We start from the raw sequence: 230,686 nt of genomic DNA on the forward strand, positions 1-230,686 counted from the left end.
AAACGACATCAATCACTTGAAGCAGGATTTCTCCAAAGGGGATCCGCTGGGTTATAACAAGGTGACAGGATGTGAGAGGTGATGGATGGAACAGCTCGAAATATTCCCGCTGCAGAGCCCCTGCATCGGGGTCTGCGAAGTGAACAACAAAGGCTACTGCAAGGGATGCCTGCGCAATCGCGAAGAGCGTTTCAACTGGCTCACCATGACCCCTGCCCAGCAACAAGAGGTGATGCGCCTGTGCCGGGATCGCAAACGCCGGGTCGAGGCTGCGCGGCGCAAGGCTCATGAAGGCGATCAACCTGAACCGATACCGCAATCTGGCTGGGATTTCTGACCTCGGCCTACCAGCAATCCTCCTCATAGCTCATCAATTCCCCAGCAAAACAAAAAGCGGCCCGCAGGCCGCTCGTGGTTATGACGTATTGCCGGGTGGCAATTCTTATGCGGTGGCCAGTTTAGCCTGCTCTTCGCCGCGCTTGAGCATGGCGTAGGAGACACCGGTCAGCAGCGAGCCTGCCGCAATCGCCACGATATACATCATGACGTTGCTGATGGCGTGCGGGATAAAGAGCACGAACAGACCGCCGTGGGGCGCCATCAGTTCACAGCCGAACAGCATGGAGAGCGCACCGGTCAGGGCACCACCGACCATGCAGGCCGGGATGACCCGCATCGGATCTTTGGCGGCAAACGGGATGGCGCCCTCGGAGATAAAGCACAGGCCCAGCACGAAGGAGGCTTTACCCGCTTCCTGCTCCGCCTTGATGAACTTGGTACGGGCCAGGAAGGTGGCAATTCCCATCCCCAGTGCCGGCACCATACCGGCGGCCATCACAGCAGCCATGGGGGCATAGGTTTTGGAGGCCAGCAGGCCGACACCGAAGGCGTAAGCAGCTTTGTTGACCGGACCGCCCATGTCAAAGCACATCATGGCACCGATGATGACACCCAGCAGCACGGCGTTGGCAGAGCCCATGTTGTTGAGGAACTCGGTCATGGCATTCATGATGCCAGCCACCGGACCACCCACCACGTAGATCATCACCAGACCGGTAAAGAGGCTGGCAAAGAGCGGAATGATCAGGATGGGCTTGAGCGCTTCCAGAGTGGTCGGCAGGCGCACCTTGTCGCTCAGGTATTTGGCGCTGTAACCGGCCAGGAAACCGGCCACGATACCGCCGAGGAAACCGGCGCCCAGCGAGCTTGCCAGCATACCGCCGATCATGCCGGGAGCGAGACCCGGGCGGTCAGCGATGGAGTAGGCAATGTAACCGGCCAGCACCGGGATCATCAGGGCAAAGGCGGAGCCACCACCGATCTTCATCAGAGCGGCGGCCAGAGTGCCTTCCACCTTGAACGCTTCGATACCGAACACAAACGAGAGCGCGATGATAAGGCCGCCCGCCACCACCATCGGCAGCATGAAGGAGACCCCGGTCAGCAGGTGCTTGTAGGGGCCTGCTTTTTCCTCTTTCTTGGGTTGGCTGACGCCGCTGTGGCGATAGGTTTTCGCCTCGTTCCACGCCTTGTCGAGCTCGGCACGGGTTTTCTTGAGCGCCGCACCGGTACTGGTGCGATAGACCGGCTTGCCATCGAAACGGGCCATGTCCACCTCGATATCGGTGGCGAGGAACACCAGATCGGCGGATGCAATCTCCTCGGCAGTCAGGGCGTTCTGGGCACCGACCGAACCTTGGGTCTCAACGCGGATCTGATAACCCAGCTGTTTGGCCATGGTCTCCAGCGCTTCTGCCGACATAAAGGTGTGGGCCACACCGGTCGGACAAGCAGTCACTGCCACGATGCGCTTGCCAGCGGCGACCGGTTTGGCGGCAGCATTGGCAACGGCGGAGGCGGCTTGATGACGATAGACACTGGCGCCGCTGGCGGCTGCCTCCAGCAAGGCGGACGGATCCTGCAGGGCGAGATCCATGCTGCCCTGATAGACCTGCTTGCCATCATAGGCGGCGAGATCCACCGGAGCACTGGCGACGACCAGCACCAGGTCGGCCGCAGCAATCTGCTCTTTTGAGGGGATCTGGCGCGGTTGCACGCTGGAGCCGACGTCGAGGGTGAGCTCCCAGCCAGCCAGTTTGGCCTGCTGTTCTATCCGTTTTGCAGCGAGAAAGCTGGTGGCAATGCCCGCCGGGCAAGCCGTAACCAAGATTGCTTTCATTGGGCATCTCCTGAGTTTTCCATTGAGGGGGTATGGCACTGAACCGGTGCCAACGCATCCAGACGCTCTACGCGCACCTGTTCAAGTAAAGGGTTGAGCACATTGATATCGTCAAAGCCGACCGCGACCTGACTGACCGCCAAGGCCGAGACGGCGGTGGCCAGCCGCAGGGTCTTCTCCGGCGCCCAGCCAAGGCTCAGACCATGGGCGAGACCGGCTACCAGCGAATCGCCGGCACCCACGGTGCTGACCACCTGCATCCGCGGCGGAATGGCCTGCCAGACGGCATCCGGGGCAAACCAGATGAGGCCATCGGCGCCGTTGGAGATCACCACGTTGGGGATGCCGCTTGCCTGCAGCGCGCGGGCACACTCGGCCTGCTCGCTCAGCGTCTTGATGGGGCGGCCCGCCCACTGGCTCAGCTCCTCCAGATTGGGTTTGACCAGAGTCGGTGCCGCCTTGATCCCTTCGCTTAAGGCCGCGCCGCTGCAATCGAAGATCACCTGCTTGCCCTTGGCCTTGAGCAGACGGATCAGATGGGCGCAGTAATCGGGAGCCACCCCTTTGGGCAGGCTGCCCGCCAGCACAAACCACTCAGCATGCGCAGCCAATTGGTCGATGGCCAGCTCCAGCGCGCTCACCTCCCCGTGCTGGATGGCGAGCCCCGGCAGGTTGAGATCGGTGACCCGACCGGACTGCTCGGAGATCTTGACGTTGATGCGGGTGCTGCCAGCGACACGGACAAAGTGATCATCCAGCGCCCGCTCTGCAAACAGGGAGACAAAGCTCTGCTCATTGTCTGCGCCCAGCCAACCGGTGACGCCCACCTCGCGGCCCAAGTCCTTGAGCACCATGGCGACGTTGATCCCCTTGCCCGCCGCGCGCAGGTTGGCCTCGCTCACCAGATTGACCTCGCCCAGGCTCATCACCTCGAGGCGAGTAGTGAGATCAAGGGCAGGGTTGAGAGTAATGGTGACAATCTTCATCAATGCGCCCCCTCGCCGAGACCAGCGGCGATCGCCTCACCGATCCCCTTAAGGGCGGCTTCGGCATCCGCCCCTTCGGCGCGAAATGCCAGACGGTGACCGCACTTGACCCCAAGGCCGATCACCTTCATCAGGCTCTTGGCGGAGACCGCCTCGCCACTGCCATCCAGATTGGCAACCCGGATGTCGGATGCAAACTCTTTGGCCACCTTGACCAGCATGGCGCCCGGACGGGCATGCAGGCCGTGGGGGTTGATGATGGTGAAGGTTTCGGAAAGACCGCTCGCTGGCCCTGCCTGCAACATGGCCAGCCCCTCGCCGCCCGCCAGCGTCGCCAGCTGACCAGCGGCCGCCAGTTTGGCCAGATTCTCCAGTTGCGGCAGATGGCCGCTATCTGCGGCGCACAGCAGCAGCATGGCGCTGACCGGCAGCTCCCCTGCGTTCAGTGCAGTGCTCGGGGTGGCCAACACCCAGCCAGTCTGGGCCGATGCTGTTTGCTGAACATTGGCGCGGGCCAGCCAGATGCCCTCGCCCAGATAGACCGGTTCGCTTGCCAGCAGCGCGCTTACCATGGCGGCATCGCCCCAACCGGCGGATTTGGCGCGGGCGGCTGCCCCCAGCAACAGCTGGTCGCGATCATCGGCTGGGAAGTCGGCCAGGGTCAGGTATTGCACCTCTTTGGCGGCAGTGGCGCCGGTCAGGATATTGATGATGGTGTCGGCGTCGGTGGCCTCTTTGAGCTGGGCTGCCGCCTGCTCGTCACCCAGCACATGGGTGAGCTGGCGCAAAATGCCCAGATGCTCGTCTGACTTGGCGGCGATGCCGATGGCGACATAGGCAATCTGCCCCTCGTCCCACTCGATGCCGTTGGGGAACTGGGCCACCATGACGCCTGTGCTCTTCACCAGATGCCGGGTGTCGGTGGTGCCGTGGGGAATGGCGATGCCGCTGCCAAGGTAGGTGGCATGCTGCGCTTCACGGGCCAGCATACCATCGACATAGCCCGCCTCCACCAGACCGGCCTCGGTCAGTTTGCCTGCCAACAGGGCAATCGCCTCGGCCTTGGTCGCCACCGACTGCCCCAGCAAGATCTGCTCTCGCACCAACTTCAACATAGCCACTCTCCATCAGATCCCGGCATCGCCGGGTCAACACAATTGAACATTCGGTTTGCCTGCCAGCTGACGATAGTCGGGATGCCTCGAAATGTGATCCTGACCGGGTTTTATCACCCTGCTCTGCATCTCTGCGAAGCGGTGCTGCTGACAAGCTGAATCGTTTCACTTACACTCAGACTGAATCGTTTCAGCGAATTGATCAAGTACCCACAAAGAGCGGTTTTCAATGATATGATCCCGCGCACACTTTTCGGTGCCCTTACCAGGCAGTGCCCGTGGGCCTAGCAACTCAAACAGAGCCAATATGATGAAACTGGATGAAATCGCCGCCCTCGCCGGTGTCTCGCGCACCACGGCCAGCTATGTGATCAACGGCAAGGCCGACCAATACCGCATCAGTCAGGCCACCCGCGACAAGGTGATGGCCGTTGTCACCGCCCATAACTATCAGCCGGACAGCCGCGCCGCCTCCCTGCGCGGCGGCCAGACCAAGACTCTGGGCTTTATCCTGCCCGACCTTGAGAACGCCAGTTACGCCAAGCTGGCCAAACGACTGGAACAGGGGGCCCGGGCGCAGGGATATCAGCTGCTGATCGTCTGCTCGGAAGATGAGCCCGCCACCGAAAAAGAGCTGGCCCAGATGCTGGTGAGCCGCCATGTGGACGCCCTGCTGGTCGCCAGTTGCCTGCCGCCAGACGACCCCTTCTACGGCAAATTGCAGGCGCAAGGCAGCCAAATCCTCGCCATCGACCGGGCGATGACCGCCGACAAGTTCGTCACCGTCGCCAGTGAAAACGAGAAAGCGAGCTTTGATCTCACCAGCTCCCTGCTCACCCCGACTCTGCGTCATATCGCCTTGATCACCGCGCTGCCGGCACTCACGATCAGTCAGGAGCGCAAAGCCGGTTTCGAGCAGGCAGTCGCCAGCCACAGTGCGGCCCGCCACCTGTGCGAGGGGGATCACTTCTCCCGCCTTGAGGGGTATCGCCTGATCAAAGATCTGCACCAGCAGCTGGGTCAGCTGCCCGAAGCGCTGATCACCACCTCCTACATCCTGATGGAGGGGGTACTCGACTACCTGTTGGAGCAAGAGATCGATATGAGCCAGCTCGCCATGGCCACCTTCGGGGACGATCGCCTGCTCGACTTCCTCCCCTTTGGCATCAACTCCCTACCCCAGCAGCACGACGCGCTGGCGAGTCAGGCGCTGGAGCTAGCGCTCAAGGCGGTGAACGGCGACTACCAGAGCGGGCTGCACTATGTGAGCCGCACCCTCAAGCGCCGTCGCTAACCTGACCGCTGCAGACCCGATTTGCTGTCAATGGGTGGGTAAAGCGAACAGATGACAATAAGGCTGCCAGCATCGGCAGCCTTATTGTTTTCCCCCACAACCCTACCCGCCCGCTTTACTTTCTCTACCGTCTGGCCGACTAAACAACTGGCCTCCACACTCCTTTCACCCCACAACTAAACGCCAACGCCAACGCCACGACAAGGCACTCCGCCATCCGTGCAGCAACCACTTGGCTGACCTGTATCAATGAGCCCCTGCCAGTCATTTTTCGGTGCTTTTTTCTGCAATTAGCTACCGCTGTCATCATTTATTTCCACTTGTTGCCACAAGCCAGCACAAGATCCGTATAAAAGGGGTTGTTTCCGCTATTTTGATCCGCTAACGTGGCAACCATCTTTTACAACTGACAGGTTTTAGGTACAGATGTTCCCGTTCCGATATTGCTAGCCTCCGGCCCTATCCCCGGAGGCACCTTCTGATAACGCCAATTGGCCCCCTCTTGTTGACGTCAATGCTGACATCGCCTGTTTGCACTGACACCACTACGTTCGGATGGATAACATGAATACCAAAACTCTGGGTTGTACCCTGTTGATTGCCGGCACCACCATAGGTGCCGGCATGCTGGCCCTGCCGCTGGCCTCCTCCTCCCTCGGCGGCCCCGCCACCCTGCTGCTGATGGTCGGCCTCTGGGCCCTGATGGCCTTCACCGCCATGCTGCAAGTAGAGGCAAGCCTCAACACCGGCAAGTGGTACCTGCACCAGCTGGCGGATCATCTGCTCGGCCCCTGGGGCAAGCGCATCGCCTCCTTCTGTATCCTGATGCTGTTCTACTCGCTGGCCTCCGCCTACATCAGCGGCGGTAGCAGCCTGCTGGCACAGGCGCTGGCCGATGCAGGCATGACCCTCAGCCAGGAGCAGGCCGCCTGGGCCTTTACCCTGCTGTTTGGCGGCATGGTCTGTGTCGGCACCCGCTCGGTGGATTACCTCAACCGGCTGATGTTCACCGTCAAACTGGTGATCATGGTGGTGGTGCTGGCGTTGCTGCTGCCCCGCACCGAAGGGCAGCATCTGCTCTCGATGCCGCTGGGTCAGGGCCTGTTGCTGGCGGGCCTGCCGGTCATCTTCACCTCGTTCGGCTTTCACGGCTCCATTCCGAGCGTCATGCTCTACCTCGGTGACTGCCCCAAGCAGCTGCGCCGGGTCTTTGTCTGGGGCTCTGCCCTGCCGCTGATCCTCTACGTGCTGTGGCAGGTAGCGATCCTCGGTCTGCTCGGCCAGCAAGCCCTGCTGCAAACCGGCGGCGCGCTGGACAGCCTGCTGGCCAACGTCGGCAAGCTGGTGAGCTGGCCTGCGTTTAATCAGGCGATGCACCTGTTTGCCGATCTGGCACTCGCCACCTCCTTCCTCGGGGTAACGCTGGGACTGTTTGACTTTATGGCCAAGGTGACCCGCCGCAAGGACAACTGGCAGGGCCGCACCCAGACCGGCCTTATCACCTTTGTGCCGCCCTTGCTGTTTGCCCTCTACTTCCCGCAGGGCTTTATCATGGCCCTCGGATACGCTGCCATTGCGCTGGCGATCCTCGCGGTACTGCTGCCGGTGGCGCTGGTGTGGCAGAGCCGCAAACAGGCGCCTGCCCACCACTACCGCGCCCCAGGTGGCGTAGTGGCGCTTGGAGTGGCCGCCGCCATGGGTGTGCTGATTGTCGGCGTCCAGATCAGCGTCAGCCTTGGAATGCTGCCAGCGCTGTAATCCCCGATACTGAATGCTCCAAATAGCCAAGCCCCGCCAATTAACTTGACGGGGCTTTTTGTTGGAAAAGAAACCAAGTTGGATACAGGCATCCGCCATTAATTAAGAGAGCGCCTCTTACCAAACAAACACCCTAACCTACAGCGATATACCGACCTTTTTACTACCCAACCCTGAATAATCAGTTCAAAAACCGTTCATGCCCCTTCGCTACACTGCCTGCTCGTTTATCACTATCAGGAGTTTGAAAACAATGATGTTGCACCTCAAGAAGAGCACCCTTGCCCTCATCCTGCTTGCCGCCAGCGGCGCACTTAGCGCCGCCGAAATCGCCAACAACAATATTACCGAGGCGGAGATCAAGGCCGCGCAGGATGGTTGGGGCGCGGCGCTTATCAAGATCAGCGATGACTATCGCGCCGGTGGGATTGAGCGCGCCAAGGCGACCGCCGAGTCGGTGCTCGACAGCGCCTATGGCTACCAGCAGGGGCCAGTGCTGTTCAAACCCACCCTCGCCGGTGGCGAGCAGACCTTTCGCACCAACCGCGAGGGGGCGCTGGCCTACTTTGTCGGCAACAACAGCGCCTACCCCACCGACAAAGGGTTCGCCCTGAAAAACTGGCAGAGCTATCGCTATGACAATGCCGCCGTCTATATCAACGGCGACATGGCGCTGACCATGGGCAAGGTGCATCTGGTAGATCGCGACAACAAGGAAACTACAGTCGACAAGACCTGGGGTTTCAAGAAGGGGGATGATGGCAAGGTGCGCATCGTGCTGCACCACTCCTCCCTCCCTTACGAGGGGTAATGACGGGGCGCAGCCTACCATCAACACGGTAAAAATACAGCCCTGCCACCTCGGCAGGGCTGTTTGTTTTGCGCCTGCGCTTGGCCGATGGCAAGTGAATAGATGACGGTCGTGCTAAAGCAGTTTGCTGCTACCCTCAAGGCAAGCCATTGAGATGCCGAGCAATATCGCGTCTCAACACCAGCTACTCGATATCATCACACAAGGAGCCAGATACCATGACCATACTGCCTGTTTACGCGGCCCTGCTCGCCCTGCTGTTTGTGTTGCTGAGCATTCGAACCATTCGCACCCGCCATAGCCGCAAGGTGGCGCTGGGGCATGGGGATGACCCCGCCATGTTGCGCGCCATGCGGGTACACGCCAACTTTGCCGAGTATGTCCCCCTCGCCCTGCTGCTCATCTATTTCGTCGAAACCGGCAGCCATGCCCCCTGGCTGGTTCATTTGCTGGGGAGTGCCTTGCTGCTTGGCCGTCTCTGCCACGCATTTGGCATGAGCCGCACGCCGGAGAACTTCCGTTATCGAGTGGCGGGAATGGGGCTGACCTTCACGGTGATCCTGGTGAGCGCTGCCCATATCCTGATCACGGCGCTGCTCCCCTGACCCGGCCGTCACGAATAGCTGGCGAAGCGGTCTGCCAGCCATCCCAATCGGCTATTCTTCACTGCACAGATAGTCGCAACAGTTCTGCTTAAACAAGCCCGATTCAGGAGTGCGATATGAAGTGGATTGGCTGGTTACTGCTTGTCGGGCTGACTCCCGTTGCCCACGCAACCCCGCTAAAGCTGGCGGCAGCGGTCGAACACACTGCGATATTGCGCCCTTTTATTCATGACTGGTTTGGCCGAGCCGGCATCGACTTTCAGTTGATCCCCTGCACTTATGCCCGCTGCGAAAAGTTGATTGAGGCAGACCATGCCGTCGATGGCGATATGGCCAGGATCAAGGGCTTTGATCAGACCTATCCCCACTTGCTGCAGATCGGTGCCCCCATCTCGGAGGCGGCGATTTATGGTCAGCCACGGGATAACCCGAGCTGGCCCCCTGCCAAGGGTACCGTGATTGGCTGCCTGCGCGGCATCCAGTGGTGCGAGCGCTTCCTCGGCAACTATCAGGTCATCTGGTTGAACGATGAGAAGCAGGGGCTTGCCCAACTGCATCGAGGCAAAGTGGACTGGCTCATCAAGATGCGCCCCGCCTCTCAACCTGCACTGGCGTCCCCCTGGCAGAAGATCACCAAAGAGCAGGTCTTTCTCTACCTCGATAAAAAGCACCGGGCGGAAATTGCGGCCCTGCTCAAGGTACAGCTGGCGTTTATCAATAACGGCCGCTGGCTGACGATGCAAAAGCAGTACCTCTCCGCCATCTAGCGCGGTTCTCGCAGCACCACACAGTGCCGATTACATGGCTGAAAAAACAAAAAGCCCTGCCAGATTGGCAGGGCTTTTTCAGTCAACCGTACAGCGGGGGAGCTTGGCTCCCGAACCGCTTACTGGTTGTGGGTAGAGCGACGTGGACGACGGGCCTGAGCCGGTTTGCCGGCGCCATCAGCCGGACGCTGACCACCTTGCGGCTTGGGCTTGCCACCGTTACCGGTACGGGCACCACCCGCATTACCATTGGAGGCGGAACGACCGGCCCCCTGACGCTGGCCTTGACCTTGCGGACGCGGCGCACGGCGCTGCTCGCTCGGATCACGAGGCTCTTTGCGCAGCGGCGCGCCGATACCACGGGCGATGTTGTCGAGGGTCTCGCGGGAGGCTTCAAAACCGGCTACCTGCTCGCACGGGATGTTCTGCTTGGTCAGACGCTCGATCGCCTTGATAAGCTTGCCTTCATCGGCAGCCACCAGCGAGATGGCGTGACCGGCAGCACCGGCACGGCCGGTACGACCGATACGGTGCACGTAATCTTCCGCCACGTTCGGCAACTCGAAGTTGACCACTTGCGGCAACTTGTCGATGTCCAGACCACGGGCGGCGATGTCGGTCGCCACCAGCACCTTGACGCTACCATCCTTGAAACCGGCCAGTGCGCGAGTACGGGCACCCTGGCTCTTGTTGCCGTGAATGGCGGCGGCGCTGACGCCGTTCTTGTCGAGGGTCTCGGCAACACGGTTGGCCATGTGCTTGGTACGGTGAACACCAGTACCTGCTGCCAGTTGTTGCTGGTGACCAGATGACTCAGCAACGCGATCTTGTTGGCCTTGTCGCACGGGTGCACCAGCTGCTCGATACGCTCGGCAGTGCTGTTGCGCGGGGCCACTTCGATCACCGCCGGGTTATCCAGCAGACCGGTGGCCAGTTCGCGGATCTCGTCGGCGAAGGTGGCGGAGAAGAGCAGGTTCTGACGCTTCTTCGGCATCAGAGCCAGGATACGGCGGATGTCGCGAATAAAGCCCATGTCGAGCATGCGATCCGCTTCGTCCAGTACCAGGATCTCCACTTCGTCGAACTTGACGGCGTTCTGGTTGTAAAGATCCATCAGGCGGCCAGGACAGGCCACCAGCACGTCCAGACCACGGCGAGTCGCCATCATCTGCGGATTGATGCTGACGCCGCCGAAGACCACGTGGCTGCGCATCGGCAGGTGTTTGCCGTAGTTACGCACGCTCTCGCCCACCTGGGCGGCCAACTCGCGAGTCGGGGTCAGCACCAGCGCACGAATGCGGTTCGGAGAAACCTTGCGCTTGCTCTCCATCAGACGTTGCAGCATCGGCAGGGTAAAGCCTGCGGTCTTGCCGGTCCCTGTTTGGGCCGCCGCCATCAGATCGCGGCCAGCCAGAACGGCGGGGATCGCTTGCTGCTGAATGGGAGACGGGGTGTCGTAGCCTTGTTCGGCAACGGCACGCAACAAGGGTTCGGCCAGACCGAGGGAAGTAAAACTCATAATTACCTGCTAGAGATAGGGGCGCCGGGGATTTGTGGTGGGGCTCCTCTGCTGAGCCGATGCCATCTCACAAGATCTGGGCCTATTGAGAAAACAACGATTTCCCCGGGGAGCAGAGCAAAGGGGAAAGAATAGAGGCGCAGTCTAACGGAGTTGTCCGGGATAAACGAGAAAAATGTGATGCTCCTCCCAGCACGAACAGAAAATCCCCCTCCTGCCCCCCGAATAATCCCGTTGATTGATGTAGCACGCACCACACTATTAACTGGCAACACAATATCAGCCCTCGCAGGCATGGCTCGCAGGGCAAAAGCACGGGATAAAAGAACACAATAACGAGGTTTAGCTATGACCACGCCATATCGTCCCCGCGGCAGCTGGCAGGCAAGGATTGGCCTGCTGCTTCTGCTGCTAAGCCCTGCACTGCAGGCCAGTCAGACCCTGACCGTGGCCTGGAGTCACTGGCCCCCCTTCAGCCAAATCAACAACCGGGGTGAGCTGGATGGGCTGGATGTCAGCCTGACCCGCCAGATCCTTACCCAGGCGGGCTTTGCCCCCAAGTTTCGCGAGCTTCCCTGGGCGCGGGCACTGCATCTGGTAGAACACGATCAGCTGGATGTGGCGATGGCCGCCCTCCCTCTGCCGGAGCGCCAGAGTTATGCCCGCTTCTCGACCCCCTACCGCCAGAGTGCCTATGTGCTGCTGAGCAATGACCCGATTCCCGGCCATCAGGATCGCTGGGCACAGCTCGATAATCTGCCCGCGTTGTGCAACGAGAAAGGGCTCAAGATAGGCAAGTTGCGCGGCACCCGCCCCATGCATCAGATGGATAGCTGCCCGGCGCTTAAAATGGCGACCGAATACAACGCCGATGAGCGGATGATCGATCTGCTGCTGGCTCGCCGCCTCGATGGCATCATCATGGAGTGGCAATATGCTCGCTACCGGCTGGCCCAGCTGGGGGCCGAAGAGTTTATCAGCTGCCAACTGTTGCTACACCACCAGCCGGTCAGCTTGATGTTTGCCAAAAACAGCGTGAGCGAAGAACAGATCCTCAAAGTCAACGAGGCCATTCATGCCTTGCCCAAACCCCACAACAAGTTCTCGCCCCCAAGGTGTCGCCTCAATGCCGATCCGGGCGCCGCGGATCTGTTGACCCGCACCCTCCGCAAGCATTGACGGGATAAGCCGCCACCTGAAATAGCAAAGGCGACCCGAAGGTCGCCTTTTTGGTATTGTCGAACTTGATCTCCTGACTGATGGTGATCAGTCGATAAGCAGCAAAAGCGATCAGCGCAGCTGCGGCGTCTGGGTCAACACCCCCTGATTCTGGGCACGATGGCGCAGCAGGTGATCCATCAATACCAGCGCCAGCATGGCTTCGGCGATGGGCACGGCGCGAATGCCGACACAAGGATCGTGACGACCCTTGGTGATCATCTCGATTGCCTCGCCTTCGGTATTGATGGTCTTGCCCGGCACAGTGATGCTGGAAGTCGGTTTGAGCGCCATGCTCACCACAATATCCTGACCCGACGAAATGCCGCCCAGAATGCCGCCCGCATGGTTGCTGGCAAAGCCCGCCGGGGTCATCTCGTCGCGATGCTCGGAACCTTTTTGCTCCACCACGGCGAAGCCGTCACCGATCTCCACCCCTTTCACCGCATTGATGCCCATCATGGCGTGGGCAATGTCGGCGTCGAGGCGATCAAATACCGGCTCACCGAGACCCACCGGCACATTGCGCGCAATGACCTGCACCTTGGCACCGATACTGTTGCCCTCTTTTTTCAGGTCACGCATGTATTGATCGAGCTCTTCCAGCTTGCCCGCATCGGGGAAGAAGAAGGGATTCTGCTCAATCTGCGCCGCATCAAACGCCTCGGCCTTGATGGGGCCGAGCTGGGAGAGAAAACCGGTGATCTCGATGCCATGCACCTGTTTGAGGTACTTCTTGGCAATGGCCCCCGCCGCTACCCGCATCGCGGTCTCGCGTGCCGAGGAGCGACCACCGCCGCGATAGTCCCGCTGACCATACTTCTGGTGGTAGGTGTAGTCAGCGTGACCCGGCCGGAACAGATCCTTGATGTCGGAGTAATCCTTGGAGCGCTGATCGGTATTCTCGATGAGCAGCCCGATGGAGGTGCCGGTGGTCTTGCCCTCGAACACCCCGGAGAGGATCTTCACCTCGTCCGGCTCGCGGCGTGGCGTGGTGTAGCGGGAAGTGCCCGGCTTGCGCCGATCCAGATCCCCCTGCAGATCCGCTTCGCTGATCTCCAGCCCTGGCGGGCAGCCGTCGACCACGGCGCCCAGCGCCAGGCCGTGGCTCTCGCCAAAGGTAGTGACCCGAAAGAGTTGACCAAAACTGTTCCCTGCCATGCGCGCTCCTGCTTAGTTCTTGTAGATGGCGAAATGATCCTGATACTGAACCAGCTCGTCACGGGTCATCACAAAGACGCCGTGACCGCCGTTTTCGAATTCAACCCAGGTAAAGGGGATCTCGGGGAACTGGGCTTCCAGATGGATCATGCTGTTGCCCACTTCGACCACCAGCACGCCGTTATCCTTGAGGAAATCTGCCGCATGGGCCAGCAGACGCTTGGTCAGCTTGAGACCATCGGAGCCGGACGCCAGCGCCAGCTCGGGCTCGTGACGGAACTCTTCCGGCAGATCCGACATGTCTTCGGAGTCCACATAGGGCGGGTTGGAGACGATGAGATCGTACTTGTCGCCCGCCGGCAGATCGCGGAACAGATCGGAGCGGATCGGTATGACCTGCTGCTCCAGCCCGTGATCGTTGATGTTGCGCTCGGCCACGTTCAGGGCATCAATGCTGATGTCGATGGCATCCACTTCCGCTTCCGGGAACTCGTGGGCCATGATGATGGCGATGCAACCGGAGCCGGTGCACAGGTCCATGATCCGGGTCGGTTCATGTTTGAGGAAGGGCGCGAAACGGTTGGCGACCATCTCGGCAATGGGGGAACGGGGAATGAGCACCCGCTCGTCCACGTAGAACTCCCAACCGGCATACCAGGCCTTGTTGGTCAGATAGGCGGCCGGTACCCGCTCCTGTACTCGACGGATAATCAGCTCGGCGATGCGGTGACGCTCGCTGCTGGTGAGACGGGAGTGGCGCATGGCCGGGTCTACATCCGGTGGCAGATGTAACGCGGGCAGTACCAGCTGCACAGCTTCATCCCAGGCGTTGTCGGTTCCATGACCGTAAAAAATCCCGGCGTCGTTGAAACGACTCATGGCCCAACGCAACATGTCCTGGATGGTGTGCATCTCGGCAACCACCTCATCGATAAATATCTTGTCCAAATCCACCTCCAAGTCGAGTAATATCCGGCCCGAGCCCCGTTTACGTTGCGGGCAAGACGCATACCTAATACATGAGCATCTGATGAAAAAAACGCCCTCACCGACAGACGAGGAAACCCTGCTGTTCCGCGATGCGATAAAAGGTACCCGGAAAATCAAGCAAGATACCATAAGGGCCGAGTTACGCCCGGTCAAGCAGAAACGCGAATTGCGCGAAACCCGCGAAAAGCTTGGGGTTGACCACTATTTCAGCGATGAGTATCAGCCCCATCTCGACGATGATGGGCCGACCCGTTACGTGCGGGAAGATGTGTCAAAATTTGAGCTGAAAAAGCTCAAGCGGGGCATTTATCCGCCGGAAATCTACCTGGATCTGCACGGCATGAATCAGCAGCAGGCAAAACAGGAGCTGGCCGCCCTGCTCACCCTCTGCCAGAAAGAGAACATTCACGTCGCCTCGGTGATGCACGGCATCGGTAAACATATTCTCAAACAGCGCATTCCCAGTTGGCTGGCCCAGCACCCCAATGTGCGCGCCTTCCATCAGGCCCCCCGCGAATGGGGCGGCGACAGCGCCATTCTGGTGTTGCTGGATATCGAAGAGTAGTTAGCCAAACGACCACACTATACTGAATATCAATATGTTATTCGCCGTGGAGGTCGCATGTTTACACAGGGTTCCCATGCCGACATAAAGTCATCTCTCGACGCCATCGGCGCTGCCGTGGCGGTGTTCAGCCTCGACAAGGATGATCACTTTGTGCTGGTCTCTGCCAACGATACCTTTGCCAAGGCGTTCGAGCTGGATGTCCTTGGCAGCATTGGCAAACAGCTGAGCGAGATGTTTCCCCGCTACATCACCAATACCATCGAGCCGCCAATGCACGAATGTGTGCGCATGCAGACCGGGCTCGAGAGCGAGCTGCCTATCGACAGCCTGTCACGTACCAGTTGGTGGCGCTTTATTCTCTCCCCAATCATCCCCGAGCAGGCACGGATCAACCGGATCATCGTGACCGCCATCGACATCACCGCCAGGATGCAGCTGGAAGAGGCGCTTACCACCAGTCGCCGCCGCTTCGAGGCAGTGGTCAACTCCGCCTATGACGGCATCATCAGTGTCAGCAGCGAGTCACGCATCGAGCTTATCAATACCGCCGCCTGCGAAATGTTCGGCATCGACGAAAGTTATCTCGGCAAACGGCTGGAAACCCTGCTGCCACAGCGTTTTCGTGCCAATCACGAAACCTATTTCAAAGCCTTCAGCAGCTCCCCCATCAATTCGCGCCCGATGCATGCCCGCGCCTCGGTGATGGGTCTGCGCCGAGACGGCAGCGAATTTCCGCTGGAGGTGACCATCGCCAAGATCAATCTGGGCCCGACCACCGAGATGACCGCCATCTTGCGGGATATCTCGGAGCGAGCCCGACTGGTGGAGGAGTTGAAGGTCGCCGCCACCACGGATCCCCTCACCGGCATTGCCAACCGGCGCCGCTTCAACGAGCTGGTCAACGCCGAGATGCAGCGCTGCCAGCGTTTTGGCCACACCATGAGCCTGCTGCTGATCGATATCGACCACTTCAAGGAAGTCAACGATACCTTTGGCCATCAACAGGGAGATCTGGCGATCCTGAGTCTGGTGAAACGGATCAGCAAACAGCTGCGGGAGGTGGACATGCTGGGTCGTTGGGGTGGCGAAGAGTTTATCGTACTGCTACCGGAAACCTCCCTCGAGCTCGCCTGGGCCAGCGCCGAGCGGATCAGGCTAGCCATCGAATCCCAGCACCATGCACTGGAGGGGGCTCTTGAGATCTCCCTCACCATCAGTATCGGGATCAGTGCCAGCAAGGGTAGCCATGACACTGTAGAGAAGATGGTTAGACGAGCCGACACCGCCCTCTATCTGGCCAAGAAACAGGGGCGCAACTGCTGCCGCAAAGAGGAACCGGAGCCGACCTGATGGCGCACGCCCCTGCCCTCTGGTGACACTACTAACCTGTGCCTGCAGAGATAACCAACCGCAGCGAACACAAAAAGCAGCGCTACTCTCTTCGGTAGCGCTTTTTTCGTTCTGCTTTTAGTGCGCTTTTCAATCACAACCATCAAGGGGACGGCTAAAGCGCAGTGGGCCACCATCAGCCAGAGAGAGCCTCACCGACAGCATGCCGCCGTTGGGCAATTGCCACTCGAAGAAGTCATCAAATCCGGCAATCGTTACGGCGCGGATCACCTTGGCGACCACACCGTGCGCCACCAGCAGTATCCGTACCCCTTGCATGGTCGAAGCCAGTGCCGTTAGTCCCTGCGAGACCCGGGCAATCACCTCATCAATAGTTTCACCACCGGGAGGAGATTCAGCCCAGCGCCGGGTGATATTGCGCGCCCACAGCTCGGGATAGCGTGTTCTTGCCTCTACCTGCGTCAGTCCTTCAAACAGGCCGACATCACGCTCACGAAAAGCAGGCACAAGCTCCACAGGCAATCCCAACTGACGAGACAAGATGGCAGCACTCTCCCTTGTTCGCAGCAGCGGGGACGCCAGCAGCCGATCGAACGGCGGCTGTTCCACAGCCACCTTCTCAGCCAGCCGGGATATCTGACGCACGCCATCGTCATTGAGCCCGATATCCAGCGCGCCCTGATAACGCCCTTCCGCATTGGCCTGCGTCTCGCCATGGCGGATCACCACCAGTTCCATGGTGCACTCCTCTTTCCTGCTATCTGCTTAGTGATTAAACCGCATGCGACTTCCCATTCGGATAACGAGACGACAATCCCCATTCATCTGCGCACCTCAACAATTATTTTAAATCGAGCAAGATTACCTTGCTCCCAGTGAAAATAATCTGCTGAACTACGCACACTCATCCGTAAACAAATAGATACATATGACTTTTACATCCAACATGTTCATTTCTCACTCTATGAAATAAATAGCGAGCTGGGTGATACCATGAGTTGATAGATGGGAAGAATAAACACCCTCATCATACATACGACAAAGATGGCGTCATGGGTGTTCTCTTCGAACCCATCGTTTAGCAAAACATCACTCAATGCTTTTTAATATTACTGAGCTGCAAGGTTAAAACATTAAATCCAGCTATCAATAAATTTGATATGGGCCGTTTACATCACTTTAAGCGGGAAATAAAAGTTGACCAAAAAAATACAGATATCCCTCCAGAGAGATGGATCTATTTTTAATCTCTGCCACATATCCTCCCAACGCAAAAATATATTACAAGGGGGCCAAGCCCCCTCTCCTTATCAATCAATGGATGGACTGTCTCTTTATTGGGTCGTCACCAACGCCCAGGGGCCACCTTTGGCGGGATCATCCCCTTGCGTCCACCATTTGGCCTGATAGACGGCGCCCTTGTAGCTCACCTTGCTGCCAGCGGTATAGACCTTGCTGGCATCCCAGGCAGGCTGACCATCAACCGGCGGGTCAACCGGATCGACCGGGGCGGGATCGAGCTTGGCGACGATCCGCACTTTCGGCCAGTTGGCGTGGGAGCCGTAGAAGTTGGTCACGCACTTCTCGTAGTCACCCGGCACCAGCGCAGAATAAGCGGTCTGAAAGCCCACCAGATCGCACTCGAAGGAGTAACCGCCTGGGCGATCCGGATAGTACTTCCAGTTGCCATCCCAGTTGGTGTAGAGCACGTCGGTAGCGCCGTTAAGATTGAGGCTGCCATAGGGAGTCTGCTGCCAGCAGGTGTTCTTCTCATCCGCCTTGAGCGGGATCTGGTAGTGGTTGGCCAGCCCTTCCCAGTAGCGGATACGATTGACCGGCTGCCCCTTGTCCTTGTTCTGCTCGCCACACTCGATGCCGCCGTTGATGACGTTGATGGTGGTGCCAAAACCATAGCCGATACCAGCGTCAGCTTCCCATTTGGAGGGTACCCAGGTACGATCAATCACGTGCAACATGGCCGGTTTCGGGGCCTGCGGGGTGAGGAAGAACCAGATGGCAGAAGCGAGGTTGAGCCAGGAGTCCGCCACCAGCCCCGGGTTGTTGAGCAGCACGGAGGCATCGCCATCAAACATCGCCTCGGAGAAGGCACCGTAGTTGAAGTGGTAGGAGAGCTGCTTGGCGCCGCGGCCGAAGTACCCCTGACCCGTGCTGCAAGGCCACTTCTTGTTCTGCCAGTCGTTCTGGCCACAGCCGGTGGTATAGCCGGTCTGTCCCTCTGACCAGCCCATCTCCCGCACATGCACCAGCGCCTGTTGCCACTCCTCTAGCCCCAGCGGGTTATCAGAGACGTTCTCCTTGGCAATATGGCCCCCCGTCTCCTGAGAGAAGTGCGCAAAGGCCGTCACAATGGATTTTTTACAGATCGCATCAGAGTCGCGACCGTCGGTATATTCGCCACAGAACGCAGGGAATTTACCGATGGCTCGCAAGAAGCGGACATAAGTATATTCCGGCGCTGCCATCTGGGTTAAATATTCCCATTCAGATTGGGGAAATACCCGTTCAACCCGTTTTACGTTGTCAGGATTGCTTGCCAGACCCGGTTCAATGGCATCAACGATTTTATTGGACCGGGTGGCCAATGCCTTGGCCCATATTGCATACATGGGATTAGCCGTCTTGACTTTTTCCACGGCGGCCAGATCCGGGGCCGCAATCACATATCCTCCAGCATTTTGCGGATCGGGTTGAATATTCATGGCTGCACTCATTGCGGCATAGCTTGGCAATGCGCAGGCGGCAGCGATTAGCCAGGCACAACGCTTGGGTTTGAACATGTTTATCGTCCTTGTTTGAATTAATGCGTTCCAAGAGTAGGTGTTTCAACAACTAAATTCACGATGAGAATTAAGAAATAAGCAGAATTTGTGAGCCATTTCACCTTGTGATATTCAGTGCAGCTGAAACAAAGAAAAAGAACCCAAACGAAAACGTCACAGCGTGATCTTTCGCCCATTTTTAGAACAGTTGAGACGGCCGGGTGGCATGCCATACGGTCATTGTTCGTGATGAAAAAAATGGCTGACAGGCTCAACCTGTCAGCCATCATCAATGTTCAAGAAAAATGCTCAAAATAGCCGGATGTCAGGCACGCACGGCACGGATCAGGATATTGCGCGGGGTCATGGGTTTGGCACAGAACTCCCCCACTTCGACCCGATAGCCCTGCTCTTGCAAAAAGAGCGCGCGATCCAGCGCCAGCCAGATCTCGAGGGGACGGCGAAACAGGTGGCGCACCAGCTCCATGCGGGCGACATCACCAAAGCGGCGCTCCCCGTGTTCCAACCAGGCGGGGTAGTCCAGCCCGGCGGGCAGCACAATCCCTTTGCGTTCAGCAGCCCAAACGCAGAATGCCTCAAACGTGCCGGTCAGCAGGCTCTTTTGCATATTGGGCACCGGCAGATACTCATCCACACCGCGCACCTGACGCTGCAGGCAGTCAAACCCGAGCCGCCACACCACTTCCTGCTCGCGCAGGCGGGCGATCCGCGCACCGCCAGTCACCGTCTCCTGTAGCGGCAACTTGAGATCCGCCTTGCTCAACACCAGCTCGCTGGCGCTGGCCGCGGCTGACAGCGGGCGATAGTGGCTGGTACGGATCAGGTGGTAACAACAGGGAGAGATGGTCACGCCGCTGGCACTGCGCTCGGCCACCCGCTCCAGCAGATGGGTGTGAAGCTCGCCACACGCATGGAGTGCCATAGCGTGATGTTCGGGGGCGATCAGCGCCGCCGATTCGGGTGCAAAGGCATCTGCGCAGGTAAAGGTCATATTGGCGCCATCCCGCTCGGCCAGCAACCGACCATCGTCACAAAGCTGCCCTTGCAACTCCAGACTGAGGATCGGAGCCTGTCGATGAAGTGACACCAGCCGCCCAAGATGTCCCTTGCCAGCACACCACTCCAGATAGGGGCCCTGATGGGCCGGCAAACAGGCGGTGAACGACTCGATCTGGGCCTGCTTACGCCCCGGCATATGCAGCGCCATCTCCTTGCTGCAAGTGATGGGCTCAGGGGTAAACGGGACAAGCTGACTGAGTTGCTGCAGTTCGGTCCCCTCGGCAATCCAGGGGGCAAGCAGCGTGCTGAGTGCATCCATATCCGCATCGAGCTCCGCCAACCGGGTCAGCGTCAACCCATTGAGCAACGCCGCCAGTTCGGGCGCCTCATCGGCAAAGGCCATGGTCAAATGATGATATGGCTGATATTGCCACCAGCGTCGGTAGCGGGTGAGCAGTCGATCCAGTTGTTGAAAACGTTGAGCCAGCACGAATGCCCCTGCCTTGCAGTCAAAAAGGAGGCTCATTCTAGCGATCCCGCTTCAAATTGCACTCTCAATACCTGACGATCAGCGCCGCGCAACAGCACCGCCGACCCTGCGACCCAGGGCAGACCTGACAAAGTGCGGGGTTTTATGCTATATTCCGCCCCCTCTTTCACGCGCCCCGCCCAACGCGGGACGCTTTACACTAGCTATGGGACCAACAACATGACCATCAACGCCATTCTGCAAGCGCGCGCGGGCGCCAAGTGTGAACTGTGCAGCGCCGAGCAGGCGCTGACCGCCTTCGTGGTGCCTCACTCCCCCGCCAGCGACGATGATCACAGCGTTGCTATCTGTGACACCTGCCGTGGTCAGCTGGAACAACCGGATACCCTGGTGGTCAACCACTGGCGTTGCCTGAGTGACAGCATGTGGAGCCAGGTGCCTGCGGTGCAGGTGATGGCATGGCGCCAGCTGAAAGCGCTCTCCGGCAAGGGTGAAGTGTGGGCTCAGGATCTGCTGGACATGATGTACATGGAAGACGAAGCCAAGGCCTGGGCCGAAGCTGGTATTGCTGACGAAGATGATGACAGCGTACCAACCGTTGACTCCAACGGCGCCGTGCTGCAAGAGGGCGACTCCGTCACCCTGATCAAGGATCTGGACGTGAAAGGCGCCGGTTTTACCGCCAAGCGCGGCACCCTGGTCAAGGGCATCCGTCTGACCAACAACCCGCTCCATATCGAAGGCAAGGTCAACGGCGTGCAGATCGTACTGGTTGCTGCCTACCTGAAAAAGGCCTAAGCCAAGGGCGATTGCTCTGCTGTCTGCAGCCAGAGCACAAGCACAACGGAAAAAGGATGGCGTCACGCCATCCTTTTTTATACCCGCTTGCCGCAAACGGCCAACCTGAGTCCATAACAAGCCAGCCAAAGCAACAAGGCGCATCCGAATGAACGCGCCTTGTTTACATGGCCGATGCCGTTAACCGGCAGCGGAAACGGTCACTCAGGAGGAGAGTTTGCCGTCCAGCTCGGCAATCTTGGCAGACCAGTAGGCCGGGCCGGTTTCGTGGATATTGTTACCTTCGGAATCGACCGCAACGGTCACCGGCATATCTTCCACTTCAAACTCGTAGATCGCTTCCATACCGAGATCGGCAAAAGCTACCACGCGCGCCTTCTTGATCGCCTTGGCCACCAGATAGGCGGCGCCACCAACGGCCATCAGATAGACAGCCTTGTGCTGCTTGATACTCTCGACGGTTTTCGGGCCCCGCTCGGATTTGCCGATCATGCCGATAAGGCCAGTTTCACCCAGCATCATGTCGGTGAACTTGTCCATCCGGGTGGAGGTGGTGGGGCCTGCCGGGCCAACTACTTCGTCACGCACCGCATCGACCGGGCCAACGTAGTAGATGAAGCGGTTGGTGAAATCGACCCCTTCAGGCAGCCCTTCGCCATTTTTCAGCATGTCGGCGATACGCTTGTGGGCGGCGTCGCGACCGGTCAGGATCTTGCCGGAGAGCAGCACGGTATCACCGCTCTTCCAGCTGGCCAGCTCGGCCTTGGTGATGCCATCGACGTTGACGCGGCGCACGTTGCCACCCGCTTCACGGGTGATCTCCGGCCAGTCACTCAGTTTCGGCGGAGTCAGTTCGGCGGGGCCTGAACCATCCAGCTCGAAGTGAACGTGGCGGGTGGCGGCGCAGTTGGGGATCATCACCACCGGCTTGGAAGCGGCGTGAGTCGGCGCAGATTTGACCTTCACATCCAGCACGGTAGTGAGGCCGCCCAACCCCTGGGCACCGATCCCCAGCTTGTTGACCTTGTCGTAGAGCTCGACCCGCAGCTTCTCTTCGGTAGTTTGCGGGCCACGGGCGATCAGCTCCTGAATGTCGATGTGCTCCATCAGAGCCTCTTTGGCCAGCACCGCCGCTTTCTCGGCGGTACCGCCGATGCCGATGCCCAGCATGCCGGGCGGGCACCAGCCTGCGCCCATGGTCGGCACGGTTTTCAGCACCCACTCGACGATATCGTCAGAGGGGTTGAGCATCACCATCTTGGATTTGTTCTCGGAGCCGCCGCCTTTGGCCGCGATGCTCACTTCCACCTTGTTGCCGGGGATCATGTCTATATGCACCACGGCAGGGGCGTTGTCTTTGGTGTTTTTGCGACTGCCGGCCGGATCGGCCAGCACGGAGGCGCGCAGCGGGTTGTCAGGATTGGTGTAGGCACGACGGGTCCCTTCGTCCACCATCTCCTGCACTGTCATGTCGCTGTCCCACTGGACTTGCATGCCAATTTTGACGAAACAGGTCACGATGCCGGTGTCCTGGCAGAGCGGACGATGACCTTCGGCGGACATGCGGGAGTTGATGAGGATCTGGGCAAGCGCATCTTTGGCGGCCGGGTTGGCCTCACGGTCATACGCCGCTTTGGCAGCCTGAACAAAATCCAACGGGTGGTAATAGGAGATGTACTGGAGGGCATCTGCGATAGAATCGATGAAATCCTGTTTTTTTATAATGCTCATATCATCCTCACTGGTCCTTGTCTCTGCCACGGAGCAGGGCAAGGGCTTCCATATGATGGGCCGTGCTGACGTGCTGGCTAAAAACTATCAACCAGCAAAAAACGAACGACACGGCAGTTTTTTCTTAAGTCACCGACACCTATGATACGCTTGCCCACCAGCACCGACTAGGGTTCGGGAACCAAACTGTTGCCTGTGTAACATAAAATGACGCCAACACTTCATATCCATCATCTAGACCATAGTGCTGAACTCCATCAGCTTTTTGCCCGCCTGCAACATCAGCCGTGGGCCATGTTGCTGGAATCGGCGGGGCCACTCGGCGCCGACAACGGCTTTGATATCATCAGCGCCGATCCGCTGGCGACCCTCGAAACCCGCGGTGAGGTGACCACTCTGCGTGTCGGGGCGAATATCAGCAAACACCACGAAGATCCCCTCGCCCTGCTGGCCCATACCCAGCAACAGCTGCTGGGGGAGCTGGATCTGTGCGCCACTCACCTGCCCTTTATTGGCGGCGCCCTCGGCCTGTTTGGCTATGATCTGGGCCGTCGCTTCGAGCGACTGCCAGTGCAGGCCGCCGCCGATATCGCGGTACCGGACATGGCAGTGGGCATCTACGACTGGGCGCTGCTGCGCAGTGTGGCGACCGGCGACTGGCAGCTGGTGCACTGGGGGAATGAAGCAGGCCTTGCCAACCGGCTGGCCTGGCTTGAACAGCAGCAGGCCAAACCGGCCCCTGCTTTTGCCTTGCAGGGGTCGTGGCGGAGCAATATGAGCCGCGCCGAGTATGGCGAGAAATTTGCCCGTATTCAGGAATATCTCGCAGCGGGAGATTGCTACCAGATCAACCTGACCCAGCGTTTCAGCGCCCCCTATCAGGGGGATGAGTGGCAGGCCTATTGCCTGCTGGCAACCGCCAACAAGGCACCCTTCTCAGCCTTTATCCGCCTGCCGGAGAGCGCGCTGCTGAGCCTCTCCCCCGAGCGGTTCCTGCTGCTTGATGGCCGCAATATCGAAACCAAACCCATCAAAGGCACTCGTCCGCGCCACCCTGATCCGGCCATCGATCGGCAAGTCGCGCTGGAGCTGGCGCAGGCGGACAAGGACAGATCAGAGAATCTGATGATCGTTGATCTGCTGCGCAACGACATCGGTCGGGTCAGCCGGCCTGGCTCGGTCAGCGTGCCTCATCTCTTTGCGGTGGAGTCGTTTCCGGCGGTACATCATCTGGTCTCCACCATCCATGGTGAGCTGGATGCACGCTGGCAAGGAGTCGATCTGCTGCGCGCCTGTTTCCCGGGTGGCTCCATCACCGGCGCCCCCAAGATCCGCGCCATGGAGATCATCGAAGAGCTGGAGCCCCAGCGCCGCAATGCCTATTGCGGCAGCATCGGCTATCTCAGCCAGCATGGCCGGATGGACACCAGCATCTGCATTCGCACTTTGATCGCCGAAGCGGGTCGCCTGCACTGCTGGGCCGGTGGCGGCATCATCGCCGACTCCGACGCCGACAGCGAATATCAGGAGACCTATGACAAGGTCGCCCGCATCCTGCCGCCGCTGTCGGCGCTGTAACCCTCCCCACCGTCAAGGCAACACACAGGAGAGCTCCCCGCCATGGATCGCCACGAACTGCTGACCCGCTTCCAGTTGCAGCAACCCGCCCCGGCACATCGCCTCGCCATCGGCGGGCTCAGTCCGGCGGCGGTGTTGATCCCGGTGGTGATGCGCGATGAGGGGCTCAGCGTGTTATTGACCCGGCGCAGCCCCCGGCTGCGCCATCATGGGGGACAGATCAGCTTCCCCGGCGGGCGACAGGATCCCGGCGACGAAAACCTGATTGCCACGGCACTGCGGGAGACCGAAGAGGAGCTCGGCATTCCGGCCCGGCTGATCGAGGTGATCGGCACCCTCAACCCGCTCAATACGGTGTCACGATTCGAGGTACTGCCGGTGCTGGGGCTGCTCGATGGCAACTATCCCCTCATCCTGAGTCCGGATGAGGTGGATCACGCCTTCGAAGTGCCGCTGACCCATCTGCTGGATCGACGCAACCACATCCCCCTGACCCTTTCCAGAGGGGGGAAAGCACACACCATCTACTGGATCCCCTGGCAACAGCACTTTATCTGGGGGGCTACCGCCAGCATGATCAACCAGCTAGCCCAGCATCTCGCAAAATAACAATTTACCTACATTTGGCTGAGCGAGATTTAATCATTAACACTAAAATAACGTGCCAATTGATAAACAATAATTGAATTTTTCTTGTTTTGATCACATTTCCATAAGAAAGTGCGGTTTTTCGTGCCGTAAAGATGAATTTGATCAACATTTTTGATTAGAAAAACCGTATCCTTGCGCCGACTTAATAAGAACCACACATTCGGGGTGAGATAGATGTCAAACACAGTCACTGGCACGCAGGGAGTTGCGGCGTCAACAGAGCAAGGGATCCGCTCTACTCAAACCACTCGTTGGGAAAAACGCGACTCTACCTGGGTCATCAGTCTGTTCGGGACCGCGGTTGGCGCGGGGATCCTGTTCCTGCCGATCAACGCGGGTATGGGCGGTTTCTGGCCGCTGGTCGTCATGGCGCTGCTGGTAGGTCCCATGACCTATCTGGCACACCGTGGTCTGGCCCGCTTCGTCCTCTCCTCCAAAAAGCCAAACGCAGACATCACCGAAGTGGTGGAAGAACACTTTGGCGTGGGTGCTGGTAAATTAATCACCCTGCTCTACTTCTTCGCCATCTACCCCATCGTGCTGATCTACGGCGTGGGTATCACCAACACCGTCGAAAGCTTCATGGTCAACCAGCTGCAGATGAGTGCCCCGCCGCGCTGGATCCTCTCCATCGTGCTGATCATGGGCATGATGTCGGTGATGCTGGCCGGTGAAAAGCTGATGCTGAAAGTGACCGAGCTGCTGGTTTATCCGCTGATCGCCATTCTGGCCGGTATCTCCCTCTACCTGATCCCGGACTGGACCGGCGCGGCGCTGGAGCAAGTGCCCTCTGCCAAGGATTTCGCCACTACCCTGTGGCTGACCATCCCGGTACTGGTCTTCTCCTTCAACCACAGCCCGGCTATCTCCAGCTTCTCTCTGGCCCAGCGCCGCGACCACGGTGAGCAGGCTGTCGAGAAAGCCGATGCCATCCTCAAGCGTACCGCCATGGTGCTGCTGGGCTTCGTGATGTTCTTCGTCTTCTCCTGCGTCATGAGCCTGACACCGGCCCAGCTGGCAGAAGCCAAGGCCCAGAACATCGCCGTGCTCTCCTATCTGGCGAACCAGCATGCCAGCCCCATCATCTCCTACTTCGGTCCGCTGGTTGCGTTCGTGGCCATCGTCTCCTCCTTCTTCGGCCACTATCTGGGTGCCCGTGAAGGTCTGAAAGGGATGATCGTGCAGAACATGCGCAAGTCAGGCAAAGAGCCGAACGCCAAGAAAGTCGAGATGTTCATCATCGCCTTCTTCATCCTGACCCTGTGGGGCACTGCCATTGCCAACCCCTCCATCCTGGGCATGATTGAATCCTTGGGCGGCCCGATCATCGCTACCATCCTGTTCATCATGCCGATGTACGCCATCAAGCGCGTACCGGCCATGGCGAAGTATCAGGGCCATATCAGCAACGTATTTGTCGCTGTGATGGGGATGATCGCCATCTCCGCCATCCTCTATCAGCTGGTCGGTTAATCCCCCACCTGCCACTGATAGCAAAAAGCCAGCCGAACACTCGGCTGGCTTTTTTATCTCTGCTGTCCCGTCCTGAATATGGTTTACACAATAAATGGAGAACCCGATGGGACAAGGTGTGAAACGGACACAGCGCGATTACTCGCTGACTTTTAAGCTGACTGTAGTGGTCTAATCATCCCGGACACCATTTTAGGTGGTACACGCCACCATGACCTGAGGTGTTCAATGACAAGATTACGTCGCTCATTTACTGCCGAATTCAAACTCGAAGCCGCATCCCTGGTGCTCGACCAAGAATATTCTGTCCCTGAAGCCAGCCGTTCACTGGATGTCGGTGAAACCGTACTGCGCCGCTGGGTTCAGCAACTGCAATCCGAACGAACTGGTACAACCCCAATCGGAAAAGCACTGACTCCGGAGCAGCAAAAAATTCAGGAGCTGGAAGCCCGCATCAACCGGCTCGAACGTGAGAAGGACATTCTAAAAAAGGCTACTGCTCTCTTGATGGCGGACGAGTTCACACGTACGCGCTGATAGACCAATTAAGAGAGCAAGCCCCCATCACCCTGGTCTGCTGCGCCTTCGATGTTCCCACTTCCTGTTTTTACGATTATCTGGCTCGCAGGCGGACGATTAACCGTGAGCGCATGCAACAGCGCTCTGAGTTGCGCCGTTTGTTCAAAGAGAGCAGGGATTCGGCTGGCAGCCGTGCCTTGATGTCGATGATGCGGGAGTTGGGGTATCAGATTGGTCGATTCAAAGTACGTAACCTGATGAAGGAGGCCGGGCTGGTATCCAAACAGCCGGGCGCACACCGCTATAAGGTGGCACAGTCTGAACGACCGGATATTCCCAATCTGCTGGTCCGTGAATTTGATGTTCCGCAACCCAATCAGGTGTGGTGTGGTGATATTACCTACGTCTGGGTCGGAGGTTGTTGGCATTATCTGGCCGCAGTGCTCGACCTTCATACCAGGCGGGTCTTGGGCTGGGCGATGTCTGACAAGCCTGATGCAGCACTGGCCATCAAAGCATTGGAGATGGCCTATCAGCAGCGGGGTTGCCCCTCTGGTGTGTTGTTTCACTCCGACCAGGGCAGCCAATATGGCAGTAGGGCATTTCGGCAACGACTGTGGCGCTATCGCATGACCCAGAGCATGAGTCGGCGTGGCAACTGCTGGGAACGCCCCGATGGAACGGTTGTTCAGAAGCCTGAAGTCAGAGTGGCTCCCGGCTATGGGATATATGAGCTTGCGGCAGGCAAAGCGGGATATCAGTTACTACCTGATGGATTACTACAACTGGCGGCGTCCACATCACCACAATGACGGGATACCGCCAGCAAAAGCCGAGACTCGGCCTAACCAAGTGTCCGGATTTAGTTGACCACTACATTTTCGGAGGTTACTTGCCTTGGGGCGAGTTTTTTAGGGTGCGTATGACGGTGTTGATGCCAATCTTGAGGACGCGAGCAGTATCACGAACACCTGAGCCGTTGAACGCCATATCAACAATCTTGTCTTTGACGCCAGGCTTGCGGGCTTCATAGGTGTAGGTGAGCTGAAACACGTGCGGACAGACGGGGCAACGATAGCGAACATGGCCAGCAGGGGTCTTACCATGGCGATATACGTGGTCAGAGTTGCAACGAGGACAGTGAACGGGGATGGATGCCATGAAGCTGTCGGTCTCAAAAGAGTTCATCATATCAACTCAACCGATCGGATGCATCACCCTTTTTTACGATGGAGACGCCGTAGTCATTCTTCAGTACATCGACGACGGCCTCAAAGAACTGGGCCTTCTGACTCATCAGCGCCAGCTGCTGCTCGAGTTCCTTGATGCGCTGTTCGGGTGTCTGGTTGTCGGGGTCAGGCATGGTGATGCTCGTGCCGGCACGCACAGAAGCCCCCTGGCTCCAATCTTGCCGACCATGTTTACGCAACCATACCAGAACGGTGGAGCGGCCCTGAATGCCATAACGCACCTGAGCCTGTTTGTAGGTGAGCTCGCCTTTTTCAATCTGCTCGACCAGCGCCAGTTTAAAAGTCAGCGAGTAATCGCGCTGTGTTCGTTTCACACCTTGTCCCATCGGATTCTCCATTTATTGGGGGGAAAGGTGTAAACCATATTCAGGACGGGACAGTTCACAGATAAGCGCCACGTCATCGAGTACCACCTTTTCGGAGGTTACTTGCCTTGGGGTGAGTTTTTTAGGGTGCGTATGACGGTGTTGATGCCAATCTTGAGGACGCGAGCAGTATCACGAACACCTGAGCCGTTGAACGCCATATCAACAATCTTGTCTTTGACACCAGGCTTGCGGGCTTCATAGGTATAGGTGAGCTGAAACACGTGCGGACAGGCGGGGCAACGATAGCGAACATGGCCAGCAGGGGTCTTCCCATGACGATATACGTGGTCAGAGTTGCAACGAGGACAGTAAACGGTGATGGATGCCATGAAGCTGTCGGTCTCAAAAGAGTTCACCATATCAACTCAACCGATCGGATGCATCACCTAGCACAGTTATCACCGCCCTCTTTGCGCCCCATTTGATGGATAACTCATCGCGCAGTGGAGGCCAAAAAAGCGCCCAAGGAAGAGGCTGAAAATAATCGATGAATGGGCCAATAGCCGTTGGAATGGAGGATATGAGTGCGCGCTACTCGCTATTTTTGTGAGCGCCAGCAAAGGTTGACGATATGGTGTTGGGAGCAGATTGACTTTCTATTTAAACAGCGAAAAGTGAATATCACCAAAGGGGGGAGTTAATTTGGCCAGATCCTGTCACGGGATTATCGCAGGCCACCTCACCGGGGCCGGAATGCGTCATGCAGAGTCACAAAGAATTAGCCCCGCTGGGCAGAACGCACCACGGGGCTGGATATTCAGGATGGTTTTTTCAGGCTGGCCTTGTGCTGCTCCAGCAAATTCTCGGGAGGCGGCGGCACCTGCAGGTAGAACCCCTGGTTGGTCAGCGCGGCCATCACCTTGCCGACATCAGCCAGCCCCAAGGGCTTGGCCGGATCCAGCTTGGTCATCAGCACCAGCTCGGGACGCCCGAATGCACTCAGCAGTGGCTCGGGAACGCGTGAGAAATCCTCTCTTTTTTCAACAAAAAGGTAGGTCTCGGCTTTTTTGCGACTTTTATAGACTGCACACAACATGGAAATTGATATAATCCGACGAGTTTATTGCCTCTGATGGGGGCAAACTATAACATCAGGAATTGAATAACAATAACGGATTAGCATCTCTGCCTCGGGGAAGATTCATGGTTGAGCGCGATAACGAATTGAAAGGGACCACCTTCACTATTTCTGTGTTGCATATCAGCGATGGCGAGCCTGAGCGGATACGTCAGTTGTTGGCCGAAAAAGTGGCCCAGGCACCCTACTTTTTTAATTGTGCGCCGCTGGTGATCAATGTTTCCCGACTGGAACATATTCCCGATTTCGAACAGCTCAAGGAGCTGGTGGAGTCCGAAGAGTTTGTGCTGGTCGGCATCACGGGGGCGCGCAGTGAAGAGATGAAGACAGCCGCCAAGGCGGTGGGACTGGCCGTGATGGCCTCGGGCAAGAGTCGCAAGAGCGAACCGGAACCCGAGCCTGCCCCCGCGCCAGCCGCCCCTGAGGTGGTTCCCGAGCCCGAACCCGCCCCCTTGATCCCGAGCAAGGTACATGTGGGACCGGTTCGTTCCGGCCAGCAGATTTACGCCGCCGGCACCTCGCTGGTGGTGCTGGGGTCCGTCAGTCCGGGAGCTGAAGTGCTCGCCGACGACAGCATTCATATTTATGGCACCCTGCGTGGCAGAGCCATTGCCGGTGCCCGGGGAAACACCCAGGCCCGGATCTATTGCCAGCAATTACAGGCCGAGCTGCTCTCCATCGCGGGCACATTCCAGCTGAGCGATGCATTGCCGGCAGGCCTGATCCAGCAACCGGTACACGTCCGGCTGGACAACGAACAACTCCGAATAGACCGTATCAAATAGAGTTACAAGGAAGCGAGAATGGCGCGAATCATAGTCGTTACATCGGGTAAAGGTGGCGTTGGCAAGACCACAACCAGTGCGGCCCTGAGCACCGGCTTAGCCCAGCGTGGTCACAAGACAGTGGTCATTGACTTTGACATCGGTCTGAGAAACCTGGATCTCATCATGGGCTGCGAGCGGCGCGTGGTGTATGACTTCGTCAACGTCATCAATGGGGAAGCAAACCTCAATCAGGCGCTGATCAAGGACAAACGCTCGGAAAATCTGTTTATCCTGCCCGCCTCCCAGACCCGGGACAAAGATGCCCTCACCCGTGAGGGGGTCGAGAAGATCCTGGATCAGCTGGCGGAGATGAAGTTCGATTACATCGTCTGCGACTCCCCGGCGGGGATCGAGGCGGGCGCACTGATGGCACTCTATTTTGCCGATGAAGCGATCGTCACCACCAACCCGGAAGTCTCTTCTGTGCGTGACTCCGACCGCATCCTTGGCATCCTGGCCTCCAAGTCCCGTCGCGCCGAGCGTGGCGAAGACCCCATCAAGGAGCACCTGCTGCTGACCCGCTACTGCCCGACCCGCGTCAACCGCGGCGACATGCTGAGCGTGCAGGATGTGCAGGAGATCCTGGCCATCCCGCTGCTCGGGGTGATCCCGGAGTCCCAGGCGGTGCTGCGCGCCTCCAACTCCGGCGAACCGGTTATTCTGGACAAGGAGTCCGATGCCGGTCAGGCCTACGAAGATGCGGTGTCCCGCCTGCTGGGCGATGCCAAGGAATTTCGTTTTCTGGAAGAAGAGAAGAAGGGCTTCTTTAGCCGACTGTTCGGGAGTTAAACATGTCATTATTGGATTATTTTCGTTCCAACAAGAAACAGAACACCGCACAACTGGCCAAAGAGCGGTTGCAGATCATTGTTGCTCACGAGCGTTCATCCAGAGGGGGGCCGGATTACCTGCCCCAGCTCAAGCAGGACATCCTCGATGTGATCCGCAAATACGTCAACATTGATCCGGAGAAGATAACCGTCCAACTGGATCAGAAGAGTGATGAGCTGTCAGTACTGGAGCTCAACATCACCTTCGCCGATGACAAGAAGGGATGAGCTGACGCCCTATGCGTGACCCCTTCCCCCAATGAAGACCGGATCCTGTCACTGGATCCGGTTTTTTATTGGCACAAAAACAGGTCACAGCGGCTCGCATCATCTCGCCAAGGGGTCTGCCGACCGCTAGAATAGCGCCGCCCCGCAGGCAGTGATCTGCGCTGGCACCTTTTTCTCTTTTCTGGAACAGACCGCTTATGTCTATGAATGACGAAATGCACAGCGTCGAGGAACTGCTCGATACCGCCCTCGAACTCTTTATGGAGCTGGCCTCTGACAACCTGCCGGAGCAGGAGATCGCCCGTTTCAATCAGGAGTTCAACGACCGCGGCCTGCTGGCCGAAACCGACCCAGCCGATGACTGGGAAGCGGACGTGGGATTTGCGGTGAGCGACACCGACTATGCCGAGATCTGGGTAGGCCTTGGCAATGAAGAACAAGAGTATGAGCACTTGTTTGCCCGCATGCTGCTCTCCCGCCGTGTTGACGAGAAGTTCTGCCACATCGAATGGCTGCCCCAATAATTCCGGATCCCGATGATCCGAGCCACTATCAGTGGGAGTCTGACCCTGACTCTGTGGCCCCTGAGCGTCCATCTGCATCCCTTGGGCGCCGGGTGTTGAGGTGGGCAGGCAAGATCGCGCTGGCCGGGCTGCTCTGCTCGGTCGGCTCGGTCGCCTTGCTGCGTTTTATCGATCCGCCGATGTGGAGCTGGCGTATTGAGCGGGCCCTCTTTCCGCCCGCCAAGATCACCCAGGTACGCCATGAATGGGTAGATCTGGAGTCCATCTCCAAAGAGCTGCAACTGGCGGTGATCGCCGCCGAGGATCAGCGCTTTGCCGAGCACAACGGCTTTGACATGGATGCCATCAACGCGGCACTCAAGCACAACCAGCACAGCGAACGGGTGCGCGGCGCCAGCACCCTCAGCCAGCAGACCGCCAAGAACCTCTTTATGTGGAGTGATCGCAGTTTCCTGCGCAAGGGGCTGGAGGCCTGGTTTACCCTGCTGATGGAGCTGGGTTGGGACAAGGCCCGCATTCTCGAGGTCTATCTCAATATCGTGGAGTTCGGCCCCGGCATCTATGGCGCCGAAGCCGCCGCCCGTACCTACTTTGGCAAACCGGCCAGCCGCTTGACCCGCTACGAGTCATCCCTGCTGGCCGCCGCCCTGCCCAATCCGTGGCGCTATCGGGTCAAGCCCCCGTCACCCTATGTGCAGAAGCGCTCGGTCTGGATCCGCCGCCAAATGGGTCAACTGGGCCAGATCACCCTCAATCGGGTGCATCAGGCAGACTGATCCTCAGGGCTCATCGGGTTTCTCCGGTGGGCCCAGATGGCCGCCCACCGTCTCGCGGTGAAGCGGCAGATAGTGCCACCACCAGGCCTCGCGCCGTCGCTTGATCTGTTGCCGCCGTCCCCGCTGCTTCATCCCCTTACTCCCTGCCAGATGATCCGCGCCTTAACCATACTCCCCCAACGGCAACTTGGACAGGCCAGCCACGCCCGGCGTACTGGTCTGGCCGCCACAGCCAATAATTGTTACAGTAGCGAACCTCGATGTATCTGGAGTGATTTCATGGAACAGCGTACCCCGGATCAGCTGGTCGAATGGGCCTATGATCAGTTTCTTGAGCAGGCCGCCGATATGCTGGCCCCCGAACAAATAGTCGACATCACCCTGGAGTTTGAGCAGCGTGGCGCCGTGGAGGCGACTCTGCCCAATGCCGACTGGTCGACCGAGCTGGGTGAGCCGGTCGATATGGAGCGCTGGGTCGAAGTGTGGGTCGGTTTGCTGGATCATCAGGATGAGTTTGAGGTGATCTTCGCCACCTTCCTACTGCCCCGTCTGCTGACCGAAGATCAAGTGCATGTGCGCTGGCATCGCCAGCAGCAGGCATAAAAAAGGCGCCATCGGCGCCTTTCTTGTTTCTGTGCACTCTTATTGCTGTTCTCTGCTAATCCTGCGCCGCGATGGCCTTGGCCAGACAGCGGCGGCACCAGCAAGCGCTGGCCTCCTGCATCGGCAATACCGGCAACTGGCTGCACCAGCACTGGGCGATGGTCTGACCGGCAGAGACGGCGCAATAGGCCGGTTCGCCACAACCCGGACAGCGGTGGGTGCTTTTCGAGCCATTCAGCTCGGCCATCACCGCCAGCTGGGCCTTGCTATCCATCGCCGACCAGTGGCCGATCTCGGTCAGGGTGCGGCCACAACCAAGGCAAAGCCCATCTTTCGCCTTGCAGAGGCCAACACAGGGGCTCGGCATCTTATTCGCTATCCACTGCCGAGTCGGTCTCTGTGGCCACCAGAGTGATGGCGTTATCTTCGATGACGATCTTGCCCTGCTTGTAGAGGCCGCCGATCGCCTTCTTGAAGGTGCCCTTGCTCATGCTGAACAGCTTGTAGATGAGCTCGGGTTCGCTCTTGTCACCCACCGCCAGACTGCCGCCCTGCTTTTTCATCCGGCTCAGAATGCGCTCACCAGCGTCATCAACCCGCGCCAGACCCGGCTTTTGCAGGGTCAGATCCAGCTTGCCATCTTCGCGCACCTGCTTGACCCAGGCGGTTTGCGGCCGACCGGTCATCACTCGGCCAAACACTTCGTTCTTGAACAGCATGCCGGGATACTGACCGTTGACGATCACCTTGATGCCAAGGGGCGAGTGCTCCCCCGGCAGCGCGGTCACTTCGTCACCGACCTTGAAGTTGCTGCCGGCCGGGGTCAGGAAACGCTCGATGCGGCTGGTGCCGACCATGCGCCCTTCGTTATCCAGTTGCAGACGCACCAGATAAACGTGGCCCACCTGCATCGGCTTGTTCTGCTCGCGGCTGGGCACAAACAGATCCTTTTTCATGCCCCAGTCGAGGAAGGCACCAATCTTGTTGGCATTGACCACTTTCAGACCGGCAAATTCGTCCACCATGGCAAATGGCTTGTCGGTGGTGATCACCGGCTCGCAATCAGCATCCAGATAGAGGAAGACCTGCACGCTATCCCCCTCTTTCAACCCTTCCGGCAGTTGACGCTTGGGCAGCAGCAGTTCACCGTACTCATCGGCCGCAAGCCAGGCGCCACGATCTTCGAGTTCAACAACGGTGAGGGTGTTCATCTTGCCAATCTGTATCATGGTGCTCTCTTTTTTCATTACCCGGATGGGCCAACTGAACATGGCCCCTATGGGCGCGCATGTTACCTCAAGAGCGGTGATCCGGCCTAGTCCCCAAGCCACCACTGGCCGCTCTTTCGCCCTTATCTTATCCGCCAATGGTGATTAAATCGCCAAACAGGCGGCCATTTGCTGCAAATAACCCCACTTTTAGGTAGACTTCGCGGCTGTTCAAATCCAGAGGAACTGTCGATGAACCCATCCACTCGTACCCGCCATCTTAATCAATGGATCCAGAGCCACAGCGATCAGGACATGACCTACCCGGCCCTGCACGGTTTTCTCTGTGCTCGTCTGGTGGGGCCGGAAAGCCCTGACTGGCAACGCCCGCTGGCTGGTCTGCTGGAACAGGATGCCGAGTTGGATGAAAAAAGCGCAGAAGCCCTCAACCACCTGATCGCCGAGCTGGAATCCCAAGCCGACGACGCTCAGCTGGCCCTGCCCAGCCAGTGCCGCCTGCCCAGCGATAACCCCGAGCAGGTGTTCGAACAGAGCCACCCCCTCGGTCAATGGTGTTATGGCTTCAGCATGGGTTTTGCCACCTGGCCCAAGCCGAAGGATTTGAACGACCCAACCACCCAGTACCGCTTCAGTCTGGCCGCCGAGCTGAGCCTGTTTCGCGACAAGCAGATGGCCCAGATGCTCTATAGCGCCGCCGCCAGTGAACTCCCCTTTGTCGAGTTCTGCAAACGCCAGCGCCAGAACATGAAAACCGCCCTCAACCAGCTGCTCAACCTCGACCAGTATCAGGCCGCCCCCAGCGCTGATGTGGCCCTCAATGGCGAGCAGGCCCAACAGTGGCAGACCTGGTTCGAGCGGGCCGACAGCTGCCGCGATCATCAGGCCCGCCTCGGCTGGTTCGAGAAGATCATCGCTGATGCCACTCCGCTCTTTGACGACGCCTTCTGGCAGCAAATCGCCGGTCACGGCTGGAGTGCCCCCGAGCTGCGTCCTCTGCTGGCCGCCAGAGCCGGCCGCGCCGACTGCCTGCTGCGCCTTGGCAAACTGGGCGAGGCCAAAGCGGAGTATCTGGCGCTGCTTACAATCTGCATGGCCGATGAGCTGGGTTGCCGCTACAACCTCTCCACCCTCTATGCACTGCAAGGGGATTGGCAGGCGTTGGCCGCCCTGCTGGTGCGCTTCGATGAAGCCTCCAGCTGGTTGCTCTATAACAAGGCGCTGATGGTCTTTGCTACCGAGGGTGCCGAGGCAGCCAAGCCCCATCTGCTGGTCGCCATCGAGGCCAACCCGCACATTCCGGCCTGCCTGCTGGGTCAGCGCAAGCTGCCCAAACAGGAGCCACAAAGCTGGCAAGCGGGCAGCCGCGACGAGGCCGCGCTCTACGCCATCCACACACGCGAGGCCTGGCTCAAGCAAAACGCCCTCATCTGGTTGCGTAAAGGCTGAACAGCGTTGGCTTAAAATCCCGTCGGTCAGACCCGGTTTTTCCTTGAGGGCGTGCGCCACCGCACATTTCATCGCAACCGGGTCAGACAAATCAGCTTGAGTTTCGTATCATCAATGTCAAAGTATCAAAAGAAACTGCATCTGATGCAGCCGTCACAGCAGGGTGTAATATGTCAAAAATCATAGCGTTACTCGCTCACTACCCGCCCTATCAGTTGGTACATGCCGCCGAGATGCTACGGGATACCTTCGAACAGTTTTATGAACAGCGTTACCAGCTGACCGTGCCGCAATGGCGCCTGATGATGGTGCTCGGCCCCAACTACCCCATCAGCCAGAAAGAGCTGGTCGAGGCGAGCGGCATGGACAAGGTACGCATCTCCCGCGAGATCCGCCGTCTGGTCGAAAAAGGGATCATCTTTACCGAGAGCAGCGAGCAGGACAAACGCATCAGCCTGGTCTCCCTCACCAATGCCGGGCTCGCCCTCTTCCTGCAGCTCAAGAGTGAAGCTGGCAGTTGGCAACATACCCTGACCGACTATCTGCCTAGCGAATCCCGCGAGGCGATCCGCCAGCATCTGCACAGCGTCAGCGCCGCCATTGAGCAGCTGCAATCACTGGATCGGGAGAAATAATCATGGATTTGAAAAAGTTCGCCACCATGGACATCAACATGCTGCTGAGCGTCGTCAATATGCAGCTGCGTGATCGCTATGACGATCTGGATGATCTCTGCAAGGCGCAGGAGATCGATCAGGCAGCACTGGAAGCGCGGCTCGCCAGCGGCGATTTTCACTACCAGCCAGCGCAGAAACAGTTCAGATAAAGAGAGCTAGCGGGATCGGGATCACAGCGCCAGTGAAGGCACTGGCCCTGCGGTAAAAACCTGATATGGTCTGAAGAGCCCCAACAGGGTGATGCACGGATACATCACCCTGTCACAAGAGGGCATTAAAATCGTTTCAGGTGAGCAAACCAAGGATGACCCCATGATATTGATGACCCGACAGAGCCTGTTGATCACGCTCTGTACCCTGTTGATGATCAGCCTCTTCACGCCCCACATGCCGCAAAGTACCGAACAGTGGCTGACCACCCTCTTGCTTGGCCTGCTGGTCGCGGTGGCATTGCTGCTGGTGCGTGGTTGTCGCCGCTTTATGATGGAGTAGTGACTCCGCCGGAACGTCTGTACCGACCGCTTGCCGCGATACTCTCTGTAGCATTACGCTCTTGTCGCAATCACACCAAGCCAAAAAACAAACGCAGCCTGATGGCTGCGTTCTTGTATCTGGCGGGGCAACCCCTTGAAGAGATAACCCCTGACGGGATAGAGAGCCCTTATAGAAGAGAGCCCTTAGATAGCCAGAGCCTCAAGCTGCGCTTTGGCCGCTTCCATCCCCTTGCTCTGGGCATCTGGGCCCATACCCATCCCCTCGGCGTAGATGAAATCCACCTCTTTGATACCGATGAAACCGAGCACGGTACGCATGTAGGGAGTGACCAGATCGGTGGCACTGCCAACGTGCATGCCGCCACGGGGGCTGATCACCAGCGCACGGGTATTTTCAACCATACCGACCGGACCGGTCTCGGTGTAGCGGAAGGTGACGCCAGCGCGAGCTACCAGATCGATCCAGTTTTTCAGCTGGGTCGGGATGTTGAAGTTGTACATGGGGGCCGCAATCACCACCAAGTCGCTCGCTTTGAGTTCGGCGATCAGCTCGTCGGACTGGGCGATCACCGCCAGTTGACGCTCGTTCAGGTTATCACCACCGCGAAGGGCCGGAGGCCAGCTCGCCATCCAGCACCGGCAGGTTGAGTGCTGCCAGATCACGCACGGTGAGGACATCATCCTGATGGTCAGCCAGGAAGCCGTCGATCAGGGCATTGGATTGGGAATATTGACCCAGGATGCTGGATTTGAGTACGAGGATATTGGCCATGGTGAAACTCCATTTGGTTGTCGGTTGAACAGCTGCGCTGTCGATGGAGGTCACTCTAAACATTGTGCTTATTTGCTGATAGCGAAAATAGATGCTCAACTTGTTCAAAATTTTTGATGCAAGGCCACTTCCTCGCCAGCCAATCTCGCGGCCGCGCTTCAACCCTTGGCAGAACAAACGATTGCCGTTATGATCCGCCGCACTTTTTTCCAGCGACCCGGATCCCATGATACCCTCGCGCAGGCACTCTCCTTTGGCCGGTGCAGTCTGGATGATGGTGGCAGGACTCTGCTTCGCCGCCGTCAACAGCCTGAGCCAGTATGTTAGCTTCAAGCTTGGCCTCCCATCGACCCAGGTCGCTTTCCATCAATACCTGATCGCCCTGATCTGCCTGCTGCCCTGGCTGGTCCGTCACGGCCTGCGCCAATCCCTGATGACCAATCAGTTCCGGTTGCACCTGTTGCGGGTATTGCTGGCGGTTATCGGCATCCAGCTCTGGCTCTGGGCACTGGCGTACCCCGTCCCCATCTGGCAGGGGATCGCCCTGCTGATGACCTCACCGCTGTTTGCCACCCTGGGCTCCGCCCTGCTGCTTAAAGAGCAAGTGAGCCGCACCCGCATTCTGGCCACCCTGGCGGGCTTTGCCGGCGCCATGCTGATCCTCGCCCCCTGGACTGACGAATTCAACTGGGCCTCCCTGCTGCCGGTGGCGGCGGCGCTGTTCTGGGCAGGTTACTCCCTGATGGTGCGCTATCAGGCGGCCAACGAATCATCCCACACCATAGTGGTGTATCTGCTTATCTTCAGTACCCCGTTCAACGTCATGCTGGCCCTGCCGGAGTGGCAGTGGCCGAGCGAGAGCCAGTGGCTGCTGGTTGCCGCCTCCGGCGTGCTGACGGCGCTGGCCCAGATGTCCATCGCCCGCGCTTACAGCGTGGCGGAGGCCTCCTTCGTACAACCTTTCGATTTTGCCAAGCTGCCGATGAACGTGCTGGCGGGCTGGCTGGTATTTGGCTGGGCGCCCCCCGGCCGTCTGTGGCTTGGCGCCGCCATCATCATTGGCGCCATTACCTTGCTGACCCATCTGGAGCAGCGCGCTCACAAACCCGTTTCCTGAGGTACGCCATGCGTGCCTCTTTTTTTGTCCGCTATTTGTGTAATAGCGATCATCAACAATGACCATCGACATCAGGAGAGATCGTATGTTTGGAACCGCAACCCGCCCCGGCGCCACCCGTGCCCTGCTGCTGGGCTCCGGCGAACTTGGCAAGGAGGTCGCCATCGAGTTGCAACGCTTCGGGATCGAAGTGATCGCCGCCGACCGCTACCCCAATGCCCCCGCCATGCAGGTGGCCCACGCAGCCCACGTGCTGGACATGCTCGATGGCAACGCCCTGCGTGCCCTGGTTGCCGAGGTTAAACCCGACCTCATCATCCCCGAGATTGAAGCGATCGCCACCGATACCCTTGCTGCCCTTGAGCAAGAAGGGGTCAAGGTAGTGCCCAACGCCCGCGCTACCCAGCTCACCATGAACCGGGAAGGGATCCGCCGCCTCGCCGCCGAGACCCTGGGTCTGCCCACCTCACCCTACCGTTTTGCCCAAAGCAAAGAGGAGTTTGTCGCCGCCGTCGAGGCTATCGGCCTGCCCTGCGTGGTGAAACCTGTGATGAGTTCGTCCGGCAAGGGGCAGAGCGTTTTACGCGATCTCGCCAAGCTGGATGAGAGCTGGACCTACGCCCAGGAAGGCGGCCGCGCCGGTCGTGGCAAGGTGATCGTCGAGGGCTTCGTTCCCTTCGAGTACGAGATCACCCTGCTCACGGTACGCGCCGTCGATGGCATTCACTTCTGCGACCCTATCGGCCACCGTCAGGAAGATGGCGACTACCGCGAATCCTGGCAGCCGCAGGTGATGAGCGAGCTGGCGCTGGCCCGCTCCAAAGCCGTAGCGGCCAAGGTGGTCGAGGCCCTCGGTGGTTACGGCCTGTTCGGAGTCGAGCTCTTTATAAAAGGCGATGAAGTGTGGTTCAGCGAAGTCTCGCCGCGTCCCCACGATACCGGCATGGTGACCCTGATCTCTCAGGATCTCTCCGAGTTCGCCCTGCACGTGCGCGCCATTCTGGGGCTGCCGGTTGGCACCATCACCCAGTACGGGCCGAGCGCCTCTGCCGTGGTACTGAGCGAAGGGCATAGCCAGAATATCTGCTATCAGGGGATTGGTGAGGCGTTGGCGCTGGTGCCGGGCGCCCAACTGCGGCTGTTTGGCAAACCGGAGATCGCCGGTCGCCGCCGTCTTGGCGTGGCGCTGGCCCGCGCAGAGGATTGCCAGGATGCGGTGGAAAAAGCCAAAGCCGTGGCCGCCAAGGTCGAAGTGCTGTTCTAAGGGCTTTTTTGCCACAGCAAAACAAACGTTTGCCAATGTGATCGGGCGCAAGGGGCATGGCAATGCCCCTTTTGCATTTCCCCGTCAGGCTTATAATCCCCTCTTCAAATTTGTCAGGAGTACAAGATGTTAGCAGCCGTGATCTTCGATATGGATGGTGTTCTGATCGACTCGGAACCCTTTTGGCAACGGGCCCAAATCGCCGTGTTCTCCGAACTGGGTCACCCCCACACCGTCGAGGATTGTGAGTCGACCATCGGCGTGCGCATAGATCAGCTGGTTGCCCACTGGTATCGCCTGCGCCCGTGGAGCGGCCCAACTCAGGAAGAGGTGGTACAGCGCATTCTGGATCGGGTCAACGCCCTGATCCTCTCCGAAGGTCAGGCCAAAGCCGGTGTGCTGGAGGCGCTCGACCTTATCGAGGCCCGCGGCCTGAAAGTGGGTCTGGCGACCTCCTCACCCTTTGCGATGGTAGAAGCTGTACTCGGCAAACTCGGCATTCGCGATCGCTTTATGGCGGTTCACTCTGCGGAAATCGAGCGTTTCGGCAAACCGCACCCGGATGTCTATATCCACGCCGCCGAGAAACTGGGGGTGGAACCGATGCACTGCCTGGCCATCGAAGACAGCTTTACCGGTTTGCTGGCGGCCAAGGCGGCCTCGATGACGGCGCTGATCGTGCCGGATCCCGCTTTAGTGGGCGACCCACGCTTGGCCATCGCCAACTACCAGCTCGGCTCGCTGGCCGAACTCAATGCCGACATGTTGGCCAGCTGGGTCAAATAGCGCCTTGCTGCGCTCGCGTTCTCATATCCGCAGGGGGCTCCAGCCCCCTGTTATTGCCAAACAACCGTTGGCAATTCCCCTCTTTTCACCCGTCAATCACAACCGGATTGTGCTTATCGCACACGACCAGTCCAGCCGGTTGCACCTTGCCATCCCTCAGGCTTGATCTCTGTCATAAACGTGCGTTTGCTCGCGGTTAACCCCCTGCAGCCCGACTAGAATCAGGGTAGATAGGCGGCCTCAGGGCCCGAGGAGGTTATCATGATCGAGTACACCAGCAAGCGCATCGTCTGCCCCCACTGCGGTCACCATACCCGGGTCGAGCTGGATGCCAGCCAGGGTGATCAGGAGTTTTACGAAGATTGCATGGCCTGTTGCAATCCGATCCACCTGCGGCTTCACCGCGACGAAGCCCGCGACTGCCTGCAACTCTTTGTGGATGCCGACGACGAGCAACTGTTTTGATTGCGAGTCACAAAAGGCCGAGCAGCTGTTTTGCCTGCAAGTCGCAAAGAGCTGAGCAGATGTTGTGCCTGCGAGCCATAGAAAGTTGAGTGGATATTTTCACCATGTAAATAACAAGGGCCTGCACACTGCAGGCCCTTGCTTATGAGGCGATTGAAACCGAGCCGTGTTCTTTCAGTGACCCGCGCGCGCCGCCAGTACCCGCTCCACCGTATCGACGATGGCCTGAGTCTGGGGATCGATCTCGATATTGGTCTGCCAGCCAGCCTTGACCCAACCCAGGTTGGTGCGGGCCAGGGTCTCGGGGATCAGGTGGACGCAGAACTCCCGCTCGCGCACCTCACCTATGGTCAGACTGATGCCATCGATGCCGATGTACCCCTTGGTCAGCACATATTTCATCAGCTCGGGAGCAAGGCGATACCACACCTGACGGTTGTTGGGGGTATCGATCACCGAGGTAACCTCTGCCATGCCGATGATATGGCCAGACATGGCATGACCGCCGATCTCGTCGCCAAAGCGGGCGGCCCGCTCCACATTGACCTTGTCCCCCACCTGCAGCTTGCCGAGGTTGGTCAGGCGCAGGGTCTCCTGCATCAGATCGAAGCTGACCAGCTCCCCCTCGACACGGGTGACGGTCAGGCAGCAGCCGTTGTGAGCGACTGAGGCGCCGAGGGCCAGCCCTTCCCCCCACTCCCGGCTGGGCATGCGGATCACGTGGGTACGAAATGAAGCACTCTCTTCGATGGCGACCAGCTCGGCCACACCTTGCACAATTCCGGTAAACATCATCACCTCTTTGTTTCTGGTAACACTCTCTGTTTTTTATCGCGGCCTGTGGCCGCTTCTTTTACATAATCCGTTTTTACACAATTCGTTTCGTACAAACTGTCACACCTGCTCCGCCGCCTCAGACCGCGCCAGCACACGAGCCCGGCGCTGGGAATGGATGACCACTATGCCAGCCAGCACGATGAGCAGACACCCCGCCATACTACTGAGAGTCGGCATTTCACCAAACATCAGATAGCCGCAGAGGGTAGAAAAAAAGATCTGGAAATAGAAGAAGGGCGCCAGAGTAGAGGCCTGCGCATACTGCATCGCCTTGATAAGGCAATATTGGGAGAGCAGGGTCACCACTGGTAGCGCCAGCAGATAGGGCCAGTCGGCAAGCACCGGAAAGCGCCACAGTGCAGGCTGCCAGCAGAGCACGACCATTGCCACCATCCCCAGCATGAAGCAGGTGACGATCAGGATATCGAGGGTGGTCAGACGCGGATCCACCAGCTTGGTGATGAGGTTGTAGCCGGTGTTGGCCAGCACGATGACCAGTGGCAGCAGGTAGTAGAGATTCGCATCGCCCCCGTCGGGATGAGTCACCACCAGCACACCAAACAGCCCCAGCAACACGGCCGCCACCTTGGCCCGGGTCAGCCGCTCCCTGAAAAAGATGACACCGGCCACCACAAAGGCCAGCGAACCAAGCTGGCAGATGATGGTGTAGACGTTGAGCGGCACATGGGCCAGCGCAATCACCGAGACCAGCGCACAGATCAGAAACAGCAGCGAGCGCAACAACAGCCAGCGATCCACCGCCAGCAGCGCCGACACGGTGCGCCTTGGCAACAACAGCAGCAGACCGAGGAAAGGAACAAAGAAGCGAAACCAGACCATCTCCATCACGGAGTAGCCATGGAGTACCAGATATTTGTCCGCGCCATCCTTGAGCGTCAGGGCGAGAAGAGCAAACAGCGTCAGGAAGATCGCCAGTGAATTGCGCGAAGAGAGCAGCATCAAAGAGGCCGAAACAGGAAAAGGGGGTAACAAAACTAACGGGCTTGCCGCAAATTACAACCGCGAGACTGACAAAATGGGAGCAAAACCGCTATATTTGCTCGCCTTTTTACTTTCAAGGAAGCAAATCATGATGGTTTATGAGTGCTGTGAAGCGATCCGTATCGCCTATAACCAGATTGGCTCCGGCGAGCAGGGCTATGTGCCGAAGGCCATCGCCGCCACTATCCGCGCCCTCAACGCGGTCGCCGCCGATGAACGGGTGCCCGCCGAACTGCGTGAACAGGCAGCCTATGCGGCAGCCAACCTGCTGATCAGCGATCACGAAGACGCCTGATCCTGCCCCCCGGGGCGGCAACTATTTCGTCCTGGCTGAATTTCAGGCTAGAATCTCCCCCACCCTTTGCACTTTCGTCCGAAAGTGCAAAGGCTCTTCCCGATTTCCGCTCTTTTTTACTCTTATCTGATCCACTCGGAGGTGTCAGTGCAACGTTATTGGTCCGAGGCGAAGCAGCTCGTCCGTCTAGCCAGCCCCATACTGGTCGCCCAGGTCGCCCAGGTCGCCATGAACTTCGTCGATACCGTGATGGCGGGACAGGTGAGTGCAGTCGATCTGGCCGCCGTGTCGGTGGCGTCCAGCTTCTGGCTACCGGTGATCCTGCTGGTGCAGGGGATCATCATGGCGCTCACCCCCATCGTCTCCCAGCTCAATGGCGCCCGTAAACGGGAGGCAATCCGTCCGGCCGTTCATCAGGGCTTCTGGCTGGCACTGATCGTCACCCCGCTGGCGATGATTGCGCTTTATTACAGTCCGCTGGCGTTGCAGTTCATGGATGTGGAGCCGGTGATGGCGGCCAAGACCACTGGTTATCTGCACGCAATTCTGTGGGGCCTGCCCGCTTTCGTGCTGTTTCAGGTGCTGCGCAACTTCAGCGAGGGTCTCTCCCACACCATGCCCACCATGGTGATCGGCTTTGTCGGGCTGGCGGTCAATATTCCCGCCAACTACATCTTCATTCACGGCCACTTCGGCATGCCGAAACTGGGCGGTGTGGGTTGTGGCGTGGCTACTGCCATCGTGCTGTGGGCCATGCTGCTGGCGATGATCCTCTATGTGAAGCTCTCCCGTCACTTCACCGAGATCCGGCTCTTCTCCCAGCTGGCTCGCCCCAACGGCAGCCGGATCTGGCGCTTGTTTCGCTTGGGCTTCCCCATCGCCATGGCGATCTTCTGCGAGGTGACCCTGTTTACCGTGGTGGCCCTGATGCTGGCCCCCTTCGGTGCCGAGACGGTGGCGAGCCACCAGATTGCGCTTAACTTCTCCAGCCTGGTCTTTATGCTGCCCCTCTCCATCGGGGTGGGTGTCACCATCCGGGTCGGCCACAGTATAGGTGAAGGGCAACCCCATCACGCCCGGGTGGCGGCTCGCACCGGCTTGATGCTGGGGATGGCCATCGCTGCTGCCACTGCCGCCATGACGGTGCTGCTGCGCGAGCAGATCGCCTCCATCTATACCGATGATCAGCAGGTGATCGTCCTGGCGGCCATCTTGCTGTTCTTCGCCGCCATCTATCAAATCTCCGACTCGGTGCAGGTGGTCGCGGCCGCCGCGCTGCGCGGTTACAAGGATACCCAGGCGATTTTCTACGTCACCATCGTCGCCTACTGGGGACTGGGGCTGCCCACCGGCATGATCCTGGGTCTGACCGACTTGCTGGTGCCGCGGATGGGGCCGCAGGGCTTCTGGATCGGCTTTATCGTCGGCCTCACCAGTGCGGCCCTGATGCTGGGGGCGAGATTGCGCTACATCTATGGCCGCTTTGCCACTCCGGAAGCCTGCACTACCCTGTCGCGATCTCAGTAGCAGGGCTTGGCAAGCGACAACTCGCCTGCAAAATCAACAGGCTGCGCAAGAACTGGGCAAACAGTCTCCTTTGTGCATATGGCCTGTTGACAGCCTTGGGGGGCATGGGTAGTATGCCGACCACGTCAGCAGCGCTGGCGTAGTGAAGTAAGAGAAAGTGGGTTTATAGCTCAGTTGGTTAGAGCACTACCTTGACATGGTAGGGGTCGTTGGTTCGAATCCAATTAAACCCACCACTTTTCTGTGATGCGTCCTTAGCTCAGCTGGTTAGAGCACCACCTTGACATGGTGGGGGTCGGTGGTTCGAATCCACTAGGACGCACCATTACAGAACACTGATTATGCGTCCTTAGCTCAGCTGGTTAGAGCATCACCTTGACATGGTGGGGGTCGGTGGTTCGAATCCACTAGGACGCACCATTCAGTTTGAAAGAAATGCAGATGTGGGTTTATAGCTCAGTTGGTTAGAGCACTACCTTGACATGGTAGGGGTCGTTGGTTCGAATCCAATTAAACCCACCACTTCTGCATAAAGAAATAAAAGTCGCATTGCGCACCCTGCGTCCTTAGCTCAGCTGGTTAGAGCATCACCTTGACATGGTGGGGGTCGGTGGTTCGAATCCACTAGGACGCACCAGATTAAAAAAGCCCGCTCATCGAGCGGGCTTTTTGCATTCTGCCATGCAGCCACAGCTCTGCCCCGCCACTCCGTTCAGCACAATTCGGCAATGGCGCAGAACCTTGTTCCCATAAAAAGCCCGTGTCGTCTGATAAACGACACGGGCCAGATCGATGCCGCCAGCGCCTCAGCTCTGCACGGCAATCTCGTACTTCTTTATCTTGCGATAGAGGGTGGCAATCCCAATCCCCAGCGCCTGTGCGGCCAGTTTTTTGTTGCCAAGCCGCTGCAGGGTCTCTTCAATCATCTGTTTCTCCATGCTCTCAAGGCCGCTCTCACCCGGAACGGGTTCAGGCAGTTTCTCCGGCGTGGCGACAAGCGGAGCGGTGGCAGGCACATTGAACGCCGCATCCAGATTGGTCACCGGGATCGACTGGGCCGCCACGCGATGGGGCTCCTGATTGCGGATGATGTTGGGGGGCAGCAGGCTGGCGTCAATCACCTCGCCCGCCTGGCTGACGTTGACCAGATATTCGATGAGGTTGCTGAGCTCGCGCACGTTGCCTGGCCAGCGATACCCCTTGAGCAGCGCCATCACCTCGGGTGCCAGACCGGGATAGACGATGCCGATCCGGCAGGTGTGGAGGTTGAGGAAGTAGTGGGTCAGCAGCTCCACGTCCCCTTCCCGCTCCCGCAGCGGCGGCAGGTTGAGAGGGATGACGTTGATGCGGTAATAGAGATCTTCACGAAACTTCCCCTCGGCGATGTATTGATCGAGATGCTGGTGAGTAGCGGCGATGATGCGAATATCCACCGGCACCGGTCGGCTGGCCCCGATGGGGGTCACCTCCCGCAGCTCCAGTACCCGCAGCAGCTTGGCCTGCATGGTGAGCGGCATGTCGCCAATCTCGTCAAGGAACAGGGTGCCCTGATGGGCCGCCTGGATCAGACCCTGTTTGCCACCGCTGGAGGCACCGGTAAAGGAGCCCTTCACATAACCAAACAGCTCGCTCTCCAGCAGTTGTTCGGGAATGGCGGCACAGTTGATGGCGATGAAAGGCTTGTCCTGACGGGGACTCAGGCGATGGACAGCGCGTGCCACCACCTCTTTACCGGTGCCACTCTCGCCACAAATCAGCACGCTGGAGGGACTCTGGGCGATGCGGTGCAGCAGTCGCTTGAGGGTGCGCATCGGCTTGCTCTCGCCGATCAGCTGATCGATCCGCACATCCGGATCCGGCTCCTGAACCTGACCGGAGTGGGACTGGTGAAACGCCATCAGAAAGAGCTGCTGGCCCTGCACATGGTGTAGCTGGCCAATGATCAGCTCCTGACGACCTTCAAAGGTGATGATGTGCTGAAGATGACCACTCAGCCCCTGTTGGGAGAAGGTGAGCGGGCGGATCCCCACTTCGCGCCCCTGCAGCTGTTCCTGCTGGCAACCCAGATGATGGAGTGCCGCCTCGTTGGCGTAGAGCAGTTGACTCTTGTCATCGAGCAGCAGGCAACCCTGATCCATGTTGGTCATCAGATTGAGGAACACCTTGTTGACCCCGTCCGACAGCCCGCGTGAATCGAGCAACTTGGCCACAAAGATGGTGGAGATGTGGCGCACATAGTCACACACATCCTGCAGATTGTTGTTAAGGCGCGCCTGCTGCTCGTCGCTGAAAGCCACCAGACTGATCACCCCGATGCAGCGCTCGTCCACCATGATGGGCACCCCGAGGAAGGCGCGCTCACGGCAGCTCTCCTTGCAGGTACAACCGTCACACACGGGATCATCGCTGGTGTGGGTAACGATCTTCTCCCGCTGGTTATCAATCACATAGCGCAGCAGGCGGGAATCCCCCTCCAGCTGACGTCCAAAGAATTTGCCATAGGGCCCGGTGCCAGCCACCCGAACCATATCGGCATCCACAATCTCGACCTCAAGCTGCAGCACACTGGCCAGCATCTTGGCAAAGCGCAAGATGGTCGGCTGGATCTGCATCAACAGACACTGGTTGCTCACGGATCTCATCCATCATTCCTTTTTGTTCTTGTTATCCTCCCCCTAAAGGGAGTCATGCTGGCCAGATACTAAGGGATATCAGGGGGAACTACTTCGGGGGGGATCACGAAAAGGGAAAATGATCCGTATCCTCCACAACTTCAGAGGCACAGATAAAATTCAATAAAAACATAAAGATGAAAACACATGCAGTGAGATAAACCACTCGGGTCAGCCAAGCCTGCTGAACTGCGGACTCCATCGGCGGATCATGCTGAATGTGGGGAAAACAACCTCTGAAAAGACATTTGGTTCACGCGCCGCGTACCTGTTTCAAGACTTGGCACTCATGGTCGAAATCCGCTTTATCTTGCGGCTGAATGTAACTTTGCCAGCGGGCAAACAGCTCGGCCGTCGGATAACGATGCAGACGAATACCGGTGCGATAGAGTTTGGGAAAGAGTGGGTCTGACTGGGATCTCACGACCAGACCGCGCAGCTTCTCGCCAGAGGGAATGGCAATCACCAGCTCATCCCCCTCTTTCAACCGTATGGCCCCCAGAATGCCGATGCCGCCGATGGCTATGTCGCGCACCACCACATAGGGCACCGGGTTGAGCAACTCCAGAAACCAGTTGCGACGGCGACATTCCGCCTTGTAACCACCGCCACTGAGGATAAAACGGCGGTGTCTGCGCCAGTCATAACCGGTAGGCAATGCCGGGTCATAGCGCGATTTTGCCTGCCCCACAGGCTCAGATTGCTCACTTGTGCTCATCCGGTTTCCCTCACTGGCATTGGTTAAACAGTGTCAGTCAGCTCTTTTTCAACTATAGCTGTCGCCGTCAGGCCCGGGGCTCGGGGTTGGATAGGGGGACGACAGATATATTACGGAGGCAATGATGGACAGAGATGGCATGGAAGAGCTTGCTGATCCTGATAGGTTAACTTTCCCCTGCAAGGATGAGATGCGAACGACTGTGACTCGGTTCGATCAAGCAATTGGCCAGTGAGTCGCACCGTCGCACCAATGCAATCTGGCTTAGCCGGGCAGATGAAGTGCCAGCCAGACCGCCAGCGGGATCACCAGCACAGAGAGGGCATTGCCGCCGAGCACGATACTGGCCACCTTGTCCGGCTGGCAGTGATACTGCTCGCAGAGCATGTAATTCAACACAGCAGGGGGCAAGGAAACCGACAACATCAACAGCGGGATCCACTCCGTCTTGAGCGGCAACAGCCAGATCGCCAGCAGCAGCGACAATCCCCCCGCCAGCAGATAGAGCAGGTTGCACTTGAGCGCGAGGCCAAGGTGATCAAGCTCCCCCTCCATCAGGCGAATGCCCAGCGCAAAGAGCATCAGGGGCACCGAGATCTGGCCGAGCAGATAGGCCGTTGTCACCACATATTCCGGCAGCGAAATGTGCAGGTTGGCCACCAGCAAACCTGCCAGCGCGGCCCACAGCACAGGGCTGCGCAGCCACAGCCAGCGGGAGGTATTGGCCGAGAGGATAAACATGCCGACCGAAAAGTGCAGCAGATTGGAGAGCACAAAGAGGATCACGATGGCCCCCAGTTGCTGCTCGCCAAACGCCAGCACCATCAAGGGGATACCGAGATTGCCGGTATTTCGGAACATGGCGGGCAAGATCAGGGCTGCCCGCTCAATCCCTTTGAGTTTGAGCAGTGCGAGCAGCAGACCGGGTAACAGAATAACCAGCGCCCCCGCCGCAATCAGCGGCAGATGCTCCGCCAGCGCCAGCGGATACTTGACCAGCGCGGAGAAGACCAGCGCAGGGGTAAACAGCTCGATATTGGCCCGATTGACGTAACCGAGCGCAGCCCCCGGTCGCAATCGCCCGTAGAGTGCACCGAGCCCGACCACACCGAACACCGGAATGACGATATTGAGCAAGGCGCTGAACATGGGCTGCGTCCGTTACAGTTCGCGGGCCGGTTTGCCCATCAGCACCACCGGATCCAGCGTCACTTCCAGTGCGCCGTTACTGACCCAGAGCTGACCATCGGAGATAGTGCAGGTGAGCTGCATGGTGCGCTCGACCATGGCGGTGAGCGGCAGAGTCTGGCTGTCGGAGAGTTCGATGATGCTGAGGTTGTCATGCTGGCTCAGCTTGCCCTGGTTCTGCTTCCACCAGACGCTGGTGCCACGACCGCCGTAGAGATAGAGCACCACCTGACGGGCGCGGTTGCAGGCTTTTTTGAGCCGTTTTTCATCGGGTTGGCCCAGCTCGATCCAGAGCTCTATTTCGTCCGAGTAGTTCTTGCACCAGAGCTCGGGTTCGTCATCGGCGCTCAATCCCTTGGTGAATTCCAGTCGCTCAGCGGCGTGCCAGGCAAAGGCCGCCAGCCGGATCATCATCCGCTCATCGGTTTCGGAGGGGTGGCGTGCCAGCGTGAGGGAGAAGTCCTGATACAGATTGCGATCCATATCAGACAAACTGATCTGGGCCTTGAATACGGTTGCCTTGAGAGCCATAGAAAACCTTGAACACCTGATAAGAGAAGGGTGAGTGGGAAATACGGGCGCCAGTGTAATCAAAATCGGCGGCAGGTTCGACCATCCTGACCAAAGATTTCCCCTTCCCTGCCGGGATAAGTGCTTTAAAAGACACAAAAAACAAATGCCAGTCCGAAGACTGGCATTTGGCGGCATGGAGAAGCGACTCACTTCTCGGCGGACTGTACCCCGAACGCGTTCAGCAGCATGCAACAGGTCACTGCCACCGCCACGAATCCGCTCAGAAAGATAAAGGGCATGGCCCCGTATCCCAGTACTGTCCAGATGGTGTGTTCAAGAAGACTCATTGTTGTGTCCTTCATCCGGTGAAAGGTGTGTTCCTTCTGGCGGATATTGGCTCCGCTCTTGATGCCTCCATTTGACCTCAATCAGCGGTTGGGTCCTATGCCACCAAAGTGATAAATGCAGGGTTCATTTGCGCTGGATCAAGCTTTTTGGCCAAATATCCATGCAGTTCAAACAATTACCACCACCAGTCAAGGATAGACACAAACACGGCAGAATAAAAAAACGCGCCGAATGGCGCGTTTCTTGGACAGCACAGGCAAGGGATCAGTTGTCGCACAGATCGCTTGGCATGTCCTGACGCAGGCGAGTCCACAGCTTGCCGGACTCGATACCGTACTGACGCACCGTCATGAACACGGCTTCGTGGTTCTTGGTCTCCGCCAGATTGAGCAGGGTCTTGTAGTAGGCATCTGCGGTCTCGCGGGCCTGCTTGTCGGAGAAGTAGTAGCTGCCAACCCGGCTGTACAACCCTTTGAAACCGTTCAGGATCAAAGCGTAGATCGGATTGCCGGAAGCAAACGCCAGCTGGTGGTGCAGGCGATAATCGAACTCGGCATAAGCCTGTGCGTTGTTCTCGACCCCATCGGCGCCACGCAGGATCTCGGCGGCCTGTTCCGGATTGTGACGGATCGCCCCGCGGATAAAGATGGTGCAGATGTGGGTACGGGCGGAGAGCAGCTGAGCTATCAGATCAGGTACCTTGTCCTGATCCAGACGAGCCAACGTCTCCAGAATATTGAGGCCGGAGGTTTCCCAGAAATTGTTCACCTTGGTCGGCTTGCCATGCTGTATGGTCAACCAGCCATCACGGGCCAGTCGCTGCAGCACTTCGCGCAAGGTCGTCCGCGTCACCCCGATCAACTCGGATAATTCACGCTCGGCGGGCAGAATAGATCCGGGAGGAAAGCGATTGTTCCAGATGGACTCGATGATGTATTCCTCGGCAAACCCAGCTGGGCTCTGCGCTTTTATAACCATGAATTGACTCTGTTGTAATGCGTAAAAAGGCTGACGAATGATATCAAAGCGATGATGGCTGGCAAGCATAAGGTCAGTCCTCTGCTCACATATGGCAAATATAGTGTTGGGAATATGTATCTAATCGCCACGAGGGAGCCAGCCAACCCCGACAAGGTGGTTATAAAACAGACAGATGGGCAGAGTTCCATCGGCTATCATTTATAATCGTCACGATTTTTGATTAAAATCACGAGGAATCAGACAGATAAAGGCCAACATCCGGAGGCACAGGTCGAATCATCCTTGACTGCATAGAAGCAGATCCTAACAACAAAGTTGAGACCCAATATCATGCCAATAAGCCTAGGGCAGGCATTCGCCAAGAACTTCTTGGGCAATGCACCACAGTGGTATAAAAGCGCCATCTTGCTATTTCTGGTGATCAATCCGATTGCCTTCCACCTTGATCCTTTCATTGCGGGCTGGTTACTAGTCGTTGAGTTTATCTTCACCCTGGCCATGGCCCTCAAGTGCTACCCCCTGCAACCGGGTGGTCTGCTCGCGATCGAAGCCGTGTTGATCGGCATGACCTCCGCCGATCAGGTCAAACACGAGCTGGTCGCCAATATCGAAGTGCTGTTGTTGCTGGTGTTCATGGTGGCAGGCATCTATTTCATGAAGCAGCTGCTGCTCTATGTCTTCACCAAGCTGCTGATCGGCGTACGCTCCAAGATCCTGCTCTCCCTCTCCTTCTGTCTGGTCTCCGCCTTCCTGTCAGCTTTTCTCGATGCCCTGACCGTGATTGCCGTGGTGATCAGCGTCGCCACCGGCTTTTACGCTATCTATCACAAGGTCTCGTCCGGCAAGGAGTTTGGTCACAGCCATGACCATACCGATGATAAGGAAGTCGCCGAGCTCAATCGCCAGGATCTCGATGATTTTCGCGCCTTCCTGCGCAGTCTGATGATGCATGCCGCCATCGGTACCGCGCTGGGTGGTGTCTGCACTCTTGTGGGCGAGCCGCAAAACCTCATCATCGGCGAGCAAGCGAGCTGGAACTTCGCCGAATTTGCCATTCGCATGTCTCCCGTCACCATCCCCGTCTTTATCTGCGGTCTGCTGACCTGCGTGCTGGTGGAGCAGTTCCGCTGGTTTGGCTATGGCGCCCGCCTGCCGGACACGGTGCGTGCCATCATGGAGGAGTACAACCGCTACGAAGAGGCAAAACGCAGCCCGCAAGACAAGGCCAAGCTGATCGTTCAGGCGTTGATTGCGATCTGGCTGATTGTCGGTCTGGCCATGCACCTTGCAGCCGTTGGTCTGATTGGCCTCTCGGTCATCGTGCTAGCCACCTCTCTGACCGGGATCACCGAGGAGCACTCGCTGGGTAAAGCCTTCCAGGAGGCACTCCCCTTCACCGCCCTGCTGGCAGTCTTCTTCAGCGTGGTCGCCGTCATCATCGATCAGCAGCTGTTCAAGCCGGTGATCCAGCTGGTACTGGCAGCCAAACCGGAGAACCAGCTGGCCCTCTTCTATCTGGCCAACGGGGTGCTCTCCATGGTCAGTGACAACGTCTTTGTCGGCACCGTCTACATCAATGAGGTGAAGACGGCCATGCTCAATGGTGCCATCGACCGCGCCCAGTTCGATCTGCTGGCGGTAGCCATCAATACAGGTACCAATCTGCCGTCAGTCGCCACCCCCAATGGTCAGGCCGCCTTCCTGTTTATGCTCACCTCGGCATTGGCGCCGCTGCTGCGTCTCTCCTATGGCCGCATGGTCTGGATGGCGCTGCCCTACACATTGGTGCTGGGGCTGATCGGCTTTTTCTCTGTCGAATTGCTCCTTGGTCCTGCCACCGAGTGGTTCTATCAGCATGGATGGCTGGTGATGGAGAGTGCGCTGCCAGCGGTACAGCCGGCACTGCATTAATCCATTGCGATGGTTTCCGAGGGCCCTTTCAGGGCCCTTTTCTTTTCGGTTCCGCTCTGCTCTAATTCAGCCACTGTTTTTTCTGAGAGATCAATGAGATGATCGAGTTTCTCCGCCGTATCGCCGCCCATCGGCTGGCCTGGGGTCTGTTGGCAGCATCAGCCCTGTTCCTCGAGTTGTGCGCCCTCTTCTTCCAGCATGTGCTGGGCCTCTCCCCGTGCGTGATGTGTGTTTACGAACGGTTGGCGACCCTGGGTGTGCTGGCCGCCGGTCTGCTCGGCATGGTGGCGCCGGATAAGTGGTATGTTCGCTGGAGTGCCATGTTGCTGTGGGGCTACAGTGCCTTCCGCGGCTTCCAGCTGGCCCTCAAGCATGTGGACTATCAGGTCAATCCCTCCCCGTTCAACGTCTGCAGCCCGTTTGCCGACTTCCCGAGCTGGGCTCCGCTCGATCAGTGGCTCCCCTGGCTCTTTATGCCGGAAGGGGATTGTGCCCAGATCACCTGGCAGTTCTTCGGTTACTCCATGCCCCAGTGGCTGGTCGTCATCTTCGCCGCTTACCTGTTGGTCTTCACCGTAGTGGCCATCGGCAATCTGGTGAAAGGGCGTTGCTGCAACTGAGTATCATGCCCGTGTGGAGATAAAAAGGGGGGAGCCATGATGGCTCCCCCCTTTCTCGTTCTGGCTGACCGTATTTCTGGTTACGCCCTGGCTGTACTCATCTTGGCCTTGACCGCGCCGATTACCATGGGCAACAGGGAGATACCGATGATGCCGAAGATCAGCAGGGTAAAGTTGTGACGCACCACCGGCAGATTGCCAAAGAAGTGGCCGGCATAGACGAAGGAGAGTACCCACAGCAGGCCGCCAACCAGGTTGAACGCCAGGAAGCGCGGATAGGTCATGGCCCCCATCCCTGCCACGAACGGCGCAAAGGTACGCACGATAGGCAGGAAGCGGGTGATGATGATGGTCTTGCCGCCATGCTTGGCGTAGAAAGCATGGGTCTTCTCCAGATAGTCGCGGCGGAAGATTTTGGAGTCCGGGTTGCGGAACAGCTGCTCGCCGAAGAAGTGACCAATGGTGTAGTTGACCACGTTGCCCAGCACGGCAGCGATGATCAGCACGGCCGCCAGGGTATGGACGTCCAGCACGCTGCCCACAGTAAGCGCACCGGCGGCAAACAGCAGGGAGTCACCCGGCAGGAACGGCGTCACTACCAGCCCGGTTTCACAGAAGATGATCAGAAACAGGATGGCGTAAACCCAGACGCCATAGTTTTCGAATAGCTCTTTCAAATGCACGTCAACGTGCAGGATAAAGTCGATTGCAAAGAGGATCAGATCCATTTTTTCCATACCCATAAAGTGAACGGCGTGGAGTCTACGCCAATGCCATTCGGGCGACAATCACCGGCCAGCCTCTTTTTCATCCTGCAGAGCCCACCTTCAAATGAAACCGTTTTTCCGCTTCCTTCGAGGGTGGGAGCGCACAGAGTGATGTCGAGCGTGGTGTTGAAAAGGTGAACTAGGAGGCCTGTTCCAGATCGCTGCGCACTGCGGGGGGAAGGCAACGCTCCCAACCCCACAGCAACACCAGCAGCAGGGTCACGTCATCGAACCAACCCAGCAAGGGCACCACGTCAGGGATAAGATCCACCGGACTAATGCCATAGAGCAGGATAAGGATCACCAGTCCCCTCGCCCACCAGGGGGTACCGGGATGGCGAAAACCATGATAGAGACGACGAAGTCGTTGCCAAATCAGCCAGCGTTTGCGGCTCATGACTCAATCAACTCGCTGCGCAACTGCTGGATCTGATCCCGCAGTGCTGCCGCCTGTTCGAACTCCAGATCCCGGGCATGTTGGAACATCTGCTCCTCCATCCGCTTGATCTCTTTGGCAATCTCGCTGGCAGAGCGGACATGGTACTCCCCTTGCGGCTCGGCCGCCTTGCGCATCCCCTTGCCAGGTTTGCCTGCCGTGCGGCTGCCGCCCATGTCCATCACATCACCAATGGACTTATTGAGCCCCTTGGGGGTGATCCCATGCTTGAGGTTATAGGCATGCTGCAAGGCGCGGCGCCGCTCGGTCTCCTCAATGGCGACCTTCATCGAGTTGGTGATGGTATCGCCGTAGAGAATGACCTTGCCGTTGAGGTTACGCGCCGCCCGGCCGATGGTCTGGATCAGCGAGCGGGTCGAGCGCAGGAAGCCCTCTTTATCCGCATCCAGAATCGCCACCAGCGACACCTCCGGCATGTCGAGACCTTCCCTCAGCAGGTTGATGCCGACCAGTACATCGAACTTGCCGAGGCGCAGATCGCGGATGATCTCCACCCGCTCGACCGTGTCGATATCGGAGTGGAGGTAGCGCACCTTGACGTCGTGCTCCGCCAGATACTCGGTCAAGTCTTCCGCCATCCGCTTGGTCAGGGTCGTGACCAGCACCCGCTCTTCGACGGCGACCCGCTTGCGGATCTCGGAGAGCAGATCGTCCACCTGCGTGGTCACCGGACGCACCTCGATCTCCGGATCGAGCAAGCCGGTTGGGCGCACCACCTGCTGCACCACATCGCCGCCGGACTTCTCCAGCTCGTAGGGGCCGGGAGTCGCCGAAACAAACACAGTCTGCGGCATCAGCGCTTCAAATTCGTCGAACTTGAGCGGCCGGTTGTCGAGCGCCGAGGGGAGCCGGAAGCCGTACTCCACCAGGGTCTCCTTGCGGGAGCGGTCCCCTTTGAACATGGCACCGATCTGCGGCACGGTCACGTGAGACTCGTCTATGATGAGCAGGCCATCCCCCGGCAGGTAGTCAAACAGGGTGGGCGGCGGCTCCCCCGGCGCACGACCGGAAAGGTAGCGGCTGTAGTTCTCGATGCCGGAGCAGTAACCCAGCTCCTGCATCATCTCCATGTCGAACTGGGTACGCTGGCTGATGCGCTGCTCTTCAACCAGCTTGTTGAGGGACAACAGCTGCTCGCGGCGGTTGCGCAGCTCCTCCTTGATATGCTCGATAGCCCCCAGAATGGTCTCGCGCGGGGTGGCGTAGTGGGTCTTGGGGTAGATGGTGTAGCGCACTACCGTCTGCTCGATGGCGCCGGTCAGCGGGTCGAACAGGGAAAGGCGCTCCACCTCCTCATCAAACAGCTCTACCCGCAGGGCCAGCTTGTCCGATTCGGCAGGGTAGATGTCGAGCACTTCACCGCGCACCCGGAAGGTACCGCGTTGAAACGCCATGTCGTTGCGGGTGTACTGCAGCTCGGCGAGGCGACGCAGGATATCCCGCTGGTTGATCACATCCCCCACTTTCAAGTGCAACATCATGCTCAGATAAGCTTGGGGATCCCCCAGACCATAGATGGCCGACACCGAAGCAACGATCACCACGTCGCGCCGCTCCAGCAACGCCTTGGTGGCCGACAATCGCATCTGCTCGATGTGATCGTTGATGGAGGCATCCTTCTCTATAAAGGTGTCGGTGGTCGGCACATAGGCTTCGGGCTGGTAATAGTCGTAGTAGGAGACGAAATACTCCACCGCGTTGTCGGGGAAGAACTCCTTCATTTCACCATAGAGCTGGGCGGCCAGGGTCTTGTTGGGAGCCAGGATCATGGTCGGGCGGTTCAGGGTGGCGATGACGTTGGCCATGGTGAAGGTCTTGCCCGAACCGGTCACCCCGAGCAGGGTCTGATGGGCCAGCCCCGACTCGATGCCATCCAGCAGTTGGGCAATCGCCATGGGCTGATCCCCGGCGGGTTGAAACTGGCTGGCTAACTTGAACAATTTGCTCATGAACACTCCCGACACAAAACAGCAGAGGAGCAGTGTAACCGAGGGTTTGGCAACGGTACACCCGTGCCATCATCCCGCGAATGGCTTGACCACCCAGGACACCTTCTGTATGATGCTCCTCCTTGCCTGATGTTCCCCCGTAGTTCAGTCGGTAGAACGGCGGACTGTTAATCCGTATGTCACTGGTTCAAGTCCAGTCGGGGGAGCCAATTTCTCACCATCTCGGTGCAAGTTATCCACTTTAGTGCCCTCTCCTGCCAATTTTAATGCACAAGATCCTTCTTGCTGCTGACGCTCCATTTTGTTACCCGTTCCGGCACGACAGAGTATTCTCCTGTCGCATCTAACTATCTGATTTTTATACAAACATTTTTCTTCCGGTATTTTTTGAACAGCCCTTGCATCCCAGTGCTGGCGCGGCTTTCAGGGCGATAAACAAGTTTCATAAACAGGGTTATCCACAGATTCTGTGGGTAAGTGCAGCAAGCCCCGTCAGGACGCAGGATTGCCCTTGATGGCCCCCGGCAAAGAGTCATTTTGCTGGCCAACCTGATTTTATGCTGTTTTTTTGCTCCCTCCGAAACCACCTGGTGACAGGCTCTATTGGCACTTTTCAGAAGCATCTTTTTGCCAACCCATGCCCCGTGGGCGAACGGGCAAATATCAAGCTGATTTGCCCCTCTATCCACCATGGCGGCCATCGGTTGAATCTGCTGAAACTGATCCCCGCCAAGCAGCTGAACAGCAGAATCTAAAATATCGGCCTGCGCCAGAGCACTTCGGTCGCGGGCAGCAGATTTCACTAATTGACAACGACGGTTACAGCAAAAATTGCCAGATTTCATCCGCTTGTCTCCCTATCACGCCGCCGGTTCCACAAATAGCGTCCGATAACGTCCGATTAATCGCTTCCCTGCGCTTCTTTATTGGGGATAGATCCGGCACAATATCGACCCCACTTTTTTCCTCGGTTTTTCCGGGCATGACCATAGATTTCGTGACACTGCTACATCAAAGCGACTCCCTGCTGCTGTTCGTGGTATTGGCCTTCGGCCTGCTGCTTGGCAAGGTGCGAATTGGCAACTTTCAGATTGGCAACACCATAGGTGTGCTGTTTACCGCCCTGCTGTTTGGCCAGATGGGCTTCGAATTTGCGGCCACCACTGAAAACGTCGGCTTTATGCTGTTCATCTTCTGTGTGGGGATCGAGGCAGGCCCTCACTTCTTCAGCGTCTTCCTGCGCGACGGCATCCACTACATCACCCTGACCCTGGTGATCTTGCTGACCGCCCTGCTGCTGACGGTGGGGCTGGCCAAGTTCTTCAATCTGGGGCCGGGCATGGCGGCGGGGATCCTGGCGGGTTCCCTCACCTCGACCCCGGCGCTGGTGGGTGCCCAGGATGCCTTGCGTAGCGGTCTGCTCAACCTGCCTCATCAAACCGATATGCAGGCGGTGCTGGACAATATGGGCATCGGCTACGCCCTGACCTATCTGGTGGGTCTGGTTGGCCTGATGCTGGTGGTGCGCTATCTCCCGTCGCTGGCACGACTCGATCTCAATACCGAGGCGCAAAAAATCGCCCGCGAGCGGGGTCTCTCCGACAGCGAGAGTCGCAAGACCTATCTGCCCATCATCCGCGCCTATCGGGTGGGCCCCGAACTGGCAGCCTGGATCGGTGGCCGTACCCTGCGCGAGACCGGCATCTATCCCCATACCGGCTGCTATGTAGAGCGAATCCGCCGCAACGGCATTCTGGCCAGTCCCGATGGCGATGCCGTCATTCAGGAAGGGGATGAGATCGCCCTGGTGGGCTATCCCGAGAGCCACGAGAAGCTGGACGTCAACTATCGCAACGGTAAAGAGGTGTTCGACCGCAACTTGCTTGACCTACAGATCGTTACCGAAGAGATAGTGGTAAAGAATGACTCCGTGGTAGGCCGCCATCTGGTGGAGCTCAACCTCACCGAGAAAGGGTGCTTCCTCAACCGGGTAGTGCGCTCCCAGATCGAGATGCCGTTCGATCGCAACATCATGCTGCAAAAGGGCGACGTGTTGCAGATCAGCGGCGAGAAGCAGCGGGTCAAACTGCTGGCCAACAAGATCGGCTTTATCAGCATCCACAGCCAGACCACGGATCTGGTGGCCTTCACCACCTTCTTCGTACTCGGCCTGCTGATCGGCTCCGTTTCGCTGGTGTTCGGTCAGATCGAATTCGGTCTCGGCAACGCCGTCGGCCTGCTGCTGGCAGGCATTCTGATGGGTTACCTGCGGGCCAACCACCCGACGGTCGGCTATGTGCCGCCCGGCGCGCTCAGATTGGCCAAGGATCTTGGTCTGGCGGTCTTTATGGTGAGCACGGGCCTGAAAGCCGGTGGCGGCATCCTCGACCACCTCAGCGAGGTGGGTACGGTAGTGCTCTTCTCCGGCATGCTGGTGACCACCTTGCCAGTGCTGGTCGGCTATCTGTTCGGGGTCTGGGTGCTCAAGATGAACCCGGCACTGCTGCTCGGTGCCATCACAGGTGCCCGTACCTGTGCCCCGGCGATGGATGTGGTCAACGAGGCAGCCAACAGCTCCATTCCGGCGCTCGGTTATGCCGGTACCTATGCGGTGGCCAACGTGATGCTGACCCTGGCGGGCTCCTTTATCATCGGCTTCTGGTTCTAGCCAGCAGCCATCACATTACCGCTAACAAAGAAGGGAGCCTCAGGCTCCTAATGCCGATCAGTTAAGGATCCATTGACCGATCCTTCTGCTGTGTGAAAATCCGAAACCTGTTGATTGGTTTCGGATTTTTTATGCGTATCGACCAGGCTCTCGACTTCCTCCACGCCAGCAATGCCGCTCAGTTTGAGTCACTCTCCGACCTCATTCCTCCCGAGCTCATCACGACGCTGCTCGCCTAAGAGGATGTCGTGACCCTGCGTCGCCGCCGTATGCCCATGGAGCGTCTGGTCTGGGCCATCATCGGTATGGCTATCTTCCGCCATGTTCCCATGACTCAGCTGGTCAATCAGCTCGATATCCTGTTGCCCGGCGACCGTCCTTTCGTTGCCCCCAGCGCCTTCCTGCAAGCTCGCCAAAAACTGGGGGACAAGAGCATCGAGCGGCTGTTTCACGAGACCGCCTCGCGTTGGTACCAGCAGGCCAACCACCCCGGTTGGGCCGGGCTGCAACTGCTCGCCGTCGATGGCGTGATGTGGCGCACACCCGATACTTCGGACAATGCAGCCGCCTTTGCCAAGCCCGGTACTCAGCATGGTGAGACCGCCTATCCGCAGGTGCGCATGCTCTGTCAGATGGAGCTGACCAGCCACCTGCTCACGCAAGCCGTCATGGAGAGCTGCACCGTCAACGAGATGGTACTGGCCGAGCAACTCATCGCGCTCACACCGGACCACTCGCTCACCCTGTTCGACAAGGGGTTTTACTCCCTCGGTCTGCTCCATGCATGGCAGAGTGCGGGCGTAGAGCGGCACTGGTTGCTGCCGCTCAAAAAGGCCACCCAATACGAGATGGTGCGCAAACTGGGGCGCCAGGATGCACTGGTCTTGCTGAAAACCAGCCCACAGGCGAGGAAGAAGTGGCCGCAACTGCCAGAGACACTAGAAGCCCGCTTGCTGACCCGCACCCTCAACGGCAAAGAGCGGCAGGTACTGACCTCGATGGTCGACCCGATGCGTTTCCCGGGCGCCGACATCGTCGAGCTCTACAGCCAGCGCTGGGAAATCGAGTTGTGCTATCGGGAGATGAGGCACAGCCTGCAACAACACCGGCTGACCCTGCGCAGCAAGAAGGCGGCGGGGATACGGCAAGAGCTGTGGGGCGTGCTGCTGGCGTATAACCTGCTGCGCAGCCAGATGGTAAAGATGGCGGCGAGCCTGAAGGGATACACGGCGAGCCAGCTGAGTTTTCACATGGCATCGGTGTACCTCATCCATGAACTGAGCTGCATGCCGTACCTGTCACCGGGGAGTATCCCGAAGCGGGTGGCAGAGCTGGATAAGCAGGCGGGGCAGTTTGTATTACCGGAGCGAAGGGAGCGGAGTTATCCCCGCAGTGTGAAGGCAAGACCACAAAAGTATGCGGTGAAAAAAGCCAATAAAAACAATGCCAGTCAGGCTTAACTGACTGGCATTAGCCTCAGACTCCCTTCTTGCTATCTACTCCACTAGAGAGATGTAGATCCGGCTCATTGGTGTGGCGTCACCTCCCCCCCCACCATCTGCACTGAAATCTGCCCCCACCCCTATTCCACAATGGTCGATCTCTGCTCTGCTCTGCTCTGCTCTGCTCTGCTCTGCTCTGCTCTGCTCTGCTCTGCTCTGCTCTGCTCTGCAATGAGTGATGGCAAATCCCGAAGACAAAAAAAGCGCCCTGAGGCGCTTTTTTCATATCAACCGGATGATCAAGCTTTGAACTTGCTGAACACCAGTGAGGCGTTGGTACCGCCAAAGCCGAAGCTGTTGGACATGACGGTGTTGAGTTCGGCCGCTTCGTACTCACGCACGATGGGCAGACCTTCAGCCTTCTCGTCCAAGGTCTCGATGTTGATGCTGGGGGCGATAAAGCCGTGTTCCATCATCAGCAGGGAGTAGACAGCCTCGTGCACGCCCGCAGCGCCCAGCGCATGGCCGGTCATCGCCTTGGTGGCAGAGATCTTGGGACCGTTGGCGCCAAACAGAGTCTGGATAGCTTCCAGCTCTTTGGTATCACCCACCGGAGTGGAGGTGCCGTGGGTGTTGATGTAATCAACCTTGCCAACACCCTGCATCGCCATCTTCATGCAACGCACCGCACCTTCACCGCTCGGCGCGACCATGTCGTAGCCATCGGAGGTAGCACCGTAACCGGTCAGCTCGGCATAGATGTGAGCGCCACGCGCCAGCGCATGTTCCAGCTCTTCGATCACCAGAATGCCGCCGCCACCGGAGATAACGAAACCGTCGCGGTTCGCATCATAGGTACGGGACGCTTTTTCCGGCGTGTCGTTGTATTTGGTGGAGAGGGCACCCATGGCGTCAAACTGGATGGTAGAGGACCAGTCCAGCTCTTCACCGCCACCGGCGAAGACCACATCCTGTTTGCCAAGCTGGATCAGCTCAAGTGCGTGACCGATGCAGTGCGCAGAGGTGGCGCAGGCGGAGCTGATGGAGTAGTTGACACCCTTGATCTGGAACGGGGTCGCCAGGCAAGCAGAGGTGGTGGAAGACATGGTGCGCGGCACCATGTAAGGACCCACACGCTTGACCCCTTTTTCGCGGGCGATGTCCACAGATTCCGAGGTGTTCTTGCCGGAGGCACCACCTGAACCGACCACCAGGCCGGTACGCTCGTTGGAGACCTGATCTTCCGCCAGACCGGCATCTGCAATGGCCTGCTGCATGGAGAGGTAGGCGTAGGCCGCAGCGTCGCCCATGAAACGCATGACTTTACGGTCGATCAGTTCAGACGGATCGAGTTTGATGTTACCCCAGACACGGCTGCGCAGGTTGTGCTGCTCGAACTGCTCGGAATAGGTGATGCCGGATTTACCTGCTTTCAGGGAGGCCAGCACTTCTTCCTTGTTGTTGCCGATACTGGAGATGACGCCGATACCGGTGATCACTGCTCTTCTCATTAATTCATCTCGTCTGGAAAAACTGGCGCCAAGTCTACCCGCTTTCGGCTGCCAAACTGGTCTGCTTTCACGTAGAATGCCCGCGATTTTGTGACGCGAGCCGAGGAAAACGTGAGTCAAACATCCTTACATCATGCCCGATTGGACTGGAATGAAGCGGGAACTCCTGTCTCCAGTGACTTCGGGGATGTGTACTTTTCCAATGATAACGGTCTAAGTGAAACCCGCTACGTCTTTTTGCAGCAAAACCGGCTACCTGCGCGATTTTCGCACCACGATAGTGACAGTTTCGTGATAGGTGAAACAGGTTTCGGCACAGGTCTTAACTTTCTGGCGACAATGCAAGCCTTCCTGGAACAGGCGCCCCAATCCGGCAACGGCTCCCGTCTGCACTTCATCAGTTTCGAGAAATACCCCCTGACCCAAGACGATCTGCGCAAGGCGCTGGCCGCCTGGCCTGAACTTGGCCACTTGAGTCAGGATCTTGTCGCCCAATGGCCGCTGCCGGTTTCCGGTTGCCACCGCCTGCATTTTGCGGGTGGCCGCATTCGCCTCGATCTCTGGTTTGGCGATATCAAGGATATGCTGCCGCAGGTGCCTCACCGGGCAAAGGGGCTGGTGGATGCCTGGTATCTGGATGGTTTCTCCCCGGCCAAGAACCCGGAGATGTGGACACAGGAGCTGTTTGATGGTCTCGCTCGCCTCGCCCGTCCCGATTGCTCCATCGCCACCTTTACCTGTGCCGGTTTTGTCCGTCGCGGCCTGATTGCCGCCGGTTTTGCCATGAAGAAGGTGAAGGGCCACGGTAGCAAGCGGGAGATGCTGGTGGGGGATCGCACCGACAAGCAGCCGCAGCAGACCATCGCCCCCTGGTATGCCCGTCCTGCCGGACACGCTGACGAGGTAGTGATCATCGGCGGCGGCATCGCCTCGGCCATGACGGCGCTCTCTCTGGTGGAGCGGGGTCGCAAGGTGACGTTGCTGTGTGCAGATGGCGAACCGGCCACCGGCGCCTCGGGCAACCGCCAAGGAGCCCTCTATCCACTGCTTAACGGCGAGCACGATGCCCTGTCACGCTTCTATTCGCTCGCCTTTGGCTATGCCCGCCAACGGCTGCTGGCGTTGGCCGAACGCCACCCCATCGCTTTTGCACTGTGCGGAGTGACCCAGCTCGGTTATGACGACAAATCGGCAGCCAAGCTGGCCAAGATGAGTCAGGGCCCCTTCCCGTCCGAACTGATGCAACCCCTCTCTACAGCAGAGGTAGAGCAGGTGGTTGGCCTGCCCTGCGGCCACAGCGGCGTCAGTTACCCGCTAGGGGGCTGGCTCTGTCCGGCCGATCTCACCCGCGCCGCTATCAAAGAAGCACAAGCCAGCGGCCTGCTGAAGGTCGTGTTCAATACCGAGGTGGTTGCCATTGCCGAGCAGACCGATGGCTGGCAAGTAGAGAGCCAGGATGGCCGCCACTGGCTGGCTCCCAATCTGGTGGTCGCCGCCGGTCACCAGTTGCCAGCACTGCTCCCCTTTGCCGAGCTGCCCCTCTATCCGGTGCGCGGTCAGGTGAGCCATGTGCCGACCTCGGCCAGCTTGCGTCAGCTCAAGACCGTGCTCTGCTACGATGGCTACCTCACGCCAATGCACAACGATCAACACTGTATTGGTGCCAGCTATGGCCGCAACCAGAGCAGCCTTGAGTTTCGTGCCGAGGAGCAAATCCAGAATCAGGTGCGGTTGCAAGCCTGCCTGCCGGAGCAGGCCTGGCCCGCCGAGGTGGATGTGAGCGGCAACGAGGCGCGCGTAGGGGTGCGTTGTGCCAGTCGGGATCACCTGCCAGTGGTAGGACCAGTGGCCAGATTGCAAGGTCTGGCGGATCACTATGCGCAGCTGCAGCATGATCAACACAACGCCCAGCCGCTCCCCCTTCATCACGGTCTCTATGTGCTGGGTGCGCTCGGTTCGCGGGGTCTCTGCTCGGCGCCGCTCTGTGGCGAGCTGCTCGCCAGCGAGATCTGCGGCGATCCCCTGCCGCTGGCCGCCGATCTGCTGGAAGCGCTCCACCCTGCCCGTTACTGGGTACGCAAGCTGCTCAAGGGCAAAGCGCTGGTCTGAACCGGACTCTGCAAACAAATAGAATGGCCGCCCATCGGGCGGCCATTCTATTTATCAAATCGTGCGATGCTGGATATTGCGTCTTGAGATAGCGCTCACTTGGGCCAGTGCACCCCAAGCTGTTCGCCGTAACCCGTCTGACGCTGGAATCCGTCGAGCCGTCCCTTGACCTTGTTCAGCTCGCCACTGCCCGCAGCCCACGCGGCATAGCGCAGCGCCTGACAATCTGCATGACCGGGTAATCCCGCAATGGCGCCACCTACCTGATTAGCCCCTTGCAGTACCATCTCCTTGAAGCGGGATTCGTAGTCAAACATGCTGGAGAGCAGCCGCCCCCAGCGCTGGCGGGCAGGATCGTTACTGTTCGCGCTCTGACGCCAGCGGGGCAGCAGCACGGTGGCGTTGGTGGTCACCGTCACCCGGTTGAGCTGGCAGCGCCCCGGCAACTGCTCGGTATCCAGCTGCCAGTCCACTTGATAACTCGCCTTGCCGAGCACGGGCTTGCCATTCACCTTGGGAGCACTCTGGGCAATCGCCCGGGCAAGCTGCTCAGGACTCGTTGCATTGACCTCATAAAAACGGACATTGATGCGGGACTCTGGCACCACTTGCGGCCGGCTCGGCTGAGCCTGACTCATCAGGGGCAACAGCAACAACCCGACCCCCACTACTCCATAAACCTTGCTGACCATGCCAGACTACCTTCCTTGATTGCACGGGCGGAGAACCAACCTTGGTGAACCCCACCGCCACACAGATGACGGGTATAGCCTATGTGTGACGACGAGGCGGCGCAATACAATGATGCACCCAGAAATCAGAGCACGCTCACAGCTTGCGTGAGCAGAGTATGGCACAAGGCCAAAACTGTATTTTTATTGAGCATGACGGCTGATGCGCTGCCAGTCGAGGTGATAGTTTTTCACATTGATGTCATGACCATCTATCTGAATAAAATGATCATTTTTAAGACGGTTGGCAAAAAAGTCCTGATCTGCCCCCTCATTGAGCCACAGCTCGCAAAGTCCCCGTTTTCCCTCTTTGGCATAGAATCTCGGAGTGACCAGCAACGCGACCCCATCTACCCGGATGGCATGACGGGCCAGGCAGATTGCTTCGGTGGTTTTGGATGCCAGCGCGGCAAAACGGGGTCTGTTCCCCTCGGCAACCACCAGTACACCGTAAGAGTGAGGAGCCATGAGACGCCGCATGGCGACCGCCTGATGAGGACCGGTTTGATGAAAACCGTCATTGGTTACCGCAAACACGCAAGTAGGTGAAAATAGCATCGCAAGCAGGAAAATAGAGCGTTTAATGCCTGAAAAATCACCAACCACCATATAAAAGCCTCAAAAGACAACCAAGGCTGGCAAGGGTAGGTAGCCAAACCCGCTGGGTAAAGTACCTTTACCTTTCTTTAATTCTGTTCATGGGGTTAAACGTTGATTTAGCTCACACAACATCCTGTTTTCAGTCGCCACTCTACCCCTATCGGAATAGACTCCCTCCACTCTCATCCAATCAGAAGGCAACATATGCTGGAACTCATCGTTGGCACCCTGGTCACCCTGGTGGTGGGCCGTGCCATTTTCAAAGGATACTCCGCGACCGGGGTGCTGCTGAGCGGCGGCTTGCTGCTGCTGGTCATCACCGCCATGATGGGCAAGCCGGTGCTGCCGAGCAAGGTAGCCAGCACCGGTTATATCGCAACCGATATCTTCGAATACGTCCGCTTCCTGCTCAATGACCGTGGCGGTGGACTGGGGATGCTGATCATGGTGCTGTGCGGCTTCGCCGGCTACATGAGCCATATCGGTGCCAACACCATTCTGGTCAAGCTGGCCAGCAAACCGCTCGGCATCATCAAGTCCCCCTATATCCTGCTGGTGGCTGCCTATCTGGTGGCCTGCGCCATGTCGCTGGCGGTGAGCTCCGCTACCGGCCTCGGCGTGTTGTTGATGGCCACCCTGTTTCCGCTGATGGTCAACATGGGGATCTCCCGTGGCGCGGCGGCGGCCGTGTGCGCATCGCCAGCCGCCATCATTCTGGCACCAACCTCCGGTGACGTGGTGATGGCTGCTCAGGCCGCCAACATGCCGCTGCTGGATTTTGCCTTCAAGCTGACCCTGCCCATCTCGCTGGTGGCGATCGCCTGCATGGCGGTGACCCACTTCTTCTGGCAGCGCTACCTTGACCAAAAATCCGGTGAGCACAACGAGCCGGTCGCACCGGGTGATCTGGTGACAACTGCGCCTGCCTTCTACGCCATCCTGCCCTTTCCCCCCATCATCGGGGTGCTGGTGTTTGACGGCAAATGGGGTCCGCAGCTGGATATCGTCACCATCATCGTCATGTGCATGGTGCTGGCCAGCCTGCTGGAACTCGTGCGTATCCGCAATGGCAAGGAGCTGCTGGACGGTCTGCAGGTCTGCTGGCGCAACATGGCTGATGCCTTTGCCGGTGTGGTCATGCTGCTGGTCGGTGCCGGCGTCTTCGCCCAGGGTCTGATGACCATCGGCTTTATCGACACCCTGCTGGCTCACGCGCAGGATCTCGGTTCGGGCGGCCTGATCATGATGCTGTCACTGGTAGTGATCACCACCCTGGCAGCCTTCACCACCGGCTCGGGCAATGCCCCCTTCTATGCCTTCGTAGAGCTGATCCCCAACCTGGCCAGCAGCCTTGGCATCAACCCGGCCTATCTGGTGATCCCGATGCTGCAAGCCTCCAACCTGGGTCGCACCATTTCTCCGGTCTCCGGGGTGGTGGTCGCCTGTGCCGGGATGGGCAAGCTCTCGCCGTTTGAGGTGGTCAAGCGCACCAGTATGCCGGTCGCCGTCGGCCTGCTGGTGGTGATTGTCGCCACCCAGATCATGGTACCCGCCTGATCATTGACCAGCCCGGCACCCTGCCGGGCTGGTATCCTCCCCCCCCTTTGCAGTAGACTCGGTGCTCATTTTCCCCCTAAGGAGGACCGAGATGAGTATTACGGTTCAACTTGCCCATTTCAGTGATTGCCACTCCCACTTCGATGGCACGCCCATGAGCTTCTCCCCTGTCGGTGAAGGCCAGTGGCGCACCCAGTGCGGCGGTTATGCCCGGATCCTGACCCGACTGACCCAACTGCGTGCCAAAGCCGCAGCAGCCGGCCAGCGTTTTCTGTTTCTGCACGGTGGCGACTCCTTTCAGGGCTCTCTCTATTTCAACCGCTTCAAAGGGCGCGCCAACGCCGACCTGCTCGCCATGCTGGCCCCCGATGCCATGGTGCTCGGCAACCACGAGTTCGATCTGGGCAATGGCCCGCTGGTGGAGTTCTTGCGCCAGCTCGATTTTCCGGTGCTGGCCGCCAATTTGGACAACAGTCAGGAGCCAGCCGACACGCCGCTTGGGTTGTGGGATATTCCCCACCTCTACGACGCCCATCAGCCCTGGCATCGTCAGGTGATCGACGGGGTTCCCTTTGCGCTGCTCGGCATCACCCTCGCCCAGATGGCTGCCATCGCCAACCCGGATCCCCACACCCGTTTCCACGCGGTCGCCGACACCCTCACCCGGGTGCTGCGGGAGATCAAGCGCGAAGGGATCCAGCATATCGTGCTGCTGAGCCACCTCGGACTGGATCAGGACAAGCTGCTGGCCGAGCGCTTCCCCGAACTCAGCCTCATCATCGGTGGCCACACCCATAGCCTGCTCGGCGATCTCGCGCCGCTGGGTCTGCCAAGCGAAGGCAGCTATCCGCTGATGAACAACGGGGTGGCTATCCTGCACGCTGGCCACAGCGCCCTCTGCCTCGGTGTCTGCGAGCTCACCTTCGATGAGTCGGGCCGCGTCGTGCAGAGTCAGGGGCAGCTGGAGTGGCTCCCCTGGCAACCCTGGCCGTACGCCTCCACGCCACCTGCCGGGCTCACCTTCTGCGAGCCGGATCCACAGCTTGAACAACATCTGGCCAAACGCTACCGGCCGGAGATTGAAACCATGAGCCAGCGCATCGTCACCCGGCTGGCAGCACCACTGCCCCATCAGCGGCTGCCGGATGCCACCCTGCCCCACGGCAGCCAGCTCGCCCCGCTGGTGGCCCGCGCCATGCTGACCGCTGCCCGTGAACAGGTAGGCGAGGTGGACTTTGCCCTGCACAATGCTGGCGGCGTGCGCTGCTCGCTGGAGCCGGGCCCCCTGAGCGAAGCGGATATCGCCGGTCGCCTGCTGCCGTTTGCCATTCCCCTCACCCTCTATCGGGTGCACGGTCACGAGTTGGCGGAAGCGCTGGAAAATGCCATCGACAACGCCACCAACAACGGCGTGGTCGGCAATGGCAACGGCAGCTTCCCCTACACCGCGGGGGTGCAATTCACCTATCAGGCCGATCGGCCCAAGGGCCAGCGCATCACCCGACTGGAGTGGGAAGCCGCCCCCGGCCAGTGGCAAGCGGTCAATCCCGAACAGGTCTATCGCGGAGTGTCGAGCGCCTATACCGCCTCCGGCAAGGAGGGTTACACCGCGCTGGCGCGCACCCTGACCCAGCACAATCAGGAGCTCGGCATCACCCTGGCCGACGCTTTTATCCGCTGGGCCCGTCACCTGCCCACGCTGGAAGCGCAGCCGCCCCTGCTTGAGTACTTCAGTTGATATCGGGGGGATGCCTTTACCACATCCCCTGACGGCCAATATTGCCGCAGCCAGCGCCCGGTTCCCTGCAAGAACCGGGCTTTTTCGAGAATATTTGCCCCACACGGGCCTGCCCCATTGCATCGCACTCACTAGCTCGGCAAGATAGGCCCGCTTTCAAGACCAGCTGCAGGAACAGGCGACTTCATGAATCACTCCATCCGTTTCACTCCCCCTCGCGTCAACCCGGGTATCAAGCCAGCCATCGTGCTGCTGACCGCCCTGCTGGCGCTGCTCTTCTGTCTGCGCAACCCGCTCTTCCACGCCATGGCGCCGGGCTTTGATGCCTCGCTGTTCGCGGTGATGGGCAAGATGTGGAGCGAAGGGGGCGTGCTCTATCGCGACATGATCGACATCAAGGGGCCGATGATTTTCGCCCTCGACGCGCTGGGTTATCGAATGGGGGGATTTGTCGGGATCTGGACACTGGAGTGGGTGCTCTGCTGGCTCGGGCTGCTAGCCAGCTGGCAGGCCTTTGCCCAGCTCGGACTCTCGTTCAAGGCGCGCCTTGGCGCCATGCTGGCGGTGCTGGCTCTCTACGGCACCCGTTACTACTACGGCAACATGACCGAGGACTGGACCTTCCACCTCGCCCTCATCGCCCAGTGGGCCTTCATTACCCTGCTGCTGGACAAAGGATTTCGCTGGTGGCCGGCACTGGTGGCGGCACTCACCTTCGCCATCGTCGTCTGGATGCGCACCAACAACGGCGCCTTCTGGGGCGCCTGGTATCTGGTGCTGTTCTGCCACTGGTGCCTGCACGAGAAGTGGCGTGATGCCATCTTGCTGCTCATCTCCAGCCTGCTGGGGCTGGCGCTGATTGGCGGCCCGCTTTACGCCTACTTCCAGCAGCATGATCTGCTGGCGGCCTTCAAATACTACGCCTTCGACATCTTCTTCGAGGGGAGCTATGGCAACGGCTTCTCCCCCATGGTGGGCGCCGTCGGCCTGCTACGCACCGGCCTTATCATGCTGCTGCCCGCCTTCATCATTCTGATGCTGAGCCGCCGTCAGGAGTGGTATCTGCCCGCACTGCTGGCAACCCTGTTTGGGGTGCTGTTTACCCTGATCGCCAACTCGGTCTCCGGCCATGTGTTCGATCACTACGACGTACTCTATCTGCAACTGGCAGTGCTGCCGCTGGCGGTATTGCTGGATCGCAGCGAACAGCAGGCTGATGCCATCGGCCTGCTCTGCATCTCGCTGGTGGTGCTCACCGCCAGCTGGCTGCTGGCCCAGCAGCTCGCCTTTGGCTGGAGCACCAAGGAGTGGTCCCTCGAGCGGGTCAACGAGGTGCTCGGTACCAGCCTGCTGTGGGCGCTGCCGGTGCTGATCCTCATCCCCCTCTGGCGCGCCTGGGATGTGCGCAGTGCCACCCCCTGGCTGGCAACGCTGGCCATGCTGCTGCTGATGATCAACAACGCCTGGGAAGGCACCCTCAAGGGTCGCCCTTTCAATCCGGCCGCGCAGGTACGGGTCGATCGCATCAAGGCCGAGACAGTCCCGAGCGACAAGATCTGGGTCGATGGCATCCAGCCGCAATATTATCTCTGGACCGATCGCCAGCCGGCGTCCGCCTACCTCTTCTTTGCCAACGTCAATCCGCCCTATGACGTGCGCGAGCGGGTGCTGGCCGATATCCAGCGCCAGAATCCGAAGTTCATCATCGCCAAGCCGGATCGGGTGAGCGAAGAGCTGAAAAAACCCAGCTCCCCTTCCCATCTAGCCTTCTATCAATACCTGACCAGCCACTACGAAGAGGTGGATCCGGGTCTCTATCGCCGACGCTGATCGTCAATACGCCCCGCAGGGCGGCCATTGTTGCAATGGCCGCCCTTTTTATTGCGCCAGAGCCCCTTGCAGCGGCGGCCCGCAGTAGGCAAGCCCGCCCGAGATAACTACAATGACGCTCTTTTTGATGTAACGAGTGACACCATGGCGGAACTGACTTATCTGGGCGGCTATCCCGACCCCCTCAAGGCACAGGTACAACGGCTGATTGCGGCGGGCAAGCTGGGGGAGATGCTGGCCAAACGCTATCCGGAGAGCCACCAGATCCAGAGCGACAAGGCGCTACTCGCCTACACCATGGAGCTGAAGAACCGCTACCTCAAGAGCTCGGCGCCCCTGTCAAAGGTGGTGTTCGATGGCAAGATCAACGTGATCAAGGATGCCCTCGGCCTGCACACCTACGTCAGCCGGGTGCAGGGCAGCAAGCTCAAGGCCAAGAACGAGATCCGCATCGCCGCCCTGTTCAAGGAGGCGCCGCCCCCGTTCCTGAAAATGATCGTGGTGCACGAACTGGCCCATATCAAAGAGAAGGATCACAACAAGAGCTTCTACCAGCTCTGCCAGCACATGGAGCCCGACTATCATCAACTGGAGTTTGATCTCAGGCTCTGGCTCACCTGGCGTGATATCGACAAGGCCAACCGCTAGGCTGACAACCGTTTCAGGGAGGAAACATGTCATTCGCCGCAACCCCCTTTGGTGCCACCCGCTTTATTGCCACTTTGGTAATGACCAGCTTGGGCCGCGCAGCCCATCCCCGCCGCGCGTCACGCGGGCTGCTGGCGCTGCTGCTTTTGCTCGCGGTCCACAGCGCCCGTGCCGATGAGCGCTGGCAGAGCGACAGCTATCTGGTCGAGAGCTTTATGGCCATCGCCATGGAGCGGGAGTATGGCGAAGCCAGGCAGACCCGTTTTGCTCGCTGGCAGCAGCCGATCCGACTGCAACTTATCAACGAGTCGGGTGACAAGCCGCTGCAGGCCGACGTGGTGAAGGTACAGGCGGCCCATCTGGCCCGCATCACCGGCCACTCCATCAGCATGGTGGCCGCAAAGCCCAACCTGACCTTGATCATGACCGACTACAGCAAGATGAAGAGCTGGGCCAACCGCACCATGGGAGGGGATCCATCAGTCAAGATGGCGCTCAAGGAGGGGCTCTGCCTTGCCAACTTCGCAACCAATGCGAAACACGAGATCAGCCGTGCCACCATCATCATTCCGGTAGACTACAGCAGAGCCAAGGGGCGTTTTCTAGACTGTGTGGTGGAGGAGTTCACCCAGGTGATGGGGCTGCCCAACGACTCGGACAAGGTGTTTCCCTCCATCTTCAATGACAACAGCATCGACAGCTTTTTGACCGGGCTGGACTATGTGCTGCTCAAGATGGCCTATCACCCGGCCCTCAAAGCCGGAATGAGCAGTGACGAGATCCGCGCCGCACTGCCTATCGCACTGGCCGATCTGCGTGCCAAAGGGGAGATCCGCGAAGCCAATCGCCGGGTGCAACAGCAGAGCCTGAAAAGCTGGGCGGGGTTGTAACGGGCCTGGCTCAACCCAAAGCTAGAAAAACCACCGCGGCCTCTCACCACCCACAAAAAACGCAGCCACTTGGCTGCGTTTTTTGTTGTCCGGGGCTCTGCGAATCGTTAGCGGGCATGCCCGTTTATCAGCTACCCATTTATCCACCGCCCAGAATTATCCACTGACCATGGGGATCAGGAGGCGACGTTCTCTTCCGGCATCCAGCTGTCGGCGTTCTCCCACACCTCCTGCACCATGGCTTCGGCCAGCTCTTTGTCTTCCTTGCTGGCACGGCTGACGGTCAGGGCCATGGCACTGCCCGGCGCGACCCGCACATGGATGTCGGGGAATTTTTCGCCAAGCTGCTTGAGCAGCTCCTGACGCAGCGCCTCCATGGTCGAGGTCGGGATCTGATGTTTTCTGTCGATGATGATTTCAAGACGCATAGGAAACTTCTCCATGATTTATAACTGTATTTTTATCCAGTATTCATGGGAAGTAAAGTGCCAACTTGCACCAATCAGAAAAGATCCAGCTGCTGACCACAGATCCGATCGAACGATTCGCCGATAAAGGGGAGGATGGCATCGGCAATGGGCCGCAACTGCTTGTCGATATAGTGCTCGTAATCGATGGCGCTGCGCCGGTACTCCAGCGGCTCGGGGCCATTGAGGGTCATCAGATAGGCGATGGCGCCCCGATGCTGATAGCGCTGGGGCAGACCGCGGCGCAGGTTCTCCTCATCGGCCAGCCGCGCTGCCCGCACATGGGGCGGCACATTCTTCTGATACTCCTCCAGCTTCTGGCGCAGCCGTTTGCGGTAGATAAGCAGATCGTCGTGACGACCGGCGCGGGTCTCATCGACCATGGTGCGCACATAACCGCTGGGATCTTCATCGTGAAACACCAGCTCATAGAGGCGGGTCTGGAATTGCTTGGCCAGCATGGTCCAGTCGGTGCGCACCGATTCGAGCCCCTTGAATACCAGCTGTTCACTCCCCTCACTGGCCTTGCCAACCAGCCCCGCATAGCGCTTCTTGCTGCCCTTCTCCAAGCCGCGGATGGTGGGCATCAGAAAGCGGCGATAGTGGGTCTCGTACTGGATCTCGAGATAACTCGGCAGGTCGAACTCGCGCCTGATCAGTGCAGCCCAGTTATCGTTGATCATCTTCGCCAGCCGCTGGCCAATCTCGTCCGCCTCATCGGGGCTGGTCTCGCGCCCCAGATGGACAAAGGTGGAGTCAGTATCGCCATAGATCACCTCGAACCCCTTCGCCTCAATCCACTCGCGGGTCTGCTGCATGATGCTGTGGCCACGCAGGGTAATGGACGAGGCTAGGCGCGGATCATAGAAACGGCAGCCCCCCGACCCCAGCACGCCGTAGAAGGAGTTCATGATGATCTTGATGGCCTGGGAGAGCGCCTTGTTGCTGGCCGCCTTGGCTCTGTCCCTCGCCGCCCACAGGGTGGCGATGAGATCCGGCAAGAAGTGGCGGGTTCGGGAGAACATAGCGCCGCGAAAGCCCGGAATGGCGTGCTCGGGATGCTGCAGCCCTTCGATAAGTCCCATGGGGTCGATGCAGAAGGTGCGGATGATGCTGGGGTAGAGGCTCTTGAAGTCAAGCACCAGCACATGGCGATAGAGACCGGGTTTGGAGTCCATCACATAGCCACCGGGGCTCGCCAGCCCCCCGTCGGCCGGCAGATTGGGGGCCACGTAACCGCCACGATGGAGCCGCGGCAGATAGAGGTTGGTAAACGCCGCCACCGAGCCCCCCACCCTGTCCAGCTCCAGGCCGGTGAGGGAGGCACGCTCGATGGCAAAAGGGATGAGGTGGCAGTAATCGAAGATCTCCCACACCAGCTTGCAATCTTCCAAGTTGTAGCGGGCGAGCGCCTCCTTGTCGGAGTGGAACAGCTCGGTGATCTTCTCCCCCCGATTGGCCACATCCTCAATATCCTTGCCACGGCCGAGCAGTTCGCTCGCCACCGCATCCAGGCTGTAGCTCGGGAACTGCCAGGTGGCGCTTTTCAGGGTGTCGATGCCGTCGAGCACCATGCGCCCGGGAATGATGACGTTGCCGGTTTGGGGATCGCCCCGTGACGAGCGCCAGAAGCAGAGCTCGCGCCCCCGCCCAAGACGCAGCCGCCGCTTGTTAAGCTCGGCGCGGCGCAGCAGCAGGCGAAAGTCAAAATTGACCACGTTCCAGCCAATCACCAGATCGGGGTCATGCTGGCTGAACCAGCTCTCCAGCGCACTCAATAGGGAGCTCTCGTCCGCCACCCATTCGACCTGGGTGCCCCAGCTCTCGGCATCCGTTTCCGGGGTGCCGATCATGATGACCCGCGCATCCTGCTCGCTATAAAGACCGACCGAGAAGAGCGCCCCGTCCATGGCGCACTCCACATCCAGCGACACCCAGGAGAGGGTTGGCGTCACCGCCTGCGGCGCGCAGCGCGCCTCGTTCACCTCCCAGTAGCCCTGCTTGCCCCCCTTTTTTACCGCCCGGCCATCGAAGCGCACGCCAGCGGTGATGAAACGCTCCATCAGAAAACGCTCCGGCAGCCGGATATCCGCCTCGAAGTGCTCCAGTCCGCGAATCAGCAGCAGCTCGATAGCGCGGTGAAAGGCGCTCAGGGTGGTGAAATAGCAGCCCACCACGGGGCGACCGTCGAAGGTGTGCATCGGCAGGCGGCGAAACCGCCCGCTCACCCCGGCCCCTTTGAACAGCTCGGCGGCTTCTGCCATGTGGCTCTGTGGCAAAAAGAACACCGGCACCTGCCCCGGCACCACCACCCGTACCGGCCCCTGCGCGCTCCAGAGCCACATCACGATTTCGGTGGTGGCGGCGTGCCCGTTGCGGCCGCGCACGTCCCGACCGTGGCGGGTCAGGATAAAACCGTCGAGGGGCGGAATGGCGGGTACGGTGGGCTGGGTTGCAGTCATGAAGCGTAAAGGGGCTGTCCGAGAATGGGACTATTGTACGTTCATACAGTGCCTACTCGCAATCGTCACGCTGGCTGCGAGGCGGGAGTCAAACTGGTAAGCTCGATCCGGTCGTTATTCCCGCCCATCCCGTTCTGACCACTCTTCGCCGACAAAAGGAGTCTTTGTGGCAATCTATTCCCTGCTGGATCAGCTGGCTATCCCCTACCAGCGCTTTGACCATCCCCCGGTGTTTACCTGTGAGGAGGCGAGCAAGTTGCTGCCCGACCTGCCCGCCGCCAAGACCAAGAACCTCTTTTTGCGCGATCCGAAAAGCGAGCGGCTGTTTCTGGTGGTGAGTCCGGAGGAGCGCCGGGTCGACCTCAAGGCGCTGGCTGCCATGCTCGGCGTCAAGCGGCTGAGCTTTGGCTCCCCGGAGCGGCTCGATGCGGTGCTCGGCCTCACCCCGGGATCGGTGACCCTGCTCGCCATGGTGCGCGACAGGGAAAAAGCGGTAGAGCTGGTGGTGGACGAGGCCATCTGGCAGGCCGAACAGGTGCAGTGCCATCCGCTGGTCAACACCGCAACCCTGATCATCCGCCTCAACGACGTGCGCCGTCTGCTGACCCATCTGGACAGGGAGGCCATAGTAATGCGCTTGCCTGCTGCAACCTGCGATTAGCACAACGTCTGGCGGTTGGGTTCACCCTGCCGCCAACACAACCACCTTTCACGCAGCGAAATTGACTGACAAGACAATAAAATACCCCCTTGAGCTCTGATAAATCGAGTCAGCAGTTGCCATCGTGCAAGAAGTCGGAGGTGAGCACATTCGGCCATTTAACCCATTGATAATAGGTTGGATTCATGTTGTGATCGGCCACTGCCAGCGGGCGATACCCCATCGCCTGTTCGTTCACAGGTGACTTCCCAGAGAGCCCCTTGATGCCAAGTCTGTTTTCCTCGGCCCAGTTGTTGAGTCTGGTGCTGTTCGTCACGCTGTCACATGTGGGGGTCGCCACCATTTTCGCCGCCATGTGGCACACCCATCGCCAGATCAGGGCATTGATCTACTGGTCAGCGGGGGAACTGGTTATCGCGGGGGCTTTTTGCTGCCTGCTGCTGCGCCCCCTTGAGGGAAATGCATCCCTTGCCAATATTCTCTGCACCAACCTGCTGTTGATGTCGACCACCCTGCTCTATGAACGGGGGATGCGCCACTTCTTTCGCCGTGAAGCCGACCAACTGGGCTGGCTGCTGCCCGCCGTTACCCTCGGTGGTTTCGTTTTGTTTGCCCTGACCGCCCTGCAGCAACCCCTCTTTGATGTGCATAGCCGGATCATCGTACTCTCCGGCGTGCTCTCGCTGCAGATTGCACTGCTTATCTGGCAGCTCTGGCGCTACCAGCGGCTGGCCCCTGTCTATCGGGTGCTGCGCTTTGCCATTCTGCTGCTCGGCCTGCAACTGCTGTTGCAACTGCTGCGGATCGCCAAACATCTCTGGCAGCCGGAGCTGGCGGCCAACTCCTTCACCGACCCGCTGCTCGGGCCTGTGATCCTGCTCAGCCTGCTCTTTACCATCGCCCGCAGTTATCTGCTGCTGAGCCTGGTCCACACCCGCCAACAGCAAGCCCTGCTGGCCACCCAGCGCAAGCTGGAGCGTCGCGCCAATCAGGATGAGCTGACCGGCCTGTTCAGCCGCCACTATTTCGAACGCCAGGTGGCCCTGCGTGCCCGCGAGGTGAGGAGCCCCAGCCAGCTACTGCTGATCGATCTGGACAACTTCAAGCAGATCAACGACCGCCACGGCCACCCCGCCGGTGATGCCATGCTGCGGGCCGTGGGTCGGGTGATCGCCAATACCCTGCCTTCCGAGGGCATGGCCGGTCGGCTTGGCGGCGATGAGCTGGCCCTGCTGCTGATGGCGGACCCGCAGACCCTGCCCGACTACTGCCACAGCCTGCAACAGCAGATCGCCGAGGCGACCCGAGAGCTGGCCGGTGGCCCCATCAGCCTCAGCATCGGCCTCACCTCGCTGCACCCTGACGAGGGGTTTGAAGCGGCCTACCTGCGCTCGGATCGGGCCCTCTACGCCGCCAAACAGGCTGGAAGGCAACGGGCCTGCGTACAGGAGCTCCACCACAACGAGCCGCAACCGCTGCCGCCCTGCGCGCTCCTGTCATGAGCGCAGTGCTCGCTCTGCAGTGCCGACCGGCCAGGCTGGCAGATGCTCCGGCTTACTATCGCTATGTCACCGAATGCGCCGAGGACGGACAGCCGCTCTATCAGGTGGCGCAATTTGACCCGAACGGCTGGTTACAGAGCCTGCTGGACCACGCCGAAGGGCGCAACTTGCCCAGTGGATACCTGCCGACCACCACCTATTTTGCCCTCGATGGCGAGGAGATCATCGCCACCCTGCGCCTGCGTCACGGTGACAATGAGGCAACCCGCCAGTGGCTGGGTCATATCGGTTACGAAACTCGCCCCTCTCGCCGTGGCGAAGGGGCCGCGACCGTGCTGCTGCGCTGGGTACAACAACAGGTGCTGGCAGCGCCGGTGCTGATCTGCTGTGACCAAGACAATCTGGCCTCCCGCAAGGTCATTACAGCAGCCGGTGGCGTGTGGCTGGGACGGCGCTTCCATCCGGGGGATCGTAACTGGCTGGAGATGTATCAGCTAGCCCCCTGCCCCAGCCGACCATAGCCGCAGCAGCAATAAAAAGAGCGCCCCGAAGGCGCTCTTTTTGTGAACGTGGCAAGACCGTTAGTAGCTGTCTTCCTGCTCCGCCTTCATCCGGACCTGACGGGCATAGGCCTCCTCCTCGGCGCTCTCGATCTCCTGCAGCACCGAATCGAGATCGATGGCGGCGCTGCTCTCTTCAAAGTGGCCAGTCAGCTCGCTCTCGGGGGTGAGTTTGCCATCTTCAAACAGCGCCCACATCTCCTTGGCATAACGGGTCTTGAGCAGCTCGGGGGCATACATGCCGTAGTAGTTGCGCATGTTGTTGACGTCCCGCTCCAGCATCGCCTTGGCCTGGTTGTTGGCGGCGGAATCCACCACCTGGGGCAGGTCGATGATGACGGGGCCCTGTTCATCCACCAGCACATTGAATTCGGAGAGATCGCCGTGGATGAGACCGGCGCAGAGCATCCGCACCACGTAACGGATCACCTTGGCATGGTCGATGACCGCCTGCTCGGGGGTAAGCGCCACATCGTTGAGGCGCGGCGCGACATTGCCATCCTCATCGGTGATAAGTTCCATCAAGAGGACGCCATCGAGGCAGACATAGGGCTGCGGCACCCGCACACCGGCCGCCGCCAGCTTGAACAGGGCGTCGACCTCGGTGTTCTGCCACACCTCTTCATGCTGTTTGCGGCCGTACTTGGAGCCCTTCTCCATGGCGCGGGCGCTGCGGCTGTTACGCACCTTGCGCCCCTCCTGATAGACCACGGCCTGCTTGAAGCTGCGCTTGGACGCCTCTTTATAGACTTTGGCGCAGCGGATCTCGCCGCCGCAGCGCACCACATAGACGTCGGCCTCTTTGCCGCTCATCAACCGGCTGACGACCTCATCGACCAGGCCGTCATCAACCAGAGGTTGGATTCGATTTGGAATTTTCATGGCCGCCCTTTTACCCTATTTCCGCTCTCGAAGATAGCTCCGCGCACGCTCACCTGCCTCTCCCTTTCATAAGACACCCTGTTATCCCCTGTTTGCGCTGTTTTTGTCCACCCGTTCGCCTTAAAAACCACCAGCAGCAGACCAAATACGAAAGGCGCCTGTGCCAACAAAAATGGCCCGCAAGCGGGCCAATTTTCAAGGTTCGGGCGGCAAGCCCTGACGAATACGCTGGATCCCCGCTTCATAAAGGCCGTCATCCCCCTCCTGATGCTCCAGGGTTTCGAAGATCTTGAGAAACCACATGTACTGCTCGGGATGGCGCACCACCTGCATCTCCACCACCCGGTTCATGGCGTTGACGTCTGCCAGCAGATCGGCGGTGGGATAAGGGTCAAACGGCGGCTCGATCTCCAGCAGATAGCATCCCTCATCCTCGTCATAGCTGGCGAAGATGGGCACGGCCCTAGCGCCAGTCAGCTTCACCAGCTTGGGCAGCGCGGGCAGGGTTGCCTTGGGGCGACCAAAAAAGGGAACAAACACGCTCGCCTCGCGGCCGTGATCCTGATCTGGCAGGTAGAAGAAACTGGCACCAGCGCGGATCGACTTGATCGCAGGCTTGATCCCGGCGCTGCGCTCATAGACCTTGCCCCCTTTGGCCCGCTCGCGGTTGATGTACCAGTCGAACACCTGATCTTTCGGGCTCTTCATCATGGTGCACATCTCGATGCCCATCATGGAGAAGTAGCGGCCAATCATGTCGACCGCCCAGGTATGAGGCACCACCAGGATCACCGGGCGGCCTGCAGCCTGCTCCGCTTGCACATGCTCCCAGCCGGTGACCTTGATGCGGCGGGTCAGCCGCGCCTTGCTGCGCCAGCTGAGCTCGCCAAAGCCCATAAAGGTCTTGAGCCCGACCCGGATCGATTTGAGCAGCAGCGCCTGCCGTGCAGCGGCATCCAGCTCGGGAAAGCAGATCTTGAGGTTGGTATCGGCGATATAGGCCTGCTTTTTCGAAAAACGCAGCAGGGTCGGCGAAACCAGATCGGCAAAGCGATCCCTCAATCTCGCGGGGGTAAATGCCAGCAGGGAGAGCAGGCCCAGCGCGCACCAGCTGCCCCACCATTTGGGATGCAGCAGGCGGCTATGAAATGAGGTATCAAATACCGGATCTAACGCAGACATGGCGGCCATCAAGTCATCAAAAACAAACGGTTATTGTAGTTATCCTGACATTTTTTTCTACCCTGGGGAGGCTGGCCATCAGCCTGCAAGGCACTGATCAGACTAGTTATCATAAAAAATGGCCCACCTGGGGCCATTTCAATCAATCCAAATTCTGGGTCAGCCGTGGGGCGACAATCCCTTGCGGATCCGCTGGATCCCCGCCTCGTAAAGGCCATCCGGCCCCTCCTGATCCTGACGGGTATCGAAGATCTTGAGGAACCACATGTACTGGCCCGGATGGCGCATCAGCTGCTGTTGCACCATGTCGTTCATGCGACAGGTATCGGCCATCACATCCTCGGTGGGATAGTTGTCGAACGGTGCCTCAATCTCCAGCCGGTAGCAGTGGTTCGCTTCGTCATAGCAGGCGAGCAGCGGCACCGCCTTGGCACCGCTGACCTGCACCAGACGGGGCAAGGCAGGCAGGGTCGCTTTGGGATAGCCAAAGAATGGGGCGAAGATGCTCTTCTCGCGGCCATGATCCTGATCCGGCAGATAGAAGAAGCTGCGACCGCTCTTGATGGTCCTGATCACTGCCTTGATCCCGGCGCTGCGCTCATAGACGCGGCAACCGTTCTTGGCTCGTGCACGGTTGAGGTGCCAGTCAAACACCGGATTGCGCGCCCGCTTCATCATGGTGCACATGGGCACCCCGCGCTGGGTGAAGCAGTAACCGGCGGCATCCACCGGCCAGGTATGGGGTACTACCAGGATCACCGGACGGCCGGCCGCCCGCTCCGCCTCGATATGCTCCCAACCGATCACCTGCATCCGGCTCATCAGATAACGCTGACTGCGCATGGTGAACTCGCCAAATCCCAACAGACTCTTGAGGCCGACCCGGATCGAGGTCAGTGCAATGGCATCCCGCTCTTCCGGGCTCTTGTCCGGGAAGCAGATCTCCAGATTGGTTCTGGCGATATAGATCTGTTTTTTCGAGATACGAAACACCAGCGGTGCCAAGGCTTCGGCCAAACGGTCGCGCAATCGCACCGGCACAAAGGCGAGCAGCATCAGCACGCCGAGCGCCAGCCAGCTGAACCAGTAGCGGGGATGCAGAAAACGGGCTTCAAAAGAGGAGTCAAATACGGGATCTTGGGACGACATGTATTGGGGTCGAGCGAAAAAGTGGTGCTGCATTGTAGTCGTCCTGACAGGTAATACCAGTTAAATCCATGGCAAATAGCCCGCCACGGGCGCCACATCAAAAAACCATAAAAAAATGCCCCGCACCGCGGGGCATTTTGCTCGTTACACAACCAGGGTGGAGGCTCTTTGTCCATCCATAGTATGACTGGTCGTTTATCCCGTCGCTCTCGGAGCGCACTGCTTATCCATTTCCCGATGTCACATCATCAAGATTTATCGGTGAGCACCCTGGCGGGCCATGCCGTTATTCATTTCGGTATTACGCTGCGGCAGAAAAAACATCAGGTAACGCAGTGCCACATACCCGACGATCACGGTAGCCACCCCCAGCTCGAAGTGGGCCAGCAGTCTGATCTGCTCGACGTAGTGACTCCCTTGCGCAAACCCTTCAACCAGATGAGCCACTTTGAACAGGGCGGTGGCACCGATCACCAGCGGGAAGGTGAAGGCGGCATAACCCGGCGAGAAGGGCAGACGCAGCAGTTTGATGAAGGCCAGATAGATGATGCCGGTCATCAGGATGGCAATCCCCAGCAGCACGGCCACCAGCAGCAGTGACGGCTCCTGGCTGACGGTCAGGTAACCGGCCAGAGAGAGGCTGGCAGGAGCAGCCAGAATGGCGATGGTCGGTTTGGCGGCATCCGGCACTTCATGGCTGAAGATCAGGCGATAGAGCATCAGCGGCAGCATCAGGCCGTAGCAGATGATCCCGAACCAGAGCAGGCCGTTGGCCAGCGGGGCAAACTGACCACCCGGGAAGGCGACGTCAGCCACGATGATCCCCACCGGCGGCACGAACCAGCTCGGCACCATGTGGTGGATTTCAAACTCTTTGGCGCGATGCCAGATAAAAGTGGCCAGGAACAGCAGGTGAACAGCTACGGCAAACAGCCAGAGGGCCTCGCCCGCTTGCGGCGCAATCATACCGAGCGCTTTGGAGACCACCATGGTCCCCATGGCATAGGTCGGTACCACACTGCCGACTACGGGGTGAGCGAGATCCTGCAACAGCAGGCGGGGGTGAAGCAGAAACTTGAAGGTCAGGATCACCAGCAGCACGGCAGCAATGGCAGCGCCCAGCAGTTGCATCCGGCCATCGAAGTGACCGGCATTTTCCCAACACCAACCAAGGCTGGCGATGCCCAGCGCCAGACCCGCCATGGGGGTTGGGGCGGCAGCCAGTGATTTACGGGTTCTTGCGATCATGATGACACCTTTCTATTGATGACTATGGCGATAGGATAATGGCCCCTTATCGTTTACGATATCTAAATGAATTAAATCAATCATTCAGGAAAACCAAACACGATGAAACTGACCCTGCAGCAGCTGAAAGTGTTCGCCACCATTGCCCGTTATGGAAACCTTGGCCTTGCCGCCAACGAGCTCTGCCTGAGCAAGGGGGCCGTCTCCCAGTCGCTGCAGGAGCTGGAGCGCCAGCTCTCTACCCCGCTGTTTGACCGCATTCACCCCAGATTGCAGCTCAACAACGAGGGGCGCCTGCTGCAACCGGCCGCCGAAGAGCTGCTGACCCGGATGCAGGATATCGAGAACCTGTTCAGCCCCGATGCCGAGCCGAGCGGCCAGCTGCGCCTTGGTGCCAGCCAGACCATCGGCAACTACCTGCTCCCCACCCTGCTCGCCAGCAGTAAACAGGAGCTGGGGCTCCCCCCCAAGGTGACCATCAACAACACTCACCTGCTCTGCCATGCGCTGGCCAACTTCGAGCTGGATATGGCACTGATCGAGGGGGAGAACCACCACCCCGACCTGCTCGCCGAACCCTGGCTGCAGGACGAGATGCTGGTGGTGGCCCCACCCGGTCACCCGCTTGCCAACAAGAAGGAGCTATCCCTCTCCCGACTGGGGGGCGAGACCTGGGTATTGCGTGAAGCGCAATCGGGCAGCCGCGAGCAGTTTATCCAGCAGATCCAGCCCGAGCTGCCCCGCTGGCAACCAGGGCTTGAACTCAACACCCTGGAGGCGGTGATGCTGGCGGTGGAGAAGGGGCTTGGCATCTCCTTTATCTCCCGGCTGGCAGCCTCGGATCGCCTGGCAGATGGGCGGCTGATCGCCCTGCCCCTCTCCCGGCGCTTCCCGCGCCAGCTCTCCCTTATCTGGCACAAGCAGAAGTACCACTCCACCTCCCTGCGCCACTTTATCCACTTCTGCCGGGCTCAGGTGAAGGATTCCGAGGTGAGCCGCGCAGGGTAACGCCCGCTCGGAGCGCCGCTGGCAGACCCGCCCGCCAATGACGGAAAAAGCAGAGAGGGAGCCACGGCTCCCTCTCTTTGATTCGCTTCTGAGTATCACTGCGCCAGACTGCGCAACCAGCTGATCTCCTCGCCCCAGATGGACTCGTCTATGGTCTCGAGGATCAGCGGAATGCGATCGAAGCGATCATCATTCATGATGTGGTGGAATACTGCCTCCCCCAGATTGCCCTCCCGCAAGCTGTGGTGGCGATCGACCCGGCTACCGAAAGTGCACTTGGCGCCGTTGATATGCATCCCCTTGAGATAATGAAAACCCACCGTGCGGTCGAACTCGGCAAAGACAGTGGCACAGCTCTCGGTGGTGCGCAGATCATAACCTGCGGCAAAGGCGTGGCAGGTATCGAAACAGATCCCGACCCGGCTCTTGTCCTCCACCCCCTCGATGATGGTGGCGAGGTGCTCGAACGACCAGCCGAGGTTGGTCCCCTGCCCGGCGGTATTCTCGATCACCGCCGTCACCCCTTCACTGCGCTCCAGCGCCCAGTTGATGGACTCGCTCACCAGCTTGAGGCTGGCAGCCTCTGGGATCTGCTTGAGATGGCTACCGGGGTGGAAGTTCAGATAGCAAAGCCCCAGCTGCTCGCAGCGCTTCATCTCGTCGAGAAACGCATCGCGGGATTTGGCCAGACCATCGGGATCCGGGTGGCCCAGATTGATGAGATAGCTGTCGTGGGGCAGGATCTGCTCCGGCAGAAAACCGGCCTTGTCACAGGCCGCCTTGAAGGCGCGGATGGTGGCATCCGACAAGGGGGCGGCCTGCCACTGACGTTGATTCTTGGTAAAGAGGGCAAACGCGTTGGCCCCGATGGCCTGGGCGCGGGCGATGGTATTCTCCACCCCGCCGGCCGCACTGACGTGGGCTCCGATATATTTCATACAATCTCCTCGATACGGCAAGCCGCCATTATGCCGATCCAGCCCGGCCACGCCAAACCGGGATATCCGATAGCGGGTATCGACAAATAGTGCCGCCTATACAAGGCGCTGCGTTTCATGGCGTAATCGGCCTTCGCTGTGGCAACCTCTCCCCAGAAGGGATAGTTAGAGCCCGCCCGCGCCAGCATGGCGCCCATAAAAAAACGCAGCGTATCGCCTGAGCAATAACGCTGCGTCTTTGGGTCTCTCGGCCGTCCCCCTTGCCGTGACCCGAATGGCCAGCGACAAGGGAGCAAGAATGCGCGGGGAGAGTCGCCTTAGAAGGGCATCTTGAAGCCTGGCGGCAGTTGCATGCCACCGGTCAGCTCGCCCATCTTGGCCTTGTTCTGCTCTTCCACACGGCGCACGGCATCGTTGCAAGCGGCGGCAACCAGATCTTCCAGCAGCTCCTTGTCATCTTCCATCAGGGAGGGGTCGATCTCGATGCGACGGACGCTGTGGCTACCGGTCATGGTGACCTTGACCATACCAGCACCGGCTTCACCGGTCACTTCCATCTGAGCCAGCTGCTCCTGCGCCTTCTGCATACGCTCTTGCATCTGTTGGGCCTGTTTCATCAGGTTCCCCATTCCACCTTTACCAAACATATGTCGTCTCTCGTCTTGAAATCCGGCATCCAGCGCCGGGCTGTGGGCTTGTCTGTCCTAGATGGGGACAGCCAAACTGCTTTTCAACCGGAAGCAAGCTCCCGGCCACGGAATTTAGCGGTTGAGTGGCTCGATGCTCTCGTGATGAAGCACGGCACCAAACCGCTGAACTAAAAACTGTACGTTGGGATCCTGCTCCAGATCCCGGGTCACCTGCTCGCGCACCCCGAGATAAAGGCGATGCTCGATCTCGAGCGGGGTCTCCTGGTCAGACACCACGCCGAGCGTCACCTCGACCTGCACCGGTTGCCCCAGCGCTGGTCCAATGATCTCGGCCAGATCGGCGCGCGCCTTGTCACTCACCAGATGGCGCTGCTCGGGCTTGAGGGTTAGCAGGACTTTATCCCCTTCCCGCGTCATCACCGAGTTGATGGCCAACTGACGCAGCCGCCCTCCCACCTGAGTGTGAGAGATCAACTCGGCCCAAGGGTCGCCGCAACCATTGAGCAGCGAGGAGGGGATAAGGCGAGTCGCCTCTCCCTCTTGCGGCTCGCTGTCGCTCTCGAGCTCATCCCAATCGATGGTCTCCATCACCGGCTGAGGGGGTTCGCTCTGCGTCACCGGTGCAGCAGCCACCGCCGTGGTGGCAACGGGTGGCTGGGTCGCAGGGGCGGGCGTCACCGCTGGCGCCGCAGCGCTGCGTTCACCGGGTCGATAGCTCGGCTGCCCGTCGAGATCCCAGGGTGGCAGATCGGTTGGCTGGGCCGGTGCCGTGACGGGAGCGTGGCTCATCACCTGAGTCTTCTCGGCAAATCCCTGGTTGAGATACTCTTCGTAATCGCCGTTATCAACCTGCGGCTCGTAACTGTCGCCATAGAGATCCACTGGCGGCAGATCATCATAGTGACCCATCGTCGCCATCCCCTGCCCGGCCGGTTGGCTGACCGGAGCAGGTTGCTGGGTGACGACTGGAGCAACAGCGGGCGCGACAGGACGCGCTGGCGCAACCGGCACTGCGCGCGGTGCGGGCGCTGCCGGGGCATCCTGACCACGCTGGCGGCTGCGCAGCATGTTTCGCTTGCCAAGCAGGCTCTGCATGCTCGATACCGCTGAAACAGCTTCAGGTGCGCTAACCGGCGCGGTTGTCGGCTCTAGTGCGGGCTGGATGCTGGCAGTCAGCGACTCGCCACGGGAATAGTCCGTATCGGCTGCGTAAGGCGCTCGATCATCCGCATCTGCGGGCTGTGCGGTTGAGTGCGCAGACACATCGGGCTGCGCATGTGGCAACGCGGGCTCGGGTTGATACCCCATGCCTGCGGCTTCACGCAGCAACTCATCCTGCTGGCTGAACAGCTCGGCGGCTTGCGCCTCCTCCTCGCTATCGGCGGGGTTGCCGATGTCATCCGTCATCGCAGGCAGGGAGACATCAACTGCAGGCACGGCGCCGCTGATCGGCGCCACTGCGGCCGATTCAGCGGCCGGGCGCTTTCCCGGCAAGGAGGCTACCGGAGTGGCATTGCTCGTCATTGACGGGGGCAGCGCAGTGAGGCTGGCTGGATGCAGGGCATCACGCCTTGGGGAGAAGGCGAGCATACGCAGGCAGGTCATCTCCAGCGCGGTGCGGCCATCGGGGGCCCAGGGAAGATCTTTACGGCCACCCAGCACGATCTGGTAGCAGAGCTGCACCTCTTCCGGGCTCATCGCCTTGGCCAGTTGCAGCAGGGAATCAGCATCCGCCCCCTGCTCCTGCACGCTGGCAGGCAGCAGCTGCGCCATGGCGATGCGATGGAGCAAACCTTCCAGCTCGGCGTGGAGCTGATCAAAATCGGGGCCCAGGGTGGCGATCTCGGTGATCTTGGCCATGGTCGCGGGGGCATCTTGCCGCAAAATGGCTTCCAGCAGCTGGTGCAGATGGCGGTGATCGAGCGTGCCCAGCATCGCCAGCACACTCTCGAGGCGCACGCTACCATTGCCGTGGGCCAGCGCCTGATCGGTCAGGCTCAGGGCATCTCGCATACTGCCGTCGGCGGCTTTGGCCAAGGCCAGCAGGGCGCGTGGTTCGAAGGGCTGCCCTTCCTGATCCAGCACCCATTCGAGCTGCTTGGCGATCTGGGTCTGATCCAGACTCTTTAGATGAAACTGCAGGCAGCGCGAGAGGATGGTAATGGGCAACTTCTGCGGATCCGTGGTGGCCAGCAGAAACTTCACATAGGGGGGCGGCTCTTCCAGGGTTTTCAGCAGCGCGTTGAAGCTGTGGCGCGACAACATGTGCACTTCATCGATGAGATAGACCTTGAAACGGCCACGGGCCGGGCGGTACTGCACGTTGTCGAGCAGCTCGCGGGTATCTTCTACCTTGGTGCGGGACGCCGCGTCAATCTCCAGCAAGTCGACAAAGTTGCCCTGATCGATCTCGCGGCAGGTATCACAGACACCACACGGGTGGCTGCTGATCCCCTGTTCGCAGTTGAGGCTCTTGGCCAGAATACGGGCGATGGTGGTCTTGCCGACCCCGCGGGTACCGCTCAGCAGATAGGCGTGATGCAGCCGTCCCTGATCCAGGGCGTTGGTCAAGGCGGTCAGCACATGTTGCTGGCCTACCACTTGTTCAAACGTATGGGGGCGCCATTTACGCGCCAGAACCTGATAGCTCATAAATCCATCATGCAGGGAAGACAGGGCATTGAGGCCGGATGCTAACACAAATGGCGGGCTGGCTGTATCGGCTATCGGTCAGAGCGGGAGGGATCGCTTGATTTTCAAACCGATGCCCGCAAGGGCACCGGTTCAATGCAGGCCCGATGCAGAGGATCGGGCCGAAGAGGCATTACTCGCCGGCCAGCTCGACCAGTGAGACTACCTTGATGCCAGCGGCAGTCAGGCGGGCATCGCCACCCAGAGACGGCAGGGAGATGATGAAGGCCGCATCGGCCACTTCACCACCGGCACGGCGGATCAGCTTGACGGTCGCATCGACGGTACCGCCGGTCGCCAGCAGATCGTCCACGACCAGCACCTTGTCACCGGGAACGATGGCATCGGTGTGCAGTTGCAGGGTGTCGGTGCCGTACTCGAGGGCATAGGACTCCTCGATCACTTCGCGCGGCAGCTTGCCCGGCTTGCGGACCGGCACGAAGCCCAGCCCCATGGCATAGGCAACCGGCGCGCCAAAGATGAAGCCGCGAGCTTCGGTGCCAACAATCTTGGTGATCCCTTGATCACGATAATGATTGGCCAGCAGATCGATGGTGGCCTTGAAGGCCTCGGCGTTCTCAATCAGGCTGGTGATGTCACGAAACAGAATGCCCGGCTTCGGATAGTCGGGAATGGTCTTGATGCTTGCTTCGATAAATTTCAGGGTTTCCGGATTCATGTGTTGACCGCTTATTTTTTTGACCCAGGGGTGGCCATTTTTTCTCAATTCCCTTCTGCGGGAAATAAAAAAGCCTGTCACGCAAAAATGACAGGCCGACTCCATAGCATTATTGCTGCAATAGCTTAGGGACTTCACTTCACCATTGCAACTGGCTCCAGCACCGGCAGGCGCATTAACCAGGTGAGCAGGATCACCATTATGATAACCAGCAACCCCTTGACCCACAGCAGTGGCACCACCGCCAGTGACACCGAAAAGGTGAGCAAAATGAAGATAATGGCGCGCCGTCTGGCCTGACGACGAATGCCGCGATACTGCTGCCAATCCACGATGGGCGGGCCAAACCAGGGATGGGTCAACAGCCAGCGATGAAAACGGGGCGATGAGCGGGCAAACAGGGCGGCAGCCAGCAACATGAAGGGGGTAGTCGGCAATAGCGGCAGCACAATGCCCACAATACCGGTGGCAAATGCCAGCCACCCGAGCGCCATCAGACACCAACGCTTCATTCCTTCTCCTTGCATGATTTATCTCCCTCTAGCCTAACAGAGTTTGAGCGGGTGCTGACAGCGGGCCGCAACCCCACTACAATCTGCGCTCTTTTTTCTTGCCACTCTCGTCGGAAAGCCGTTATGCGCGTTATTTTGGCCCCCATGCAGGGGGTACTGGATCACCTGATGCGGGAGGTTCTCACCTCCGTCAATGATTACGATCTCTGCGTGAGCGAGTTTATCCGGGTCGTCGATCAGCTGCTGCCCGCCAAGGTGTTCTACCGCCTCTGCCCTGAACTGCTGCAAGATGGCAAAACCCGCGCAGGCACCCCGGTGCGGGTACAACTGCTGGGGCAACACCCCGAGTGGCTGGCCGAGAACGCCGTGCGCGCCATCGAGCTGGGCTCCCCCGGAGTCGATCTCAACTTCGGCTGTCCCGCCCCTACGGTCAACAAGAGCAAGGGCGGTGCAGTGCTGCTCAAAGAGCCCGAGACCATCTACCGCATCGTCAAGGCGGTGCGTGACGCAGTACCCGCCCATCTGCCGGTGAGCGCTAAAATTCGCCTCGGTTACGACGACAAGGATCTCTATCTGGAGAACGCTCAGGCGGTCTTTCAGGGGGGCGCCAACGAGCTGGCCGTTCATGCCCGCACCAAGCGCGAAGGGTACAAGGCCCCCGCTCACTGGGAGTATGTGGACGCCATTCGCCGCGCCCTGCCCATCCCCGTCACCGCCAACGGCGAGATTTGGGATCACAAAGATGCCCTCGCCTGCGCCAGGGTCTCGGGTTGCGATGCCCTGATGGTCGGGCGCGGCGCCATCTCCCTGCCCAATCTGGCCAACGTGATGAAAACCGGCTGCCCGCACATGAGCTGGGCCGAGGTACTGCAGTTGATGGTGAGCTATACCGAGCAGGATCTGGCCAGCGAAAAAGCCGACTACTATCCCAGCCGCATCAAACAGTGGTTCAGCTATCTCAAGCGGGAATATCCCGAAGCGGACCTGCTGTTTCAGGAGATCCGGGTGCTCAAAGAGACGGCTCCCATCCGCGATGCCCTGCTGCAAGCAGCCAAAAGCCACGGCTAACCACGTTTAACTTGACGCATATCATCTTGATAGAGTTATCGGATCCCTATACTGCCCCGAATCTGTCGTCTGTCCTGTGGGGGATAATGTGTGTGAAATGACGCAAGCACAGTTGACTGTCTGGCGTAATCGCCTGCTGTCAGACTGGGCCCAAGTAAGAGAAACGCTGATCGGTCAGCTTAAAGCCTGCCGCCGTGACGAGTGGGCCGAGCAGGTCGGTCACTGCGAGCAGGATCAACTGGTAGAACTGACCAGCCGGCTGGATCTGCCGAAGGTAGAGCAGAGCGTGGCCCGCCTCAAGCGGATCGATGCGGCACTCTGCCAAATGGATCTTGGCCTCTATGGCCTCTGCTCCGATTGTGAAGAGCCGCTTTCCATCGAACAGCTGGAACAGGATCCGACCCTGCAACGCTGCCCGCGCTGTGAAACCCGTTATCGCAAGGGATTCCACGCCCACGAACTGTGAGGGATGCACATCTGTGCATCCACTCACCCCTCAGCACTGGTTACTCCGTCGTTCCTGTCCAATACTCAACCGTATCAGCCTGTTCGAGGGTATGCGTTGTGTACAGACTCTTGTTGTTATGGTGTTTGTGTTGCCAGGCTACGGCACAGGAGTCATTGGTCGTGGGCTGGGTCGACTGGCAGCCCTTCAGTTATCGCAATGAACAGCAACAGCTCCGCGGACTGGATGTGGAGCTGCTCAACGCCATCTTCCTGCGGGCCGGTTATCAGGCCAAATTCAGTGAAATGCCCTGGGCTCGCGTGCTGCACGAGCTGAAATTCGGCACGGTTCAACTGGCCATGTCAGCCAATATCACCACCGAGCGGCAGCAATATGCCCGCTTCAGCCACCCCTATCGGGAAGAGGAGACTGCCATCGTCATCCGTCGGCAAGATGCCGATCGCTGGCGCGGGATCACCACCCTCGAGCAGTTGATCAACACCCCCGACTTCCATATCGGGGTGCTCAAGGGCTTTGATTACGGCAATACCTTCCGCCAGTTGATGGCAAGGCCCGAGCTGCAGCCCCGTCTGCAGATGCGCCTGCGGCTGGATCAGCTGCTGAAAATGCTGCAAGGGGGACGGATCCAGGGGTTTATTCTGGATCCCCACGGACTGCAGGAGTGGCAGGGTAAGGATGGCGTGCAGGACAAGCTGTATATTCTGTTGCATATCGAACAGACACCGGTTCACCTGATGCTTAGCAAAGAGAGCACCACAGAGGCGCAACTGCAGCGGATCAATCAGGCTATCGATCAATTGAAACAGAGCCCCGACTATCAGCAGATCCTCGATCGCTACCAGTTCAGATCCCTGCATTCACAGGAAAACACTCATAAGTAAGGGGAGCATCAGCTCCCCTTACTGTCTCAAGCAAACCCAATCCTGTCTCAAACAACCCTGGTTGCAACTTGCCAGGACGTTTTGGTCACCGATAACGTGATGGTTAAACCTGGCTATCAGCGTCCCAGCACAATGTCGGCAAGGTGGGCGAAGTGGTGGATTTCGTGTGTGGCATCGCACTCGCCCGCTTGCCGCGCCGGGTTGTACCAGCAGGTTGCCAGCCCCTGCGCCGCCGCCCCGGCAATATCGGTTTTCGGATTATCCCCCACCATCAGCACCCGCGCAGGATCCGGCTGCCCCATCAGGGAGAGGGTGTGCTGGAAAATAGCTGGCGCCGGCTTGGTCACCCGGATCTCGTCGGAGATCACCAGCGGCTCGAACCACTCGCTCCAGCCCAGTTTGCCGAGCCGCCCCCGCTGAGGCACGCTGAAACCATTGGTGATGATCCCCATCCGCACCTTGCTGCGCAGCTGCTGCAGGGTCTCGAGCACCCCTTCGAGAGGCATGCTAAGGGCAATGATTTGCTCCAGAAAGGTGTTGTTCATCGCCATGGGATCGGCGGAAACCTGCTGGGCAAAGAGGGAGAAGCGGGTCTGCTGCAACGCCGTTGCATCGATCTCGCCGTCGTTGTACTGCTGCCAGAGCCCGTGGTTGAGGGCGTGGTACTGCGCCATGCTGGCGTCATCAGCCTGTACGCCATAGATCTGCAGGGTGTGCGTCAGCGCAGAGGCGACCGGAAAATCGAGCAGGGTTTCATCCAAATCGAACAGCACCCAGTCATAGCTTGGTTGTTTCACAGAACTCCTTGTTATCATTCAGATTGTTCAGAGGCTTGGCGACCAACTCTGCCAAGCGGGCTGGCCAGCAGATCCAGCGTGAGGCGCACGCCAAAGCCGGTCACTTCGCTGGAGACTACCCCATTGCCCCCCTTGTTGCGAAAACCGCTCAGGTCGAAGTGCAGCCAGGGGGTCTGCTCTGGCACGAAGTGGGCGAGGAAACGGGCCGCATCAATGTGATCCGGCGAACTGCCCGGCGCACATTGCAACAGATCGGCCCACTCGCTCTCGATGTTGTCGTCGTAATCGTCATCAAGCGGGAAGGGCCAGACTCGTTCACCGCTGCGCTGACCCAGATTGACCAGCGATGTCATCCATTCGCTGCGATTGGTAAAAACGCCGCTGTAGCGGCTACCCAGCGCCCGTTTGCAGGCCCCGGTCAGGGTTGCGTAATCAAGCAGCAGATCCGGGGTATCCTGCACCGCCATTGCCAAGGTGTCGGCCAATACCATTCGCCCTTCGGCATCGGTATCGACCACCTCGATGGAGGTGCCATTGATGGCAGTCACCACCTCGCCAGGACGATAGGCGTGAGGGCCGATATGGTTCTCGGCAATGGCCAGCCAGCAGTGTACCTCGTAGGGTAGCTGAGCTTGGCTGATGGCGTAGAGGGCCCCCAGCGCCACCGCGCTGCCCCCCATGTCCAGATGCATGCCATACATGCTGCCGGAGACCTTGAGGTTGTAACCGCCAGAGTCGTGGCAGATCCCCTTGCCCACCAACGCAATGCGGCGCACCGGCTTGGGTGGGTAGTAGCTGAGCTTGACCATGGCCCCCTGATTGTCTTCCGAGCCACGAGCAACGGCCAGAAACGCCCCCGCCCCCAGCTCGGCCAGTTGCGCCTGATCATAGTGATGGCACTGCCACCCCTCATCTTGCGCCAGCTTGCTGACAAACTCGCGATAGCTGGCGGCCGTCAGCTCGGAGGCAGGCAACACCGCCAGATGGCGAGCCAACCCGTTACCCCCCGCTTCGCTGTAAAGGCGCGCCAAGTCCAGCACCACCGCGGGTGAAACCTTGATCTGCTGATAGCTCCAGCTGCTTTCACTGCGGCGCTTGCTGGTGGGCAACGAAATATTGGCGGCAAGCAGGGCCGACAACATCACTTCGGCCAGCATCACTCGCTCGGAGGGGGAAAAACCTTCCAGATGCAGCCCGAGCCGCTCCACATTAAGCCCAGAAAGAGGAGCAATCCAGCCTCTGATCTGTTTATAGAGGCTGTGATCCCGCGTCACACTGCCGGCCACAAACATCACCTGCAACAGGGTATTGCCATGCATCAGGGTAAAGGGCGCTTTTTTCCCCAGCGCAAGCTGGGTCTGGAGACCCGCAAGAGCGGGCAGCGAAAGCAAGGACTCCTTCTGCTCTTCGGCGATCAGCAGCAGTTGCAACGGCAGCCCTTGGGCAAGGGCTTCGGCCAGCGTGGCATCCCGGCTTTCAATAGCAGGAGGAAGATAGGTGAAGGGAGTGATCACAGGCGCGTGCCTCATCCATGAAGAGATACCTGATGATACCCAACAAATGGTTGATACGACCAGTTTTGGTCTTGAAAAAGCGTCAGAAATAGCAGCAATCACCAGATGGTGACGAGCATCAAGAAGGATTGTTCAATGATTGGCAATGCAGGAAGGGAACGTACAGAAAGTTGGTTGCGGGGGCCGGATTTGAACCGACGACCTTCGGGTTATGAGCCCGACGAGCTACCGAGCTGCTCCACCCCGCGTCCGAATTGTCACCCTCAAGCCGAGCAGTAGCTTGATGGCGTTTGTCTGCTTTCGACTGTTTACACAATCGCAGGCTGACGAAAAGTTGGTTGCGGGGGCCGGATTTGAACCGACGACCTTCGGGTTATGAGCCCGACGAGCTACCGAGCTGCTCCACCCCGCGTCCGAATTGTCGCCCTCAAGCCGAGCAGTAGCTTGGTGGCGTTTGTCTGCTTTCGACTGTTTACACAATCGCAAGCTGACGAAAAGTTGGTTGCGGGGGCCGGATTTGAACCGACGACCTTCGGGTTATGAGCCCGACGAGCTACCGAGCTGCTCCACCCCGCGTCCGAATTGTCACCCTCAAGCCGAGCAGTGGCTTGGTGGCGTTTGTCTGCTTTCGACTGTTTACACAATCGCAAGCTGACGAAAAGTTGGTTGCGGGGGCCGGATTTGAACCGACGACCTTCGGGTTATGAGCCCGACGAGCTACCGAGCTGCTCCACCCCGCGTCCGAATTGTCACCCTCAAGCCGAGCAGTGGCTTGGTGGCGTTTGTCTGCTTTCGACTCTTTACACAATCGCAAGCTGACGAAAAGTTGGTTGCGGGGGCCGGATTTGAACCGACGACCTTCGGGTTATGAGCCCGACGAGCTACCGAGCTGCTCCACCCCGCGTCCGAATTGTCACTCTCAAGCCGAGCAGTAGCTTGGTGGCGTTTGTCTGCTTTCGACTGTTTACACAATCGCAAGCTGACGAAAGAGTTGGTTGCGGGGGCCGGATTTGAACCGACGACCTTCGGGTTATGAGCCCGACGAGCTACCGAGCTGCTCCACCCCGCGTCCGAATTTTTCTCGAAGTGGCCGAGCAGTAGCCAGTTCGATTTCTCCTTTTCCACCAACCGGTTACACCGGCTTGACTGGTCAGGATCTCAGATGGTTGCGGGGGCCAGATTTGAACTGACGACCTTCGGGTTATGAGCCCGACGAGCTACCGGGCTGCTCCACCCCGCGTCTGAGGTCGCCAATAATAGGCGCCAGCGCACAGATTGCAAGTAAATATCTCAAAAAAAGTTTATTCGTAGATTAATCGGACAAATAGTGCGGTCATTAGCAGCATCATGCTGTTTTTTCAGGCAATCGAGTCCTTGCCAGGCATCCGGCACTACACTCAATAAGGTGAACACTCCTCATTTTGGGTAGGTAGAATATGCGCATCTCCGCCGGTCACTGCCGTCAGTTGGGGGCCACACCCGACAGTAACGGCGTCAACTTCGCGATCTGGGCACGCCTCGCCAGCCGGGTCGAACTACTGCTCTTCGCAAGCGCAGACGATGCGACCCCCGAGGTGATCCCCCTCTCCCCGCGCCTAAACCGCACCGCCTACTACTGGCATATCCATGTGGAGGGGATCTCGGTCGGGCAACGTTACGCCTATCGCATTCAGGGCCCGTGGCGCCCATATGGCGGCACCCGCTTCGATGCCGAGAAGGTGTTGCTCGACCCTTACGGCCGCAGCATCGAGCTTGGCGCCAATTACGATCGATGGGCGGCTGCCCGTCCAGGCAGCAATCTGGCTTGTTGCGCCAAGAACAAGGTGGTCGATACTCGCCACTACGACTGGGAAGGAGACAAACTGCCCGCTCACTCCCTCTCCCGCTCGGTGATCTACGAGCTGCATCTGGGGGGCTTTACCAAGTCTCCGAGCTCCGGGGTCGATCCGGCGCTGCGTGGCACCTATCTCGGGCTGATTGAGAAGATCCCCTATCTGCAATCTCTCGGTGTCACCGCCGTCGAGCTGCTGCCGGTGTTCCAGTTCGATCCTCAGGATGCGCCCAAAGGACTCTCCAACTACTGGGGTTACAGCCCCATGTCCTTTTTCGCCCCCCACGCCCAATACGCCTGCGGCGATGATCCGCTGACCGAGTTTCGCGACATGGTCAAGGCGCTGCACAAGGCCAATATCGAGGTGATCCTGGACGTGGTTTACAACCACACCGCCGAAGGGGGAGATGATGGCCCCACCTTCTCGTTTCGCGGCATCGACAACGAGGCCTACTACATCCTCGACAACAACCAGAAGGACACCAACTATTCGGGCTGCGGCAACACCTTCAATGGCGCCCATCCGGTGGTGCTGCGGATGATCATGGACAGCCTCCACTTCTGGCGTCAGGAGATGCACGTCGATGGCTTCCGCTTCGATCTGGCGGCCATTCTGTCGCGGGACGAGTCGGGTCAGCCGCAGGCCAATGCGCCGACCCTGCGCACTATAGATACCGACCCCAACATCGCCGACATCAAGCTGATTGCCGAAGCCTGGGACGCGGGGGGGCTCTATCAGGTGGGGTCACTGGCCGGCGCCCGCTGGCGTGAGTGGAACGGCCAGTTCCGGGATGATGTGCGCCGCTTCCTGCGCGGGGATGACAACAGCGTCACCGCCTTTGTCGAGCGGCTGTGCGGCAGCCCCGACATCTACCACTATCACCACGCCGATCCCGAGAAAAGCATCAACTTCGTTACCTGCCACGACGGTTTTACCCTGTGGGACTGGGCCAGTTACAACAGCAAGCACAACGAGGCCAACGGGGAGGAGAACCGTGACGGCTGCGATCACAACTTCAGCTGGAACCACGGCCATGAAGGGGTAACGGAAGATCCCCAGATCAACGCCCTGCGGATGCGCCAGGCCAAAAACATGATGGTGGCGACCCTGCTCTCGGTGGGATCCCCCATGCTGCTGATGGGAGACGAGCTGCTGCGCACCCAGCGGGGCAACAACAACGGCTACTGCCAGGACAATGCTACCTGCTGGATGAACTGGCTGCCCAATGCCCGCAGTCAGGAGATGTTCCGCTTTATGAAGGAGCTGATCCAGTACCGCAAACACCTGTTTCAGCGCCCGGAACAGGAGAGCATGCCGCTGTCACTCACCGAGATCCTGCGCCACAGCGAGATCTGCTGGCACGGGGTCAACGCCGGGCAACCGGATTTCAGCCCCCACTCCCACGCCATCGCCATGTCGGCGCTGTCGAGCGAAACCAAGCTGGCGCTCTATGTGCTGTTCAACGCCTACTGGGAGCCCCTCACCTTCAACCTGCCGAGCCCCCCCAAGGGGGTCGGCGGCTACTGGCGGCGGATCCTCGATACCGCCCTCCCCTCGCCGCAAGATATCTGCACCTTCGGCATGCCGCTGGAGGGATTGACCCGGGAATATCTGGCCCAGCCGCGCAGCAGTTGCCTCTTTATCTGCGGGGCCGACGACTTCTATTGATCGATAGCTGCTGCTTGATTGCTGCGATTCCTGCAAGCCAGATATACAAAAGCCCCGAGTGTTGGCTCGGGGCTTTCTCTTTTCAGCGCCAGTGTCAGATCAGCTGGTGCAACACACTGGTAGCGGCAATCTGGGCGATCAGCAGGCCACACAGGGAGGTAGAGACCACCACAGGCGCGGTATCACGCTGCAGGTAGAGCGGGCTGAACCAGAGCAGCAGAGAGGCCACCAGCAGCGCTGCCTGGGTCACCACCGCCGGGATCAGGGCATCGAGATTGGCCTCACCCCCTTGCCAGCCCACCAGCACTGCCAGCCAGACAAGGCTGGCCATCGCCCCCACCAGACCGGCCAGCGGCAACAGGGTGTTGAATGCCTTGAGACGATGACGGGCCCGCAGCAGCATCAGGTGGGCAAAGGCCGCCCCCAGCATCGCCATCTGCAGCAGACCGCTCACCCAGCCCTGCAGTTGCAGCAGCCCGATGCCATAGAGAGCGAGCGGCAACGCCGGTAGCCAGAGCAGTGTCGAGGGGACTGAACGCTTGCCCTCCAGCCGTGACTGGGCCAGTGACAAGCCAACCCCGAGCACCAGTGCGGCCCCACCACTCCAGATGAGCCAGCTGGCCGCCTTGGCCTCGACCGCCAGCATCAGGGAGAGCGCAGTAATGACCCAGATGGAGAAAAGCTGCTGACTGATGCGCGAGCGCTGGCCGGGGCAGATATCACCGCGCCACAGCACGATACCGAGGGCGATCAGCGCACCAAGCGCCATCAATCCGGTGAGAGGAAAGAGCCAAAAAGGGAGTTGGACGAACACGACGCCTCCAGCAGTAAAGATTCGAGGTGCGCCACCGGGGGCGCCAGAGAGGGGCGAGTATACCCAAACCGGCGGCTATCCCCAATCGCGGGCAAACAATCCGGGGCAATTTGCGCCAGCAGGGCCCACCTTGAAGGGTGCCCTGCTGGCAGCCATGTCCATAGGGACGGGATACGGCGCTGGCTTTAGCCCTGACCGCGGGCCAGCGCCACCACCCGGGCAAACATCTGGCGGATCACCGGCGGAATATGCTCGGCGCCGAGCCGCTCCGCCTCTTCCACCACCGCCAGCGCCATTCCCGGCTTGCTGCGGTGATGAATAGCCTTATTGATGATGTGACTGGCGCTCCACATGGCGCGCCCGCCCACCCCGGCTTCGCGGCGAAACACAGCTTCAAAACCGTTGTGATAGAGGTAGTGCTCGATGTCGGCGGCAGGGAGCTGGGTCAGTCGGTCCCGCTCCCGCTCTCCCTTGAGCTGGCCCCGGGCCGAGGTGGCATACTTGAGCCCCGCCTCGTCGCCATCGGTCAGCAGGTGCCACTCGATGCCAAAATCTCGCGCCACCTTGATGAGCGGCGACTGGCCGCACTGGGCAAACTCGATGATCCGCACCCCTTCGGCCCGCAGACTGTAACCGCAGATCTGGGCCAGCTCGGAGAGCAGCCAGATCTCGGTCTCCCCCTCCACCAGCAGCCAGCAACGGGCAAACAGCGACATGGGGCGGTTGATCCGCACATGGAAGGCGATCTTGCGCAGATCGTCGCTGCTGTAACGCTCGCCCCCTAGCTGGTGACAGAGGATATCCTGCTGACGGCGCACCAGCCGCCGCACCTGATTGAGCGGCAGGGAAGAGAGCAAGTCCCCCGAGTTGGTGGTGAGCAGCTTCTGGCCCGGTAGTTGTTCCAGCAGCCCCCACGCCAGCGCCAGCATGGTCGGGTGCAGCCGGCTCTCCGGGTCCTCCAGGATCATGATGGGACGGGCCCCCTCCTCCAGCTCCCGGTTGCCACGCGCTTGCAGCAGGGTAGCCGCCATCCCCGCCATCGCCAGCTGCAGCGCACGGTTATCGGCGCGGCGCAGCAGGGTATGAAGGTTGCCCGGATTGCGCAATGTCATTGGGCGATTGATGATGTCACGCTGACTGCGCGGCTTGTTCTTGATGGGGGCCAGAGCGTTGAAGTAGTGATCCATCAGCTGGCGCACCGCCTGCAACGCCTCTTTGAGCTCCGGCTCGCCGATCCGCTGGGGTTCGTCGATCAGCTTGTCCGCCAGCTCGCTCAGGCGATGCTCGGAGAGATCTCCCCACTGCAATGTCTCCACCCCGTTGCGAGCGGTACGGGCGTCCCGCAGCCGGAACACCGGGTTCATGGTGATGAGCATGCAGACCAGCTCGTGGGTATTGGCGATGGGCAAGCTCTTGCCTACCCCGTCGAGAAAGTCGTGAATGGTGAGCACAGAGCCATCCGCCTGCAGCTCGGCGCTGGCGCGATAGTGAATGCGGTGGAATTTGTCCTTGTGCAGCACCCAGGAGGGGCAAAGACGGGCCAGCCGACGGGAGTGCTGACACATCTGGGGTCTGTGCTCACTGAAGGTGAGCACCAGTTGCAGGTGGCGCGCCGGGGCCAATTCGGGATCTTCCGGTTGGTGAAAATCCTCGGCGGTGAACTGATAGGGCTCGGCATCCTGCCCCAGCAGACACCAGAGGGCGCGCAGCAGGCTTGATTTGCCCCAGGTATTCTCACCGATCAGCACCGTTGTCTGATCGAGCCCGAGCGACAGGCGATTTATACCGCGAAAACCTTTGACTTCAATACGTTCCAGAAACATCCAGCCATGTCCACATCATTGTGATGGGGCAATAGTGGCAAAGTTACCGGAAAAATCCTATCGCAGGCGGTGCTTTTTCAACGTGAACTGTGAGGCACTGCAGGTTCGGGAGGGGTAACAACAGCGGTGCGATCTTGCGGGGCATTCCAGTGGCTGAACCAGAGATGACGGGTACGGATTTGACGTTTGCGATAATTCAATGGGCATTCCTTTCAATGGATAAGTGGTAGAGAGTACACCTCTTTTGCCCAAAGTCTCAGGGTTATCTGTGACGGGAAGATGACAATTGCGCCCGCCACTGCCCCGGCGTCAAACCAAACGCCTCGCGAAAACGATTACCGAAATGAGCCTGGGAAGAGAAGCCACACTGACTGGCGATACTGGCCAGCGGCTCGGGGCCAGCCAACAGCTGCTTGGCCCGTTTGAGCCGCAGCCCAAGCAGATAACGATGGGGCGGGCAGCCGAGACTCTGACCGAACATGCGGGCAAAGTGATACTCGCTCAGCCCCGCCTGCTGCGCCAGCTCTGCCAGCGTGACCGAATCGGCCAGATGGGCCTGCAGATACTCCTGCACCCGTTTGATCACCACGGGCGCCAGCCCGCCGCGTAGAGGCGGCAAACCGGGAGCCTCCTCGGTGTGGTGGCGGTAGGCGTGGAGGATCAACATCCAGGCGCCGTGGGAAAGTGCCAGCCGATCGACCCCGTGCTGCCACTGCAGTTGCATCAACTGGCGCTGCACCAGTCCGGCCGCCTGCGGATCGTCGATAAAGGTCTTGTCCACCAGTTGCAGGTGGCGCCCCTCCTTGTCACACGCCTCCTCGGCGATACGGGTGAGGTGAGCCGGGGTGAAGTAGAGATGAAAGAAGTGAAACTCTTCGCGCACCAGCCACTCGGATCTGTGGTGATCCGGCATGATGCACACCTTGCCGGTGCCACCGTGGCCACCCGGCCCATCGAGTCGCTCGGTCTGCTCGCCTCCTTGCAGATAGACGCTCAGGGTGTGGTGGCCCGGCTTGTGGTAGCGGGTCTGGTCATAGCAGTTGCGCCAACTGGCGACGCCAAGCCCGGGTTCGAGCCAGCAAGCGTCCTCCAGCCGGGCGCCGGTGCTGACCAGTGCATCAAATACCCCTGCTGTTTTCATTCGCCCCTGCCGCCTGTTCCGGTGTACATGTTATGCCGCTGCCATCCATCTTACCGACCGCGCCCGCAGATGACAGCGCGTGACGATGAAAAACCGCAAGATGGTGCAATCCAGCCATCAGGGCTCGCCCCATAGTGGGTCATCTCTCCCTGACTCACCGGAACTGTGATGAATCTGATGCTCTATCTTGCCACCGTGCTTATCTGGGGCAGCACCTGGATTGCCATCGCCTGGCAACTTGGCCCCATCCCCATCGAGGTGTCGGTGCTCTATCGCTTCCTGCTGGCAGCGGTGGCACTGTTTGCACTGCTCACCGCCAGCGGCCGCTTTCCGCGCCTCCCCTGGCACGGCCAGCGTTACGCAGCACTGCTCGGTGCCCTGCTCTTTTCCACCAACTTTCTCTGCTTCTACCACGCCACACGCTATATCCCGAGCGGCATGTCGGCAGTGATCTTTGCCAGTGCCAGCATCTTCAACGGCCTCAACCTCTGGCTGTTCGAGAACAAGCGCCCCACCCTGCGTTGGCTGCAAGGCTCCTTGCTGGGGCTCTTTGGCACCCTGCTACTGTTCTGGCCGGTGCTGGCGGATGCGCAACTCGGTGCAAACGGCTGGAAGGGGCTGCTGCTCGCCTGTTGCGGCACCCTCTGCTTTTCGCTGGGCAATCTGGTCTCGGCACGGGGCCAGCGCCACGGCTACCACGTACTGCAACTGGTGCCCTGGGGCATGGTTTACGGCGTGGTGCTGTTGCTGGGCTGGGTCACATTGCTCGGGCAGCAACTGGTGGTGCCGACCGATGGCCACTATCTGGCGGCCATGGTCTACCTCGCCCTGTTTGGCTCGGTGATCGCCTTTACCGCCTATCTGACGCTGGTGGGGCGCATCGGTGCCAGCAAGGCCTCCTACGCCACTGTGCTCTTTCCGCTGGTGGCGCTTACCCTCTCCACCTTTTACGAAGGTTTTGTCTGGCAGCCGGTCTCGGTGGCCGGAGTGGTGATCAGCCTGATCGGCAATCTGGTGATCTTCGCGCCGCCCTTAAGCGAGTGGCGCATTCGACCGGCCAAGACAGCAAACGACCCTTGCTCCTGAGCCAGTCAGCCCCTAAGGTAGCGCTGATCAATCTGTGACGATCCTGATGGCGATAAACAAGGGGGCGAGATGTTACTGGAAGGGCTGGAGACGCTGAGCCTGCTGGCAAGCGAAGGGACCATGGCCAAGGTGGCCAGTCGCCTCTATATCAGCCAGTCGGCGGTGAGCAAGCGAATTGCCCAGCTGGAGCTGCGCCTTGGCAAGAAGCTGATTGAGCCGGAGGGGCGCCAGATCCGCCTCACCCCGCAGGCAAAGGAGCTGCTGGAACGAGTGGCCCCGAGCCTGGCAGAGATGAAAGGAGTGCTGGCCGATAGCCAGGATCTGGCGGATCAGAGTCCCCTCCCCATCGCCTGCTCCGAAACCCTGCTGGCCGGTTATCTCGCCAACTTTATGCGCGACTATCTGGAGCGCGATCCCCACCTTGCCCTCTCTACCCACCACACCCCGGTCATTCTGGCGCGGGTGCGCAGCGGTGATGCCCTGCTCGGCATCTGCGCCGGTCGGCTCCCGCCCGGCCATGGCCTTGGCGCCGATCTGCTGCTTGAGGAGCCCTTCTATCTGGTGGGCGAGGCGCAGCAAAGCCTGCCGCCAGCCAGCGTAGAAAGCAGGCGCAAGATCCTCACCATGGATCTGGAGAACCCCTCCAACCGCTACCTGCGCGAACCGTTGGCTGATTTAGGACTGGAGCCCGCCATGGAGCTCGACTCCTATCTTGCGCTCATCGAACTCGCCAAGGCGAGCATTGGCCCTGTGCTGCTCCCCGCAGGCCTGCTGGCGCTGGTGGGAGAACAGGGGGAGATGGCGCACCCACTGCCCGGACTGGGCCGTCCCCTCCATCTGGTCTACCGGCAGAGCAGCCTCAAGCGCGAGCGGATTGCCCAGCTGGTGAGCGCCCTGCACCAACACTTTAGCCACCGCAGCGACACACCGAGCTAGCGCTGTAAAACACCAGATGTGACAACGGGGCCCTTGGGCCCCGTTAACAATTGCGATGCGGCAAGCAAGGCGCACATCAGATCCAGGCAAACAGCTCCGGATACTGGCTCCAGACCAGCTTGGCAGACATCAGCAAGGAGACGGTCACCAGCAGCGGCTTGATCAGCTTCACCCCTTTTTTCAGCACCATCTTGGAGCCAAAGCGGGCGCCGATAAACTGCCCCAGCGCCATGCAAAAACCGACACTCCACACCACCTTGCCACCGAGCGCAAAGAACAGCAGGGAGGCGATATTCGAGGTGAAGTTGAGCAGCTTGGTATGGGCGGTGGCGCGCGCCATGCCAAAGCCCGCCAGCGCCACGAAACCGATGGCAAAAAACGAACCTGTGCCCGGCCCGAAGAAGCCGTCATAAAAGCCGACACCGCCCCCCACCAGCAGCGCAAACAGCATGGGAGTCAGACGGCGGGAGCTCTCGGCATCGCTTACCCGCGGCGAGAAGTAGAAGTAGCAGGCAAAGGCCATCAGCAGGAAAGGGAGCAGGCGCTCGAGAATGGCGGCGTCTATGGTCTGCACCGCCAGCGTGCCGATAGCCGCACCGATAAAAGTGCAGATCACCGCAGGCCAGATCATGGCCCACTCCAGCAGCCCCTTGCGGGCATAGAACCAGGTGGCGGAGAAGGAGCCAAAACTGCTCTGCAGCTTGTTGGTACCGAGCACCAGCGCCGGGGGCATGCCGGTGGCCAGCAGGGCCGGCACCGTCAACAGGCCGCCGCCACCGGCGATGGCATCGATAAAGCCGGCGACAAGCGCTACACCGAACAGGGCAAACAGGGTAACCAGTTCCAATTCCATCCATAGACCTCACGAGAGTGGGTTGCCCGAAGGAGCAACCGGATATAACCAAAACGACGTTGTGCGGGGGGCTGCACAGGCTGTCCGCTATCCTAGCGGGCCACTGACCATGAATCTAACGAAACAGTGGCAGCCAATTGATTCCTGATTTTCATTACTTTGAGCGGCCACGTCCCTGGCCCAACCCTCAGAGTGCCCGTTAGCAAGCCGTTGAAGCGACGTTCGCTTCCTTGATGGCCGCCAGCGCCTCACAGAGATGATCCTCATCGGCACCGGGGAAACGGCTGACCCGACCGGCCATGTAGCGGCTGCTGAACAGATTGAACCAGTGCTGCAGTGCCTGCCCCGCCTTGAGCTCTCCCGCCACTTCCAGCACGCAGGCCGCCACTTCGGCGGTGCAGAGGTGCTCCTCGCTGTTGGCCACCCGCATGCCGTAGGTGGAGAGCGCATCGGGTTTGATGGCAAGCACCGGAAAACCGTCCAGGTAGGGGCTCTTGTTGAACATCTTGCGCGCCTCCGGCCAGGTGCCATCGAGCAGGATAAAGAGCGGTTTTTTACCCGGTGTCAGCGTCACCTCGCCGGTCAGGCGGGCAGGCTCCTTCTCGCAAGCGGGAAAGACCACATAGGGCTGCCAGGTGGGATCGGCCAGCAGGGCCAGCAGCTCGGGATGGGGTTGGGTGCGCGACCAGAGAAACGCCCAGGTGGTATCCGGCAACACATCGGCGATCAGGCGACCGGTGTTGGAGGGCTTCATCGGCTCGCTGTCATACATCAGCAGGCAGAAACCGGCCTCCGCTTTGAGCTCGGGGCGCCACTCGCAGGCACACCAATCCTCGCGCAGCTGACAGGCCGGACAGCGGGCCAGGGAGCCGCCACGGGCAAGAAACGGTCGGGTAGAGATACTCTTGCGCCAGGCCCGCAGGCGGTTGACGGCGTGATCAGGAACAGGCTTCATCTAGGTTCACAACTGGAGTCAAAACAGGAACGGCAGCGGTGCCAACATGTCATGGCGCCACAGGGCGCGATAACAGGGGGACTGCCGGAAAAGGGCAAGATTGTACCCAGTTACGCGCTGGCGGAACAGCAATCCCTGCCCCTTTCGCCAGATGCAGTGCCAACTCCTCTTGCCTTACGACTCCTGACAGCTGCGCAGCAGCTCCAGCAACAGGCTGCCATCGCGCAGTGCCTTGTGCACCTGCACCGAAGTGGGCTTGGTGGGATCTTCGTAGAAGTGGGTGGATTCAATCTGCAGCCGCACCAGATATTCGGCGGGCAACTGGCTGGCCAGCGACTGGTGCAGCATGGGGAACAGCAGCCGATCGGCACGGGTGATCTCCCCCCGAGCAGCAGCTTGCCCGGATTGAGCAGGCAGATGAGGTTGGAGAGCACCTTGGAGAGGCGACCCGCCGCTTGATGGAGAATATCCTGACAGAGGCCGTTGCCTGCCAGCGCCAGCTCGCACAGCTCGCGAATGGTGACGCTCTCGGGCAAGTCGTGCTCCTGCATCCGCTCGCGCAGATCCCGGTATTGCGCCTCCAACGCCTGATTGGTCACCAGGGTGCAGGCACAGCCAAAGCCACCGCAGTAACAGCGTTGGCCGTAGGGCTCGAGCTGCAGATGGCTGAGATCGCCGAGCAACGCATTCTCGCTCTCGATGAGCTGGCCATTGACCACCATGCCAACCCCGATGTCGTTGTGGACAAACACCAGCACCGCATCGGCGCAATTTTTGGCGGCCCCCCACTCCCGCTCGGCCTGGATCCAGGTGCGCACGTCACCGCTCACCAGCACAGGTACCGAGAACGCCTGTTGCAGAGTCGGGCCAAGGGGCCAGTTGCGCAGATCGTAGAAGGGGAAGTGCTTGACCATGCCGGAGTGGCGCTCTACCTGACCCGGCAGGCAGAGGGCGATACAGGCCAGACTGAGGGACTTTCTCGGCAAAAACACCTTGATGGCGTGCACCAGACTGCCCAGCAGATCGGCGCGCTCCTCCTCGGTAAAGAGGTGGCGCTGGCGGGCCAGCGAGCGACCGGAGAAATCAAACAACGCCATATCCACGTAGCCACGGCCAAGACGCATGGAGAGAAACTGGAAGCGGCGCTCGTTAATGCGCAGCAAGGTCTGACGACGGCCGCGCCCCACCGAACTTTCACCACAGGTGACCACCAGACCCCCATCGAGCAGTTCCCTGGTGATCTTGGTGATACTGGCAGGCGATAGGCCGGTCAGGCGGGAGAGATCGGTGCGCGACAGCTCCTTGTGCTCTTCCAGGCTGGCATAGACCAGGCCGTAGTTGAGCTGCCGGATCAAATCGATACTACCTTTCACGATCTCATTCATAGGATATGGGGCAAAGGCTGAAAAAAAGAGGCTGGCAATTTTCACACATTATTGGTCAATCCCCAAATAAAGTGCGGCCTGAACCGGGGGTCAGGCCGCATCTTGTGGTTGCCGTCACGGACCATTACAAGATCAATAACGGAATTGCGACACCAGTTTGCGCAATTTGTCGCCGGTGTTGGCCAGATCGCGGGTGGTGCTGTTGGACTCCACCGCCGCGCTGGTCAACTCGCTGACAATCTGCTGAATGGCCACCAGGTTCTTGTTGATCTCCTCCGATACCGCGTGCTGCTCCTCGGCGGCGGTGGCGATCTGGATGTTCATGTCGTTGATGGTACTGACCGCCATCACCATGCTATCGAGGGAGCTGGCGATATGGCTCGCCTCCTGCACCGTCTCCTGGCTGCGATCCTCGCTCGCCTGCATCACCTCCACCGCCTGCTTCACCCCGCCCTGCAGACGTTGCAGCATCTCGTTGATCTCCTTGGTGCTCTGTTGGGTACGACCGGCCAGCGAACGCACTTCGTCCGCTACCACCGCAAAGCCGCGTCCCTGCTCACCGGCACGGGCCGCCTCAATGGCGGCGTTCAGCGCCAGCAGGTTGGTCTGCTCGGCAATGCCGCGAATGACCTCCACCACCGAGCCGATCTTGGCGGTCTCTTGCGCCAGCTGTTCGATAACGCCGGAGGCGGTATGCACCTCCCCCACCAGCCGGTTGATACTGTTGATGGCCCCGCTCACCACACCTCGGGCGGCGTCCGATTCACGGGCCGCATCGCTGGTTGCCGTCGCGGCATTGGAGGCACTGGCCGCCACCTCCTGCGCGGTGGAGCTCATTTCTGTCACCGCGGTGACCACCTGATCGGTCTCGCGACTGTGACCCTGCATCTGATGGTCATAGTGCTCGCTCAGATGGTGCAACTTGTCGACCGCGCTGAAGAGGTGGTTGCTGGTCTCGCCCACCTGACTCACCACCGACTGGATCCGCTCGACAAAGCGGTTGAAAGCGCTGGCCAGTTGGCCAATCTCGTCCTCGCTTTGCACCTTGAGGCGCTGAGTCAGATCCCCGTCGCCGTTGGCGATATCGTTCAATGCCAGCACCGCATCCGCCAGCGGCTTGGTAACCCGGTTGCCCACAATGATGGTCGCCGCCAGAGTGATACCCAAGATCAGCAGGATCACCAGCACACTGCTCTGCAACGAGGCATGCATATTGCTCTCGCGCTCTGCCCGCAAGGCCGCAAGCTCGTTGTCGATATCATCGATATAAAAACCGGTGCCAATGGCCCACTGGTATTTGTCCAGCACCAGAGTAAAGGCCAGTTTGGGAGCATCGCGCCCGATGGAGGGCTTGGCCGTCCAGTATTCGGTAAAACCATCCCCCTGACGGGCCGATTTAAGGATCTCCTGGATCAGCAATTTGCCCTTGGCATCCTTGTCGTTCCAGCGGTTTTTCCCCTCCAGCTCGGTACGCACCGGCAGCAGTATGGTGTTGCCCTCGAAGTCATAGACAAAGAAGTAGCCGTCACTGCTGTAACGCAGCGGCCTGAGCAACTCTTTGACCTTTTGACGATTTTCCGGTGAATCCGGCAGGGAATACACGGCATCGACGGCAGTTTTGGCCATCATGATGTAACTGCTGAGCAGCGCTTTACGCTCCTTGATGGCATTTTCCCTCGCCACCACCAGATCAAACTCCAGATCACTCTTGGAGACCATGTAGTTACTGAGATTGACCACCAGGGCCATCAACAGCACGGGGACTGCACCCAGTAACAGGATTTTCTGCTTTAGCGTCATCTTTCACATCCTTGCAGCTGTTTTTATTGGAATTCCTTGCTTACTCATCAGTATAGGTGCTGGCAGGACGAGCCCAGCTTTCGTTACAATTCCCTTAAACAAATCGGCCAGAACGTGAAAATCATGAATCTTTGTCCTTGCGGCTCAACCCTTTCTCTCGAATTGTGCTGTGGCTCACGTCACAGTGGCGCAGTGGCTGACACCCCGGAGCAGCTGATGCGCTCGCGCTACAGCGCTTTTGTGCTCGGTCTGGGGGAGTATCTGGTCCATAGCTGGCACCCGGCCCACCTTGGCGGTCTCACCGCCGAAGAGCTTTCACGCATCGACACCCGCTGGGATGGTCTCGAGATCATCTCCAGCCAGGGCGGCACGGAGGATGAAACCGGAATGGTGGAGTTCAAAGCCTGGTTTCTGGAGGGGGATGAGCGTCACTGCCTCCATGAGCGTTCCCGCTTCGTGCGTTATCAGGGGCGCTGGGTCTACACCGAGGGAGAGCAGGATCCGGCCCCCCTCAAAACCGGCCGCAACGCTCCCTGCCCCTGTGGCAGCGGCAAAAAGCACAAGAAGTGCTGCGGCTGACGCATCACACACCCACCAGACTCGTCAAACAGTGACAAGGGGCATCCGATGCCCCTTTTTTTTGCCTGTTATTCGCCACCAGCCCACAAACCGATGCGATAACAAGCGTGATAAATGTCACATAATGCTCATTAACGCGCGAGAAAATGAGCGTTTGCGAGCGCAAATTTGGCCCATATCAAACATTTCCACTCAGAAGTAGGCCACACTGGCCTCATCTGGAAGAGATGAGACGGGCAACAATGAAAAGAATAACTACACAAGTCGTCATCATAGGCGGCGGTGCCACAGGGGCCGGCATCATGCGCGATTGCGCACTGCGCGGCATCGACTGCATCCTGCTCGAACGCGATGATATCGCCGCCGGCACCACCGGCCGCAACCACGGCCTGCTCCACTCCGGTGCCCGCTACGCGGTGACGGATCAGGAGTCCGCCCGCGAATGCATCCAGGAAAACCGCATCCTCAAGCGGATCGCCAGCCACTGTGTCGAGGACACTGGCGGCCTCTTCCTCACCCTGCCGGAAGATGACATCAATTTCCAAACCACCTTTATGGATGCCTGCGCCCTGGCCGGTATCGAAACCCGCCAGCTCGATCCCGGTGAAGCCCTGCGCATGGAGCCCAACGCCAACCCGGCGATGATCGGCGCCATCCATGTGCCGGATGGGACGGTCGACCCGTTCCGCCTTGCCGCTGCCAACGTGCTGGACGCCAAAGAGCACGGCGCGCGCATCTTCACCCACAGCAAGGTGCTAGGGCTGCTGCGCACGCAGGATCGGGTACACGGGGTCAAGGCGATCAATACCCGCACCGGCGAAGCGTTCGAGGTGGAGTGTCAGGAGGTGATCAACGCCGCCGGCATCTGGGGCCAGCAAATTTGCGAATACGCCGATCTCGGCATCCGCATGTTCCCGGCCAAGGGCTCCCTGCTCATCATGGATTACCGCATCAACCAGCTGGTGCTCAACCGCGCCCGCAAACCGGCGGATGCGGACATTCTGGTGCCGGGCGATACCATCTCCCTCATCGGCACCACCTCCAGTCGCATCGATTACAACAAGATTGACCAGCTCACCGTCGAACCCGAAGAGGTCGAAGTGTTGCTGCGCGAAGGTATCAAGCTCGCTCCCATCATGGCTCGCACCCGCCTGCTGCGCGCCTACGCCGGGGTGCGCCCGCTGGTAGCGGTGGACGGTGACGACACCGGCCGCAACATCAGTCGCGGCATCGTGCTGCTGGATCACGCCGAGCGTGACGGCCTCAAGGGCTTCAACACCATCACCGGCGGCAAGCTGATGACCTACCGCCTGATGGCGGAGTGGGCCACCGATCTGCTGGCCAAGAAACTCGGCAACAGCAAACCCTGCCAGACCGCCGAGCTGAGCCTGCCCGGCTCACGGGATCCGGAAAAGGTCTCCGCTACCGGTCTCTCGGTGCCGGTCGAAGGCTCCGCCCAGTACCGCCACGGCGAGCGGGTCATCGCCTTCTTCCGTGACAATCCCAAGGCCAACGCCCTGATCTGCGAGTGCGAAATGGTCACCGCGGGTGAAATCGAATACGCCCTGCGCGAGCTGGATGTGGACAACCTCATCGATCTGCGCCGCCGCACCCGTCTGGGGATGGGGCCCTGTCAGGGCGAGCTGTGCGCCTACCGCGCCGCCGGTCTGATGCAGGAGTATGGCAAGGCGGATGGCCGTCAGGCCTGCGTCATGCTGCGTCAGTTCCTCGAGGAGCGTTACAAGGGAACCCGCCCAGTATTGTGGGGCGATGCCCTGCGCGAGGCCGAGTTTACCTACTGGATCTACGAAGGGCTGTTTGGCCTGGGGGAATGGACGGCGCCGCAGCTGATTGCCGATACCCCACGCGGCTCAACCAGCGAGACCACTCACAAGGAGAGCCGTCATGAAGTTTGACAATATCGTTATCGGCGGTGGCATGGCGGGACTCTCGGCTGCCCTGCGGCTGGTGGAGGCAGGCAAGAAGACCCTGCTGATGGCATCCGGCCAGAGTGCCCTGCACTTCTCCTCCGGCTCGGTCGATCTGCTCGAAAGCGAGGGAGATCCCCGCGCTGCCCTGCCCGCTTTTATGGCCGCCCATCCGGATCACCCCTACAGCAAGGTGGGAATGCAGAATATCGAAGCGAGCCTGGCCGATCTGCAGCGCCACTGCGCCGAACAGGGATTGCCGCTAGTGCGCCACGACACCAATCACCAGCGCCTGACCCCCATCGGCACCCTCAAGCGTACCTGGCTCTCCCCCGATACCTGTGCCTGCGTGACCGATGCGCCGATCCCGGATGTACTGCTGCTGGCCACCCTCGAGGGCTTTCGCGACTTTCATCCGGCACTGGCGGCCGCCAATCTGGCGACCCATCCGCGCTTTGCCCACTGCCGCATTCTGACCGGCGAAATCCGCCTGCCCCAGCTGGCCGAATTCAGCCGCAATCCCCACGAGTTTCGCTCAGCCGACATCGCGCGCCTCTGTGACAAGCATCATCTGGTGGCCGATCTGGCCCGCGAGATCAGCCGCATGGTGCAGGAGAGCGGCGTACCCGGCTGCCGCCATATCGTGCTGCCCGCCTGCCTGTCTCTGGGGCTGGTAGGCCCGCGTCTGACGGAGCTGGAGCAGCGTACCGGCTGCACCATCAAGGAGGTGGCCACCATGCCGCCATCACTGATCGGGATGCGGATGCAGGAGGCGCTCAAGCGCCGCTTTATGGCCCTTGGCGGCACCTTCCTCACCAGCGAGCGGGTGCTGGGCGCTCGTTACGACGGTGACCGGGTGGTCGGCGTACATACCCAGAATGGCGATGATCAGCTGTTCGAGGCGGACAACTTCGTGCTTGCCTCCGGCAGCTTCTTCAGCCGCGGGCTGGAATCCCGTCTGCGCGGCATTCGCGAGCCCATCTTCGATGCCGATGTGCTGAGTCTGGAGGAGCGTGATGCCTGGGCCGGTCGTCGCCTGTTCGATCACCACCCTTTCATGGGCTTCGGGGTCAAGACCGACGACAAGCTGCGGGTACTGCGTGGCGGCAAGCCGCTCACCAACCTCTATGGCGCGGGCAGTGTCTTGGCCCATTACGACCCAATTCGTGAAGGTTCCGGCTCCGGCGTTGCCGTTGCCACCGGCTGGCAGGCTGCCGGCCATATTCTGGGCGCGGCCCAATGATTACTACGTCCCATATCCCGTATCTTCATCATCGCCGGGAGGAGAACTGACATGCTACTGGATCACGCCAACCAAACTTTCGATCAGTGCATCAAATGCACCGTCTGTACCGCCTACTGTCCGGTGGCCAAGGCCAACCCCGCCTACCCCGGCCCGAAACAGGCGGGCCCGGATGGGGAGCGGCTGCGGATCAAGAGCCCCGAGCTGTTCGATAGCGCCCTCAAGCACTGCACCAACTGCAAACGCTGCGAAGTAGCCTGCCCGAGCGGGGTGCGCATCGGCGATATCATCGCCAAGGCCAAGCACCAGTACAGCGGTTTCAAACCGGGGATCCGCGAGTTCGTGCTCTCCCACACCGATCTGATGGGCAGCATGTCTACCCTGATGGCCCCGGTGGTCAACTTCACCACCGGCCTCAAGCCAATGAAAATGGTGCTGGACAAGGCGCTGGGGGTCTCCTCCCACCGCGATCTGCCCAAATACTCCCAGGGCACCTTCCGCGGCTGGTACAAAAAGCAGAAGGCGACCCAGGCCAGTTATAAGCGCCAAATCGCATACTTCCACGGCTGCTATGTCAACTACAACCACCCACAGCTTGGCAAGGAGCTGGTGCAGGTGCTCAACGCCATGAACATAGGCGTGCAGCTGCTGGAGCGAGAGAAGTGCTGCGGCGTGCCGCTCATTGCCAACGGCTTCATGGACAAGGCCAAGCAGCAGGCAGCCTTTAATATCAAGCAGATGGAGAACTCCCTGCTGGGCAACGAGATGCCGCTGCTGGCCACCTCCTCCACCTGCGGCTTTACCCTGCGCGATGAATATCCCCACCTGCTGGAGCAGGACAACCACAAGGTGCGGGATCGCATCTCGCTGGTGACCCGCTTCCTGTGGAACGAGTTCTACAAGGGCAACAAACCAGCGATGAAGCCGCTCAATCTGCACATCGCCTACCACACCCCCTGCCACATGGAGAAGATGGGGGGCGTCATCTACACCCTCGAATTGCTGCGCGCCATTCCCGGGGTCAAGGTGACGGTGCTGGAGTCCCAGTGTTGTGGTATCGCCGGCACCTACGGCTTCAAGTCGGAGAACTACCAGACCAGCCAGACCATCGGCGAGGGGCTATTTGATCAAATCAACCGCCTCTCCCCCGATCTGGTGATCACCGACTGCGAGACCTGCAAATGGCAGATCGAGATGAGCACCAGCTTCCGCTGTGAACATCCGATCCACCTGCTGGCCCAGGCGTTGGCCTGAATCCTCCCGGCCCTTGCGGCCGCATAAAAACAATCCACGCAGAGATAAACAAAGAGCCGGCAATTGCCGGCTCTTCTTTTTTACGCTTCACGCACGCTATCAGGGGTGCTGGATGATCAGGCTATGTTGATCTTCCAGCATGCTCTGCAGGATATCGTGGGACGAGGTGCTGGTGAGATTCCAGCTGGTCAGGTCCACATCCTTCAGGGTGATCTGTTGGGTTATCTGGCCATCACCCGCGGGGGAAACCGAGAGATTCACATCGCTCAGGCCATTGCTCCCCGTGGTCACCGAGGCTGAGAGATCCTTGAGCAGATCATCGACACCATTGCCAGTGACCCCTTGCAGCATATCAGCCAGATCGATCTTGTCCCCTTGCTCCGGATGGAAGTCAGTGATGGTATCGATGGCGGGCTGCCCCTGACTCCCCTCGTCCCCGTGCTGCCAAACGAAGAGATCGCTGCCAGCCCCGCCGGTGAGGATGTCGTTGCCATGCCCCCCCAGCAGACGGTCATCGCCGGAGGAACCAAACAGCCAATCCCCCTGATCGGAACCGACCAGCTCATGACCACTCTGGCCGTGCACCGTAATGGTCTCAAGGGGCGTGCTGACGGTTGAGCCGCCGACACTCGACTCGGCACTGATCCCCAGCACATGGTCACCGTCGCCAAAACCGCTGAAGTAGAGCGGAACCGAGTGATCGGCCGGGATCAACCAGTCGCCATTGCTATCGGCATGACCGACACTCTGACCATGCTCATCCTGCACTTGTGCCCCATTCAGGCCGCTGATGCGGATGGAGAGTTCACCGGTAGCCGGATTGACCACGCTGGCATTGATGCCAAGGGGGATAACGGCCCCCTGCAAGGCATGGAACGCATGCTGATCCACCGTCAGACCCGGCATATCCGGCTCGGGAGTGACCGTGATTGTCACCTGATCGGTGTCGCTCAGCGGACCACCCGCACCAGTGTTGCCCTGATCGGAGGTAGTGACGGTAAGGGTATCTTCTCCCCAGAAATCTTTGGCCGGTTCATAGTGCAGGTGACTTGCCAGCAACTGGTTGAGATCGGCCAGCGACCCCACCAGGGTGATCTCGCTGGTACCCGCCCCCTGCACCATCACGGCACCGGTTGCACCCAGCAAGGTCAGTACACCATGCTCGACCCGCAGCACCATGGAGACAGGCGCACTGCCTGCATCCACATCCTTCACGCTGACGCCGGAGAGCGACAGGGAGCCATCTTCCTTCACCGTCATGCTGCCAGGCAGCTGATTGACCGGGGCATCATTGACCGGCTGCACCTCGATGGGCAGCACATCGGTATCGCTGAGTGCCCCGCCACTACCCGTGCTCCCCTGATCGTTGGTGACCATGGTCAAGGCGTCATTGCCGTAGAAATCACTGTTGCCCTGATAGGTCACCCCACCAGAGAGCAAGGCATTGAGATCGGCCAGCGTGCCGGTCAGCACCAGCGAACCGGTGCCGTTGCCGACTACCGTCACGCCGCTGCCAGCAGGCAGCGTCAGGGTGCCATGCTCCACCGACAGGGTGACCTTGATGGGGCTGTTGCCCGCATCCACATCTTTCACCTGCAAACCGTGGATGACAAAAGGCTGATCTTCCTGCGCGACCTGAGGGGTTGTTGGCATTACGTTGATTGGCGCATCGTTGACCGGGCTTACATCCACATGGATGGTGCCATTGACCTCGGGGCCAAGGGCGCCGTTGTCGAGGCTCTGGGCAGTGATCTTGAGATCCAGTGCACCGTTGGCATCATTGGTCACCAGCTCGACAGCACCCAGCTTGCCGCCCTCAGTAGTGACCTGCCAGCGACCGCCACCCAGATCAACAACCGTCCCCGCCACGCCATTTGGCAAGCGGATCTCGGCGCCATCAGGCACCCCTTCGATGGTGACCCGCACCTGCTCGGGCTTGTTCTCATGCACATTACCCGCACTGCCGCCGGTTGGCTGGTTATCCCGGGTCTCCAGCCCCAGATCCAGAGTAATCACATCCCCTTCGGTACCGCTCGCCTGACCCTGAATGTCAGCGATAAGGGCATCCCCCACCGGATTGACGGTGACGGTAAAGCTGCCACTGGTTTCGAGCGGAATGGTGAGCCCCTTGTCGAGGGTAAAGGCGCTCAGCGACAGCTCCACGGTGCCGCTGAAATCAGCTGGCGGGATCAGGGTCAGCTTGGAGAAATCGGTCCCCACCGGGATCTGCCAGACGCCGCCACCATTGTTGACCGCCGGAGCCGACAGGGTGAAGCCATCCGGTACCCCCTTGATCTGCAGCGCGACGCTCTGCTCCGAGCCATCATTGTCGATAAGGGTTGCGCCAAATCCGGCAAGGTTGACCGTGCCATCCTCGCTCCCCGTGACGCTGTGCACCGAGAGCTGGGCCGGATCGTTGACTGGTCTCACCTCAAAGCCGACCTCTCCGCTCCAGCTGCCGTTATCAGGCGTGGCAGGCGTATCAATCCCGTCCCGATCCGCTGGCGGGGTTGAGCCCGCGGGATCTGCAAGACAAAGAGCTGGGGAGTCTGCATCAGAAGCTTCAACGCAACCCCGCCGATCTCGACAGCTGGGCGGCGCTGGGACAGCTCTATCTCTATCGCGGCGAATATGACAACGCCCTGCTCGCCTATCAGCGTATTGCCCTGCTGGAGGGGGGAGCCAGCGCGGCGACTCAAGCCGCCCAAGCCACTGTGCTCTACTATCAGGCGGGCCAGCAGCTGACTCCCGAGGCAACCCGCCTGCTGGAGAGCGCCCTCAAGCAGGACGCGGGGGAAGTGAGCGCCCTGATGCTGCTCGCCTCCAATCACTTCCTGCATGGCCGCTACAGCCAGGCCATTGCGCTGTGGCAGCAACTGCTCGATGGCGAGCGCCCTCGCATCAACCGGGCCGCGCTGATCGAGGCGATCCAGACGGCAAGCATAATGGGCGGGTAACCCCTTGATTGAAAGAGGGTAATCGTGGTGATATGGCGCCGCGACCACGTAAGTGGTTCAGCACTCTCTTTCAATAGACAAGGATGTCTGGATGCAACTCACCCTGTTAAACGACTCGGGCAAATTCGATGGGCTCGATGACACCATTAGGCACGTTTTTGCCGAGACGGCGCACAAATTGAATGCCTTGTTCGATCTCTCCCAACTGGATGTCACCTTCAGCCCTTTTGCCGAGGGGGATGCTCCCGATTCGGGTATCGGTGGCTGGGCCATCAACATGTATCGAATAGAACTCCAGCTTGATCTGGAACGGCCTGATATCAAAGAGGTGATCATCACCGAATTGCCTGCCGTGCTGGCCCACGAAGTCCACCATATCGTGCAAAAGAAGAACAAGGTGGAAGCAGAAACACTGTCCGAAACCCTGATTTTTGAAGGGCTGGCCTGCTACTTTGAGCAGAGGTTCAATGGCGGCACACTCCCCTCGCTGTTCAAGGAGTCTCATCATCATGACTGGCAATCGCTCCTGGCAGAGATGACACCCAATCTCTCCAGCAAGCAGTTCAACTATTTAGACTTTTTCTACTGCCGTGATAACCGGCCATTTCCCAAATATGCCGGTTACTGGGTGGGGTTCAATCTGGTGGCCAACTATCTGGCCAAAAATGGACTGAATGAAATAGAGGTCATGGGCCTGCCCGCCGAAGCGTATTTTAATTAACACGCCTTCACACTGTTCGTGGCTATCACAGAGCCCAAATCCGGAGAGAAGATCATGATCCCCATTCGCTGCAAGGCCGTCTCCGGCGTTGCCCTTACCACTGTCGATGGCGAAACAAAATTGCTGGTGATGAAACGGGTCAAGGGGGGCTTCTGGTGCCATGTGGCGGGCACGGTGGAGGCGGGTGAAACCGGCTGGCAGACCATTATTCGGGAGTTTGCTGAAGAGACGGGGATCCGGGTCACCGAACTCTACAACGGCCAGTATCTGGAGCAGTTCTACGAGGCGAGCTTGAATACGGTGGAGGTGGTGCCGGTCTTTGTGGTCTATTGCCCGGCCAATCAGGCAGTGACCCTCAACGACGAGCACACAGACTATCGCTGGTATTCCCTGGCCGAAGCAAAAGCGCTGGTGAGTTTCCCCGGCCAGAAGGCGCTCTACGACCATATCTGGCACCATTTTGTCGACAACGCCCCCTATCCCCTGATGCGGGTCGATATCCGCTGACCGCGCACGGCTTCCCCCTGTAAATGCAACACGCCCCCGGATGGGGGCGTGTTATATCTAAAGCCAGCCAAGCGCTTTTGTTAGACCCCACCGATGGCCTACGGCCGCTCGCCAGCGGCCAGACGACGGTTGATATCGGCGATAACCGGGGCGATGTCGGCCAGGGTATCAATCACATAGTGTGCCCCCGCCGCCCGCAGTTTGGCCTCGGCCGGTGCGCGCCGGGCGGCGATCTCAGCCTCACTCATGGCGGCAAACTCGTCCCAAGTGGCACCAAATTCGTTGCCGGAAACCGACAGCCCCACCGTCCACATGCCCGCGTTCAACCCTTCGCTGATACCCGGCACGGCGTCATCCACCTTGATGCAGCGATGCACGGCGCTTATTCCCAGCTCAATCACGTTGGCCAGCGCCATCCAGGGGCCGGGGCGACCACCAGCCTTGAGATCGTCGGTGGCGACCCAGTGATCCGGGCGATAGCCGTGATCGGACGCCGCAGGTACCAGCGCCTCCATCACCGGACGAGGATAACCGGAGCAGGAGCCGATTTTCATCCCCTGCACCCGCAGAGCGTCCAGCACCGGCAGCACACCGGGGATGGGGGCGGCAAAGCGGGTCACGGCGGCAATCTGCAGCGGCATAAAGGTGTGATAAAGGTGGTCCACCTCGGCGTGGCTCATGGAGTGGCCAAAGCGAGCCTGCCAGCGCGCATCCACCGAAGGCAGACGGCCCAGCGCGGCGATATGATCCCACTTGCCAAGGCCCATGGGCTGGCGTGCTTCGTCCAGGGTCACGGGAAAGTCATAGGCGCGGGCGAAGGCCTCGACGAAGATGGAGGTGGGGGCGAAGGAGCCGAAATCGACGACGGTACCGGCCCAGTCGAGGATCAGCGCCTCTACGTCGGTGATCGGGTCTACAGCAATCTGCAAGTCAGTCATAGTGGTGTTCCTGTTTCGGTGAAAGTGCGATCTCGCCCAATGCGCGATCGAGAATGGAAATGGCGCGCACCAGATCGGCGCGGGCGATATTGAGCGGTGGCGAGAGCTGGATAACGTTGCCCTGGGAAACCTTGAAGCTGAGCCCCAGCTCCAGACAGCGGTAGAGCAGCCGTTCGGCGGCCTGGCTATTGCGGGCACGACTCTGGTGATCGACCACCAGATCGAGCGCCCAAAGCATACCGATACCGCGCACCTGCCCGATCAGCGGGTGACGTTCGGCCAACTTGCCGAGCTCGGCCGCCATAAAACGGCCATCCTCCTGCGCTTTTGCCAGCAACCCCTCTTCGCGGATGGTACTGATGGTAGCGAGCGCCGCCGCGCAGCCGATAGGGCTCTTCTCGTGGGTGTAGTGACCGAGTGAAATAGCTGCTGCCTGATTGAACCGGTCGCGGGTAATGAGCGCCGCAAACGGCACCACCCCGCCCCCCAACCCCTTGCCCAAGCAGATGATGTCGGGCTCGATGCCGAACTCTTCAAAGCTGAACCAGTGGCCGGTGCGCCCCAGGGCATTGGGGATCTCGTCGACGATCAACAGCACCTTGTGGCGATCGCAGATCTCCCGCACCCGCTGCCAGTAGGCCTTCGAGGGCACCTGCACATCGGTGTTGCGGATAGGTTCGGCGATAAAGGCGCCGATCCCTCCCTCCTTCTCGATGACGTACTCCAGATAATCGGCGTAGTGCAGGTCATCCCCCTCCCCGCGATACCAGACGCCGCGATAACGGGTGGGCGGCGGGATGCGCTCCACTCCGGCCATCAAGGGGCCCATACCGGCGCGAAAACAGGCCTCACCGCCGACCGAGATGGCATCGAGGGAGGCGCCGTGAAAGGCATCCCACAGGGATACCACCTTGCTGTTGCCGGTGATTAAACGGGCGAGCTTCAGGGCAATCCCCACCACCTCGCTGCCGCCGGGGGCGAACAGCACCCGGTTGAGATCGCTGGGAGCCAGTTCGGCCAGAGTGCGGGCGCAGTCGATGGCAACCTGATGGGTGTAGCGGCGGGGCGCAAACGGCAGATCGGCGAGTTGCTGCTGCACCGCGGCCACCACCCTGGGGTGACCGTGACCCAGCTGATGAACGCTGTTGCCGTGAAAATCGAGGTAACGCGCGCCCGATACACTGGTCAACCAGCTCCCCTGCGCCCCCTCAAGCAGATCGAGACAGGGGGTGGAGAGTGCCTGATGGAGAAAGTAGCGGCTATCCTCCGCCAATCCCGCCTGCACCGCCTCGCTCTGGTCAGCCCACCAACGCGCCCGCCCCTCGCCAAGGTTGATATCCCCTTCGCTATCGGCGCGGCCGCTGCCGTGCAGCTTATGGTCATGCAAATCGCGGCCACGCAGATCACGACCCTGAGCCAGCATGCTGGTCATCGCGCGTCCCCTTGCCAGTAGCAGGCGCTGGCCATGGCGGCGAGCAGAGCGCGCACCCGCTCCGGGGTCACATCGCCGATATTGCCGATACGGAAGCAATCGGCTTGTGAGACCTTGCCCGGGTAGATAACAAAACCCTGTGCCTTGAGCCGCTGGTAGAAGTCGGCGAAGCGGTAGTCAGGGTGGGCCGGAGAGTAGAAGGCGGTGATGATGGGGGATTGCCATTTTTCTGGCAGCAGCGGCGCAAAGCCGAGCGCCGCCATCCCCGCCACCAGCGTGCGCTGATTTTCACTGTAACGCTGATGGCGGGCGGCAATGCCCCCCTCCTCATCCAGCTCGCGCAGGGCCTGGGCAAAGGCGAGCACGGTATGGGTGGGCGAGGTAAAGCGCCACTTGCCCCCCTGCTGCTCCATGGTCTGCCACTGGGCGTGCAGGTCGAGGGAGACCGAGCGAGCACGACCGGCGCAGGCCGCCAGCGCGGCGCGGCGAGCGATGACAAAGCCAAAACCCGGCACCCCCTGAATGCACTTGTTGGCCGAGCTGATGAGAAACTCGATGCCAAGTCGCCCCATGTCGATGGGGATGCCGCCAAAGCTGCTCATGGCATCGACGATCAGGCGAATGCCGCGGCGCTGGCAGAGCGCAGCCACCTCCTCAAGGGGGTTGAGCATGCCGGTGGTGGTCTCGCAATGCACCATGGCCAGATGGGTGATCTCGGGGTGGCGCGCCAGCATCGCCTCGATGGCGTCGGGTTCCGGGCGGGTGGTCTCGCCGCAGTCCAGCTCATGGTGGCGCAGGCTAAGGCAGCGGGCCATCTCCCCCATGCGAGCACCGTAGGCGCCGTTGTTGATGATCAGCAGACACTCATCGACGCCGATCGCCGAGCCCAGCACACTCTCCACCACATAGCTGCCACTCCCCTGCAGCAGCACGGCGCTGTAGTCACTTTGATATTCAGGGCCAGTTGCCAGACGCACCAACTCGCGGCGGATGGGCTCCACCACGCCCTGGTTGTAGTCCGCATCCCAGGTACAGCTGTCTTGCAGCATGGCGGCGCGCACCGTGGCGGTGGTCGAGAGGGGGCCCGGGGTCAGCAGCAGGTAATCGACGGCGGCAGGGGCCGCGGGAATATGGGTCATGACTTCGCTCCTTTTGGTATATACCAGAATGAGCGCATTGTGGGTAACTGTCCCGCCAAGGTCAAAGGGGTGGGGCTACGTGCAACAAAAAATTCATTTTCAACGCCGGGATCGCGATAATCTAGGAAGCCTGAACAGCAGGGGCGATGCTGGTATCTACCAACGCATGTTGATGTCGCCGTTTAACGACCGCGCAAATGACCTGTCCTGTGCCCAGCCGATTGCCAAACTCATTGCACAACTTATTGCAAAACCAGGGATTTTCATGAGCAAACCGCAATATCTGCAGATCAAGGATGCCCTCGCCAACCAGATCCTGGCGGGGGGGCTGGCCCCCAACGACAAGCTCCCCTCCGAGCGGCTGCTGGGGGAACTCTATGGCACCACCCGGGTTACCATTCGCGAGGCACTGGTTCAGCTGGAGGCCAACGGCCTTATCTATCGGGAGGATCGCCGCGGCTGGTTCGTCACCCCGCCACGCTTTCGCTTGAACCCCAGACGCACCTCCAACTTTCACCAGATAGTGCGGGAGCAAGGGGGTGAGCCGCGCACCGAGCTGCTGGAGAAAAGCCGCCAAGCAGTGCCGCCCGCATTGATGGCGCAACTGCAGCTCAAGCCGTTCGACAGCCTGTTTCTGCTAAAACGGCTGCGCTACGCCAACGGGCGCGCCATCTGCTACTGCGAGAACCACTGCCTGCCAGAGCGGGTACCCGGACTGCTGGCGCTGGATCTCAACGGCAGCCTGACCGAGATCTACCAGGCCCATTACGATCTCCACTACGCCCGCATGCAGGTACGTTTCTTCCCCACCGCCCTGCCGGACGAGGTGGCCAAGGCGCTGGGGGCCACCGCCGGACTGCCCGCCCTGCGCCTCGAGCGGCTCAACTTCGATCAGCACGGCCGGGTGCTCGACTTCGATCTGGAGTACTGGCGTCACGACAGTCTGGAGATCGAAGTGGATACCCAGGATTAGTCACGGACAAATCAGGAACGGCAAAACGTCACGGGGCTGTCACGGTCACGTCATAAAGATCCCCTAGCCTCTCTCTCGACCAATCTGGTTTATACCAAACCAATTTAACTGGAGAAGAGGATGAAACAGGGAACCCATCTGCTGGCCGCCGCCGTGCTGGCTGCCATGACCGCCCCGGCACTGGCCGCGACCGATCTCACCGTCTACACCGCCTTCGAACCGGAGCAGCTCAACGAGCTGAAAACCGCGTTCGAACGCCAGCATCCGGATATCAACATCAAGTGGGTGCGTGACTCCACCGGCGTGGTCACCGCCCGCTTGCTGGCAGAAAAAGCGCAGCCCAAGGCGGATGTGGTGTGGGGACTGGCCGCCACCAGCCTGATGCAGCTCGACCAGCAGCAGATGCTCAATGCCTATGCACCGAAAGGGCTGGAGAAGCTCGACAGCCGCTTTCGCGACAGCAAGGCCGAGCCGCACTGGATCGGTCTGGACGCCTTCTTCAGCGCCATCTGCTTCAACAAGGTAGAGGCGGAAAAACAGGGGATCCCGGCGCCCACCAGCTGGGCCGACCTCACCAAGCCCATCTACAAGGGCAAGGTGATCATGCCCAACCCCAGCTCCTCCGGCACCGGTTACCTGAGCGTTGCGGGCTGGCTGCAGACCATGGGCGAGCAGCAGGGCTGGCAATTTATGAACGGCCTTCACCAGAACATCGACCGTTACACCCACTCGGGCTCCGCCCCCTGCAAGCTGGCCGCCAGCGGTGAAACGGTGATCGGTATCTCCTTCGACTTCCCGGCTACCAGCCTCAAGGCCAAGGGGGCCCCCATCGAGGTGGTGTTCCCGAAAGAGGGGTCGGGCTGGGATATGGAAGCCGCCGCCATCATCAAGGGCACCCCCCAGCTGGAAGCCGCCAAACAGCTGCTCGACTTTGCCGCCACCGAACAGGCCAACGCCCTCTACAACAAGTCGTTCGCCGTGGTTGCCATCCCGGATGTGGCCCAACCGAGAGCGGGCTATCCGGCGGATATCAAAGGCCAGATGATCGACAACGACTTTAGCTGGGCTGCCCGCGAGCGCAACGCCATCCTGGCCCAGTGGAGCGCCAGCTTCGACGGCAAGACCGAAGCAAAACAGTAAGCGTGAAGGGCGGCGGTTTGTTCACGCCAGACACACAGCCACCAATAAACTGCCAGTCGAAGGCCAACAGCTGTTGGCCTTCGCTTTTTGGTTTTAACTTCCCGAGTTTGCATTGCCTTCAATTAGCGATGCTTAGTCCATTCGCACAGTGCCCAATCACTTGCTGGCGACCCGATCTCATTTGACTGTCATCAAGCTGTCATCCCCCGATCACCTGACCGTCACACTTCACCCGCAAACTGGTATATACCAAATCAGTAGCGAGTCGAACCATGACCCAGCCCTATCTGGACATTCAACATCTCAACAAGCAGTTCGGTGCTTTTCAGGCCCTGAAAGGGATCTCTCTGACCATTGAGCCGGGGGAGTTTATCTGCTTTCTCGGCCCCTCCGGCTGCGGCAAAACCACCCTGCTCAGAGCCATCGCCGGGCTGGATCTGCCGGACAACGGCGAGATCTGGCAAGGAGGGCGCAATATCTCCCGCCTGCCGCCCCAGGAGCGCGATTTTGGCATCGTGTTTCAGTCCTATGCCCTCTTCCCCAACCTGACGGTGGCCCAGAACATCGCCTTCGGCCTTGAGAATCAGGGGCTGGCGCGAGATCTCATCAAGGAGCGGGTGGATCACTGGCTGGGGCTGGTGGATCTCACTGCCCAGTCCCACAAATACCCGAGCCAGATCTCCGGCGGCCAGCAGCAGCGGGTGGCGCTGGCCCGGGCGCTAGCCCTCTCCCCCGGACTGTTGTTGCTGGACGAACCGCTCAGCGCGCTGGATGCGCTGGTGCGCACCCATCTTCGCAGCGAGATCCGCGCCCTGCAGCAGCGCCTTGGCATCACCACCATCATGGTGACCCACGATCAGGAAGAGGCGCTGACCATGGCCGACCGCATCGTGGTGATGGAGGGCGGCCGCATCGTACAGGTGGGCACCCCGCAGGAGATCTACCACCAGCCTGCCAGCCGCTTCGTGGCAAGCTTCGTCGGCACCATGAACTTCCTCGAGACGCTGGTGCTGAGCCCCACTCAGGTGCGCCTCAACGAACAACCGCTGACACTTGCCAACCAGGCCGCTGCCGGCAGCAAATTGCAGGTGGCGATCCGCCCCGAGGCGATCACCCTGAGTGCGCCGAGCGAGCCGCATCTTGGCCAACATGGCATTGAAGCAACCATCGATCAGGTGGAGTTTCTCGGCGCCGCCCAGCGCCTTATCTGCACCGCCGACACCTATCTGGGCCCGCAGCAAATTCTGGTGGAGCGCCCGACCCACGAGCTGCCCCGCCACGAACAGGGTGGCTGGCGCAGCGGCATGCGCTGCTCGCTGCACTGGCCTGCCGGGGCGATGCAGCTGTTTGAAGGAGAGCGCCCATGACTGCCCCCTTTGCGACCTCCTCCCTGCTGCCACCAGTGACAGCCCGCCAAGTCTCTCGCTGGCAGCGGCTCTGTCGCGGCTGGAGCCGAGATCAGCTGCTGCAACTGTTCCTGCTTGCGCTCGGCATCGCCCTGCTCACCGGCGGTCTGCTGCTGCCACTGCTCACCATGCTGCAAAAAAGTCTGCAGGATGAGAACGGCCTCTGGGTGGGCCTTGCCAACTTCAGCGCCTACTTCGACTCCCCTCATCTGGGGCGCACCATCGGCAACACCCTCTGGCTCGGGGTGCTGATCACTGCGCTGGTTGTGACCATCGCCTTTGGCTACGCCTACGCCCTCACCCGCACCTGTATGCCGGGCAAGAGCCTGTTTCGCCTCATCGGTTTGATCCCGCTCCTGATGCCCTCCCTGTTGCCCGCCATCAGTCTGGTCTACTGGTTTGGCAATCAGGGGATCGCCAAGGGGCTGCTCGGCGGCGAGAGCATCTACGGCCCCATCGGCATCGTCATTGGTCTGGGCTTCTGGTGCTTCCCCCACGCCCTGATGATCCTTATCACGGCGCTGGGTCAGAGCGATGCCCGCCTCTATGAAGCCTCACGGGTGCTCGGCAGCAGCGGCTGGCGCACCTTTGTCACCGTCACCCTGCCTACCGCCCGTTATGGCCTGCTCAGCGCCGCCATCGCGGTCTTCACCCTCACCATCTGCGACTTCGGGGTGGCCAAGGTGATTGGCGGCCAGTACAGCGTGCTGGCCACCGATATCTACCGGCAGGTGATCGGGATGCAGAACTTCTCCCTCGGCGCCGTTGCCAGCGTCACCCTGCTGCTGCCGGCACTGTTGAGCTTTGCGCTGGAGCACAGAGTGCGCAGCAAGATGCAGGAGCAGAGCAGCACCAAGGCGGTGCCCTATCAGCCCAAACCCCATCGGCTGCGGGATCTGCTGGCGCTCGGCTGGTGCACGCTCTGGGCCCTGCTGTTTCTGGCGCTGGTGGGGATGGCCGTTTACGGCTCCCTGGTGCAGTTCTGGCCCTACAACCTCGGGCTGACGCTGGATCACTACGCCTTTGACAGCAACAGCGTCTATGGCTGGCAGCCCTTTACCAACACCTTGCAGTTGGGCCTCTATACCGCGCTTATCGGCACCGTGCTGGTGATGGTGCTGGCCTGGGCGCAGGAGAAGGGACGCCACTTCGCGCCGCTGCGCCAGCTGCTGCATCTGCTCGCCATGCTGTCGCTGGCGGTGCCCGGCATGGTGCTGGGGCTGGGTTACATCTTCTTTTTCAACGGCAATCCGCTCTTTGGCGGCCTATACGGCACCCTGCCGTTGATGGTGCTCTCCTGCGTCATTCACTACTACACGGTGGGTCATATGACGGCGCTGACCAGCCTGAAACAACTGCCCAAGGAGCTGGAACTGGTGGCCATCTCATTGCGCATTCCGCTCTGGAAGGCGTTCTGGCGAGTCACCCTGCCCGCCTCCCTGCCCGCACTGCTGGAGATCTTCATTTACCTGTTCGTCAACGCCATGACCACCACCTCGGCGGTGATCTTCCTCTATTCGAGCGACAGCGTGCTCGCCTCCATCGCCGTGCTCAATATGGAGGATTCCGGCGATACCGCCGCGGCCGCCGCCATGGCCACCCTGATCCTGCTGGCCGCCGCCACCGTCAAGCTGCTCCAGCTCTTTTTAAGTCGCGCCCTGCTGGATCGCACCCAGCGCTGGCGCCACCAATAACCTTATCGAGGAGTCATCATGTCCACTCTCCCCTTCTGGCTGGCCGAAGCGCTCGCCGCCGAACAACCCGCACCGCCCACGCCCCTAGTCGGCCACCACGAGGCCGATGTCTGCATCGTCGGCGGCGGCTTTACCGGGCTGTGGAGCGCCATCGCCCTTAAACAGGCCGAGCCCCACCTGCACGTCATAGTGCTGGAGAAAGATCGCTGCGGCAGCGGCGCCTCCGGGCGCAACGGCGGCTGCCTGCTTACCTGGTCGGCCAAATACCTGACGTTAAAGCGCCTGTTTGGCGAGCAGCAGGCCGCCTGGCTGGTACAGAGATCCGAGCAGGCGGTACACGAGATCGCCCACTTCTGCGAAACGCACAACATAGAGGCAGAGCTGAGGGTCGAGGGCACCTGCTACACCGCCACCAGCGAGGCCCAGCGTGGCCTGATGGAGCCGGTATTGCAGGAACTCAAGCGAGCCGACCTTAACCAGTGGCAGGCGATTGAAGAGGGTGAACTGGCAAGCCAGAGCGGCTCCCACGTTCATCTGGAGGGACTCTACAGCCCTCACGCCGGTTCGGTGCAACCGGCGCTGTTGGTGCGCGGCCTGCTGCGGGTGGCGCGGGAACTGGGGGTCGAGGTTTATGAGCACTCCCCCATGCAGCGCCTTGAGGCGGGCCAGCCTGCACGGGTGCAGACACCGCAGGGCGAGGTGCGCGCCCGCAAGGTGGTGCTGGCCCTCAACAGCGCCATGGTGCAGCACTTTCGCGAGTTTCGCCGCAGTATCGTGCTGGTCTCCTCCGATATGGTGATTACCGACCCCGCACCGGATGCACTGGCCGCCCAGCAGCTTGAGCACGGCCGCTCCGTGGTGGATGGCCGCACCTTTGTGCATTACTACCGCTCGACCCCGCAAGGGCGGCTGATGCTGGGCAAGGGGGGCAACACCTTCGCCTTTGCCAACCGCCATCTGGCCGAGTTCGATGCCCCCAGCCGCTATCTTGCCCCCCTCACCCGCACCCTGCGCCGCTTCTTTCCGGCGCTCAAAGAGGTGCCCATCGCCGCCAGCTGGTGCGGCGCCTCCGACCGCTCGGTGGATGGCCTCCCCTTCTTCGGCCACTGGCGAGGGCAGCCCAATATCGTCTATGGCCTCGGCTACTCTGGCAACGGAGTGGCACAAAGCTGGATGGGCGGTCAAGTACTGGCGGCCCTGGTGAGGGACGAGGTGCGGGAGGAAGACAAGCCGTGGCGCGACTGCGCATTGGTCAGCGGCCCGCGCGGCTACTTCCCGCCAGAGCCATTCCGCTGGCTGGGCGCCATGGCGGTACGCAACGCCATCCGGCGCAAAGAGCGGGCGGAAGATGAGAACCGCCCGGTGGCCTGGTATGACAAACAGCTTGCCAAACTTGCCGATGCGGCGGGCAAGGCGGATAAATAGCCCGGCGATAACGGGGAAGCATGTTCCATATTGCTTACCCCTACTCCCTATTTCTTTAGAGAGATAGCGGCATCGTGCATAATGATTTCTTGTAAACAGTGACAACCTCTCAACATTGGAGTTATATCTCTATCCTAAACACACGTATTGTTGAAGTCATACAACATTAAGTGTATAATATTTGACCCTAATAAAGGAGGGCGTATGAGCAGAATATTTGCTATGATTCAGAGTCGTTTTACTAAAAAAAATGATGACTTTGCCTCTAAAGTCCTTACACGGTATAGCAATCAAAAAGGCCTGAGTGCCTTTTCTATCCAGCTTTTCAAGTCTGAAAATGCAGACACAATAAATGCTCGATTTGAAAAGACAAAACTGAAAGTGGTCGAGTAAGATGAAAAATAATAGAGCACAGAAGTCACCACGTTCTAGCAAAGCTCAGGCCCCCCATTCAAATACTCCAACAAATATCCCTTCAGAGGAGCCTAACTCTCCGAAGTACAATGTGGTTTATGAAAGGCTTGTTAATAACAACAAAGATATCATCGGGCTATTAGCTTATTGTCTGTACAAGCAAAGTAAGCAGCTGTTTATTCGTGAATTTGAAAAAAATAATGGTAAACGCCCGACTGATTCAGAACTTGCTAATCATGTAGTTTGCTCTGAAATACCAAAACTTTCAATGTATCGAGAAGAGGCGACAAGATCAGTATCTCTCTTGCTAAGTCAAGCTGCAGCGGAAAAAGAAGAGGAACTTGAGGAGCATTTCAAGGAACGCTTATGGTTATTTATTAACAAACATGAACCAGAAGGTTTTTTAGAACGTCAATGGTGTAATTTAAAAGGCTTGATATACGGTGGTGTCGGAGGTGTATTTGGCAACTTCTTTACAACTGCACTCTTAGTCTTGTTTTTATTTTGGGCGGCGTCAACAGAAACTCGAGATGGCTTCTTCAACAGTGCAAAAGAAAATTTGGTCTCAGGTCTTGCTCAAGTTATTGGTGTTCAGGTGACAATCTCGCCAGATTCAAATACAAAAGATTAAATCTTCGAGTGTGGCATTTCTTTCACACGACATTTGTTATCTTTGACATTTACAGCTTTAACCTGAAACATACTCTAATTTAATGCATCCACATTTTTTAATGCACATATTACAGATTCGTCCCCTTTAAAAAATCAGTTGTTCAGTCCTATTATACTCTGAACTCCATAAGCCTTTCATCATTCATTAATACATCGCTTGTCAGTCACTACTTAATATCAGTTGTAGGTTTGAATAGCGAAGCGTATTTGGACGTACACGTTCAATTACGAACTTGAATCATAAAATGCCGCCCATCGGGCGGCATTTTTATTAGAGATAACGGGCTAACAGAAATTACCAGCCGGTCACTTCGCGCAGGGCCTTGCCGATATCGGCCAGGGAGCGGACGGTTTTCACGCCAGCATCTTCCAGCGCGGCAAACTTCTCGGCGGCAGTACCCTTGCCACCGGAAATGATGGCGCCAGCGTGGCCCATCCGCTTGCCGGGAGGGGCAGTAACACCCGCGATATAGGAGACCACCGGCTTGGTGACGTGGGCCTTGATATAGGCGGCAGCATCTTCCTCGGCGTTGCCGCCGATCTCGCCGATCATCACGATCGCTTCGGTCTGCGGATCGTTCTGGAACATCTCCAGAATGTCGATAAAGTTGGAGCCCGGGATGGGGTCGCCACCGATACCAACGCAGGTGGACTGGCCAAAGCCCTCGTCAGTGGTCTGCTTGACCGCCTCGTAGGTCAGGGTGCCGGAGCGGGAAACGATGCCCACCTTGCCCGGCTTGTGAATGTGGCCCGGCATGATGCCGATCTTGCACTCACCCGGAGTGATCACGCCCGGGCAGTTGGGACCGATCATCCGCACGCCGGTCTCTTGCAGCTTCACTTTGACGTCCAGCATATCCAGCGTCGGGATGCCTTCGGTGATGGTGACAATCAGCTTGATGCCCGCGTCGATCGCTTCCAGGATGGCATCCTTGCAAAACGGAGCCGGAACATAGATGACGGAGGCAGTAGCGCCGGTCGCTTCGACCGCGTCACGGACGGTGTTGAACACCGGCAGGCCCAGATGGGTGGTGCCACCCTTGCCTGGGGAGACGCCGCCCACCAGCTGGGTGCCGTAGGAGAGCGCCTGCTCGGAGTGGAAAGTACCCTGACCGCCGGTAAAGCCCTGGCAGATGACTCGGGTGTCCTTGTTGATCAGTACGCTCATCAGTTGGCCTCCGCTGCTTTGACGACTTGCTGCGCGGCATCGGTCAGACTCTTGGCCGCAATGATGTTGAGGCCGCTCTCGGCCAGCTTGATACCACCCAGCTCGGCGTTGTTGCCTTCCAGACGGACCACGACGGGCACCTTGACCCCCACTTCCTTGACCGCACCTATGATGCCTTCCGCGATCATGTCGCAGCGCACGATGCCGCCGAAGATGTTGACCAGCACCGCTTTGACGTTGCTGTCGGAGAGGATGATCTTGAACGCCTCGGTTACGCGCTCCTTGGTGGCGCCGCCGCCGACGTCAAGGAAGTTGGCCGGTTTGCCGCCGTGCAGGTTGACGATGTCCATGGTGCCCATGGCCAGACCCGCGCCGTTGACCATGCAGCCGATGTTGCCATCGAGGGCCACATAGTTGAGCTCCCACTGGGCAGCGTGCGCTTCGCGGGGGTCATCTTGTGACGGGTCGTGCATCTCGCGCAGCTTGGGCTGACGATACAGTGCGTTGGCGTCGATGTTGATCTTGCCATCCAGGCAGTGCAGGTTGCCCTGCGCGGTGATCACCAGCGGGTTGATCTCCAGCAGCGCGAAATCGCAATCCAGGAACATCTGGCCCAGCCCCATGAAGATCTTGGTGAACTGTTTGATCTGATCGCCGACCAGACCCAGTTTGAAGGCCAGTTCGCGGGCCTGATAAGCCTGCGGACCCACCAACGGATCGATGGCCGCCTTGTGGATCAGATGGGGGGTTTCGTGGGCGATCTTCTCGATATCCACGCCACCTTCGGTCGAGGCCATGAAAACCACGCGGCGAGAGCCACGGTCAACCACGGCGCCCAGGTAGAGCTCTTTGGCGATGTCGGTGCAAGATTCCACCAGGATCTTGGTGACCGGCTGGCCGTTGGCATCGGTCTGGTAGGTCACCAGATTTTTGCCAAGCCAGTTCTGGGCGAAGGCACGGATCTCGTCCTTGCTCTTGGCCACTTTCACGCCGCCCGCTTTACCGCGGCCACCGGCGTGTACCTGGCATTTGACGACCCAGGTATTGCCGCCAATCTTGTCGGCCGCTTCGGCCGCTTCTTGTGGGGTAGCACAGGCATAACCTTCGGAGACCGGCAGGCCATACTCGGCAAACAGCTGTTTTGCCTGATATTCATGCAGATTCATAGATGCTCTATCCGTGTTGTAGGTATTTCCGTCCGGGGCTGGTGTTTCTCAATCCCCTGTGAATGGGGGCCTGGGCGGCCCCTCGTTATCTTTCAATCGCTCGGGTATTACTCAAACGTCCAGCAGCACATTCGGCTCGGGGCGCAAACCCCTTGCCCGGGTGCCACAGGCTTAGACGTCCAGCAACAGACGGGTCGGGTCTTCCAGCAGCTCCTTGACGGAGACCAGGAAGCCTACCGATTCGCGTCCGTCGATGAGACGGTGATCGTAGGAGAGCGCCAGATACATCATCGGCAGGATCTCGACCTTGCCGTCAACGGCCATCGGGCGATCCTGGATCTTGTGCATGCCCAGAATGGCGCTCTGGGGCGGGTTGATGATCGGGGTGGACATCAGGGAGCCGAACACGCCACCGTTGGTGATGGTGAAGTTGCCGCCAGTCAGTTCATCCACGGTCAGCTTGCCGTCACGGCCCTTGCCCGCCAGATCCTTGATGGCCTTCTCGATGTCCGCCAGGCTCATGTTGTCGCAGTCGCGCAGCACCGGCGTCACCAGACCACGGGGGGTGGAGACGGCGATGCTGACGTCGAAGTAGTTGTGGTAAACCACGTCATCGCCATCGAGCGCCGCGTTCACTTCCGGATAGCGCTTGAGGGACTCCACCACCGCCTTCACGTAGAAGGACATAAAGCCGAGCTTGATGCCGTGCTTCTTCTCGAAGATCTCGCCGTACTGCTTGCGCAGATCCATGATGGGCTTCATGTTGACCTCGTTGAAAGTGGTCAGCATGGCGGTGGTGTTTTTCGCTTCCAGCAGACGCTCGGCAATGCGCTTGCGCAGACGGGTCATCGGTACCCGCTTGTCGGTACGACCACCCAGCGGGGCAACCTTGACTGCCGGGGCTGCAGTTGCGACCGGTGCGGCTGCCGCAGGCTGGCTCTTGGCCTTGATGAAGGCTTCCACATCATCCTTGGTGATGCGACCACCCTTGCCGGTACCGGTCAGCTTGGTCACGTCGATGTCGTGCTCGCCAATCAGGCGGCGCACCGAGGGGCTCAAGCCATCGGCACCATCATCGGCAACCGCTTCAGCGGGTTTCTCTTTGGTCTCTTCACCGGCCACCGGGGCGGCGGTGAGGATGGCAATCAGTTGACGGGACAACACGGTCGCCCCTTCCCCTTGCAGAATATCCCCCAGCACACCGGCTTGCGGTGCCGGCACTTCCAGCACCACCTTGTCGGTCTCGATGTCGACCAGCACTTCGTCACGGGCGACCAGATCGCCCGGTTTTTTGTGCCAGGTGGCGATAGTGGCATCGGCCACTGATTCCGGCAGATCCGGTACCTTGATTTCGATAGTCATCCAATCAGTTCCTTTTTACTTCTATGCCAGAGGCTTTACAGGGTAAGGGCATCTTCCACCAAGGCTTTTTGCTGCTTGGCGTGGACAGACATGTAACCGACGGCCGGTGAGGCTGACGCGGGGCGACCGGCATAACGCAGGGTGGCTCCGGCTGGCAGCACGCCATCGTAGTGGTGACGGGTGCAGTACCAGGCGCCCTGGTTCTGCGGCTCTTCCTGACACCAGACAAAGTCGGTGACGTGGCTGTAATCGGCCAGAATGGCGCGCACTTCCTCTTCCGGGAAGGGGTAGAGCTGCTCAATTCGCACCAGTGCCACATCTTGCTGCTCGGCCTTGCGACGGGCATCGAGCAAGTCGTAGTAGACCTTGCCGGAGCAGAAAACCACCCGCTTGACCGCTTTCGGATCCAGCGCATCGATCTCGCCGATGGCGTTCTGGAAGGTACCTTCCGCCAGCTCTTCAAGCTTGCTCACCGCCAGCGGATGGCGCAGCAGGGATTTGGGCGTCATGACGATGAGCGGACGGCGCATCGGGCGCACAACCTGACGACGCAGCATATGGAACACCTGCGCCGGGGTAGAGGGCACGCACACCTGCATGTTGTGCTGGGCACACATCTGCAGATAACGCTCCAGACGGGCGGAGGAGTGCTCCGGCCCCTGCCCCTCGTAACCGTGCGGCAGCAGCATGGTCAGGCCGCACATCCGGCCCCACTTCTGCTCACCGGAGGAGAGGAACTGATCCACCACTACCTGGGCACAGTTGGCGAAATCGCCGAACTGGGCTTCCCAGATGGTGAGGCCAGCCGGCTCGGCGCTGGCGTAGCCATATTCAAAGGCCAGAACCGCGTTCTCGGTCAGCACAGAGTCATACACCTCGAACGGGCCCTGCTCGTCGTGCAGGTTGCACAGCGGGGTGTAGGTGCTGGCATCGGTCTGGCTGTGCAGCACGGCGTGGCGGTGGAAGAAGGTGCCACGGCCGGAGTCTTCACCGGTAAAGCGGATACGGGACCCCTTGTCCACCAGAGTGGCGTAGGCCAGAGTCTCGGCAAAGCCCCAATCCACCAACTTCTCGCCAGCGGCCATCAGACGGCGGTCTTCGTAAATCTTCTCGACCTGACGCTGCAGCACGTGGGTCGCCGGATACTGGCTCACCCGCTCGCCGAGGCTCTTGAGGTGATCCATCGGCACGGCACTCTCATAGGCCATGTTCCAGTCGTGGCCCAGATAAGGGGTCCAGTCGACAGAGTGCAGCTCCATCGGCCGCCACTCCTTGCTCACCCGCTCGCCGCGATCCAGCGCTTCGCGATACTCGTTGACCAGTTCGGTCGCCCGCTCCTGGGCGAGGCTCCCCTCGGCCACCAGCTGATCGGCGTAGATCTTGCGCGGGGTCGGGTGCTGCTTGATCTTCTGGTACATCAAAGGCTGGGTGGCGCTCGGCTCATCCGCTTCGTTGTGACCGTGACGACGGTAGCAAACCAGCTCGATCACCACGTCGCGTTTGAAGGTGTTGCGGTAATCCAGTGCAATCTGGGTCACCAGCACCACGGCTTCCGGATCATCCCCATTGACGTGCAGCACCGGCGCCTGCACCGCCTTGGCGATGTCGGTGCAATATTCGGTGGAACGCAGGTCACGGATATAGGAGGTGGTGAAACCAACCTGGTTGTTGATGACGATGCGCACCGTCCCGCCGACACCATAGGCACGGGTCTGGGACATGTTGAAGGTCTCGGCCACCACGCCCTGACCGGCCATGGCCGAGTCACCGTGAATGGTGATGGGCAACACGCTGGAGCCATCCTTGTCACCGCGACGATCCATCCGGGCACGGACCGAGCCGATGACCACAGGGTTGACAATCTCGAGGTGAGAGGGGTTGAACGCCAGCGCAAGGTGGACGTTGCCACCCGGGGTGGCGAAGTCGGAGGAGAAGCCCATGTGGTACTTCACATCACCGGTGCCCCAGGATTCGCCATGCTTGCCGGCAAACTCGTCGAACAGATCCTGAGCGCGCTTGCCCAGCACGTTGATCAGCACGTTGAGGCGACCGCGGTGGGCCATACCGATAACGGCCTCTTTGCAGCCCTGCTCACCGGCGCGACGGATCAGCTCCTTGAGCATGGGGATCATGGCGTCGCCACCTTCCAGCGAGAAGCGCTTGGCTCCCGGGAACTTGGCGCCCAGATATTTCTCCAGCCCTTCGGCAGCGGTCAGGCTCTCGAGGAAACGGGTCTTCTCTTCGAGGGTGTAGCTCCCCTTCCCTTCAATGGATTCGAGACGCTGTTGCAGCCAGCGCTTCTCTTCCGTGGAGGTGAGGTGCATGTAGTCGGCGCCTATGCTGCCGCAATAGGTCTTCTTCAGCGAGGCGTAGAGGTCGGAGAGCACCATGGTCTCGCGACCGATGGCGTAGGAGCCCACATTGAAGGTGGCCTCCATATCTGCGCCCTGCAGGTTGTGGAACGCAGGATCCAGTTCGGCAACGGTTTCACGCTGCCACAGGCCCAGCGGGTCCAGATTGGCATTCTGGTGACCACGGAAACGGAAGGCGTTGATCAGCTGCAATACCCGCACCTGCTTGGCATCCACTTGCGGATCGGAGACGGGGGCACTGTAGCGAGAGGGATCCTTGGCCAGACGACGGAAATAATCGCGGACCTGGGAGTGGGGTTGTTCAACCGCATGGCCATTGACCTGGGGCAGCTCGCTAAACAGGCTGCGCCACTCGTCGGACACGGAGTCAGGATTTTCCAGGAAGGATTCGTACAAATCCTCAATATAGCTTGCATTCGCACCAGCCAGGTGAGATGACTCCAACCAGGCCTTCATCACGCCGTTATGCATTTCTATCCCTTGTACTTCTTGTTACTGCTGCGCAGCTTGTAGGGGTCAAATAGCCATCCTGCCACGGGTGGGATGGCTATCCAGAGGTCGGGCCAGCACGTGGCCGGCCCTGATACTAAACAGCCCGATTGAGCAACATCGACTTGATCTGACCAATCGCCTTGGTCGGGTTCAAGCCTTTCGGACAGACGTTCACGCAGTTCATGATGCCATGACAGCGGAACACGCTGAATGCGTCGTCCAGATTCCCCAGTCGTTCGGTGGTCGCGGTGTCGCGGCTGTCAGCCAGCCAGCGGTAGGCGGCGAGCAGCCCGGCCGGACCGATGAACTTGTCGGGATTCCACCAGAAGGAGGGGCACGAAGTGGAGCAGCAGGCACAGAGAATGCACTCGTACAGGCCGTCAAGCTTGGCGCGCTCTTCGGGGGATTGCAGGTGCTCACGCACCGGCGGCAACTTGTCATCATTGATGAGGAAGGGTTTGACCTTCTCCCACTGGGTGTAGAACTGGGTCATGTCGATCACCAGATCACGGATCACCGGCAAGCCGGGCAAGGGGCGGATAACGACGTTATTGCCCTTCTTCAGCAGGTCGGAGAGCGGGGTGATACAGGCAAGACCGTTCTTGCCATTCATGTTGAGACCGTCTGATCCACAGACCCCTTCGCGGCAAGAGCGGCGGAAGGCGAGCGTGGGATCCAGCTCTTTCAACTGGATCAGTGCGTCGAGCACCATCATGTCGGAACCTTCAGGAATATCAAGACGATATTCCTTCATATGGGGGACGTTATCAACATCCGGATTGTATCTGTAGACAGAGAATGTGACGTTCATAGGGCTGGCTCCGCAATCAGTAAGTCCGGACCTTGGGCGGGAACGCCTCACGGGTCTTGGGTGACATGTTGACAGCGCGACGGGTCATGGACTCGGTGTCCGGATGATAGAGGCTGTGGCACAGCCAGTTCTCATCGTCGCGATCCGGGAAGTCGAAGCGGCAGTGAGCACCGCGACTCTCGGTACGGAAGTTGGCGGCAACCGCCGTGGCAAACGCCGTCTCCATCAGGTTGTCCAGCTCCAGGCACTCGATGCGCTGGGTGTTGAACTCTTTGGAGGTGTCATCCAGACGGGCTGACTTGAGGCGTTCGCGGATAACCTTGAGCTCGGCCAACCCTTCTGCCATCGCAGCACCTTCGCGGAACACCGAGAAGTTATTCTGCATGCAGCGCTGCAGGTCTTTGCGGATCTGCACCGGGTCTTCCCCGTCACGGCAATTTTCCCAGCGGTTGAAGCGGGCCAGTGCGGCATCCAGATCCGACTCGGAAGCATCGCGGCCGTGATCCATCTCGCCCAGGGTGTTGACCAGATGCATGCCGGCAGCGCGGCCAAACACCACCAGATCCAGCAGGGAGTTGCCACCCAGACGGTTGGCACCGTGTACGGAGACGCAGGCAATCTCGCCCACCGCAAACAGACCGACCACCGGTACATCGTTGCCATTCTTGTCCTGAGTCAGGCACTGGCCATTCACGTTGGTCGGCACGCCGCCCATCATGTAGTGGCAGGTCGGAATGATCGGGATCGGCTCTTTGACAGGATCCACGTGGGCGAAGGTGCGAGAGAGCTCGCAGATCCCCGGCAGACGGGATTCCAGCACCTCTTTGCCGAGGTGATCCAGCTTGAGCTTGATGTGCGGGCCCCAAGGACCATCGCAGCCACGGCCTTCACGGATCTCGATCATGATGGAGCGGGCCACCACGTCGCGACCGGCCAAGTCCTTGGCGTTCGGGGCGTAACGCTCCATGAAGCGCTCGCCATCTTTATTGAGCAGATAGCCGCCTTCACCACGGCAGCCTTCAGTTACCAGCACCCCGGCCCCAGCGATGCCGGTCGGGTGGAACTGCCACATCTCCATGTCCTGCACGCCGACGCCGGCACGCAGCGCCATGCCGACACCGTCACCGGTGTTGATGTGGGCGTTGGTGGTGGACTGGTAGATACGACCGGCACCGCCAGTCGCCAGCACGGTGGCCTTGGCCTTGAAGTAGACCACTTCACCGCTCTCCATATCGATGGCGGTACAACCCACCACATGGCCATCCTGGTTTTTCACCAGATCCAGCGCATACCACTCGGAGAAGACGGTGGTCTTGTTCTTGACGTTCTGCTGATAGAGGGTGTGCAGCAGGGCGTGACCGGTACGGTCGGCGGCCGCTGCGGTACGAGCAGCCTGCTCGCCACCGAAATTCTTGGACTGACCACCAAACGGACGCTGGTAGACAGACCCGTTATCGAAACGGGAGAAGGGAAGCCCCATGTTCTCCAGCTCATAGATAGCCTCGGGACCGGTTTTGCACATGTACTCGATGGCTTCCTGATCACCGATGTAATCGGAACCTTTTACCGTGTCATACATATGCCACTGCCAGTTGTCATCATGGGCATTGCCCAGCGCAACCGTGATCCCGCCCTGAGCGGAAACAGTGTGAGAACGGGTTGGAAAAACCTTGGACAACAGAGCGCAGCTCTTGCCGGACTGGGCAATCTGCAGCGCGGCGCGCATACCGGCACCACCGGCACCAATCACCACCGCATCAAATTCACGAGTTGGAATAGTCACCTTACACACCCCACAGCACGACGAAACCCGTCATCAGATAGACAAACAGCACCACGACCAGGGCAAATTGCAGCGCCCCGCGCAGCCCTACCGGCTTGATATAGTCAGTCAGCACCTGCCACAGACCAATCCAGGCGTGGATCAGTACGCAGAGCAGGGTCAACAGGGTGAATACTTTGGTGAATGTTTTGGCGAAGAAGCCTGCCCACACCTCGTAGGTGATGTCGTTGAACGCGACAAAGCCCACCAGATAGAGGACATAACAGGTCATGATGAGGGCGGTGGCGCGGATCAGGATGTAATCATGAACGCCGCTGCGCCCGAAGGTTGCAGAATTGGTTACCATACAAGCACTCCCGCCAATACAGCCAGGATCGCGGTGATCACGAAGGCCACGCGGGCGCTCTGATTGCCGGATTCCAGCTCTTCCCAATAGCCCATATCCATGACCAGATGACGCAAGCCGCCCACAATGTGGTATGCCAGCGCAGTCAGGATCCCCCACAGCACGAGTTTGACCAGGAAGTTGTCCATGATGGCAACCACGGTTTCAAACCCTTCGGGAGAGGCGAGTGAAGTACCAAGCATCCACAGCAAGATGCCCAGTGCAACAAAGGTAATGACCCCTGAAACACGGTGCAGGATGGATGCAATGGCAGTGACAGGAAAGCTGATCGTCTGTAGGTCGAGGTTGACCGGTCTCTGTTTGTTTTTCACGCTTGCCCACTCAGCTCCATTGAGCACGTTAGTTATTGTTTTAACTCACACTTGAGGGCACGGAATGGTGATTGTTGGTTTTTTGTTACCAAAAAACTCTGAAAAAGCCAAAACGCGAGTTTTCGGTTTCACATCAGGCTTTGCCAAAGCGTTTCAAACACCCGCAGCCATGACCCACGTGGCGCAGTATATCGGCGGCCTTAACCGAAGACAATCAATTAGCTACAAATAAAACACAAAACCGCAAACTCGATCGCATATTTAATTTAACATTTCATTAATGCCATTAATGGGGTTCCAGCAAAATTGACATTGATAAGGAACTCTGTTTCAAATAAGGCGCTCCAGCCACTTCGGTATGGGTAACAACCTTTGCCAGCGTCATAAAAGTCGTAATAGAGTAGGACTGGAACCAAATTATAAAGAGCAAAGGAGACGTGCTATGGCTGATAAGATAGCCACCCTACACCTGCCCGGAAAAGATCCGGTCGAACTGCCGATCCTCTCCGGCACCATCGGCCCGGATGTTATCGATGTCAGAAAATTGGGATCACAGGGGTATTTCACCTTTGACCCCGGTTTTATGGCGACCGGTTCTTGCAAATCTGCCATTACCTACATTGACGGGGATCAGGGTGTCTTGCTGCACCGTGGTTACCCCATCGCCCAGTTGGCCACCCAGGCCACCTATCTGGAAGTCTGCTATATCCTGCTGTACGGCGAAGCGCCGACCAAGGCCCAATATGCCGAATTCGAACGCCTGGTCACCCGCCACACCATGGTGCACGAGCAGATCGCCTTCTTCTTCCGCGGCTTCCGTCGCGACTCCCACCCCATGGCCATCATGTGCGGTGTGGTCAGCGCCCTCTCCGCCTTCTATCACGATGCCCTCGACATCAATAACGAGCAGCATCGCGAGATCTGTGCCTTCCGTCTGCTCTCCAAGATGCCGACTCTGGCAGCCATGTGTTACAAGTACTCCATCGGCCAGCCGTTCATGCAGCCGCGTAACGCCCTCTCCTATGCCGGTAACTTCCTGCACATGATGTTTGGCGTGCCGACCGAAGAGTACAAGGTCAACCCCATCGTTGAACGCGCCATGGATCGTATCTTTACCCTCCATGCGGATCACGAGCAGAACGCCTCCACTTCCACCGTTCGTCTGGCTGGCTCCTCCGGTGCCAACCCGTTCGCCTGTATCGCCGCGGGGATAGCCTCCCTGTGGGGACCGGCCCACGGTGGCGCCAACGAAGCCTGCCTGCGCATGCTGGAAGAGATCGGCTCGGTGGATCGCATCCCCGAATACATCGCCAAGGCCAAGGACAAGAATGATCCGTTCCGTCTGATGGGCTTCGGTCACCGCGTCTACAAGAACCACGACCCCCGTGCCACCGTGATGCGCGAAACCTGCCACGAAGTACTGACCGAGCTGCAGATCAAGGATCCGCTGCTGGACGTCGCCATGGAGCTGGAGCGTATTGCGCTCTCCGACCCCTACTTCGTCGAGAAGAAACTCTACCCGAACGTGGACTTCTACTCCGGCATCATCATGAAGGCGATCGGCATCCCGATGAGCATGTTCACCGTGATCTTCGCCATCTCCCGCACCATCGGCTGGATTGCCCACTGGAACGAGTTCCACTCAGACCCGGACAGCAAGATTGGTCGCCCACGCCAGCTCTACGTAGGCCACCCGCTGCGCGAGTTCACTCCACTCGAGCAGCGCTAACCACTGTGCTGATATGGTTTGTTACAAAGGCGGTCATTGACCGCCTTTTTGTTTGCCGCTCTAATGCCCCCTTTCGCGTTAAGGAGTCCATTATGAAACCACTGTTTATCAGCGCAGCCTTGCTGCTGACCGCCTGCCAGAGCGCCCCCGCATCGTCACAGGGGGAGACCCTCTATATCAACAGCCAGTTGGTCGATTGCGTCGGAGTTGGCCCAATGCAGTGCATGCAGGTTCGCAGTGATGAGCAGCAGCCCTGGACGCTGTTCTACCAGAATATTGAAGGTTTCCAGTTCGAGCCTGGCTATCGCTACCAGCTCACAGTCAGCAAGGAGCAGCTCACCGATGTGCCGGCCGATGCCCCCTCCGTGCGCTATCAGCTGATCAAGGTGGTGAACAAGGTCGCCAGCAAGTAACAAACACGATCAAAAAAACGGGGGATAGCTGATGCCATCCCCCGTTGGTTTATGGGTACTGCGCCTCATCAGGCTGGCGCCAGCGCCATATGCAGCAACGGATAGGGCTTGCCCTGACCATCCAGCGGCGAGCGACCCGTCACGGTGAATCCCATCTTCAGATAGAAGCCCACCGCCTGTTCGTTCTGCTCGTTGACGTCAACCTGCGTCGCGCCGCCCTGCGTGATGGCATGTTCCACCAGCCGGCCCCCCACGCCACTACCGCGCGCCTCGGGTGCCACAAACAGCATCTCCAGCTTGCCCTCGTACACTCCGCTAAAACCCGTAATCAGCCCCTCTTCTGTACGGGCACTGTGCAGTGTCACCGCATCGAAGTAGTGCTCCAGAATAAGCGGTTTAAGCGCGAAGATCTCGGCCTCGGGCAGGAAGTGGTGGGTCGCCCGCACCGAGGCCTCCCACAGATCGATCAGGGCCGGATAATCGGCCCGGGATACCGGAACAATCGTCATGAAATGACTCGATATGATAACCAGCGGGAAGAGACATCTTCCCGCTGGCAACGGTGATTAGCGCGCCTGCACCGCCTGCACCGCCTGCACCGCCTGCAGCAGCACCGACATATCAGCGCCAAAGTTGCGGCTGCGGATCGCTTCGCGAATATCCGCTTCGCTATAACGGCTGCCCGGGTAGACCACTACGCAGGAGGTGTCGCCCGGTTTGAGGAAGTGGGTCTCGCCAAACGGGGTATAGCGGGTGGCACCGATACTAATGAGCGCATGGGGAGGATGTCCCGCCTGCGCCAGCAGTCCCTGAATGTGCTCCGCCGGCCCCTCATCCTGCTGATGATTGAACTTGTCGATGGCCCAGTCGAGCAGCTTGCCGTGGAAGTAGCTGTAGTCGATGGCGGCGCTGTCTACCCCGTAAGCGTGCAGCTCGCCATCGCGCTCCAGATAGCAAGCGATGCGATAGTCATCGAGCTCGCAACCGGCGGCAAAACCGGAAAGCGGCAGCAGGTTGGCCGCCAACCCCTTGCTCTCTTCGCCCCAGTTCTTCTTCTCGCTGATCTTCTTGGCGTTGGGACGACGGATGGAGCAGTCGTTATAGGCGCCAAAGGCACGGGGATGGATCGCCACCACCTGCTTGCCGGCATACTCCAGCTCGCACCAGAGCGCCACTTCCGGTTCAATCTGCACCTTCTCGTCACCGCTGACCGCCGCTTCCGGCAGAAAGATCGCCTTGTCGCTCAACGGGAATACCCCGAGCTGACCCGGATGGCCCGGCACGAAGAAGGGGAACAGCGCCTTGGGCGCCGTGGTGTCACGCACCACTACCGCTACGAAGTCCGACGCTTCACCCGCCTGCTCCAGGTGACCGGCGAAATTGCCCGCGACCCCGAGTCCGATAAACTTGCTCTCTGCTGCTATCTGCATCTTGCTCACCTGCATCTTGCCCACGCAAGGTAGCAGGCTCGTCGCCTACTACCGCTAAAGTGGCAAGATTAAACCACAAGGGCCCCGCCTTCGCCCAGTCCGGCCCTGTCGTGATGTGCGCCAGTCCGCTTTTTTAAGGTCGAAAAGTCTGTGGCGAACCAGCCATTGCGCACTCATTCAGCTACGCGGTCACCGCGCTGGAAACAGTGCGTTTCCGGCATCTCCCCTTTTTCTCCTTGGGACTCAACTTCATCTTTGTTAGGCTGCCTGCCACACAGGCTCACAGAGGGATCTTCTTGATGTCACAGGCGCACTTTCAGGGCCGCTTCGAAGTCGAGTTCAAATATCAGCTGACAGATCGCCCCGCCTTCCTCAAGGCACTGCTCGCCCTCAATCCGGAGATCATGCTGGAGGATAATCTGGAGCAGGATCGCTACTTCGACACCCCGGATGATGCCCTTGCCCAGGCTGGCAAAAGTCTGGCTATCCGCACCATGCAGCCCTCCGGGATCCAGCTCTGGATCGTCAAGGGGCCCGAGGCGGATCGCTGCGAGGCAGTCACTATCAATGATGCGGACAAGGCCGTCAGCATGCTCTTGACCATGAACTACCGGCAGATACTCGTGATCACCAAAAGGCGCAGCATCTACTTCATTGGCCCGTTTCACGTCACCCTGGATCATCTGGCCGAGATCGGGGATTTTGCCGAGCTCGCCATCATGACCGATGACGAGGAACGCCTCCCGGCGTTTCGCCAGCAACTGCTCGCGCTGGCAGATCAGTTGGGACTTTCTCCCGATGCGCAGGAGCCTCGCTCCTACCGCGCCCTGTACACCCGGTACATGCAGGCAATACACACCACACAACCAGAGGATGCAACTCAATGATCGACAAACTCGCCTGGCTCACCTTTAAAGATCAGCAGCTGCTCTGCGCCCGCTCCCACGGCAAGGACATCTATTACATCCCAGGCGGCAAGCGGGAACCGGGCGAGAGCGACGAGGCGGCGCTGATCCGCGAGATTGAAGAGGAGCTGGCTGTCGCCCTGCAACCCGATACCCTGCGCTTTGTCTGCGAGTTCAGCGCTCAGGCCGATGGCAAACCGGCAGGAGTCGAGGTGCGACTGCGCTGCTACACCGGCGAAGCGAGCGGCACCCCGATCGCCTCGGCAGAAATTGCCGAGCTGCGCTGGCTCGACAGCAGCCATCTCGACGAGCTCTCCCCCGTCTCCCGCCTGCTGTTTGCCTGGCTCGTTGAGCAGGGGCTGATCCGCTGACAAGCCGTACTCGCGGCGAGCATAAGTACCTCCCTCATATGAACCAACGGTGGCAATCAGCCACATAACAGCGCAACGACAAGGATGTCAGATGAACATTGTGGAAGTTAAGAGCGCAGCAACCTACCAAAGTGCGCTCATCACCCTGCTGCAAGATTGTGTCGATAGCGGCGCCTCGGTCGGTTTTTTACCGCCGCTGACCACGGAGGAATCTACCCGCTACTGGCAAGGAGTTGAAGCGGATCTAGCGGCAGGTCACCGAAAGCTGTGGCTTGCCCTTGAGCAACAACAGCTCGTGGGAGCGATTCAGCTCGCGCTCTGTGGCAAGGCCAACGGTCGCCACCGGGCCGAAGTGGAAAAACTGATGGTACTGCAAACGGCGAGAGGTAAAGGTGCCGGTCGTGCGCTGATGCAGGCCTTGGAACAAGGCGCCCATGCCGCGGGCCGTTCGCTGCTGGTGCTGGATACTCGCACCGGTGATGTGGCCTCCCACCTCTATCGTCAACTCGGCTATCTGGAAGCAGGCCAGATCCCGAGCTTTGCACGCAACGCCGATGGCTCCCTTGCTGCGACCGTCATCTTCTACAAACCGCTCTGACCATCCCCTATCCCTTATCCAAATACAGCAGGGCCGCGCCTGTATGCCTCAACACCGCCAATTGCTCGCCCCAAAATACAACCAAACAAACAGAATGATTAATTAATGATTAAAACGCCCCCCTTTTCTTCTTCATCTATTGCCTCATCAGGCGTATCGTGAGAGACCCATTTGATAATCAAATCTATGTTGTTCACTGCCTTGAGGAATAATGGATGCCCACTTTGCCCCGTACAGTTACCTCCCCCAAAAAGTTCATCATCGGTCAACACCTTCTCCCGCAACTCCATGAGCACGTTAAAGATTTTGGTGACTATGCGTTGCTCATCAGCGATGAGTTCATTCTGGAGCGGGTACGGGAAGAAGCTTTGGCGGGGCTCCTGCAGGCAGGCCTCAGGGGAGTGGTCGACAAGTTTCGCTACGAATGCACCGAACAGGAGATCCACCGCCTGACCCACCTTGCAGAGCAATATGGTGCGAACGTGATTGTCGGGATCGGCGGCGGCAAGACGCTGGATGTCGCCAAGGCCGTGGCCTTCTATCTGCGCCGTCCGGTTGTGCTGTTCCCGACGATTGCCTCCACGGATGCCCCCTGTACGGCGCTGGCGGTGATCTACAACCAGGCGGGTGAATTTGAACGCTATCTGTTTCTGCCGCAAAATCCGGACGTGGTGCTGGCTGACACGGCCATCATTGCCGCCGCCCCTCCCCGCTTCTTTTCCGCAGGCGTTGGCGATGCCCTGGCCACCTATTTCGAGGCGCGCGCCTGCTATCGGGCGGACGGGCTCAATCTGGTCGGCAAGCGCCCTTCACGCACTGGCCTTGGTCTGGCAAAGCTCTGTTACGAGCTGCTTGGTGAGAACATCGAGCTGGCCATGGATGCGATACGCCACCATGTCTCGACCCCGGCGCTGGAGCAGGTTATCGAGGCCACCATCTACCTCAGCGGGGTCGGCGCCGAAGCCGGTGGACTGGCCGCCGCTCATGCCGTCAACAATGGCATGTCACTGATCACGGAGCTCCATCGCGCCCAGCATGGCGAGAAGGTAGTCTTCGGCCTGCTGACCCAACTCGTGCTTGAGCGCGCCCCGCAACATGAGCTTGATGAGGTGTTTCGCATCATCGACTGTGCAGGCCTGCCCATGACACTGCAAGAACTGGGGCTCACCCACTTTGATGAAAGCGAGTGGCGCAAGGTGGCGCAGCTGGCCTGCGATCCCCTCGATACCATGGGCAACATGCCGATGACAGTGAGTGAACAGGATGTCTACGCCGCCATGGTAGCGGCCAATGCCATGGCTGAGCGTTATCGCCTCCGCCATCCCCGCATCTGATTGCTTGCCGCACTAAATAGGCAAACAGTAAAAAGGCTTGCCCATTGGCAAGCCTTTTTCATCTGCATCCCCTTGTCGGGATAGACGAAAGTCCGCGTTGACTCAGGGCAGTTTCACCGCTCGCACTGCAACCTCTGGCAGGGCGAAGGCATCTTGCGCAGCGATGAGTTGCAGCTCGTAAGCCTGCTGGCGCCAGGTCTCCTGCAGCACCGCATCCACCGAGGCGTTGGTGCGCTCGAACGCGCTGACCGCATCGTGACCGGCCAGCAAATTCGCCAGCATCAGGGCGCTGATAAGATCGCCAACCCCCACCGGCTGGCGGGCAAAGTCATAGAGCGGACGGGCAATCAGGTAATCCCCTTGCGGGGTCGCCAGCAGCATCTCGAAGCGGCTGGAGTCCTGCGCCGCACGACCGAGATGCTTGACCAGTACCAGCTTGACACCGCGGGCCAGCAGCTGATGGGCAGCCGCGCGGGTCTGATCCAGATCAGCCAGATGGGTATCACAGAGGGTCTCCAGCTCCAGCAGGTTGGGGGCCATCATGTCGGCCACCGGCAGCGCCTGCTCGGTCAGGAAACGGGTGACGCCGGGGGCAACGATGCACCCCTTCTCTGGGTGACCCATCACAGGGTCGCAGAAGTAGATGGCATCGGGGTTGGCCGCCTTGACGGCGTTGACCACGGTCAGGATCTCGTCTCCCTGTTCGGCGGAGCCAAGGTAACCGCTCAGCACGGCGTCACACTGGCTCAACACCTCGATATTGCCCAATCCTTTCACCAGCGCACTGATATGGCCCGCCGGCATCGCCATCCCCTGCCACCCCTGGGCATATTGGGTATGGTTGGAAAACTGCACCGTGTTGATGGGCCATACATCCATGCCGAGGCGACGCATGGGGAAGACGGCCGCGCTGTTGCCGGCACAACCAAAGACCACGTGGGACTGAATAGAGAGAACGGATTTCATCGGGAATACCACAGCAAAGGATCAGCAAGGTGGGCAATATATCGGATGAAGATAACGATGCGCCACCTTGGCGCGGGATGAACAGGCAATTTCCTGACTAAAGACAGGTTTTTTACGCCATTTGGCCCACGTCGACAAGGTGAGCGGAGCCATGATGCGCCGCGTCCGTCCGTCACATCCCGTTGCGTTCAACAGCATGACGGGCAAAGTGATAGACCCATCCCTCATCACACGGCATGTCACTGGGTGGCGAAATCAGCTCAGGCAATACCGTCACCTTGCCACCAGCGGCATATTGCAGCGCCATCAGGGCGCAGAGCGCCGCATCGTAGCGGTCGGTGCCGACCAGCACATCCGCAGGCAGTAAGGCCGCCAGCTCGGGCCGTGCCGAGGAGGCCTTGCCGCCCACTTTGGCCAATGCAGGATAGACCTCCAGCACGGCGCGACTGGCCTTCGGGGCAACGGTCGGCACCAGTTGCAGACCAGAGAGCCGCGGCAGCATGGAGAGCGCTAGGGTGGCGTTGTTGCCGAGCCGGTCGAAGGTGGCCGACAGCGGCTTCTTGCCGTACTGCTGATACAACCAGCGCTCGCAGTCGCGATAGGCGTAGGGGTTGTCTATCTCCCGCTCGGGCACGGCGCAGCTGTGTGGCTGGCCGTTGAGCAGATCCCGCAAGGCGCGGGGAAAGGCGAGCGGCGCATCGATACCGAGCGCCAGTTGCGGGCAGGCTTCTACCTGCATCAGGGTCAGCTCGTTTTGCACGGCGGGACGCAGTAGAGCGGCCAGATCCGGCGCCACCCGCGAGCTCAGACGAAACAGCGGCGACACCCCGAGCCAGTGCAGGCGGTTGGAGTCGGCCTGCAAGCCCACCACGGCCACCGCCTGGGCACTGCCCTGCCAGCCACGCACATCCCAGCCGATCCCGATTGCACTCATCTGTCCTGCCGTCATCAATTACCTCTGTTCGCCTGTCACAAGTTGCAAGAGGCACAGGGTAATCAGCAGAGGCCCTTAACGCAAAGCGAACCGCCCACTCAGAACGATTTCTGGAAGTTCACCAGCGGCAGAATGGGGAAAACGCCGTTGGCGGCATAGTTGGCCAGCCCGATCTGCAAGCCATCGAGGTGCTTGGTCGCATTGATAAAGCCAATCTGGAAGGTGGTACGCTCGGCATAGTTGACGAAGCCGACGTTGGCCAACGCATTGCCCTTGGCGATATTGACCGCCCCCCAGTTAAGCCCCTGCACATTGTTGGTCAGGTTGACCAGCCCCAGATTGACGCCGGTATCCTGCCCTTCGTGCCAGTTGATGGCGTTGATGGCGACCCCGCCAAACTGGTGGCGCACCCGACCAGCACCCAGGAATACCCCGAGCTGCAGGCCGCTGAACTGATCCACATCGGAGAGGGCGAAGATCGGCAGATCAATACCCTTCACCTGACCGGTCCGGCCGTAGAGCAGCGAGGCGCGCGCCCCTTCCACCTGATGGGACGCGGGCAAATTGACCCCGGGCAGCGAGACCTGCACCGGAGTACTGGCCTGCGCGACACCGCACAGAGTCAGGGCGCTGCATGCCAGCAGCAGGCGGGAGAGTGTCATGGGAGGTTCCTTGGGCCATAGAGAGTGGCCCGATCCTAACAGTCAGGGGAGAGTGTGGGCACACCAGCAGGGACGAGGTGCGTCACGATACGTCACGGTTGGCCCTCTCACCTCTCCATCAGGACTTGCGAAAGCGCTACCTCAAGGACAATCGGCCACTTTTTCACAGCGAGTGGTTCCTCTTCCTTTCTTTGCCTGAGCGAACTGCCTAAAATAGTCGCCCTGCTGTATCCGGCATTCATCCATCTAGAGGATTTCCCATGGAGACGTTTCTGCTCGAAGGTCACCCCTTCGTTGCCTTGTGTGACCTGATCAAACATCAGGGGTGGGCCGATTGTGGCGGCGCCGCCAAAGCCCTCGTTGCCGAAGGGCTGGTCGAGGTGGACGGTCAGGTCGAGACCCGCAAGCGCTGCAAGATCGTGGCCGAACAGGTGGTCAACTTCAACGGCATGAAGGTCGTGGTGAAAGAGGGCGTCAGCCCGGAGATTGGCTAAACCCGTTTCGGGGAGCCACTCTCCGGCAACCCGCTAGCTGGCCTTGATCGACAGGGTCAGCACAAAACGCGCCATCGCCTCATCCCCGTTCAATGACGGACAGGTGGCCACCACCTGGATGGGGCGATTGATGCGCTGACCGCTTGCCAGCGATTCATCGATCATGGCGTCAATCTCCTCCCCCGCTGCGCAGTCGAACTGCACATCCCCCTCCGGTCGTTTCAAAAACTCCCCCTGCACATCCTTGAAGGCGAAGTGCACCTTCTTGCGCCGCTGCCGCCCCTTCTCCATCACCAGCAGACCGCCTACCAGATCGGCGCCGGTCGCCAGTGCGCCAAAATACATGCTGCCCAGATGGTTGCGGGTACGCCAGCCAAGGGGAATGCGAATGCGCAGCGCCTTGGCGTTCATCTCTTCGATGATCGGGGCACAAAACCCGATGACGGGAATATAGCGCCAGGCAAACAGCCGAAGCGCCAGATTGGCTTTGAAGCGTTGCAAATCCATATGCGAACTGATCCGATGAGTTAATGTAAACAACATGTTGCCTGCATCTGCGCCATTCGACAAGCACAGGGATCACGGTTACGACCTTTTGCCCAACCCAAAAAAACAGAGGGAACCGCACCGGTTCCCTCTTTTCGTTTATGTCGCTGTTACAGCAAATGTGCCGATCAGGCGCGCTTCTCTTCGAGCCAAGCCCCCTGACTCTGCATCTCGAACAGCTGGGCATAGTGACCGCCGAGGGCCATCAACTCACCATGGGGACCCCGCTCATTCACCTGACCGCGGGAGAGCAGCAGGATCTCGTCCGCATCGACGATGGTCGAGAGGCGGTGGGCGATGGCGATGGTGGTGCGGCCACGACGGGCAGCAGAGATCGCCTGCGACAGCGCCAACTCGGTCTGGGAGTCCACGCTGGCCGTCGCTTCATCCAGAATGAGGATACGCGGATCTCCCACCAGTGCACGGGCAAAGGAGAGCAGTTGCCGCTGACCGGCGGAGAGGTTCTTGCCACCCTCCTCCATCAGGGTGTTGATCCCCTGTGGCAAGCTGTGCACAAACTCGGCCAGCTGCACCTCGCTCAGCGCCTGCCAGAGCCGCGCGTCATCTATGCCGGCGCGGCCGAGACGCAGGTTTTCCGCCAGAGTGCCGACGAAGATAAAAGGATCCTGCTGCACCAGCCCGATGCTGCGGCGCACCGCCGCCAGCGACAGGGTATCCAGTGCGTGATCATCGAAGCGGATCTGCCCCTGATCCAGCGGATAGAAGCCCATCAGCAGGCTGATAATGGTGGACTTGCCGCTGCCGGTATGGCCCACCAGCGCCAGCATCTGGCCCGGTTTTGCGGCAAAACTGACCTCCCGCAGCACCTGCTGCTCACCATCGTAGGAGAAGCTCACCCGCTCGAAACTGACCCGCCCTTCCAGCGGGATCATCTCGCCATCGGTGCTCTCGCGGGTTTCATCGAGCAGGGCAAAGACACGCTCCCCAGCCACCATCGCCTGCTGCAGCTGGTTGAGCTGGTTGGTCATCTCGATGAGCGGCTCGATCATCCGCCCCAGATAGCTGATAAAGGCGTAGAGCACCCCCACCTGAATGGCACCGGCGTGGCTCAGTCCCTCGTGGGCAAACAGCGCCAACAGGCCGATCAGCACCATCATGTAGAAGAGATCGATGAGCGGACGCAGCAAAATGCCGTTGATCTTGAGGCTCTTGATCCGTGCCGACCAGTGTTGCTGGTTCACCTCAGCAAAGGCGTTGGCAAAGTGGCGCTCCTGCACCATCGCCTGAATAACCGGCATCCCCTGCAGCGACTCGTTGAGGCGGCTGTTGATGTCGGAGAGCAGGCTGCGGGTCGCTCGCACCACCGGCACGCTCAGTTTCTGGTAGAGCCACATCACCCCGCCCACTGCGGGCAGCAACAGGGAGCAGACCAGCATCAGCCGCAGATCCAGCAGCGCCATCGAGATGAGGATGCCGCACAACAGCACCACCTTTTGCACCAGCAAGCCGATCACCTGCACATAGAGGTTCATGATCGCCTCGGTGTCGTTGGTGATGCGGGAAATCAGCGAGCCGGAGCGATGCTTGTCAAAGTAGCGGGCCGGCAAACGGATGGCGGTAGCAAATACCTGCTCGCGCAGGGTTTGCACCACCGCCTGAGCGATGCGATTGAAGCGCAGGGATTGCAAATAGAAACCCGCCGCCGACAGCACCTGCAAACCCAGATAGCCCGCTGCGATCAGGGCAATGGTGGGCAGCACGATATTGCGTGGAGCCAGATAGTCATCGATAAAGAGCTTGATCAGCAGCGGTCCGGCCACTTCGGCGCCGGTGGCGAGCAGCAAACAGATCCCCGCCTGAATAAGCCAGCGAGGATACTGGGCGCAGTAAGCGAGCAGTCGTTTAATGGTCGGATTCACAGGCTCTCCTCCACCGCTTCTTCGAGACGCTGATAACGCACCATATCTGCATACCAGCCATTGTGCGCCATCAGGGCACCGTGATGACCCCGTTCGCTAACGGCCCCCTGCTCCAGCACCAGGATCTCGTCGGCCTGCTCCACAGCCGTCATGCGATGGCTGACCAGGATCAGGGTGCGACGATGGGCTTTGAGGGCATGCAGAATTTGCTGCTCGGTGTGGGCATCTACCGCCGAGAGCGCATCATCGAGCACCAGAATGGGCGCATCCAGCAGCAGGGCGCGGGCAATGGCCAGCCGCTGTTTCTGGCCGCCGGAGAGGGTCACCCCTTTCTCCCCCACCTCGGTCTCATAGCCCTTGGGGAAACGCACAATATCATCGTGGACACAGGCAATGCGCGCCACCCGTTCGACCTCCTCGCGGCTCGCATCGGGTTTGCCGAGGGCAATATTGGCGGCGATAGTGGTGGAAAACAGGAATGGCTCCTGCGGCACATAGGCAAACTGGCTGCGCAGTGTGGCGAGCGGCAACTGGTCAATCGGTACGCCCCCCATGGCTATCGAACCGTGAGTCGGATTGGCAAGGCGCATCAACAGCTTGAGCAGGGAGCTCTTGCCTGCCCCGGTGCGCCCCACCACCCCAAGCATCCCCCCTTGCTTGAGGGTAACGTCGATATCCGCAAGCAGGGTGCGCTGCTCAAGTTGATAGCTCACCCCTTTGATCTGCAAAGGAAAGGCAGAGGTAAACGCGGCCGGCTGGGCGGGCTCTTCGATATCGCTGCGCTCCCCCAGCAGGCTTTCGATACGGGAGTAGGCGGCGCTGCCCCGCTCGATGATGTTGAACAGCCAGGCGATGGCAAACATCGGCCAGATCAGCTGGCCGAGGTACATGGTGAAGCTGGTGAGCTCACCCAGGGTCAACTCACCCTGCAGCACCAGCACACTGCCCCCCGCCACCGCGAGGAAGTAGGAGCAACCGATACAGAGATAGATGACCGGATCGAACTTGGCATCGATGCGGGCCACCGCCATATTGCGCTCCCCCGCCTGTTTGGTCAGCTCGGCAAAGCCTTCATCTTCCAGCGATTCAACCGCATAGGATTTCAACACCCGCACGCCGGAAAGGGCCTCCTGGGTCTTGTTGTTGAGCCTGGAGAAGGCCCCTTGCGCCGCCTTGAACTGGGTGTAGATCTGGGTGCCGAAGCGGTTCATGAAATAGGCCATCACCGGCAGCGGCAGCAAGGAGACCAGCGTCAACTGCCAGGAGTACTGGCTGCACATGATGGAGAGCACCAATACCCCGACCATGATGGAGTCCACCAGAGTCAGCACCCCTTCGCCAGCGGTCATCTCCACAGCCTGAATGTCATTGGTGGCATGGGCCATCAAATCGCCAGTACGGTGGCGCTGATAAAAATCGGGGCTCATCCGGGTGAAATGGCTGAAAAGGCGATTGCGCAACACATAGGCCAGACGGTAAGAGGCACCGAACAGCATCACCCGCCAGACGTAGCGCAGCAGATAAATCAGCACACCCAGACCAAACAGCCCCGCCAGATAGCGCATCAGGGTGCCATTGTCGAGACCGCCCCTGGTGATGCCATCCACCACCCAGCCCACCACTTTGGGCGGAATAACGGTCAACAGGGCCACCATCAGCAGCAGGGAGATGGCAGCCAGATAACGGGGCCACTGCTCCTTGAAAAACCAGCTCAATCGTAGAAATACGCTCACACTACCAACCTTTAGCGCTCTCTGCCCGTGACCGCTCCAAGGAGCGGCCATCAGAGAAGCCACGCAGAAATAGAAGAATGAAAACAATCGCCTCCGGCTGGAGGCGATTCGAACGAAAGCTCATCATATCCCGAACCGGGATTGTTGAGAATAATTACTATTTAATTCACTGTGACATGCGATCATCCCCTGATGAATAGGGATTATACGAATTTTCATGCTGCTCACCGGTCAACAGGAAGTGTGACACCTCTTCCCGGGTCTGGCTAAAGACCTGTTGCAACTGCTCCAGATCCGTCTCGCTTAGCACCTCGTTTTGCCGCAAGCGCCACTCCAGCTCGCCAGCCACCAATTGCAGACGGGCCGCCGAGATATTGGCCGACACCCCCTTGAGGGTGTGCAGCAGCTTGCTGGCCACCTCGGGCTGCTGACGGCGCAGGGCGGAGCGGATCTCCCACAGATCGTCCTTGTGCTCCGACATGAACAGCTTGAACAGGATCTGCAATGCCTCCTTGTCCTGCTCCAGACGCTTGAGTGCATCCTGCAGATCGAGGATCCCGATCATATCCGGCGGTTTCACCTCCATGATCCCCGCCTGCTCCACCCCTTGCGGCTTTACCCACTGCAGCAGGTTGTTGTAGAGATCCAGCTTGCTCACCGGCTTGGTGACATAGCCATTCATCCCCACCCCCAGGCAACGCTCCTTGTCACCGGGCATTGCACTGGCGGTGAGGGCAATGATGGGCACATCGTGTTTGTCGACCATCTTGCGGATCTGGCGGGTGGCATCGAGTCCGTCCAGAACCGGCATCTGCAAATCCATCAGGATCACGTCAAAAGGCTGCTCGGCGACCCGCTCCACCGCCTCCCGACCATTGCTGACCACACACACCACCGCATCGACGCGCCGCAGATACTCGATGATGAGCTGCTGATTGACCCGGTTGTCTTCCGCCAACAGCACTCGGGTACCCTGCAACAGGGATTTGAAGTGTTGCTGATCCCCCTGAGCCTCGGCCTTGCGCAGGTTGAGCTCGTAGGAGCTACCGTTGAGCAGTTCGTCCACCTTGGCCAGCAGGGCATTTTCGGTCATCGGTTTGGGCAGAAAATGGGTCAGCCCCATGCTATCCATCCGGGCGTGCAGCCCCTCTCTGGCCCAGGCGCTGATCATCAGGATGGGGATCCGCCGCCACTGGCTGTGCTGATACATCTCCAGCGCCAGATCGAGCCCATCCTCCTGACCCATGCGCCAGTCGAGGATCGCCAACCGCAGATTCGGTCCCTCTTCACGGAGCAGCTGACGGGCGCGGGAAAGGGAGTTAACCGGCAGCACTCGCACTCCCGCCCGAGTCAGAATGTCCCGGGCCAGATCCAGCACCAGTTCGTTGTCATCCATCACCATCACCAGCGGCTGGTTTTCGAAGAAGACTTTCCGTCCAGCCACGCCGTAGACCGCCTGCGCCATCGGAATATCGAACTTGAACAGAGAGCCGACGCCAGGCTTGCTCTCTACGGTGATCCGCCCCCCCATCAGCTCCACCAGCCGCTGGGAGATATTGAGCCCGAGTCCCGAGCCGCCATATTTTCGGGTATTGCCAGCCTCCAGCTGGGTAAACGCCTGAAACAGTTGGGTCTGCTTCTCTTCGGCAATGCCGATGCCGGTATCGCGCACACTGAAGCGGATCCGCATTGGGTGAGGATTGGCCAGCTCGATGCAGACTTCGACTTCACCGCGTTCGGTAAACTTGATGGCGTTGTTCACCAGATTGACCAGCACTTGTCCCAATCGCAAGGGATCCCCACGCAAGAAGACCGGCACTTCCGGTGACTTGCGAATAACCACTTCCACGTGTTTGCGCTCCGCCAGATCGGCAAACATGCCCGCCAGCGAATCGAGCTGCTCGCTGAGATCGAAGTCGATCTCCTCCAACGTCAGCTTGCCTGACTCCACCTTGGTCAAATCAAGGATGTCGTTGATCAGCAGCAGCAGGGTATCGGATGAGGATTTGATCTTGCCCAAATAGTCCCGCTGTTGTTGATCCAGTTCAGTCTGCAGTGCCAGCGAGCTAAAACCTATGATGGCATTCATGGGGGTGCGGATCTCATGGCTCATGTTGGCCAGAAAATCGCTTTTGGCCTGAGCCAGCAAGCCGGTCTGGCGCGACAACTCGCTCAGCTTCTGGTTGCGGCGCCACAGGGTGAAGGCCACCAGCGCAAAGCAGATCAAAGCCCCGCACAGCACCATCAGATAGAAGCGGTTCATCAAAGAGGAGGCGCGCTCCAGCTTGTCGAGTTTCCAGCGCACCAGACTCTCGATCACATGCATGTCGATGAGCTGGTAACGCAAGGTGTGATAAGCAATCACCTGCTGGCTCATCTCCTTGCTCAGACGGATCAGGGTGGCGATCTCCGGCAAGTTGCCATAACGGGATTGCAACTGCTGTTGCAGCTGGTCCAGCGTAGTCTGTTCACGTTTGTCCCAACTGCGCTGCAGATAGTTGCTCAGTTGCGCCAACTCCTCCAGGTCGCGATGGAGAGCACTGTCTGACGGGCTTATCCCCCGCACCTTTTTAATCTGGGCCTGCAGGGGCGCATTGAGGTACTCGATAGCCATCTCAATGGCATGAAGCCTGGCCAGCGCCATCAGATAGTTGTCCATGTCCTCAAGCAGTGCCAGGGAGAGATCGTCTTGCACCAGCTCGGGATCGCTTCTGACTTCCCGTACAAAACCGTCAAGGGTGATGGATAACTGGTTCAGGCGCTGCTGGACATTGCTGTCATTGGCCTGCTCCCGCCCAAGCAGATAGAGGGTATCGGCGTTGATCCGGTTCAGCACCACCTCGGCCGCTTCGTTCAGGTTGTGGGCCTGCTGCTGCTGACTGAGCGACTGCCAGCAGTAGCCCGAAAAGGCAAGCAGCAGGGCAACAATCAGCCCTGGCACAGCACGGTTTTTCCGTGATCCTTTATTCATCCCGTCTCGACTCTCATCTGGTGGTCGCTGAATTATCCGGTTAGGCAATGAACCCTGGGGAATTATCCACTCCCGCTGGGCACTGTGTTACCGTTATTGCTCTGATATTTCGCTATTGTTTCGCGATTGCTTCATTCTGGCTTCTCATCATATCCCCGGCCAGAGCTGATTTAGAAGGAACCAATTATGTCATTTATCACTACTTATTGTAGCCACTGCTTTACCAGGAACCGCCTGCCCGTTACCCATATCGATACATCTGCCAAATGCGGGCGCTGCAAAGCCCTCCTGTTCAGCCAGACCCCTTGCCTCGGGAAGGCGGATAACTTCGATACCCTGATCAACTCAGACATCCCGGTCGTGGTCGATTTCTGGGCCAGCTGGTGCGGCCCCTGCCAGCAGTTTGCTCCGGTATTTTATGAGGTTGCCCATGAACTCGAACCACGGATGCGCTTTGTCAAAGTCGATACCGAGCAGCAGAGCACCATTGCCGCCCGTTACGCCATTCGCAGCATCCCCACCCTGATGGTCTTCAAACAGGGCAAACTGGTGAACCAGATAAATGGCTCCTTGCCCAAGAACATGTTCAAGCAGTGGCTGGAACAGTTCATGGATGTTTGATTTATATTTCGCACATGTTTTATTTATGTGTTCATTTCCTCATTTTTATCAATGAGTATGTGAGTAGAGGCTGATTTTCAACATGTGAGTCTGTTTCAAACAAGTGAATGGATGTAATCTCGGCAACACAAAAACAACCATAAATTAACCGAGAGAACATTATGCACACATCAGCTGTACCCTCTGCTCCATCTCGCTGGCTGGACATCAAATCAGGGATCGTCATCCTGGATGTCTTGCTACTTTGTGCCATGCTCGCCTGGCTCCCGTTTGACCCCATGGTCAACAAGGGGCTGGGCATTCTGGTCTTTATTGCCATCCTCTGGCTGACCGAAGCGCTGCACGTCACCATCACCGCGCTGCTGGTACCCCTGCTGGCTACCGTGCTCGGGGTGTTTGACATGAGCAAATCCCTCACCGATTTTGCCAACCCGATCCTGTTCCTCTTTTTTGGCGGTTTCGCCCTCGCGGCAGCCCTCTCAAAACAGGGACTGGATACCCTGATGGCAGGCAAGGTGATGCACCTGGCCAATGGTCATCTGGGTTGGGGCGTCATCCTGCTCTTTACCATCACAGCCGCCATGTCGATGTGGATCAGCAACACCGCTACCACCGCCATGATGCTGCCACTGGCGATCGGTATGCTGGCACGCCTCGATAGCAAAAAAGAGCGCGCCACCTTCGTCTTCGTATTGCTGGGGATCGCCTACAGCGCCAGTATCGGTGGCATCGGCACCCTAGTGGGTAGCCCACCCAACGCCATCGCAGCCGCCCAGATGGGGATTGGCTTCACTGACTGGATGAAATTCGGTGTTCCAGTAGTGCTGATCCTGATGCCCTGCGGCATTGCCCTGCTCTATCTGGTAACCCGCCCGCGTCTCAGCCACCGCGTCGAGATCCAGGATGTCACCATCAACTGGACACGCGAGCGTAAAGTGACGCTGGCAATCTTCCTGACCACCGTTGTGCTCTGGATCGGATCACAACCCATCTCCAACGCCTTTGGCGGTATTCCGCAACTCGACACCCTGATTGCCATGGGCGCCATCGTGGCCATCGTGGTCAGCCGTGTCGCCAGCTGGGATGACGTCAACCAGAACACCGACTGGGGCGTGCTGATGCTGTTTGGCGGCGGTCTGACCCTGAGCGCCATTCTCAAGGCCACTGGTACCAGCGCGTTCCTGGCAAGCCATCTGTCGGCCGTACTCTCCAACGCCAACATTTTTGTCGTATTGCTTATGCTGGCCGCCTTCGTGGTGTTCCTGACCGAGCTGGTCTCCAACACCGCCACCGCCGCACTGTTGGTTCCCCTGTTTGCCGGTGTCGCCGAGGCGCTGGGTGTATCACCTGTGGTGATGTCAGTGTTGATCGCTATCGGTGCCTCCTGTGCCTTTATGCTGCCGGTCGCCACGCCGCCCAATGCCATCGTCTTTGCCAGTGGCCACATCCGCCAAAGGGAGATGATGAAAGCCGGTATGGCTCTGAACGTGGTCTTTACCGTGTTGCTCGCCCTGCTGGCCTACTTCGTTGGCGATATCCTCTGATCCGCCTCCCCCCCAATAAACAAAAACCCCCGCATTGCGGGGGTTTTCTCATTTATGAATCCGATTAGCCGATGTTGCAGACCTTCAGATCCCAGATCCGATCCACATAGTCCTGAATGGAGCGGTCGGAGTTGAACTTGCCCATGGTGGCCGAGTTGATGATGGCCTTCTTCGCCCACAGTGCCGGATCCCGATACCAGGTATCGATCAGCTTGTGTGCATCCGAGTAGGACTGGAAGTCCGCCAGGGTCAGGTAAGGGTCTCCCCCTTCCAGCAAAGAGCGCTTGATGGAGGCCAGCTCACCCGGACGACCCGGCGTGAAGTAGTCGGTATCAAACCAGTCCAGCACGGCTTTGAGCTCGGAGTTGGCATAGTAGAAGTCGTACGGGTTGTAACCGCGCGCTTTCAGCGACTTCACCTCGTCCACGTTCAGACCGAAGATGGCACAGTTTTCGGCACCCGCCTCTTCGGCGATCTCGATGTTGGCTCCATCCAGCGTCCCGATGGTGATTGCACCGTTGAGTGCCATCTTCATGTTGCCGGTACCGGATGCTTCATAACCTGCAGTGGAGATCTGCTCGGAGACATCTGCTGCCGGGATCAGCTTCTCGGCCAGACTCACGCGATAGTTCGGCATGAACACCACTTTCAGCTTGCCCTGGATACGAGCATCGTTATTGACCCGATCCGCCAGCTTGTTGATGGCATAGATGATGTCTTTGGCCAGCTTGTAACCGGGCGCCGCTTTGGAGCCGAAGATAAACACACGCGGATGCATGTCATAGTCCGGGTTGGCCAGCAGGCGACGATAGAGCGCCATGATGTGAATAAGGTTCAGCTGCTGGCGCTTGTACTCGTGCAGACGCTTGATCTGAACGTCAAAGATCGCCTCGGCACTGACATCGATACCGGTTTCGTCTTTGATGACCTTGACCAGCTTCTCTTTGTTGTGACGCTTGATGGTCATGAACTGCTGCTGGAACGCCTTGTCGTCGGCAAACTTCACCACGCCACGCAGTTTGTCCAGTTGCAGCGGCCACTCCTTGCCCACTACTTCGTTGTAGAGGCCAGCCAGTTCCGGGTTGCACGCCAGCAGCCAGCGACGCGGGGTCACCCCGTTGGTCACGTTGCACATTTTTTCCGGCCACAGCTCGGCATACTCGGGGAAGAGATCTTCCTTCACCAGCTTGGAGTGGATCTCGGCCACACCGTTCACTTTGGACGAACCGATCACGCACAGGTTGCCCATGCGAACCTTGCGCACGGCCCCCTCTTCGATGATGGAGAGCTTGGCTTTGATAGCATCGTTGCCCGGCCACTTGGGCTCCACCAACTCGTTCAGGAAGCGGGCGTTGATCTCGTAAATCACCTCCAGATGGCGAGGCAGTACTTTCTCGAACAGGCTGACCGACCACTTCTCCAGCGCTTCCGGCAGCAGAGTGTGGTTGGTATAAGAGAAGACCTGATAGCAAATAGCCCAAGCGGCATCCCAGTTCAGATCTTCCTCGTCAACCAGCACCCGCATCAGTTCCGGGATGGCGACAGTCGGGTGAGTATCGTTGAGCTGAATGGCAATTTGCGCGGCAAAGTTGCTGAAGTCACTGCCATGGACCCGCTTGTAACGGCGCATGATGTCCTTGATGGAGCAAGCACAGAAGAAGTACTGCTGGATCAGACGCAGCTCTTTACCGGCATCGGTCTCATCGTTCGGATAGAGTACCTTGGAGATGGTCTCGGCCTGGGCTTTCTCAGCCTGGGAGTCGATGTAACCACCGGCGTTGAACACGTCCCAGTCGAAAAACTCGGAGGCGCGGGATTCCCACAAACGCAGGATGTTGACGGTGTGACCGCCAAAACCGACCACCGGAATATCCCAAGGCACCCCTTTAATCTTGCGACCGGCGTGCCATACCTTCTTCAGGCCGCCATTGTCACCAAACACGGTCTCGACGTAGCCATAGAGCGGCACTTCTTGCACCGATTCGGGGCGGCAGATCTCCCAGGGGTTGCCATATTCACGCCAGGAGTCCGGACGCTCGATCTGGCGGCCATCCTGGATTTCCTGACGGAACAGACCGTGTTCGTAGTGAATACCGTAACCAACCGCCGGATAGTTCAGAGTGGCCAGCGAGTCGATAAAGCAGGCAGCCAGACGACCCAGGCCGCCGTTGCCAAGTGCCATGTCCGGCTCTTGTTCGCACAGGTCGGTCAGTTCCAGACCGAGTTCGCCCAGCGCCTCTTCGCAAGTCTTGTAGAGGGAGAGGTTGTGCAGGTTGTTGGAAGTCAATCGTCCCATCAGGAATTCAGCAGAGAGATAGTGAATCGCACGAGTATCTTTCTTGAAATGAGTCTGCTGAGTGCGGGTCAGGCGCTCGTACACCTGTTCATTGACGGCCGCAGCAGTGGCTTTCCACCACGCTTCGGGAGAGGCTTTCTGTTCGCTTGTTCCCAAGGTAGAACGCAGGTGACGCACGATACTCGCCTTGAGCTGATCTTTATCCAGTTGGAGATCCTGGTCTGTCTTCTTCTTGGTAGCCATAAACCATATTCCTTCGTTACAAATAAAATTGTTATCCCGCTTGCGGGACCGGCGCTGTTGTTATCTCAAAATATGTACCGGCGTGAGAATACTAACTAAAGCGGCAGAATTAAAAGTTAACGCAAGTCACACTTTAACCGATAAAAACAGCCTGAAAAGCTTGAAAACCCTTTCCTTTAATTGATCGCACAAAAACAAACATTCCCTTTATTATCATAAACTTAATGAAACAATAAAAATATTCTGGCATGAATAGGTTTTCAGAGATTGCCAAGCCTTGAAAATCCCTGAAAATAGGCAGCAAGACGGCACATTGAAACCGGTTTCAATGTGCCTGAAAAATTACCGTATAAATATGAAGCAATCATTGCACCCTTAAAGATGTGCCTTTAACTGATTACTCAATGGATCGTAATGGTACCCAATCTGATCCAGACGTCCTGCCAACTGCTCTTCACTCATATCGTAATAGGCCAGCAACTCCTCCAACCCGTCACACTCAAGCCTTAGCTTCTCATTGATGATGCCCAGCAAGATGTTGGCATCAAGACGTTGCAAGGTACTGATATCCATGGCGGCACCTCCTGTAAATGACCTGTATAACCATGGGCGGTTACGCAAGGTTTGTCCATAGTACGAAAAACACCCAACTGGCTTTATATTAAATAGTGTTTAAAAACATAACCTTACTAACGACACATGCCAACATCATCACATTTTTCAGCAAAAACACCTTGTCACTGCCACAGGATAGAACTACTGTATGCACATACAGCTTGGATATTCATACAGGAACCCCATATATGAACCAGCCCCTGCACTCACTGCCCTTTGCGATGAATCGTGTCATGAGCAAGCCCTGGCCAACCAGAACCGCCTGCAAAGCGGAGTTGGCTCATTATGGTGTGACTATCCAGTCTGATGATCAGTTTCTGAGCGAGCTGACAAAGCTTGGGGAGGCTCATACCGGCTGGATCTTGTTGATCGCCCCGCCGGGACGCCCCACAGTCAGCCGTCTGGAAGAGCGAGGTATCGATCCCAAGAGAGTGCTGGTGGTACATAGCCCCAAAATCAAGAACTGGCAGCAAACCCTGGAGCGCAGTCTGGGCAATGGTCACTGCGCCGCCGTATTTACCTGGCTGCCTGAGCAGATCGAGCTGGATCACGTCAAGCTGCAGCGACTGGGACAGCAATCTGGCGTACTCACCCGCTTCTTTGGCGCGAAACGGACTAACCTCGGCACACCTCTGCTGGCCTATGCAGAGCAAGATATTTATCTAAATCACTAAGTTAAAATTTGGCCCATTCTTGGGCATGGCTGCAACGACAAAGCCATTGCCATCATTACTCAGTAAAATCCCAGCAAAATAAAAAGCGCCTACATTGCTGCAGGCGCTTTTCATTGGCGGCCAAGCGGGCCATTGGGCCCACTTACGCTTTCACGCAAGATTACTCTTCGGGACAAGGAGCCAGTACTACCCGGCGGCGACCCATCACCACCGGACGCACCAGCAGCTGTGCCAGCAAAACCCCCAGCAGGGTCAGACTGCCCCCGATCAGGTGATAGCTGGTCAGCCGCTCCCCCAGCAGGGTGATGGCAAGGCCAGCCGTCATCACCGGCAGCAGGTTCATAAAGATGGCGGTACGGTTGGCACCGAGCAGGGCGATGCCCTGCATCCAGAGCCAGGGCGAGAGCGCCGAGGTGGGGATACCGGCATAGAGGATCAGCCACAGGGCCCGACCATCCGGCCACTGGCCATCCACCAGCAAAAAGAAGGGGGTCAGGATCACCACACTGCAGATCACCTGACCGTAGAGCAGCGACCAGTTGTCGAGCCCCAGATCCCACTTCTTGAGCAGCACGCTGTAAAGGGCGTAAGTACTCGCCGAAATCAGCATATAGACAGAGCCGATATGAATGCCTTGGGTAAACAGCCGGGTCGGATCCCCCTGCCCCAGCAAGATAGACAAGCCAAGGATGGAAAGCAGCGCCCCCAGCACGGCGCCCCAGGTGGGCCGCTCGCGCAGCAGCCAGATGCTGAACAGCACGGTCAGCAGCGGCGTCAGTCCCATCATCAACCCCATCTCGGTGGCTCCCAGGGTTTGCGCCGCGTAGTAACCAAAAGTCTGGTTGAGCACCATGCCCAGCGAAGCCAGCATGGCGATCTGCCAAAGGCCAGCGCGCAGACGGGCACGCGCACGCCATAACCGACGGGCCAGAAACGGGCTTAATACCAGCGCAGCCACCACCCAGCGCGACCAGGCCAAGGCCGCCGGGGACAACACACCAACCGCCAGTTTACTGACGATGCCATTGCCAGCCCAGATGGCAATGCAGGAGAAGGGAAACAGAAAGGCAAGGGGCATGAGAAGATCCAGACCGAAGAGACAACAGCGGGCCAGTATAGGGGGCGATGGGAGATAAACAAGGTGTGGGCCTGAACAGCCACATGGTGAACGCCAGTAGCCAGAAACAAATATGCCCGCAAAAGTGCGGGCATATCAGTGCAGAAACAGGTTCAGAAGCGCATCACGCGGCATCCATGTGCAGTCTGGAGATCAGCTCGTTGACCTCGGTGACTGTCTGGCGATGGGGAATATCCGCCGGATTCGGCATCAGCAACAAACCGGATTGGAAATCAAACCGCCCCCGACCATGGATGTAAATCCGACCTTTAAAGAAGGTTTTGACATGCTTTGCCACCATCAGTGGCAGGTACTTCTTGAACACTCTCATCGTTTGCAACCTCTTGCAGTTGTATCCGTATGACAGCAGCTTCTGCGAATTAATTCCGTAAAGTATTTATAAAAATCCGGAAAACTCGCCCATCTCTTCCCAAAAAATTCAATCTATAACTTTTTATTAACTTTTAGCCTATTGTATGCGGCCCTTCGAGCCAGAGCAAGGCTCCTTTGCCATCAAGCCACTCGATACAGGCGATCCCCGAGGTGGCGAACATGGGAGCTCCTGCCGCCGGGCAGAGGCTTTGCACCAGATAACCCACCAGCGGCAGATGGCTGACCATCAGGATCTGGTCATGTTGCTGCGCCAAGGTGGTGAGGTAGCTGGCCACGAAAGCGGGATCACCGTAAGGGGTAATGTCGCCACTCTCTTCAACGGCTGCTGCGTCAGGTAATTCACTGCATATGGCTTGCCAGGTCTGGCGTGCCCGCAGATAGTTGCTGTGGATCACCCGATCCAGCGGGCCAATCAGCTGAGGCGCCAACCAGCGGGCCATCTGGATAGACTCTTCAATACCCTGCTCGGTCAATGGACGCTGTTCATCTGTTTTCGCATTCATGCCAGCCTGGCCATGACGCATGATATAGATCTTCATTACAACCTCGCCCAACGGGCCTGTTTTGATAGCCGGGGGATCTTACCCCGCCACGGGTGTGGAAACAATTGCGCTACCTCTCAGAAAAGGGTTTGCCTGACGGGATAGCGGGGTCGATAATCATGTTTAAATTCAAATAAATCCAACGTGAGTCACACGCCAATGAGCCCATATGCCAGTCCCAATGACCATCGGCAATACCATTTTCTGGAGCTGGCCAACCGGCTCAGGGTCTTGTTGATTTGTGATCCCGACACCGACAAATCCGCCGCTTCTCTGGCGGTCAATACCGGCCATTTTGACGATCCCGCCGACCGGCAGGGAATGGCCCATTTTCTGGAGCACATGCTGTTTCTCGGCACCTGCACCTACCCCAAGCCTGGTGAGTACCAGCAATTTATGAGCCGTCATGGCGGCAGCAACAACGCCTGGACCGGTACCGAGTTCACCAACTTCTTCTTCGAGATCGACAACGGCTTCTTCGAAGCAGGGCTGGATCGCTTCTCCCAGTTCTTTATCTGCCCCACGTTTGATCCGGAGTGGGTGGACAAGGAGCGCAACGCGGTCGACTCCGAGTATCGCCTCAAGCTGCAGGACGACATGCGCCGCAGCTATCAGGTGCATAAAGAGACGGTCAACCCGGCGCACCCCTTCTCCAAGTTCTCGGTGGGCAACCTCGATACCCTGGCCGATCTGCCGGGACGGGATCTGCGCTCCGACCTTATCCGTTTTTACGAAAGCCACTACAGCGCGGATCGCATGGCGCTGGTGATGATCTCGCCGGAATCCATCGATACCCAGTTGCAGTGGTGCTGTCGCTACTTTGCTCCCATTTTGAATCGCAATTTGGGAACCCCGACCCTCACCATGCCGCTTTACCGGCTCGATGATCTCGGCGTGCGCATCCACATCAATCCGGTCAAGGAGACCCGCAAGCTGTCGCTCTGCTTCCCCTTGCCCAATGTGGACGAGTTTTACGACAAAAAGCCCCTCACCTTCCTGAGCCATCTGATTGGTTATGAGGGGGATGGCAGCCTGCTCTCCCTGCTCAAGGCGAAAGGCTGGGTCAACCAGCTCTCGGCGGGCGGTGGCATCAGCGGCGCCAACTTCAAGGATTTTGGCGTCAACTTCGGCCTCACCCCGCTCGGCCTTGAACATGTGGATGACATCCTCGCCGCCCTGTTTGGCTATCTGAAACTGATTGGCCGCGAAGGGCTGCAGAGCTGGCGCTACGACGAAAAACGGACCGTACTCGAGTCGGCATTCCGTTTTCAGGAGCGCGGCCGCCCCCTCGATACGGTGTCGGGGCTGGTGCTCAACCTCTTTAGCTACAAACCTGAGGATCTGCTCTACGGCGACTACATGATGCGCGAATATGACGAGCCGCTGATCCGCCGCTTCCTCGCCAAGCTCACCCCGCACAATCTGCGTATCACCATCACTGCGCCGGAAGTGGCGACCGATCGGCTGGCCCGCTGGTATCAGACCCCCTACAGCGTGGCGACCATTACCGAGGCCGAGAAAATTCGCTGGCAGCAGAGCGAACCGGATCCGGCGCTGGCGCTACCCAAGCCCAACCCCTTTATCAGCAGTAGGCTCGATCCGCGCACGCCCGAGCTTGCCGCCGACATGCCCGCCTGTCTTATCGATCGCCCCGGTTTTCGCCTCTGGCACCTCCATGAGCACCTGTTCAGCGTGCCCAAGGGCAATCTCTACATCTCCATCGACAGCGAACATGCGGTAAAAAATCCGCGCAATATCGCCATGGCGCGCCTCGCCGTGGAGCTGTTGGCCGACCACCTCAACGCCCTCACCTATCCGGCGGAGCTGGCGGGGCTGGGCTACCAGATCTATGCCCATCAGGGGGGCTTTACCATCAACCTGAGCGGCTTTGCCGACAAGCAGCCGCTGTTGCTCGACATGATCCTCGGCAACCGCACCCTGGGGTATCCGGATCCGGGTCGCTTCGCCGAGATCAAGGAGCAGCTCATTCGCAACTGGGATAACCAGTCCAAGGCGCGCCCCATTTCCCAGCTCTTTAACCAGCTCACCAGTTTGCTGCAACCGAACAACCCGCCGTTCGAGCAGTTGCTGCGCCACCTGCGCACCGTCGAGCTGGAGGAGATGCCCGGCTTCGTGGCCCAGCTGTTTGGCGAGGTGCATGTCGAGGCGCTGGTGCATGGCGACTGGACTGCCGCCGAGGCGCTGGAGCTGGCCGCCCTGATGGAGCGCCACCTGAGCGACATCAATGGCACCAGCAGCAAGCCGAGCGGCGAGACCCGTCGTCCGCTCATCTCCATTCAGGACAGGGGCACCCTTATTCGCGAACAGGGTTGCGATCACGAAGACTCGGCACTGCTGGTCTACTACCAGTCCCGCACCACCCGGGCGCGGGATCTCGCCTGCTTCACTCTGGCGAACCACATTATGTCCTCTACTTTCTTCCACGAGCTGCGCACCCGCCAGCAACTGGGGTATGTGGTGGGCGCCGGCAACCTGCCCCTCAATCGCCACCCGGGCCTGATCTTCTATATCCAGTCGCCGGTGGCGGGGCCGCAGATCCTGCTCGATGCGGTGGAGGAGTTTATCGACCTCTTCCCGCTCGCCATGCTCGAATTTACCGAGCAGCAGTGGCAGGAGAGCAAGGCGGGGCTGCAAGCCCAGCTCAGCGAGCGGGATGCCAACCTGCGCAGTCGCGGCCAGCGGCTGTGGGTCAGCATAGGCAACAAGGATCTGGGGTTCGATCAGCGGGAGCGGGTCTGCGACGAGGTGGGCAAGTTGAGCCGCGCCGATCTGGTGCGCTTTATCACCCAACTGCGCTCGCGCACCTCCGATCGACTGCTCCTCTGCAGCTATGGTCAGGGGCACGAACATGACGAGCGGATCACCGGCCAGTTTATCGACGATCCACGGGCATTTCGGCTCAATGCCGCCACCTTCGAGGCCTGATCAGGCCTCGTACTCCCCCGTTTTTCCTGCCCACGGCAAATCGCAGGCAATAAAAAGCCGACCCATCAGGGTCGGCTGGAAAAACCATAACAATTGCGACCAAAGCCGCCAAAAGTGAACATGAGCGTGAAAATCAGACACTGAGTTGCTGATCAGCAAGCGGGAAAGACCCGATACTCGCTTTGCAATGCCAACAGTGATTGAGAAACAGCCTCATATTAGGCACTCCCCCCGCCAGTCACGTTGATCTACGTCAAAGGAGGTAGCGAAGAGCGCGTAGCCCGACGATTTGTCGGCGCAGATCACCCTTTGGCCGCCCGTTAGCTGCCCGTTAGCCGCGGCGAACCAGCCGGTAGGCTACCTCATCGAAGTAGGAGAGCTGACCCGACAGCACCCGCGGGTGATCCACCTCGGCGGCGCGCCCCAGCACCTCGATACGAAAATCGCGCTCGAACAGGGCTCGCACCTCCATCTCACCCACCGAGAAGGGGGGCTGACTCTGCTGCTCAGGCTGATATTCAAGGGTCACCAGCAGGATCTGGCCACCGGTCTCGACCAGCGAGCTGATAAGGGCCGCATACTGGCGGCGCATCGCGGTCGGCAGGGCGATCAGCGCCGCGCGATCATAGACCAGCCGGTAACGGCGACCCAGACTGGGGGCGGTGAAAAAATCCCCCTGAAAAATGCGCAGGCTGTCCACCTGATGGCACTGATAAGGGCCCACTTCGCTCACGGTCGCGGCGAGCTGGTTTTCACTGAAGAACTGGCTGACGGCAAGGCTCGATAGCTCGAAACCGTCGACCGGATGACCCTGAGCGCTCAGCCAGAGCATGTCGCGGGACTTGCCACAAAGGGGAACCAGTACCGGCTCGTCCGCTTGCTGGGCTGACCACCAGGATTGCAGCCAGTGGTTGAAGTCCGCCTGATGAAAGCCAATCCGGTTCTCTTCCCAACGCTGATGCCAAAACGCAGCTTCCATCGTTATTACCCTTCTGTACTAAAGATGCCTCAATATCACAACTTAACCGGCACCGCGCAACCCTCTGCCCTTCCCTTTTTGCCGCGCAGCCTCTGCGTGTTATCGAGCGAATGACGGGACATCCCCTTGCCCTGCGCCTCGCTGTCGCAATCGGCGCTATTGGCTGTGCTTATAACGGGCAAGGCACACCAATCCATGCAAATACGTCATGCATTTATAGCCATTACTGAGAGAAGGGAATGACGTTGGCAGGCCAAAACGTGCCCGCCAACGCCAGAAAGATCACGACAGCGTGGCGCGAGCAGCCGCCAACTGACGCTCGATATAAGCAAAATCGGGGCGCTCGGCGGGGAGTTCCGAGAGGCAGGCCGCTTTGAGCTGATGCAACCCATCAAGCGGTGAGTCTTGCGTATCGCAATGGGCCAGCAGCTCCTCCAGCAGGCAACCAAAGGCGCGCACTTCCAGTCGCTCAAGGCCCAGCGCCCGCTCGCGGTCGCTGCGCTCATACAAAGAAGCCGCACCAAAATCCCCCAGCAGGGCGCGAGCCGGTGCGTCAGAACTACGGGCAAACAGAATATTGTGACCGTAGAGATCCCCGTGCATGATGCCCGCGCGGTGCAGATGACCCGCCACCGAGGCGATGCCGTGGGCCATCGCCAGCGCATCCGGCACACTCAGGCGCAGCCCCTCGGGATAGACATCCCGGGTGCAGGAGTCCAGGCTCGGCGGCCCGGCCAGATTGGCAAAGGCCGGATCGATCAGCTCCATTACTAGTGCCGGAATGCCGGAGGGGTGATCCGCCACCTTGCCTATCACCTTGATAAGGTTGGGATGAGTGCCTGCCGCCAGCGACGCCGCCATTTCACAGCGAGGCAGCCCATCGCTGGTCACCGCCCCCTTGAACAGCTTGACCGCCACCTGACTGTCATCGCCTCTATCGCTCGCCTGAATCACTGCATCAGCAGGATTAGCCACAAGGGTGGCGCGATGGATAACGCCGGATGCTCCCTGCCCCAGCAGCTCGCCCAGCGCCAGCGTCTCCCATGCAATCGGCGTGACATGGGCATCATCGATGGCCCGCGCCTCCGCCCCTTCGCTAAAGGGGTTACCGGAGTAGGCGAGCCATGAAAGGCGCGGCAGCGAGAGCAGCCACTCGGGGAAGCGTTCGATGCGGTTAGCGGCGATGCGCAGCAGCTCCAGATTGCGACAGTTGGCAAGGCTTGCCGGCAGCTCGCGCAGGCGGTTGCCCGCCAGCATCAACTTTTGCAGGGCGTCGCACTGGCCCAGCTCATCAGGCAACTGTTCCACCGCGTTGTCGGTCAGGATCAGCCAGCGCAACCCCGCAGGCAGCGCCCTGGCCGAGACGGTGGCAATCCGGTTGGCCTTAAAACCCACCATGGTGAGTGCCGGACAGCGCCCCAACACCTCGGGCAGCTCGGTAAAGCGGTTCTCGGAGCAGAAGATGATGCGCAGTTTGCCAAACCCGGCCAGCTCGTCGGGGAGCGCGCTTAGCTGGTTGCCGGTGAGATCCAGCACCTCCAGCGTCTCTTTCAGGCTCAAAATCTCGGGGGGAAAACCGCGAGATTTTCAGAGAGCTTCAGATGGCGGGCACCGCACAGTTCACCTGCGCGCAGCTGTTCCAGAGTATGCATAACCGTTTCTCAATCCTGATGATCTGCCTGATGACGTAGCCAGCCATCAGCGCGCGCCAAACCCGGGGCCGGCGGTTTTAAAGGGGGGCATTATAAAGAATTCGGGGCTCAGTTCTCCCCTTTTGTTGCCGCAAAGGCCTGTATCGACATGAAGCAAAACGAGTTGGAGAGAAAGAGAGCAAGATTCGGGTCGTTCCAGCGAGGAGTGGTTGCCATAGTGGGGGCCAAACCCAAGTCGGTTGGAACCTATTGAAGTTCCAACCCACAGCCAACCCTGTGTACCACTTAGCTTGCGCACAACACACTCAGCGAGGGAACTGCCATGTCATTACTGTCCAACAAGGTCGCCATCATCACCGGCGCCAGCTCCGGCATCGGTCGCGCCAGCGCCATCCTGTTTGCCCGCGAAGGGGCCAGCGTCGTCGTCGGCGCCCGCCGCCAGCCCGAGCTGGATCTGCTGGTGGAGGAGATCCGCCATGAGGGGGGCCAGTCGGTGAGTCTGGCGGGAGATGTGAAAAGCGAGAGTTACGCCCGCGATCTGGTGGATCTCGCGCTGACCCGTTTCGGCGGGCTCGATATCGCCTTCAACAACGCCGGTACCACAGGCACGCCGGGCAGCGTAGAGCAGCTTGAGCTGACGCAGTGGCAGGAAACGCTGGATACCAACCTCACCAGCGCCTTTGTGGGTGCAAGTATCAGATCCCCGCCATGCTGGCGCGTGGCGGCGGCTCGCTTATTTTTACCTCTACCTTTGTCGGCCATACCCTGGGGCTGCCCGGTATGGCGGCCTATGCGGCGAGCAAGGCCGGCCTCATTGGCCTGACCCGGGTGCTGGCCGCCGAGTATGGGGCACAAGGGATTCGGGTCAACGCCCTGCTGCCGGGGGGCACCGATACCCCCATGGGACGGGCCTTTACCGATACGCCGGAGAGCCTCGCCTTTGTGCAGAATATGCATGCCCTCAAACGGCTGGCCCAACCGGAGGAGATCGCCCGCTCGGCCCTTTATCTCGCGTCCGATACATCCAGCTTTACCACCGGCATTGCCCTGCTGGCCGATGGTGGGGTATCAATTTGTCGCACATGACCTTGTCGCCCCCAACATCCTGCGGCTGCAAACTTATCGTGAGAGCGCCTTATGTCTGATTACGCCCGCATCGCCGATGCCATCCGTTTTATCGCAAGTCAGGTGGAGCGCCAGCCCACTCTGGACGAGATAGCGGCGCACGTGCACTTAAGTCCCTTTCACTTCCAGCGGCTGTTCAGCCGCTGGGCCGGAGTGACGCCCAAACGCTATCTGCAGGTGCTGACCCTGGAGCGGGCCAAGGCGCTGCTGCAGGAGTCGCGTCCACTGCTTGAGGTGGCCGATACCCTGGGCCTTAGCAGCGGCTCGCGGCTCTACGATCACTTCGTGCAGCTCGAAGCGGTGACGCCGGGCGAGTACAAGCAGCGCGGGGCCGGGCTGGTTATCGATCACGGGGTGCACGACACCCCCTTCGGCCAGGCGTTTGTCGCCCTGACCCCGCGAGGGGTGTGCAACTTCTCGTTTCTCGATGACAAGGCTCCAGAGGCGCCGCTGGCCACCCTCGCCCACAGCTGGCCCGAGGCGGAGCTGCGGGAGGCGCCATCACGCACCCAGAACGTCATCAACACCATGTTCGATGGCAGCAAGGCGCCGGATCGCCCCATCTCGCTGCACGTGAGCGGCACCAACTTTCAAATCAGCGTCTGGCGGGCGCTGCTGCAGATCCCGCCAGCCAAGGTGGTGAGCTACGCCCAGGTGGCGAGCGCCGTCGGCAACCCCAAGGCCGCCCGCGCCGTGGGGCTGGCGGTGGGCGCCAACCCCGTCGCCTTGATGATCCCCTGCCACCGGGTTATCCAACAAAACGGCAAACTCGGCGGCTATCACTGGGGCGAGACCCGCAAACAGGCGATACACGCCTGGGAAGCGGCGAGGTATGAGTGAAGGTGGACTTTTTCTGCCCGACCTAATGAGGAGAACAGGAATCTTGGTAGTGAGTCAGCAGACAATCAGGCTATGCCGGACAAGCGTGTGGCGATATAAAACGGGGACATAAGAAGAATCGGGGTGTAGATCGCCCCTTTTGTTACTTTCACGAGGCATGACGCTTAGCCACCCCAGCAAATTAACGAAACAGGTAGGGTGCAATAAGCACAGCGCATTGCACCGTTTACTGAGCGGCTTTTGTGCAAGGTATAAGAAACAAAAGTAGAGGTGCAATTTCATTGCCCCCTACGGACTTGAAACAGACTGTTTTTATTCAAACCGCTGCTCGTGTTCCATATCCTCCCGCAGCTCTCGTTCTTTCTGGCGCTCGATTAGCTGAACCAAGTTTGCAGAGACTGTTTGAGCCGCAGTCGAAATATCTGCTCTTTCATGTTCAACCAACTTACGAATTACCTTCGCTCTGGACTGCATTACTTCGACTCGACTGCCAGACCAAGAGGAAGGAGTGACGCGCTCGGCGAATATTTCCAGAACAATAGCTGGCTCAGGAGATGACTCAAGCAGCCTGAGAGCTAACTCTGACATCTCAAGTTCTTCAATCTCTTCATTCTTCTTCCACAAATTAATACCAGCAGCCACAGACTCCCATACATTTATATTGTCTCTAGCTCGGCACCACTCTATCAATACATCCATATCGATCTTGGAGAGAGGAGACTGTAGCAATCCTCTATGGCGGATAAAAAACAACCGCCTACGTTGTTGTTCTTCCGTACCCTCCAAAATACGATTGAGAAATGCTTCTGGCATCAATCCCGCTGTTGTATTAATGGCACGGTTGAAAGCATGAATGTAGCCATGGTGCTTCTCAACAACAGCAAAGATCGTGTCCAACCACTCCAGCTTTTCAGCCTCATTACCATCAAAACGCAGTGCAGCCTGAATAACTAGAGCCATACGATAATCAAAAGACCCACTATAGTTAAGGTGTTTTCTTGTAATAATCTGGATTGCAGCCCTTAGACCTATCCGCCGAAGATCAGTTCCGAGAACATCCCTATCACGTTCTTTATCACGTAATCTAATGCTTAGAGCATGCACAACAACATCATCACCGTTAGGTTTACTTAGAAGCTGTAGAGCAAGATCAAGAACGCGCTCTCTGGGCAAATGAGCATACTTATCCTGCCAAAGGATTGGCCCATACATGCTGAGAGGAATATCAACATCATCCAGAAGTACCATACAACGGTTTAGATCAGTTTCTGTGAACTTCCGCTGAGAATGTAGACCCACCAACACGCGTCTAAGATCAGGATGTTGGGCACAATACTCAAGCATCTCCTCAGCTAGCGATGGATTGATAGATTCAACCTCTCCGATGAAACCGCCAAAGACAGCAAAATCCCTGCAAGTTTCAGGCTGCTTTTCGAGTTGCTCAACAAGTTTCAACCAACCAGCTTGTAAGTCATGGGCTCCTCTTGCCAACCCTCTCCCGAATGAAATGCGGTATGGCAGCCAATCGTTGGAAAACAGCTTAGGACATAGCTCATTTAGCCCATATTCAGATGCAGCAAACGCCTCACCCAGCCTAAATGCCCTTGCTTCAAGTTGATTCTCAGATTCTTGAAATACATCGGTGTCACTATATTCAAAATCAGTTTCTTGCACACAAGAATCAAGTTCCGGACTTAGTACATAAATCATGATATTTGGAACCAAACCTTGGGGCCTCAGCGCCCTCTCCAATGCAGCAAGATTGTCTGGTAGAGGTTCGACATCACTCTCACCTTCTAGATTGATATGGTCAAAATAGATTGTTGAACGAATTGCAATCCAACCTTCCCCCCAAGGGTGATGAGCGTGTAACTTGTACGCAGCATCGACTAATACGATTCTCATCGCTTCTTCACCCCACATATCACGAAATGCATTTGCTAGGATATTCCGCGCAGAGCTTTCAAGATTTGGATCTCTGGAAGTGCCCAATTTGACTGCAATATCGATAAAAGCTTGGCGCCACTCAGATAATTCATCCTGACTGGGGTTAAATCCATTGTCTCTTGGCCGAGCACCAAACTCATTCATTCCAAAGCAAGTCCAATGAGCCTCTAAGGCAGTCGAAAGCATCCTGAAACCCAATGCTCTACGTCGAGCAACGCCTGATGTAAGACATTCATTCATAAATGAAATACGTTGCGATAAGGAAGCATGCGTACCTGACAGATATGCTTGATAAAATTGTGTAATCTGATTTCTCACCGAGTTGTTATCGTTGTATTCCTCTTCATAGTCCGCTAATTGAATGAGAAGTCTGATACACCGCTCGAAGGCTTTCGATTCATATGCCAGTAACTGCAAAAGATTGATAATTGATGTTCGACGAGGATTATAACCTGGCATCATGCCTTCAAAATCAGAAGCAATAAGAACAGTTTCAATTCTGTCTAGCAATGCTTCTGGAGCAACCGGTGCGATATAATTCAGTATTCTGTCAGATATATCGCTTAATTCTGTTAACCGTCCCAACAACCCGTCAGGCTGAAGCCAACACTCAACAATTTCTTTCGCCACGGGATGATCGTGCAACAGCCCTAACCTGTGCGCGAAAGACATGAGTAAACGTTGACTACCGGTGGCTTCAAAGGTCGCCCTGAGTTGCTCAACTGGAATGCTATCAAGTGCCAATGCAGCCAGCCTATTGGCAACGGCATGAGGCAAATGGCCCGCCAATGGGCCCTCTTTTGTACGATATGGCGATCTGACAACTTGCTTGTTGCTCGGAACAACTGGCTTACGGAATACCCCGAGATAGAACCCAATACTTCCAGTTCGTTTTGTCCTTCCTCAGCCGTTGAGACCGAAAATGAATAGACTAGAGACAATATTTCAGCCTGCTCCCGTAGACTATCATCCGGATTGTTTCGCTGTTCAAACAAACGGTTAAATAACTGTGCATCTGAAAGCTGGGCCAGACTTTCACCTTCCTCAACTCTCTCAGCAATAGCCAGAGAAACACGCGCATTACCATCAGCAAACTCTGCTATTCGGCGGGCATTATTTCGATCGATATTGGGAAAACGACGTAGAACAAGCTGTTCGGCAACCTCAGGCCCCACCGCTTCAATCTGGATGACCTCTGTGATCTGAGGCTTGTCATCTCTAATGTCATACTCAACGGTAATAAGGCTGATCGTACCTTTGGCCGCTACTTTACTGGCTAGAAGAGTGTGCAATTCAGAAGGACAATTATCGAGGATCATAATGGCCCGCCGTCCCTCAGCTATCAGTCTATCCAACATTGCTGTGGCAGAGGGTTCCGGGTTTTCACCGGTATCAACATAAACTGCGATAGTCCGATCGAGCGCATCTGCTCCGACTGATTCATCGAAAAGAGCCTGTACAATTCGGGTCTTTCCAACACCGGATAATCCCGTAATCCGAACAGCTTTATTGGTTGAACGAATCAGCTCACGCATTGGCCCGATTGCGTCCTGAATGGCTAGTTTTTGCCCTTTTCCTGATGGCAGAGTAATTGTCACCCCGGGAGCTGAAATCAAGGTATCTTCTGACCCCTGAGGTGGATTGCTCCATGCCCCATATGGCTGCCAACCAGAATATCCCTGACCAAGTATTTTTTTGGCCCAGAGCATGACTGATGGGTGCTGTCGCAACCATTGCACCAGTTTCGAGCGGTCGTAAAAATCCAACTGAATATTGGAGCGATGAGGATCATCCTTCACTGCATCCTTCATGGCCTTGAGCCGATCCTGTTTCATAGGAGGAGAGCAATCATCGCTTAAGCTGATGATGATATAGCTACCACCCTTTGCTGCTAGCTCTGCGATAGCGCGTGATAATTTTCCTGCGGGGGCCATTTCCTTGCTGATTGCCGATTTCGGCATACTGTGTATTTTGGCCTGAAAGACCGTATCAGGTCTTTCAATAAAGCCCGTGATCATGTGCTCGACCGGCACTTGAACATGAACATCAATACCGCCATCGGGAGCATTTATCGAGCCAGACCAGTGTACATAGGCAGGGCTATGACCATGGGCTGCAATCTCCGCCTCGGCAAGGCGCGCTATTAACTCTTCAAGCTGGGTATCAGAGAACCGGAGTAAATCGTCTTTCTCAATATCAAAAATCGCCACGATGCCCTCTGATGCTTCCGAGTTAGAAGGCCACTATGTTATTCACATATAAATCAATTATCTACTTGTACAGGAAATGGTGTGACCTATATCGGGAGGTGATTGCATTTCGAACAAAAATATCTACCCACGTCAACAATCGTATGAGTTTCATTTCTCCACTGTTTAGTTGTCCGAACAAAATTTACGTGCAAACTCCAGAAACAAGAAAGACGCCCTAAGGCGTCTTTCTTGTTTCTAGAATCTGGAGCAAACAGGTTGGAGACTATTCCCCATTCCCGCCTTGCCCCACCACCCAATCAAATCGGGGTGATGGAAGTGATATGGGCATCCCCGTCCAGTGATTTGAAGATCTGTACCACGGCTTCGCCATGGATCGGTTTGGCAAGCGGCACAGTGCTCTTGCACTTGAAGCGGTAGTTGGTGCCAGCCACCACTTGAGTGGAGACTTCAAAGGGTACGTACTGCACCCCGACAAATCCTTTCAGCGCCTGATCAAATACCGCCTGATCCTCGGCGGTCAGCTTGTGATATGCGGTCCATCCACCCACCAACACTGCTTGTTCTGACATATCAAACTCTCCGTGCTCTATGATCCCGACTCGTTTGGCCGTTCGGGCTGCGCCCCGTTGATTCAAGTGGTTTCCGGTCTCCACCGGGGTGTCATCACTGCCGGTTGGCGCGATGACGATGGGCCCGTTTGCGCAGCTATCTGCAACTGGATCAGCCCTCCCCCCAGCCACAAGCCGCTGTTGACAGCGGGCTCAATTGGCATGAGAGAGCCTAGTGCGAGATGGCAAAAATGCCCCTGTCACATATGACAGGGGCAAGGTGGCAAAAAAGCTGCTCGAAAAAAGAAGATGTGTGGCGCAAACGATTGAGAAAAGAAAAGACGCCTCAAGGGCGTCTTTTTGCATTTTTATGCTCGAAGGGCAGAAGGGCGCGAGCCGCTTATTCCCATTCGATGGTTGCGGGCGGCTTGCCGGAGACGTCGTACACCACGCGGGAGATACCGTTGATCTCGTTGATGATGCGGTTCGATACGTGACCGAGGAAGTCGTACGGCAGGTGAGCCCAGTGGGCGGTCATAAAGTCGATGGTTTCGACGGCGCGCAGGGCAATCACCCAGTCATATTTGCGACCATCGCCCATCACGCCAACGGAGCGCACCGGCAGGAACACGGCGAACGCCTGGCTGACCTGGTTGTAGAGGTCGGCTTTGCGCAGCTCTTCGATAAAGACCGCATCGGCGCGGCGCAGAATATCGCAGTACTCTTTCTTCACTTCGCCAAGGACGCGCACGCCCAGACCCGGGCCCGGGAACGGGTGACGGTAGAGCATGTCGTAGGGCAGACCCAGCTCGAGGCCGACGCGGCGCACTTCATCTTTGAACAGCTCGCGCAGCGGCTCGACCAGACCCATCTTCATCTCTTCCGGCAGGCCGCCGACGTTGTGGTGAGACTTGATGACGTGGGCCTTGCCGGTCTTGCTGGCAGCGGATTCGATAACGTCCGGATAGATGGTGCCTTGCGCCAGCCACTTGGCGTTTTTCAGCTTTTTCGCTTCGTCGTCGAACACTTCAACGAAGACGCGGCCGATGATCTTGCGCTTGGCTTCCGGCTCGTCAACACCGGCCAGGGCAGAGAGGAAACGCTCTTCCGCTTCAACCTTGATGATGTTCAGACCAAAGTGGTCACCAAACATCTCCATCACCTGCTCGCCTTCGTTCAGACGCAGCAGACCGTTGTCCACGAAGACGCAGGTCAGGCGATCGCCGATGGCGCGGTGCACCAGCATGGCGACCACGGAAGAGTCGACACCGCCGGAGAGGCCGAGGATCACTTCATCGTCACCCACCTGCTCACGGATGCGAGCAACGGCATCGTCGATGATGGTGGCCGGGGTCCAGAGGCATTCGCAGCCGCAGATGTCTTTGACGAAGTGCTCCAGCATGCGGGCACCCTGACGGGTGTGGGTGACTTCCGGGTGGAACTGCACGCCGTAGAAACGCTTGGCTTCGTTGGCCATGGCCGCGTGCGGGCAGGTCGGGGTCTGGGCGATGGTGGTGAAGTCGGCCGGAATGGTGGTGACCTTGTCACCGTGGCTCATCCAGACATCCAGCAGGGCATTGCCGTTGTCGGCGATGGCATCTTCGATGTTGCGCAAGAGGGCGCTGCTCTTGCCAGCTTCACCCAGCACTTCCACCTTGGCGTAACCGAATTCACGCTCGGTGGAGGATTGCACCTTGCCACCCAACTGCTCGGCCATGGTCTGCATGCCGTAGCAGATGCCGAACACAGGGACACCGGCGTTGAACACGTACTCGGGGGCGCGCGGGCTGCCGGCTTCGGTGACAGACTCGGGGCCACCGGAGAGGATGATGCCGCTCGGATTGAATTCGCGGATCTGCTCTTCGGTTACGTCCCAGGCCCACAGTTCGCAGTAAACGCCGATTTCGCGCACGCGGCGGGCGATCAGCTGGGTGTACTGGGAACCGAAGTCAAGGATAAGGATACGGTGCTGGTGAATGTCTTTAGTCATTTTATTCCTGCATCAGGCTGATGTTGTCACAAAGGGCACGGGATAAAAAAAGGGTGGAAAAACGGGGCGCAGGGCCCCGTTTTATCAGCCCATCCGATAGTTGGGGGCTTCTTTGGTAATGGTCACATCGTGGACGTGGGACTCTTTCATCCCGGCGCCGGAGATGCGCACAAATTCAGCTTTAGTGCGCATGTCGTCGATGGTGGCGCTGCCGGTCAGGCCCATGGAGGAGCGCAGGCCGCCCATCTGCTGGTGGATGATCTCTTTGAGGCGACCCTTGTACGGCACACGACCTTCGATGCCTTCCGGCACCAGCTTGTCGGCGGCGTTGTCGGTCTGGAAGTAGCGGTCGCTGGAGCCTTTGGACATGGCACCCAGGGAACCCATACCACGGTAGGATTTGAAGGAGCGACCCTGATAGAGCTCGATCTCGCCCGGCGCTTCTTCAGTACCGGCGAACATGGAGCCCACCATGACGCAGCTGGCGCCCGCGGCGATGGCCTTGGCGATGTCGCCGGAGAAGCGGATACCGCCATCGGCAATCACCGGAATACCGGTGCCTTCCAGCGCGTCAACGGCGTCGGAGATGGCAGTGATCTGGGGCACGCCCACGCCGGTCACGATACGGGTAGTACAGATGGAGCCCGGGCCGATACCGACCTTGACCGCATTGACACCGGCAGCAGCCAGCGCCTTGGCGCCCGCGGCGGTCGCCACGTTGCCACCGATAATCTGCAGATCCGGATAGGCGTCGCGAGTAGCCTTGATGCGATCCAGCACGCCCTGGGAGTGGCCGTGGGAGGAGTCGATCAGCAGCACGTCAACACCGGCTTCCACCAACGCGGCGACGCGCTCTTCGTTGCCGGCACCGGCACCAACGGCGGCACCGACCCGCAGACGACCCTTGTCATCTTTACAGGCGTGGGGCTTGCGCTCGGCTTTCTGGAAATCTTTGACGGTGATCATGCCCTTGAGTTTGAAGTCTGCGTTCACCACCAGCACTTTTTCGATACGGTGCTTTTGCATCAGGGCAACCACCTCTTCACGAGGGGCCCCTTCACGCACGGTGACCAGACGATCTTTCTGGGTCATGATCTGTTCAACGGTCTGGGAGAGGTCAATCACGAAGCGCACGTCACGGCCGGTGATGATACCGACCAGCTGATTGCCGTCAGTCACCACGGGGTAACCGGCAAAGCCATTCTTGTGGCTCAGCTCCTTGATTTGGGCGATGGTCATGTCAGGGCGCACGGTGACGGGGTCAGTGACCACGCCGCTCTCGTACTTCTTGACCTTGCGCACTTCGGCAGCCTGCTGCTCGATGGACATGTTCTTGTGGATAAAGCCGATACCGCCTTCCTGGGCCAGTGCGATAGCCAGACGGGCTTCGGTCACTGTGTCCATGGCAGCGGAGATCATCGGGATGTTCAAGCTGATGGCGGAGGTCAGCTTGGTACGCAGATCGGCAGTATTGGGAAGAACTTCGGAGTGGGCGGGAACCAACAGTACATCGTCGAAGGTTAACGCTTCTTTGGCAATCCTGAGCATGGCAATATCTCACCGTTGAGGAAGTGGGGGTGTAAAATATTGCCGACGAAGTTTACTCACGCATTGGTCACTGGTAAAGAAGTTTTTTGAATTTTTTATGGCATAGCCCTCTTTTAGGCGGCCAAAACGCCAAAAAACCAAGATTATCAGTACGAAAAGCGCCATTTCGGGGCAAAAGAGTTGGCTAGCCGGTGATTTATGCAAAACCGGTAGGTGCTGACGCAGCGCAACCCCCATGCAACGGGATGGTCGACAGGACCTCAGGGGCAAGCGGCCTCTGCCCCCCCTCCCCTTGTTTTGTGCCCTTGTATTCTCTCTTGCCCTCGCGGCGACCACTCGCACCGGTATCATTCTCTTCTCAATGTCCTTTGCTCGGGCTGGATAATAAATTTCGCCCGCTGCCAATATATATTTACTGGCACAACAAGGGTTGCCTCTCTTTATTATTTTCGCCCCACCATCCGCAGCAAGGTATTATCTTTATCCAGCAGATGATGTTTCAACGCCCCGACAATATGCACCAGCAAAAATGCCAGCATGACATATGGCAAATAAATATGGATTGTGTGAGCAATATCCCGAACGGATTCACTGAGTGGAATTACATTGGCCGGATCATGGATATCTGGATTCATCGGGATAATAGACCAGCCAAATATCGCGACTCCTCGGCCAGCCGCTGCGGAATAACAGAGACCGGACACCGGAATAAGCAGCGTTGAAATCAGCAAACCCCAGTGGATCGCCTTGGCTGCCAATGCCTCGTAAACAGGATATTGACGCACAGGCTCAGGCCACCCTTTAACAAGGCGGAGAATGGCGCGGGGCAGGATCAAGATCAGTGCAATCACCCCCAGAGATTTATGCAGGGCATAGAGATCCCATATTTCAAATTTAACCATCAGATAGCCCACAAGGGTCAGACCAATCATCAGCAAGGCAACCGACCAGTGCAGCAAACGGGTCGTCAAACTTAAGTGGGTTGAGGGATTCATAAGCTACTCCAAAGTGGGGACGAGTGAACGCTGGTCAAGATGGTGGCGCCGTGAACATCAGCAGCACCTGAGAGATCAACGGCATCTAGGCAAGCCGTAACTTGGCCCGATGCGGGCAAGCGCGAGGGCTTTGTCGGGAGCCATACTGCCTGCCCGAATAAACGGCAGCGTTTCCAATCTTGCTTTTCTGCTGCTGGCGCCGCCTGCTTAACGCCCTCCCCCTGTTTCGGGTTAAGATAGCAGCCATCGTTTTATCCCGGCCCCGCCGGAGCAGACCACAGGTACGCCTTTGAACCGATTTACCCCATCCAGTGCGGCGAGCGGCCGCGAGCAGCAGGTCTTTACCGTCACCCGCCTCAACAGCGCCGTGCGCATGATCCTGGAGCAGGATCTGGGGCTGGTGTGGCTGACCGGCGAGCTCTCCAATCTGGCGATGCCAAGCTCCGGCCACTGGTACTTCTCGCTTAAGGACATGTCGGCGCAGGTGCGCTGCGCCATGTTCAAGGGCAACAACCGGCGGGTAGCGTTTCGCCCACAGGATGGCATGCAGGTGCTGGTGCAGGCGCGGGTCTCTCTCTATGAGCCGCGCGGCGACTACCAGCTGATCATCGAATCGATGCAGCCGGCGGGCGATGGCGTGTTGGCGCTGCGTTTTGAAGAGCTCAAGCGCCGCCTCGGCGCCGAGGGGCTGTTTGACGAAAGTCGCAAACGGCCGCTGCCCCGTGAACCTCGGGCGGTGGGCCTTATCACCTCCGCCACCGGCGCCGCCCTGCACGATATGCTGACGGTGCTTAAACGACGTGCGCCGGATCTGCCGGTCTTTATCTACCCGACCCAGGTGCAGGGGAGCGCCGCCATCAGCCAGATCGTCGCGGCGATCGCCAAAGCGAACCAGCGCGCCGAGGTGGATGTGCTGATCGTCGGGCGCGGCGGCGGGTCGCTTGAAGATCTCTGGTGCTTTAACGAAGAGGCGGTGGCCCGCGCCATTGCCCACTCCGCCATACCTGTGGTGAGCGCAGTGGGTCACGAGGTGGATGTCACCATCAGCGACTTTGCCGCCGACTTGCGCGCCCCAACCCCGTCGGCCGCCGCCGAGCTGGTGGCGCCGGACAATCAGGCCCGCATCCAGCGCCTCGCCCACCTTAAACAGCGACTGCTGCAGGCGATGAACCGCCAGCAGACCGCCGCCCGCCACGATTTCATCCTGCTGCAAAAGCGGCTCGACCATCAGGACCCGAAGCGGCGGCTGGAGCAGCAGTCCCAGCGCCTCGACGAGCTTTCCACCCGTTTGCAACAGCTATTGCGCCAGCGGCTGCATCAGGGTGAGCGGCGCCTCACCAACCTTGAGCTGCGCCTGCAGGGCAAGAGCCCGGAGCGCCTCTTGGCAGCTGGCAAGCGCCGCCATCAGCTGGCCGAGGAGCGACTCTATGCCCTGATTGCCAAGCGGCAAGACCTTGCGAGCCACCGCCTCGCCATGCTCACCGCCCGCCTCGACGGGGTGAGCCCGCTCGCCACTCTGGGGCGCGGCTACTCCATCACCCGCACTGCGCGTGGCGAAGTCATCAGCCGCGCCGATCAGGTCAACAGTGGCGACCAGCTCATCACCACCCTGGCGCAAGGGAGCTTGCAGGTACGGGTCGAGGAAGTTATCAAAGACTCAGCGCAGTAGATCGGCTGCATCAAACCACCAGCCAATCTGCTATTCAGCCCGGCAATCAGCCAAAAACAAAGGCCACCACCGCAAACACGGTGGTGGCCTTTTTTATCTCGGGTGCTGGCGACCGCTCACCCCTTGGCGCGGCGCGCCACCAGGGTGAACTTGTAATCATCGCTCTTGAAGAAGTTGCGACTGAACTCGAACACGGTGCCATCTTGCAAGAAGCCGCGGGAGACCTTCTCGATAATGGGTTTGGCAGGATCGATACCGAGCGCCTCCACCACCTGCGCCGAAGGGAGCACCGGAATGATCTCCTGCTCGCTGCGGTCGATCACCAGCTGCTTCACCTCTTCGATGTAGTGGTACTTGGAGCCCTGCATCACCGCATAGCTGAGGTCGGGGAAGAGGGCGAGCGGCATCCAGGTCTCCTCCAGCGTCACTGCAATCTGGCGAATAAAGCGCACCCGCTTGACGTAGTAGACCAGCGCCCCCTCCAGCAGATTGAGTCGCTCGGCCAACTCACTGCTCGCCTTGATCACCTCGAAGGCGAGAATGTCGCTGTGGGTCTCGGCCGCCGGATCGGTCACCTTCTCATAGAGGCTGGTGAGCTGATAGATGTCGTAGTTCACCTTCTCCTGCCGCACGTAGCTGCCGCTGCCCTGAATGCTCTCGATGACGTTGAGTTCGGTCAGCTGCTTGAGGGCCTGACGCACCGTCACCCGGCTCACCCCGAACTGCTCGCGCAGCTCGGCTTCGGTGGGCAGGGCATCGCCGGGGGCCAGCTCCCCTTGCGCAATCCACTGCTGGATGGTGTCGGCTATCTGGCGATACATGGGTTTTTTCGACACGAAAGGCCACCTCGTCGGCTCTGCACCATGATAAATGGAAGAGGCGCCATTCTACCCCAGTTGCCCGGCAGACAAAACGGCTCAGCCTCATTTGACCTAACAAATCACCTTGAACGAACAATACAAAAACAATACAAATAACGAATTGTATGATACCACTCACAAAAATCAGTCGGCCGGTTTGTTAGCATCGCTGTCACTTTCACCATGACGGCTTGCTGGCAAGCCAACCTGACAGAGGATCATCATGAATCTGACCAGTCTTACCGGCCCCCATCTCATCACGTTGCAAACCCGGTTTGCCGATCGGGATGCGGCCATCCATGCCCTGGCTGATCGGCTCGATCAGGCCGGCAAGCTGCACGACAAGGCTGCCTTTCTGGCTGCGGTCATGGCCCGCGAGGCACAGGGCCCCACCGCCCTTGGCGAAGGGCTTGCGGTACCTCACGGCAAGTGCGATGCGGTGCGCGAAGCGGCCTTTGCCGTCGCTACCCTGAGCGAGGAGCTGGGCTGGGAGGGGATCGACGGCCCCGAGCCGGTCAATCTGATCTTCATGCTGGCGATCCCGACCGATCAGGCGGGCTCCACCCACATGCAGTTGCTCACCACCCTCACCACCGCCCTGGTGGATGACGATACCCGCGAGGCGGTGCTGGCGGCCCAGAGTGCCGAGCAGCTGATGGCGCTGCTCGATGGTGAAGGGGATAACGGCAAGCAACCAGAAAAAGAAGACAACTTAGATACAAATCAACCCACTGTGGTCTGTGTCACCGCCTGCCCGGCGGGGATCGCCCACACCTATATGGCCGCCGAGTATCTGGAAAAGGCGGGGCGCAAACTGGGCATTCGGGTACTGGTCGAGAAGCAGGGTGCCAACGGCATCGAGGATCGCTTGCCGCAAGAGGCGCTCGATGCTGCGGTGGCTTGCATCTTCGCCGCCGAGGTGGCCATCAAGGAGCAGGAGCGTTTTGCTGGCATCCCCCGAATCGAGACGCCGGTGGCCGAGCCCATCCGCCATGCCGAGCGGATCCTGAATGAGGCGCTGGAAGCGGCCAAGGCCGGTCGCACCGCCGCGACGCCCAACACCAGCCAAAGCGACGCGCAGACCGGCAAGAAGGTGAGCCTCAAGACCGAACTCAAGCAGGCGCTGCTGAGCGGCATCTCCTTTGCCGTACCGCTCATCGTGGCAGGCGGTACCGTGCTCGCCGTCTCTGTGCTGCTGGCCCAGATCTTCGGCCTGCAACATCTGTTTGACACCGAGAACTCCTGGCTCTGGATGTACCGAAAACTCGGCGGTGGCATGCTGGGCACCCTGATGGTGCCGGTGCTGGCTGCCTATACCGCCTATTCGCTGGCGGACAAACCGGCGCTTGGCCCGGGCTTTGCGGCGGGACTGGCCGCCAACATGATTGGCTCCGGTTTCCTCGGTGGCGTGGTCGGCGGTCTTATCGCCGGTTACCTGATGCGCTGGGTCAAGCAGCATGTGCGCCTTAGCCCCAACTTCAACGGCTTTCTCACCTTTTACCTCTATCCGGTGATCGGCACCCTGGTGGCGGGCAGCCTGATGCTGTTTGTCATCGGTCAGCCGGTGGCCTGGCTCAACAACAGCCTCACCGAGTGGCTCAACGGCCTCTCCGGCACCAATGCGCTGGTGCTGGGCGCCCTGCTCGGCTTTATGTGCTCGTTTGACCTGGGTGGCCCGGTCAACAAGGCGGCCTACGCCTTCTGCCTCGGCGCCATGGCCAACGGGGTCTATGGCCCTTACGCCATCTTCGGCGCGGTCAAGATGGTCTCGGCCTTTACCGTCACCTTCTCCACCCTGCTGGCACCGCGCCTGTTCCAGACCTTCGAGATCGAGACCGGCAAGTCCACCTGGCTGCTGGGGCTGGCAGGGATCACCGAGGGCGCCATTCCGATGGCCATCGAAGATCCGATCCGGGTGATCGGCTCCTTCCTCGCAGGATCGGTGGTCACCGGCGCCATGGTGGGTGCCATGGGAATTGGTCTCTCCACCCCGGGGGCCGGCATCTTCTCCCTGTTCCTGCTCCACGATGGCGGCCACGGCGCCTTGATGGCTGCCGCCGTCTGGCTCGGGGCGGCGCTGGTGGGCACCCTTATCTCCACTGTGGTGCTGATCGGCTGGCGCCGTCACGCCATGCAGCGCGGCACCTATCAGGTGGTCGCCGCAGAGTAAGGCTCATCTTCACAACCGCTTTTTCAACAGACTATTTTTCCGCACGGCAGGCAAGGGCCGCCGTGCGTCAGCAAAGGATCATTGTCATGACAGTTTCACGAGTTCACATCACGCCGCACATGCACTGGGATCGGGAGTGGTATTTCACCACCGAGGAGTCCCGCATCCTGCTGGTCAACAATATGGCGGAGATCCTGGCGCGTCTTGAATCCGACCCTGACTACAAGTTCTATGTGCTCGACGGCCAGACTGCGGTGCTGGAGGATTACTTCGCCATCCAGCCCGAGAACAAGGCCCGGGTGAAGACACTGGTGGAAGCGGGCAAACTCATCATCGGCCCCTGGTACACCCAGACCGACACCATGCAGGTGAGCGGCGAGTCCATCCTGCGCAACCTGCTCTACGGGATGCGCGACTGCCTTAGCCTTGGTGAGCCGATGAAGATCGGTTACCTGCCCGACTCGTTCGGCATGTCCTCCCAACTGCCCCACATCTTCAACGGCTTCGGGATCGAGCGTGCCATGTTCTGGCGCGGCTGCTCAGAGCGTCACGGTACCGACAAGACCGAGTTCCTGTGGCAGAGCAACGATGGCAGCGAGGTGACCGCCCAGGTACTGCCGCTCGGCTACGCCATCGGCAAGTACCTGCCGGAAGATGAAGCGGGCCTGCGCAAGCGGCTCGAATCCTACTTCGAGGTGCTGGAGAAGGCCTCGGTGACCCAGGATATCCTGCTGCCCAACGGCCACGACCAGATGCCGCTGCAACAGAACATCTTCGCCATTATCGACAAGCTGCGGGAGATCTACCCCCAGCGTGAATTCCACATGAGCCGCTTCGAGCAGGTCTTCGAGCGCATCGAGGCGTGCCGCGATCAGCTGGCCACCCTCAAAGGGGAGTTCAACGACGGCAAATACATGCGGGTACACCGCACCATCTCCTCCACCCGGATGGACATCAAGCTGGCCCACGCCGCCATCGAGAACAAGATCGTCAACATCCTCGAGCCGCTGGCAAGCATCGCCTGGGCACTCGGCTTCGAGTACCACCATGGGCTTTTGGAGAAGATGTGGAAGGAGATCATGAAGAACCACGCCCACGACAGCATCGGCTGCTGCTGCAGCGACAAGGTGCATCAGGAGGTGATGACCCGCTTCATTCTGGCCGACGACATGGCCGAGAACCTGATCCGCTTCTACATGCGCAAGATTGTCGACAACATGCCGGTGGCGCTCTGTGAAGACGGGGTACAGGTGGCCGACAAGCTCTGCCTGTTCAACCTGATGCCCTTCCCCCGTCAGGAGGTGATCAACACCAGCATCCGCATTCGCGCCCAATCCTTTGTCCTGCGCGATGAAGCGGGCCAGCCGGTCCCCTGCTTCATCCGCGCCAGACGCGAGATTGATCCGGGTCTGGTGGACAGACAGATCGTGCACTACGGCAACTACGACCCCTTTATGGAGTACGACATCCAGCTCTGCCATCCCCTGCCCGCCATGGGCTATTGCACTCTCCATATCGAGGGCAATCAGCCGGGACTGGAGCAACCGGTGACGGCCAGCGGCGAGCTGCTGGAGAACGATTTTTACCGCATCGCCCTCAATGACAACGGCACCCTGCAGATCCTGGACAAGCTACGCGGCACCACCTTCGATCAGGTGCTCATGCTGGAAGAGGGCTCCGATGATGGCGACGAGTATGACTACTCGCCGTCGCGCGAAGAGTGGCTGCGCTACTCCACCGAGTTTGCCGTGACCCGCGAGATCACCCATCAGGCGTGGCAGAGCATCGCTACGCTCAAACTGCGCATGGCGCTGCCGGCCAACCTCGCCGAGCGGGCCAATCGTCAGTGCAGCGGCCACCTCGATGTCACCTGCCGCATCATTCTGGCGCACCAGAGCCCACGCATCGACATCGAGCTGGAACTCGACAATCAGGCCGATGATCACCGGGTGCGGGTGCTGATCCCCACCCCCTTCCCGAGCGACACAGTTGTTTCCGATAACCAGTTTGGCAGCATCACCCGCCCCACCCGCGACAGCGCCATGGCGAACTGGGAGGCGGAGGGGTGGAAAGAGGCCCCCATTCCGGTCTGGCAACTGATGAACTTCGTCGCCCTGCAAGATGGCAAGCAGGGGCTGGCGGTGCTGAGCGACGGTCTGCGCGAGTTTGAAGTGATTGGCGAGCAGTGTGACACTCTGGCACTCACTCTGCTGCGCGGGGTCGGCGTACTCGGTAAAGAGGAGCTGCTGCTGCGCCCGGGTCGCCCCTCCGGCATCAAGCTGCCCACCCCGGACTCCCAGGTGCGCGGCAAGCTCAGCTGCCGTTTCAGCCTGCTGGCGTTTGCCGGTGATCACATCAGCGCCAACGTGATGCAGGCGGCTCGCAGCTACCTCACCCCGGTTCGCTGCTACAACAAGATCCCGTTCGATGCCATGAAGCTCAACAAGGCGAGCTTCACCACCCCGCTGCACTTCAGTCTACTCTCCATGGACCCGTCCGGTCCGGTGCTGAGCGCCCTGAAGAAAGCCGAAGATGAAGATGCACTGGTGATCCGGGTCTACAACCCGAGCGAGCAGGCGGTACTGGAGGGTGGCAAAGTGAGCTGCGAACACGCCCTGAACGACTGGCAAGCGGTGCGGATGGACGAGCAGCCCCTGCCCCTTGAACTGGCCGCTGGCGAGTTTGGCGAGCTGGCGCCGTGCCACTCCCGCAGCGTGCGCTTTCGGGTGGCTCGCGGCTAACCGCCGGTAACACCCACAGCTAGCAACGGGCGGGGAAGAGTCATCCCCGCCTGTTTATCCCTTCAAGCTGGCTTGCCCCGCTTGATAAAGGCATAAAAAAATCCCCGCCGATTGGCGGGGATTTTTATTGGGTTCTGCTTCATCCCGCGAGCGGGAGATCGCGCTTAGCTGGCCTTGCGCAGGATCTGCTCAAGGTAGTCGGCGAAGCGGTGACCGTGATGCTCCAGCAGTTTCGGGAACATGGAGATGGAGGTCATGCCCGGGAAGGTATTGATTTCATTCAGCAGGATCTCCCCCTCCTCAGTCAGGAAGAAGTCGATGCGCGAGAGATGGGTCAGTTTCAGCTGACGGAACGCCTTGAGGGCATACTCGTGGATCGCATCGGCCTGCGCCTGGGTCAGCCCCTCGGCACGCAGTGCAGTCTCGGTATGGCTGGCGCTGCTGTACTTCTCTTCATAGGTGTAGAACTTGTCCTGCGGCACGCAGATCTCGCCCGGATACGTCGCCACCAGCTCGTCACCATACTGGTAAACCGCCACTTCCAGCTCACGCGGCTTGACCGCTTTCTCGATCAGAACCTGTTCGGAGTAACCAAAGGCATCGGCAATACCTTTCACCAGATCCGCTTCGTTGCTGGCGGAGTAGCAGCCAACGGAAGAGCCCTGGGAGGCCGCCTTGATAAAGACCTTGCCCCACTTGGCCAGCGCGGCTTTGGCCTCAGCGAGCGCCGCCTCATTTTGCTCGGTCAGGAACAGGTACGGGGTGTTGGGAATACCGATAGCGGAGAGCCACAGCTTGGTGCTGATCTTGTTGAAGCAGATCTTGCTCGCCTCGGCATCGCAACCGAGATAAGGCAATCCGGCCAGCTCGAGGAAGGATTGCAGATCGCCGGTCTCACCCGGGTAGCCGTGGATGCAGGGCACCACGTAATCCACCGGACGGGCCACGCTGTCAAACGAAAGCAGCTTGTCGAGCCCCAGCTTGCACTCGCGGCCATCGGCACTGAGCCAGCGATCGGCGAACATCTCGACGCGGGTCACTTCGACACCGGGCAGAAGGCCCAGTTGTTGCTCGAGGAAATTGGCGCTGCGCAGAGAAACCTCGTGCTCGGAGCCACCGCCGCCGCACAGCAGCAAGACATGCATGTTCTTCATTAGATGTGATCCCTTGGGAAAAGCGGCCTCGTCATGACCATTTGATAAGCCAACCACCATAAAAACAGGACGAAGCCAGATACGAACATAAGTGCGCGCCAGTGTAGCAAGGGAGATCAACCCTTGTCAGCTGATGGGAGACCCATGACCCCACTTCTTGCAGTGAAAAGTCTCCCCTGTGTCAAAATCAGGACACATTGCCCCTCAGCGCGGGGGATCGACCCTTCCCATGCCGTTGCCATTGACCCGAAACCAGCCGGCAATGCTGTAGCGCTCCTGATTGGCAGGCAGCACCTCGTGGGGAAACTCCTCGGAGAGAAACATGACCAGCCGCCCCCCCTTGGGGCTGACATCCATCAGAAACTGCTCCTGGTCGTCATACATGCGCAGCACTCCACCCGCTTCGGGCAGCCAGTCGTTGTTGAGGTAAAATACGGTGGTAAGCCGGCGGTTGGAGCGACCGGCAAAGGCATCCCGATGGGTGGCGTAAAAATCCCCGCTGCGATAGCGGGCGAAGTGGGCCTCGTAGTCGAACAATCCCAGCATCAGCATCCGGTTGGCGGCAAGACGCAGGGACTCCATCCGGGCGAGGTAGTCAGCCACCGGCGCACCGAGGGAGGGCTCCAGCCAGTGGATCTGGTCACGGCGAATATCGGGATTGCCCTGGTGTAGGGCGTCACGGCCGATCCCGGCCGGTTGCCATTCGCTTGGCAAACAGGCTTTGAGGGCATCCACCTCGGCGGCGGTCAAAAAATCATCCACTATCACCCATCCCCGGGTGTAAATGGCATCCATGGCAGCTTGATAGTCCAAGATTGGCTCACAATGAGTGGAAAGAGGGCGCTTTGTAGCGACTTACCGGCAAAGTCACAAACCGGTTTGCTTCTCTTGAGAAGTCCCAACATCAATACGCGAGTTGCTGACCGCCGCCCCGCATTTTTGTCGCCAGTTGTGATCCCGCCCTGCCAAAGAGCGTATTGGCTGTCGAAACTGTGATGGCCCTTGCAATCGGGACGAGGAGGCGCCGCGGCCTCCTTGCGGTGCCAAGAGCCAGCCGATACCGTATCCGCATCGCCATGTTGCTGTTCATCCGGCGCTTGTCTCTGTCACCGACCGAACTACTCACGGTACAACCCGCGCATCACCCACGAAAGGATCTTCTCATGCCTCTGCCCGATCTCACTTTGCAACGACTGGATGGTACCCCCTACCCGCTGACTCAACTGGCGGGCAAGGTAGTGCTGGTGGTCAACGTGGCCAGTCGCTGCGGCTTTACTCCCCAATATGAAGGGCTGGAAACGCTCTATCGGGAGCTAGGCCCCAAGGGGCTGGTGATTTTGGGCTTCCCCTGCAACCAGTTCGGTCAGCAGGAGCCGGGGGATGCGGACGAGATCGCCCGCTTCTGCTCCCTCGACTATCCGGTCACCTTCCCCATCATGGCCAAGTGCGATGTCAACGGTGAGCATGCCCACCCCTTCTACCAGTGGCTCAAGCAACAGAAACCGGGATTTCTTGGGCTGGAAAACGTCAAATGGAACTTCACCAAGTTCCTGATCGACCGCGATGGCAACGTGGTGGAGCGTTTCGCCCCCCAGACCAAACCGGAGAGTCTGGCCGAGCAGATCCGCGAGATGCTCTGATGCTCCCGCACCGTTTTACGCCACTGCGTTGAACGATTGTGTGGCGGCCGGTGCGACAGCTACTGCGCAGCGGCCGCTCTTTTGCTATATTACGGCCCCACTATCTTTTCCATATCGTGGCTGGCCCCAACATGCTGGCTGCCCGTTGAGCCAAAGGCTCATCTCAGGAGTTTCTCTCGAACATGTCATTCAACGAACTGGGTCTGTCTCCGCATATTCTGCGGGCCGTCAAGGAGCTGGGTTACGAACAGCCAACCCCCATCCAGCAGCAAGCGATTCCGGCCATTCTGGCCGGTCAGGATGTGCTCGGCGGCGCTCAGACAGGCACAGGCAAAACGGCCGGTTTCACCCTGCCGATGTTGCAGCGTCTGCTGGCCAACCACGGTCGTGGCCGTCGTCAGGTGCGCGCACTGGTACTGACCCCGACCCGCGAACTGGCGGCACAGGTGGGCGAGAGCATCATCAAGTATGCCCACCACCTACCGTTCAAGACGCTGATCGCCTATGGCGGTGTCAGCATCAAGCCCAATCTGGACGCCATCAAGCTGGGGGTGGACATTCTGGTCGCCACCCCGGGCCGTCTGCTGGATCTGCTGACCCAGGGCGCCCTGACCCTGAGCCAGCTGGAAGTGCTGGTGCTGGATGAAGCGGATCGCATGCTCGACATGGGCTTTATCGTCGACATCCGCCGCATCATGAAGGCGCTGCCTGCAGAGCGGCAAACCCTGCTCTTCTCTGCCACCTTCTCAAACGATATCAAGGCGCTGGCCGATGATCTGCTCAATGATCCCACCCTGATCGAGGTGGACCCGAGCAATACTGCCGCGGAGCAGGTGACCCAACGCATCATTCAGGTGGATCGGGAACGCCGCCGCGAGCTGCTCTCCCACATGATTGGCCGTGGCAACTGGCAGCGGGTGCTGGTGTTTGTTCGCACCAAGCAGATCGCCGACCGCCTCGCCCAGCAGATGCAAAAAGATGGTCTCAATACCGTGGCAATCCACGGTGACAAGAGCCAGGGTGCCCGCAACCGGGCGCTGGCCGATTTTCGCAGTGGCGAGGTGCGGGTGCTGGTAGCGACCGATATCGCCGCCCGCGGTCTGGACATCGATCAACTGCCCTACGTGATCAACTTTGAACTGCCCCAAATGGCGGAGGATTACATCCACCGTATCGGCCGTACCGGCCGCGCCGGTCGTGGCGGCGAGGCCATCTCGCTGGTCAGTCAGGATGAGCTGGGTCAGCTCAAGGCGATCGAAGCCCTGATCGGCCAATCCCTGACCGTGGAGATCCTGGAAGGGTATGAGCCAAGCGGCAAGCCGAGTCGCCAGACTCTGCCGGGCAGCAAGCCGGTACAGAACCCGCCTCGGGCTCGCGGCCATGCCAACGCCAAGAGCAGCAATGCCAAGGGCAAGCCTGCCGCGGGCAAGGGCAAAGCCAAGGGTGATGCCAGCAAAAAACCTGCACCGGCCCGCAAGCGGGAAGTGGTAGGCGAGGATATCGGCTTTGCGCCGATGCGCCGCTTGCCCAAAGCAATGCGCGACAGCTATCAGGAGAGCAGCGACGAGTAAGCTCGCGCGCGACGCTGACTGCCAAGCCGAAAGAGGGAGCCTGCAAGGCTCCCTCTTTCGTTATGGATCGCACGGAGTCGTGCAAGTGCTCCGTGCAAATGCTCCGCTCGGGCTCAAACCAGCGAATGGCGCACTGCGGCCGTACCATGGCTGGGCGGCGCAGAACCATCGAGCGGATTGAGCTGCAAGAACTCGAACAAGCCAGCCTGCATATTGACGTTCCAGAAGCGTCCGGCGAGGGTGAGTTGCAACCGTGTGCTCCCGATCTCGGCCAGCCCGTGCTGCTGCCAGGCGGCAAAAAGCGGCATCAGATGGGTCAGCAAAGGCGCTGGCAGACGATCCAGCGCCAGCACACCGCTGTCGAGGGCGCCACGCAGCAGACCGTCCATCCTTGCATTGGGATTGCGTCCCATCACCATCCCGGGCGCCCGCTTGCCACTGGCCAGCGCGTCGTGCCAGGGGGCCAGATCCCGCCCATACATCAAGCCGTAGCCAAGAATACTGCCCCCTGCCCCGGCACCAAAGGGGAGGATCTCCGCACCGCGCTTGGCCATCTGGTTATAACGACTCAGCTCGGCCGGACTGCGCCGCCAGTGACTGCAAGAGAGGCGCTCCCAGCCGTGGGCTTCCAGTTGCGCTCCGCCATAGGCATACATGGCGGCACGCTGCTGGCCATCGGCGAGCCAATCCAGGGTGCCCTTCTCCTGCGCCCGCTCCAGATTGGTGCCCTGCATGGCGATGAGCTGGTAGAGATCGACCCCGTGTACACCGCTCGCCATCACATCGCGGATATCCTGCTGCCATACGACATCATCCTGACCGGGCAGACCAAAGATGAGATCCGCCACGATCACAGCCGCATCATCCCGGGTCAGCTCACCCAGACGGGTCAGCAAGGTCTCCCTGTCATCGAAACGGGCCGCCTGCTGACGCACCCGGGTATCAAAGCTCTGCACCCCGAAGGAGAAGCGGTTGAAGCCCCCCGCCAACGCCACCTGCCATTTCTCATCATCAAAGCCGTTGAGGCGTCCCTCCAGCGTCACCTCGGCATCCGCCGCCAGCGGAAAACGGCGGATCACGGCGGCCAGCATGGCCAGCTCGTCGGCGCTCATGTCGGTCGGCGTACCGCCCCCCACATAGACCGCTGAAAATGGCATGCTCTGCGCCAGCGGAGTGTCAGCCGCCTGCGCAAGGGAGGCGCACAAGGCGTTGACATAGCGGTTGATCCGCGCCGGGTTGGCGCCATTTTCGAAAAAATTGCAGAAGCTGCAGCGCTTTCGGCAAAACGGAATATGGATGTAGAGGGCGCGCTCCTCAGCTTCACTCTCTCGTTGCCACCAGCTCTGCCAGCCAGCCTCATCCAGCGGGAAGGGGCGCATCCCTCCCCGACTGGCATGAGCCGAGGTCTTGGCGCTAAAAGCAAACTTGAGGGGATCCGGCGTGGCAATACCGGTCATGGAAGGGGTCAGATTCATGATGGTCACTATTATCAGCAAATAATGACAATGATAACGATTATCGTTACTGGCAATTTGTTCTGGATCAACCCGAGGAGCAGCCGCCTTCCCGAAAGGCATTTTGGCAACCGGCATTACCGATCTGCTTAACAGATTATTTACTCAAGAGTGGTTATCGTGTGCCGATAGAGAACCATCTCCCGCCGTTTCTTCGTCTACGATCAAGATGATACGGGATCACATAACAACACCAAGCGCATGGAACTTGCCCAAAATGCATAACCTCTCCTTGAACTGGAAAATATTCCTCCCTCTTGCGCTGGTCATCAGCACCACCTTTGGCCTCTGCTTCGAACTCTCCGCCTGGCTGCAACGGGATCTCGCCATCCGTCTGGCAGAGGAGAAAGTTGAGAGCATGGCCAACACCTATATGGATCAGGTGAACGTGCTGATGATGACAGGTGGCATGGCCAACCGGCAGATAGTGCAGACCAAACTCAAGAGTGAAGCGGGCATCGTTGAGGCCCGTCTGGTGCGCGCACCAGCAGTAAGCAACCTGTTTGGCCCGGGTCATCCGGATCAGAAAGCGCAGGATCCCCTCGATGAGCGAGCCATCAATCAGGGCGAAGCCATTCTGGAGCAGCAGGGCAACCGGCTCATCCTGATCAAACCGTTCAAAGCCTACAAGGAGTATCGCGGCACCCAGTGCCTCACCTGTCACCAGGTCAATGAAGGAACCGTGATGGGGGCAGTGCGGATCAGTTATGACCTCAGCCACACCTTCGGCGAGATCCGCCACAACAACCTGATCCTGAGCGGCAGCCTGGCCGCCGTCTTCAGCATCGGCTTCGGCTTGCTCTGGTGGGTATTGCAACGCTACGTGAAACACCCCCTGCGCCAGCTGCAGCTCACCATGATCCGGATGGCCAAAGAGCGCGACCTCGCCCTCCCCCTGGTCAATCACAGCCGGGATGAACTGGGCCAGATGACCCGCGCCGTCAATGATATGGTGCAGGGATTCCGCCACAGCCTGCAGGAGGTGGAAGGGGCGACCCACCAGCTCTATCAGGAGTCGAACCAGATCCGTCAAGTCGCCACCCAGACCGAAAACTCGGCCCGCCAGCAAGAGGGGATGACCACCCAGGTCGCCGCCGCCGTGAGCGAACTGGCCGCCAGCTCTCATGAAGTGCGCGAACATGCCCGCCACAGCGCCGAGCTCTCCGCCCTCACCAATCAGGATGCCGCTGACACCAGTCGCCTCGCCCAGCACTCCATCACCGATATGGGCGAGATGTCGGCAGAGATCGATCGGGTGGATCAGGTGATCCAGCAACTCGACAGCCGCTGCCTGGCGGTTGACGGCGTACTCGAGGTGATCAAGGGGATTGCCGATCAGACCAACCTGCTGGCCCTTAACGCTGCAATTGAAGCGGCCCGGGCAGGTGAGCAAGGCCGTGGCTTTGCGGTAGTAGCCGATGAAGTGCGGGCCCTCTCCAACCGCAGCCGCGCCGCCAGCGAAGAGATCTCCCAGATGATCGCCGCTCTGCAAAATGAGGCCCAGAGCGCAGTTACGGTGATCGGGGATGCAAAAAGCAAAGCCGATGAGAGCATCAGCAAGACCGAAGCGACCCTGGCAGCCATGCAGAACATCATCGAGCGCATCGCCCGCATCAACGACCTCAACGCCCAGATGGCCCAGTCGGCCGAAGAACAGGACAGGGTCTGCCATGAGGTAGACAGTTCGGTAAGCGATATTCGCAACACTTCCAACGACACCCTGGGTCAGGCGCACGCCGCCAACCTCGCCAGCATCCAATTGGTAGAGCAGTGCCAGAAACTGGAGGCGCTGCTGAAAACCTACCGTTGGTAATCCACTTCACATATGAAAAAGCTCGACCCGAGGGTCGCGCTTTTGCTTTATGGATTCGACTTGGCCGAACGGCATCGTTGCTGTTCCAGCGGCGCGTTGACGATTAACAGCGCCGCCGGGATGGTTTTAGCGGGCGTTACGGGTTGCGACGGCATCCGCTAGGTTGCGCAGCAGCACTTCGGTATCGGCCCAACCGATGCAGGCATCGGTGATGCTCTGGCCGACGGTGAGTTCACACCCTTCCACCAGATCCTGACGGCCTTCTACCAGATGGCTCTCCACCATCACCCCAAACACCGCCTTGCTGCCGGCACGCAGCTGACCGGCTACGTCTTCTGCCACTACCATCTGGTTCTTGAACTGTTTGCTGCTGTTGGCGTGACTAAAGTCGATCATCACCTTCTGCGGCAGACCGGCCTTCTCCAGCCCCTTCACAACTTCGCTGACATGGGCGGCGCTGTAGTTCGGCTCACGACCACCACGCAGAATGATGTGACAGTCCGGGTTGCCGCGGGTCGCCACGATGGCGGAGTGACCGTATTTGGTGACCGACAGGAAGTGGTGTGGCGCACTGGCAGCCCCGATGGCATCTATGGCCACCTTGATAGTGCCGTCGGTGCCGTTCTTGAAGCCCACCGGGCAAGAGAGACCGGAGGCCAGCTCGCGGTGTACCTGGGATTCGGTAGTACGGGCACCGATCGCGCCCCAGCTCATCAGATCCGCCACATATTGCGGGGTGATCATGTCGAGGAACTCGGAGGCAGTCGGCAGCCCCATGTCGTTGAGATCCAGTAACAGCTTGCGACCAATGCGCAGACCATCGTTGATCTTGCAGCTGTTGTCGAGGTACGGATCGTTGATCAGCCCCTTCCAACCCACTGTGGTGCGCGGTTTTTCGAAGTAGACCCGCATCACGATCTCCAGCTGACCTTTCAGCTCGTCGCGCAACGTCTTGAGGCGCTTGCCGTACTCCAGCGCGGCAACCGGATCATGGATGGAGCAAGGGCCAATCACCACCAGCAGACGATCATCTTCGCCAGCCAGGATATTGTGAATGGCCTGACGGGATTCAAAAACGGTGGACGAGGCCACCTCGGTAGCCGGAAACTTCTCAAGCACCGCAACCGGGGGTAATAACTCTTTGATTTCACTGATACGAACGTCGTCGGTTTGATGCTGCATGACAAGGCTTCCTGCTAGATGACTGCGATTAGGAAATCTCAACATAGCCCGCGACAGGGCATGTGTAAATAGGAAATTACAGCAATTACAAAACTATTTTATATGGCAATCTTGCAAGTTATTGAAATGATGCTAAGCGAAATGACGATGCTGGTGAGGAAGGCAAAAAGGCCCGCTCAGCGCGGGCCCGAAGCGTCGGTGATGACGGGTTTGTCAGTGATCAGCCACGCTGGCTGATACTGGCCAGCTTGTCGAAGTAATCCGGGAAGGTCTTCGAGGTGCACTTGGGATCATTGATGGTGACCGGTGTATCCGACAGCGCCACCAGCGAGAAGCACATGGCGATACGGTGATCGTTGTAGGTATCGATCTCGGCATGCTTGAGCTGGGTCGGCGGGGTCACGGTGATAAAGTCATGCCCCTCCTCCACTTCGACGCCCAGCTTGCGCAGCTCGGTCGCCATGGCGTGCAGACGATCGGTCTCCTTCACCCGCCAGTTGTAGATATTGCGAATGGAGGTCGGCCCCTCGGCAAACAGCGCGGCAACGGCGATGGTCATGGCCGCATCGGGAATATGGTTCATGTCCATATCCACTCCGTGCAGCGGCGCCTGCTCCGCCTCGATGAAATCATCGCCCCAGGTGATGCGCGCGCCCATCTTCTCCAGCACATCGGCGAAGTGGATATCACCCTGAATGCTGTGCTTGCCGATACCGGTGACCCGCACCTTGCCCTTGATGGCGCCCGCTGCGAGGAAGTAAGAGGCGCTCGAGGCATCTCCTTCCACCAGAAAGTCACCCGGGCTGATGTAGGTCTGGTTGCCCTTGATGTAGAACAGCTTGTAGTTGTCGTGCTCGATGACCACCCCGAACAGCTTCATGATGTGCAGAGTGATGTCGATGTAAGGCTTGGAGACCAGCTCCCCCTTGATGTGGATCCGGGTATCACCGGCCGCCATCGGCGCCGCCATCAAAAACGCGGTCAGGAACTGGCTGGAGACGGAGCCGTCGACGTGCACATCGCCGCCCCACAGCCCCTTGGCATCCACCACCAGCGGCGGATAACCATCGTGTTTCAGGTACTGGATATGGGCACCCGCTTCACGCAGGGCATCCACCAGATGGCCGATGGGACGCTCTTCCATGCGCGGCTCGCCACCAAGGGTATATTCACCGGAGCCCAGGCACAGGGCGGCGCACAGCGGTCGCATCGCAGTACCGGCGTTGCCGAGGAACAGATTGACCGGCTCTTTCACCGCAAAGCTGCGACCCAGACCCTGCACGGTACACTCGGTCTTGTCGGCGGAGAGCTTGTACTTGACCCCGAGTTGGGTCAGCGCAGCCAGCATATGACGAATGTCATCGCTGTCGAGCAGGTTGGTCAAACGGGTGGTGCCACGAGCCAGCGCCGCAAGCAGCAGCGCACGGTTAGAGACACTCTTGGAGCCGGGCAGATTAACCTCACCGGCCACACGAGAAATGGGTTCCAAACGCAACGAATTCATAGACTTCCTGTGCTATCTCAAAATAAACGCCTGTCCGGACGTTAACAGCCTGCGTCCCGCTCGGCAAGGGCACTTTCAGGGGAAATCGCACGGCAAACGCCAGCGCGCTGGTTCTGTTGAAAAAAAGACGCCGGGGTATCCCCGGCGTCTTGAATCACTGCAATAGCTGGAAGCGGCTCACGAGTTGTCACGAGAGGCCACCAGCAAACACATAGGGGCTCTCTTCTCAGCCGTGGCGCTTGGCAAAGCCATCCATAAAGCTCACTAGGGCCTTCACCCCCTCCAGCGGCATGGCGTTGTAGATGCTGGCGCGCATGCCACCGACGATGCGATGCCCCTTGAGGGCAAGCAGGCCAGCGGCTTCCGATTCGGCCAGGAACTGCTTGTCCAGCTCGGCATTTTTCAGCTGGAACGGAATGTTCATCCGCGAACGGCAGCTGACATCCACCTGATTGCCGTAGAAGCTCGACTGATCGATATAGTCGTAGAGGAAGTCGGCCTTCTCCTTGTTGCGCGCTTCCATCGCCTCGAGGCCACCCTGTTCTTTCAGCCACTCGAACACCAGACCGGCCAGATACCAGGCGTAGGTGGGCGGGGTGTTGAACATGGAGTCGTTCTTGGCAGTGAGCTTGTAGTCGAAAATCGAGGGCACATCGGCTCTCGCCTGATCCAGCAGATCATCGCGCACGATGGCGATGGCAAGCCCGGACGGCCCGATATTTTTTTGGGCACCAGCATAGATGATGCCAAAGCGGCTCACGTCGAGAGGACGGGAGAGAATGGTGGAGGAGAGATCCGCCACCAGCGGCACCTCGCCGGTGGCCGGGATGTCGAACAGCTCGATGCCGTCGATGGTTTCGTTCGGACAGTAGTGAACATAGGCCGCATCGGCGCGAAACGCCGGGGTCGGCAGCAGGTGGGAGATCCCCTGCTCGTTCTTGGCAACCCCCTGGAAAGTCTGGATATCGCCATACTTTTTGGCTTCATCCACCGCGCTCTGGGACCAGACACCGGTCAGCAGGAAGTCCGCCTTCTTGTTGGCCCCGCCCAGCAGGTTCATGGGCACGGCGGAGAACTGACCGCGACCGCCACCGTGCATGAAGAGCACCTTGTAGTTGTCCGGCACCGCCAGCAGTTCGCGCAGATCCGCTTCGGCCTTCTCGGCAACCGCCATGTAGGGCTTGCCGCGATGGGAAAGCTCCATGACCGAGGCTCCCAGCCCCTGAAAATTACAAAATTCGCGCTGGGCGCGCTCCATGACTTCAACCGGCAGCATGGCGGGGCCGGCGCAGAAGTTGTAAATCTGTTTGCTCATGACGCTTTCCGTGAGTGGATGAGAGTAATCGATGACTTGTCAGGTTTTACACAAGAGCAGCCAGCGGATCAAAGGCTTTTTGGGAGCTGGCTCAACCTTTTACCGTCACTCTGCGTCCCCCTTGCAGGAGAAAAAGCCCTGAACGGGTCAGGGCTTGCAGGGAACATGCACAGAAATGGCGGGCAGAGCGCATAAACGACCACAGCTCAGCCATTTCTGACAAATTTACAGTTTGGCGGTGAGCTCCGGCAGCAGGGTGAAGAGATCCCCCACCAGCCCGTAGTCCGCTACCTGAAAGATGGGGGCATCGCTGTCCTTGTTGATGGCCACGATCACCTTCGACTCCTTCATCCCCGCCAGATGCTGGATGGCGCCCGAAATACCGACCGCGATATAGAGCTCGGGCGCCACCACCTTGCCGGTCTGCCCCACTTGCAGATCGTTGGCGACATATCCCGCATCAACGGCGGCTCGCGATGCCCCCACGGCACCGCCCAGCTTGTCGGCCAGCGCTTCTATCAAAGCAAACTGCGCCTTGGAGCCCAGTGCCCGGCCACCTGAGACCACCACGCGCGCAGCCGTCAGCTCGGGTCGGGGCGATCGCACGGCAAGACGCTCCACCAGGCGGGTACGGCGGGTCAATTCGGGCACCACCAGATTCTCGACGGGAGCATTGCCTTCCTCCATTGCCTTGGCAAAAGCGGTCGCCCGCACCGTCATCACCTTGATGGGGGCGCTGCTCGCCACCCGGGCGATGGCATTGCCCGCATAGATGGGGCGCAGGAAGGTATCGCTGCTTTCGATAGCCGTCACCTCAGAGAGCATCTCGACCCCGAGCCGGGCAGCTATTTGGGGCAGCAGCGCCTTGCCCATGGTGCTCGCCGCCATCAGGCAGTGGCTGTAACCTTCGCACCAGCGAGCCAGCAGCTTGTCGAGTCCCTCCAGCAGCCCTTCCGCCAGTGCGGGAGAGTCGGCCTGCAGCACCTTGCTCACCCCGCGCAGCGCAGCCGCCTGCTGGCCCACTTCGCTTATCCCCTGTCCCGCCAGCAACAGATGCACTTCGCCACCCAGCTGGCTGGCAGCCGTGACCAGGCGAGCGACGTTGTCGGCCAGATGGCCCTGATGATGTTCGGCAATGATTAATACGCTCATAGTACCTTCGCCTCGTGCTTGAGTTTGTCCACCAGCTCATCCACCGAACTCACCTTGATCCCGGCGCTGCGGGCTGGCGGCGCCATCACCCCGAGCAGACGGGTCTGGTTGGCAGGCACAGCGGCGAGCTCGGCAAAGGGGGCACTCTCCAGCGGCTTGCGCTTGGCTTTCATGATGTTGGGCAGTGATGCAAAACGTGGTTCATTGAGCCGCAGATCAGCGCTCACTACCGCAGGCAGCGGCATGGCGAGGGTTTCAAGCCCGCCATCGATTTCACGGGTCACCAGCAACTCCTCTCCTTCCAACCTGATAGCTGAAGCGCAGGTAGCCAGCGGCCAGTCGGTCAGGGCGGCCAACATCTGGGCCACCTGACCGTTGTCCGAGTCAATGGACTGCTTGCCGAGCAGCACCAGATCCGGTTGCTCCAGCTCACACACCTTTTGCAAGGCGCGGGCAACGGTCAGCGGCGCCAGCGTCTCGTCTGTCACATAGTGGCGCGCCCGATCCGCCCCCAGTGCCAGCGCATGGCGCAGCTGCTCGGCGGCCGCGTCCGGGCCAAAGGTCACCACCACCAGCTCGCTGGCGATACCGGCCTCACGCAGCCGGACACCCTCTTCCACCGCGATTTCACAAAAGGGATTGATCCCCATCTTCACATTGGCCAGCTCCACATCGGAGCCATCCGCCCTGACCCGGATTGACGTTGTAATCCACTACCCGTTTGATTGCGACCAGCAGCTTCATGGGGTCATGCCTCGTCTCTTTGGATTGAATTCATTCACCAGTCCCTGCACTTTTGCGTCGTGTTTCGCTTAATTTTTTGCTTACAAGTGCTTTACGTTTACGTAAACTACCAGCACTACCCTAGGTCAACTTCGGTGCAGAGGCAAGATGGAACGGGAAGCAATGGAATTTGATGTCGTCATCGTAGGTGGCGGCCCGGCGGGGCTCAGTGCCGCCATCGCGTTGAAACAGCAGGATGCCAACCTCTCGGTCTGCCTGCTGGAAAAGGGCGCCGAAATTGGCGCTCATCTTCTCTCCGGCGCCCTGCTGGATCCCGTCGCCCTCAAGGAGCTGCTGCCACAAAGCTGGCAGCAGGCACCGCTCGGGGTAGCGGTCAATGACGACCAGGTACACCTGCTGCAAAGCGAGAACCGCTCCCTGCAACTGCCAAACTGGGCCGTACCGCCACGGATGCACAATGACGGCTGTCACATCGTCAGCCTTGGCAACCTTTGCCGCTGGCTTGGCCAGCAGGCGGAGCAGCTGGGAGTCGAAATATACCCAGGATTTACCGCCAGCGACCTTATCATGGAAGCGGGACGGGTCAAGGGGGTGATCACCGGCGATTTGGGACTTGATCGCGCGGGCAATCCAAAACCGGATCATGTTCCCGGCATGGCGCTCTATGGCCGCTATACCCTCTTTGCCGAGGGAGCCCGCGGCTATCTGGGTAAACAGCTGATAGCCACATTCAATCTGGAAAACCCAGCCCAACCCCAACACTACGCCATCGGATTCAAGGAGCTGTGGCAACTGCCAGCTGGCCAAGGCAAAGCGGGACAGGTACTCCATGGCAGTGGCTGGCCCCTTGGCAAGGAAGGAGAGAACCACAGTCACGGCGGCTTCTATCTCTATCAGATGGAGGGAGATCAGGTCGCGGTCGGGTTGATCGTCGATCTCAACTATCAGAATCCCTGGCTCAGCCCGTTTGACGAATTCCAGCGTCTCAAGCATCACCCACTTATCGCCGACCTGCTGCAAGGGGGCGAGCGCATCAGCTATGGTGCACGCGCCATCACCAAGGGGGGCTGGCACTCCCTGCCCCGCATGCACTTCCCGGGCGGCCTGCTGATCGGCTGCGATGCCGGCACCCTCGACTTTTCCCGCATCAAGGGGATCCACACCGCCATGAAATCGGGGATGCTGGCGGCAAAAACCGTCGCGATGGCGCTGCGAGGTGGCGATGAGGGAGGACGGGATCTGGTTCACTATGCCGACGAACTGCACCAGAGCTGGCTGGCACAAGAGCTGGGCGCGGCCCGCAACTTCGGCGCAGCCCTGCATCGCTGGGGCCCCTGGCTTGGTGGCGCCTTTAACTGGCTGGAGCAGCGGCTGTTTGGCGCAAACTCGCCCTTCAAACTTATCGATAAGGAGCCAGATTACCGCCAGCTGCGCATGGCCAGCCGCTGCGAGCCCATCCATTACCCCAAACCCGATGGCAAGCTGAGCTTCGACAAACTCTCCTCTGTCTATCTCGCCAACACCAGTCACGACGAGGATCAGCCCTGCCATCTCAAGCTGCAGGATGAGCAGATCCCGGTAAAGGTCAACCTGCCAACCTGGGGAGAACCAGCCCAGCGCTACTGCCCGGCAGGGGTGTTTGAGGTGCTGGAAACGGAGGGGGTGGCCAAACTGCAGATCAACGCCGCCAACTGCATTCACTGCAAGACCTGTGACATTAAAGATCCCAGCCAAAACATCGTCTGGACACCGCCACAAGGGGGCTCCGGGCCCAACTATCCCAATATGTAAGCTGCAGCTCACCTGTTGCGAAGACGAGCCTGCAACAAAGGGCTCGGATAAAGGGGGCAGGAAGGCAAGGAGAGATACACAAGGAGCAGCGCTCAAAACGGGACGAGCTGCTCCGACCTCGCCACCTTGCAGCTGTTTTTTTGAACAAACAAGCTGAATCCCCAATGAATAGCCCCTGACAAGCGCGGCCCGCCCCTGTATAGTTCGCCGCATTCAGGTTTTCCATCGGCCCGATCTGCTTATCCACGGGATCGCCTTCTGCAGCGATCTAAGGCCGCATGACCTGTGCAACCATCCCTGATTACCCATGACTTTTTAAGGGGGGACAGATGATCACCGCCTACATTCTCAATAACAAGGTGCTGGATATAGTCACGCTCGGGCCTGACGACATAGTACCTGACAACACGGTCTGGCTGGATGCCTACAAGCCGGACACGGCAGAGCGAGAATGGTTGACGGGCCTGTTCCTGGAAGAGGTTCCCGACAAGGAAGAGCTCGACGACATCGAAGCATCAGCCCGTTTCTACTGGGATACCGATGGTCTGCACATTCACTCCCTGTTTCCCCAGCGGATCGGTCGTGACACCAAGGGCGTCCACGTCTCCTTTACCCTGCGCAACAACCTGCTGATCAGCATTCGTGAAGATGACATCGGGCTGGTTCGCCTGCTGCGCCACTATATGCGCCAGGATCGGCTGGAGGTAGAGGATGCCCTCGACATCCTGCTGGAAGTGCAAAACCTCAAGGTAGAGTACCTATCCGACCTTATCGAAGATGGTTACAAGACCTTGGAAAACACCGCCGATCAAATCTTCGAACCGGATCAGATCAACCCTATGCTCAAGGAGTTGATGGCTCAGGAAGAGGCCAACGGCCAGATCCGTCTCTCCCTGCACGATACCCGTCGCGCCTTGCGCTTCCTCAAGCGCAGCCTGCGCCAGCGCATGAGCCTTGAGCAGAACAAGTGGATCGACGAGATGCTGCACGACGTGGAGTCACTGCTGCCCCACACCCAGTTCTTGTTCGACAAGATCAACTTCCAGCTGGAGGCCTCCATGGGGGTCACCAATCTGGAGCAGAACAAGGTGATCAAGATCTTCTCGGTAGCCGCCGTGATCTTCCTGCCGCCGACCCTGATCGCCAGTATCTATGGCATGAACTTTGGCCGTATGCCGGAACTCGCCTGGGAGTATGGTTATCCCCTCTCGCTGGTGTTGATGGTGATGTCCTCGCTCGGAACCGGTCTCTTCTTCAAGCGCAAAGGCTGGCTGTAACGCCGCCGACGCGCGCTGCGATATCTGAAGAAACCGATTGGGGGGCATGGCCCCCCGATTAATTTGCGCCACGCCCAACGCCTTGCAAAGGGCGCTTCGTCGCCCCATATCCCCTCCATCACTCAATTCAAGTGGATAACGGGCAACCATGACCCTCTACCCCGAACACCGATATGACGATCACGGCCAGTTGCGCCCGCCCCTCTGGTTCTGGCCCATCGCCCTGTTGCTGACCCGCTCGGTCTGGCTCTTTCTGATGGCAGGAGTGACCCGCGAGAGCGGCAGCGAGATCCTGACCCTCTTTTATCCGGACAAGATCACCCTCTACATCAGCCTGCTGACCGACGTACCCGCCATGCTGGCGTTGCTCGCCTGCGGGGGCACCTATCAGCAGACCCAGAGCATTCGCGCCAGACTCCGGCGCCACAGCCCGCTGCTGCTGCTCTGCTCTGCCGTCAGCGGCCTGCTGATGCAGTTGCACAGCCTCAATCTGCAAAAGTGGTCGTTCAGCTGGCCCACCGCACTGGTGCTGGTCGCCAGCCTCTGGGCGCTCTGGTATCTGCTGCGCAGTCGCCAGCTACGGGAATATGCCGCAGATCAGCCCCACTGACGGGGCTGACACCTATTGACGAGTGACCCGGATCTGCAGGGTCTGGCGCTCGCTCTGGCTGCCTCGCCCGCCCTGTAGCTGGGTGCCGAGGCTACTCCCCTGATCTGCCGAGCTGGTGGATAGCTCCCCCACCGTCAGCCACTGGCCTGGGGCCCCGCTCACCTCGGTGGCACTCTGCCCACGATTGATGGTGCCCTGATCCAGCCTCGCCTGTTCGCTGCTCAGCGCAATCTGCACCCGATCGCCAATCAAGGTGGCCGTGGCATAGAGGCCGTTCACCAGCGGCATCATCCCCACCACGGCGCCCTCGTTCCACTGATAGAAGGTGACCGGCTGATAGGAGCCCATCTGCAGCAGCACAGGACGGCCCGACAGCCCGCGCACCTGCCAGCTGTCGTTCTGGCTGCGCTGGTACTGCTGGGCGTTGCCATCGACCAGCCACTGCCGCTTGGCCTCGTCGCGACTGATTGAGCCCCCCAGTTGCTGACCGCTGGCGGCACCATCGACCCGCCACTCGATAAGCAGGCTTTGCGGTGGCTGGTTGATCTGCGCCAGCGTGGCTTCGGCCTCCTGCAGCTGGGCTGGCGTCCCGCTCAGCACCAGCTGATTACCCATGGCGCTGACCCCAAGCTGGGGATAGATCTCCTTGAGGGTCTGCACCGCCGCCTGCGCCTCGAATACCGGGATCACCTTTACCTCGGCCCACAGCGACGGGCTCCAGAGTCCCATCATGCAGCCAAGCAACAACAGCGCCCTGCGGCCAACCTTGCCCATCCGAACCATTACGCTCTCCTCGTTCTCTTTGCTCTTCTCGCTCTCTGTTCTCTTCTCTCTGCTCAGTGCCCGAAGCAACAGCTCAGCCCTATTCCGTTCACCCGTCGATGATGAACCCGGCGGTTGCCAAAAAACAGTCGGGAATGCAGCAACTCCGTGATTTCCCACGGTATGAGGCTCTCATTCCACGCCCGTTATCGCGTAAGATAGCGCCATCATAGTTGCCCAAGCGGAATCCATCATGTTGAAACAGCTGTTGTTACTCCCCCTCGCCCTGCTGCTGGGAGCCTGCTCCCTGACCCAGTACAACGTCAGCGAGGCCGAAATCAATCAGTACCTCAAAGATCAGGTCTCTTTTGAAAAACAGCTGGGGATCCCCGGCATCATGTCGAGCAAGATCCGTCTGGATGAGATGCAGAGCCGTATCGGCCGCAAACAAGCAGATCGCATCGAGCTGGACGCCGCTGGCGACCTGCAGGTGAGCAGCCCCCTTGGCAGCCAGCAGATGAAGATCCGCTTTGCCCTGAGCGCCCGCCCGGACTATGTGGCCGATCAGGGCGCCATCTATCTGCGCGACCTTGAATTGGTCTCGGTCAAGACCGAGCCGGCTGATATCGGGGCTGCCCTCACCCCGCTGCTACCCACCTTCAATCAGTCGCTCTCCCTGTTCTTGTCGCAGACCCCGGTCTACCGCCTCGACAGCAGCCGCAAGAACGAAGCCAGGATCAAGGAGAAGGTAGAAGCCCTCAAGGTAGAGCCGGGCCGTCTGGTCATCCCGTTCAAGCTGCTCTGATCGCCGTCGCACCGGCACTTTCATCGCAATAAACAGATAACCGTCCTCTTCGAGAGCGCACATCCGGTTTAACGTGCAGCCGAATGGGGCGGTTTTTTACTTCTCAAGTCCCCTGCAACACAGCATAATGCAGACCATTCTCATTTAGATTCGTCATGAGAAGCGTCAATAATAAAACCAATGGTGAGAAGGGACATGAGAAAAACCGTACTGGTTCAGGCGATTGCCTGCGCACTGATCAGCGGCGCCGCACACGCAGCCGTCAAAGTCGAAGACAAGACATTCAATACCGCCGCCAACATGCTGGCCTATACCGAATTCGAGCTCTCCGGTGAGCCGCTGGCCGAAGCGCTGGGGCTGGATCTGGATGTGCTGGATGCCAACCGTGCCGATGAGCCGACCCCGTTCGACTTCGCTGCCGGCATCGAATCCTACGAATACTCCGAAGAGGCGATGTACGCCCTCAACTACCAATCCGGCATGGGCCCGCATCTGGTGAACGGGCCGCAAAACCTGGCCCGTGGCGGCACCATGGCATCTCTGGGGCAACGGGTGTTGGCCATGGCCGATGCCGTTGGCTTCCCGGCGGATGAAGTGCCGCAGGGCATGTATCCCCTCTCCCTGCCCTACGCCTCCGCCAATCCGGAGTTTGCCCAGGCCGTCAACGCCACCCCGGTCAATGGCGACCAGATCACCATCAAGACCGCCAAAGGGACCGAGAAAACCGTCAAGACCCAGGTGCCCGCCTACTTCCGTGACTACAGCACCCTGCGCTGGAGCGGCAGTGACAACCTGCTGGTGCCCGCAGCCGTGGGCGGCATCCTGCTCAAAGAGGTAATGTGGTCGCAAGACTTCCTCGGCGGCATGCATGTGGCCGAGACCGATGAAGAGGTAGAAGCCGCCTCCGCCACCATGGATCAGGATGGCAAGCACAAGCTGGGCGTCTCTGCCGCCGATGGCTTCAACGGCATGATGCTGACCGAGCAATCCATCGACAAGCTGCTCATCATGCAGAACCAGCTTGGCTTCGATGGCAAGCAACTGGGCGCCAAAATCACCCCGCAGTACGATCCGGCCAAGGGCGTTGTCTACTTTCCCCATCAGGTGAAAGTGACCGAAACCAGCAACAACGATGCCGGTGCCATCGGCAAGCTGGAGGTGGTGGATGCTTCCACCCAGCTGCGCGATGCCTGGATGATGCTGTGGCCGCTCTCCGAGTTTTATGCCTTCAGCGATCAGCGCAGCGCCAACACCAACCAGAACCCGGCCTTCCACGCCGTGTTTGACGGCGCACCGTTTGCCGCTGCACCGGCTGCCAACAAGACCAATGACCTAGGCAAAGCCGTCGCGGGCAGCGATGCCTTCTCGTTGGCGATCAATCTCTCCAACCTCACCTTCAAGAACCTGGCCGCCCTGCACTTTGATACCAAGGCTGGCACCCTGGTCGACAGCTGGCTGGCAGGCAAACAGGGCAAGCACGTCACCACCTTTGACGCAGCTTACGCCCTGGTCGCCCTGCAGATCTTCCAGCGCGCTCAGGATGCGCTGCCGGTCGGTTACGCCGCCGGTGACAATGGCGAGCTGAACCTCAAGACCCAGCAGGGTCAAGAGGCGCTCGACTTGATCCGCAAACAGGCCGATTTCATCCTTGCCAACCTCAAGGGCAAAAATGGTCTGGTGCATGATGGCATCACCCTGGGTGGCAAGCTCGATGCCAGCCACTCCATCGATGCACAGTTCGCCGCCATCCGTGGTCTGACGGCTGCGTTCCTCGCCACCTCCGATGCCAAGTACCGCACCGCGGCGCGCGAACTGTTTATCGCCGCCGACAAGGCCTACTTCAATGCCAAGGCGGGAACCTGGCTGGCTGGCAAGCAGGGTGAATACACTCCCTGGACCCAGGCTGCCATCTCCGGCGCCCTGCGCTCAGCCATGCTGAACCTGCGCAACGAAGGGGCCGAGAAGGCGCCCGAGTTGGAGCTGGCCAAGCTGACCGGTCAGTACGTCAGCTGGTTCCGTGGCACCGTCAACGGTGGCATGCAGATGGCCGAGTGGATCGGTGACTCCGGCGAGAACATCATCGAAGGTGCCGGCAGCGACACCGATGAAGATGGCGTACCGCAAGTGACCGCCGCCGGTGGCAAGCACGGCACCGCCATGGTGATGGCCGCCAAAGCGGTGGTTAGCGAATAATCCTCGCCATTCACCAGCATGAAAAAGGGAGCCAACCTGGCTCCCTTTGCATTACAGCGTCTGACACAGTTTCAAGGACTTTCCTCAAACCAGCTTGTCCAGCATCTCCTTGGTCACCAGCACAATCCCCTGCTCGGAGCGGTAGAAGCGGCGGCTATCCTCATCGGCATTCTCGCCCACCACCAGCCCATCGGGCAGCACACATCCCTTGTCCACCACCACCCGGCGCAGACGGCAACCGGCGCCAATCTCGACCCCGGGGAAGATGATGGCCTGATCCAGGGTGCAGAAGGAGTGCACCCGCACATTGGTAAAGAGCACCGAGTTGAGCACGAACGACCCGCTGACGATGGTCCCGCCCGAGAACATGGAGTTGATGGTCATGCCATGCTGACCGTTGCGATCCTGCACGAACTTGGCCGGTGGCGTCAGGGTCTGGCTGGTCCAGATGGGCCAGTTCTGATCGTAGATGTCCAGCTCGGGCAGCACGGAGGCGAGATCCATGTTCGCTTCCCAGAAGGAGTCCAGCGTACCCACGTCACGCCAGTAGGGCTTTTGCCCCTCGCGCGCCCCGACACAGGACATGTTGAAGGGGTGAGCAAATGCCATCCCCTCCTCCACGATGCGGGGGATCACGTCCATCCCGAAGTCGTGTTTGGAGTCCTGATTGTGAATATCCTCCTCCAGCAGTTGGTAGAGGTACTCCGCCTCGAAGATATAGATCCCCATGGAGGCCAGCGAGCGATCTTCGCAACCCGGCATGGCGGGCGGATTGGCCGGTTTTTCGACGAAGGCGCGGATCTTGCGCTGCTCGTCGATATCCATGATCCCGAAGGCGGATGCCTCGGCCCGCGGCACCTCGATACAGGCGACAGTCACCTTGGCACCAAGGCGCACATGGTCGAGCAGCATGGCGGCGTAATCCATCTTGTAGATGTGATCCCCCGCCAGCACCACCAAGTATTTGGGGCCGTAGTCACGGATGATATCGACGTTCTGATAGATGGCATCGGCGGTGCCGCGATACCAGTGCACCTCGTCCACCCGTTGCTGGGCAGGGAGCAGGTCGATGAATTCATTCATCTGGTAACGCAGGAAGGACCAGCCCGATTGCAGGTGACGCAGCAGGCTGTGAGATTTGTATTGGGTGACTACACCAACCCGGCGGATCCCCGAGTTGATACAGTTGGAGAGCACAAAATCAATGATCCGGAATTTGCCACCGAAATGGACGGCAGGCTTGGCGCGGTTGTCAGTCAACTGCTTCAGGCGACTACCACGTCCACCCGCCAGCACCAGTGCCATACTCTGGTTCAATAATTGTCGTGCTTTGGCACTATTTTCGGGCTCTAACAACATGATTTACCTCTGCCTTGTTTGATCTATTTTCAACTCATCTTCGCCTGTTTCGGCACCTGTGAAAGTGGTTTCACTCACATTTAACCGATCTCAATTGACCCTTTTCACCGAGTTGCGAGGAATAGCATGCTTTGCTCCGCCAGCTTGGTTAAAATTCCCCCACAAAGCAGCCACTTCAAGGATGACAAGATGGTTCACAAGCTCGGACGTACCCTCTTTCTGATCGCCACCATAGTGACCATACCCCTGCTGCTCCTGCAAGCAGTTTGGTTGGCCCTTCAGAGCACACCGCTCACTTTGGCCATTATTCTGGCCACCACACTGCTTGGCATGATCCTGCTGTTGATGCTGGCCATCCGCACCATGGATGGCATGCTCCAGCATCAGGAGCTCACCTGGGTCAAGGCGATCAGGGGACGGGATCCCTCACAACTCGATGAGCCCGCCTCCCAGGAGGTGCTGCAACAGCTGCTGGAGCAGTTCGAAAGCGCCGAGCAAAGCGCTCATCGCCAGCTGACCGAACTCAGCAACCAGGCCACCACCGACGAGCTGACCCAGCTACTCAACCGCCACGCGTTTCGCCGCGACATGACCGAGTTGCTGCAGCGGGATCAGGACACCCAGACCGCGACCCTGGTGCTGATCCGTGCCACCGAGCTTGGCAAGATCAACGCCCAGCGCGGCTTCCAGTCTGGTGATGCCTATATCAAGGACATGGCCGCTCTCATCAAGCGGGTGGTAAGCCGCTTCCCGGGCAATCAGGTCTACCGCATCTCGGGGGCCGATTTTGCCGTGCTGGTGCAACCGGTGGCCAATATTCCCCCCCATCTGCTGGGGCAGGATTTGAAGGTGGCCTTCGATCACTATCAGGATCAGCACGAGCTAGAGAGCACCGGTTACTCGGGGCTGACCAAGCTCAGCAGCGGCCAGAAAATTGAAGCCGTTCTGGCCAGAGCGGATCTGGCGCTGGCTCGCGCCCAGACCGAAACCATCAACGGCTGGGCCATCCAGCAGGATGACAGCGCCTCCGATCTGCAGGGCCAACACCACTGGCGCGACGTGCTGACCGACGTGCTGGCGCAGGAGCGCCTCAGCTTTACCTATCAGCCGATCCAGCCCCTGCACCGCAGCATGCTGGCTTACAACGAGATCTACACCCGCTTCAGCGGCAATGACGGCACCGCCCTACCCACCGACACCCTATTTGCCATGGCCCAGCGGCTGGATATGGTGATGCGGCTGGAGCAGCTGGTCATTACCCACATCATGCGTCAGTACCGGGCCTTTGGTGCCAACCAGAGTCGCTGGGGGATCAACCTCTCCCCCAACCTGCTGCAAAACAGCGCCTTCCTGATCTGGCTTGACCGCCAGCTGCTCAAAGATCCCAATACCAGCGCCAATCTGGTGTTCGAACTGGATGAAGAGCATCTGGAACGCAACCTGACCGGCGCCAAGCGGGTGTTTGAACTGCTGCGCCGCAACGGCAGTCGCTCGGCCATCGCCAATTTCGGCAAGGGGATCGGTTCCTTTACCCTGTTTCGCGAGCTCAAGCCCGACTACATCAAGCTGGACCCGGCCCTGATCACCGGACTGGAGCAGGATCAGACCAACCAACAGTTCGTGCGGATGATCGTCGATGTATCACATCGGATGGGGTGTCAGGTGATTGCAGAGGGGGTGGAACAGCTTGGCCAGAAACAGCTGCTGCAGGGGATGTACGTCGATGGCTTGCAGGGCTATCTGATCGCCCGGCCGCAACCGCTGCGACCGGATATCAGCCAGCTGGGGCTCTTTACTGAGGATGCTTCAGCTTCAAAAGGGTCAGAATGATGTCATTGAGCTGGCGATAGCGCTCCAGCTCTTTCTGATCGTAACGGGTCGCCAAGGTGGTGGGGTTGTGGCGATTCTTGAGGTAACGGTTGATTTGCAGGCGATTGAACCCCGCCACCTGATAGACCTGGCCGAGCAGGGTATTGAGTTCATCGTGCTCCAGACCGGCTCTGGCCAGATAGTCCCCATCGGCGGGACTCTCGGTCTGGTGGCTCCACTTAGCAATACGGCCGCTCTCTTGCAGATAGCTGAGCCACTGCTCGATATAGAGCGGTTTGCACCCCGCCAACAGGTTGAAAAAGCCCACCGCATCGCAACGACAACCGTTCAGGAGCACGACAGCCAGCTGATCATCATCGCACTGGAAGGTCACTGGCCCGGCTTGCGTCCAATCCAGCGCCTGCACCCGAATGCTGGCCTTCTCACCCGCAGCTCCCGTTACGTCGAATACAAACATGGCGCTCCTCCCTTGGCAAAAGGTTGATGATGGACCATCCCCCTGACAGGTGCAAAGGCAAATCGGCTTTTAACTCATCAATCGGGCCATTCGACCATAAAAAAGACCGGCACCCTCACGGAGGCCGGTCTTTGTCCCGATGGCCTGTGTGTTCAGGCCATCAATGGAGGCGCTTTCAGGCGTCCAGTTCAACCAGTGCCTTGGCCAGCTCGATGGGTTCGAGCTCCTGGCCTTCCAGATCGGCGTTCCAGTTCGGGCCGACCAATACATCGTCTTCATCCAGATCGTTGATCCAGATATCGAGAAACTCTTCCAGATCGATCACTTCCGGCTCGTAATCGGCCCACTCGTCGACGCAGTGCAGACGGGCGTCCTCTTCGGCAGACCAGAGCGGCATCACGTCGGCATCTTCAAATTCGGCGGAGCGGCAGACGACCCAGTCTTCCCCATAGCGCAGGCCCCACACCTGACCCGACTCGCGGACTTGTTCGATAAACAGTTGGAAATTGGCGTCAAGGTTGTCGTTAAGCATGCTCATGGGATTCTCTCTTTCTTTCGGGTGCTGCGGCATTGTCGGGCGACAATACGATGGCCAAATGGTGTCGTAAAAGTGACATGGACTCAAGCATATTGGGGTTATTCCGGGGAAAAAGCCGAGATAACTCCCATTTGCCTGCAAAAACGCCTCCCGATGGAGGCGTCTTGCAGATTCAGGAGATCAACGCTCCCAGTAAACCTCTTCCAGGCTGTCCTCTTTCTCCGGCAAACCGCGGGAGAGACGGGGACTGCTCTGGGCCAACACCTCGTAGCTGACTCGGTTGGCGTATTTGCACACTTGGGCCAGTGAGGAGTAAGTCAGGAACTCGGAGATGTGCTTGGCGGAGTTGGGCACATTCATCCGGTGATAGGAGTTAGCCACCATGTCGTGCAGCACGGCGGAAAGGGCACCATCCCCTGCCCCGTTGGTGTTCTTGATCTTCTCCGGGCCACCCATGTACGGGGAGATGTGGGAGTAGATGCGGGCCGGTTTGCGGCACTTGGCGCGGGCCATCGGGCGGCTGAACTCATACATGTTGAACTCGGGGATGACGCCCGGCAACAGGGTATGAGTGGTCTCGCGCTTGTAGTCCTCATCGGTGTAGCTTGCCATGTAGAGGCCGATGGGGCCAGCAGTACAGAGCACCATGTCGGCCCAGTCGAGCGCCTTGTCGGCAGCACCGAGTGGATCAGCGATACCGGTCAGGGCTTCACCTTCGTCTTCGTTCATCGCCAGCACGGTCACGTTCTCGGCAATGAAGTCGCGCCACCACTGGGGGTTTTCGTCGATGACGAAACGGGTGCCCAGGGTCAGCACCACGGGAATACCGGCCTCGCGGGCATAACGCACCGCTGTCATGGCCGCCTCTTTCATCGGATCACCATCGTCACCGCGTACCAGATAGGCGGTGATAACCAGTGCAGACGCACCTTTGATCACATCCTCCGGAATGTGCTGCACATCCAGCTGGTTCATCTTCCCGGCGTTGATGCCGAAGCTGCGTTCGCCGCACTCGGTAATGAAAGTGAAGCAACGGCCGATGGGGCCATCCACCGGCTGCAGATAGTCCAGATTGACGCGGGAAGAGGTGTTGCACAAATAACGGTAGGCGTAGCAGCCGATGCGAATGTCCTGACTCATCACACCCAGCAGGATGGAGTGGGAATCGGCCAGTACCGAGTAGTTGTGTACCGTGTTGCCGATGGTGCCACCGGCAAACTCGCTCACTACCATGTTGTTGGCCTTGAGCTCGTCATAAATCCGTTCGGCTACATCATCACTGATGACGACGGAGTGCCCCTTGCTCAGACCATAACGGGTCAGAAAGTCTTCATCCACATGGGCTTCGATATCAACCAGGGTCTGATCAATCCCGACGACGTAGGCTTTGCCCAGCTCGGTTAACAGGGGATTTTGCGGAACCAGGGGATCGCGTCTGTCGACAGGGAAGTAGTGTTTGGACTTGCGCTGACCGGGAAATTTCATGGCAATGTTCTGTGCTCTGGGGGAAAGAGGGGCGGGATTTTAACACAATCCGCCGCCCCGAAAAGTCGCCCTGTTTAAATAATGGAGTCAGTATAGACAAGGCCTGCAAGGAAAAACGTTTGCCTTTTCACCATAAAAAAACCACCCTGCCCGGGGTGGTTCCATAGCATAAAAAAGCGTCGGTTTTCAGGCGGCCGCCATCCCCTGCAACAGGGCCAGCAGCGAGAAGAGGCCGAGGGCTAGCCAGAACAGCAAGGTGCCCAGAAAACGGGGCACATTGGGGGCTTTGGGGATCTGGATGCCAATGGCATGCAGGATGCGGCCGACCAACAGCATGGCGCCACCGGCATGCAGCCAGAGCGCAGCGGCACCGGAGAGCTCGCACAGCGCCATCAGCAGCAGGGTCAACGGCACATACTCGGCAAAATTGCCGTGGGCCCGGATCGCCGCCAGCAGTTCGGGGGCCTCCCCCTGCCCTATCATCACCCCGAACTGGGCACGACGTCTGACCACCCAGAAGGAGAGCCCCAGAAACAGCAGCCCCAGCAGACCTGCATAAATCAGCGTGATATGTACCATGACTCGACTCCTTGTTTGACTGACTGCCGGTCACTCATGCCAATTCGCGGCAGATGAGCGAGACCATCATCCTGATATGGGCCTGATCGCTGTTGAGGGCCGGAATATATTCAAACCGCTCGCCACCGGCCTCCATGAAGATCTCCCGATTCTGTACCTGAATTTCCTCAAGGGTTTCTAGGCAGTCGGCGGCAAAGGCGGGGCAAATTACATCGAGCCGCTTGATGCCCGCTGCAGGCATACCGGCGATGGTCACGTCGGTGTAGGGCTTGAGCCACTCCTCCTTGCCAAAGCGGGACTGGAAACTGGCCGTCCACTGCCCGGCCTCCAGCCCGAGCGCCTCGGCCAGCAAGCTGGCGGTATGGCGACACTGATGACCATAGGGGTCCCCTTCCTTCTCGTAGCGCTCGGGAATACCGTGGAACGACATCAGCAAGTGATCACCCTGACCGTGCTGCTCCCAGTGACGGCGAACGCTCATGGCCAGCGCCTGAATGTATTCGGGATGGGCGTGATAATCACGAATGAGCCGTACCACCGGCAGATTGCGCTCTCTCTTCATCGCCTTGCCCCAGGCATCAAAGACCGAGGCGGTGGTACTGACCGAATATTGCGGATAGAGCGGCAACAGGATCACCCGGTTGACCCCTTTGGCCTTGAGCGCCTGCCAGCCATCATTCACTGACGGGGAACCATAGGTCATCGCCAGCTCCACCGGCACCTCGACCCCCTCCCGCTTGAGCTCCTGCTCCAGTGCGGCGCGCTGCTGCTTGCTTATCACCATCAGCGGCGAGCCCTGCTCGGTCCACACCTGCTGATAGAGCTTGGCCACTTTGGGCGAGCGCGTCGGCAAGATGATGAAGTGGAGCAGCGGGCACCAGAGGTAACGGGGCAGGTCCACCACACGGGGATCGTGCAGGAACTGGCTGAGGAACGCTTTGACGGCAGCGGTGGTCGGTGCGGCTGGGGTACCCAGATTGACCAGCAATATTCCGGTTTTCGTGGTCACGTTGGCTTCCTGTCTATCTGTCATTATGCAAAAAGGGCCCGACAGGGCCCTTCTCTTTATTTATCTGATGGCACGGGAAACAGTGCCGGCAGCAAAGATCAGCCCAGAATGGTGGCAAGCTGCTTGCTGACCAGATCAACCGGCTGGGTGCCGTCGATCTTGACGTAACGGGTGTGGCCCGCTTCCGCCTCTTTGCCGTAGAAACCGATCAGCGGCGCGGTCTGCTGATGATATACATCCAGACGCTTGCGTACTGTGGTCTCTTCGTCGTCGGCGCGGATCACCAGATCTTCACCGGTCACGTCATCCTTGCCTTCCACTTTCGGCGGGTTGAACACCACGTGGTAGGTACGGCCGGAGCCGGAGTGAACGCGACGGCCGCTCATGCGCTTGACGATCTCTTCGTCCGGCACATCGAACTCCAGCACGAAATCAACCACGACACCGGCGTCCTTCATGGCTTGCGCCTGGGGAATGGTGCGCGGGAAACCGTCCAACAGGAAGCCTTTGGCGCAGTCCGGCTGAGCGATGCGCTCTTTGACCAGACCGATGATGATGTCGTCAGAGACCAGCTGACCTGCGTCCATCACAGCTTTGGCTTTCAGACCGAGCTCGGTGCCCGCTTTGATCGCCGCACGCAGCATGTCGCCGGTGGAGATCTGGGGAATACCGTGTTTTTCCATGATGAACTGAGCCTGGGTACCTTTGCCGGCGCCCGGAGCCCCCAACAGAACAATGCGCATACACGCTCCTATTGATTGGTTATTCAAATCTTGCGAAGGCAAAAAAGTACACGGTTTCGCCCGTTTCTACAAGGGTGAGCCACTTGAATGAGCACTTTATCACCACAATAACCGGCTGATCGAACAGGATTTCATCGCAAGGGGAAGACGCAAAAATAGCCAGGGATTCAGCATAGAGTGCCAAAAGCAGGAAGGACGTACGACAGAAAAAAAGATCCCGGCTCAGGGCCGGGAATTGCGCTCAAAAGTAACTACTTGTCGCTCGTAGTAGGAACAGGGCAATAGTAGTTTGCCCCCTGTGCGTCAACAACTGTCAGATGTGACAGGCAGGCCGCTATGAAACCGGAACTGGGGATCCGGCGAGCAGATAAGCTCGGCTTCCAGCTTGCCAAAGAAGGCTACCCGTTCGCTGATATCCTCCCCTGCGTACTGTTCGGCCAGGCTCAGGTAATCCTGATAGTGGCGCGCTTCGGAGCGCAGCAAAGAGACATAGAAGCGGCTCAGCTCTTCGTCCAGATGGGGCGCCAGCTTGGCAAAGCGCTCGCAGGAGCGGGCCTCGATGTAAGCGCCAATGATCATCTTGTCGACTATGGTGGCCGGTTCATGGGTGCGCACATGCTGCATCAACTGGCGGGCATAGCGGGAGGCCGTCACCGGCCCGTATTCGATGCCGCGGGCCTGCATGATCTCCAGCACCTGCTCGAAGTGGTGCAGCTCCTCCTGAATAAGTCGCACCATGGGAAACAGCAGCGGATTGCGCTCCAGCTCGGCAAAGACGGTGCGATCAGACTCCCCCATGCTGCGTTTGCCCAGGATCTCGGCCTTCTCCGGGATGGCATCCAGCTCGCGATAGAACTCCAGCTTGGGCAGCAGATGGCGCTTGCCCTTGGGCAAGCAGTAGCGGCGCACCAGACTGTGGGCAGTGAGTGCGGCCTTGGTCTCGCAGTTGGCGTGATCGATGAGCAGGGTCGGTAAACGGGCCGGATCCCGCGCCATCTCCACCCACTCATCCGGGGTCTCGCACTGCAAAAACTGGCGCACTGGGGCTAGCAGATCATCCATCTAAACTCTCGTTTGTTAAACACGCCGGTTAAAAGCGTATCGGTCATATATGTTGCCGCCTATGCTAGCGGATCCCACTGGCGATGCCCATATCCGGCAAGATAAACGGATGTTTTTCAAACAGATACCCCCTACCCCTTCTGCCGGTGCGAGGTAGAAACGACAATGGGGGCCACAGGCCCCCATCTCGCTATCCCATCCGGCAAAACCGCAAACGTTTAACTACCTTCGTTAAAAATTTCCAGATTGCTGGTGCCTTCCTGCCATTCACGCACCGCTTTGGTGTCATCGTTGCGCAGGGCGTTGAGGTGATCCAGATAGGACTGGTCCACGTCGGAGGTGACGTAGTGGCCATTGAAAACCGAGGTCTCGAAGTGACGCAGATCCGGGTTGATCTCCCGTACGGCGGCTTCCAGATCTTCCAGATCCTGGAAAATCAGGCCGTCAGCGCCAATCAGCTTGCACACCTCTTCCACTTCGCGGCCGTGGGCGATCAGCTCGTTGGCAGTGGGCATATCGATGCCATAGACGTTGGGGAAGCGAATTTCCGGCGCCGCCGAGGCGAAGTAGACCTTGGCTGCTCCTGCTTCACGGGCCATCTGGATGATCTGCTCGGACGTGGTACCACGCACGATGGAATCATCCACCAGCAACACCTTCTTGCCCTTGAATTCGGAGCTGATGGCGTTGAGCTTGCGACGTACCGACTTCTTGCGCTGGGTCTGGCCCGGCATGATGAAGGTACGGCCGATGTAGCGGTTCTTCACGAAGCCCTGACGGTATGGCAGGTCGAGGGTATGAGCGATCTCCAGCGCCACGTCACAGGAGGTCTCGGGGATGGGGATAACCACATCGACGTCGAGATCTTCCCACTCGCGGGCAATCTTCTGACCCAGCTTGCGACCCATGTTGAGGCGGGCGGCGTAGACCGAGACCTTGTCGATGCACGAATCGGGACGGGCGAAATAGACATATTCGAAGATGCAGGAGCTCATCTGCGGGTTCTCCGCACACTGCTCGGAGAAGAGTTGGCCCTGCTCGGTGATGTAGATGGCTTCACCCGGCGCAATATCCCGCACCGTCTCGAAACCGATGGCGTCGAGTGCCACGCTCTCTGAGGCGAGCATGTACTCCACCTGGCCCTGCTCGTCCTGACGACGACCGAGGATCAGCGGGCGAATGCCGTTGGGATCGCGAAAACCGATTAGACCATGACCAATCACCAGCGAGACCACCGCATAAGCGCCGCGGATCTGCTGATGGGTTCTGCGCACCGCGGCGAAGATATCTTCGGGGCGCAGGGCCATCTTGTCACAGCGATCCAGCTCGTGGGCCAGCACGTTCAGCAACACTTCCGAATCGGAGGTGGTGTTGATGTGGCGGCGGGCGACCTTGAACTGCTGCTCCTTGAGCTCCTTGGCGTTGGTGAGGTTGCCGTTATGGGCCAGCACCATGCCGTAGGGCGAGTTCACATAAAAAGGTTGGGCTTCAGCGGCACTTGAGCTACCTGCGGTGGGATATCTGACATGACCTATGCCGATGTTCCCTTGCAAACGCTGCATGTGGCGCACTTCAAACACGTCCTTCACCAGGCCATTGGCCTTGCGTTGCCGGAAGTTTCCACTATCAATGGTCACGATCCCGGCGGCATCCTGTCCCCTGTGCTGCAACACCGTCAAGGCGTCGTAGAGGGCCTGATTGACGGGGGTGGTGCCAACTATACCGACAATACCACACATGTCTTTGCTACCTCGAAGTCACTATACCTGTTTAAGAAAACTGGATGAGTTCAACATGAACCCGAAAAACCACTGGATCACCGGCTTGAACTCCGGCACCAGCTTGGACGCCACCCACCAGTCGCTCTGGGAGAGGCTGGTGAAGGTATCCATGAAAAAAAGCAGGGCACTGACGATCAGCACCCCGCGAATTGCACCGAAGCAGACCCCCAGCACCCGATCGGTACCGGAGAGACCCGTCTTGTCCACCAACAGGCCCACCACATAGTTGACCACGCTGCCGAGGATCAGGGTCGCCACAAACAGCGCCGCGATGGCCAGACCGTTGCGAACCAGCGCGTCGGAGAAGGAGGTGAAATAGACGGCGAGATCGGGATAGAAATGGCTGGCAATAAAGAAGGCGACGAACCAGGTGACAAGAGACATGGCCTCCTTGACGAAGCCGCGCACCAGGCTGATGAGAGCAGAGAAACCGACGATGCCGATGATGGCGTAATCAATCCAGACCATAGAAAAAGATGTCCTGCGAAATTGCGGCGCAGTCTAACAAAAACGATTGCGCATTGCTTGATAAAAATGTGTTAACTGTTCAAAGCGACGCCGAAAAGCCGCATTTTTTCAGCACTAAAACGGTTGATCGGCGCCAGAATGCACAACGCCATGGCAATGCCATGGCGTTGTGGTCAGCGGCGTGAACTTACCCGATATGGGTCAGGCCACCCATGTAGGATTGCAGCGCAGCCGGGATGGCGATGCGGCCATCTTCCTGCTGGTAGTTCTCCATCACGGCAACCAGGGTACGACCCACCGCCAGACCGGAGCCGTTCAGGGTGTGCAGCAGCTGCGGCTTGCCGTCGATGCGCACGCGAGCCTGCATGCGGCGCGCCTGGAAGTCGGTGCAGTTGGAGACAGAGGAGATCTCGCGGTAAGTGTTCTGGGCCGGCAGCCACACTTCCAGATCGTAGGTCTTGGAGGCGCAGAAGCCCATGTCACCGGTAGAGAGCGCCATCACGCGATACGGCAGCTCCAGCAGTTGCAGCACCTTCTCGGCGTGACCCACCATCTCCTCCAGCGCATCCCAGGATTTCTCCGGGTGAACCAGCTGAACCATTTCGACTTTGTCGAACTGGTGCATACGGATGAGGCCACGGGTATCACGACCGTAGGAACCGGCTTCAGAGCGGAAGCAGGGGCTGTGAGCGGTCATCTTGATTGGCAGCTCTTGCGCGTCAAAGATCTCGTCACGGGCCATGTTGGTGAGCGGCACTTCGGAGGTCGGGATCAGGGAGAACTTGCGTACCTTGCCCTCTTCTTCCCCTTCACCTTCGATACCAGTATTGAACAGGTCCTGGGCAAATTTCGGCAACTGGCCGGTGCCATAGAGGCTGTCCGGGTTCACCAGATAGGGCACGTAGCACTCGGTGTAACCGTGCTGCTGGGTGTGCAGATCCAGCATGAACTGAGCCAGGGCACGGTGCAGACGGGCAATCTGGCCCTTCATCACCACGAAACGGGTACCGGAGAGTTTGACGCCGTTCTTGAAGTCAACGCCCTTGGCCGCTTCGCCCAGATCGATATGATCGCGTACCGGGAAGCTGAACTCGCGCGGGGTACCCCAGCGACGCACTTCCACGTTGTCGTTCTCGTCACGGCCAACCGGGGTGGTCTCGCTCGGCAGGTTGGGGATGGCGTCGGCAATGGCTTTCAGCTGGGCCAGCAGGGCATCCAGCTCGACCTTGCTGGTTTCCAGCTCGTCGTTGATTTTGGTCACTTCGGCCTTGAGCGGGGCAACATCTTCACCACGACGGGCAGCTTCACCGATGGATTTGGAGCGGGCGTTGCGCTCGGCCTGCAGCTCCTGGGTACGGGACTGCAGATCCTTGCGTTTCTCTTCCAGAGCGTTGACAGCCGCTACGTCCAGAACGTAGCCACGTGTCGCCAGACGAGCGGCAGCCTCTTCGATATCGCTGCGCAGATATTTGGGATCCAGCATGGTTTACCTACTTTTTTAAAATGGGATCTGGGCCTGAGTCGTCATGACGGGCTGGGAAACAGATCCGGAAGTTAACATCGGTTGGCGCACCCCAATCGTCTTCAGAATCGGGCCTTAACTATCAGGCCTTCGAGATCAAGAAGATGGCGCAAGGCCAAGACAAGCGGGGTCAGACGGGCAGTGTAGCAGACCGCCCCCCCGCCCGAACAGGGACTATTTGTGTCGTTTTTACCGACTTTGGCACGCAAACCGTCCTGCATATTCAAACGCCTGACCAATTTTCAGCCACGCGGGGTAACAAAGGGGCTATTTGCCCCGTTGCTGCGGACTTTGCCTGTCCAGTTCATGGAGGTAATCGAGCTTCTGGCCAATCTGCTTTTCAAGGCCGCGATCGGTGGGCTGGTAGTACTGCTTGCCCGCCAGCTCGGGCGGGAAATACTGCTCGCCCGCAGCATAGGCGCCCGGCTCGTCATGGGCGTAGCGATACTCGGCGCCATAGCCCAGATCGCTCATCAATTTGGTCGGCGCATTGCGCAGGTGTACCGGCACCTCGAAGTCAGGGAGATTTTTGGCATCATGAAGCGCCGCCTTCCAGGCGGTATAGACCGCATTGCTTTTCGGGGCGCAGGCGAGATAGACGATCGCTTGGGCGATAGCCCGCTCCCCTTCCGCCGGCCCGATCCGATGGAAACAATCCCAGGCCGACAGGGCGACCTGCATGGCGCGCGGATCGGCATTGCCCACATCTTCCGAGGCAATCGCCAACAAGCGGCGGGCAATATAGAGGGGATCGCAACCGGCGCTCACCATGCGGGCATACCAGTAGAGCGCCGCATCCGGCGCCGAGCCGCGAATGGATTTGTGCACCGCGGAGATGAGGTCGTAGAAGTGATCGCCCCCCTTGTCGAAGCGGGCCACGTGCTCCCCCACCACGGCAGCGAGCAGGGCACTGTCGATCACCCGCGCCCCTGTGCTGTCGGTTTCGGCCATGTCGGCCAACAGCTCCAGATAGTTGAGGGATTTACGCCCGTCCCCATCCACCGCCTTGGCCAGCGCGTCTTTGACGCCGGGGGCGAAGGTGAGTGCCGGATCCTTGAGACCACGGGGATCGGTCATCGCCTGATCGAGCATGGCGAGAATATCGCTCTCCTCCAGTCGCTTGAGCAGGTAGACCCGGGCTCGTGAGAGCAGTGCGTTGTTGAGTTCGAACGAGGGGTTTTCGGTGGTGGCACCGATAAAGGTGATGGTGCCATCTTCGATGTGGGGCAGGAACACATCCTGCTGGCTCTTGTTGAAGCGGTGCACCTCATCCACAAACAGGATGGTACGCACCCCGCGCCAGCTGTTCTCCTTCGCCTTGTCGATGGCGGCGCGGATCTCCTTGATACCGGAGGTGACCGCAGAGAGTCGCTCCACTTCCGCCTGACAGTAGTGAGCCATCAACTCCGCCAGCGTGGTCTTGCCGGTACCGGGCGGCCCCCACAGGATCATCGAGTGGCAGTGTCCCGCCAGAATCGCTTTGCGCAGGGGCTTGTCAGCCCCCAGGATATGTTGCTGACCGATATACTGGTCGAGGTTTTGCGGCCGCATCCGGGCCGCCAGCGGACGAAAGTCCGATGAGAAATCCAGCGAGAGATTGCTCATTAGCGCTGGTCGTCCAGCTCGACCCCCTTCGGGATCTTGAAAACAAATTCGTTGCCCTTGAGCACCGGCTTGCGGTTGAAGCTGCTCAGGGTGAATTCACTCCACTGCCCTTGCGCCTCTTTCACATCGAAACGACTGATGTTGTCTTGTCTGTCGAAGGTGACACGGAAGGAGGCGATCAGCTCATCCTTGTTGCGGCTGGTGACGGTGTAGACATCGCCCTGCTGGGTCACGTCATAGTTCTTCCAGAACTTGTCGTCATTACCGGCGATCAAGATAAAGGGGGTGTTGAGCACCGCATCTTTCAGCTTGAGGGCGGTGACCTGCTCGACGAAGGGATCATAGACCCAGACATCCTGACCATCGGCCACGATCAGGCTCTCGTCCGGCGAGGTGGTGTGCCAGTTGAAGCGGTTTGGCCGCTGCACCAGCAGATCGCCGCTGGCCTTTTGCAGCTCTTTGCCCTTGCTGTCATAGACGGTCTGGGCAAATTTGGCGGAGAAGAGGCTGACACCCGCCAGCTTCTGTTTGAGATCGCTGGCCGCATCGGCCCACACCTGACTGCTGGCCATCAGCAGCACGGTACCCATCAACAGTTGTTTTTTCATCACGCTCTTCATAAAGACGCTCTCGATAAAAGGCCACGCCCGCGGAGGGCATGGCCAGGGATAGTATGAAACGATGAGGCTTAGTCCCGCACCGGCGGCGGTGCCAGCACGTCGCGCTGACCATTGCCACCCGGTGAGCTGACGATGCCCTGATTCTCCATCTGCTCGATGAGACGGGCTGCCCGGTTGTAACCAATCTTGAACTTGCGCTGGACGCTGGAGGTCGAGCCACGGCGGGACTCCACCACAAAAGCGACCGCCTCGTCGAACAGGGGATCGAGCTCTTCATCGCCACCACCGCCATATTCGCCGCTGCCACCTTCGCCCCCCGACTCACCGGAGAGGATCTCCTCGATGTAGTTCGGCTCGCCGCGCAGTTTCCAGTCTGCCACCACCTTGTGCACTTCGTGGTCATCGACAAACGCACCGTGTACGCGGGTCGGGTTGGAGGTCCCAGCCGGCATGTAGAGCATGTCGCCCATGCCGAGCAGAGATTCAGCGCCCCCCTGATCGATGATGGTGCGCGAGTCGATCTTGCTCGACACCTGGAACGAAATACGGGTCGGGATGTTGGCCTTGATAAGACCGGTAATGACATCCACCGACGGACGCTGGGTCGCCAGAATGAGGTGAATACCGGCGGCCCGCGCCTTCTGGGCGATACGGGCGATCAGCTCTTCCACCTTCTTGCCGACGATCATCATCATGTCGGCAAATTCGTCCACCACCACCACGATGTGGGGCAGCTTCTCCAGCTCCGGCGGCATCTGATCCATGGAGTCACCCGGGCGCCACAACGGATCCAGCAGGGGTTCCCCCTCCTCGATGGCGGCCAGTACCTTGTCGTTGTAGCCCTTGAGGTTGCGCACCCCGACCGCCGACATCAGCTTGTAACGGCGCTCCATCTCGCCCACACACCAGCGCAGGGCGTTGGCGGCGTCCTTCATGTCGGTCACCACCTCGGTCAGCAGATGCGGGATCCCTTCGTAGACCGAGAGTTCCAGCATCTTGGGGTCGATCATGATAAAGCGCAGATCATCGGGGGATGACTTGTAGAGCATCGAGATGATCATGGTGTTGACCCCCACCGACTTACCTGAACCTGTGGTACCGGCCACCAGCAGGTGCGGCATCTTGGCCAGGTTCACCACCACCGGCTCGCCGGCGATGTCCTGACCCAGGCCCATGGTGAGCGGGTTGCGGCTATCGCGGAAAGCATCGCAGTCGAGGGTTTCGCGCAGATAAACGGTCTGGCGCACCCGGTTGGGCAGCTCGATACCGACATAGGTTTTACCCGGGATCACTTCCACCACCCGCACGCTGCTGGCAGAGAGGGAACGGGCCAGATCGCGAGAGAGGTTGGTGATCTTGCTCGCCTTCATGCCCGGCGCCAGATCCAGCTCGAAACGGGTAATAACCGGACCCGGATAGACACCCACCACCTTGGCCTGCACGTTGTAGTCGGCAAGCTTGGCCTCCACCAGACGCCCCATGCGATCCAGCTCATCCTTGCTCATCATCTGGGTCTTGGCTGGCGGTCTGTCGAGCAGTTCGATACTCGGCAACGGCGGCAGCGTAGATTGTGGACGACGCTTGGGCTTGGTTGGTGCGACGACTACCGGCGCGGCGACCTCGTCGTCCCCTTCGGCCCACGGCAGATCCAGATCGTCCTCATCATCGTCATCGGCCACAGCCAGTACCGGCTGACGGCGCCCATTGGCAGCCGCCACCGCACGTTTCGGTTTGGCAGCTGGCGCCGGCTCGTCATCCTCATCATCAAACTGGGGATCGAACTCGAAGGTATCGTCGTCGAGTTCCGGCAGCCACTCTTCGGAGGCAGCCTTCTGGTTCTTGGCCTTGGGCTTGCGCGTCCAGCTGGTGTGCGGCTCATCTTCCTCGTCATCAAACGCGATGGCCCCTACCCCGCCTTCCAGCAAGGGATCCGGCCCCTCGTTGCGGGGTTGACGCCAGCCACCGGTCAGCCAGCGGCCGAGGGTGGTCGGGAAGTGGTAAACGGCGCTGACCGAACCGGTACAGGCCGCACCGATCTGCTCGACGATGGTGAGCCAGGACCAGCCGGTAAACAGAGTGATGCCGGTTGCCACGAAGCAGAGCAGCATCAGGTTGGCCCCGACGCCGCCAAACAGCGGCACCACTGCAGAAGCGATCACATCCCCCACCAGACCACCGGCGGAGAAGTTTTGCATATCGTTGAAGTTCATGCTGGCAATGGCCGACATGCCAAGCAAGGTCAGGATAAAGCCGATGATCCGCACCCCCAGGGTGAGGTAATCCACATCGAGCAGACGGCTCGGGCGCCAGAACAGACTCCAGCCCAGCAGCACCACCAGCGGCGGCACCAGATAGGAGAAGGCACCAAAGGTAAACATGGTGATGTCGGCGAGCCAGGCACCGGCACTACCGGCGAGGTTCTTCACCTCCCCTTGCCAGGAGGTCTGGGACCAGCCGGGATCAGCGGGATGATAGGACAACAGGGCAAGCAGAAGATAAGCAGCCATCAGGGTGATGGCGATCAAGACGGCTTCGAAGATCCGTTGTGTACCTGATAAAGGAGTAAACAGCTTTTTATCGGCCAAACTCCGGCTCCTTTCTGAAAACATGTAATGCAGGAAATAAGGGGGCCTAGTATCCCCGAAAAGCCCATCGATTGTCAGCCAGAGCCTGATGAGACGGGGCCATATTTGCAATTATCTTTACAAGAAGAAACGAGCGGACCGGCCGCTCGTTTCTAACTGTCATGGTGTCTCATATGGAAAAGATACCACGGTATAACCTGCTTTATCGGGTGCTGATCACCAGACGACTGCTCTGCTTGACCTCTTCCATCACCACATAGGTGCGGGTGTCATTGACACCGGGCAGGCGCAGCAGGGTTTCCCCCAACAGACGGCGGTAAGCCGACATGTCGCTGACTCGGGTCTTGAGCAGATAGTCGAAGTCACCGGAAACCAGATGACACTCCTGGATCTCTTCGAGTACCTGAACAGCCTTGTTGAACTGTTCAAACACATCAGGCGCCCCGCGATTGAGGGTTATCTCTACGAACACCAGCAGAGATGCGTCCAGATAATGAGGGTTCAGAATAGCGGCATATCCTTCGATATAACCTTGTCGCTCGAGGCGACGAACCCGTTCCAGACACGGTGTAGGACTCAGGCCAACTCGCTTGGACAACTCAACATTCGAAATCCTGCCATCCTTTTGCAGTTCATTAAGAATGTTGCGGTCAATCCTGTCCAAATCCTTTAGCCGACTCTTAGCTTCCATCATTTTATTCCATCCTTTGGCTATTTTTTGGTAAGAATCACCAGTCATTTTATAATTATGGTCACAAATCCTGTCAATACCTGAATATACTAGGCGCAAATGTTGGTTAACATTTTGGCAACATGAAACACCAATCTATAGACGAGGGATAGCATGATTATCGGTGTACCTAAAGAGATAAAAAACCATGAATACCGCGTAGGCATGGTTCCGGCCAGTGTACGTGAACTGACAGCACGAAACCATACTGTTTTCGTCCAAAGCGGTGCTGGAAACGGCATTGGCTTTAGCGATGCAGATTATATCGCTGTTGGAGCCGAAATTTTGGCCTCTGCAGCAGAGGTTTTCGCCAAAGCCGAGATGATCGTCAAGGTCAAGGAACCTCAGCCTGTCGAATGTGCCATGCTGCGTCCGGGTCAGACCCTGTTCACCTATCTGCATCTGGCGCCAGACTTGCCCCAGACCGAAGCCCTGCTGAAAAGCGGCGCCATCTGTATCGCCTATGAAACCGTCACCGACGGCCGTGGCGGCCTGCCCCTGCTGGCCCCCATGTCGGAAGTGGCCGGACGCATGTCTATTCAGGCGGGTGCCCAGGCGCTGGAAAAATCGCGTGGCGGTAGCGGAGTGCTGCTTGGCGGCGTACCCGGTGTCGAACCGGCCAAGGTGGTGATCATCGGTGGCGGCGTGGTCGGCTCCAATGCAGCCCGCATGGCCATTGGCCTGCGCGCGGATGTGACCATCCTCGACAACAACATCGATACCTTGCGTCGTCTTGATAACGAGTTCCAGGGAGCAGCCAAAGTGGTCTACTCCAACAGCGAGACGCTGGAGCGCCATCTGCTGGCGGCCGATCTGGTCATCGGCGGCGTGCTGGTACCGGGTGCCACTGCGCCAAAACTTGTCCGCCGTGACCACATTGCGCGCATGAAGCCGGGTTCTGCCATCGTCGATGTGGCCATCGATCAGGGCGGCTGTGTGGAAACCTCCCACGCCACCACCCACCAGGATCCGACCTATATTGTCGATGAGGTGGTGCACTACTGTGTCGCCAACATGCCGGGGGCGGTGGCCCGCACCTCGACCGTGGCGCTCAACAATGCCACTCTCCCCTTTATCATCAAGCTGGCCCAGCAAGGGTATCGTCAGGCACTGCTGAGCGACCCCAACCTGTTGCACGGGCTCAACGTGATGGAGGGCAAGCTCACCTGCAAGGAAGTGGCCGTGGCACATGGCCTTGCCTACACGGATCCTCTGACCCTGCTGAACTGATCTGCGCTGGCCTGCGCCAGTTGGAGATGAGTGAAAATCCGCCCGCGATGGGCGGTTTTTTTATCCCTTTATTTTGCATGTCACCCCTTGTGAACACGATTAGCGCAATCGACTCACCAGCCTTTGACCCCGGATCACGAATTACCTACAATCGCGCAAACTCATCACATCCCGGAAATGACATCATGAGCCAAGTCACTCACAGCAAATTGCTGATCTTAGGGTCAGGCCCGGCCGGTTACACCGCGGCCGTCTACGCCGCCCGCGCCAACCTCAATCCCCTGCTCATCACCGGCATGCAGCAAGGGGGTCAGCTGACCACCACCACCGAAGTGGAAAACTGGCCAGGTGATCCGGAAGGGCTGACCGGCCCTGCCCTGATGGAGCGCATGAAAGAGCATGCAGAGAAGTTCGACACCCGCATCCTGTTTGATCACATCAACAGTGTCGAACTGGCTCAACGCCCGTTCCGTCTCAAGGGCGACAACGGCGAGTACACCTGCGATGCCCTGATCATCGCGACCGGCGCCTCCGCAAAGTATCTGGGCCTGCCCTCCGAAGAGGCCTTCAAGGGGCGCGGTGTCTCTGCCTGTGCCACCTGTGACGGTTTCTTCTACCGCAATCGGGAAGTGGCGGTGATTGGCGGCGGCAACACCGCAGTTGAAGAAGCCTTGTATCTGGCCAACATCGCCAAGAAGGTGCACCTGATCCACCGCCGCGACGAGTTCCGGGCCGAGAAGATCCTGATCAAGCGTCTGCACGACAAGGTTGCGAGCGGCAACATCGTGCTGCACACCCACCAGACCCTGGACGAAGTGCTGGGTGATCAGATGGGGGTCACCGGTGTGCGCCTGCGCAACACTCAGGACAACAGCACCAGCGAGCTGCCGCTGATGGGCGTCTTCATCGCCATCGGCCACCAGCCCAATACCCAGATCTTCGATGGCCAGCTGGAGATGCAAAACGGCTATCTGAAGGTACGTGGCGGCCTCGACGGTTTTGCCACCCAGACCAGCATTGAAGGAGTCTTCGCTGCTGGCGATGTGGCCGACCACAACTACCGTCAGGCGATCACATCTGCCGGTACCGGCTGCATGGCAGCCCTCGATGCCGAACGCTACCTCGACGCGCAATAAATAAGCGTAGTTGTGATATAAGGCATACCAGTCGGTATGCCTTTTTTATTTAAAGGAGTCTAATGAAACAGAAGATATTGATTGTCGAAGATAGCCTGACCATCCGCCGTATGCTGACTCAGGCCATTGCCCAGCAAACTGGCCTCGAGATTGACGCCTTCGATACCCTCGAAGGTGCC

The 230,686-nt window shown here is 59.1% G+C and carries 192 protein-coding genes, 13 tRNA genes and 13 pseudogenes (1 of these 218 running past the window's edge); 99 read left to right on the forward strand and 119 right to left on the reverse strand.

The features are described 5' to 3' along the window. The first annotated feature begins 85 nt into the window (after positions 1-85). Entirely contained in the window at positions 86-337 is a 252-nt protein-coding gene (locus ACTG2S_RS12335) for a DUF1289 domain-containing protein (protein WP_040065610.1), read from the forward strand. Positions 338-442: 105 nt separating this feature from the next. Here ACTG2S_RS12335 and fruA read toward each other — a convergent pair whose 3' ends face one another. From fruA to fruB, 3 genes are read right to left on the reverse strand one after another with little or no spacing between them, the layout of a single operon-like run. After that, positions 443-2,179, reverse strand: a complete 1,737-nt coding sequence (gene fruA / locus ACTG2S_RS12340) for a PTS fructose transporter subunit IIBC (protein ID WP_439982583.1) — start codon at positions 2,177-2,179, stop codon at positions 443-445. Further along, entirely contained in the window at positions 2,176-3,165 is a 990-nt protein-coding gene (pfkB, locus tag ACTG2S_RS12345; protein ID WP_439982584.1) for a 1-phosphofructokinase, read from the reverse strand. The genes fruA and pfkB overlap by 4 nt, the downstream gene beginning before the upstream one ends. After that, entirely contained in the window at positions 3,165-4,280 is a 1,116-nt protein-coding gene (gene fruB / locus ACTG2S_RS12350; protein WP_439982586.1) for a fused PTS fructose transporter subunit IIA/HPr protein, read from the reverse strand. The genes pfkB and fruB overlap by 1 nt, the downstream gene beginning before the upstream one ends. Before the next feature lie 307 nt (positions 4,281-4,587). Here fruB and cra point away from each other — a divergent pair, with 307 nt between their 5' ends. From cra to ACTG2S_RS12375, 5 genes are all read left to right on the forward strand, one after another. Next, a complete protein-coding gene (gene cra, locus ACTG2S_RS12355; protein ID WP_181497304.1) occupies positions 4,588-5,574 on the forward strand; it encodes a catabolite repressor/activator in 987 nt (328 codons plus the stop codon). A gap of 564 nt (positions 5,575-6,138) precedes the next feature. Next, complete coding sequence (locus ACTG2S_RS12360) at positions 6,139-7,332, forward strand: aromatic amino acid transport family protein (RefSeq protein WP_139429128.1); 1,194 nt, start codon at positions 6,139-6,141, stop codon at positions 7,330-7,332. 253 nt (positions 7,333-7,585) lie between these two features. After that, entirely contained in the window at positions 7,586-8,143 is a 558-nt protein-coding gene (locus ACTG2S_RS12365; RefSeq protein ID WP_139462536.1) for a hypothetical protein, read from the forward strand. Between the two features lie 218 nt (positions 8,144-8,361). Further along, positions 8,362-8,748, forward strand: a complete 387-nt coding sequence (locus tag ACTG2S_RS12370) for an MAPEG family protein (RefSeq protein ID WP_021230153.1) — start codon at positions 8,362-8,364, stop codon at positions 8,746-8,748. A gap of 116 nt (positions 8,749-8,864) precedes the next feature. After that, positions 8,865-9,515, forward strand: a complete 651-nt coding sequence (locus tag ACTG2S_RS12375; RefSeq protein ID WP_139462537.1) for a hypothetical protein — start codon at positions 8,865-8,867, stop codon at positions 9,513-9,515. Between the two features lie 119 nt (positions 9,516-9,634). Here ACTG2S_RS12375 and ACTG2S_RS12380 read toward each other — a convergent pair. Further along, a pseudogene (locus ACTG2S_RS12380) lies at positions 9,635-11,034 on the reverse strand (DEAD/DEAH box helicase). Positions 11,035-11,382: 348 nt separating this feature from the next. On the opposite strand from ACTG2S_RS12380, the gene ACTG2S_RS12385 reads away from it, so the two are divergent. Further along, positions 11,383-12,213 carry a substrate-binding periplasmic protein gene (locus tag ACTG2S_RS12385; RefSeq protein ID WP_042053721.1) on the forward strand — a complete coding sequence of 277 codons (831 nt, stop codon included), beginning with the start codon at positions 11,383-11,385 and terminating at the stop codon, positions 12,211-12,213. A 111-nt stretch (positions 12,214-12,324) separates the two neighbouring features. Here ACTG2S_RS12385 and aroC read toward each other — a convergent pair whose 3' ends face one another. Further along, positions 12,325-13,413 (reverse strand): chorismate synthase, encoded by a 1,089-nt coding sequence (gene aroC, locus ACTG2S_RS12390; RefSeq protein WP_139494710.1) that lies wholly within the window; start codon positions 13,411-13,413, stop codon positions 12,325-12,327. A gap of 12 nt (positions 13,414-13,425) precedes the next feature. Beyond that, complete coding sequence (gene prmB / locus ACTG2S_RS12395) at positions 13,426-14,361, reverse strand: 50S ribosomal protein L3 N(5)-glutamine methyltransferase (protein ID WP_113739592.1); 936 nt, start codon at positions 14,359-14,361, stop codon at positions 13,426-13,428. Between the two features lie 82 nt (positions 14,362-14,443). On the opposite strand from prmB, the gene smrB reads away from it, so the two are divergent. Both smrB and ACTG2S_RS12405 read left to right on the forward strand, forming a co-directional pair. Then, positions 14,444-14,968, forward strand: a complete 525-nt coding sequence (gene smrB, locus ACTG2S_RS12400) for an endonuclease SmrB (protein WP_005333198.1) — start codon at positions 14,444-14,446, stop codon at positions 14,966-14,968. A 57-nt stretch (positions 14,969-15,025) separates the two neighbouring features. Beyond that, on the forward strand, positions 15,026-16,321 hold the full coding sequence (locus ACTG2S_RS12405) for a sensor domain-containing diguanylate cyclase (RefSeq protein WP_013723774.1): 1,296 nt from the start codon (positions 15,026-15,028) through the stop codon (positions 16,319-16,321). 129 nt (positions 16,322-16,450) lie between these two features. On the opposite strand, the gene ACTG2S_RS12410 is transcribed toward ACTG2S_RS12405, so the two are convergent. The 3 genes from ACTG2S_RS12410 to ACTG2S_RS12420 all read right to left on the reverse strand — a co-directional run bounded on the left by ACTG2S_RS12410 (position 16,451) and on the right by ACTG2S_RS12420 (position 20,647). Next, positions 16,451-17,059, reverse strand: a complete 609-nt coding sequence (locus tag ACTG2S_RS12410) for a histidine phosphatase family protein (protein WP_274161854.1) — start codon at positions 17,057-17,059, stop codon at positions 16,451-16,453. Between the two features lie 596 nt (positions 17,060-17,655). Beyond that, positions 17,656-19,119, reverse strand: coding sequence for a chitinase (locus tag ACTG2S_RS12415; RefSeq protein ID WP_439982587.1), 1,464 nt, complete (start codon positions 19,117-19,119; stop codon positions 17,656-17,658). A gap of 307 nt (positions 19,120-19,426) precedes the next feature. Next, positions 19,427-20,647, reverse strand: coding sequence for a methyltransferase (locus tag ACTG2S_RS12420; protein WP_274161855.1), 1,221 nt, complete (start codon positions 20,645-20,647; stop codon positions 19,427-19,429). A gap of 183 nt (positions 20,648-20,830) precedes the next feature. Between ACTG2S_RS12420 and ACTG2S_RS12425 the strand changes: the two genes are divergently transcribed. Further along, positions 20,831-21,409, forward strand: coding sequence for a PhnA domain-containing protein (locus ACTG2S_RS12425; RefSeq protein ID WP_005333203.1), 579 nt, complete (start codon positions 20,831-20,833; stop codon positions 21,407-21,409). Between the two features lie 204 nt (positions 21,410-21,613). On the opposite strand, the gene ACTG2S_RS12430 is transcribed toward ACTG2S_RS12425, so the two are convergent. Then, entirely contained in the window at positions 21,614-23,140 is a 1,527-nt protein-coding gene (locus ACTG2S_RS12430; RefSeq protein WP_005351759.1) for a fumarate hydratase, read from the reverse strand. 294 nt (positions 23,141-23,434) lie between these two features. Between ACTG2S_RS12430 and pabB the strand changes: the two genes are divergently transcribed. From pabB to ACTG2S_RS12450, 4 genes and pseudogenes are all read left to right on the forward strand, one after another. Next, the gene (gene pabB, locus ACTG2S_RS12435; protein ID WP_274161856.1) at positions 23,435-24,718 is read left to right on the forward strand and encodes an aminodeoxychorismate synthase component I; all 1,284 of its coding nucleotides are present in this window, start codon (positions 23,435-23,437) and stop codon (positions 24,716-24,718) included. A 42-nt stretch (positions 24,719-24,760) separates the two neighbouring features. Further along, positions 24,761-25,327 (forward strand): CoA pyrophosphatase, encoded by a 567-nt coding sequence (locus ACTG2S_RS12440; protein WP_139437513.1) that lies wholly within the window; start codon positions 24,761-24,763, stop codon positions 25,325-25,327. A 216-nt stretch (positions 25,328-25,543) separates the two neighbouring features. Next, positions 25,544-26,842: a serine/threonine transporter gene (locus tag ACTG2S_RS12445; protein ID WP_274161857.1), complete on the forward strand. Its 1,299-nt coding sequence runs from the start codon at positions 25,544-25,546 to the stop codon at positions 26,840-26,842. A gap of 228 nt (positions 26,843-27,070) precedes the next feature. After that, a pseudogene (locus ACTG2S_RS12450) lies at positions 27,071-28,231 on the forward strand (IS3 family transposase). A 4-nt stretch (positions 28,232-28,235) separates the two neighbouring features. Here the strand turns inward: ACTG2S_RS12450 and ACTG2S_RS12455 are convergent. From ACTG2S_RS12455 to ACTG2S_RS12470, 4 genes and pseudogenes are all read right to left on the reverse strand, one after another. Continuing rightward, positions 28,236-28,522, reverse strand: a pseudogene (locus ACTG2S_RS12455) (IS1-like element transposase); the annotation flags it as partial. A 58-nt stretch (positions 28,523-28,580) separates the two neighbouring features. Further along, a pseudogene (locus ACTG2S_RS12460) lies at positions 28,581-28,937 on the reverse strand (IS3 family transposase); the annotation flags it as partial. Positions 28,938-28,988: 51 nt separating this feature from the next. Then, a pseudogene (locus ACTG2S_RS12465) lies at positions 28,989-29,325 on the reverse strand (IS1-like element transposase); the annotation flags it as partial. Between the two features lie 411 nt (positions 29,326-29,736). After that, positions 29,737-30,015: a YcgL domain-containing protein gene (locus tag ACTG2S_RS12470; protein ID WP_005360946.1), complete on the reverse strand. Its 279-nt coding sequence runs from the start codon at positions 30,013-30,015 to the stop codon at positions 29,737-29,739. A gap of 107 nt (positions 30,016-30,122) precedes the next feature. Here ACTG2S_RS12470 and minC point away from each other — a divergent pair, with 107 nt between their 5' ends. The 5 genes from minC to mtgA all read left to right on the forward strand — a co-directional run bounded on the left by minC (position 30,123) and on the right by mtgA (position 33,242). Further along, positions 30,123-30,842: a septum site-determining protein MinC gene (gene minC, locus ACTG2S_RS12475; protein WP_013723728.1), complete on the forward strand. Its 720-nt coding sequence runs from the start codon at positions 30,123-30,125 to the stop codon at positions 30,840-30,842. Between the two features lie 18 nt (positions 30,843-30,860). Then, on the forward strand, positions 30,861-31,673 hold the full coding sequence (gene minD / locus ACTG2S_RS12480; protein WP_005336847.1) for a septum site-determining protein MinD: 813 nt from the start codon (positions 30,861-30,863) through the stop codon (positions 31,671-31,673). 2 nt (positions 31,674-31,675) lie between these two features. Beyond that, the gene (minE, locus tag ACTG2S_RS12485) at positions 31,676-31,942 is read left to right on the forward strand and encodes a cell division topological specificity factor MinE (RefSeq protein WP_005336848.1); all 267 of its coding nucleotides are present in this window, start codon (positions 31,676-31,678) and stop codon (positions 31,940-31,942) included. A gap of 197 nt (positions 31,943-32,139) precedes the next feature. Next, positions 32,140-32,466 carry an HI1450 family dsDNA-mimic protein gene (locus ACTG2S_RS12490; RefSeq protein WP_005352317.1) on the forward strand — a complete coding sequence of 109 codons (327 nt, stop codon included), beginning with the start codon at positions 32,140-32,142 and terminating at the stop codon, positions 32,464-32,466. After that, positions 32,451-33,242, forward strand: coding sequence for a monofunctional biosynthetic peptidoglycan transglycosylase (mtgA, locus tag ACTG2S_RS12495; RefSeq protein WP_162516080.1), 792 nt, complete (start codon positions 32,451-32,453; stop codon positions 33,240-33,242). The genes ACTG2S_RS12490 and mtgA overlap by 16 nt, the downstream gene beginning before the upstream one ends. Before the next feature lie 3 nt (positions 33,243-33,245). Here the strand turns inward: mtgA and ACTG2S_RS12500 are convergent, their stop codons facing one another. After that, the gene (locus ACTG2S_RS12500) at positions 33,246-33,374 is read right to left on the reverse strand and encodes a hypothetical protein (protein WP_019445852.1); all 129 of its coding nucleotides are present in this window, start codon (positions 33,372-33,374) and stop codon (positions 33,246-33,248) included. A gap of 147 nt (positions 33,375-33,521) precedes the next feature. Here ACTG2S_RS12500 and ACTG2S_RS12505 point away from each other — a divergent pair, with 147 nt between their 5' ends. Beyond that, positions 33,522-33,845, forward strand: coding sequence for an HI1450 family dsDNA-mimic protein (locus tag ACTG2S_RS12505; protein WP_005336851.1), 324 nt, complete (start codon positions 33,522-33,524; stop codon positions 33,843-33,845). A 55-nt stretch (positions 33,846-33,900) separates the two neighbouring features. Here ACTG2S_RS12505 and ACTG2S_RS12510 read toward each other — a convergent pair whose 3' ends face one another. Next, complete coding sequence (locus ACTG2S_RS12510; RefSeq protein WP_005360950.1) at positions 33,901-34,212, reverse strand: DUF1289 domain-containing protein; 312 nt, start codon at positions 34,210-34,212, stop codon at positions 33,901-33,903. 1 nt (position 34,213) lies between these two features. Further along, a complete protein-coding gene (locus ACTG2S_RS12515; RefSeq protein WP_374885645.1) occupies positions 34,214-35,074 on the reverse strand; it encodes a CvfB family protein in 861 nt (286 codons plus the stop codon). A 231-nt stretch (positions 35,075-35,305) separates the two neighbouring features. Between ACTG2S_RS12515 and ACTG2S_RS12520 the strand changes: the two genes are divergently transcribed. The 4 genes from ACTG2S_RS12520 to ACTG2S_RS12535 all read left to right on the forward strand — a co-directional run bounded on the left by ACTG2S_RS12520 (position 35,306) and on the right by ACTG2S_RS12535 (position 37,689). Further along, a complete protein-coding gene (locus tag ACTG2S_RS12520; RefSeq protein ID WP_199428270.1) occupies positions 35,306-36,520 on the forward strand; it encodes a UPF0149 family protein in 1,215 nt (404 codons plus the stop codon). A 170-nt stretch (positions 36,521-36,690) separates the two neighbouring features. Next, entirely contained in the window at positions 36,691-37,155 is a 465-nt protein-coding gene (locus ACTG2S_RS12525; protein WP_005336856.1) for a MarR family winged helix-turn-helix transcriptional regulator, read from the forward strand. 2 nt (positions 37,156-37,157) lie between these two features. Further along, positions 37,158-37,346 carry a DUF4250 domain-containing protein gene (locus ACTG2S_RS12530; protein WP_019445848.1) on the forward strand — a complete coding sequence of 63 codons (189 nt, stop codon included), beginning with the start codon at positions 37,158-37,160 and terminating at the stop codon, positions 37,344-37,346. Positions 37,347-37,509: 163 nt separating this feature from the next. Then, on the forward strand, positions 37,510-37,689 hold the full coding sequence (locus tag ACTG2S_RS12535) for a hypothetical protein (RefSeq protein ID WP_075115065.1): 180 nt from the start codon (positions 37,510-37,512) through the stop codon (positions 37,687-37,689). Positions 37,690-37,874: 185 nt separating this feature from the next. On the opposite strand, the pseudogene ACTG2S_RS12540 reads toward ACTG2S_RS12535, so the two are convergent. Next, positions 37,875-38,463 (reverse strand): annotated as a pseudogene (locus ACTG2S_RS12540) (FMN-dependent NADH-azoreductase). A gap of 226 nt (positions 38,464-38,689) precedes the next feature. Here ACTG2S_RS12540 and ACTG2S_RS12545 point away from each other — a divergent pair. The 4 genes from ACTG2S_RS12545 (at position 38,690) to ACTG2S_RS12560 (ending at position 42,095) form a co-directional block, all read left to right on the forward strand. Further along, positions 38,690-39,580: a DMT family transporter gene (locus tag ACTG2S_RS12545; RefSeq protein WP_069528158.1), complete on the forward strand. Its 891-nt coding sequence runs from the start codon at positions 38,690-38,692 to the stop codon at positions 39,578-39,580. Positions 39,581-39,665: 85 nt separating this feature from the next. After that, on the forward strand, positions 39,666-40,844 hold the full coding sequence (gene purT / locus ACTG2S_RS12550; protein WP_274160441.1) for a formate-dependent phosphoribosylglycinamide formyltransferase: 1,179 nt from the start codon (positions 39,666-39,668) through the stop codon (positions 40,842-40,844). Positions 40,845-40,970: 126 nt separating this feature from the next. Then, entirely contained in the window at positions 40,971-41,630 is a 660-nt protein-coding gene (gene hxpB / locus ACTG2S_RS12555; RefSeq protein WP_274160442.1) for a hexitol phosphatase HxpB, read from the forward strand. Between the two features lie 261 nt (positions 41,631-41,891). After that, a complete protein-coding gene (locus ACTG2S_RS12560; RefSeq protein ID WP_005336871.1) occupies positions 41,892-42,095 on the forward strand; it encodes a CPXCG motif-containing cysteine-rich protein in 204 nt (67 codons plus the stop codon). A 174-nt stretch (positions 42,096-42,269) separates the two neighbouring features. Here the strand turns inward: ACTG2S_RS12560 and ACTG2S_RS12565 are convergent, their stop codons facing one another. Together ACTG2S_RS12565 and ACTG2S_RS12570 are read right to left on the reverse strand one after the other, a co-directional pair. Beyond that, the gene (locus ACTG2S_RS12565) at positions 42,270-42,887 is read right to left on the reverse strand and encodes a riboflavin synthase subunit alpha (RefSeq protein ID WP_159144585.1); all 618 of its coding nucleotides are present in this window, start codon (positions 42,885-42,887) and stop codon (positions 42,270-42,272) included. Positions 42,888-42,989: 102 nt separating this feature from the next. Further along, positions 42,990-43,892, reverse strand: a complete 903-nt coding sequence (locus tag ACTG2S_RS12570) for a DMT family transporter (RefSeq protein ID WP_274160443.1) — start codon at positions 43,890-43,892, stop codon at positions 42,990-42,992. 130 nt (positions 43,893-44,022) lie between these two features. Between ACTG2S_RS12570 and ACTG2S_RS12575 the strand changes: the two genes are divergently transcribed. The 7 genes from ACTG2S_RS12575 (at position 44,023) to ACTG2S_RS12605 (ending at position 46,393) form a co-directional block, all read left to right on the forward strand. Continuing rightward, positions 44,023-44,229, forward strand: a complete 207-nt coding sequence (locus ACTG2S_RS12575) for a YaeP family protein (RefSeq protein ID WP_005352334.1) — start codon at positions 44,023-44,025, stop codon at positions 44,227-44,229. A 147-nt stretch (positions 44,230-44,376) separates the two neighbouring features. Further along, positions 44,377-45,756 carry an MATE family efflux transporter gene (locus tag ACTG2S_RS12580; protein WP_274160444.1) on the forward strand — a complete coding sequence of 460 codons (1,380 nt, stop codon included), beginning with the start codon at positions 44,377-44,379 and terminating at the stop codon, positions 45,754-45,756. Positions 45,757-45,915: 159 nt separating this feature from the next. Next, positions 45,916-45,992 (forward strand) — tRNA-Val (locus ACTG2S_RS12585). Positions 45,993-46,004: 12 nt separating this feature from the next. Next, positions 46,005-46,081: transfer RNA gene (locus tag ACTG2S_RS12590), tRNA-Val, on the forward strand. Positions 46,082-46,099: 18 nt separating this feature from the next. Then, positions 46,100-46,176: transfer RNA gene (locus ACTG2S_RS12595), tRNA-Val, on the forward strand. Positions 46,177-46,201: 25 nt separating this feature from the next. Continuing rightward, a tRNA-Val gene (locus ACTG2S_RS12600) sits at positions 46,202-46,278 on the forward strand. A 38-nt stretch (positions 46,279-46,316) separates the two neighbouring features. Continuing rightward, positions 46,317-46,393, forward strand: a tRNA-Val gene (locus ACTG2S_RS12605). A 169-nt stretch (positions 46,394-46,562) separates the two neighbouring features. Here the strand turns inward: ACTG2S_RS12605 and ACTG2S_RS12610 are convergent. The 6 genes from ACTG2S_RS12610 to fadR all read right to left on the reverse strand — a co-directional run bounded on the left by ACTG2S_RS12610 (position 46,563) and on the right by fadR (position 52,173). Beyond that, positions 46,563-48,398 (reverse strand): sigma 54-interacting transcriptional regulator, encoded by a 1,836-nt coding sequence (locus ACTG2S_RS12610; RefSeq protein ID WP_150389034.1) that lies wholly within the window; start codon positions 48,396-48,398, stop codon positions 46,563-46,565. 283 nt (positions 48,399-48,681) lie between these two features. Further along, positions 48,682-49,146 (reverse strand): hypothetical protein, encoded by a 465-nt coding sequence (locus ACTG2S_RS12615; RefSeq protein ID WP_270657017.1) that lies wholly within the window; start codon positions 49,144-49,146, stop codon positions 48,682-48,684. A 264-nt stretch (positions 49,147-49,410) separates the two neighbouring features. Continuing rightward, positions 49,411-50,295 carry an AEC family transporter gene (locus ACTG2S_RS12620; RefSeq protein WP_270657018.1) on the reverse strand — a complete coding sequence of 295 codons (885 nt, stop codon included), beginning with the start codon at positions 50,293-50,295 and terminating at the stop codon, positions 49,411-49,413. A 12-nt stretch (positions 50,296-50,307) separates the two neighbouring features. After that, positions 50,308-50,865, reverse strand: coding sequence for a YaeQ family protein (locus ACTG2S_RS12625; protein ID WP_005336887.1), 558 nt, complete (start codon positions 50,863-50,865; stop codon positions 50,308-50,310). Between the two features lie 188 nt (positions 50,866-51,053). After that, positions 51,054-51,194 carry a TIGR02808 family protein gene (locus ACTG2S_RS12630; protein WP_005345965.1) on the reverse strand — a complete coding sequence of 47 codons (141 nt, stop codon included), beginning with the start codon at positions 51,192-51,194 and terminating at the stop codon, positions 51,054-51,056. 265 nt (positions 51,195-51,459) lie between these two features. Beyond that, on the reverse strand, positions 51,460-52,173 hold the full coding sequence (gene fadR / locus ACTG2S_RS12635; RefSeq protein WP_026034983.1) for a fatty acid metabolism transcriptional regulator FadR: 714 nt from the start codon (positions 52,171-52,173) through the stop codon (positions 51,460-51,462). Positions 52,174-52,506: 333 nt separating this feature from the next. Between fadR and nhaB the strand changes: the two genes are divergently transcribed. Both nhaB and dsbB read left to right on the forward strand, forming a co-directional pair. Further along, the gene (gene nhaB / locus ACTG2S_RS12640) at positions 52,507-54,087 is read left to right on the forward strand and encodes a Na(+)/H(+) antiporter NhaB (protein WP_227096456.1); all 1,581 of its coding nucleotides are present in this window, start codon (positions 52,507-52,509) and stop codon (positions 54,085-54,087) included. A gap of 98 nt (positions 54,088-54,185) precedes the next feature. Then, the gene (gene dsbB, locus ACTG2S_RS12645; RefSeq protein ID WP_005336895.1) at positions 54,186-54,707 is read left to right on the forward strand and encodes a disulfide bond formation protein DsbB; all 522 of its coding nucleotides are present in this window, start codon (positions 54,186-54,188) and stop codon (positions 54,705-54,707) included. Positions 54,708-54,787: 80 nt separating this feature from the next. Here the strand turns inward: dsbB and ACTG2S_RS12650 are convergent, their stop codons facing one another. The 3 genes from ACTG2S_RS12650 to uvrB all read right to left on the reverse strand — a co-directional run bounded on the left by ACTG2S_RS12650 (position 54,788) and on the right by uvrB (position 57,880). Beyond that, positions 54,788-55,435, reverse strand: coding sequence for a DedA family protein (locus tag ACTG2S_RS12650; RefSeq protein WP_040069761.1), 648 nt, complete (start codon positions 55,433-55,435; stop codon positions 54,788-54,790). Positions 55,436-55,613: 178 nt separating this feature from the next. Further along, entirely contained in the window at positions 55,614-55,871 is a 258-nt protein-coding gene (locus ACTG2S_RS12655) for a YkvA family protein (RefSeq protein ID WP_013723683.1), read from the reverse strand. Beyond that, positions 55,868-57,880: an excinuclease ABC subunit UvrB gene (uvrB, locus tag ACTG2S_RS12660; RefSeq protein ID WP_274160445.1), complete on the reverse strand. Its 2,013-nt coding sequence runs from the start codon at positions 57,878-57,880 to the stop codon at positions 55,868-55,870. Before uvrB ends, ACTG2S_RS12655 begins: the two co-directional genes overlap by 4 nt. Positions 57,881-58,013: 133 nt before the next feature. On the opposite strand from uvrB, the gene ACTG2S_RS12665 reads away from it, so the two are divergent. Further along, a tRNA-Asn gene (locus ACTG2S_RS12665) sits at positions 58,014-58,089 on the forward strand. A 138-nt stretch (positions 58,090-58,227) separates the two neighbouring features. Here the strand turns inward: ACTG2S_RS12665 and ACTG2S_RS12670 are convergent. Next, on the reverse strand, positions 58,228-58,725 hold the full coding sequence (locus ACTG2S_RS12670) for a hypothetical protein (protein WP_274160446.1): 498 nt from the start codon (positions 58,723-58,725) through the stop codon (positions 58,228-58,230). Between the two features lie 137 nt (positions 58,726-58,862). On the opposite strand from ACTG2S_RS12670, the gene ACTG2S_RS12675 reads away from it, so the two are divergent. Both ACTG2S_RS12675 and ACTG2S_RS12680 read left to right on the forward strand, forming a co-directional pair. Then, on the forward strand, positions 58,863-60,548 hold the full coding sequence (locus ACTG2S_RS12675; RefSeq protein ID WP_005336899.1) for an aspartate:alanine antiporter: 1,686 nt from the start codon (positions 58,863-58,865) through the stop codon (positions 60,546-60,548). Positions 60,549-60,679: 131 nt separating this feature from the next. Then, positions 60,680-62,008 (forward strand): annotated as a pseudogene (locus tag ACTG2S_RS12680) (IS4 family transposase). A gap of 281 nt (positions 62,009-62,289) precedes the next feature. On the opposite strand, the gene fabB reads toward ACTG2S_RS12680, so the two are convergent. Continuing rightward, positions 62,290-63,501 carry a beta-ketoacyl-ACP synthase I gene (fabB, locus tag ACTG2S_RS12685; protein WP_040068049.1) on the reverse strand — a complete coding sequence of 404 codons (1,212 nt, stop codon included), beginning with the start codon at positions 63,499-63,501 and terminating at the stop codon, positions 62,290-62,292. A 90-nt stretch (positions 63,502-63,591) separates the two neighbouring features. Between fabB and mnmC the strand changes: the two genes are divergently transcribed. Then, positions 63,592-65,610: a bifunctional tRNA (5-methylaminomethyl-2-thiouridine)(34)-methyltransferase MnmD/FAD-dependent 5-carboxymethylaminomethyl-2-thiouridine(34) oxidoreductase MnmC gene (gene mnmC / locus ACTG2S_RS12690; protein ID WP_274160447.1), complete on the forward strand. Its 2,019-nt coding sequence runs from the start codon at positions 63,592-63,594 to the stop codon at positions 65,608-65,610. 95 nt (positions 65,611-65,705) lie between these two features. On the opposite strand, the gene ACTG2S_RS12695 is transcribed toward mnmC, so the two are convergent. Further along, entirely contained in the window at positions 65,706-66,302 is a 597-nt protein-coding gene (locus ACTG2S_RS12695) for a DUF922 domain-containing protein (RefSeq protein ID WP_058056880.1), read from the reverse strand. Positions 66,303-66,485: 183 nt separating this feature from the next. Then, positions 66,486-66,950 carry a hypothetical protein gene (locus tag ACTG2S_RS12700; protein ID WP_274160448.1) on the reverse strand — a complete coding sequence of 155 codons (465 nt, stop codon included), beginning with the start codon at positions 66,948-66,950 and terminating at the stop codon, positions 66,486-66,488. Positions 66,951-67,145: 195 nt separating this feature from the next. Here ACTG2S_RS12700 and dcuC point away from each other — a divergent pair, with 195 nt between their 5' ends. The 5 genes from dcuC (at position 67,146) to ACTG2S_RS12725 (ending at position 73,604) form a co-directional block, all read left to right on the forward strand. Continuing rightward, a complete protein-coding gene (gene dcuC / locus ACTG2S_RS12705; protein ID WP_439982594.1) occupies positions 67,146-68,498 on the forward strand; it encodes an anaerobic C4-dicarboxylate transporter DcuC in 1,353 nt (450 codons plus the stop codon). Between the two features lie 91 nt (positions 68,499-68,589). Further along, positions 68,590-70,236, forward strand: coding sequence for a bifunctional metallophosphatase/5'-nucleotidase (locus ACTG2S_RS12710; protein WP_274160450.1), 1,647 nt, complete (start codon positions 68,590-68,592; stop codon positions 70,234-70,236). A gap of 186 nt (positions 70,237-70,422) precedes the next feature. Next, a complete protein-coding gene (locus ACTG2S_RS12715) occupies positions 70,423-72,066 on the forward strand; it encodes a hypothetical protein (RefSeq protein ID WP_274160451.1) in 1,644 nt (547 codons plus the stop codon). A gap of 144 nt (positions 72,067-72,210) precedes the next feature. Beyond that, positions 72,211-72,714: a M48 family metallopeptidase gene (locus ACTG2S_RS12720; protein ID WP_043826299.1), complete on the forward strand. Its 504-nt coding sequence runs from the start codon at positions 72,211-72,213 to the stop codon at positions 72,712-72,714. Between the two features lie 26 nt (positions 72,715-72,740). Next, the gene (locus ACTG2S_RS12725) at positions 72,741-73,604 is read left to right on the forward strand and encodes a DUF2927 domain-containing protein (RefSeq protein WP_429207001.1); all 864 of its coding nucleotides are present in this window, start codon (positions 72,741-72,743) and stop codon (positions 73,602-73,604) included. A 176-nt stretch (positions 73,605-73,780) separates the two neighbouring features. Here the strand turns inward: ACTG2S_RS12725 and ACTG2S_RS12730 are convergent, their stop codons facing one another. Continuing rightward, the gene (locus ACTG2S_RS12730; protein WP_005352362.1) at positions 73,781-74,032 is read right to left on the reverse strand and encodes a DinI family protein; all 252 of its coding nucleotides are present in this window, start codon (positions 74,030-74,032) and stop codon (positions 73,781-73,783) included. 74 nt (positions 74,033-74,106) lie between these two features. Then, positions 74,107-76,533, reverse strand: coding sequence for a DNA polymerase II (locus tag ACTG2S_RS12735; protein WP_274160453.1), 2,427 nt, complete (start codon positions 76,531-76,533; stop codon positions 74,107-74,109). A 166-nt stretch (positions 76,534-76,699) separates the two neighbouring features. On the opposite strand from ACTG2S_RS12735, the gene ACTG2S_RS12740 reads away from it, so the two are divergent. The 3 genes from ACTG2S_RS12740 (at position 76,700) to ACTG2S_RS12750 (ending at position 79,217) form a co-directional block, all read left to right on the forward strand. Further along, the gene (locus tag ACTG2S_RS12740) at positions 76,700-77,194 is read left to right on the forward strand and encodes a prolyl-tRNA synthetase associated domain-containing protein (RefSeq protein ID WP_274160454.1); all 495 of its coding nucleotides are present in this window, start codon (positions 76,700-76,702) and stop codon (positions 77,192-77,194) included. 263 nt (positions 77,195-77,457) lie between these two features. Further along, positions 77,458-78,696 carry a GGDEF domain-containing protein gene (locus ACTG2S_RS12745; protein ID WP_236268168.1) on the forward strand — a complete coding sequence of 413 codons (1,239 nt, stop codon included), beginning with the start codon at positions 77,458-77,460 and terminating at the stop codon, positions 78,694-78,696. Beyond that, positions 78,693-79,217: a GNAT family N-acetyltransferase gene (locus ACTG2S_RS12750; protein ID WP_216953496.1), complete on the forward strand. Its 525-nt coding sequence runs from the start codon at positions 78,693-78,695 to the stop codon at positions 79,215-79,217. Before ACTG2S_RS12745 ends, ACTG2S_RS12750 begins: the two co-directional genes overlap by 4 nt. Positions 79,218-79,277: 60 nt before the next feature. On the opposite strand, the gene ACTG2S_RS12755 is transcribed toward ACTG2S_RS12750, so the two are convergent. From ACTG2S_RS12755 to ACTG2S_RS12770, 4 genes are all read right to left on the reverse strand, one after another. Further along, on the reverse strand, positions 79,278-80,138 hold the full coding sequence (locus ACTG2S_RS12755; protein WP_274160455.1) for a PA4780 family RIO1-like protein kinase: 861 nt from the start codon (positions 80,136-80,138) through the stop codon (positions 79,278-79,280). 195 nt (positions 80,139-80,333) lie between these two features. Beyond that, positions 80,334-81,329, reverse strand: a complete 996-nt coding sequence (locus ACTG2S_RS12760; protein ID WP_439982597.1) for an LpxL/LpxP family acyltransferase — start codon at positions 81,327-81,329, stop codon at positions 80,334-80,336. 150 nt (positions 81,330-81,479) lie between these two features. After that, positions 81,480-82,469: a lauroyl-Kdo(2)-lipid IV(A) myristoyltransferase gene (lpxM, locus tag ACTG2S_RS12765; protein WP_274160456.1), complete on the reverse strand. Its 990-nt coding sequence runs from the start codon at positions 82,467-82,469 to the stop codon at positions 81,480-81,482. A gap of 255 nt (positions 82,470-82,724) precedes the next feature. Further along, positions 82,725-83,717 (reverse strand): TDT family transporter, encoded by a 993-nt coding sequence (locus tag ACTG2S_RS12770; RefSeq protein WP_005352390.1) that lies wholly within the window; start codon positions 83,715-83,717, stop codon positions 82,725-82,727. Positions 83,718-83,819: 102 nt separating this feature from the next. Between ACTG2S_RS12770 and ACTG2S_RS12775 the strand changes: the two genes are divergently transcribed. After that, positions 83,820-84,725 (forward strand): LysR substrate-binding domain-containing protein, encoded by a 906-nt coding sequence (locus ACTG2S_RS12775; protein ID WP_274160457.1) that lies wholly within the window; start codon positions 83,820-83,822, stop codon positions 84,723-84,725. Positions 84,726-84,820: 95 nt separating this feature from the next. On the opposite strand, the gene nfo is transcribed toward ACTG2S_RS12775, so the two are convergent. The 5 genes from nfo to ACTG2S_RS12800 all read right to left on the reverse strand — a co-directional run bounded on the left by nfo (position 84,821) and on the right by ACTG2S_RS12800 (position 90,195). Continuing rightward, a complete protein-coding gene (nfo, locus tag ACTG2S_RS12780; protein WP_274160458.1) occupies positions 84,821-85,663 on the reverse strand; it encodes a deoxyribonuclease IV in 843 nt (280 codons plus the stop codon). Between the two features lie 317 nt (positions 85,664-85,980). Beyond that, entirely contained in the window at positions 85,981-86,310 is a 330-nt protein-coding gene (locus ACTG2S_RS12785) for a YbaB/EbfC family nucleoid-associated protein (RefSeq protein ID WP_005333445.1), read from the reverse strand. Positions 86,311-86,424: 114 nt separating this feature from the next. Beyond that, positions 86,425-88,965 carry a DNA polymerase III subunit gamma/tau gene (gene dnaX / locus ACTG2S_RS12790; RefSeq protein ID WP_274160459.1) on the reverse strand — a complete coding sequence of 847 codons (2,541 nt, stop codon included), beginning with the start codon at positions 88,963-88,965 and terminating at the stop codon, positions 86,425-86,427. Between the two features lie 172 nt (positions 88,966-89,137). Then, positions 89,138-89,683: an adenine phosphoribosyltransferase gene (apt, locus tag ACTG2S_RS12795; protein WP_005352403.1), complete on the reverse strand. Its 546-nt coding sequence runs from the start codon at positions 89,681-89,683 to the stop codon at positions 89,138-89,140. Between the two features lie 134 nt (positions 89,684-89,817). Then, positions 89,818-90,195 (reverse strand): YbaN family protein, encoded by a 378-nt coding sequence (locus tag ACTG2S_RS12800; RefSeq protein WP_064335934.1) that lies wholly within the window; start codon positions 90,193-90,195, stop codon positions 89,818-89,820. A gap of 123 nt (positions 90,196-90,318) precedes the next feature. Here ACTG2S_RS12800 and dusC point away from each other — a divergent pair, with 123 nt between their 5' ends. From dusC to ACTG2S_RS12815, 3 genes are all read left to right on the forward strand, one after another. Continuing rightward, a complete protein-coding gene (gene dusC / locus ACTG2S_RS12805) occupies positions 90,319-91,263 on the forward strand; it encodes a tRNA dihydrouridine(16) synthase DusC (RefSeq protein ID WP_167569367.1) in 945 nt (314 codons plus the stop codon). 97 nt (positions 91,264-91,360) lie between these two features. After that, positions 91,361-91,729, forward strand: a complete 369-nt coding sequence (locus tag ACTG2S_RS12810; RefSeq protein WP_005333451.1) for a TraR/DksA family transcriptional regulator — start codon at positions 91,361-91,363, stop codon at positions 91,727-91,729. Between the two features lie 161 nt (positions 91,730-91,890). After that, entirely contained in the window at positions 91,891-92,610 is a 720-nt protein-coding gene (locus tag ACTG2S_RS12815; RefSeq protein ID WP_421323127.1) for a substrate-binding periplasmic protein, read from the forward strand. A gap of 116 nt (positions 92,611-92,726) precedes the next feature. On the opposite strand, the gene yjjG is transcribed toward ACTG2S_RS12815, so the two are convergent. The 9 genes from yjjG to ACTG2S_RS12860 all read right to left on the reverse strand — a co-directional run bounded on the left by yjjG (position 92,727) and on the right by ACTG2S_RS12860 (position 96,161). After that, complete coding sequence (gene yjjG, locus ACTG2S_RS12820; protein WP_421323128.1) at positions 92,727-93,407, reverse strand: pyrimidine 5'-nucleotidase; 681 nt, start codon at positions 93,405-93,407, stop codon at positions 92,727-92,729. Positions 93,408-93,421: 14 nt separating this feature from the next. Then, positions 93,422-94,921 (reverse strand): M17 family metallopeptidase, encoded by a 1,500-nt coding sequence (locus ACTG2S_RS12825; protein ID WP_439983253.1) that lies wholly within the window; start codon positions 94,919-94,921, stop codon positions 93,422-93,424. A gap of 171 nt (positions 94,922-95,092) precedes the next feature. Continuing rightward, positions 95,093-95,169 (reverse strand) — tRNA-Met (locus ACTG2S_RS12830). An 87-nt stretch (positions 95,170-95,256) separates the two neighbouring features. Then, positions 95,257-95,333, reverse strand: a tRNA-Met gene (locus ACTG2S_RS12835). 87 nt (positions 95,334-95,420) lie between these two features. Beyond that, positions 95,421-95,497, reverse strand: a tRNA-Met gene (locus tag ACTG2S_RS12840). 87 nt (positions 95,498-95,584) lie between these two features. After that, a tRNA-Met gene (locus ACTG2S_RS12845) sits at positions 95,585-95,661 on the reverse strand. Between the two features lie 87 nt (positions 95,662-95,748). Then, a tRNA-Met gene (locus ACTG2S_RS12850) sits at positions 95,749-95,825 on the reverse strand. Positions 95,826-95,913: 88 nt separating this feature from the next. Continuing rightward, positions 95,914-95,990: transfer RNA gene (locus tag ACTG2S_RS12855), tRNA-Met, on the reverse strand. 94 nt (positions 95,991-96,084) lie between these two features. Further along, positions 96,085-96,161: transfer RNA gene (locus ACTG2S_RS12860), tRNA-Met, on the reverse strand. A 196-nt stretch (positions 96,162-96,357) separates the two neighbouring features. Between ACTG2S_RS12860 and glgX the strand changes: the two genes are divergently transcribed. Next, positions 96,358-98,421: a glycogen debranching protein GlgX gene (glgX, locus tag ACTG2S_RS12865; RefSeq protein ID WP_058058466.1), complete on the forward strand. Its 2,064-nt coding sequence runs from the start codon at positions 96,358-96,360 to the stop codon at positions 98,419-98,421. Positions 98,422-98,515: 94 nt separating this feature from the next. On the opposite strand, the gene ACTG2S_RS12870 is transcribed toward glgX, so the two are convergent. The 3 genes from ACTG2S_RS12870 to ACTG2S_RS12880 form a co-directional block, all read right to left on the reverse strand. Further along, entirely contained in the window at positions 98,516-99,235 is a 720-nt protein-coding gene (locus ACTG2S_RS12870) for a hypothetical protein (protein ID WP_088868835.1), read from the reverse strand. 185 nt (positions 99,236-99,420) lie between these two features. Further along, entirely contained in the window at positions 99,421-101,058 is a 1,638-nt protein-coding gene (locus ACTG2S_RS12875) for an ATP-dependent endonuclease (RefSeq protein ID WP_005333463.1), read from the reverse strand. 262 nt (positions 101,059-101,320) lie between these two features. After that, positions 101,321-102,199, reverse strand: coding sequence for a helix-turn-helix domain-containing protein (locus ACTG2S_RS12880; protein ID WP_100653632.1), 879 nt, complete (start codon positions 102,197-102,199; stop codon positions 101,321-101,323). 168 nt (positions 102,200-102,367) lie between these two features. Here ACTG2S_RS12880 and ACTG2S_RS12885 point away from each other — a divergent pair, with 168 nt between their 5' ends. Continuing rightward, positions 102,368-103,285: a DMT family transporter gene (locus ACTG2S_RS12885; protein WP_274160464.1), complete on the forward strand. Its 918-nt coding sequence runs from the start codon at positions 102,368-102,370 to the stop codon at positions 103,283-103,285. Positions 103,286-103,354: 69 nt separating this feature from the next. After that, on the forward strand, positions 103,355-104,221 hold the full coding sequence (locus ACTG2S_RS12890) for a LysR family transcriptional regulator (RefSeq protein WP_274160465.1): 867 nt from the start codon (positions 103,355-103,357) through the stop codon (positions 104,219-104,221). Positions 104,222-104,297: 76 nt separating this feature from the next. On the opposite strand, the gene ACTG2S_RS12895 is transcribed toward ACTG2S_RS12890, so the two are convergent. The 4 genes and pseudogenes from ACTG2S_RS12895 to ACTG2S_RS12910 form a co-directional block, all read right to left on the reverse strand. Further along, positions 104,298-105,074, reverse strand: coding sequence for a TSUP family transporter (locus ACTG2S_RS12895; RefSeq protein ID WP_005333472.1), 777 nt, complete (start codon positions 105,072-105,074; stop codon positions 104,298-104,300). 199 nt (positions 105,075-105,273) lie between these two features. Continuing rightward, entirely contained in the window at positions 105,274-106,029 is a 756-nt protein-coding gene (locus ACTG2S_RS12900) for a tRNA-uridine aminocarboxypropyltransferase (protein WP_274160466.1), read from the reverse strand. A gap of 174 nt (positions 106,030-106,203) precedes the next feature. Further along, positions 106,204-107,414, reverse strand: a pseudogene (locus tag ACTG2S_RS12905) (ROK family protein). 132 nt (positions 107,415-107,546) lie between these two features. Continuing rightward, entirely contained in the window at positions 107,547-109,214 is a 1,668-nt protein-coding gene (locus ACTG2S_RS12910; RefSeq protein ID WP_274160467.1) for a methyl-accepting chemotaxis protein, read from the reverse strand. Between the two features lie 123 nt (positions 109,215-109,337). Here ACTG2S_RS12910 and ACTG2S_RS12915 point away from each other — a divergent pair, with 123 nt between their 5' ends. The 4 genes from ACTG2S_RS12915 to glpC all read left to right on the forward strand — a co-directional run bounded on the left by ACTG2S_RS12915 (position 109,338) and on the right by glpC (position 114,218). Beyond that, positions 109,338-109,793: a YchJ family protein gene (locus ACTG2S_RS12915; RefSeq protein ID WP_274160468.1), complete on the forward strand. Its 456-nt coding sequence runs from the start codon at positions 109,338-109,340 to the stop codon at positions 109,791-109,793. A 242-nt stretch (positions 109,794-110,035) separates the two neighbouring features. Next, complete coding sequence (glpA, locus tag ACTG2S_RS12920) at positions 110,036-111,709, forward strand: anaerobic glycerol-3-phosphate dehydrogenase subunit A (protein WP_274160469.1); 1,674 nt, start codon at positions 110,036-110,038, stop codon at positions 111,707-111,709. Next, positions 111,699-112,964, forward strand: a complete 1,266-nt coding sequence (glpB, locus tag ACTG2S_RS12925; RefSeq protein ID WP_274160470.1) for a glycerol-3-phosphate dehydrogenase subunit GlpB — start codon at positions 111,699-111,701, stop codon at positions 112,962-112,964. The genes glpA and glpB overlap by 11 nt, the downstream gene beginning before the upstream one ends. Positions 112,965-113,015: 51 nt before the next feature. Next, positions 113,016-114,218 (forward strand): anaerobic glycerol-3-phosphate dehydrogenase subunit GlpC, encoded by a 1,203-nt coding sequence (gene glpC / locus ACTG2S_RS12930; RefSeq protein ID WP_106843833.1) that lies wholly within the window; start codon positions 113,016-113,018, stop codon positions 114,216-114,218. Positions 114,219-114,317: 99 nt separating this feature from the next. Here the strand turns inward: glpC and ACTG2S_RS12935 are convergent. Continuing rightward, a pseudogene (locus tag ACTG2S_RS12935) lies at positions 114,318-116,684 on the reverse strand (type I secretion C-terminal target domain-containing protein); the annotation flags it as partial. Between ACTG2S_RS12935 and ACTG2S_RS12940 the strand changes: the two are divergent. From ACTG2S_RS12940 to ACTG2S_RS12950, 3 genes and pseudogenes are all read left to right on the forward strand, one after another. After that, positions 116,678-117,175: pseudogene (locus ACTG2S_RS12940) on the forward strand (TPR domain-containing protein); the annotation flags it as partial. The pseudogenes ACTG2S_RS12935 and ACTG2S_RS12940 overlap by 7 nt on opposite strands. Before the next feature lie 91 nt (positions 117,176-117,266). Then, on the forward strand, positions 117,267-117,896 hold the full coding sequence (locus ACTG2S_RS12945; protein ID WP_274160473.1) for a DUF2268 domain-containing putative Zn-dependent protease: 630 nt from the start codon (positions 117,267-117,269) through the stop codon (positions 117,894-117,896). A 54-nt stretch (positions 117,897-117,950) separates the two neighbouring features. Continuing rightward, entirely contained in the window at positions 117,951-118,403 is a 453-nt protein-coding gene (locus ACTG2S_RS12950) for an NUDIX hydrolase (RefSeq protein ID WP_274160474.1), read from the forward strand. A 98-nt stretch (positions 118,404-118,501) separates the two neighbouring features. Here the strand turns inward: ACTG2S_RS12950 and phnX are convergent, their stop codons facing one another. From phnX to phnW, 3 genes are read right to left on the reverse strand one after another with little or no spacing between them, the layout of a single operon-like run. Then, positions 118,502-119,341: a phosphonoacetaldehyde hydrolase gene (gene phnX, locus ACTG2S_RS12955; protein ID WP_274160475.1), complete on the reverse strand. Its 840-nt coding sequence runs from the start codon at positions 119,339-119,341 to the stop codon at positions 118,502-118,504. After that, a complete protein-coding gene (locus tag ACTG2S_RS12960) occupies positions 119,334-120,773 on the reverse strand; it encodes an aspartate aminotransferase family protein (protein WP_439982601.1) in 1,440 nt (479 codons plus the stop codon). Before ACTG2S_RS12960 ends, phnX begins: the two co-directional genes overlap by 8 nt. Then, positions 120,770-121,912: a 2-aminoethylphosphonate--pyruvate transaminase gene (phnW, locus tag ACTG2S_RS12965; RefSeq protein WP_439982602.1), complete on the reverse strand. Its 1,143-nt coding sequence runs from the start codon at positions 121,910-121,912 to the stop codon at positions 120,770-120,772. The genes ACTG2S_RS12960 and phnW overlap by 4 nt, the downstream gene beginning before the upstream one ends. A 265-nt stretch (positions 121,913-122,177) precedes the next feature. Here phnW and phnR point away from each other — a divergent pair, with 265 nt between their 5' ends. The 7 genes from phnR (at position 122,178) to ACTG2S_RS13000 (ending at position 129,595) form a co-directional block, all read left to right on the forward strand. Then, positions 122,178-122,885: a phosphonate utilization transcriptional regulator PhnR gene (gene phnR, locus ACTG2S_RS12970; protein ID WP_021231304.1), complete on the forward strand. Its 708-nt coding sequence runs from the start codon at positions 122,178-122,180 to the stop codon at positions 122,883-122,885. A 120-nt stretch (positions 122,886-123,005) separates the two neighbouring features. After that, positions 123,006-124,025: a putative 2-aminoethylphosphonate ABC transporter substrate-binding protein gene (locus ACTG2S_RS12975; protein ID WP_103251164.1), complete on the forward strand. Its 1,020-nt coding sequence runs from the start codon at positions 123,006-123,008 to the stop codon at positions 124,023-124,025. 272 nt (positions 124,026-124,297) lie between these two features. Beyond that, complete coding sequence (locus tag ACTG2S_RS12980; protein ID WP_274160478.1) at positions 124,298-125,392, forward strand: putative 2-aminoethylphosphonate ABC transporter ATP-binding protein; 1,095 nt, start codon at positions 124,298-124,300, stop codon at positions 125,390-125,392. Beyond that, a complete protein-coding gene (locus ACTG2S_RS12985; protein WP_274160479.1) occupies positions 125,389-127,125 on the forward strand; it encodes a putative 2-aminoethylphosphonate ABC transporter permease subunit in 1,737 nt (578 codons plus the stop codon). Before ACTG2S_RS12980 ends, ACTG2S_RS12985 begins: the two co-directional genes overlap by 4 nt. 18 nt (positions 127,126-127,143) lie before the next feature. After that, the gene (locus tag ACTG2S_RS12990) at positions 127,144-128,550 is read left to right on the forward strand and encodes an FAD-dependent oxidoreductase (RefSeq protein ID WP_274160480.1); all 1,407 of its coding nucleotides are present in this window, start codon (positions 127,144-127,146) and stop codon (positions 128,548-128,550) included. 204 nt (positions 128,551-128,754) lie between these two features. After that, positions 128,755-128,943: a hypothetical protein gene (locus ACTG2S_RS12995; RefSeq protein WP_274160481.1), complete on the forward strand. Its 189-nt coding sequence runs from the start codon at positions 128,755-128,757 to the stop codon at positions 128,941-128,943. Position 128,944: 1 nt separating this feature from the next. Further along, a complete protein-coding gene (locus tag ACTG2S_RS13000) occupies positions 128,945-129,595 on the forward strand; it encodes a hypothetical protein (protein ID WP_274160482.1) in 651 nt (216 codons plus the stop codon). A gap of 336 nt (positions 129,596-129,931) precedes the next feature. Here the strand turns inward: ACTG2S_RS13000 and sucD are convergent, their stop codons facing one another. From sucD to sdhC, 8 genes are all read right to left on the reverse strand, one after another. After that, positions 129,932-130,804, reverse strand: a complete 873-nt coding sequence (sucD, locus tag ACTG2S_RS13005; RefSeq protein ID WP_005333542.1) for a succinate--CoA ligase subunit alpha — start codon at positions 130,802-130,804, stop codon at positions 129,932-129,934. Further along, entirely contained in the window at positions 130,804-131,970 is a 1,167-nt protein-coding gene (gene sucC / locus ACTG2S_RS13010; RefSeq protein ID WP_005361097.1) for an ADP-forming succinate--CoA ligase subunit beta, read from the reverse strand. The genes sucD and sucC overlap by 1 nt, the downstream gene beginning before the upstream one ends. 171 nt (positions 131,971-132,141) lie before the next feature. Further along, on the reverse strand, positions 132,142-133,332 hold the full coding sequence (gene odhB / locus ACTG2S_RS13015; RefSeq protein ID WP_267529738.1) for a 2-oxoglutarate dehydrogenase complex dihydrolipoyllysine-residue succinyltransferase: 1,191 nt from the start codon (positions 133,330-133,332) through the stop codon (positions 132,142-132,144). Between the two features lie 35 nt (positions 133,333-133,367). Beyond that, positions 133,368-136,175, reverse strand: a complete 2,808-nt coding sequence (gene sucA / locus ACTG2S_RS13020) for a 2-oxoglutarate dehydrogenase E1 component (protein ID WP_005333548.1) — start codon at positions 136,173-136,175, stop codon at positions 133,368-133,370. Positions 136,176-136,290: 115 nt separating this feature from the next. Next, positions 136,291-137,007 carry a succinate dehydrogenase iron-sulfur subunit gene (locus ACTG2S_RS13025; protein WP_005333549.1) on the reverse strand — a complete coding sequence of 239 codons (717 nt, stop codon included), beginning with the start codon at positions 137,005-137,007 and terminating at the stop codon, positions 136,291-136,293. A gap of 16 nt (positions 137,008-137,023) precedes the next feature. Next, positions 137,024-138,790, reverse strand: a complete 1,767-nt coding sequence (sdhA, locus tag ACTG2S_RS13030) for a succinate dehydrogenase flavoprotein subunit (protein ID WP_040066317.1) — start codon at positions 138,788-138,790, stop codon at positions 137,024-137,026. 1 nt (position 138,791) lies between these two features. Beyond that, entirely contained in the window at positions 138,792-139,136 is a 345-nt protein-coding gene (sdhD, locus tag ACTG2S_RS13035) for a succinate dehydrogenase, hydrophobic membrane anchor protein (RefSeq protein WP_005333558.1), read from the reverse strand. After that, positions 139,130-139,507, reverse strand: a complete 378-nt coding sequence (sdhC, locus tag ACTG2S_RS13040) for a succinate dehydrogenase cytochrome b556 subunit (RefSeq protein ID WP_005333571.1) — start codon at positions 139,505-139,507, stop codon at positions 139,130-139,132. Before sdhC ends, sdhD begins: the two co-directional genes overlap by 7 nt. Positions 139,508-139,949: 442 nt before the next feature. Here sdhC and ACTG2S_RS13045 point away from each other — a divergent pair, with 442 nt between their 5' ends. Together ACTG2S_RS13045 and ACTG2S_RS13050 are read left to right on the forward strand one after the other, a co-directional pair. Next, entirely contained in the window at positions 139,950-141,236 is a 1,287-nt protein-coding gene (locus ACTG2S_RS13045) for a citrate synthase (protein WP_005333572.1), read from the forward strand. A gap of 92 nt (positions 141,237-141,328) precedes the next feature. Continuing rightward, the gene (locus tag ACTG2S_RS13050) at positions 141,329-141,649 is read left to right on the forward strand and encodes a DUF4377 domain-containing protein (protein WP_019446103.1); all 321 of its coding nucleotides are present in this window, start codon (positions 141,329-141,331) and stop codon (positions 141,647-141,649) included. 68 nt (positions 141,650-141,717) lie between these two features. On the opposite strand, the gene ACTG2S_RS13055 is transcribed toward ACTG2S_RS13050, so the two are convergent. Both ACTG2S_RS13055 and ACTG2S_RS13060 read right to left on the reverse strand, forming a co-directional pair. Then, entirely contained in the window at positions 141,718-142,158 is a 441-nt protein-coding gene (locus ACTG2S_RS13055) for an acetyltransferase (RefSeq protein ID WP_274160483.1), read from the reverse strand. Between the two features lie 57 nt (positions 142,159-142,215). Further along, a complete protein-coding gene (locus ACTG2S_RS13060) occupies positions 142,216-143,079 on the reverse strand; it encodes a DUF5718 family protein (protein ID WP_274160484.1) in 864 nt (287 codons plus the stop codon). A gap of 299 nt (positions 143,080-143,378) precedes the next feature. On the opposite strand from ACTG2S_RS13060, the gene ACTG2S_RS13065 reads away from it, so the two are divergent. From ACTG2S_RS13065 to ACTG2S_RS13080, 4 genes are all read left to right on the forward strand, one after another. Further along, positions 143,379-143,966 (forward strand): class IV adenylate cyclase, encoded by a 588-nt coding sequence (locus ACTG2S_RS13065; RefSeq protein WP_201946875.1) that lies wholly within the window; start codon positions 143,379-143,381, stop codon positions 143,964-143,966. Further along, positions 143,963-144,355 (forward strand): NUDIX hydrolase, encoded by a 393-nt coding sequence (locus tag ACTG2S_RS13070; protein WP_042083416.1) that lies wholly within the window; start codon positions 143,963-143,965, stop codon positions 144,353-144,355. The genes ACTG2S_RS13065 and ACTG2S_RS13070 overlap by 4 nt, the downstream gene beginning before the upstream one ends. Positions 144,356-144,446: 91 nt before the next feature. Continuing rightward, on the forward strand, positions 144,447-144,953 hold the full coding sequence (locus tag ACTG2S_RS13075) for a GNAT family N-acetyltransferase (RefSeq protein WP_201938002.1): 507 nt from the start codon (positions 144,447-144,449) through the stop codon (positions 144,951-144,953). 215 nt (positions 144,954-145,168) lie between these two features. Continuing rightward, on the forward strand, positions 145,169-146,287 hold the full coding sequence (locus tag ACTG2S_RS13080) for a glycerol dehydrogenase (protein WP_244774386.1): 1,119 nt from the start codon (positions 145,169-145,171) through the stop codon (positions 146,285-146,287). Positions 146,288-146,389: 102 nt separating this feature from the next. Here ACTG2S_RS13080 and pdxY read toward each other — a convergent pair whose 3' ends face one another. From pdxY to ACTG2S_RS13095, 3 genes are all read right to left on the reverse strand, one after another. Continuing rightward, complete coding sequence (gene pdxY / locus ACTG2S_RS13085) at positions 146,390-147,253, reverse strand: pyridoxal kinase PdxY (RefSeq protein WP_019446110.1); 864 nt, start codon at positions 147,251-147,253, stop codon at positions 146,390-146,392. Positions 147,254-147,425: 172 nt separating this feature from the next. Further along, entirely contained in the window at positions 147,426-148,202 is a 777-nt protein-coding gene (locus ACTG2S_RS13090) for a DUF429 domain-containing protein (RefSeq protein WP_274160485.1), read from the reverse strand. Positions 148,203-148,285: 83 nt separating this feature from the next. Beyond that, on the reverse strand, positions 148,286-148,849 hold the full coding sequence (locus tag ACTG2S_RS13095) for a VC2662 family protein (protein ID WP_005352548.1): 564 nt from the start codon (positions 148,847-148,849) through the stop codon (positions 148,286-148,288). Between the two features lie 260 nt (positions 148,850-149,109). On the opposite strand from ACTG2S_RS13095, the gene ybcJ reads away from it, so the two are divergent. Then, positions 149,110-149,343 carry a ribosome-associated protein YbcJ gene (ybcJ, locus tag ACTG2S_RS13100; protein ID WP_005361116.1) on the forward strand — a complete coding sequence of 78 codons (234 nt, stop codon included), beginning with the start codon at positions 149,110-149,112 and terminating at the stop codon, positions 149,341-149,343. Positions 149,344-149,376: 33 nt separating this feature from the next. Here the strand turns inward: ybcJ and ACTG2S_RS13105 are convergent, their stop codons facing one another. The 4 genes from ACTG2S_RS13105 to ACTG2S_RS13120 all read right to left on the reverse strand — a co-directional run bounded on the left by ACTG2S_RS13105 (position 149,377) and on the right by ACTG2S_RS13120 (position 156,473). Next, a complete protein-coding gene (locus ACTG2S_RS13105; protein ID WP_019446113.1) occupies positions 149,377-149,850 on the reverse strand; it encodes a DUF4442 domain-containing protein in 474 nt (157 codons plus the stop codon). A 167-nt stretch (positions 149,851-150,017) separates the two neighbouring features. Next, positions 150,018-151,769, reverse strand: coding sequence for an ABC transporter transmembrane domain-containing protein (locus ACTG2S_RS13110; RefSeq protein ID WP_274160486.1), 1,752 nt, complete (start codon positions 151,767-151,769; stop codon positions 150,018-150,020). Then, a complete protein-coding gene (locus ACTG2S_RS13115) occupies positions 151,766-153,502 on the reverse strand; it encodes an ABC transporter transmembrane domain-containing protein (RefSeq protein WP_274160487.1) in 1,737 nt (578 codons plus the stop codon). The genes ACTG2S_RS13110 and ACTG2S_RS13115 overlap by 4 nt, the downstream gene beginning before the upstream one ends. A gap of 166 nt (positions 153,503-153,668) precedes the next feature. Beyond that, a complete protein-coding gene (locus ACTG2S_RS13120; RefSeq protein ID WP_274160488.1) occupies positions 153,669-156,473 on the reverse strand; it encodes a hybrid sensor histidine kinase/response regulator in 2,805 nt (934 codons plus the stop codon). A gap of 186 nt (positions 156,474-156,659) precedes the next feature. On the opposite strand from ACTG2S_RS13120, the gene trxC reads away from it, so the two are divergent. Beyond that, on the forward strand, positions 156,660-157,094 hold the full coding sequence (trxC, locus tag ACTG2S_RS13125) for a thioredoxin TrxC (RefSeq protein WP_274160489.1): 435 nt from the start codon (positions 156,660-156,662) through the stop codon (positions 157,092-157,094). A gap of 161 nt (positions 157,095-157,255) precedes the next feature. Continuing rightward, positions 157,256-158,638, forward strand: a complete 1,383-nt coding sequence (locus ACTG2S_RS13130) for an SLC13 family permease (RefSeq protein ID WP_005333606.1) — start codon at positions 157,256-157,258, stop codon at positions 158,636-158,638. Positions 158,639-158,702: 64 nt separating this feature from the next. On the opposite strand, the gene ACTG2S_RS13135 is transcribed toward ACTG2S_RS13130, so the two are convergent. Both ACTG2S_RS13135 and ACTG2S_RS13140 read right to left on the reverse strand, forming a co-directional pair. After that, positions 158,703-161,177: a glycogen/starch/alpha-glucan phosphorylase gene (locus tag ACTG2S_RS13135; RefSeq protein WP_274160490.1), complete on the reverse strand. Its 2,475-nt coding sequence runs from the start codon at positions 161,175-161,177 to the stop codon at positions 158,703-158,705. 375 nt (positions 161,178-161,552) lie between these two features. After that, complete coding sequence (locus ACTG2S_RS13140; protein WP_274160491.1) at positions 161,553-161,750, reverse strand: DUF4250 domain-containing protein; 198 nt, start codon at positions 161,748-161,750, stop codon at positions 161,553-161,555. Positions 161,751-161,980: 230 nt separating this feature from the next. Here ACTG2S_RS13140 and ACTG2S_RS13145 point away from each other — a divergent pair, with 230 nt between their 5' ends. Further along, positions 161,981-162,466, forward strand: coding sequence for a cell division inhibitor (locus tag ACTG2S_RS13145; RefSeq protein ID WP_005333614.1), 486 nt, complete (start codon positions 161,981-161,983; stop codon positions 162,464-162,466). Between the two features lie 160 nt (positions 162,467-162,626). On the opposite strand, the gene ACTG2S_RS13150 is transcribed toward ACTG2S_RS13145, so the two are convergent. From ACTG2S_RS13150 to sixA, 3 genes are all read right to left on the reverse strand, one after another. Beyond that, positions 162,627-163,544 carry a DMT family transporter gene (locus tag ACTG2S_RS13150; protein WP_274160492.1) on the reverse strand — a complete coding sequence of 306 codons (918 nt, stop codon included), beginning with the start codon at positions 163,542-163,544 and terminating at the stop codon, positions 162,627-162,629. A 163-nt stretch (positions 163,545-163,707) separates the two neighbouring features. Next, positions 163,708-163,914 carry a DUF1107 domain-containing protein gene (locus tag ACTG2S_RS13155; RefSeq protein WP_005336998.1) on the reverse strand — a complete coding sequence of 69 codons (207 nt, stop codon included), beginning with the start codon at positions 163,912-163,914 and terminating at the stop codon, positions 163,708-163,710. A gap of 133 nt (positions 163,915-164,047) precedes the next feature. Beyond that, on the reverse strand, positions 164,048-164,515 hold the full coding sequence (gene sixA / locus ACTG2S_RS13160) for a phosphohistidine phosphatase SixA (RefSeq protein ID WP_040099633.1): 468 nt from the start codon (positions 164,513-164,515) through the stop codon (positions 164,048-164,050). A 162-nt stretch (positions 164,516-164,677) separates the two neighbouring features. Between sixA and ACTG2S_RS13165 the strand changes: the two genes are divergently transcribed. Further along, positions 164,678-167,464: an insulinase family protein gene (locus ACTG2S_RS13165; RefSeq protein ID WP_274160493.1), complete on the forward strand. Its 2,787-nt coding sequence runs from the start codon at positions 164,678-164,680 to the stop codon at positions 167,462-167,464. A 331-nt stretch (positions 167,465-167,795) separates the two neighbouring features. Here ACTG2S_RS13165 and ACTG2S_RS13170 read toward each other — a convergent pair whose 3' ends face one another. Both ACTG2S_RS13170 and ACTG2S_RS13175 read right to left on the reverse strand, forming a co-directional pair. Next, positions 167,796-168,443 carry a thiopurine S-methyltransferase gene (locus ACTG2S_RS13170; protein ID WP_274160494.1) on the reverse strand — a complete coding sequence of 216 codons (648 nt, stop codon included), beginning with the start codon at positions 168,441-168,443 and terminating at the stop codon, positions 167,796-167,798. A 282-nt stretch (positions 168,444-168,725) separates the two neighbouring features. Beyond that, positions 168,726-170,095 (reverse strand): annotated as a pseudogene (locus tag ACTG2S_RS13175) (leucine-rich repeat-containing protein kinase family protein). 322 nt (positions 170,096-170,417) lie between these two features. On the opposite strand from ACTG2S_RS13175, the pseudogene ACTG2S_RS13180 reads away from it, so the two are divergent. Both ACTG2S_RS13180 and ACTG2S_RS13185 read left to right on the forward strand, forming a co-directional pair. Beyond that, a pseudogene (locus ACTG2S_RS13180) lies at positions 170,418-171,181 on the forward strand (SDR family oxidoreductase). Between the two features lie 51 nt (positions 171,182-171,232). Then, complete coding sequence (locus ACTG2S_RS13185; RefSeq protein ID WP_058059062.1) at positions 171,233-172,060, forward strand: bifunctional transcriptional activator/DNA repair enzyme AdaA; 828 nt, start codon at positions 171,233-171,235, stop codon at positions 172,058-172,060. Positions 172,061-172,372: 312 nt separating this feature from the next. Here the strand turns inward: ACTG2S_RS13185 and ACTG2S_RS13190 are convergent, their stop codons facing one another. The 6 genes from ACTG2S_RS13190 to ACTG2S_RS13215 all read right to left on the reverse strand — a co-directional run bounded on the left by ACTG2S_RS13190 (position 172,373) and on the right by ACTG2S_RS13215 (position 181,301). Beyond that, the gene (locus tag ACTG2S_RS13190) at positions 172,373-174,637 is read right to left on the reverse strand and encodes a hypothetical protein (RefSeq protein ID WP_439982609.1); all 2,265 of its coding nucleotides are present in this window, start codon (positions 174,635-174,637) and stop codon (positions 172,373-172,375) included. A 20-nt stretch (positions 174,638-174,657) separates the two neighbouring features. Continuing rightward, positions 174,658-176,217, reverse strand: a complete 1,560-nt coding sequence (locus tag ACTG2S_RS13195; RefSeq protein WP_439982611.1) for a hypothetical protein — start codon at positions 176,215-176,217, stop codon at positions 174,658-174,660. A gap of 299 nt (positions 176,218-176,516) precedes the next feature. Further along, positions 176,517-176,789 (reverse strand): hypothetical protein, encoded by a 273-nt coding sequence (locus tag ACTG2S_RS13200; protein ID WP_005337011.1) that lies wholly within the window; start codon positions 176,787-176,789, stop codon positions 176,517-176,519. A 379-nt stretch (positions 176,790-177,168) separates the two neighbouring features. Then, a complete protein-coding gene (gene guaA, locus ACTG2S_RS13205) occupies positions 177,169-178,758 on the reverse strand; it encodes a glutamine-hydrolyzing GMP synthase (RefSeq protein ID WP_040066364.1) in 1,590 nt (529 codons plus the stop codon). Between the two features lie 84 nt (positions 178,759-178,842). Beyond that, the gene (gene guaB, locus ACTG2S_RS13210; RefSeq protein WP_005360033.1) at positions 178,843-180,306 is read right to left on the reverse strand and encodes an IMP dehydrogenase; all 1,464 of its coding nucleotides are present in this window, start codon (positions 180,304-180,306) and stop codon (positions 178,843-178,845) included. 443 nt (positions 180,307-180,749) lie between these two features. Next, the gene (locus ACTG2S_RS13215) at positions 180,750-181,301 is read right to left on the reverse strand and encodes a cytochrome b (protein ID WP_088869154.1); all 552 of its coding nucleotides are present in this window, start codon (positions 181,299-181,301) and stop codon (positions 180,750-180,752) included. A 289-nt stretch (positions 181,302-181,590) separates the two neighbouring features. On the opposite strand from ACTG2S_RS13215, the gene xseA reads away from it, so the two are divergent. Further along, on the forward strand, positions 181,591-182,970 hold the full coding sequence (gene xseA, locus ACTG2S_RS13220) for an exodeoxyribonuclease VII large subunit (RefSeq protein WP_439982613.1): 1,380 nt from the start codon (positions 181,591-181,593) through the stop codon (positions 182,968-182,970). A 116-nt stretch (positions 182,971-183,086) separates the two neighbouring features. Here the strand turns inward: xseA and ACTG2S_RS13225 are convergent, their stop codons facing one another. Then, positions 183,087-183,806, reverse strand: coding sequence for a GntR family transcriptional regulator (locus ACTG2S_RS13225; protein WP_005337027.1), 720 nt, complete (start codon positions 183,804-183,806; stop codon positions 183,087-183,089). A 247-nt stretch (positions 183,807-184,053) separates the two neighbouring features. On the opposite strand from ACTG2S_RS13225, the gene mngA reads away from it, so the two are divergent. Continuing rightward, a complete protein-coding gene (gene mngA, locus ACTG2S_RS13230) occupies positions 184,054-186,000 on the forward strand; it encodes a PTS 2-O-a-mannosyl-D-glycerate transporter subunit IIABC (protein ID WP_439982614.1) in 1,947 nt (648 codons plus the stop codon). Positions 186,001-186,086: 86 nt separating this feature from the next. Further along, the gene (mngB, locus tag ACTG2S_RS13235; RefSeq protein WP_439982616.1) at positions 186,087-188,741 is read left to right on the forward strand and encodes a mannosylglycerate hydrolase; all 2,655 of its coding nucleotides are present in this window, start codon (positions 186,087-186,089) and stop codon (positions 188,739-188,741) included. A gap of 164 nt (positions 188,742-188,905) precedes the next feature. Here the strand turns inward: mngB and ACTG2S_RS13240 are convergent, their stop codons facing one another. After that, on the reverse strand, positions 188,906-189,895 hold the full coding sequence (locus ACTG2S_RS13240; RefSeq protein WP_058057457.1) for a D-alanine--D-alanine ligase: 990 nt from the start codon (positions 189,893-189,895) through the stop codon (positions 188,906-188,908). A 204-nt stretch (positions 189,896-190,099) separates the two neighbouring features. Next, the gene (locus tag ACTG2S_RS13245) at positions 190,100-190,708 is read right to left on the reverse strand and encodes a 2OG-Fe(II) oxygenase (RefSeq protein ID WP_203116682.1); all 609 of its coding nucleotides are present in this window, start codon (positions 190,706-190,708) and stop codon (positions 190,100-190,102) included. Between the two features lie 350 nt (positions 190,709-191,058). Between ACTG2S_RS13245 and ACTG2S_RS13250 the strand changes: the two genes are divergently transcribed. Then, positions 191,059-191,535: a glutathione peroxidase gene (locus ACTG2S_RS13250; RefSeq protein WP_439982618.1), complete on the forward strand. Its 477-nt coding sequence runs from the start codon at positions 191,059-191,061 to the stop codon at positions 191,533-191,535. 182 nt (positions 191,536-191,717) lie between these two features. Then, positions 191,718-193,106: a DEAD/DEAH box helicase gene (locus ACTG2S_RS13255; RefSeq protein ID WP_058057455.1), complete on the forward strand. Its 1,389-nt coding sequence runs from the start codon at positions 191,718-191,720 to the stop codon at positions 193,104-193,106. 113 nt (positions 193,107-193,219) lie between these two features. On the opposite strand, the gene hutW is transcribed toward ACTG2S_RS13255, so the two are convergent. Beyond that, entirely contained in the window at positions 193,220-194,581 is a 1,362-nt protein-coding gene (hutW, locus tag ACTG2S_RS13260) for a heme anaerobic degradation radical SAM methyltransferase ChuW/HutW (protein ID WP_439982620.1), read from the reverse strand. Positions 194,582-194,837: 256 nt separating this feature from the next. Here hutW and ACTG2S_RS13265 point away from each other — a divergent pair, with 256 nt between their 5' ends. Further along, complete coding sequence (locus tag ACTG2S_RS13265; protein WP_164536955.1) at positions 194,838-196,433, forward strand: methyl-accepting chemotaxis protein; 1,596 nt, start codon at positions 194,838-194,840, stop codon at positions 196,431-196,433. A gap of 126 nt (positions 196,434-196,559) precedes the next feature. On the opposite strand, the gene aroG is transcribed toward ACTG2S_RS13265, so the two are convergent. From aroG to ACTG2S_RS13290, 5 genes and pseudogenes are all read right to left on the reverse strand, one after another. Continuing rightward, positions 196,560-197,615 (reverse strand): 3-deoxy-7-phosphoheptulonate synthase AroG, encoded by a 1,056-nt coding sequence (gene aroG / locus ACTG2S_RS13270; RefSeq protein ID WP_224967697.1) that lies wholly within the window; start codon positions 197,613-197,615, stop codon positions 196,560-196,562. Between the two features lie 220 nt (positions 197,616-197,835). Then, complete coding sequence (gene aroA / locus ACTG2S_RS13275) at positions 197,836-199,119, reverse strand: 3-phosphoshikimate 1-carboxyvinyltransferase (protein WP_274160503.1); 1,284 nt, start codon at positions 199,117-199,119, stop codon at positions 197,836-197,838. 226 nt (positions 199,120-199,345) lie between these two features. Further along, positions 199,346-200,434, reverse strand: a complete 1,089-nt coding sequence (gene serC, locus ACTG2S_RS13280; RefSeq protein WP_274160504.1) for a 3-phosphoserine/phosphohydroxythreonine transaminase — start codon at positions 200,432-200,434, stop codon at positions 199,346-199,348. A gap of 225 nt (positions 200,435-200,659) precedes the next feature. Beyond that, entirely contained in the window at positions 200,660-201,586 is a 927-nt protein-coding gene (locus ACTG2S_RS13285) for an electron transfer flavoprotein subunit alpha/FixB family protein (RefSeq protein WP_439982622.1), read from the reverse strand. Continuing rightward, a pseudogene (locus ACTG2S_RS13290) lies at positions 201,583-202,330 on the reverse strand (electron transfer flavoprotein subunit beta/FixA family protein). Before ACTG2S_RS13290 ends, ACTG2S_RS13285 begins: the two are co-directional and overlap by 4 nt. A gap of 147 nt (positions 202,331-202,477) precedes the next feature. Here ACTG2S_RS13290 and ACTG2S_RS13295 point away from each other — a divergent pair. The 3 genes from ACTG2S_RS13295 (at position 202,478) to ACTG2S_RS13305 (ending at position 206,008) form a co-directional block, all read left to right on the forward strand. Beyond that, complete coding sequence (locus tag ACTG2S_RS13295; RefSeq protein ID WP_439982624.1) at positions 202,478-204,121, forward strand: electron transfer flavoprotein-ubiquinone oxidoreductase; 1,644 nt, start codon at positions 202,478-202,480, stop codon at positions 204,119-204,121. Between the two features lie 329 nt (positions 204,122-204,450). Then, a complete protein-coding gene (corA, locus tag ACTG2S_RS13300) occupies positions 204,451-205,398 on the forward strand; it encodes a magnesium/cobalt transporter CorA (protein WP_026456618.1) in 948 nt (315 codons plus the stop codon). Between the two features lie 148 nt (positions 205,399-205,546). Continuing rightward, entirely contained in the window at positions 205,547-206,008 is a 462-nt protein-coding gene (locus ACTG2S_RS13305; protein ID WP_042023947.1) for a DUF2919 domain-containing protein, read from the forward strand. Positions 206,009-206,020: 12 nt separating this feature from the next. Here ACTG2S_RS13305 and ACTG2S_RS13310 read toward each other — a convergent pair whose 3' ends face one another. Next, a complete protein-coding gene (locus ACTG2S_RS13310; protein ID WP_257697066.1) occupies positions 206,021-206,740 on the reverse strand; it encodes a hypothetical protein in 720 nt (239 codons plus the stop codon). A gap of 283 nt (positions 206,741-207,023) precedes the next feature. Between ACTG2S_RS13310 and ACTG2S_RS13315 the strand changes: the two genes are divergently transcribed. Further along, positions 207,024-207,575: a lipoprotein gene (locus ACTG2S_RS13315; RefSeq protein ID WP_005337065.1), complete on the forward strand. Its 552-nt coding sequence runs from the start codon at positions 207,024-207,026 to the stop codon at positions 207,573-207,575. Positions 207,576-207,770: 195 nt separating this feature from the next. Further along, positions 207,771-209,768, forward strand: coding sequence for a hypothetical protein (locus tag ACTG2S_RS13320; protein ID WP_439982626.1), 1,998 nt, complete (start codon positions 207,771-207,773; stop codon positions 209,766-209,768). An 84-nt stretch (positions 209,769-209,852) separates the two neighbouring features. Here ACTG2S_RS13320 and glgC read toward each other — a convergent pair whose 3' ends face one another. Continuing rightward, positions 209,853-211,127: a glucose-1-phosphate adenylyltransferase gene (gene glgC, locus ACTG2S_RS13325; protein WP_005337070.1), complete on the reverse strand. Its 1,275-nt coding sequence runs from the start codon at positions 211,125-211,127 to the stop codon at positions 209,853-209,855. A gap of 189 nt (positions 211,128-211,316) precedes the next feature. Here glgC and ACTG2S_RS13330 point away from each other — a divergent pair, with 189 nt between their 5' ends. Then, complete coding sequence (locus tag ACTG2S_RS13330; protein ID WP_257123145.1) at positions 211,317-212,957, forward strand: EAL domain-containing protein; 1,641 nt, start codon at positions 211,317-211,319, stop codon at positions 212,955-212,957. Here ACTG2S_RS13330 and ACTG2S_RS13335 read toward each other — a convergent pair. The 9 genes from ACTG2S_RS13335 to ACTG2S_RS13375 form a co-directional block, all read right to left on the reverse strand. Further along, positions 212,920-213,414 carry a hypothetical protein gene (locus ACTG2S_RS13335; RefSeq protein ID WP_274160510.1) on the reverse strand — a complete coding sequence of 165 codons (495 nt, stop codon included), beginning with the start codon at positions 213,412-213,414 and terminating at the stop codon, positions 212,920-212,922. The two genes, ACTG2S_RS13330 and ACTG2S_RS13335, sit on opposite strands and share 38 nt — an antisense overlap. 175 nt (positions 213,415-213,589) lie before the next feature. Continuing rightward, complete coding sequence (locus tag ACTG2S_RS13340; RefSeq protein ID WP_005337077.1) at positions 213,590-213,952, reverse strand: DUF2750 domain-containing protein; 363 nt, start codon at positions 213,950-213,952, stop codon at positions 213,590-213,592. Between the two features lie 180 nt (positions 213,953-214,132). After that, positions 214,133-215,437 carry an inosine/guanosine kinase gene (locus ACTG2S_RS13345; RefSeq protein ID WP_019445536.1) on the reverse strand — a complete coding sequence of 435 codons (1,305 nt, stop codon included), beginning with the start codon at positions 215,435-215,437 and terminating at the stop codon, positions 214,133-214,135. 186 nt (positions 215,438-215,623) lie between these two features. Further along, complete coding sequence (locus ACTG2S_RS13350) at positions 215,624-216,016, reverse strand: MAPEG family protein (RefSeq protein WP_043825191.1); 393 nt, start codon at positions 216,014-216,016, stop codon at positions 215,624-215,626. Between the two features lie 34 nt (positions 216,017-216,050). Continuing rightward, positions 216,051-217,025 carry a ferrochelatase gene (gene hemH, locus ACTG2S_RS13355; RefSeq protein ID WP_274160511.1) on the reverse strand — a complete coding sequence of 325 codons (975 nt, stop codon included), beginning with the start codon at positions 217,023-217,025 and terminating at the stop codon, positions 216,051-216,053. Between the two features lie 98 nt (positions 217,026-217,123). Further along, positions 217,124-217,768: an adenylate kinase gene (gene adk / locus ACTG2S_RS13360; protein ID WP_005337083.1), complete on the reverse strand. Its 645-nt coding sequence runs from the start codon at positions 217,766-217,768 to the stop codon at positions 217,124-217,126. A gap of 303 nt (positions 217,769-218,071) precedes the next feature. Further along, on the reverse strand, positions 218,072-218,830 hold the full coding sequence (gene miaE, locus ACTG2S_RS13365; RefSeq protein WP_005346385.1) for a tRNA isopentenyl-2-thiomethyl-A-37 hydroxylase MiaE: 759 nt from the start codon (positions 218,828-218,830) through the stop codon (positions 218,072-218,074). A gap of 218 nt (positions 218,831-219,048) precedes the next feature. After that, positions 219,049-220,569 carry an amidophosphoribosyltransferase gene (gene purF, locus ACTG2S_RS13370; protein WP_005351229.1) on the reverse strand — a complete coding sequence of 507 codons (1,521 nt, stop codon included), beginning with the start codon at positions 220,567-220,569 and terminating at the stop codon, positions 219,049-219,051. A gap of 21 nt (positions 220,570-220,590) precedes the next feature. After that, complete coding sequence (locus tag ACTG2S_RS13375; RefSeq protein ID WP_005337086.1) at positions 220,591-221,079, reverse strand: CvpA family protein; 489 nt, start codon at positions 221,077-221,079, stop codon at positions 220,591-220,593. A gap of 8 nt (positions 221,080-221,087) precedes the next feature. Here ACTG2S_RS13375 and ACTG2S_RS13380 point away from each other — a divergent pair, with 8 nt between their 5' ends. Continuing rightward, positions 221,088-221,264 carry a hypothetical protein gene (locus tag ACTG2S_RS13380; protein ID WP_155395816.1) on the forward strand — a complete coding sequence of 59 codons (177 nt, stop codon included), beginning with the start codon at positions 221,088-221,090 and terminating at the stop codon, positions 221,262-221,264. A 2-nt stretch (positions 221,265-221,266) separates the two neighbouring features. Here the strand turns inward: ACTG2S_RS13380 and serS are convergent, their stop codons facing one another. From serS to lrp, 5 genes are all read right to left on the reverse strand, one after another. Then, a complete protein-coding gene (gene serS, locus ACTG2S_RS13385; RefSeq protein WP_005337087.1) occupies positions 221,267-222,562 on the reverse strand; it encodes a serine--tRNA ligase in 1,296 nt (431 codons plus the stop codon). A 306-nt stretch (positions 222,563-222,868) separates the two neighbouring features. After that, a complete protein-coding gene (locus ACTG2S_RS13390) occupies positions 222,869-224,206 on the reverse strand; it encodes a replication-associated recombination protein A (protein WP_274160512.1) in 1,338 nt (445 codons plus the stop codon). Next, positions 224,206-224,814, reverse strand: coding sequence for an outer membrane lipoprotein chaperone LolA (lolA, locus tag ACTG2S_RS13395; protein ID WP_041202312.1), 609 nt, complete (start codon positions 224,812-224,814; stop codon positions 224,206-224,208). Before lolA ends, ACTG2S_RS13390 begins: the two co-directional genes overlap by 1 nt. Before the next feature lie 80 nt (positions 224,815-224,894). Further along, on the reverse strand, positions 224,895-227,411 hold the full coding sequence (locus ACTG2S_RS13400) for a DNA translocase FtsK 4TM domain-containing protein (RefSeq protein WP_439982629.1): 2,517 nt from the start codon (positions 227,409-227,411) through the stop codon (positions 224,895-224,897). 202 nt (positions 227,412-227,613) lie between these two features. After that, on the reverse strand, positions 227,614-228,105 hold the full coding sequence (lrp, locus tag ACTG2S_RS13405) for a leucine-responsive transcriptional regulator Lrp (RefSeq protein ID WP_005300047.1): 492 nt from the start codon (positions 228,103-228,105) through the stop codon (positions 227,614-227,616). A 150-nt stretch (positions 228,106-228,255) separates the two neighbouring features. Between lrp and ald the strand changes: the two genes are divergently transcribed. The 3 genes from ald to ACTG2S_RS13420 all read left to right on the forward strand — a co-directional run. Beyond that, complete coding sequence (gene ald, locus ACTG2S_RS13410) at positions 228,256-229,371, forward strand: alanine dehydrogenase (protein WP_076494667.1); 1,116 nt, start codon at positions 228,256-228,258, stop codon at positions 229,369-229,371. Positions 229,372-229,556: 185 nt separating this feature from the next. Beyond that, entirely contained in the window at positions 229,557-230,507 is a 951-nt protein-coding gene (gene trxB, locus ACTG2S_RS13415) for a thioredoxin-disulfide reductase (protein WP_274160514.1), read from the forward strand. A gap of 62 nt (positions 230,508-230,569) precedes the next feature. After that, a protein-coding gene (locus tag ACTG2S_RS13420; protein ID WP_019445529.1) for a diguanylate cyclase crosses the window boundary here: on the forward strand, positions 230,570-230,686 show its beginning. It continues 1,131 nt past the right edge of the window; only the first 117 of its 1,248 coding nucleotides appear in the window; the start codon lies at positions 230,570-230,572; the stop codon falls past the right edge of the window.

It is taken from the genome of Aeromonas sp. 82P, from assembly GCF_051919365.1.
Lineage (GTDB): Bacteria > Pseudomonadota > Gammaproteobacteria > Enterobacterales > Aeromonadaceae > Aeromonas > Aeromonas veronii.

Bases quoted from the DNA above. Each gene is read 5' to 3' on its own strand.
- ACTG2S_RS12570 (WP_274160443.1), bottom strand. From the start codon at position 43,892: ATGCTGCTCTCTTCGCGCAATTCACTGGCGATCTTCCTGACGCTGTTT.
- ACTG2S_RS12420 (WP_274161855.1), bottom strand. From the start codon at position 20,647: ATGAGCCTCCTTTTTGACTGCAAGGCAGGGGCATTCGTGCTGGCTCAA.
- ACTG2S_RS12745 (WP_236268168.1), top strand. From the start codon at position 77,458: ATGCCAAGTCTGTTTTCCTCGGCCCAGTTGTTGAGTCTGGTGCTGTTC.
- ACTG2S_RS13155 (WP_005336998.1), bottom strand. From the start codon at position 163,914: ATGAGAGTGTTCAAGAAGTACCTGCCACTGATGGTGGCAAAGCATGTC.
- ACTG2S_RS13340 (WP_005337077.1), bottom strand. From the start codon at position 213,952: ATGAGCATGCTTAACGACAACCTTGACGCCAATTTCCAACTGTTTATC.
- ACTG2S_RS13255 (WP_058057455.1), top strand. From the start codon at position 191,718: ATGTCATTCAACGAACTGGGTCTGTCTCCGCATATTCTGCGGGCCGTC.
- minD (WP_005336847.1), top strand. From the start codon at position 30,861: ATGGCGCGAATCATAGTCGTTACATCGGGTAAAGGTGGCGTTGGCAAG.
- aroC (WP_139494710.1), bottom strand. From the start codon at position 13,413: ATGGCAGGGAACAGTTTTGGTCAACTCTTTCGGGTCACTACCTTTGGC.
- ACTG2S_RS12515 (WP_374885645.1), bottom strand. From the start codon at position 35,074: ATGATACAGATTGGCAAGATGAACACCCTCACCGTTGTTGAACTCGAA.
- ACTG2S_RS12525 (WP_005336856.1), top strand. From the start codon at position 36,691: ATGTCAAAAATCATAGCGTTACTCGCTCACTACCCGCCCTATCAGTTG.
- sdhD (WP_005333558.1), bottom strand. From the start codon at position 139,136: ATGGTAACCAATTCTGCAACCTTCGGGCGCAGCGGCGTTCATGATTAC.
- nhaB (WP_227096456.1), top strand. From the start codon at position 52,507: ATGCCAATAAGCCTAGGGCAGGCATTCGCCAAGAACTTCTTGGGCAAT.
- ACTG2S_RS12710 (WP_274160450.1), top strand. From the start codon at position 68,590: ATGAGTATTACGGTTCAACTTGCCCATTTCAGTGATTGCCACTCCCAC.
- ACTG2S_RS13375 (WP_005337086.1), bottom strand. From the start codon at position 221,079: ATGGTCTGGATTGATTACGCCATCATCGGCATCGTCGGTTTCTCTGCT.
- uvrB (WP_274160445.1), bottom strand. From the start codon at position 57,880: ATGAGCAAATTGTTCAAGTTAGCCAGCCAGTTTCAACCCGCCGGGGAT.
- ACTG2S_RS12960 (WP_439982601.1), bottom strand. From the start codon at position 120,773: ATGACCAGCATGCTGGCTCAGGGTCGTGATCTGCGTGGCCGCGATTTG.
- ACTG2S_RS12880 (WP_100653632.1), bottom strand. From the start codon at position 102,199: ATGAAAACAGCAGGGGTATTTGATGCACTGGTCAGCACCGGCGCCCGG.
- ACTG2S_RS13185 (WP_058059062.1), top strand. From the start codon at position 171,233: ATGTCTGATTACGCCCGCATCGCCGATGCCATCCGTTTTATCGCAAGT.
- dusC (WP_167569367.1), top strand. From the start codon at position 90,319: ATGCGCGTTATTTTGGCCCCCATGCAGGGGGTACTGGATCACCTGATG.
- ACTG2S_RS12755 (WP_274160455.1), bottom strand. From the start codon at position 80,138: ATGAAAATTCCAAATCGAATCCAACCTCTGGTTGATGACGGCCTGGTC.
- ACTG2S_RS13310 (WP_257697066.1), bottom strand. From the start codon at position 206,740: ATGATGGGACTCTGGAGCCCGTCGCTGTGGGCCGAGGTAAAGGTGATC.
- mtgA (WP_162516080.1), top strand. From the start codon at position 32,451: ATGGCTGCCCCAATAATTCCGGATCCCGATGATCCGAGCCACTATCAG.
- ACTG2S_RS13315 (WP_005337065.1), top strand. From the start codon at position 207,024: ATGTTGAAACAGCTGTTGTTACTCCCCCTCGCCCTGCTGCTGGGAGCC.
- ACTG2S_RS12510 (WP_005360950.1), bottom strand. From the start codon at position 34,212: ATGCCGAGCCCCTGTGTTGGCCTCTGCAAGGCGAAAGATGGGCTTTGC.
- ACTG2S_RS12900 (WP_274160466.1), bottom strand. From the start codon at position 106,029: ATGAAGCCTGTTCCTGATCACGCCGTCAACCGCCTGCGGGCCTGGCGC.
- glpC (WP_106843833.1), top strand. From the start codon at position 113,016: ATGCTACTGGATCACGCCAACCAAACTTTCGATCAGTGCATCAAATGC.
- fruB (WP_439982586.1), bottom strand. From the start codon at position 4,280: ATGTTGAAGTTGGTGCGAGAGCAGATCTTGCTGGGGCAGTCGGTGGCG.
- ACTG2S_RS13075 (WP_201938002.1), top strand. From the start codon at position 144,447: ATGAACATTGTGGAAGTTAAGAGCGCAGCAACCTACCAAAGTGCGCTC.
- fabB (WP_040068049.1), bottom strand. From the start codon at position 63,501: ATGAGAAGAGCAGTGATCACCGGTATCGGCGTCATCTCCAGTATCGGC.
- ACTG2S_RS13285 (WP_439982622.1), bottom strand. From the start codon at position 201,586: ATGAGCGTATTAATCATTGCCGAACATCATCAGGGCCATCTGGCCGAC.
- ACTG2S_RS12530 (WP_019445848.1), top strand. From the start codon at position 37,158: ATGGATTTGAAAAAGTTCGCCACCATGGACATCAACATGCTGCTGAGC.
- ACTG2S_RS12415 (WP_439982587.1), bottom strand. From the start codon at position 19,119: ATGTTCAAACCCAAGCGTTGTGCCTGGCTAATCGCTGCCGCCTGCGCA.
- ACTG2S_RS12785 (WP_005333445.1), bottom strand. From the start codon at position 86,310: ATGTTTGGTAAAGGTGGAATGGGGAACCTGATGAAACAGGCCCAACAG.
- sucD (WP_005333542.1), bottom strand. From the start codon at position 130,804: ATGAGCGTACTGATCAACAAGGACACCCGAGTCATCTGCCAGGGCTTT.
- ACTG2S_RS12910 (WP_274160467.1), bottom strand. From the start codon at position 109,214: ATGACGCTAAAGCAGAAAATCCTGTTACTGGGTGCAGTCCCCGTGCTG.
- ACTG2S_RS12985 (WP_274160479.1), top strand. From the start codon at position 125,389: ATGACTGCCCCCTTTGCGACCTCCTCCCTGCTGCCACCAGTGACAGCC.
- ACTG2S_RS13330 (WP_257123145.1), top strand. From the start codon at position 211,317: ATGGTTCACAAGCTCGGACGTACCCTCTTTCTGATCGCCACCATAGTG.
- ACTG2S_RS13200 (WP_005337011.1), bottom strand. From the start codon at position 176,789: ATGTCAGAACAAGCAGTGTTGGTGGGTGGATGGACCGCATATCACAAG.
- ACTG2S_RS12520 (WP_199428270.1), top strand. From the start codon at position 35,306: ATGAACCCATCCACTCGTACCCGCCATCTTAATCAATGGATCCAGAGC.
- ACTG2S_RS12365 (WP_139462536.1), top strand. From the start codon at position 7,586: ATGATGTTGCACCTCAAGAAGAGCACCCTTGCCCTCATCCTGCTTGCC.
- lolA (WP_041202312.1), bottom strand. From the start codon at position 224,814: ATGAAAAAACAACTGTTGATGGGTACCGTGCTGCTGATGGCCAGCAGT.
- ACTG2S_RS13265 (WP_164536955.1), top strand. From the start codon at position 194,838: ATGCATAACCTCTCCTTGAACTGGAAAATATTCCTCCCTCTTGCGCTG.
- ACTG2S_RS12980 (WP_274160478.1), top strand. From the start codon at position 124,298: ATGACCCAGCCCTATCTGGACATTCAACATCTCAACAAGCAGTTCGGT.
- apt (WP_005352403.1), bottom strand. From the start codon at position 89,683: ATGAATCCGGAAACCCTGAAATTTATCGAAGCAAGCATCAAGACCATT.
- ACTG2S_RS12695 (WP_058056880.1), bottom strand. From the start codon at position 66,302: ATGGTCAGCAAGGTTTATGGAGTAGTGGGGGTCGGGTTGTTGCTGTTG.
- ACTG2S_RS12810 (WP_005333451.1), top strand. From the start codon at position 91,361: ATGACGCAAGCACAGTTGACTGTCTGGCGTAATCGCCTGCTGTCAGAC.
- miaE (WP_005346385.1), bottom strand. From the start codon at position 218,830: ATGGATGATCTGCTAGCCCCAGTGCGCCAGTTTTTGCAGTGCGAGACC.
- serC (WP_274160504.1), bottom strand. From the start codon at position 200,434: ATGAGCAAACAGATTTACAACTTCTGCGCCGGCCCCGCCATGCTGCCG.
- ACTG2S_RS12725 (WP_429207001.1), top strand. From the start codon at position 72,741: ATGTCATTCGCCGCAACCCCCTTTGGTGCCACCCGCTTTATTGCCACT.
- ACTG2S_RS12620 (WP_270657018.1), bottom strand. From the start codon at position 50,295: ATGTTCAGCGCCTTGCTCAATATCGTCATTCCGGTGTTCGGTGTGGTC.
- ACTG2S_RS13320 (WP_439982626.1), top strand. From the start codon at position 207,771: ATGAGAAAAACCGTACTGGTTCAGGCGATTGCCTGCGCACTGATCAGC.
- phnW (WP_439982602.1), bottom strand. From the start codon at position 121,912: ATGACCCATATTCCCGCGGCCCCTGCCGCCGTCGATTACCTGCTGCTG.
- ACTG2S_RS13250 (WP_439982618.1), top strand. From the start codon at position 191,059: ATGCCTCTGCCCGATCTCACTTTGCAACGACTGGATGGTACCCCCTAC.
- corA (WP_026456618.1), top strand. From the start codon at position 204,451: ATGATCACCGCCTACATTCTCAATAACAAGGTGCTGGATATAGTCACG.
- glgX (WP_058058466.1), top strand. From the start codon at position 96,358: ATGCGCATCTCCGCCGGTCACTGCCGTCAGTTGGGGGCCACACCCGAC.
- ACTG2S_RS12545 (WP_069528158.1), top strand. From the start codon at position 38,690: ATGATACCCTCGCGCAGGCACTCTCCTTTGGCCGGTGCAGTCTGGATG.
- minC (WP_013723728.1), top strand. From the start codon at position 30,123: ATGGTTGAGCGCGATAACGAATTGAAAGGGACCACCTTCACTATTTCT.
- ACTG2S_RS12440 (WP_139437513.1), top strand. From the start codon at position 24,761: ATGGATCGCCACGAACTGCTGACCCGCTTCCAGTTGCAGCAACCCGCC.
- ACTG2S_RS13170 (WP_274160494.1), bottom strand. From the start codon at position 168,443: ATGGAAGCTGCGTTTTGGCATCAGCGTTGGGAAGAGAACCGGATTGGC.
- nfo (WP_274160458.1), bottom strand. From the start codon at position 85,663: ATGAAATATATCGGAGCCCACGTCAGTGCGGCCGGCGGGGTGGAGAAT.
- ACTG2S_RS13025 (WP_005333549.1), bottom strand. From the start codon at position 137,007: ATGAACGTCACATTCTCTGTCTACAGATACAATCCGGATGTTGATAAC.
- dsbB (WP_005336895.1), top strand. From the start codon at position 54,186: ATGATCGAGTTTCTCCGCCGTATCGCCGCCCATCGGCTGGCCTGGGGT.
- ACTG2S_RS13070 (WP_042083416.1), top strand. From the start codon at position 143,963: ATGATCGACAAACTCGCCTGGCTCACCTTTAAAGATCAGCAGCTGCTC.
- ACTG2S_RS13055 (WP_274160483.1), bottom strand. From the start codon at position 142,158: ATGACGATTGTTCCGGTATCCCGGGCCGATTATCCGGCCCTGATCGAT.
- ACTG2S_RS13135 (WP_274160490.1), bottom strand. From the start codon at position 161,177: ATGGCTACCAAGAAGAAGACAGACCAGGATCTCCAACTGGATAAAGAT.
- ACTG2S_RS12370 (WP_021230153.1), top strand. From the start codon at position 8,362: ATGACCATACTGCCTGTTTACGCGGCCCTGCTCGCCCTGCTGTTTGTG.
- ACTG2S_RS13350 (WP_043825191.1), bottom strand. From the start codon at position 216,016: ATGGTACATATCACGCTGATTTATGCAGGTCTGCTGGGGCTGCTGTTT.
- ACTG2S_RS12385 (WP_042053721.1), top strand. From the start codon at position 11,383: ATGACCACGCCATATCGTCCCCGCGGCAGCTGGCAGGCAAGGATTGGC.
- fruA (WP_439982583.1), bottom strand. From the start codon at position 2,179: ATGAAAGCAATCTTGGTTACGGCTTGCCCGGCGGGCATTGCCACCAGC.
- ACTG2S_RS12995 (WP_274160481.1), top strand. From the start codon at position 128,755: ATGAGCAGAATATTTGCTATGATTCAGAGTCGTTTTACTAAAAAAAAT.
- ACTG2S_RS13295 (WP_439982624.1), top strand. From the start codon at position 202,478: ATGGAACGGGAAGCAATGGAATTTGATGTCGTCATCGTAGGTGGCGGC.
- ACTG2S_RS12505 (WP_005336851.1), top strand. From the start codon at position 33,522: ATGGAACAGCGTACCCCGGATCAGCTGGTCGAATGGGCCTATGATCAG.
- trxC (WP_274160489.1), top strand. From the start codon at position 156,660: ATGTCATTTATCACTACTTATTGTAGCCACTGCTTTACCAGGAACCGC.
- glpB (WP_274160470.1), top strand. From the start codon at position 111,699: ATGAAGTTTGACAATATCGTTATCGGCGGTGGCATGGCGGGACTCTCG.
- ACTG2S_RS13080 (WP_244774386.1), top strand. From the start codon at position 145,169: ATGCCCACTTTGCCCCGTACAGTTACCTCCCCCAAAAAGTTCATCATC.
- ACTG2S_RS12560 (WP_005336871.1), top strand. From the start codon at position 41,892: ATGATCGAGTACACCAGCAAGCGCATCGTCTGCCCCCACTGCGGTCAC.
- ACTG2S_RS12615 (WP_270657017.1), bottom strand. From the start codon at position 49,146: ATGAGCACAAGTGAGCAATCTGAGCCTGTGGGGCAGGCAAAATCGCGC.
- ACTG2S_RS12500 (WP_019445852.1), bottom strand. From the start codon at position 33,374: ATGAAGCAGCGGGGACGGCGGCAACAGATCAAGCGACGGCGCGAGGCC.
- ACTG2S_RS12470 (WP_005360946.1), bottom strand. From the start codon at position 30,015: ATGTTGTGTGCAGTCTATAAAAGTCGCAAAAAAGCCGAGACCTACCTT.
- ACTG2S_RS13140 (WP_274160491.1), bottom strand. From the start codon at position 161,750: ATGGATATCAGTACCTTGCAACGTCTTGATGCCAACATCTTGCTGGGC.
- ACTG2S_RS12630 (WP_005345965.1), bottom strand. From the start codon at position 51,194: ATGAGTCTTCTTGAACACACCATCTGGACAGTACTGGGATACGGGGCC.
- ACTG2S_RS12915 (WP_274160468.1), top strand. From the start codon at position 109,338: ATGAATCTTTGTCCTTGCGGCTCAACCCTTTCTCTCGAATTGTGCTGT.
- sucA (WP_005333548.1), bottom strand. From the start codon at position 136,175: ATGCATAACGGCGTGATGAAGGCCTGGTTGGAGTCATCTCACCTGGCT.
- ACTG2S_RS12410 (WP_274161854.1), bottom strand. From the start codon at position 17,059: ATGGAACTGGTGGTGATCCGCCATGGCGAGACGCAGGCCAATGCGGAA.
- ACTG2S_RS12875 (WP_005333463.1), bottom strand. From the start codon at position 101,058: ATGTTTCTGGAACGTATTGAAGTCAAAGGTTTTCGCGGTATAAATCGC.
- ACTG2S_RS12720 (WP_043826299.1), top strand. From the start codon at position 72,211: ATGGCGGAACTGACTTATCTGGGCGGCTATCCCGACCCCCTCAAGGCA.
- ACTG2S_RS13050 (WP_019446103.1), top strand. From the start codon at position 141,329: ATGAAACCACTGTTTATCAGCGCAGCCTTGCTGCTGACCGCCTGCCAG.
- ybcJ (WP_005361116.1), top strand. From the start codon at position 149,110: ATGGAGACGTTTCTGCTCGAAGGTCACCCCTTCGTTGCCTTGTGTGAC.
- hxpB (WP_274160442.1), top strand. From the start codon at position 40,971: ATGTTAGCAGCCGTGATCTTCGATATGGATGGTGTTCTGATCGACTCG.
- ACTG2S_RS13130 (WP_005333606.1), top strand. From the start codon at position 157,256: ATGCACACATCAGCTGTACCCTCTGCTCCATCTCGCTGGCTGGACATC.
- mngA (WP_439982614.1), top strand. From the start codon at position 184,054: ATGAATCTGACCAGTCTTACCGGCCCCCATCTCATCACGTTGCAAACC.
- ACTG2S_RS13215 (WP_088869154.1), bottom strand. From the start codon at position 181,301: ATGAATCCCTCAACCCACTTAAGTTTGACGACCCGTTTGCTGCACTGG.
- ACTG2S_RS12610 (WP_150389034.1), bottom strand. From the start codon at position 48,398: ATGAGATCCGTGAGCAACCAGTGTCTGTTGATGCAGATCCAGCCGACC.
- ACTG2S_RS12950 (WP_274160474.1), top strand. From the start codon at position 117,951: ATGATCCCCATTCGCTGCAAGGCCGTCTCCGGCGTTGCCCTTACCACT.
- ACTG2S_RS13060 (WP_274160484.1), bottom strand. From the start codon at position 143,079: ATGCAGATAGCAGCAGAGAGCAAGTTTATCGGACTCGGGGTCGCGGGC.
- glpA (WP_274160469.1), top strand. From the start codon at position 110,036: ATGAAAAGAATAACTACACAAGTCGTCATCATAGGCGGCGGTGCCACA.
- ACTG2S_RS13380 (WP_155395816.1), top strand. From the start codon at position 221,088: ATGTCCTGCGAAATTGCGGCGCAGTCTAACAAAAACGATTGCGCATTG.
- pfkB (WP_439982584.1), bottom strand. From the start codon at position 3,165: ATGAAGATTGTCACCATTACTCTCAACCCTGCCCTTGATCTCACTACT.
- purT (WP_274160441.1), top strand. From the start codon at position 39,666: ATGTTTGGAACCGCAACCCGCCCCGGCGCCACCCGTGCCCTGCTGCTG.
- dnaX (WP_274160459.1), bottom strand. From the start codon at position 88,965: ATGAGCTATCAGGTTCTGGCGCGTAAATGGCGCCCCCATACGTTTGAA.
- ald (WP_076494667.1), top strand. From the start codon at position 228,256: ATGATTATCGGTGTACCTAAAGAGATAAAAAACCATGAATACCGCGTA.
- ACTG2S_RS12490 (WP_005352317.1), top strand. From the start codon at position 32,140: ATGTCTATGAATGACGAAATGCACAGCGTCGAGGAACTGCTCGATACC.
- ACTG2S_RS13105 (WP_019446113.1), bottom strand. From the start codon at position 149,850: ATGGATTTGCAACGCTTCAAAGCCAATCTGGCGCTTCGGCTGTTTGCC.
- ACTG2S_RS13305 (WP_042023947.1), top strand. From the start codon at position 205,547: ATGACCCTCTACCCCGAACACCGATATGACGATCACGGCCAGTTGCGC.
- ACTG2S_RS13150 (WP_274160492.1), bottom strand. From the start codon at position 163,544: ATGCCCCTTGCCTTTCTGTTTCCCTTCTCCTGCATTGCCATCTGGGCT.
- trxB (WP_274160514.1), top strand. From the start codon at position 229,557: ATGAGCCAAGTCACTCACAGCAAATTGCTGATCTTAGGGTCAGGCCCG.
- ACTG2S_RS13240 (WP_058057457.1), bottom strand. From the start codon at position 189,895: ATGAAGAACATGCATGTCTTGCTGCTGTGCGGCGGCGGTGGCTCCGAG.
- ACTG2S_RS12535 (WP_075115065.1), top strand. From the start codon at position 37,510: ATGATATTGATGACCCGACAGAGCCTGTTGATCACGCTCTGTACCCTG.
- phnX (WP_274160475.1), bottom strand. From the start codon at position 119,341: ATGACTGACTTGCAGATTGCTGTAGACCCGATCACCGACGTAGAGGCG.
- pdxY (WP_019446110.1), bottom strand. From the start codon at position 147,253: ATGAAATCCGTTCTCTCTATTCAGTCCCACGTGGTCTTTGGTTGTGCC.
- ACTG2S_RS12895 (WP_005333472.1), bottom strand. From the start codon at position 105,074: ATGGAATTGGAACTGGTTACCCTGTTTGCCCTGTTCGGTGTAGCGCTT.
- sixA (WP_040099633.1), bottom strand. From the start codon at position 164,515: ATGAAGATCTATATCATGCGTCATGGCCAGGCTGGCATGAATGCGAAA.
- minE (WP_005336848.1), top strand. From the start codon at position 31,676: ATGTCATTATTGGATTATTTTCGTTCCAACAAGAAACAGAACACCGCA.
- ACTG2S_RS12945 (WP_274160473.1), top strand. From the start codon at position 117,267: ATGCAACTCACCCTGTTAAACGACTCGGGCAAATTCGATGGGCTCGAT.
- dcuC (WP_439982594.1), top strand. From the start codon at position 67,146: ATGCTGGAACTCATCGTTGGCACCCTGGTCACCCTGGTGGTGGGCCGT.
- aroG (WP_224967697.1), bottom strand. From the start codon at position 197,615: ATGCAGCATCAAACCGACGACGTTCGTATCAGTGAAATCAAAGAGTTA.
- ACTG2S_RS12885 (WP_274160464.1), top strand. From the start codon at position 102,368: ATGAATCTGATGCTCTATCTTGCCACCGTGCTTATCTGGGGCAGCACC.
- lpxM (WP_274160456.1), bottom strand. From the start codon at position 82,469: ATGTCGTCCCAAGATCCCGTATTTGACTCCTCTTTTGAAGCCCGTTTT.
- phnR (WP_021231304.1), top strand. From the start codon at position 122,178: ATGAGCAAACCGCAATATCTGCAGATCAAGGATGCCCTCGCCAACCAG.
- ACTG2S_RS12990 (WP_274160480.1), top strand. From the start codon at position 127,144: ATGTCCACTCTCCCCTTCTGGCTGGCCGAAGCGCTCGCCGCCGAACAA.
- ACTG2S_RS12625 (WP_005336887.1), bottom strand. From the start codon at position 50,865: ATGGCTCTCAAGGCAACCGTATTCAAGGCCCAGATCAGTTTGTCTGAT.
- ACTG2S_RS12360 (WP_139429128.1), top strand. From the start codon at position 6,139: ATGAATACCAAAACTCTGGGTTGTACCCTGTTGATTGCCGGCACCACC.
- ACTG2S_RS12445 (WP_274161857.1), top strand. From the start codon at position 25,544: ATGTCAAACACAGTCACTGGCACGCAGGGAGTTGCGGCGTCAACAGAG.
- ACTG2S_RS13000 (WP_274160482.1), top strand. From the start codon at position 128,945: ATGAAAAATAATAGAGCACAGAAGTCACCACGTTCTAGCAAAGCTCAG.
- ACTG2S_RS12700 (WP_274160448.1), bottom strand. From the start codon at position 66,950: ATGGTGGTTGGTGATTTTTCAGGCATTAAACGCTCTATTTTCCTGCTT.
- ACTG2S_RS12760 (WP_439982597.1), bottom strand. From the start codon at position 81,329: ATGGCCGCCATGTCTGCGTTAGATCCGGTATTTGATACCTCATTTCAT.
- ACTG2S_RS13120 (WP_274160488.1), bottom strand. From the start codon at position 156,473: ATGAATAAAGGATCACGGAAAAACCGTGCTGTGCCAGGGCTGATTGTT.
- ACTG2S_RS12430 (WP_005351759.1), bottom strand. From the start codon at position 23,140: ATGAGCATTATAAAAAAACAGGATTTCATCGATTCTATCGCAGATGCC.
- ACTG2S_RS12650 (WP_040069761.1), bottom strand. From the start codon at position 55,435: ATGGATCTGATCCTCTTTGCAATCGACTTTATCCTGCACGTTGACGTG.
- odhB (WP_267529738.1), bottom strand. From the start codon at position 133,332: ATGACTATCGAAATCAAGGTACCGGATCTGCCGGAATCAGTGGCCGAT.
- fadR (WP_026034983.1), bottom strand. From the start codon at position 52,173: ATGGTTATAAAAGCGCAGAGCCCAGCTGGGTTTGCCGAGGAATACATC.
- ACTG2S_RS12425 (WP_005333203.1), top strand. From the start codon at position 20,831: ATGACCATCAACGCCATTCTGCAAGCGCGCGCGGGCGCCAAGTGTGAA.
- ACTG2S_RS13335 (WP_274160510.1), bottom strand. From the start codon at position 213,414: ATGTTTGTATTCGACGTAACGGGAGCTGCGGGTGAGAAGGCCAGCATT.
- glgC (WP_005337070.1), bottom strand. From the start codon at position 211,127: ATGTTGTTAGAGCCCGAAAATAGTGCCAAAGCACGACAATTATTGAAC.
- ACTG2S_RS13095 (WP_005352548.1), bottom strand. From the start codon at position 148,849: ATGACACTCTCCCGCCTGCTGCTGGCATGCAGCGCCCTGACTCTGTGC.
- ACTG2S_RS12565 (WP_159144585.1), bottom strand. From the start codon at position 42,887: ATGTTTACCGGAATTGTGCAAGGTGTGGCCGAGCTGGTCGCCATCGAA.
- smrB (WP_005333198.1), top strand. From the start codon at position 14,444: ATGAAAAAAACGCCCTCACCGACAGACGAGGAAACCCTGCTGTTCCGC.
- ACTG2S_RS12775 (WP_274160457.1), top strand. From the start codon at position 83,820: ATGAAACTGACCCTGCAGCAGCTGAAAGTGTTCGCCACCATTGCCCGT.
- ACTG2S_RS12890 (WP_274160465.1), top strand. From the start codon at position 103,355: ATGTTACTGGAAGGGCTGGAGACGCTGAGCCTGCTGGCAAGCGAAGGG.
- ACTG2S_RS12675 (WP_005336899.1), top strand. From the start codon at position 58,863: ATGACCATAGATTTCGTGACACTGCTACATCAAAGCGACTCCCTGCTG.
- ACTG2S_RS12335 (WP_040065610.1), top strand. From the start codon at position 86: ATGGAACAGCTCGAAATATTCCCGCTGCAGAGCCCCTGCATCGGGGTC.
- ACTG2S_RS12375 (WP_139462537.1), top strand. From the start codon at position 8,865: ATGAAGTGGATTGGCTGGTTACTGCTTGTCGGGCTGACTCCCGTTGCC.
- ACTG2S_RS13045 (WP_005333572.1), top strand. From the start codon at position 139,950: ATGGCTGATAAGATAGCCACCCTACACCTGCCCGGAAAAGATCCGGTC.
- cra (WP_181497304.1), top strand. From the start codon at position 4,588: ATGATGAAACTGGATGAAATCGCCGCCCTCGCCGGTGTCTCGCGCACC.
- ACTG2S_RS12655 (WP_013723683.1), bottom strand. From the start codon at position 55,871: ATGAGCCGCAAACGCTGGCTGATTTGGCAACGACTTCGTCGTCTCTAT.
- guaB (WP_005360033.1), bottom strand. From the start codon at position 180,306: ATGCTCAGGATTGCCAAAGAAGCGTTAACCTTCGACGATGTACTGTTG.
- ACTG2S_RS12405 (WP_013723774.1), top strand. From the start codon at position 15,026: ATGTTTACACAGGGTTCCCATGCCGACATAAAGTCATCTCTCGACGCC.
- hutW (WP_439982620.1), bottom strand. From the start codon at position 194,581: ATGAATCTGACCCCTTCCATGACCGGTATTGCCACGCCGGATCCCCTC.
- ACTG2S_RS12715 (WP_274160451.1), top strand. From the start codon at position 70,423: ATGAATCACTCCATCCGTTTCACTCCCCCTCGCGTCAACCCGGGTATC.
- ACTG2S_RS12770 (WP_005352390.1), bottom strand. From the start codon at position 83,717: ATGATCGCAAGAACCCGTAAATCACTGGCTGCCGCCCCAACCCCCATG.
- ACTG2S_RS12730 (WP_005352362.1), bottom strand. From the start codon at position 74,032: ATGCGTCTTGAAATCATCATCGACAGAAAACATCAGATCCCGACCTCG.
- ACTG2S_RS12975 (WP_103251164.1), top strand. From the start codon at position 123,006: ATGAAACAGGGAACCCATCTGCTGGCCGCCGCCGTGCTGGCTGCCATG.
- ACTG2S_RS12670 (WP_274160446.1), bottom strand. From the start codon at position 58,725: ATGAAATCTGGCAATTTTTGCTGTAACCGTCGTTGTCAATTAGTGAAA.
- ACTG2S_RS12735 (WP_274160453.1), bottom strand. From the start codon at position 76,533: ATGACTGCAACCCAGCCCACCGTACCCGCCATTCCGCCCCTCGACGGT.
- serS (WP_005337087.1), bottom strand. From the start codon at position 222,562: ATGCTGGATCCCAAATATCTGCGCAGCGATATCGAAGAGGCTGCCGCT.
- pabB (WP_274161856.1), top strand. From the start codon at position 23,435: ATGTTGCTGGAATCGGCGGGGCCACTCGGCGCCGACAACGGCTTTGAT.
- purF (WP_005351229.1), bottom strand. From the start codon at position 220,569: ATGTGTGGTATTGTCGGTATAGTTGGCACCACCCCCGTCAATCAGGCC.
- ACTG2S_RS12750 (WP_216953496.1), top strand. From the start codon at position 78,693: ATGAGCGCAGTGCTCGCTCTGCAGTGCCGACCGGCCAGGCTGGCAGAT.
- ACTG2S_RS13090 (WP_274160485.1), bottom strand. From the start codon at position 148,202: ATGACGGCAGGACAGATGAGTGCAATCGGGATCGGCTGGGATGTGCGT.
- ACTG2S_RS13345 (WP_019445536.1), bottom strand. From the start codon at position 215,437: ATGAAATTTCCCGGTCAGCGCAAGTCCAAACACTACTTCCCTGTCGAC.
- ACTG2S_RS12575 (WP_005352334.1), top strand. From the start codon at position 44,023: ATGATGGTTTATGAGTGCTGTGAAGCGATCCGTATCGCCTATAACCAG.
- ACTG2S_RS13145 (WP_005333614.1), top strand. From the start codon at position 161,981: ATGAACCAGCCCCTGCACTCACTGCCCTTTGCGATGAATCGTGTCATG.
- lrp (WP_005300047.1), bottom strand. From the start codon at position 228,105: ATGATGGAAGCTAAGAGTCGGCTAAAGGATTTGGACAGGATTGACCGC.
- ACTG2S_RS13165 (WP_274160493.1), top strand. From the start codon at position 164,678: ATGAGCCCATATGCCAGTCCCAATGACCATCGGCAATACCATTTTCTG.
- aroA (WP_274160503.1), bottom strand. From the start codon at position 199,119: ATGAATTCGTTGCGTTTGGAACCCATTTCTCGTGTGGCCGGTGAGGTT.
- ACTG2S_RS13390 (WP_274160512.1), bottom strand. From the start codon at position 224,206: ATGAGCAATCTCTCGCTGGATTTCTCATCGGACTTTCGTCCGCTGGCG.
- guaA (WP_040066364.1), bottom strand. From the start codon at position 178,758: ATGACTAAAGACATTCACCAGCACCGTATCCTTATCCTTGACTTCGGT.
- mngB (WP_439982616.1), top strand. From the start codon at position 186,087: ATGACAGTTTCACGAGTTCACATCACGCCGCACATGCACTGGGATCGG.
- ACTG2S_RS12800 (WP_064335934.1), bottom strand. From the start codon at position 90,195: ATGAAGCGTTGGTGTCTGATGGCGCTCGGGTGGCTGGCATTTGCCACC.
- adk (WP_005337083.1), bottom strand. From the start codon at position 217,768: ATGCGCATTGTTCTGTTGGGGGCTCCGGGCGCCGGCAAAGGTACCCAG.
- ACTG2S_RS13065 (WP_201946875.1), top strand. From the start codon at position 143,379: ATGTCACAGGCGCACTTTCAGGGCCGCTTCGAAGTCGAGTTCAAATAT.
- sucC (WP_005361097.1), bottom strand. From the start codon at position 131,970: ATGAATCTGCATGAATATCAGGCAAAACAGCTGTTTGCCGAGTATGGC.